The 174,730-nt window shown below is 40.0% G+C and carries 160 protein-coding genes, 13 tRNA genes, 2 pseudogenes and 2 riboswitches (1 of these 177 running past the window's edge); of the genes and pseudogenes, 140 read left to right on the top strand and 35 right to left on the bottom strand.

Annotated elements, in window-relative coordinates; translation table 11 throughout:
* The first annotated feature begins 1 nt into the window (after window position 1).
* The 13 genes from ACY3XC_RS18045 to ACY3XC_RS17985 all read left to right on the top strand — a co-directional run bounded on the left by ACY3XC_RS18045 (window position 2) and on the right by ACY3XC_RS17985 (window position 1,383).
* A tRNA-Thr gene (locus tag ACY3XC_RS18045) sits at window positions 2–77 on the top strand.
* Window positions 78–115: 38 nt separating this feature from the next.
* A tRNA-Lys gene (locus ACY3XC_RS18040) sits at window positions 116–191 on the top strand.
* An 85-nt stretch (window positions 192–276) separates the two neighbouring features.
* A tRNA-Leu gene (locus tag ACY3XC_RS18035) sits at window positions 277–358 on the top strand.
* 35 nt (window positions 359–393) lie between these two features.
* Window positions 394–468: transfer RNA gene (locus tag ACY3XC_RS18030), tRNA-Gly, on the top strand.
* 7 nt (window positions 469–475) lie between these two features.
* Window positions 476–552 (top strand) — tRNA-Arg (locus ACY3XC_RS18025).
* 7 nt (window positions 553–559) lie between these two features.
* A tRNA-Pro gene (locus tag ACY3XC_RS18020) sits at window positions 560–636 on the top strand.
* Between the two features lie 19 nt (window positions 637–655).
* Window positions 656–728: transfer RNA gene (locus ACY3XC_RS18015), tRNA-Ala, on the top strand.
* Window positions 729–735: 7 nt separating this feature from the next.
* Window positions 736–828, top strand: a tRNA-Ser gene (locus ACY3XC_RS18010).
* Window positions 829–874: 46 nt separating this feature from the next.
* Window positions 875–951 (top strand) — tRNA-Asp (locus ACY3XC_RS18005).
* Between the two features lie 51 nt (window positions 952–1,002).
* Window positions 1,003–1,075 (top strand) — tRNA-Phe (locus ACY3XC_RS18000).
* A 34-nt stretch (window positions 1,076–1,109) separates the two neighbouring features.
* Window positions 1,110–1,194 (top strand) — tRNA-Tyr (locus ACY3XC_RS17995).
* Window positions 1,195–1,224: 30 nt separating this feature from the next.
* Window positions 1,225–1,298, top strand: a tRNA-Cys gene (locus ACY3XC_RS17990).
* Window positions 1,299–1,309: 11 nt separating this feature from the next.
* Window positions 1,310–1,383: transfer RNA gene (locus ACY3XC_RS17985), tRNA-Gly, on the top strand.
* Between the two features lie 607 nt (window positions 1,384–1,990).
* On the opposite strand, the gene ACY3XC_RS17980 is transcribed toward ACY3XC_RS17985, so the two are convergent.
* Window positions 1,991–2,953, bottom strand: a complete 963-nt coding sequence (locus ACY3XC_RS17980) for a S8 family peptidase (protein ID WP_464869771.1) — start codon at window positions 2,951–2,953, stop codon at window positions 1,991–1,993.
* A 356-nt stretch (window positions 2,954–3,309) separates the two neighbouring features.
* Between ACY3XC_RS17980 and ACY3XC_RS17975 the strand changes: the two genes are divergently transcribed.
* Both ACY3XC_RS17975 and ACY3XC_RS17970 read left to right on the top strand, forming a co-directional pair.
* On the top strand, window positions 3,310–3,951 hold the full coding sequence (locus ACY3XC_RS17975; protein WP_179156828.1) for a DUF421 domain-containing protein: 642 nt from the start codon (window positions 3,310–3,312) through the stop codon (window positions 3,949–3,951).
* Between the two features lie 210 nt (window positions 3,952–4,161).
* Window positions 4,162–5,655, top strand: a complete 1,494-nt coding sequence (locus ACY3XC_RS17970) for an RNA-guided endonuclease InsQ/TnpB family protein (RefSeq protein WP_464869770.1) — start codon at window positions 4,162–4,164, stop codon at window positions 5,653–5,655.
* 135 nt (window positions 5,656–5,790) lie between these two features.
* Here ACY3XC_RS17970 and ACY3XC_RS17965 read toward each other — a convergent pair whose 3' ends face one another.
* Window positions 5,791–6,441 carry a DUF2238 domain-containing protein gene (locus ACY3XC_RS17965; RefSeq protein ID WP_464869785.1) on the bottom strand — a complete coding sequence of 217 codons (651 nt, stop codon included), beginning with the start codon at window positions 6,439–6,441 and terminating at the stop codon, window positions 5,791–5,793.
* Between the two features lie 200 nt (window positions 6,442–6,641).
* Between ACY3XC_RS17965 and ACY3XC_RS17960 the strand changes: the two genes are divergently transcribed.
* On the top strand, window positions 6,642–6,935 hold the full coding sequence (locus tag ACY3XC_RS17960) for a hypothetical protein (RefSeq protein ID WP_464869769.1): 294 nt from the start codon (window positions 6,642–6,644) through the stop codon (window positions 6,933–6,935).
* Window positions 6,936–6,996: 61 nt separating this feature from the next.
* Here the strand turns inward: ACY3XC_RS17960 and ACY3XC_RS17955 are convergent, their stop codons facing one another.
* Window positions 6,997–7,575, bottom strand: coding sequence for a class I SAM-dependent methyltransferase (locus ACY3XC_RS17955; protein WP_464869768.1), 579 nt, complete (start codon window positions 7,573–7,575; stop codon window positions 6,997–6,999).
* A gap of 216 nt (window positions 7,576–7,791) precedes the next feature.
* Between ACY3XC_RS17955 and ACY3XC_RS17950 the strand changes: the two genes are divergently transcribed.
* Together ACY3XC_RS17950 and ACY3XC_RS17945 are read left to right on the top strand one after the other, a co-directional pair.
* Complete coding sequence (locus ACY3XC_RS17950) at window positions 7,792–8,655, top strand: metallophosphoesterase (protein WP_464869767.1); 864 nt, start codon at window positions 7,792–7,794, stop codon at window positions 8,653–8,655.
* 367 nt (window positions 8,656–9,022) lie between these two features.
* Window positions 9,023–9,880, top strand: a complete 858-nt coding sequence (locus ACY3XC_RS17945) for a DUF1002 domain-containing protein (protein ID WP_464869766.1) — start codon at window positions 9,023–9,025, stop codon at window positions 9,878–9,880.
* 92 nt (window positions 9,881–9,972) lie between these two features.
* On the opposite strand, the gene ahpF is transcribed toward ACY3XC_RS17945, so the two are convergent.
* On the bottom strand, window positions 9,973–11,502 hold the full coding sequence (gene ahpF, locus ACY3XC_RS17940; protein ID WP_464869765.1) for an alkyl hydroperoxide reductase subunit F: 1,530 nt from the start codon (window positions 11,500–11,502) through the stop codon (window positions 9,973–9,975).
* Between the two features lie 18 nt (window positions 11,503–11,520).
* Window positions 11,521–12,084 (bottom strand): alkyl hydroperoxide reductase subunit C, encoded by a 564-nt coding sequence (ahpC, locus tag ACY3XC_RS17935; protein ID WP_179156822.1) that lies wholly within the window; start codon window positions 12,082–12,084, stop codon window positions 11,521–11,523.
* 269 nt (window positions 12,085–12,353) lie between these two features.
* Here ahpC and ACY3XC_RS17930 point away from each other — a divergent pair, with 269 nt between their 5' ends.
* The 5 genes from ACY3XC_RS17930 (at window position 12,354) to ACY3XC_RS17910 (ending at window position 16,887) form a co-directional block, all read left to right on the top strand.
* On the top strand, window positions 12,354–13,013 hold the full coding sequence (locus ACY3XC_RS17930; RefSeq protein WP_464869764.1) for a GNAT family N-acetyltransferase: 660 nt from the start codon (window positions 12,354–12,356) through the stop codon (window positions 13,011–13,013).
* Between the two features lie 169 nt (window positions 13,014–13,182).
* Window positions 13,183–14,370, top strand: a complete 1,188-nt coding sequence (locus ACY3XC_RS17925; protein ID WP_464869784.1) for an amidohydrolase — start codon at window positions 13,183–13,185, stop codon at window positions 14,368–14,370.
* Window positions 14,371–14,685: 315 nt separating this feature from the next.
* A complete protein-coding gene (locus ACY3XC_RS17920; RefSeq protein WP_464869763.1) occupies window positions 14,686–15,456 on the top strand; it encodes a transporter substrate-binding domain-containing protein in 771 nt (256 codons plus the stop codon).
* Window positions 15,457–15,517: 61 nt separating this feature from the next.
* The gene (locus ACY3XC_RS17915) at window positions 15,518–16,162 is read left to right on the top strand and encodes an amino acid ABC transporter permease (RefSeq protein WP_179156818.1); all 645 of its coding nucleotides are present in this window, start codon (window positions 15,518–15,520) and stop codon (window positions 16,160–16,162) included.
* Entirely contained in the window at window positions 16,159–16,887 is a 729-nt protein-coding gene (locus ACY3XC_RS17910) for an amino acid ABC transporter ATP-binding protein (RefSeq protein ID WP_306430713.1), read from the top strand. Before ACY3XC_RS17915 ends, ACY3XC_RS17910 begins: the two co-directional genes overlap by 4 nt.
* A gap of 82 nt (window positions 16,888–16,969) precedes the next feature.
* On the opposite strand, the gene ACY3XC_RS17905 is transcribed toward ACY3XC_RS17910, so the two are convergent.
* A complete protein-coding gene (locus ACY3XC_RS17905; RefSeq protein ID WP_464869762.1) occupies window positions 16,970–17,392 on the bottom strand; it encodes an HIT family protein in 423 nt (140 codons plus the stop codon).
* Between the two features lie 227 nt (window positions 17,393–17,619).
* Here ACY3XC_RS17905 and ACY3XC_RS17900 point away from each other — a divergent pair, with 227 nt between their 5' ends.
* The 7 genes from ACY3XC_RS17900 (at window position 17,620) to ACY3XC_RS17870 (ending at window position 24,883) form a co-directional block, all read left to right on the top strand.
* Window positions 17,620–18,288: a GntR family transcriptional regulator gene (locus tag ACY3XC_RS17900; RefSeq protein WP_464869761.1), complete on the top strand. Its 669-nt coding sequence runs from the start codon at window positions 17,620–17,622 to the stop codon at window positions 18,286–18,288.
* Window positions 18,285–19,307 carry a TRAP transporter substrate-binding protein gene (locus ACY3XC_RS17895; RefSeq protein ID WP_464869760.1) on the top strand — a complete coding sequence of 341 codons (1,023 nt, stop codon included), beginning with the start codon at window positions 18,285–18,287 and terminating at the stop codon, window positions 19,305–19,307. The genes ACY3XC_RS17900 and ACY3XC_RS17895 overlap by 4 nt, the downstream gene beginning before the upstream one ends.
* 61 nt (window positions 19,308–19,368) lie before the next feature.
* Entirely contained in the window at window positions 19,369–19,863 is a 495-nt protein-coding gene (locus tag ACY3XC_RS17890) for a TRAP transporter small permease (RefSeq protein WP_179161562.1), read from the top strand.
* Window positions 19,860–21,143, top strand: coding sequence for a TRAP transporter large permease (locus ACY3XC_RS17885; RefSeq protein ID WP_464869759.1), 1,284 nt, complete (start codon window positions 19,860–19,862; stop codon window positions 21,141–21,143). Before ACY3XC_RS17890 ends, ACY3XC_RS17885 begins: the two co-directional genes overlap by 4 nt.
* A 108-nt stretch (window positions 21,144–21,251) precedes the next feature.
* Entirely contained in the window at window positions 21,252–22,451 is a 1,200-nt protein-coding gene (locus ACY3XC_RS17880; RefSeq protein ID WP_464869758.1) for an aminotransferase class I/II-fold pyridoxal phosphate-dependent enzyme, read from the top strand.
* Between the two features lie 51 nt (window positions 22,452–22,502).
* Complete coding sequence (locus tag ACY3XC_RS17875) at window positions 22,503–24,149, top strand: M20/M25/M40 family metallo-hydrolase (RefSeq protein WP_464869757.1); 1,647 nt, start codon at window positions 22,503–22,505, stop codon at window positions 24,147–24,149.
* A gap of 110 nt (window positions 24,150–24,259) precedes the next feature.
* Window positions 24,260–24,883 carry a pyridoxamine 5'-phosphate oxidase family protein gene (locus ACY3XC_RS17870; RefSeq protein WP_464869756.1) on the top strand — a complete coding sequence of 208 codons (624 nt, stop codon included), beginning with the start codon at window positions 24,260–24,262 and terminating at the stop codon, window positions 24,881–24,883.
* A 74-nt stretch (window positions 24,884–24,957) separates the two neighbouring features.
* Here the strand turns inward: ACY3XC_RS17870 and ACY3XC_RS17865 are convergent, their stop codons facing one another.
* The 3 genes from ACY3XC_RS17865 to ACY3XC_RS17855 all read right to left on the bottom strand — a co-directional run bounded on the left by ACY3XC_RS17865 (window position 24,958) and on the right by ACY3XC_RS17855 (window position 29,326).
* Window positions 24,958–26,115 carry a pyridoxal-phosphate-dependent aminotransferase family protein gene (locus ACY3XC_RS17865; RefSeq protein ID WP_464869755.1) on the bottom strand — a complete coding sequence of 386 codons (1,158 nt, stop codon included), beginning with the start codon at window positions 26,113–26,115 and terminating at the stop codon, window positions 24,958–24,960.
* 264 nt (window positions 26,116–26,379) lie between these two features.
* On the bottom strand, window positions 26,380–28,656 hold the full coding sequence (locus ACY3XC_RS17860; protein WP_464869754.1) for a sensor histidine kinase: 2,277 nt from the start codon (window positions 28,654–28,656) through the stop codon (window positions 26,380–26,382).
* Window positions 28,634–29,326 carry a response regulator transcription factor gene (locus tag ACY3XC_RS17855; RefSeq protein WP_464869753.1) on the bottom strand — a complete coding sequence of 231 codons (693 nt, stop codon included), beginning with the start codon at window positions 29,324–29,326 and terminating at the stop codon, window positions 28,634–28,636. The genes ACY3XC_RS17860 and ACY3XC_RS17855 overlap by 23 nt, the downstream gene beginning before the upstream one ends.
* Before the next feature lie 224 nt (window positions 29,327–29,550).
* Here ACY3XC_RS17855 and ACY3XC_RS17850 point away from each other — a divergent pair, with 224 nt between their 5' ends.
* The 5 genes from ACY3XC_RS17850 to ACY3XC_RS17830 all read left to right on the top strand — a co-directional run bounded on the left by ACY3XC_RS17850 (window position 29,551) and on the right by ACY3XC_RS17830 (window position 32,307).
* A complete protein-coding gene (locus tag ACY3XC_RS17850; protein WP_464869752.1) occupies window positions 29,551–30,036 on the top strand; it encodes a hypothetical protein in 486 nt (161 codons plus the stop codon).
* A 93-nt stretch (window positions 30,037–30,129) separates the two neighbouring features.
* Window positions 30,130–30,696 carry an LOG family protein gene (locus tag ACY3XC_RS17845; protein ID WP_464869751.1) on the top strand — a complete coding sequence of 189 codons (567 nt, stop codon included), beginning with the start codon at window positions 30,130–30,132 and terminating at the stop codon, window positions 30,694–30,696.
* Between the two features lie 172 nt (window positions 30,697–30,868).
* The gene (locus ACY3XC_RS17840; RefSeq protein WP_464869750.1) at window positions 30,869–31,105 is read left to right on the top strand and encodes a hypothetical protein; all 237 of its coding nucleotides are present in this window, start codon (window positions 30,869–30,871) and stop codon (window positions 31,103–31,105) included.
* Between the two features lie 490 nt (window positions 31,106–31,595).
* Window positions 31,596–31,982 carry a hypothetical protein gene (locus ACY3XC_RS17835; RefSeq protein WP_464869749.1) on the top strand — a complete coding sequence of 129 codons (387 nt, stop codon included), beginning with the start codon at window positions 31,596–31,598 and terminating at the stop codon, window positions 31,980–31,982.
* Window positions 31,972–32,307 carry a hypothetical protein gene (locus ACY3XC_RS17830; protein ID WP_464869748.1) on the top strand — a complete coding sequence of 112 codons (336 nt, stop codon included), beginning with the start codon at window positions 31,972–31,974 and terminating at the stop codon, window positions 32,305–32,307. Before ACY3XC_RS17835 ends, ACY3XC_RS17830 begins: the two co-directional genes overlap by 11 nt.
* A gap of 429 nt (window positions 32,308–32,736) precedes the next feature.
* Here ACY3XC_RS17830 and hxlB read toward each other — a convergent pair whose 3' ends face one another.
* The 7 genes from hxlB to ACY3XC_RS17795 all read right to left on the bottom strand — a co-directional run bounded on the left by hxlB (window position 32,737) and on the right by ACY3XC_RS17795 (window position 38,807).
* Window positions 32,737–33,285 (bottom strand): 6-phospho-3-hexuloisomerase, encoded by a 549-nt coding sequence (gene hxlB / locus ACY3XC_RS17825; RefSeq protein ID WP_464869747.1) that lies wholly within the window; start codon window positions 33,283–33,285, stop codon window positions 32,737–32,739.
* A 3-nt stretch (window positions 33,286–33,288) separates the two neighbouring features.
* Complete coding sequence (gene hxlA, locus ACY3XC_RS17820) at window positions 33,289–33,915, bottom strand: 3-hexulose-6-phosphate synthase (RefSeq protein ID WP_464869746.1); 627 nt, start codon at window positions 33,913–33,915, stop codon at window positions 33,289–33,291.
* A 187-nt stretch (window positions 33,916–34,102) separates the two neighbouring features.
* Window positions 34,103–35,080 carry a LacI family DNA-binding transcriptional regulator gene (locus tag ACY3XC_RS17815; RefSeq protein WP_464869745.1) on the bottom strand — a complete coding sequence of 326 codons (978 nt, stop codon included), beginning with the start codon at window positions 35,078–35,080 and terminating at the stop codon, window positions 34,103–34,105.
* 155 nt (window positions 35,081–35,235) lie between these two features.
* On the bottom strand, window positions 35,236–36,519 hold the full coding sequence (locus tag ACY3XC_RS17810; RefSeq protein ID WP_464869744.1) for an MFS transporter: 1,284 nt from the start codon (window positions 36,517–36,519) through the stop codon (window positions 35,236–35,238).
* Window positions 36,500–37,480, bottom strand: a complete 981-nt coding sequence (locus tag ACY3XC_RS17805; protein ID WP_464869743.1) for a sugar kinase — start codon at window positions 37,478–37,480, stop codon at window positions 36,500–36,502. The genes ACY3XC_RS17810 and ACY3XC_RS17805 overlap by 20 nt, the downstream gene beginning before the upstream one ends.
* Complete coding sequence (locus ACY3XC_RS17800; protein WP_464869742.1) at window positions 37,477–38,235, bottom strand: sugar phosphate isomerase/epimerase family protein; 759 nt, start codon at window positions 38,233–38,235, stop codon at window positions 37,477–37,479. Before ACY3XC_RS17800 ends, ACY3XC_RS17805 begins: the two co-directional genes overlap by 4 nt.
* A gap of 383 nt (window positions 38,236–38,618) precedes the next feature.
* Window positions 38,619–38,807 (bottom strand): hypothetical protein, encoded by a 189-nt coding sequence (locus tag ACY3XC_RS17795; RefSeq protein WP_464869741.1) that lies wholly within the window; start codon window positions 38,805–38,807, stop codon window positions 38,619–38,621.
* Window positions 38,808–39,386: 579 nt separating this feature from the next.
* Here ACY3XC_RS17795 and ACY3XC_RS17790 point away from each other — a divergent pair.
* The 5 genes from ACY3XC_RS17790 to ACY3XC_RS17770 all read left to right on the top strand — a co-directional run bounded on the left by ACY3XC_RS17790 (window position 39,387) and on the right by ACY3XC_RS17770 (window position 44,442).
* A complete protein-coding gene (locus ACY3XC_RS17790; protein ID WP_464869740.1) occupies window positions 39,387–39,902 on the top strand; it encodes a DoxX family membrane protein in 516 nt (171 codons plus the stop codon).
* 489 nt (window positions 39,903–40,391) lie between these two features.
* Window positions 40,392–41,048 (top strand): GGDEF domain-containing protein, encoded by a 657-nt coding sequence (locus ACY3XC_RS17785; RefSeq protein WP_464869739.1) that lies wholly within the window; start codon window positions 40,392–40,394, stop codon window positions 41,046–41,048.
* Window positions 41,049–41,313: 265 nt separating this feature from the next.
* Window positions 41,314–41,823 (top strand): DoxX family membrane protein, encoded by a 510-nt coding sequence (locus tag ACY3XC_RS17780; protein WP_464869738.1) that lies wholly within the window; start codon window positions 41,314–41,316, stop codon window positions 41,821–41,823.
* 182 nt (window positions 41,824–42,005) lie between these two features.
* A complete protein-coding gene (locus tag ACY3XC_RS17775) occupies window positions 42,006–42,863 on the top strand; it encodes a hypothetical protein (protein WP_464869737.1) in 858 nt (285 codons plus the stop codon).
* Between the two features lie 37 nt (window positions 42,864–42,900).
* Window positions 42,901–44,442, top strand: a complete 1,542-nt coding sequence (locus ACY3XC_RS17770) for a hypothetical protein (RefSeq protein ID WP_464869736.1) — start codon at window positions 42,901–42,903, stop codon at window positions 44,440–44,442.
* A gap of 56 nt (window positions 44,443–44,498) precedes the next feature.
* Here ACY3XC_RS17770 and ACY3XC_RS17765 read toward each other — a convergent pair whose 3' ends face one another.
* The 4 genes from ACY3XC_RS17765 to ACY3XC_RS17750 form a co-directional block, all read right to left on the bottom strand.
* Window positions 44,499–45,701: a CynX/NimT family MFS transporter gene (locus tag ACY3XC_RS17765; RefSeq protein ID WP_464869735.1), complete on the bottom strand. Its 1,203-nt coding sequence runs from the start codon at window positions 45,699–45,701 to the stop codon at window positions 44,499–44,501.
* 143 nt (window positions 45,702–45,844) lie between these two features.
* Window positions 45,845–47,167 (bottom strand): (Fe-S)-binding protein, encoded by a 1,323-nt coding sequence (locus ACY3XC_RS17760; protein WP_464869734.1) that lies wholly within the window; start codon window positions 47,165–47,167, stop codon window positions 45,845–45,847.
* On the bottom strand, window positions 47,164–48,576 hold the full coding sequence (gene glcD, locus ACY3XC_RS17755) for a glycolate oxidase subunit GlcD (protein ID WP_464869733.1): 1,413 nt from the start codon (window positions 48,574–48,576) through the stop codon (window positions 47,164–47,166). The genes ACY3XC_RS17760 and glcD overlap by 4 nt, the downstream gene beginning before the upstream one ends.
* A gap of 114 nt (window positions 48,577–48,690) precedes the next feature.
* A complete protein-coding gene (locus ACY3XC_RS17750) occupies window positions 48,691–49,785 on the bottom strand; it encodes a CdaR family transcriptional regulator (protein ID WP_464869732.1) in 1,095 nt (364 codons plus the stop codon).
* Window positions 49,786–49,905: 120 nt separating this feature from the next.
* Between ACY3XC_RS17750 and ACY3XC_RS17745 the strand changes: the two genes are divergently transcribed.
* The 7 genes and pseudogenes from ACY3XC_RS17745 to ACY3XC_RS17715 all read left to right on the top strand — a co-directional run.
* Complete coding sequence (locus ACY3XC_RS17745) at window positions 49,906–50,769, top strand: HAD family hydrolase (RefSeq protein WP_464869731.1); 864 nt, start codon at window positions 49,906–49,908, stop codon at window positions 50,767–50,769.
* Between the two features lie 117 nt (window positions 50,770–50,886).
* Entirely contained in the window at window positions 50,887–51,789 is a 903-nt protein-coding gene (gene murQ, locus ACY3XC_RS17740; protein WP_464869730.1) for an N-acetylmuramic acid 6-phosphate etherase, read from the top strand.
* 25 nt (window positions 51,790–51,814) lie between these two features.
* A complete protein-coding gene (locus ACY3XC_RS17735) occupies window positions 51,815–52,669 on the top strand; it encodes a MurR/RpiR family transcriptional regulator (protein ID WP_179156799.1) in 855 nt (284 codons plus the stop codon).
* Window positions 52,670–52,770: 101 nt separating this feature from the next.
* On the top strand, window positions 52,771–54,132 hold the full coding sequence (locus ACY3XC_RS17730; protein WP_464869729.1) for a PTS transporter subunit EIIC: 1,362 nt from the start codon (window positions 52,771–52,773) through the stop codon (window positions 54,130–54,132).
* The gene (locus ACY3XC_RS17725) at window positions 54,129–55,136 is read left to right on the top strand and encodes a MupG family TIM beta-alpha barrel fold protein (protein ID WP_464869728.1); all 1,008 of its coding nucleotides are present in this window, start codon (window positions 54,129–54,131) and stop codon (window positions 55,134–55,136) included. The genes ACY3XC_RS17730 and ACY3XC_RS17725 overlap by 4 nt, the downstream gene beginning before the upstream one ends.
* 247 nt (window positions 55,137–55,383) lie before the next feature.
* Window positions 55,384–56,013 carry an AmiS/UreI family transporter gene (locus ACY3XC_RS17720; RefSeq protein WP_464869727.1) on the top strand — a complete coding sequence of 210 codons (630 nt, stop codon included), beginning with the start codon at window positions 55,384–55,386 and terminating at the stop codon, window positions 56,011–56,013.
* Window positions 56,014–56,154: 141 nt separating this feature from the next.
* Window positions 56,155–56,226 (top strand): annotated as a pseudogene (locus tag ACY3XC_RS17715) (SEC-C metal-binding domain-containing protein); the annotation flags it as partial.
* A gap of 118 nt (window positions 56,227–56,344) precedes the next feature.
* Here the strand turns inward: ACY3XC_RS17715 and ACY3XC_RS17710 are convergent.
* From ACY3XC_RS17710 to ACY3XC_RS17700, 3 genes are read right to left on the bottom strand one after another with little or no spacing between them, the layout of a single operon-like run.
* On the bottom strand, window positions 56,345–56,794 hold the full coding sequence (locus ACY3XC_RS17710; RefSeq protein WP_464869726.1) for a PaaI family thioesterase: 450 nt from the start codon (window positions 56,792–56,794) through the stop codon (window positions 56,345–56,347).
* Between the two features lie 15 nt (window positions 56,795–56,809).
* Window positions 56,810–58,360, bottom strand: a complete 1,551-nt coding sequence (locus ACY3XC_RS17705; protein ID WP_464869725.1) for a solute symporter family protein — start codon at window positions 58,358–58,360, stop codon at window positions 56,810–56,812.
* Window positions 58,357–58,710, bottom strand: a complete 354-nt coding sequence (locus ACY3XC_RS17700; protein ID WP_464869724.1) for a DUF485 domain-containing protein — start codon at window positions 58,708–58,710, stop codon at window positions 58,357–58,359. The genes ACY3XC_RS17705 and ACY3XC_RS17700 overlap by 4 nt, the downstream gene beginning before the upstream one ends.
* Window positions 58,711–58,982: 272 nt before the next feature.
* On the opposite strand from ACY3XC_RS17700, the gene ACY3XC_RS17695 reads away from it, so the two are divergent.
* The 13 genes from ACY3XC_RS17695 (at window position 58,983) to paaX (ending at window position 70,724) form a co-directional block, all read left to right on the top strand.
* Entirely contained in the window at window positions 58,983–60,311 is a 1,329-nt protein-coding gene (locus ACY3XC_RS17695; protein ID WP_464869723.1) for a phenylacetate--CoA ligase family protein, read from the top strand.
* Between the two features lie 279 nt (window positions 60,312–60,590).
* Entirely contained in the window at window positions 60,591–61,547 is a 957-nt protein-coding gene (paaA, locus tag ACY3XC_RS17690; RefSeq protein WP_464869722.1) for a 1,2-phenylacetyl-CoA epoxidase subunit PaaA, read from the top strand.
* Between the two features lie 15 nt (window positions 61,548–61,562).
* Window positions 61,563–61,922 carry a 1,2-phenylacetyl-CoA epoxidase subunit PaaB gene (gene paaB / locus ACY3XC_RS17685; RefSeq protein WP_464869721.1) on the top strand — a complete coding sequence of 120 codons (360 nt, stop codon included), beginning with the start codon at window positions 61,563–61,565 and terminating at the stop codon, window positions 61,920–61,922.
* Window positions 61,912–62,715 carry a 1,2-phenylacetyl-CoA epoxidase subunit PaaC gene (paaC, locus tag ACY3XC_RS17680; RefSeq protein ID WP_464869720.1) on the top strand — a complete coding sequence of 268 codons (804 nt, stop codon included), beginning with the start codon at window positions 61,912–61,914 and terminating at the stop codon, window positions 62,713–62,715. Before paaB ends, paaC begins: the two co-directional genes overlap by 11 nt.
* Before the next feature lie 26 nt (window positions 62,716–62,741).
* Complete coding sequence (gene paaD, locus ACY3XC_RS17675; RefSeq protein WP_464869719.1) at window positions 62,742–63,239, top strand: 1,2-phenylacetyl-CoA epoxidase subunit PaaD; 498 nt, start codon at window positions 62,742–62,744, stop codon at window positions 63,237–63,239.
* A 17-nt stretch (window positions 63,240–63,256) separates the two neighbouring features.
* Window positions 63,257–63,559, top strand: coding sequence for an EthD family reductase (locus ACY3XC_RS17670; protein WP_464869718.1), 303 nt, complete (start codon window positions 63,257–63,259; stop codon window positions 63,557–63,559).
* A gap of 2 nt (window positions 63,560–63,561) precedes the next feature.
* Complete coding sequence (locus ACY3XC_RS17665) at window positions 63,562–64,338, top strand: enoyl-CoA hydratase-related protein (RefSeq protein ID WP_464869716.1); 777 nt, start codon at window positions 63,562–63,564, stop codon at window positions 64,336–64,338.
* A gap of 11 nt (window positions 64,339–64,349) precedes the next feature.
* Window positions 64,350–65,123 carry an enoyl-CoA hydratase-related protein gene (locus tag ACY3XC_RS17660; protein WP_464869715.1) on the top strand — a complete coding sequence of 258 codons (774 nt, stop codon included), beginning with the start codon at window positions 64,350–64,352 and terminating at the stop codon, window positions 65,121–65,123.
* A gap of 22 nt (window positions 65,124–65,145) precedes the next feature.
* On the top strand, window positions 65,146–66,666 hold the full coding sequence (locus tag ACY3XC_RS17655) for an aldehyde dehydrogenase family protein (RefSeq protein ID WP_464869714.1): 1,521 nt from the start codon (window positions 65,146–65,148) through the stop codon (window positions 66,664–66,666).
* A 169-nt stretch (window positions 66,667–66,835) separates the two neighbouring features.
* Window positions 66,836–67,708 carry a 3-hydroxyacyl-CoA dehydrogenase gene (locus ACY3XC_RS17650; RefSeq protein ID WP_464869713.1) on the top strand — a complete coding sequence of 291 codons (873 nt, stop codon included), beginning with the start codon at window positions 66,836–66,838 and terminating at the stop codon, window positions 67,706–67,708.
* Window positions 67,705–68,907 (top strand): thiolase family protein, encoded by a 1,203-nt coding sequence (locus tag ACY3XC_RS17645; protein ID WP_464869712.1) that lies wholly within the window; start codon window positions 67,705–67,707, stop codon window positions 68,905–68,907. The genes ACY3XC_RS17650 and ACY3XC_RS17645 overlap by 4 nt, the downstream gene beginning before the upstream one ends.
* A 67-nt stretch (window positions 68,908–68,974) precedes the next feature.
* On the top strand, window positions 68,975–69,751 hold the full coding sequence (locus tag ACY3XC_RS17640; RefSeq protein WP_464869711.1) for an enoyl-CoA hydratase-related protein: 777 nt from the start codon (window positions 68,975–68,977) through the stop codon (window positions 69,749–69,751).
* 82 nt (window positions 69,752–69,833) lie between these two features.
* Complete coding sequence (gene paaX / locus ACY3XC_RS17635) at window positions 69,834–70,724, top strand: phenylacetic acid degradation operon negative regulatory protein PaaX (protein ID WP_464869710.1); 891 nt, start codon at window positions 69,834–69,836, stop codon at window positions 70,722–70,724.
* A 118-nt stretch (window positions 70,725–70,842) separates the two neighbouring features.
* Here paaX and ACY3XC_RS17630 read toward each other — a convergent pair whose 3' ends face one another.
* Window positions 70,843–71,355 (bottom strand): gamma carbonic anhydrase family protein, encoded by a 513-nt coding sequence (locus ACY3XC_RS17630; protein ID WP_402617553.1) that lies wholly within the window; start codon window positions 71,353–71,355, stop codon window positions 70,843–70,845.
* Between the two features lie 80 nt (window positions 71,356–71,435).
* Here ACY3XC_RS17630 and ACY3XC_RS17625 point away from each other — a divergent pair, with 80 nt between their 5' ends.
* The 6 genes from ACY3XC_RS17625 to ACY3XC_RS17600 all read left to right on the top strand — a co-directional run bounded on the left by ACY3XC_RS17625 (window position 71,436) and on the right by ACY3XC_RS17600 (window position 74,966).
* Window positions 71,436–72,395 (top strand): NAD(P)H-dependent flavin oxidoreductase, encoded by a 960-nt coding sequence (locus ACY3XC_RS17625; RefSeq protein WP_464869709.1) that lies wholly within the window; start codon window positions 71,436–71,438, stop codon window positions 72,393–72,395.
* A gap of 350 nt (window positions 72,396–72,745) precedes the next feature.
* A complete protein-coding gene (locus ACY3XC_RS17620) occupies window positions 72,746–72,940 on the top strand; it encodes a hypothetical protein (RefSeq protein WP_464869708.1) in 195 nt (64 codons plus the stop codon).
* Between the two features lie 43 nt (window positions 72,941–72,983).
* Window positions 72,984–73,334: a family 4 glycosyl hydrolase gene (locus ACY3XC_RS17615; RefSeq protein ID WP_464869783.1), complete on the top strand. Its 351-nt coding sequence runs from the start codon at window positions 72,984–72,986 to the stop codon at window positions 73,332–73,334.
* Window positions 73,325–74,167: a family 4 glycosyl hydrolase gene (locus ACY3XC_RS17610; RefSeq protein ID WP_464869707.1), complete on the top strand. Its 843-nt coding sequence runs from the start codon at window positions 73,325–73,327 to the stop codon at window positions 74,165–74,167. Before ACY3XC_RS17615 ends, ACY3XC_RS17610 begins: the two co-directional genes overlap by 10 nt.
* Before the next feature lie 77 nt (window positions 74,168–74,244).
* Window positions 74,245–74,703, top strand: a complete 459-nt coding sequence (locus tag ACY3XC_RS17605) for a hypothetical protein (RefSeq protein ID WP_464869706.1) — start codon at window positions 74,245–74,247, stop codon at window positions 74,701–74,703.
* A gap of 107 nt (window positions 74,704–74,810) precedes the next feature.
* Window positions 74,811–74,966, top strand: a complete 156-nt coding sequence (locus ACY3XC_RS17600; RefSeq protein ID WP_464869705.1) for a hypothetical protein — start codon at window positions 74,811–74,813, stop codon at window positions 74,964–74,966.
* Between the two features lie 71 nt (window positions 74,967–75,037).
* Here the strand turns inward: ACY3XC_RS17600 and ACY3XC_RS17595 are convergent, their stop codons facing one another.
* Window positions 75,038–75,955, bottom strand: a complete 918-nt coding sequence (locus tag ACY3XC_RS17595; RefSeq protein WP_464869703.1) for an aldo/keto reductase — start codon at window positions 75,953–75,955, stop codon at window positions 75,038–75,040.
* Between the two features lie 203 nt (window positions 75,956–76,158).
* On the opposite strand from ACY3XC_RS17595, the gene ACY3XC_RS17590 reads away from it, so the two are divergent.
* Genes ACY3XC_RS17590 through ACY3XC_RS17580 form a run of 3 tightly spaced genes read left to right on the top strand, consistent with a single transcriptional unit; the run spans window position 76,159 to window position 80,843 of the window.
* Entirely contained in the window at window positions 76,159–77,955 is a 1,797-nt protein-coding gene (locus ACY3XC_RS17590) for a cache domain-containing sensor histidine kinase (RefSeq protein ID WP_464869702.1), read from the top strand.
* Window positions 77,933–79,513: a response regulator transcription factor gene (locus ACY3XC_RS17585; RefSeq protein WP_464869701.1), complete on the top strand. Its 1,581-nt coding sequence runs from the start codon at window positions 77,933–77,935 to the stop codon at window positions 79,511–79,513. Before ACY3XC_RS17590 ends, ACY3XC_RS17585 begins: the two co-directional genes overlap by 23 nt.
* Window positions 79,514–79,541: 28 nt before the next feature.
* A complete protein-coding gene (locus tag ACY3XC_RS17580) occupies window positions 79,542–80,843 on the top strand; it encodes an ABC transporter substrate-binding protein (protein WP_464869700.1) in 1,302 nt (433 codons plus the stop codon).
* Window positions 80,844–81,286: 443 nt separating this feature from the next.
* Here the strand turns inward: ACY3XC_RS17580 and ACY3XC_RS17575 are convergent, their stop codons facing one another.
* Both ACY3XC_RS17575 and ACY3XC_RS17570 read right to left on the bottom strand, forming a co-directional pair.
* On the bottom strand, window positions 81,287–81,841 hold the full coding sequence (locus ACY3XC_RS17575; protein ID WP_464869699.1) for a hypothetical protein: 555 nt from the start codon (window positions 81,839–81,841) through the stop codon (window positions 81,287–81,289).
* Between the two features lie 3 nt (window positions 81,842–81,844).
* On the bottom strand, window positions 81,845–82,216 hold the full coding sequence (locus ACY3XC_RS17570) for a nuclease-related domain-containing protein (RefSeq protein WP_464869698.1): 372 nt from the start codon (window positions 82,214–82,216) through the stop codon (window positions 81,845–81,847).
* A gap of 207 nt (window positions 82,217–82,423) precedes the next feature.
* Here ACY3XC_RS17570 and ACY3XC_RS17565 point away from each other — a divergent pair, with 207 nt between their 5' ends.
* The 5 genes from ACY3XC_RS17565 (at window position 82,424) to ACY3XC_RS17545 (ending at window position 88,486) form a co-directional block, all read left to right on the top strand.
* The gene (locus tag ACY3XC_RS17565; protein WP_464869782.1) at window positions 82,424–83,362 is read left to right on the top strand and encodes an ABC transporter permease; all 939 of its coding nucleotides are present in this window, start codon (window positions 82,424–82,426) and stop codon (window positions 83,360–83,362) included.
* 15 nt (window positions 83,363–83,377) lie between these two features.
* The gene (locus ACY3XC_RS17560) at window positions 83,378–84,265 is read left to right on the top strand and encodes a carbohydrate ABC transporter permease (RefSeq protein WP_464869697.1); all 888 of its coding nucleotides are present in this window, start codon (window positions 83,378–83,380) and stop codon (window positions 84,263–84,265) included.
* An 18-nt stretch (window positions 84,266–84,283) separates the two neighbouring features.
* A complete protein-coding gene (locus ACY3XC_RS17555; protein ID WP_464869781.1) occupies window positions 84,284–85,897 on the top strand; it encodes an ABC transporter substrate-binding protein in 1,614 nt (537 codons plus the stop codon).
* 98 nt (window positions 85,898–85,995) lie between these two features.
* Window positions 85,996–87,465, top strand: a complete 1,470-nt coding sequence (locus ACY3XC_RS17550) for a glycoside hydrolase family 32 protein (protein ID WP_464869696.1) — start codon at window positions 85,996–85,998, stop codon at window positions 87,463–87,465.
* Between the two features lie 88 nt (window positions 87,466–87,553).
* A complete protein-coding gene (locus ACY3XC_RS17545) occupies window positions 87,554–88,486 on the top strand; it encodes a carbohydrate kinase family protein (protein ID WP_464869780.1) in 933 nt (310 codons plus the stop codon).
* Between the two features lie 73 nt (window positions 88,487–88,559).
* On the opposite strand, the gene ACY3XC_RS17540 is transcribed toward ACY3XC_RS17545, so the two are convergent.
* The 4 genes from ACY3XC_RS17540 to motA all read right to left on the bottom strand — a co-directional run bounded on the left by ACY3XC_RS17540 (window position 88,560) and on the right by motA (window position 91,183).
* Window positions 88,560–88,691, bottom strand: a complete 132-nt coding sequence (locus ACY3XC_RS17540) for a DUF3789 domain-containing protein (RefSeq protein ID WP_179156784.1) — start codon at window positions 88,689–88,691, stop codon at window positions 88,560–88,562.
* Between the two features lie 45 nt (window positions 88,692–88,736).
* A riboswitch (cyclic di-GMP riboswitch) is annotated at window positions 88,737–88,820 on the bottom strand.
* 98 nt (window positions 88,821–88,918) lie between these two features.
* Entirely contained in the window at window positions 88,919–89,632 is a 714-nt protein-coding gene (locus tag ACY3XC_RS17535) for a C39 family peptidase (protein WP_464869695.1), read from the bottom strand.
* Window positions 89,633–89,657: 25 nt separating this feature from the next.
* Window positions 89,658–90,383: a flagellar motor protein MotB gene (locus ACY3XC_RS17530; RefSeq protein WP_464869694.1), complete on the bottom strand. Its 726-nt coding sequence runs from the start codon at window positions 90,381–90,383 to the stop codon at window positions 89,658–89,660.
* On the bottom strand, window positions 90,380–91,183 hold the full coding sequence (gene motA, locus ACY3XC_RS17525) for a flagellar motor stator protein MotA (protein ID WP_464869693.1): 804 nt from the start codon (window positions 91,181–91,183) through the stop codon (window positions 90,380–90,382). The genes ACY3XC_RS17530 and motA overlap by 4 nt, the downstream gene beginning before the upstream one ends.
* An 89-nt stretch (window positions 91,184–91,272) precedes the next feature.
* Here motA and ACY3XC_RS17520 point away from each other — a divergent pair, with 89 nt between their 5' ends.
* The 40 genes and pseudogenes from ACY3XC_RS17520 (at window position 91,273) to ACY3XC_RS17325 (ending at window position 128,184) form a co-directional block, all read left to right on the top strand.
* Window positions 91,273–91,710, top strand: coding sequence for a YaaR family protein (locus ACY3XC_RS17520; RefSeq protein ID WP_464869692.1), 438 nt, complete (start codon window positions 91,273–91,275; stop codon window positions 91,708–91,710).
* 14 nt (window positions 91,711–91,724) lie between these two features.
* A complete protein-coding gene (locus ACY3XC_RS17515; RefSeq protein ID WP_464869691.1) occupies window positions 91,725–92,567 on the top strand; it encodes a flagellar hook-basal body protein in 843 nt (280 codons plus the stop codon).
* A 4-nt stretch (window positions 92,568–92,571) separates the two neighbouring features.
* Window positions 92,572–93,348 carry a flagellar hook-basal body protein gene (locus tag ACY3XC_RS17510; protein WP_464869690.1) on the top strand — a complete coding sequence of 259 codons (777 nt, stop codon included), beginning with the start codon at window positions 92,572–92,574 and terminating at the stop codon, window positions 93,346–93,348.
* A 135-nt stretch (window positions 93,349–93,483) separates the two neighbouring features.
* Entirely contained in the window at window positions 93,484–93,753 is a 270-nt protein-coding gene (gene flgM / locus ACY3XC_RS17505; RefSeq protein ID WP_464869689.1) for a flagellar biosynthesis anti-sigma factor FlgM, read from the top strand.
* Window positions 93,746–94,216 carry a flagellar protein FlgN gene (locus ACY3XC_RS17500; protein ID WP_179156777.1) on the top strand — a complete coding sequence of 157 codons (471 nt, stop codon included), beginning with the start codon at window positions 93,746–93,748 and terminating at the stop codon, window positions 94,214–94,216. The genes flgM and ACY3XC_RS17500 overlap by 8 nt, the downstream gene beginning before the upstream one ends.
* 12 nt (window positions 94,217–94,228) lie before the next feature.
* A complete protein-coding gene (gene flgK, locus ACY3XC_RS17495) occupies window positions 94,229–95,692 on the top strand; it encodes a flagellar hook-associated protein FlgK (protein ID WP_464869688.1) in 1,464 nt (487 codons plus the stop codon).
* Window positions 95,693–95,713: 21 nt separating this feature from the next.
* Window positions 95,714–96,592, top strand: a complete 879-nt coding sequence (gene flgL / locus ACY3XC_RS17490; RefSeq protein WP_464869687.1) for a flagellar hook-associated protein FlgL — start codon at window positions 95,714–95,716, stop codon at window positions 96,590–96,592.
* Window positions 96,593–96,654: 62 nt separating this feature from the next.
* Window positions 96,655–97,152: a PilZ domain-containing protein gene (locus tag ACY3XC_RS17485; protein ID WP_464869686.1), complete on the top strand. Its 498-nt coding sequence runs from the start codon at window positions 96,655–96,657 to the stop codon at window positions 97,150–97,152.
* A 175-nt stretch (window positions 97,153–97,327) separates the two neighbouring features.
* Window positions 97,328–98,596, top strand: a complete 1,269-nt coding sequence (locus tag ACY3XC_RS17480) for a flagellin N-terminal helical domain-containing protein (RefSeq protein WP_464869685.1) — start codon at window positions 97,328–97,330, stop codon at window positions 98,594–98,596.
* Between the two features lie 90 nt (window positions 98,597–98,686).
* Window positions 98,687–102,394, top strand: a complete 3,708-nt coding sequence (locus ACY3XC_RS17475; RefSeq protein ID WP_464869779.1) for an OmpL47-type beta-barrel domain-containing protein — start codon at window positions 98,687–98,689, stop codon at window positions 102,392–102,394.
* A 243-nt stretch (window positions 102,395–102,637) separates the two neighbouring features.
* Complete coding sequence (fliD, locus tag ACY3XC_RS17470) at window positions 102,638–104,161, top strand: flagellar filament capping protein FliD (RefSeq protein WP_464869684.1); 1,524 nt, start codon at window positions 102,638–102,640, stop codon at window positions 104,159–104,161.
* 3 nt (window positions 104,162–104,164) lie between these two features.
* On the top strand, window positions 104,165–104,836 hold the full coding sequence (locus ACY3XC_RS17465; RefSeq protein ID WP_464869683.1) for a glucosaminidase domain-containing protein: 672 nt from the start codon (window positions 104,165–104,167) through the stop codon (window positions 104,834–104,836).
* Between the two features lie 40 nt (window positions 104,837–104,876).
* On the top strand, window positions 104,877–105,896 hold the full coding sequence (locus ACY3XC_RS17460) for a flagellar hook-length control protein FliK (protein WP_464869682.1): 1,020 nt from the start codon (window positions 104,877–104,879) through the stop codon (window positions 105,894–105,896).
* Window positions 105,897–105,909: 13 nt separating this feature from the next.
* Window positions 105,910–106,323 carry a flagellar hook capping FlgD N-terminal domain-containing protein gene (locus ACY3XC_RS17455; protein ID WP_464869681.1) on the top strand — a complete coding sequence of 138 codons (414 nt, stop codon included), beginning with the start codon at window positions 105,910–105,912 and terminating at the stop codon, window positions 106,321–106,323.
* A 16-nt stretch (window positions 106,324–106,339) separates the two neighbouring features.
* Window positions 106,340–107,164 carry a flagellar hook-basal body complex protein gene (locus ACY3XC_RS17450; RefSeq protein WP_464869680.1) on the top strand — a complete coding sequence of 275 codons (825 nt, stop codon included), beginning with the start codon at window positions 106,340–106,342 and terminating at the stop codon, window positions 107,162–107,164.
* 186 nt (window positions 107,165–107,350) lie between these two features.
* Window positions 107,351–107,437, top strand: a riboswitch (cyclic di-GMP riboswitch).
* Window positions 107,438–107,555: 118 nt separating this feature from the next.
* The gene (gene fliM, locus ACY3XC_RS17445) at window positions 107,556–108,491 is read left to right on the top strand and encodes a flagellar motor switch protein FliM (RefSeq protein ID WP_464869679.1); all 936 of its coding nucleotides are present in this window, start codon (window positions 107,556–107,558) and stop codon (window positions 108,489–108,491) included.
* Between the two features lie 118 nt (window positions 108,492–108,609).
* Window positions 108,610–108,858: pseudogene (gene fliN / locus ACY3XC_RS17440) on the top strand (flagellar motor switch protein FliN); the annotation flags it as partial.
* Window positions 108,859–108,879: 21 nt separating this feature from the next.
* Window positions 108,880–109,239 (top strand): hypothetical protein, encoded by a 360-nt coding sequence (locus ACY3XC_RS17435; protein WP_464869678.1) that lies wholly within the window; start codon window positions 108,880–108,882, stop codon window positions 109,237–109,239.
* 12 nt (window positions 109,240–109,251) lie between these two features.
* Window positions 109,252–109,614 carry a flagellar export chaperone FliS gene (fliS, locus tag ACY3XC_RS17430; protein WP_464869677.1) on the top strand — a complete coding sequence of 121 codons (363 nt, stop codon included), beginning with the start codon at window positions 109,252–109,254 and terminating at the stop codon, window positions 109,612–109,614.
* Window positions 109,615–109,644: 30 nt separating this feature from the next.
* Window positions 109,645–110,028, top strand: coding sequence for a flagellar basal body rod protein FlgB (gene flgB, locus ACY3XC_RS17425; RefSeq protein WP_179156761.1), 384 nt, complete (start codon window positions 109,645–109,647; stop codon window positions 110,026–110,028).
* Between the two features lie 8 nt (window positions 110,029–110,036).
* Window positions 110,037–110,471 (top strand): flagellar basal body rod protein FlgC, encoded by a 435-nt coding sequence (gene flgC, locus ACY3XC_RS17420; RefSeq protein ID WP_464869676.1) that lies wholly within the window; start codon window positions 110,037–110,039, stop codon window positions 110,469–110,471.
* Between the two features lie 15 nt (window positions 110,472–110,486).
* Window positions 110,487–110,777, top strand: coding sequence for a flagellar hook-basal body complex protein FliE (gene fliE, locus ACY3XC_RS17415; protein ID WP_464869675.1), 291 nt, complete (start codon window positions 110,487–110,489; stop codon window positions 110,775–110,777).
* A gap of 31 nt (window positions 110,778–110,808) precedes the next feature.
* The gene (gene fliF, locus ACY3XC_RS17410; RefSeq protein WP_464869674.1) at window positions 110,809–112,395 is read left to right on the top strand and encodes a flagellar basal-body MS-ring/collar protein FliF; all 1,587 of its coding nucleotides are present in this window, start codon (window positions 110,809–110,811) and stop codon (window positions 112,393–112,395) included.
* An 18-nt stretch (window positions 112,396–112,413) separates the two neighbouring features.
* Complete coding sequence (fliG, locus tag ACY3XC_RS17405; RefSeq protein WP_464869673.1) at window positions 112,414–113,415, top strand: flagellar motor switch protein FliG; 1,002 nt, start codon at window positions 112,414–112,416, stop codon at window positions 113,413–113,415.
* A complete protein-coding gene (locus ACY3XC_RS17400) occupies window positions 113,405–114,151 on the top strand; it encodes a FliH/SctL family protein (RefSeq protein ID WP_464869672.1) in 747 nt (248 codons plus the stop codon). The genes fliG and ACY3XC_RS17400 overlap by 11 nt, the downstream gene beginning before the upstream one ends.
* Window positions 114,144–115,472: a flagellar protein export ATPase FliI gene (gene fliI / locus ACY3XC_RS17395; RefSeq protein WP_464869671.1), complete on the top strand. Its 1,329-nt coding sequence runs from the start codon at window positions 114,144–114,146 to the stop codon at window positions 115,470–115,472. Before ACY3XC_RS17400 ends, fliI begins: the two co-directional genes overlap by 8 nt.
* Window positions 115,469–115,915, top strand: a complete 447-nt coding sequence (fliJ, locus tag ACY3XC_RS17390; protein WP_464869670.1) for a flagellar export protein FliJ — start codon at window positions 115,469–115,471, stop codon at window positions 115,913–115,915. Before fliI ends, fliJ begins: the two co-directional genes overlap by 4 nt.
* Before the next feature lie 27 nt (window positions 115,916–115,942).
* On the top strand, window positions 115,943–116,290 hold the full coding sequence (fliN, locus tag ACY3XC_RS17385) for a flagellar motor switch protein FliN (RefSeq protein WP_464869669.1): 348 nt from the start codon (window positions 115,943–115,945) through the stop codon (window positions 116,288–116,290).
* Window positions 116,291–116,303: 13 nt separating this feature from the next.
* Window positions 116,304–116,888, top strand: a complete 585-nt coding sequence (locus ACY3XC_RS17380) for a flagellar biosynthetic protein FliO (RefSeq protein ID WP_464869668.1) — start codon at window positions 116,304–116,306, stop codon at window positions 116,886–116,888.
* Window positions 116,889–116,986: 98 nt separating this feature from the next.
* Window positions 116,987–117,637 carry a flagellar type III secretion system pore protein FliP gene (fliP, locus tag ACY3XC_RS17375; protein WP_464869778.1) on the top strand — a complete coding sequence of 217 codons (651 nt, stop codon included), beginning with the start codon at window positions 116,987–116,989 and terminating at the stop codon, window positions 117,635–117,637.
* A gap of 11 nt (window positions 117,638–117,648) precedes the next feature.
* A complete protein-coding gene (fliQ, locus tag ACY3XC_RS17370) occupies window positions 117,649–117,918 on the top strand; it encodes a flagellar biosynthesis protein FliQ (protein ID WP_045518430.1) in 270 nt (89 codons plus the stop codon).
* 4 nt (window positions 117,919–117,922) lie between these two features.
* Window positions 117,923–118,696, top strand: a complete 774-nt coding sequence (gene fliR / locus ACY3XC_RS17365; protein WP_464869666.1) for a flagellar biosynthetic protein FliR — start codon at window positions 117,923–117,925, stop codon at window positions 118,694–118,696.
* Between the two features lie 3 nt (window positions 118,697–118,699).
* Window positions 118,700–119,782, top strand: a complete 1,083-nt coding sequence (flhB, locus tag ACY3XC_RS17360; protein WP_464869665.1) for a flagellar biosynthesis protein FlhB — start codon at window positions 118,700–118,702, stop codon at window positions 119,780–119,782.
* Between the two features lie 12 nt (window positions 119,783–119,794).
* A complete protein-coding gene (gene flhA / locus ACY3XC_RS17355; protein WP_464869664.1) occupies window positions 119,795–121,825 on the top strand; it encodes a flagellar biosynthesis protein FlhA in 2,031 nt (676 codons plus the stop codon).
* Window positions 121,822–122,955 carry a flagellar biosynthesis protein FlhF gene (gene flhF / locus ACY3XC_RS17350; protein ID WP_464869663.1) on the top strand — a complete coding sequence of 378 codons (1,134 nt, stop codon included), beginning with the start codon at window positions 121,822–121,824 and terminating at the stop codon, window positions 122,953–122,955. Before flhA ends, flhF begins: the two co-directional genes overlap by 4 nt.
* Complete coding sequence (locus ACY3XC_RS17345; protein ID WP_464869662.1) at window positions 122,915–123,784, top strand: MinD/ParA family protein; 870 nt, start codon at window positions 122,915–122,917, stop codon at window positions 123,782–123,784. Before flhF ends, ACY3XC_RS17345 begins: the two co-directional genes overlap by 41 nt.
* Before the next feature lie 65 nt (window positions 123,785–123,849).
* Complete coding sequence (locus ACY3XC_RS17340) at window positions 123,850–124,557, top strand: sigma-70 family RNA polymerase sigma factor (RefSeq protein ID WP_464869661.1); 708 nt, start codon at window positions 123,850–123,852, stop codon at window positions 124,555–124,557.
* Window positions 124,558–124,680: 123 nt separating this feature from the next.
* A complete protein-coding gene (locus tag ACY3XC_RS17335) occupies window positions 124,681–125,574 on the top strand; it encodes an aminoglycoside phosphotransferase family protein (RefSeq protein WP_464869660.1) in 894 nt (297 codons plus the stop codon).
* 75 nt (window positions 125,575–125,649) lie between these two features.
* Entirely contained in the window at window positions 125,650–127,443 is a 1,794-nt protein-coding gene (locus ACY3XC_RS17330) for a S9 family peptidase (protein WP_464869659.1), read from the top strand.
* Between the two features lie 114 nt (window positions 127,444–127,557).
* Window positions 127,558–128,184 carry a metal-dependent hydrolase gene (locus tag ACY3XC_RS17325; RefSeq protein ID WP_464869658.1) on the top strand — a complete coding sequence of 209 codons (627 nt, stop codon included), beginning with the start codon at window positions 127,558–127,560 and terminating at the stop codon, window positions 128,182–128,184.
* 46 nt (window positions 128,185–128,230) lie between these two features.
* On the opposite strand, the gene alr is transcribed toward ACY3XC_RS17325, so the two are convergent.
* From alr to ACY3XC_RS17310, 3 genes are all read right to left on the bottom strand, one after another.
* Entirely contained in the window at window positions 128,231–129,415 is a 1,185-nt protein-coding gene (gene alr, locus ACY3XC_RS17320; RefSeq protein ID WP_464869657.1) for an alanine racemase, read from the bottom strand.
* Window positions 129,416–129,476: 61 nt separating this feature from the next.
* The gene (gene ald / locus ACY3XC_RS17315) at window positions 129,477–130,610 is read right to left on the bottom strand and encodes an alanine dehydrogenase (RefSeq protein WP_464869656.1); all 1,134 of its coding nucleotides are present in this window, start codon (window positions 130,608–130,610) and stop codon (window positions 129,477–129,479) included.
* Window positions 130,611–130,866: 256 nt separating this feature from the next.
* Complete coding sequence (locus ACY3XC_RS17310) at window positions 130,867–132,090, bottom strand: PucR family transcriptional regulator (RefSeq protein ID WP_464869655.1); 1,224 nt, start codon at window positions 132,088–132,090, stop codon at window positions 130,867–130,869.
* 295 nt (window positions 132,091–132,385) lie between these two features.
* On the opposite strand from ACY3XC_RS17310, the gene ACY3XC_RS17305 reads away from it, so the two are divergent.
* The 8 genes from ACY3XC_RS17305 (at window position 132,386) to ACY3XC_RS17270 (ending at window position 142,485) form a co-directional block, all read left to right on the top strand.
* Window positions 132,386–133,780, top strand: a complete 1,395-nt coding sequence (locus ACY3XC_RS17305; protein WP_464869654.1) for an amino acid permease — start codon at window positions 132,386–132,388, stop codon at window positions 133,778–133,780.
* Between the two features lie 191 nt (window positions 133,781–133,971).
* On the top strand, window positions 133,972–135,252 hold the full coding sequence (locus ACY3XC_RS17300; protein WP_464869653.1) for an extracellular solute-binding protein: 1,281 nt from the start codon (window positions 133,972–133,974) through the stop codon (window positions 135,250–135,252).
* A gap of 60 nt (window positions 135,253–135,312) precedes the next feature.
* Window positions 135,313–136,188, top strand: a complete 876-nt coding sequence (locus ACY3XC_RS17295; RefSeq protein WP_464869652.1) for a carbohydrate ABC transporter permease — start codon at window positions 135,313–135,315, stop codon at window positions 136,186–136,188.
* Window positions 136,189–136,267: 79 nt separating this feature from the next.
* Window positions 136,268–137,086: a carbohydrate ABC transporter permease gene (locus ACY3XC_RS17290; protein WP_464869777.1), complete on the top strand. Its 819-nt coding sequence runs from the start codon at window positions 136,268–136,270 to the stop codon at window positions 137,084–137,086.
* A 35-nt stretch (window positions 137,087–137,121) separates the two neighbouring features.
* Window positions 137,122–138,885: a cache domain-containing sensor histidine kinase gene (locus ACY3XC_RS17285; protein ID WP_464869651.1), complete on the top strand. Its 1,764-nt coding sequence runs from the start codon at window positions 137,122–137,124 to the stop codon at window positions 138,883–138,885.
* Between the two features lies 1 nt (window position 138,886).
* Window positions 138,887–140,101, top strand: coding sequence for a response regulator transcription factor (locus ACY3XC_RS17280; RefSeq protein WP_464869650.1), 1,215 nt, complete (start codon window positions 138,887–138,889; stop codon window positions 140,099–140,101).
* 30 nt (window positions 140,102–140,131) lie between these two features.
* A complete protein-coding gene (locus ACY3XC_RS17275) occupies window positions 140,132–141,568 on the top strand; it encodes a glycoside hydrolase family 1 protein (RefSeq protein WP_464869649.1) in 1,437 nt (478 codons plus the stop codon).
* A 29-nt stretch (window positions 141,569–141,597) separates the two neighbouring features.
* A complete protein-coding gene (locus tag ACY3XC_RS17270) occupies window positions 141,598–142,485 on the top strand; it encodes an ROK family protein (protein ID WP_464869648.1) in 888 nt (295 codons plus the stop codon).
* A 57-nt stretch (window positions 142,486–142,542) separates the two neighbouring features.
* Here ACY3XC_RS17270 and ACY3XC_RS17265 read toward each other — a convergent pair whose 3' ends face one another.
* On the bottom strand, window positions 142,543–145,665 hold the full coding sequence (locus tag ACY3XC_RS17265; RefSeq protein WP_464869647.1) for a beta-N-acetylglucosaminidase domain-containing protein: 3,123 nt from the start codon (window positions 145,663–145,665) through the stop codon (window positions 142,543–142,545).
* 428 nt (window positions 145,666–146,093) lie between these two features.
* On the opposite strand from ACY3XC_RS17265, the gene ACY3XC_RS17260 reads away from it, so the two are divergent.
* The 18 genes from ACY3XC_RS17260 to ACY3XC_RS17175 all read left to right on the top strand — a co-directional run.
* Complete coding sequence (locus ACY3XC_RS17260; RefSeq protein WP_464869646.1) at window positions 146,094–149,102, top strand: endo-beta-N-acetylglucosaminidase; 3,009 nt, start codon at window positions 146,094–146,096, stop codon at window positions 149,100–149,102.
* Between the two features lie 332 nt (window positions 149,103–149,434).
* The gene (locus tag ACY3XC_RS17255) at window positions 149,435–149,938 is read left to right on the top strand and encodes a DoxX family membrane protein (protein WP_464869645.1); all 504 of its coding nucleotides are present in this window, start codon (window positions 149,435–149,437) and stop codon (window positions 149,936–149,938) included.
* Window positions 149,939–150,076: 138 nt separating this feature from the next.
* Window positions 150,077–151,996, top strand: a complete 1,920-nt coding sequence (locus ACY3XC_RS17250) for a BglG family transcription antiterminator (RefSeq protein WP_464869644.1) — start codon at window positions 150,077–150,079, stop codon at window positions 151,994–151,996.
* Between the two features lie 175 nt (window positions 151,997–152,171).
* Window positions 152,172–154,115, top strand: coding sequence for a fructose-specific PTS transporter subunit EIIC (locus ACY3XC_RS17245; RefSeq protein WP_464869643.1), 1,944 nt, complete (start codon window positions 152,172–152,174; stop codon window positions 154,113–154,115).
* A 282-nt stretch (window positions 154,116–154,397) separates the two neighbouring features.
* A complete protein-coding gene (locus ACY3XC_RS17240) occupies window positions 154,398–157,094 on the top strand; it encodes an alpha-mannosidase (protein WP_464869642.1) in 2,697 nt (898 codons plus the stop codon).
* 11 nt (window positions 157,095–157,105) lie between these two features.
* Complete coding sequence (locus ACY3XC_RS17235; RefSeq protein ID WP_464869641.1) at window positions 157,106–158,437, top strand: glycoside hydrolase family 125 protein; 1,332 nt, start codon at window positions 157,106–157,108, stop codon at window positions 158,435–158,437.
* Window positions 158,438–158,475: 38 nt separating this feature from the next.
* A complete protein-coding gene (locus ACY3XC_RS17230; RefSeq protein ID WP_464869640.1) occupies window positions 158,476–159,096 on the top strand; it encodes a YesL family protein in 621 nt (206 codons plus the stop codon).
* A gap of 47 nt (window positions 159,097–159,143) precedes the next feature.
* Entirely contained in the window at window positions 159,144–161,024 is a 1,881-nt protein-coding gene (locus ACY3XC_RS17225) for a family 20 glycosylhydrolase (protein WP_464869639.1), read from the top strand.
* A 38-nt stretch (window positions 161,025–161,062) separates the two neighbouring features.
* Window positions 161,063–164,173 (top strand): alpha-mannosidase, encoded by a 3,111-nt coding sequence (locus tag ACY3XC_RS17220; RefSeq protein WP_464869638.1) that lies wholly within the window; start codon window positions 161,063–161,065, stop codon window positions 164,171–164,173.
* A gap of 179 nt (window positions 164,174–164,352) precedes the next feature.
* The gene (locus ACY3XC_RS17215) at window positions 164,353–165,282 is read left to right on the top strand and encodes an ABC transporter permease (RefSeq protein WP_133368908.1); all 930 of its coding nucleotides are present in this window, start codon (window positions 164,353–164,355) and stop codon (window positions 165,280–165,282) included.
* A gap of 166 nt (window positions 165,283–165,448) precedes the next feature.
* Window positions 165,449–166,381, top strand: coding sequence for a carbohydrate ABC transporter permease (locus ACY3XC_RS17210; RefSeq protein ID WP_464869776.1), 933 nt, complete (start codon window positions 165,449–165,451; stop codon window positions 166,379–166,381).
* A gap of 25 nt (window positions 166,382–166,406) precedes the next feature.
* On the top strand, window positions 166,407–167,861 hold the full coding sequence (locus ACY3XC_RS17205; RefSeq protein ID WP_464869637.1) for an ABC transporter substrate-binding protein: 1,455 nt from the start codon (window positions 166,407–166,409) through the stop codon (window positions 167,859–167,861).
* A gap of 157 nt (window positions 167,862–168,018) precedes the next feature.
* Window positions 168,019–169,821 (top strand): sensor histidine kinase, encoded by a 1,803-nt coding sequence (locus ACY3XC_RS17200; RefSeq protein WP_464869636.1) that lies wholly within the window; start codon window positions 168,019–168,021, stop codon window positions 169,819–169,821.
* Window positions 169,814–171,319 (top strand): response regulator transcription factor, encoded by a 1,506-nt coding sequence (locus tag ACY3XC_RS17195; protein ID WP_464869635.1) that lies wholly within the window; start codon window positions 169,814–169,816, stop codon window positions 171,317–171,319. Before ACY3XC_RS17200 ends, ACY3XC_RS17195 begins: the two co-directional genes overlap by 8 nt.
* Before the next feature lie 47 nt (window positions 171,320–171,366).
* The gene (locus ACY3XC_RS17190) at window positions 171,367–172,779 is read left to right on the top strand and encodes a glycoside hydrolase family 1 protein (RefSeq protein ID WP_464869634.1); all 1,413 of its coding nucleotides are present in this window, start codon (window positions 171,367–171,369) and stop codon (window positions 172,777–172,779) included.
* A gap of 57 nt (window positions 172,780–172,836) precedes the next feature.
* The gene (locus ACY3XC_RS17185) at window positions 172,837–173,742 is read left to right on the top strand and encodes an ROK family protein (RefSeq protein WP_464869633.1); all 906 of its coding nucleotides are present in this window, start codon (window positions 172,837–172,839) and stop codon (window positions 173,740–173,742) included.
* A 16-nt stretch (window positions 173,743–173,758) separates the two neighbouring features.
* A complete protein-coding gene (locus tag ACY3XC_RS17180) occupies window positions 173,759–174,670 on the top strand; it encodes an ROK family protein (protein WP_464869632.1) in 912 nt (303 codons plus the stop codon).
* A gap of 4 nt (window positions 174,671–174,674) precedes the next feature.
* A protein-coding gene (locus ACY3XC_RS17175; protein WP_464869631.1) for a glycoside hydrolase family 31 protein crosses the window boundary here: on the top strand, window positions 174,675–174,730 show its 5' portion. 1,474 nt of this gene lie beyond the right edge of the window; 56 of the gene's 1,530 nt are visible here — the first part of the coding sequence; it begins with the start codon at window positions 174,675–174,677; its stop codon lies beyond the right edge, outside the window.

Here is a 174,730-nt window from a genome sequence, read left to right as displayed (position 1 = left end):
TGCCGGGGTAGCTCAATTGGTAGAGCAACTGACTTGTAATCAGTAGGTTGGGGGTTCAAGTCCTCTCGCCGGCACCAGAGTTTTTTCGCGATAGCGAAAATAACTTTCCTTGCATGAGCCATTAGCTCAGTTGGTAGAGCATCTGACTTTTAATCAGAGGGTCGAAGGTTCGAGTCCTTCATGGCTCACCAAGTTATTTTCATAAGAAAATAACCAAGACTTTTTGCGCTAGCAAAATAATCTTCCATTTTCTATAGTAAAATGATTATTAAATATGCGGGTGTGGCGGAATTGGCAGACGCACCAGACTTAGGATCTGGCGCCGCAAGGCGTGGGGGTTCGACTCCCTTCACCCGCACTTAAGTTTTTTAACTCTAAATAACTAACATAAATGCGGAAGTAGTTCAGTGGTAGAACACCACCTTGCCAAGGTGGGGGTCGCGGGTTCGAATCCCGTCTTCCGCTCCATTATAATGCGCCCGTAGCTCAATTGGATAGAGTGTCTGACTACGGATCAGAAGGTTATGGGTTCGACTCCTTTCGGGCGCGCCATATTTTACGGGAAGTAGCTCAGCTTGGTAGAGCACTTGGTTTGGGACCAAGGGGTCGCAGGTTCGAATCCTGTCTTCCCGACCATTCTAGATAATAATGATATGGGGCCTTAGCTCAGCTGGGAGAGCGCCTGCTTTGCACGCAGGAGGTCAGCGGTTCGATCCCGCTAGGCTCCACTTATTCGGAGGAATACCCAAGTTTGGCTGAAGGGATCGGTCTTGAAAACCGACAGGCGGGTCATACCGCGCGGGGGTTCGAATCCCTCTTCCTCCTCCATAAATTCTAATTTCTTATTTTCAAGAAAAACACTTGAAATAACATTGGTCCGGTAGTTCAGTTGGTTAGAATGCCTGCCTGTCACGCAGGAGGTCGCGGGTTCGAGTCCCGTCCGGACCGCCATTTTTTATATCAGTAGGTTAACTCTACTGTTGATATAGATATAGATTGTATGGCTCAGTAGCTCAGTCGGTAGAGCAAAGGACTGAAAATCCTTGTGTCGGCGGTTCGATTCCGTCCTGAGCCATCATTTTTTTTAGAAAATTATTAGTCATATACATGGAGGGGTAGCGAAGTGGCTAAACGCGGCGGACTGTAAATCCGCTCCCTCAGGGTTCGGCGGTTCGAATCCGTCCCCCTCCACCATATCTTATAAATTGGGATGCTCTTTAACAGGGCAGCATAGCCAAGTGGTAAGGCAGAGGTCTGCAAAACCTTTACCCCCGGTTCAAATCCGGGTGCTGCCTCCAAATTTTAATATGCGGGTGTAGTTTAGTGGTAAAACCTCAGCCTTCCAAGCTGATGTTGTGAGTTCGATTCTCATCACCCGCTCCAATTTAGACCCGCCATAATATTACATTCAACTAATACAACCACCTTGTTAAGGTGTTTTTCTATGTCTAAAAATTGCTGTATAAAAAAGGACGCTCCCATCGAACTGGAAGCGTCCTTTTTATATGCAGCAATTTCCTCATTTATTTAGTACGGTTGTCGAGATGCTTTTTTCTTTATATTTTGGCTGTTTTCGCAAAGATTGTTGTTTTTATTTTTGGTTAATAACGTTTTTTGCTTAAGTCGCCTATGGTTCGGGCACCATGACTCTTAGATTCATCAAGCTTGTCTGAAGTTGCCACAGGTTCGGACACCATGACTCTTAAATTCATCAAACCTGTCTGAAGTTGCCACAGGTTCGGACACCATGACTCTTAGATTCATCAAACCTGTCTGAAGTTGCCACAGGTTCGGACACCATTGCTCTTAGATTCATCAAGCTTGTCTGAAGTTGCCGCAGGTTCGGACACCATGACTTTTAGATTCATCAAGCTTGTCTAAAGTCACCTCTGGTTCAAACACCATATCTCTATAATTCATCAAACTTGTTCGAAGTAGCGATTAATTTATAATAATTTGTTCAGAAAGCAACAAAGTTTACGAAAAGAGCCTATATTTTCAACACCTGAGCAGATACTTTTTGATTAAACACATCCGATAAGTAGTCCTCTGCAGTTAAGTACAGGAATCCATTGCCTTCAAGTTTTGGAGAGTTTCCTAGTGGAACTGTTCTCTTTATTAATTGCGCATAAAGCTCAGGCTCTGTCAGATTTCGCGCGAATTTTTTTGTGACAATATCTTTTATGAGTGCAAGTGCACCGGATACATGCGGTGTTGCCATCGAAGTTCCGGATAGTTTTGCATAAGTGCCGTTTAAATAGGTTGAAAGGATTTCTTCACCAGGCGCTACTAAGTCGACTTCATTATTCGAATTTGAAAACTCAGAAGAACGGCGCTGCAGATCAATGGCTCCAACGCTGATGACTTCATTATAGGAGGCAGGATAAGAGAATTCATCAGAAGAATCCTGTCCATCTCCCTCATTTCCAGCGGCACAAACGACAAGAATTTGGTTGGCGATTGCGTTTTGAAGCGCTTGATGCAATTCAGGTACATCCGCGGAACCGCCGAGGCTCATAGAGATAATATCCGCCTTCTGTTCAACGGCATAGTTAATGCCATTGATAATCCAGTCGTATTGTCCTGAACCATTTTTATCGAGCACTTTTAAAATCAGTAAATTTGCTTCAGGTGCCACACCAATTACTCCATTATTGTTTTGGATAGCAGCAATGGTGCCCGCCACATGTGTTCCATGACCATTATAGTCAGTGTAGACATTAGGATTTCCATTATCATCATTCGTGAAATTCCGTCCGCCGATAATCCGTTCACTTAAATCAGCATGGGTGACATCGCAGCCTGTGTCTAATATTGCAACTGTGATTCCCTTACCTTTCGATTTCTCCCAGATTTTTGGAGCCTCAATCATCTCAATGCCTTTTGGCACCTCAGACACCACTTCGACCACTTCATTCACTTGATACGGAATTAGATGTAATCTTTGTTCCATTCGTATCCCTCCTGACAGAATTGGTTTTCTGTGTATTCTAGGGAGTTATTAATAGTTTAACAATTCAGAATCTATTAAAACAGTTACTATAGTAGTGTTTTTACCGAACTAACGTTCTTTTTATGTTTGTCTCAGGAAAAAGGACAATAGGGTAGTCCAAGCCCCTGCTAAGACAGGTATAGAGAGTGGTAGAATAACATCAAAAAGCGTGGCAAAGATTTCAGCTAACATAAAAAACTTCCTCTCAAATGTACCTAAGTTCGAATTAATAATAGATACGTTTTTATGGATAATAGAGGGTAAATTGGTAAGGATATAATTAATTCTTTTTAAATGAAATGGTGGTTATTTATTATATGGAATGGGATTATTTATGGAAAGCAATAGTGATTGTTATTGCAGGAACAGTACTTTTAAGAATTGCAGGCAGGAAAACAATTTCACAAATGACATTGGCTGAAACCGTTATTATGATTGCTATTGGGACTTTACTTATTCAACCTGTGGCAGGAAAGGATATTTGGACAACCTTTTTGGTTGGTGGAGTTCTTGTCGGAACACTATTAATAATGGAATTTATACAAATGAAATCTGACAGATTTGAAAAAATGATTACAGGGAAAGCAAAGGTGGTAATCGATAACGGAACATTGAATGAAAAAAACTTAATGAAACTTAGGTTAACGGTGGACCAACTTGAAATGAAATTAAGACAAAATAGTGTATCTAAGATAAGTGATGTAAAATGGGCAACGTTAGAACCAAATGGTCAATTAGGTTTGGAGTTGAAACAGGATGCTCAACCTGTAACGAAAAAGGATTTTGAAGATTTCAAACAGGCAATAGTTAATTTAATACCAAGTAATTCTCAACTTACTCATATAAACGAGATATTAAACTTGATAAACAAAAAGTATGAAGTCGAAAGCCAAGAGGACATATTCGCAGAAGTTCAGAATAATGCACATAAAAACGCCCCGCCAAAGCATTTACAATAAAGACAATATAGTTTTAGGGGCTTAAGGCTCCTTTTTGTTGGGCTGTGAATCTTATCAAAAAGCAGCGTAAAACCCCTAGCTTTAGATATGGGGATATAAGCTGTATTTATTTAGGGATAAAGTCAGAGCTCTTGCTATACTTCCTATAAAACTATTGGTATAATAAAAGCAAGGATAGAACATACGTTCCTTGAGAGGGAGGTGAACGTAATGTATAGTGCCTATAAAATACAAATACATCCAGACCATGAATTGTTCGATTACTGTGATTCTCTATGTTTTAAAGCGAAAAACTTGTACAGCATAACCAATTACTATATTAGACAGGTTTACACGGCGCTAAAAAAAGAAACGAGAAATGAAAATCAACTTCAAGTTCTAAGGGATATTAAAACAAATTTACCTAAAATGAATGAGATTCGTCAGAAAAGCTATGAAATAGAAAAGATTAAACCTAAGAAAGTAGATAAAAGCGGTAAATTAATTGATGTAAAGTTGAAGCCATTTGTGATGCCCCATCATGAAAAATCATTTATTGGATATGGCTTTGTAGAAGCCTTATTTAAAGTGATGAAACAAGTAGATTACATTTCTATGCCCTCCCAATCCAATCAACAAACAATGAGAAAAGTATATGATGATTGGAAAAGTTTCTTTGAAGCCTCTAAGAAATATAAAATCAATCCTGCCATCTTTTCCGGTAAGCCAAAGATTCCAAAATACAAACAAAAAAATGGAAGAACCACGTGTTATTTAACCAATCAAATAACGACGATCAAAGAAGGAAATGTTCTTAAATTACCTGGAACCCATCTAAAGTTAAACTTGGGAAAAGTGGCTCAATCCAAAGGAAAACTGCAACAGGTTCGAATTGTCCCGTCCTATGGTCGTTATGTAATGGAAGTCATTTTTAAAGGTAAACAAGACAAGGAAATCCAACGAACTGAAAAGCAATTTAATGAATTGGTATTTGAGCCAAAACGAGTAATGGGTATTGATTTAGGAGTTGATAACCTGGCAACTATCGTCGATAATACGGGGCAAAAGCCTCTGCTTATCAAGGGCACAAGGTTAAAATCAATTAATCAATACTATAACAAATTAAAGGGAAAGTACATGAGTATTATTCGAAATGGCAAAGGTCCCAAAGAAGGGATATTTACCACTAACCGAATGATATCGTTGGATCGAAAAAGAAATAATCGTGTCATGGATTTTTTGCATAAGGCTAGCGCTAAAGTGGTGGAAATTGCCCTAGAAAGAAGCATCGATACAATTATTATTGGAAGGAATGTTGGCTGGAAATTAGAGGTTGATATGAAAAAGGCAAATAAGCAAACCTTCATTCAAATTCCATATGCTACTTTCATTGAAATGATTCGATACAAAGCTGAGCTAAAAGGGGTTCAAGTCATTGATAGGGAAGAAAGCTACACCTCCAAGTCTAGTTTCTTGAATCATGACCCCATTCCTACATTTGGTGAAAAACATCAAACTACTTTTAGTGGGTATCGAAGCACTAGAGCTTTTTACAAAATAAAGGGCTCAAAAATTCTAATCCATGCAGATGTAAATGGCGCCTTTAATATTGTTCGAAAACATGTAAAGAATGCTTTTGAAGGACTTGCAAAAAATCAATTCCTTCAAGCTCCACAGAAAATCATCATAAAAAATAGACATGCAAAGCTGAAGGCTTCGGCCTGATGTACTAGCGGGACTTGTGGTAGCCCACGTAAAGACAATGGTGCTTTTTAAGACTATTCTTTCGAAACCCCTAGATTTATCTATGGGGATACTCATAAGCCAGAAGTACAAGGATTATTTTTTAAAGAGGTCTTTTTATTCTTTTTTTCCTAACAGCTTGTTATGCAGGTTTGAAAAGATAAGTAGTGCAAGGATAGAGCCAATTAATGTTAACGACATATCCCACTGTGCATCCCAAATATCACCTTGCATTCCTAAAAACTCTTCAGTAGCTTTTCCACCTTTGTCGATTTTTGTTGACAGCCATTCAATGATTTCATATAAAGCTCCAATGGCCAATGAAAAACTTAAGGTAACGAAATAGAGCCACCATCCAATTGTTAACGGGCTTTTTCGCATTAATATTTCTCTTATCACAATCGCAAACAAACCCTTTAGTAAATGTCCAAATCTATCATAGTGATTCCTATTTAGATCAAAATAATCTTTTATCCAATTAAAAAGGGGAACCTTTGAATAGGTATAATGGCCGCCTATGAACATAATAATCGAAAGAATTGCGATAATGAAATAGGAAAGTGTAGTGAGTCGAAACTTATGATATGTAGTCAATGCTATGATTATGATCACAACGGCAGGAAGTACTTCCAACGTCCATGTTACATATCGTTCTGGCTTAATAACGGACCAAATAAAAACTGCTATAACAATCAATAGCAATAGTATATGAATGGTTGTACAGCTTCTATATCTTTTCACTTCTTTGTTCACTCCTTTATATCCCATTAATTTTTTATAGGTTGTCCAGTATTTCATTTATTACCCTAAAAAGCGATAGTGGCGCAATCTCATTTTTCGAAGCCATTTTTGAAAGTTAAGTCCATAGCAAAACATTGCCAGCATGCTCAAACCAGTGAATGGAATAATAGAATATGGAAGGTGATAAATTTTTCTTTCCAAGTTCTCTATCGAGGGAGTGTTTGAAATTGAATAACTGGATAACGGCTCTTTACAAAATAGGGAGAAAACAGAATATTTTAAAGATGTTTGGCAGAAGAAGAAATAATCGAGGAATGCTATGGGCGTCTATTTTGGGTTTGGGATTGAGCGCAGCAGCATATGGATTTAGAAGAAATAGAAACAGAAATATGCCGAATTCTGTTCAAAACGTAATGAATAATTCTCGATTCGGAAATATTATCCCGATGCCCAAAATGGCAAATTTAATGGAGTTTTCAAAGGAATTAATACCGAACAAAAATTCTTTTACAAACAAATAGAAGAATAAAAAGGCAGGACTTCCGCCGTTAGGCTGGAGTTTCTGCTTTTTTTTCCATGTCATTATAATGAAGCTGAAAAATATAGCTCATTGTAAAAAAAACACTTTTTATATTTTTTTAGAACCTGGCAATGGAATTTTTCCTTTGTAAAGTAATTTAGATACTCTTCTTCCCGTAAAATGTAATCGCCTTTATCATTCGTTCTCATAAACCAATTACTGATAGGAGACTTTTCAAACAAGCAAGGTTCTATCACAACGATTCTACCATCTGGTTTTAAGACTCGCTTGAATTCTTTTACATACCCATAAACCATTTCTGGAGGGATATGGTGCAGGACAGCAATAATTAAAATATAATCAAAGCTGTAGTTGTCTGCAGGAAGTTCATTTCCCTTAAACGTTTCAAATCGGTACTGGTTATACAATTTTTTGGCAAATTCAACCCTGTAGGAATCTGGATCAATCCCAAAATAATGATCAGGTATACATAGGGTGCAGTTTGCCCCGGTTCCAGCTCCAAAATCCAACACTTTTTTATCTGAAAAATTAAAATGCTTCTGAATATGATTTTGAATATATAATTTTGTAAACCATTTAGGTCGAATCAATGAGTGATAAATTCTTGGTGATAATTGCAATCCAAAGCTCCTCACTAAATATCTAATAGTTTCTTCTTCTGAAAGAACAATATTAGATTAAGAAGGAAGCGGCCTTTTTATACTTTTTAAATAAAATTCAAGAAAGGTAAAAATCGGTAATAAACAGTAAAGGTGTTGTTATTCCTTTTCCTCCATTAATTCCCGCTAACTATTTCTTTTAATTTCTTTATAATAGGATGGAAGGAGGAGATATAATTGATATTATTCTTTTTTATTCTTGTATTTTTAAGTATTTTACTCCTTTTCTATAGGGCATACCAAAATACTCATAAAGTTACTTTAAATAAAGTTCATTTATCTCATATAGATTCTGATCAGTTGCAAGGACCTCATTTAAATATTTTACACATCTCAGATATACATTTAGAAAAGATTTCTGTTTCTCCTGAACAACTCTATAACAAGCTAGCGGGAGAGAAAATTGATTTAATCGCTTTAACGGGGGACTATCTTGATAAAAAACGCAGTATTCCAAAGCTCATTCCTTATTTAAACGTTTTTAACAAGTTAAACCCATGTTATGGAGTTTACGTCGTGTTTGGAAATCATGATTACAAATTAAAACAAGTGGACTTTGAACGATTAAGAAATACATTGGAACTACATGGCTGTAAAACGCTTCAAAATGAAAATGAAACTATTATGGTTGAAGGAAGCCCAGTTCATATTATTGGTATTGACGACCTGCACACAAAAAGAAGTAATCTGCAATCATCTTACAAAGGTTTAAGGGACGGATACCATTTAGTTTTAACGCATGACCCTAATATCGTTCTAAGCATGAAGGATTGGCATTTCGATTATCTATTATCAGGCCATTTCCATGGCGGCCAAATATACTGGCCTAAACCGTACCATCTCGCAAAATTGGGAAGGAAAATGATGCAGATGAATATGATTAAAGGGCTGCATTATCATGAGGATAAACCTTTTTATATCAGTGAAGGCTTAGGGCAAACATCAATAAATATCAGACTTGGCAGCCGTCCGGAAATAACCCTTCACCAGCTTTCACTAAACAAAAAAATGCGAGAGAAAGAGGTTCAGACGGCTGTTTAAGACATAAGTCTATATCCAATAAAAAAGGCTGGTGAACCCACGTTCAACAGCCTTTTAATTTATGATGCAAATGTAAAATTCTCTAAGAATTTGTCTCTAGTTTTGTGAATGTATCTATTTTAGCCTGTAATAAAACGCGTATAAAGGCTACATTTCGTAAGCTTTTTTGTGTTTTTATCTAAAGGAAGTAACATTACTATCTACTATGTAATAGTCTTAATAGAATTAGCATAAATGTTACCCATTCTTTTCATGAAATACTAAAAAGCTATGTTAAGATTATGCAAAGCCAATTTTTCAACTATAAATTGGCGGAACATGAGCGATTCTTATCTGAACGGCTGCATGTATTAAAGGAGGTCTAACAATGAAACAAAAATTACAGGCACTGTTGCTTATGATAATGATGCTAGTAGCAGTTCCTTCTATTAGTTTTGCAGATGCAGTAGAAGGGGATACGATCGTTTCATTAGGAGAAAACCTAACGGAACAGCAAAAAAATGATATGTTAGCAGAGTTAGAGGTACCGGAAAATGCAAAGACGATTACGGTATCCAATCAAGAAGAGCATGATTATTTAGGGGAGTTTATTCCTAAGGCACAAATTGGATCACGTGCGATTTCATCTGCGAGCATAACCATGGGTGCAAAGTATTCTGGGTTAGATGTGCAAACGAACAACATTACATGGGTTACGGATGAAATGTATATCAATGCCCTTACTACAGCTGGTGTAAAGGATGCAGCTATAAGGATTTCCGCTCCGTTTGATGTTTCCGGTACAGCTGCTTTGACAGGAATTATGAAAGCATATGAAGCAACAACGAATAAAGAAATTCCGGAAGAAATCAAAAAAGCGGCGAATGAGGAAATGGTGAAAACCGCACAGCTCGGTGACTCGATTGGGGCCGACAATGCTGCTGCTCTCATGGGAAAAGTCAAAGAAGAAATCGCCAAGAATGAGCCGAAAACGGAAGCTGACTTGCGCGCCTTAATTGAACAAGTTGCAGCGGAGCTTGGGATAACGTTAACAGATGCAGAATTAGATAGGTTAGTAGAATTCTTCAGCAGTCTGAAGGCGATGGATATTGACTGGAATCAGGTAAAAGAGCAATTAAGTGAAATCTCTACATTTTTGCAATCAGAAGAAGGGCAGTCATTTTTACAGAGGCTGCAGGATTTCATAAATAGCTCGCTTGATGAGGTTCGCGCCATCTTTGCTTAAATCAAACTTTAGAGCCCCTCTCATTTGAGAAGGGCTCTTTTACTGAAAAAGAACTCGTCTGTTTAGACGAGTTCTTTCATTTTATATTGATATTAATTTCGAATGAGATAATCGAACGCACCTAAGGCTGCTGTTGCACCTGATCCCATAGAGATAATGATTTGCTTATAAGCACTATCTGTACAGTCGCCTGCGGCAAATACGCCAGGGATGCTTGTTGCGCCATGTTTGTCGACAACAATTTCACCCATACGAGTACGTTCCATACTTTCGCCTAACCAGTCTGTGTTAGGAACAAGACCGATTTGAACGAAAATACCTTCTAATTCAATATGCTTAACTTCTTCTGTTTCACGATCCATATAAGAAATACCATTTACTTTGTCAGTACCAGTGATTTCTTTTGTTTGAGCATTCTTGATGACTGTTACATTTGGCAGGCTGTAAAGACGATCCTGCAGTACGGCATCAGCTTTCAGTTCAGCTGCAAACTCAAGAACCGTTACATGTTTCACAATTCCTGCAAGGTCGATGGCAGCCTCAATACCAGAATTCCCGCCGCCAATAACAGCAACGCGTTTTCCAGCAAACAACGGACCATCACAGTGTGGGCAATAAGCTACACCTTTGTTCTTGAACTCTGCTTCGCCTGGGACGCCAACATTGCGCCAGCGGGCACCAGTTGAAAGGATAACGGTTTTACTTTTTAAAACCGCACCGTTTTCAAGTTCAACTTCTACAAATTCATTTTTTTCCAAAGATTTCGCTCGCTGAAGATTCATTACATCAATGTCATATTCTTTGACATGCTCTTCAAGACTTGCCGCCACTTTAGGACCTTCCGTGTATTTCGTACCGATAAAGTTCTCAATACCCATCGTATCCATAACCTGACCGCCAAAGCGTTCAGCGACGATACCTGTACGAATGCCTTTACGAGCCGCATAGATTGCTGCACTTGCACCAGCAGGTCCACCGCCGACAACGAGCACATCAAATGGTTCCTTATCAGAAAGCTCAGAAGCATCTGTACCAGAACCCATTTTAGCAAGGATTTCTTCAATACTCATACGGCCGCCGCCAAAGTTTTCTCCATTTAAGAAAACTGTTGGAACCGCCATGATGTCCTTCGCATCAACCTCAGCTTTATACGCTGCACCGTCAATCATGGTATGTGCAATACCAGGGTTGAGAATGCTCATGATGTTCAAGGCTTGGACAACATCAGGGCAGTTATGGCATGTTAAGCTGATATAAGATTCAAAGCGGTATTCACCTTTGATTGCTTTAATTTGGTCGATTACTTTCTGATCAACCTTTGGAGCTCTTCCGCTAACCTGCAAGAGAGCCAATACTAAGGAAGTGAATTCATGTCCTAGAGGAATACCAGCAAATGTTACACCAGTGTCTTCACCAATGCGATTTACACTAAAGCTTGGTGTTCTCTCTAGTTCTGTTTTTTCAACCTTAATGTTAGAGGACATGGCTGCCAATTCATCAATCAATAGCAGCATGTCGCGAGATACGTCATCGGTTCCTGCTGAGACTTTAAGAAGGATATCGCCTTCCATCAGTTGAAGATACTGGGATAACTGTGCTTTTATATCTGCATCTAGTAACATTTTATCTACTCCTTAAACTTAAATTTTTCCTACTAGGTCAAGACTTGGCTTAAGTGTTGCAGAACCTTCCTGCCATTTAGCCGGGCAAACTTCACCTGGATTGTTACGTACATATTGTGCTGCTTTGATTTTATTAACAAGTGTGCTAGCGTCACGGCCGATACCGTCTGCATTGATTTCCATAGCTTGTACAACGCCTTCTGGATCAATGATGAACGTTCCACGTTGTGCAAGACCTTCTTCTTCATCTAATACATCAAAGATGCGAGTAAGCTTTTGAGATGGGTCACCAATCATAATATATTCAATTTTACCGATTGTTTCTGAGTTATCGTGCCATGCTTTGTGTGTGAAGTGAGTATCTGTTGAAACAGAATATACTTCAACACCAAGATCTTTTAGCGTTGCGTATTGGTTTTGTAAGTCTTCTAATTCAGTAGGGCATACGAATGTGAAATCTGCAGGGTAGAAGCAAACAACACTCCATTTACCTTTAAAGTTTGCTTCACTAACACTGATAAAATCTCCGTTAAAATAAGCTTTTGCGTTGAATGCTGATACTTCTTTTCCAATTAATGACATAATCTATTTCCTCCTAAAATTTGTTAGGGAAAATGGAACTGCATTTTTCCCTGGTTGTGAGAATTGTTCACAACAAATAGTAATACCTAAATTAGAATAATTCTAATACAATGTTTATTATCATATAAAAACAATGGTCTTGTCAACAAGAAAGATCTTTTTTTTTGAGATATTCCGACTAAATTTTTCGAAAACATATGAAAAGGTGCTAGTATGTTAAAATAACATAAATAAATCGATAGACCTGAATAAGAGAGAGGTGGGTCTAAATGGGTGCCACTGATATAAAATTAATAGAAGGAACGCTCCGTGATTTAAAGAATGTTTATCAGCGCTTTATAGCTGATTTTCCGAGCGACGAATTAAAAAGCTATGAGCACCTTAAACTGCTCATGTCAAAAAGGAGATACAAGTTACTATTAGCAAAAGATCCTGTCCTTGATGAGATCGTTGGGTATGCCTTTATCTACGAGTTCATTCATTTGCAGGCGATTTGGCTTGATTATATAGCAATCGATAATCAACTTCGCGGTTCAGGATATGGATCTCTTTTATTTAAAAAACTTAGAGACTGGAAACAAAATGGGTTTATCGGATTATTTATTGAAGTTGAGATTCCAGAGGATATTGAAGGATTTACTAGAGAAAATCAACTAAGAAGAATTTGCTTTTACGAAAGATTAGGAGCCAAAAGGTTACCGATCCCTTATCAATTACCGACATTCAATGGCGGGCTTCCCATGTACCTTTACTTTTGTCCAAGTTCACATGTTGAAAAACTCCCTAAGGAACAAATCCAAGAAGCCATCTCAGAAGTATTTGATTACATTCACTCAGATGTAAAAAATAGAGACGATATCTTAATGGAATTTTACACATGGATCGAAGATGAGATTTATCTATCAGATAGACAAGTAAAAAATATCTAAAGTGCCGTTCACCTATCTAACAAGTAATGCGATTCACTTTTTTGATATTCGGAAAACCTATAGATAATACGAAAGGGTCAGACCCCATAACTCAACTGAAAGTCACTAATTGATAGGATAGAATGGAGATACCTTTCATTCTTTGCCATCAAAAGGGGAGATGAAAATGATGAAAAGCGATTTAATGGGCATGTTAGAATCGCGTAAAGAAGAAATAATTCAAATCCGCCGCCATTTACATGAAAATCCTGAGATCTCTTTTAAAGAGGAGAAAACCGCTCAGTACATCGCGGATTTCTATAAAGGGAAAGATGTGGACATTCAAACGAATGTTGGTAACGGTTATGGCATAATCGTTACGATTAAAGGTGGAAAGCCTGGAAAAACGATTGGTCTTCGGGCTGATTTTGATGCCCTTCCTATTGTAGAAGAGGCGGATGTTCCGTTTAAGTCAAAGAATGAAGGTGTCATGCATGCATGCGGACATGACGGACATACGGCATACTTGTTAGTTTTGGCTGATTGCTTAATCCAATTAAAAGATTCCATCCCAGGCACCATCAAAATCATTCATCAACATGCAGAAGAAGTCCCGCCAGGCGGAGCAAAAAGTATTGTCGAGTCTGGCTTGATTGACGATTTAGATGCGATTTATGGCATTCATTTGTTACCGATGGGACCTGCGGGGACAGTTGGTTATCATGCCGGGTATTCCTTCAATGGCCGAGCATACATGAAATTGAAGGTGCAAGGAAGAGGCGGGCATGGTTCCTCTCCTCATCTAGCGAACGATGCTATTGTTGCTGCAGCACATTTTGTTACGGCTGCTCAAACGATTATTAGTCGGAGATTAAGTCCCTTCGATGTGGGTGTTATTACGATTGGATCTTTTGATGGAAAAGGGACATTCAACGTGATCAAGGACAGCGTAGAACTTGAAGGCGATATTCGCTATATGACTGTCGAAACAAAAGAAACGATTGAAAAAGAAGTGAAACGGATTGTAAGAGGAATTGAAGAAGAATTTGGCGTAACCTGTGAGCTTACCTATACTCCGGATTATCCGCCTTTATACAACGACCCTGAGCTTACGGCAATGGTTGCGGAAAGCTTGCGAACCATGAAGGATCACGATATTAAAGAAGTGAAGGAATTTCCGGCGTTGTCGCCATCTGAAGACTTTGCTTATTATGCTGAAAAATTCCCAGCCTGCTTCTTTTACATTGCTTGTACACCAAAAGGGGTAGAAAAGCCTTACTTCAATCATCATCCGAAATTTGATATCGATGAAGATGCGCTGCTCGTTGCTGCGAAAGCAGTTGGTCAGGTTGTCTGCAGTTATTATGAATTGAACTAAAAGAAAAAAGGGTGGTGCAATTTTGCACCATCCTTTTTAAGTAACAGTACTTCTTTTGTTTTTTCGGTCATTTCTACAAGTTTATTATTCTTAGCAATTGTAATAAAGAATATATAGAATAATAATTTTTTGGTATATATTTAAATTTAAAGGGCTTAATTCCTATGTTTACAGAAGAAAGTCAGCCTATTCCTTCTCGAATTTATTATATTTAAAGAATTTCCACTATTAAATTTATTCCGATTTATGTTATAGTATAAAAGGGTTAAAATTACTATGAATATAGTAATAACTTAAAAAAGAGGAGTGAATGAAATGAAAAAGTTTGGTCTTTTTACTTTGTTTTTGGTTCTTACTCTATTTATTGCGGCATGTGGAACCGATAAAACAGCAAGTAAAAGTGGGGATAATGAAAAAGTATATAAAGTTGGTGTAGATACAACTTATCCACCGTTTGAATTTAAAGAAGGAGACGAGTATAAGGGTATCGACATCGAGTTAATTAATGCAATTGCGAAAAATCAAGGGTTTGAAATCGAACTTTCTCCAATGGATTTTGGCGGAATTATCCCAGCAATGCAAGCTAACCAGCTTGACGTGGCGATTGCAGGAATGAGTATTACAGATGATCGAAAAAAGATTGTAGATTTCTCAACACCGTATTTTGACGCAGGATTAATCGCAGTTGTTAAAGAGGATAATTCAACGATTAAATCGGTTGATGACCTTAAAGGGAAAAAGGTTGCTGTTAAAAAAGGTACGTCAGGTGCGAAATATGCTGTAGACAATGCTTCAAAACTAGGAATTGAGGTTGTTCAATTTAACGATAGCCCTGCGATGTTCCAGGAAGTATCGAATGGAAATGCAGATGCTCTAATTGAAGATTACCCTGTTATCACATATGCCATTGCCCAGAAGGATCTTGGATTAAAAACTGTCGGGGATCGCTTAAATGGAGATCAATACGGAATTGCTGTATTAAAAGGTAAAAACCAGGATTTATTGGAAAAGATTAACAATGGACTTGCTGAACTCAAAAAAGATGGAACCTATGACAAAATTTTAAAAACGTATCTTGGTGAATAAAATAATAGGATAAGGCGTGCTTAAAGCGAGCGCGCCTTCTTTTTGAAAGGGGATGAAAAAGGTGGATATTATTGTTTCTGCTTTACCTATGTTGGTAAAAGGGCTTCAGGTAACACTTTATATCTTTTTGATTGCTATTATACTAGGTTTTTTAATAGGTTTAGTGATTGCCTTGCTGCGGCTTGCACCGCTTAAGATCTTAAATTGGATCGCAAAGGCTTATGTAGACGCCATTCGAGGAACACCATTTATTGTGCAATTGTTCTTTATCTATTTTGGGTTAAATTCGCTGCAAGTGATTTCCTTAGACAATACCACAGCAGGAATCATTACAGTTGCCATCAATGCAGGTGCGTATTTTGCTGAAATTATCAGGGCTGGTATTCAATCGATTGATAAAGGACAAACGGAAGCGGCTAGATCGATTGGCTTTACGAGTGCACAAACAATGCGCTTTATCGTGCTTCCACAGGCTTTTAGAAGAATGCTCCCAACGATTACGAATCAATCAATCATTAGCTTGAAAGATACTTCGCTTTTATCGGTCATTGGGATAGCCGATTTAACTCAGCAAGGTCAGATTCAAGCATCAGCAACATTTGAAGCGTTTAAGGTTTGGCTGGCTGTAGGTATCATTTACTTCATCATCATTTATTTGTTAACACTTCTTGCTAATTTCGTAGAGAGGAGGTTTGAACTTCGATGAGCATGATCACCGTAAAAAACTTAAGAAAATCATTTGGTAATCTAGAGGTATTAAAAGATATTAATGCCGAAGTGAAGGAAAAAGAGGTAATATGTGTTATCGGTCCTTCGGGTTCAGGTAAGAGTACGTTCCTTCGCTGCTTAAATCGATTGGAAGAGATATCCGGCGGTCAGGTAGTCATTAATGGACATGATATTACAGACAAAAAAATCGATCTTAACAAAGTAAGACAAGAGGTTGGAATGGTATTTCAACAATTTAATCTATTCCCTCATAAAACGGTTTTAGAAAACATCACATTAGGGCCTATTAAGATTCATTCAACAGAGAAAACAGCAGCGGAGAAACTAGCGCTTGATTTACTAGATAAAGTAGGACTAAGAGAAAAAGCAAATAGTTATCCGGGAGAACTGTCCGGTGGACAAAAGCAACGTGTTGCGATTGCAAGGGCTCTTGCCATGAATCCGAAGATTATGCTCTTTGACGAGCCGACTTCTGCACTGGATCCTGAAATGGTCGGTGATGTTTTAGAAGTCATGAAACAGCTTGCGATAGAGGGGATGACCATGGTCGTTGTTACCCATGAAATGGGCTTTGCACGAGAAGTTGGCGACCGTGTTATTTTCATGGACGGCGGATATATTGTGGAAGAAAATGAACCGAATGCGTTATTCGGCAACCCTCAGCATGAACGGACCAAGGCATTTTTAAGTAAGGTGCTTTAAGTACCAGTTACCATCGTAGTTATAAAAAGGATTGGGTTTCTCGCGCCTCACGGTGCAAGTGACCCAATCCTTTTAAATATTTCTACAGTGATCCTTTTATTGTTGCAATCATTTCCTTATATTGTTCTTCTGTTAAGTATGTTTTTCCTGGGTTCATTTCAAAAGTAGAACCCCAATCTGCTTTATCCTCGTATTTTGGCACGATGTGCATATGTAGGTGGTGCATTTTATCTCCATACGCTCCGTAATTAATTTTACCAGGTTGGAAAGCCTTGTCCACTGCGGCTGCAACCTTTTTCACATCGTTCATATAAGCCGCTAACTCCTGGCTGTCCAGTTCAAATAGTTCTTTTACATGGTCCTTGTATACCACATTACATCTGCCGGTATATGTCTGTTCTTTAAAAAGAAAAACTGTTGAAACCTCTAGATCGCAAATTTCAATCATAATGTCGTCCCGTCTTTCATCCTTCATACAATACATACATTCTTTATTTAATTCCATCCTGTTCATCCTCATCTGTACATTAATTTTCAAACTAGCTTTATTTTACCCCTAGCTAGATTAAAAGTATTTGTCTCAAAGTGTCGAATTTTATTTCATAACTCACTATAAATAGATAAAAAATCATCCTAATCTTTAAAATAATCTAAAAATTTTATTTACAAATAGATTCTGATAACTTAATATATCTGTATACAGTATACAGGTAGAAGGTGAGGTTGAAATCTTTGAAAAAAATTAGTCAGAATGTTTCATTGGCTGATCAAGCCTATAACTTATTAAAGAAAGCGATTATCTCAGCTGAACTTGCACCAGAGGAGGAACTGCCTGAAGAAAGATTAGCCAGTGACCTTGGCATTAGCCGTACTCCACTTCGGGAAGCGCTTAGAAGGTTAGCCATGGAGGGCCTTATTGTGCTGCATAAAGGACGCCCGGCGACCGTTGCAACTTTCACAATAGAAGATTCACTCGAGTATATGGAACTTCGACGCGTGTTAGAGATTTACAATATTGAAAAGGTTACCGCGACGTTAGATGAAGACATTATTAACGAGTTGCGGGAAAATTTAGTTCTTCAGTTGGAAGCGGTTACCAATAATCAGTTCCATGATTTCATTGAATTGGACCGAGAATTCCATTTGATCCTTGCATCGAGAAACCGAAACTCAAAATTCACCGAATTGATTCATCAAATGAATACGGGAATCAATCGTGCATTCCTCGTTTTATCAAACACACTTCAGATGAGCGCATACGAAGCCTACGAGGAACATGTACAGATAACCGAAGCCCTAGAGGCTAACAATGTTTCACTGGCAAAGGTTAACATGCTTGAACATATGCAAAACGTAGAAAATCGATTTTTAAGTTATTTCCATAAGGAGGAAAACAAATGAAAAAGTTAATCGTATTTTTACTCATCAGTATTCTAGTTATAACAGGCTGTGGCCGACCGAAGGATAGTGCTAAAACATCAGGTGAGGGTGGGGATAAGGAAGTACATACCATCCGTATCGCTTACTTAGTATCAGAAGAACAATCGTCACATCTGGCAGCATTAACCTATAAAGAAAAACTGGAAAAAGAATCAGATGGCCGTTTGAAAGTGGAATTGTATCCTAATGGACAGCTTTATCCCTCAGACCGTGAAGCCATTGAAGCGGTACAGCTTGGGAATATTGAAATGACGATTCCAGCTTTAGCTCCGCTTGCTTCATTTAACAAGAAATTTTTAGTGTTCGACTTACCATTCCTTTTCAATAACCACGAAGCTGCGTACAAAGCGCTGGATGGTGAACTTGGACAAGAATTACTAAAAGAGTTAGAGAAGAATGACTTAAAAGGTCTTGTATTTGCTGAAAATGGTTTCCGTAACATGTCCAATAATACAGGAGCGATTGAAAAGCCAGAAGATTTACAAGGTCTGAAATTCCGTACATTAGAAAATCCAGTTCATACAGATACCTTTAAATCCTTTGGAGCGAATGCATCACCATTTGCCTTTGGTGAATTATATACGGCATTGCAGCAAAAAACATATGATGCAATGGAAGCACCAATCTCCCTTTACTACACGAATAAGTTTTATGAAGTGCAAGACTACCTAACCATGACTGGTCACGTTTATGCAGCAACGATTCTTCTTATGAATAATAATTTTTATAATGGCCTTCCTAAAGATCTGCAGGAATTAGTCGTTAAGGCCTCAGAGGAATACCGTACTGAACAGCGTGAACTTGCTCAAAAGCAGGATGTGGAATTCTTAGAAAAGCTAAAAGAAACCGGTATGAAGGTAAATGAACTGACAGATGAGCAGCGCGAACAATTCCGTGAAGCGGCAAAGTCAGTTTATGATCAATATGTTCCTGAAATTGGTGAAGAATTAGTAAATAAAGCATTGGATGCAAATAAGTAGATAAAGGAGGAATCAAGATTCACTGTCTTGATTCCTTATTAATTAAGGGATGTGAGAGAAAATGGTGAAAAAATTCGCCCGCTTCGAAGAAATCATATTAGTTTTAACCCTGGCACTTATGGTTTTGCTTATTTTTGGGCAGGTAATCGGACGTTATGTGTTTCAAACAGCACCTAGCTGGACAGAAGAACTAGCCCGTTATATCCATATTTTCCAAGTGTGGATTGGAGCAAGTTATGCAGTTAAACTCCGTCAGCATATACGCGTTGAGGCGTTTATCACTCGTTTTCATGGTACTCCCCGCAAGATACTTGAAGGTTTAGGTGTTCTTATTTGGTTTTTTATTTCTTTATTTTTGGCTGTATTTGGGACAAATTTAGTTATTGCAAGCTTCGAACATGGACAACTTACTCCTGCCCTGCAGATTCCAATTTGGATCGCTTACTTGGCCGTTCCAATTGGAGGTGCCGGAATGGCAGTCCGGTTGATCCAGCAATTAGTGGATATTTGGAGAGGGGACTATGAGAAGCCAGAAAGTGAGGAGATTATCGGATGACGGTTGCATTATTATTCGGAACATTATTCATTTGTCTGTTAATTGGGGTACCGATAGCCATATCGTTAGGTGTGTCCGCCCTCGTCGCCATTTACTTTGGCTCAACGCTGCCACTAGATATCATTACCCAAAAAGCGTTCACTTCACTCGACTCCTTTCCGCTATTAGCTATTCCCTTTTTCATGCTCGCAGGAATCCTAATGGGAAAAGGCGGAGTGTCAAAGCGCCTGCTTGATTTAGCAACTGCGATGGTGGGCTGGATGACTGGCGGATTATCGATGGTCACAATCGTTGCTTGTATGTTCTTTGCTGCGATTTCCGGGTCGGGGCCTGCAACTGTTGCAGCAATTGGCGGATTTATGATCCCGGCGATGGTTGCCAAAAAGTATGATGGCGGATTTGCTGCTGCTGTTTCAGCGTCTGCCGGATCCATTGGTGTCATTATTCCACCAAGTATCCCGTTTGTTTTATATGGAGTTATCGGAAGCGTATCAGTTGGAAGTTTATTTCTAGCTGGAATTATTCCAGGACTACTCATAGGAATTGGATTAATGATTACATCCTATATCATTTCGAAAAAAAATGGATACAAACCCGAACATGTAAAGAGAATGGATTTTAAAAGTGTTTGGAAAGCAACAAGTGACGCAAAATGGGCGCTGTTAATCCCAGTCATTATCTTAGGAGGTATATACGGCGGTATTTTCTCGCCAACAGAAGCCGCCGTTGTCGCTGTTGTATATGCTTTAATTATTGGGAAGTTTGTCTATAAAGAATTAACTTGGCATAGCATCTTTGAGAGCTTCCGTGAAGCGGTCATTATCAATGCGACGACAATGATTATTATCGGATTATCCGTATCATTCGCTTACTTTATGACGCTCGAACAGATTCCAAATGATATTTCAGGTTTCCTTACTGAACTTTCTTCGAGCCCAGTTATTATTTTAATCGCCATTAATATTTTACTATTAATAGTTGGGATGTTTATTGACACAATCTCGGCCTTAGTCGTATTAACGCCAATTTTACTGCCAATTGTGACTGCGGTTGGTGTTGATCCTATTCATTTCGGAGTCATACTCGTTGCAAACCTTGCTATTGGCTTTATTACGCCGCCGCTTGGTGTCAATCTTTTCGTTGCTTCAAGCGTCGGAAAGGTAAAGTTCGAACGTATTGTCCGTGCTATTATACCGTTCATGGTGTCCATGATTATCTGTTTGTTGGTTATTACGTATATACCTGAACTATCACTTTGGCTGCCAGGCTTATTTGAATAAGCTAACTGTTAAGCCGCTTTAACCAAATAGGGATGCCAAAACATGTTAGATACTAACGGATCCCTTAACAATATCTACTAGATGATTTCATTAGGAAAGGTGAAAAATATGCCATTATCTATCAATCAAAAAGCAAAGAGATTGGAAGTCCCTGGAATCAGACAATTTTCCAATCAACTGATTCATTTTCCGGATGCAATCAATTTAACCATCGGCCAGCCAGATTTTCCAACACCTGATGCTGTAAAAAAGGCAGGGATTCGTGCCATTGAAAACAACCAAACGGGTTATTCTCATAATGCCGGCCTGCTGGAGTTAAGACAGGCTGCAGCTTCGTTCTTCAAGGATACCTACGGGTTTTCGTATGATCCTGAAACTGAAGTTATCATTACAAATGGAGCAAGTGAAGGAATTGATTCTGTTTTTCGAACCATACTCGAAGAAGACGACGAAGTTATTATTCCTGCCCCAATTTATTCGGGTTATGAACCTATTATCGAACTGTGCGGGGCAAAAGTAGTTTACTTTAATACAGCGGATACAGGCTTCCTTCCATCTCCAGAACGGCTGTTAGCGATGGTGACACCAAAAACAAAAGCAATTCTATTGAATTATCCATCCAATCCAACTGGCGTTACAATTGATCCTGAATTGATGGATCAACTTGTTTCTGTACTAGAAAATCTGGATATATATATCGTTTCTGATGAAATTTACAGTGAAAACACTTTCACAGGTGAACACCGCTCCTTTGCATCCTACCCACAGCTGCGGGATCGACTTTTTCTCATCCATGGATTATCAAAATCGCATTCCATGACCGGATGGAGAATTGGATTCACATTTGGATCGGAAAGACTTATGCAGCATGTTGTGAAGGTACACTTATATAACTCAATTTGTGCGACATTGCCGAGTCAGTATGCTGGTATTGAGGCACTGACTTCCTGCCGGAATGTTCCTTCAGAAATGAATGTTGAATATATCAAACGACGAGATTTTGTCTACGAACGTCTCACAAGTATGGGACTTGATGTGGTAAAACCAAATGGTGCGTTCTATATCTTTCCGGCTATTAAACAGTTTGGGATGCCGTCATTTGAATTCGCGACAAGGCTATTGCACGAAGGTGGAGTTGCCGTTGTTCCAGGCAGTACGTTCACAGAACATGGGGAAGGCTACATACGCATCTCCTATGCTTATGCTATGCCAATGCTGGAAGAGGGAATGAAACGGATCCAGCGATTTATTGAGACATTAGACAAGCAGTCAGTAGTATCGGGTTCCAGCTCTGAGGGTTGTTTGTAGTTAGAAATGCTTGCACATCCAAAAATTTTTTAATCTAAAGGAGTTTTTGAAATGAGTAATGTAAAATGGGGCACACCAGAATCATTGTGCGCATTACTTTGCGAGCTTGTAAGCTGGCAGAGCAGAACTCTTACTGAAGGCGAGTGTGAATTCGCTCATAAGGTAAAAGCAAAGTTTATGGAGTTAGACTACTTCAGGGAGAATCCATCTTACTTAGAGCTTAATGATGCTGGATTAGGGCGTAATGTCGTCACTGCTTTATATAAAAATCCAGAAGTGACGGAAACAATTGTCCTTATCAGTCATTTCGATACTGTTCATACGGAAGAATACGGTGATCTCGAACCATTCGCATTCCAGCCAAAGGAATTGACTCAAAAATTGAGGCAGCGTTTAGATGAGCTTCCAGAGGATGCACGTATCGATCTTGAATCTGGCAGCTATTTATTTGGCCGCGGGACGATGGACATGAAAATGGGCCTTGCCCTTCATATGGCTTTAATTGAAAAAGCCAGTATCGAAAAGTGGCCAATCAATTTATTGCTCGTCACAGTACCAGATGAAGAAGTAAATTCAGCTGGCATGCGTGCTGCGGTCCCAGAATTAGTTCGGTTACGAGACCAGCACCAATTAACATACAAATTATTCCTTAATAGTGAACCGTCTTTTTCACAGGAGCCAGGAGATCCGAATTATTATATTTATTCTGGAACTATTGGGAAAATCATGCCGGCAGTATTATTCTACGGTAAGGAAACACATGTTGGGGAACCAATGAGCGGCATGACAGCTAACTTTATGGCGTCCTTTTTGACACAACATATGGAATGGAATCCGTTATTCCGAGAGTCTGACCTCGGTGAAAAGACGCCATTACCTGTTTCGCTTCATCAAAAGGACTTAAAAATGGAATATTCGACCCAAACTCCCTATCGCGCCGCAGCTCTTTACAACGTCTTTCTTATGAAGCGCGGTGCAGAAGAGGTAATGCACATTTTTACTAAAGTGGCAGAAGATGCGGCACAAGCCTGTAATACGGCTTATTCGGAAATTTGTAAGCGTGAAGGCGTTAATCCAGTAGGTAAGGTTACCGTTCTAAGCTATGAAGAGCTGCTTGTGCATGCTGAAAAAAAATTAGGTGCCGAAACCATTAAAAGGATAAAGAACAGCGCTTTAAACAACCCAAAATGGGATGATCGTGAAAAATCTATCCGTATTGTTGACTCACTTATGATCCAGTGTCAAGAACTTGGGCCCGTAATGGTTCTATTGTTTGCACCGCCTTACTACCCAGCTGTCAATACATCAAAGGATCAACTTGTCATCGATTCGATTCATTTAATCAAAAAAGTTGGCAGGGAACAGTTTAATTTGGAGGTAAATCAAATTCATTACTTTAATGGAATCTGTGACCTTAGCTATGTTTCTTATGATGACAAAGGTGAAGGGTGGACTATGTTTGAACGTAATACGCCGGTATGGGGAGATACCTACAGCATTCCTTTTGCAGAAATGCAGGAGCTGCAAGGACCTGTATTAAACGTTGGCCCCTTCGGAAAAGATGCACACAAACGTACAGAGCGGCTCCATATAGAAAGCGCGTTTGTGCAGCTTCCTGTTATGTTAGAGACATTAGTCAGAAGCATGTTCCCTATTAAACCAGCAGCCTGTAAGTGCTCGGATTTAGTCGAAAGTTAAGAAATAAATGGTAAGTGTACTACAGATGTGAGATCGGTTTTTTGTCGATTTCTCGGGAAATAAATATCAATCTGGAGATTATTGTCAGTGTGTTTGTGGAGGTGTGTACGTTGTTTAAGGATGTTATTGAGACAGAAGAAGAACTGCGTTCTCTTATTGGAATTCCTAGCGAATTAGTAAAGAGGAAGGTAATTAACTATTTAGATCATCATTGTTCACATTTTATTTCAAAGTCACCATTTTTAGTTATGTCAACTTCTGACCATGAGGGATTTTGTGATGTTTCTCCACGAGGGGATATGCCAGGCTACGTACACGTCCTAAATGAGAAGCATCTAATTATTCCAGAAAGGCCCGGAAATAAAAGAATAGATTCCATGCGTAATATTTTGTCAAATCCAAAAGTGGGACTTTTATTCTTTATACCAGGTTTAGGAGAAACATTAAGAGTTAATGGCAGGGCTACTCTGGTTAAAGATATAGACCAGCTTGAACCTATGGCGGTAAAAGGCCGGAAACCACTTGTTGGTATTGGAGTGGAAGTAGAGGAATGTTTCATTCACTGTGCAAAGGCTTTTATTCGATCTGGGGTTTGGGATCCAAACTCTTGGGCTGCTCAAAAAACATTACCGTCTGCGGCACAGATGTTATTTGAGCATGCAAAACTTCCAAGCAGCAGTTCAGAATCGATTACAGAAAGGCTCCACGAAAGTTATACTAAAGGGCTATACTAGCAGTTGGGTGTATAGAATCAGAAAAGACGATTCAGTTTCGTTCGAATCGTCTTTTTATGGTTAATATTTATGGATTACTTCCGCTGAACAGACAAGAAGACCTTTTGTGCTGCAGTTACCCCTGCCCCTGGCTCGAAGGAGTAGGAGAAATCTTGTAAACCAGCCTCTATTAGTGAAAGGGCTTGAAGGATATCACTCGGGAAGCAATAGCCCATATGCCCAAATCTGAAAATTTTCCCTTGCAGATGGCCAAGGCCACCAGCAAAATCGAGATGGTATTTCTCCTTTACATGACTGATGAACGGAGATAATTCTACTCCTTCTGGAGCATATATTGCGGTAATAGTAGGAGATGCATACTCATCAGATGTCAACAGTCCAATAGAAAGTGCCTTCATCGATTCACGAACCATCTTTTTCATTAATTCATGTCTAGCCACGGTTTGTGCAAATCCGCCTTCCTCATCAATCAAATCACAAACAGCTGAAAGTCCAAAAATTAATGAAATCGCTGGAGTGTTGGGTGTCATTCCTTTTGAAGCCCACTCACGATAGCTTAATAAATCCAAGTAATAGGAAGGTGTATTATTTCCCTCTATCACTTTCCAGGCTCTTTCACTGACGCTTAAAAGTGCCAGTCCAGGAGGGAGCATCATCGCTTTTTGTGACCCAGTTACTAAAATATCAATTCCCCATTGATCCATCTCAGCAGGAGCTCCACCGAGGCAGCTAACGCCATCGACGATAAATAGAGCATCCGTATGGGTACGAACCACTTTTGCTAATTTTTCAATGGGGTTAAGGATACCTGTTGAGGTCTCGTTGTAGGTGGCAAAAACAGCTTTTATATTCGATAAAGATTTTAGAAACTGAATCAAATCCTCTTCTGTACAGGCCTCGCCCCAGCTTTTTTCAAGCTTATGTACCTTAAAGCCATTTTTCTCACAAATCGAAACGAAATAATCACCAAAGGCGCCGACGGTGATGACCACCACCTCATCTCCAGGGGAAACTGTATTTACAGCAGCTGCTTCTAATGCGGCCGTACCGCCTGATGGAAGTAGTAAGATATCTTGCTCCGTTCCGAAAATAGGTTTCACACGATTGGTCGTTTCTTGGTATAACCGTACAAATTCCCCGGTGCGATGACTGATCATATCCTGGTTCATGGCAAGCTGAACCTTTTTAGGTATTGGCGTTGGTCCTGGGTGTCTTAAAATATTTGGATACATATGATTCCCTCCATTTTATTGGTAGTATGTAACTATTTTTTAAAACTTGAGGACTGTATTTTATGTGTTCCATTTCATGGATATCTCTGACTCTATAATATAGTAATTTCCAGTACAACCACAACCTTGGAAAAATTAAAAAAAGATTCGGCATGTGCCGAATCCAAATAGGGGTATGAAAGCTGGGCAAAGTACGTAACACCTTCATATTTACATTATGCCAGCTAAACATAAAAAAAAGGTTAATATTAGGTTAAGATATTATTAAGCTTTGTTTGATCCATCTTTTTCGAAACAGTCTAATAGAATGGTGACTTTAAATAAATCCCCATCTGTCTCGATATCTAGCGTTCCTTCATGTAGGTCGATGATAGATTTTGCAATCGCCAGCCCTAGGCCAGAGCCTTCCGTTTGCCGTGATGTATCTCCCCGTTTGAATCTTTCAAACAGTTCCTCGCCGTTATCACTCATTTCATATTTAGAAACGTTTTTAAATGTAATCACCGCTTGATCATTCATTTCCACGATTGCAATATAGACACGTGAGTTTTCCAGTGAATATTTGAGGATATTGCCAATTAAGTTATCGAAGACACGCCACAGCTTCTGGCCATCTACCCATGCAAGTAAAGGTTTTTCTGTGTTGGGTACCCGGAACTGCAAGGTCGAATCTTTGATCATTTCATCATATTCCCCGAGTGCTTGTTGTAAAAGCTGAACGAGATCCACCTTTTCCTTCGTTAACTGGATATTGCCGCTCGCCATTTTTGAGACTTCAAATAAATCATCAATCAATACCTTTAACCGCTTTGATTTTCGATCGATGATTTCCAGATAAGCAGCTCTTTCCTCATTCGATATCTCTGCAGCCTTTAAAAGCTCCGTATACGTAATAATGGAGGTGAGCGGTGTCCGCAAATCGTGGCTGACATTTGTAATCAATTCGGTCTTCAGGCGTTCACTTTTTGCTTGTGCATTTTCTGATGCCTTTACCCCTTGTTTTAACATATTTACATTGCCAGCAAGAGTCGCCAATACTGTTTTTCCAGTCAGCTGAAGGTCTTCCCCTAATTTACCTGCAGCCAGCTCGTCTGTTTTTTCTACAATTCTGTTAAAATATCCAATTCGATTCACGATCGTAACTCCAAGTGGTATCCCAATCACAGCGAGCAATAGCAGATATACCAGTATGAAAATAGGATGAATCACGACCATTATGGAAGCTAATCCTAATCCAAAAACCGCACCTAAAACAATAAATAACTGAGTTCCAGTGCTGCGATTTAAAAAGGCTTCGTGCAGGCTGTCAGCTGATTCATCAATATAATGTAAGGATTTATGGTAGAGGATCTTTGCCAGCACTCCTGCTTTCAGTAAAATTGACTTTTTCCAAGCGGCATTTAACTTTTCTGAAGAAAGAAGCTTCCACTGCAAAAGGGCTGTATATGATAGAACCGCTGCCAAAATACCCCACAGCCCAAGTTCGACACCATATAATAAATAAGGATAACTACTAAAAAAAAGCAATTCATCATTGATTAGAAACAACGTGAAGATGTCAGCGAAGCAGGTTCCTAGTAACAAGACCACTCTAACGTCAATTGGAAGTTTACTATAAAGAGGGCGCCACCGTTCCACTGCAGCGGGAATGGCCTTTGATTTTTTTATAAAAAAGAGTGATAAGATTAACGCCGCTAAACCAACCAGGCTATATACGATTAAAAGGAACTGTGTCTGTTCGTACCTTTCCTTCTCAGCCATGATGAAGTTGGAGGAATTTCGGACAGCAATTTGTGCTTCTACTCCATCACTGGTTTTCGGAGCAACAGAGTCCGTTAGTTCTTCATAGCCGGAAAGCGTAAAATGAAGTACATGATCTCTCGGTATCGAATAGCTTGTTCGATAAACCGTGGTGTTTTGATTGTTTAGATATTTCGTTGGCGATTCATTTGCTGTAAGATTTAAATTCGTATATACCTGGGACCCATCTTTCATATAGTAGAAAAAAGCGTTTTTGTAGCGGGAATAGTCCTCACGGTAATTTTCTCTATCCCGATAGTATGCCTCCAGGCTTTTTTCCTTTTCATCGAGTACCTTTGATTTCACATATTCATCATTGTTAAAGATTTTCGTGAGTTCCTCTATTTTTGCATCTCTCTCCGCAAAAATTGTCGTGGAATCCCCGTTGTTCGATCCCTGAAGACTTTCATCAAATTCAACTTCGATTTGTGCATCATACTCTGCTTCAATGCTAGCAATTTGACTTGATAGACTTCCATTTCGGAATCGGTACTGATTCATTTCGGCTTCAGTTACGCTTAATGATTTCTTCGCGTCCTCCATTTTTATGTCATTTAGCTCGAAAACACTTAGATAGCCGACGAATTGATCGATCTCGCTCCAAAATTGAGGTGTCTCGAAATAGTCTTTGCTAGAATATGAGTTTCCTAAAGTAAATAGGGTGAAAAGGCTGCTTAGCCCAAAGGTGAGCAATAGGATTAGGACAGTAAGACCTAGATTATTTTTCAATTTTGTAGCCAATTCCCCACACCACCTTTAGATATCTTGGGTTTTTCGCATCGATCTCGACCTTTTCACGAATTTTACGAATATGGACCGCTACGGTGTTTTCTGCGTTATATCCAGGTTCCTTCCAAACCCGCTCATAGATTTCGTTAATCGAGAACACCCTTCCTGCATTGGTCATTAGCAGCTCAACGATTTTATATTCAATCGGTGTCAACTTCACAGGTTCGCCGTGGACAGTCACTTCTTTTGCTTCAGAATCTAAGGTAAGCCCGTTCAAATTAATAACTTTTTTGATTCCTTCATAGGTACCAAATGTTACATACCTTCTCAATTGTGATTTAACGCGCGCCACCAGCTCCATGGGATTGAACGGCTTTGTGACGTAGTCATCTGCTCCCACTTGAAGACCAAGGATTTTGTCCGTATCCTCACTTTTGGCACTGAGGATGATGATTGGTATGTTTTTCATTTCCCGTATTTTATATGTAGCTGAAATTCCATCAAGCTTCGGCATCATCACATCCAAGATAATCAGATGGACCTGGTGCTCATTTAAAATCTCAAGTGCCTCAATCCCGTCCTTTGCCTTTAAGACTGTAATTCCTTCATTTTTTAGATAGATTTCAATCGCATCACGTATTTCCATCTCATCATCGACAACCAATACAAAATAATGCTCCATTTTCCCGCCTGCTTTCTAGTAGCATCTATCCCTATCATAATAGTAAATGGAAAATCTTAATATTAATTTATCAGAAATCTTAAGAATTTCTTAAGATTGGAAGACTTTTATAATAGTAAAAAAGCTTGAGAGCTCATTGTTAATTGTGTGATTTTTATGTTTATTTTTAGGACATAACATATAAGGTAACGAAGTTCATAAATTTAAAAAAAGGGGGTGTTGTGATGGGTAAGGAGTTTTCGAATCATGATTCTGTAAGAATGGCGATGATTGCCGGTGCTATCATTGGAATAGTCGGTATAGGAGTTATTACTAGTAATGTTTTACTCGGTTCAGTGGTTCTTTTGTTAGCGGTAGCAGCCTTTGGTTTGTTTATGTACTATGGGACGGATAAAATGGTTATTTGTCACGATAAAGGCTTTACCGTGAAGATTGTGAACAAAGCTAAAGGAACGTCACTCCATGAGTACGGCTGGGGAGAGATTACGGAAACCAGATACTATGATAATGAAAGTGAAGAAGACCATTTGACTACCAGGCGTATACTTGTTAAGACGGCAAACGGTCCTGCGTTTAATCTCTATGCGATGAAAGGCTTCGATGAACTTATCTCCATTTTTAATCAAAAAACCAGCCATTTGCCGTATGTTTGGGTGAAACCCAGAGAGATGTCTACTATTTTTTTGAAGCGAGAGCGCAGCTTTCTTTAGGAGCAGGAAGATTACTTCCTGTTTCTTAAGTTTGTTTTACTTACAATCTTTCCATATAATCATAGTAAAACGGTAAACTTAGGAGGCGGCAGCATGAAACGAGTGGCGGTATATTGCGGTTCAAGTTTAGGTGCTTCAGAGGCTTATAAAACAGGAGCGATTCAATTAGGGAAAGAGCTTGCGAAGCGGAATATTACCTTGGTTTATGGAGGTTCAAGTATCGGATTGATGGGCGCCGTCGCAGATACGGTGTTAAATGAAGGCGGGCATGCGATTGGTGTGATACCTAAGATTTTGGAGAAACGTGAAATCTCCCATAAGGGGTTAACGGAATTAATCACTGTGGACACCATGCATGAACGAAAAGCAAAAATGGCCGAGTTGGTGGATGGATTTGTGGTGATGCCCGGCGGGACTGGAACGCTAGAAGAGTTTTTCGAGGTATTTACCTGGGGACAAATTGGGCTCCATAAAAAGCCGTGCGGACTTCTCAACATCAATCGTTATTACGACCCACTGATTCGATTGTTCGAGCATATGATCGAACAAAAGTTTCTGCAGGAAAAATTCGGTTCGATGGCAATTATTGAGGAAGAGCCGGCGGCCTTGCTCGATAAATTTCTAAACTATGAGGCTCCTTCGGTGAAGGCATTTAAATAAGAAGACATGGGAAAAAGCAGTGGATATCACTGCTTTTATGATTGTATGGTGAGTTTTTTAAAAGTATCACTTCACTATTATGTGTATCACCGTTTATGCCGTAATTAGATTTTTCAATATGAGCTGAAGAATGGTACAATAATGTTAAATTATAGCAAGGAGAGATGCCTACGTGAAACCAATTAAATTGGAAGATGAAGAAATAAAAAAAGCCGTTAATTCAGGTGAGTCGTATTTTCAAATAGGTAATCGAAAATTTCTTTTATTTGAAGTCGAGCAAATAAAAGAACCCAATGTTTATGAGGTAAGTGACCAGGAAGAGGAAAGAAAACTTTTAGAGGCTTTAGAAGATGAAAACCCTATATTATCGGAAGAAGAGATTAGCAGATTGATGGACGACCATTTATGAAAGTACAGTGGAGAAAGTCAGCGATTCAAATCATTACTTGAGCTTGATAGTTGGAGGTCAACTGTTGAACTTCCCCCCATTGGGCACCTGCTTAGGATATCAATTGAGCATTACTTTCATCACAAAGACTTAATACTTCATGTTCCAGGTAGAGCTGTAATCATTAGAAAATATCCTGTTGATTTACGAATGGTATTAATATCAGTTGGAAAATCCGATCCTTACAAAGTGTTTTTTCGACTTGCCTCGAGAAATATTGAGGTATTTTTAATAAGACATCCCCATCAAAAACCTCTGTAATTGTTCCCCAAATCAGTGTTCCGTCATTAAGCATTTTTCCTATACCATTGACAGTAATCATAGATTGTAATGACTATTTAGAAAAAGTGATCATAGTTCTGAATTCATGAGACTTTTCTTTTTTATAAAGTATAGATAGTAAATAGGCTTGCTATTGGATCATTTGTACGAAAGAAGGAGGGAAGGATAAGTGAGAGAAAAGATAATAGAAAAAGTTCGATACATAATTAATCAGGTTAATACAGATGGATTAAAGTGGAAAAAGGGAAAGGATATAAACCATCTTAGGGTTAGGAAAGAATACGGACACATTCCTAACGACTTTACGTTAAAGGATTACGAAGCTATTATATTGAATATAATGAATGGTAGAGGAAATGATATTTATTTATACTTTGTTAAAGGATTTAAGAAGAATTATATCGTTTTTGGAGATGGATTATGGATTGTAATTATAGGAGAGGATTGTTTAATGGAGACTTCCTTCCCGATTGATGGGGATTATTTTGATTATCTCTCAAAGAAAAAGGGATATGAATATTTTGGGAAAGTTGAGGAGGTGTTCAATGATGTCTAGACACAATAAAAGTATTGAAATCTACGGAAAATGTGTAGTTGATATTGAGGTAAGCCCATTTGAATCGGTTGATATGCTGCATAGACGAAGTAACTTAGAATCAGTTATTCAAGAGCTGACAAATGAAGAAAAAATTAAATTATTGAGTTATGATACGGAATTAATTAAAAATGCCAAATCGATGTCAGAACATATCGGAGAAATTTATGACTTCTCATCATCAGATGAACCGTTAAGTGAGTGGTGGTGGCATTTAGATAAAGTTGCAAGTGGTAAAATTGCCTTTCATTTAAGTCCAAAGATCGAATCCGACTTGGCAATATAATATTATTATCCAATATCTTACTACTAGCAAAATGGGTCACTAGCTTAAAATCTAAATCCCTGACTACTAAGGTGGCAGGGATTTTTCTACTGTAAAAATGCACATTCCCTTCGACAGGTCTTGCACTCATTTTCCATAGAAACCCCACGCATTCATTGGGTTCAGCCTCAAACTAATCAAATGTTTGATTAGTTCTTGCGCTGTCAAAAACAGCCTGCTAGTGCAGCAAATTAGCCCTGTGTGACAGAATTTGTAACTTGCCAAGAAGAACTTACCTAATCCTCGACAAAAAATTTCCCGGAAAACTATTCAATGTTCGTTTATCAAAAGGGTCTCCAGCTGTTTTAATTAAACGTTTATTTAAGTTGAAAAACTAGCAAACGTTGTCGAAAAGGAAAGACCCATTGTAAATGGGTCTTTGAAATTACCCTATTCTAAATTACTATGACGACTAAATGCAGCTGTGTGGTCCACTTGAGTAATTTCGCTGTACTGAAGACATAGGGTATCAAATACAATATGAGCACACTGGTCAAATAGTGAACCAAGCGGCTGAATGGTTCTTAGTTCATTCTCACGGCGATATTTGGTGGCAGCTGGAACGTGAAGAATAGTGGTTGCAGCGACTGCTAATGGTGATTCAGGATTTGTGGTAACACCCACCACGGAACAGCCAAGCGAATTTGTTTTTTCAGCGGTCCAAACGACATTCTTGGTTGTACCTGAGCCGGATATAGCTACTAATAGGTCACCATCGGCAATTGAAGGGGAGATGGTTTCACCTACAACATAAACGGTTGCTCCTAAGTGCATTAAGCGCATCGCAAACGATTTTGCCATCAAGCCGGAACGTCCTTCACCAATGACAAAAATACGCTTCGCTTTTTGCAATTGGACTGCAGTATCTTGAAGTTGGTTTTCTTCTACTTGGCTTAACACTGTTTCTATTTCTTTTATAATAGTAGGAATGAGTAACATGTTTTATCTGGCCTCCACACATTTAAATTTTGCCGCAGCTTCTGCTGGATTCTCCGCCTTTGTAATGGCTGAACCAATAATTACGACAGATGGATTGAGCGTCTTTTGTAAGGATGCCAATGACTCCAAGGTAATCCCGCCCGCTGCCGCAATGGTCATGCTGGATTCATAGATGTTATTACTTCCTGAACCATGATTGGAGGCACCGAGTTCCTCCTGCTGATCCTTACTCACATGCTCACAAAATACTGCATTTTTGTATTTCATTAAATCTCTTTTTTGCTGTTCAGATGTATTTAATAAATCAATCATCACTGTTTTGTTGTATCGCCCGGCAACGTCCATACATGCGTCAATTGTTACCAGGGGAGACACACCCATCACTGTAGCGACATCGGCTCCAGCCTCAAAACACATTTCAAACTCATAACGGGCATTATCTATCGTTTTGATATCGGCAACAATCGTTTTAGCAGGGAAAGCTTTTTTCATCTCTTTAACACTAGCCATCCCAAATTCCTTGATTAATGAGGTCCCGACCTCAATCCAATCAATCGAATCCGCCACTTTTCTTGTTAATTCGATCGCTTCGTTTATTTCCATTCGATCCAAAGCAAGCTGTATTTTCATCGTCTAAACTCCTTTTTCAGCAGTTAGATAAATCGGTTTACTAAATCGATTTATTAAATGATTATACTTCAATTGTAAGCGTTCTTCAATAGGGAAAAGGTGGCCTCGGTGCCAGGAGGATACGTACCTACTGTCCGCCTGAGATGGACAGTGTCCACGAGCGGTGACAGGCACCGAGACCAAAGCACTACATCATTTTACTCGGAAATACGAATACTTGTGGTTCATGGTTTTCTTTTTGAATTTGTTGATAGAGCAGCTCGGCTGCTTTTCTGCCCATTTCGGTTGCGGGCTGGATGATAAAGGAGAGGGTGGTCTCGAGCATTTGCGAGAATGGGATATTGTCAAATACGACTACATCAAGGTCCTTTCCAAACTTGATCCCTTTTTCTTTTATAAATTCTCCAAGTGTGATAAAAACACGGTCATTTGCTGCAAATAGGGCCGTTGGTTTTACATCTAAGGAAAAGAGCTGTTCCAGTTTTCCTTTCATTTCAGCTATACTTCCTTCAATAATGAAGTCTGGATTCAATTCTAACCCTGCATCTGTTAGTGCGTTTTTGTATCCTTCTAATCTATCTATCCGTGTACTGACTGTCAGTGGCTGCACGGCGAAGGCAATATTCTGATGTCCCTTCGAAATAAAGTGTTGAATCGCCTTGTATGTGGATTCAGTATTATCAGTAATCACGGTAAATACATCTGGATTTTCTACTTTTCTATCTACAAATACAACAGGATAGTTTTGCTTAACCATGCTTTCATATAAAGCATGGTTTTTCCCTGTGGGAAAAATGATCAAACCATCCACTTGTTTGGCTCGGAGCATTTCAATGTATTTCTTTTCTTTTTCAGGGTCATCATCAGCGTTGCAGACGATTGCCTGTAAATCGTATTGATGGAAGAAATCCTCAACGGCGCGGCTAACCTCTGTTGAAAAATAGTGAGTAATATTCGCGACAATGATTCCAATAAGAGAAGTGCGTTTTTGCTTAAGACTTCGCGCCAAGAAATTTGGCTGGTAGCCAAGGGTGGTGATGGCTTCTTCAATTTTCTGCTTTGTTTTTTCACCCATATATTCATATCGTTTATTTAAATATTGAGAAACAGTGCTCTTTGATACACCAGCTTCACGGGCCACGTCGGCCATTGTAACTTTTTCCATGCCTATCTTCCTCTTTCCATTGGTCACTGCTTTCATTTTAACGACAAATTTACTATTTATCCAGTGGCTGGCAGTAATAGGAGATCACATAACAGAAAAGAGGATGACAGTTACATGTGTCATCCTCTTTCTACTATTTTTAAAATAACCTGGTTCTACGCGCTCATTTCCATATCTGCGGGCTTGCTGCTATCCTTTTTTGCGACATTTACCGCCCAAATCGTTAAGATTGCAGAAAGGAATAATGATCCTGCCATAAAGATATAAGAAGCACCAAATCCGCCTGTAGCACCGTTCAAATATCCCACGATATAGGCACCAACGAATGATCCTAATGCCCCCATAGAGTTAATAAGAGCCATCGCCCCACCTGCAACGTTACGTGGCAGGATTTCAGGAATGATTGCAAAAAATGGACCATACGGAGCATACATCGCCCCACCTGCAATGATTAATAGGACAAAGGAAATCCAGAAATGCTGCGTTCCAATTGCATAAGAAGCATAGAATGCGATTGCGCCAATTAATAGGAAAGGCCAAACAAAAGCACTGCGATTCATCATTTTATCAGAGAAATAAGAAGCTGTTAACATCAGAACAATCGCTAAAATATAAGGGACGGAAGACAGCCAGCCTGTTGTGACAATATCCATATTTGGCGCTGCTTTAATAATAGAAGGGAGCCACATCACAAATCCATAGACACCAATGCTCCATAGGAAGTATTGAATACTAAGTAAAATAACGGGTTTTGATTTAAAGGCCTCAGCGTAATTTTTAACCGGCTTAATTCCTTCTTGTTCTTTTGCTAATTGTAGTTCAAGGTCAGACTTTTCTTTATCGGTTAACCATTTTGCATCTTTCGGCTTATCATTGACTAACTTCCACCAAATGAATGCCCAAATCACAGCAGGCAGACCTTCAATAATAAACATCCATCTCCAGCCGACAGATTCAACGAGGTAACCAGAAACAATCGACATCCATAATACGGTTGCAGGGTTACCAAGAATTAAGAAGGTATTGGCACGAGAACGTTCTTTTTTCGTAAACCAGTTGCTTAAGAGTACTAGCATGGACGGCATGACAGCACTTTCTACGACACCAAGGGAGAAACGAATCACGAACAGTAATTTCACATTCGTTACCATACCTGTAGCCGTAGCAAGTAAGCCCCAAGCAATCAAGGACCAAAAAATTAGTACCTTGGCACTCTTTTTCTCTGCGTAAGCAGCACCCGGAACTTGGAAAAAGAAATAGCCTAAGAAGAAAAGTGCACCGAGCAGGGAGGAGGTAGCTGCCGTGATATCAAGGTCTTTCGCTAATCCAGAAGCGGCTCCAAACCCGTAATTGGCACGGTCAAGATAGGCAAGGCTGTAAGTAATAAAAGCAATTGGAATCAGATAGAACCATCTTTTTTTAGCTATGGTTTGTTTCATGTTCGTTCACTCCCTGTATATTATTTTCGATATATTTTTCTAACTGTTCCTTGGTTGGATAGCCATCATTGTCACCAGGTGACTGAACAGCCAGCGAACCAATTGCATTTCCTCGTATCACCGCGTCATAAAAGGAGAGACCTTCAAGGAGTCCACTAATTACTCCTACAGCAAAACCATCACCTGCACCAACGGTATCAACGACTTTTTCTACAGGAAATCCGAGTACGGTTCCTTCTTCGGCTGCACTTTTATAATAAGCTCCCGCCGGTCCAAGCTTAATGACCACAAGCTCGACACCCTTGTCTAAGTAAAAGGAAGCGATGTCGCTTGGATTTATGTAACCTGTTAAGATTTCACCCTCAGCCAGCCCTGGTAATACGTAATCAGTTTGGAAGGCCACTTCATTGATTTCTCTTACCATTTCTTCATGTGATGCCCAAAGAGCCGGCCGTAAATTCGGGTCAAAGGACACCTTTCGATTATTTTTTTTCATAAAGGCTAAAGCATGTTTGGCAAAACCACGTGCATCTTCCGAGATTGCTAATGGAATACCCGTCATATGAAGGTGTTTAGCTTCTAGAAAATACTCTTCATTGAAATCGTCTTTATTTAGATGGCTGGCAGCCGATCCTTTACGGAAGTATTGAACCTCCGGATCTCCTTCTAGCACCATCGATTTTAATTGGAATCCAGTTGGGTACTTACTGTCCAACAAAACATGATTGATGTTGACGTTTTCATTTTTAAGACGGTTGATAATGAATTTTCCAAATGCGTCGCTGCCTACTTTACTTGCCCAGCCAGAGCCGAGTCCAAGGCGTGCCAACCCAATTGCCACGTTCGTTTCAGCCCCTGCAAGCTCGCGGGTAAATTGGCTGACTTCGCTTAATGGACCAGGATGATTGGCCATGAACATGGTCATTGCTTCGCCAAATGTTACGATATCTAATTGTTTCATGCTAACGCCTCACTTTCTGTCATCATTTGAATATACTCTTTTGTGCGTAATGTTGGTTCAATCGGGAACTCAAGCGCTTTCACTAGATCGTTAGGAAGGCTGGTCATCACCTTTTCCCAGCTGTGACCAATACCTTTTTGAAGTGGTACAGTTACGAGCTCGCCGTTTTCCTGATTAACCTGTTTTAGATGAAGATAATGAACATATTGCGAAAGTTGAGTTAAAGCTTCGTCTACATCCTGTTTGGAATAGTACCAGTTGCCAGCATCAAACGTCATTTTCACAGGAACGTTCTGCGCGGTGGCGCTTTCAAAAAAGGACTTTAAATTGTTAACATTTCCGCCATATAGAGTCTGGTCGTTCTCAACAAACAAATGAATTTCTGGATGCTGCTTTAAAAAAGAATGGAGGGTGCTAACACTAGATTGTCTTTTATCAAAGTGACCCAGCGAAACTTTAATCCACTTTGCTCCTAGCTTTATTCCTTCTTGAAAAATGGTTGTTAATTCTTGTTCATTTAGCTGATAATTTTCTTTCCACAATTCAATTGGAGCTGAATAGACGGTAAAGAGTTGATGTTGTTCCATTTCTTGCTGCATGCTATCTAATGATGGATCTTGATTTGAAAATAACTCTCTGCGAATTTCAATCCCATATGCGCCAGATTCGGCAATGAGTTTAATAAAGGAAGTTTGCCCTTTCTCTAACACTTCAACTCTATCAAAAGCATTTAAAGGGACAATCACATTTTGCATGGTATGACACCTTCTTTGAAGTAGTAAAATGATAAATTGTTTTAATAAACCGGTTTAGTAAATCGGTTTATGGATATTATATACCAAATGAAAGCGCTCTTGCAACAAAAACTTTTTTGTAAAAAAAAGGACCCGGCCAGTTGCCGAGTCCAAAAAGAAATCTTATAAAAGGGGGTTATGAAAGAGAGAGAAAAAAGTTTGTCCTCTTCACGTATTTATCTTACCCCGTAAGTATGAACAAATTATGAACAAAGGTTTAAGGTTCTATTAATTTACATCATCCCATCAAGCGTTCTGGAGGATACTGCAAGAGTTTGTGGAATGACGTCGTTTTGGATCAGATAAAGGAAGAGACCAGCAAATTTTAAGCTGGTCTCTACCTTTTACATTAGATGTTCAATTTTTTCTTCAAAATATTCATTCATAAGGAAATCGAGGTTGATTTTCAGGCTTACATATTCGGAAGTATTCGGGCCTGTTCGGTTAAATAATTCACTAAGTTTTATTTTTAACTCAACGATGTCCATTAATAGTTTTGTATTTTCAATTTGAATCGATTTGTTTGTTTTCATCATACACCTCGTATGTATTTTTAGTTATGTGGTTTGGAAGGTGAGATGACTTGATTTCCAAGTTCTACGATTTATGATGATAGCATTTTTCCAAAGCCTTTCCGATAGTAACATAGAACATCTTTGCTGTGAACCAGGATTTAAAAAGTAGAAAAATTGAAAAAAGGGTAAATGATTCTGATATATCATGTTGCTGTCAAAGTACTTTTATTTAGACAAGATTTCGGCCATATTAAACTATTCTGTAATAACATCTAAATTTCGACAAATTATTTAATAGATTTAAGGGGAATTTTGCTTACGAACTTTTTGAAGTCATATTGATACGCAGAACAGGAAAGTTTTATAAATAACAAAGGCTGTGTTAAATTAGGCTGTTGATTCCTATGCTAAAAGCTGAAAATGGCTAATCTACAAAGTAAGACATGCGCAAAGTTCCTGCTAATCCAGTGTGTTCAATTTTCCGTCATAACATTTTGGCTATATTGTGAAATTGTTCACATAATCATGTTTTAAATGTTGGAAACGAGTATAGTGTAAGTATAAAGAACAAACAAATATTGAAAGAAGGAATGACAAATGTTTAACAACTTTTTAAGAGAAAATAAAATCTCAGCAGCTATTTTAACCATTATCCGTTTATATCTTGGCTACGCATGGTTCACAGCTGGCTTTCATAAAATTACAGGCGGCTTCGACGCTTCTGGATTCCTAAAAGGAGCGATTGCTAAACCGGTAATGGGTCCTGACGGCAATATGGTTTACGGCTGGTACGTTAACTTTTTAGAAAGCTTTGCATTGCCGAACATTGATGTCTTTAACTTCATCGTTCCTTGGGGCGAAACATTAATCGGTTTAGGACTTATGCTTGGATGTTTAACAACTGCAGCCATGTTCTTTGGTCTAGTAATGAACTTCAGCTTTTTCTTAGCAGGAACAGTTTCTCATAACCCAACTGATATCTTCTTAGGCTTCATCATCTTAACTGCTGGTTACAACGCAGGCAGATACGGTTTAGACCGCTGGGTGGTTCCGTTCATCCGCAAAACAGCTAAGACATACGTTGGCAAAGACAAAGCAAAAGCAGCTGCATAAATAGAGTTACAAAAAGACGATTCGGTAATCTTACCGGGTCGTCTTTTGTATGCTTGGCAGCGCTTCGCTCTAATGGATGAAAGTCCCTAACATGCCGTTGTAGCGGAATTGTATAGCTGACAGGTAGTCTCCTAGAGCTTTTTTACTATTATTATATGATTTTTAGCATAAAAAGGGAAATTTTGGGTGAATAATGCTAAACTATTTATCGACAGAAATTTTTCTAAAAAACGATAAAAGACCTTTGTTACAAAGGGGTTGAGGTCGTTTTAATCAAACGATTAGTTAGGAAGAAACCAGTCGGAGTTTGCCGAATTTTCAACTATTGAAAATATCAATACTAATTTTTCCCAATATTTATAGTAAAATTGTATTGTGATTATTATTGGAAAATGAAAAAGCTTCTATGAGTTTTCCAATCAAGCCTCAGCTTAATACCTTTCTACTGGATTGGTTAAATAGTCTTTTATGTTAAAGGATGTTGATAAAGTGAGATATAAAGGCAGGATCGTAACATTTTTAATAGTTTTCCTAATAAATTTACTATATACAGCTTTTTATTTTATTAGAGATGGTTATGTAGACTGGATTGAGTATGCTGGATATCTAATATTGCTGCCACTTGCTTGGTGGTTTGGCAAGCAATACGATAAAGCAAAGTATTATTCTGACAAGGACCCTTTAACGGGAATTTATAATAGAAGATACGTTGAGTCCGCATTTACTACTATTAAATCTAGGATAGAACAAAATGGCCAGAGTGGTGCTGTTCTACTTCTCGACGTAAATGACTTTAAATTGGTCAATGATCATTTGGGACATAAATTGGGAGATGAATATTTAATTCTTATTACCAATCAATTAAAGAGAAGTGTAAGGAAAACGGATATCGTAGCCCGTTGGGGGGGAGATGAATTCCTCATTCTAGCACCTGAGGTTCGAAGAAAAGAAGAGTTGGAAAAAATGCTGGAGCGAATCCATCAAAATTTGAGACAGCTGTCATTCCATGATGTAAAAATAAGTGTTTCAATTGGCCCAGCCCTCTACCCTAAGCATGGAAAGGATCTTGATGACCTATTAAAAGTGGCTGATAAAAATATGTATCAAATAAAATCACAGAAAAAGCTAAGAGACACACTGGGCTAGCTAGTGTCTTTTAGCTTTTTTTGATAATTGGTTCGAATACTGGCGGATGGCGGAGAATACTGGCGGATGGCGAGAAACACTGGCGGATGGCAAGGAAATACTGGCGGATAGCGAGGAATAGTACTCGCTTTTTAGCGCTGTTCAAAATTCTGTCATATCATTTTGAACACATTGTGAAATTGTTCACATAACCATGTTTTAAACGTTGGAAACGAGTATAGTGTAAGTATAAAGAACAAACAAATATTGAAAGGCGGAATGACAAATGTTTAACCACTTTTTAAGAGAAAATAAAATCTCAGCAGCTATTTTAACCATTATCCGTTTATACCTTGGCTATGCTTGGTTCACAGCTGGCTTTCATAAAATTACAGGCGGCTTCGACGCTTCTGGATTCCTAAAAGGAGCGATTGCTAAACCGGTAATGGGTCCTGACGGCAATATGGTTTACGGCTGGTACGTGAACTTTTTAGAAAGCTTTGCATTGCCGAACATTGATGTCTTTAACTTCATCGTTCCTTGGGGCGAAACATTAATCGGTTTAGGACTTATGCTTGGATGTTTAACAACTGCAGCCATGTTCTTTGGTCTAGTAATGAACTTCAGCTTTTTCTTAGCAGGAACAGTTTCTCATAACCCAACTGATATCTTCTTAGGCTTCATCATCTTAACTGCTGGTTACAACGCAGGCAGATACGGACTAGACCGCTGGGTAGTACCATTCATTCGTAAAACAACAAAGACTTATACTGAAAAAAATAAAGCAGCAGCCTAACTAGTAGGTACAAAGAGATGATTCGTTCCCCCCGAATCGTCTTTTTTTTATATTAAAAATTACCCATACTGTTAAAAGGATTTGGGTGAAAAGAATCGATTTTAAGAATAGACGACAAAAAACGAAGATTTTGCTCGAATTTTGTCCGTGAACATTACGATTCTTTGAAGGGGGGTGAAATCGTGCACTTCCGCCAATTTCTTATATCAGCTTTAATGGTTGGTGCGGTAATGCTTTTTCCAGACAATGCTTTTGCTGAGAAGAATGAACTTCGTCCTCAAAAGGGACAAGCTCAGGCTTCAATACCTGAACAGGCTTCAATATCACTATCAGAACCAGCATCAGTACCAGAGCCTGCAACAATATCTGTACCAGCAAATGCCGAAGAGGACCAATCGCTGAACAAGACGATTCCTGAACATGCTCGTGAAAACCAAGCACAAGCAAAACAGCTCCCAGCCCAAAATACTCAAATTCAGGATGCGTTGGAAAAAGGTTTGCCAGAGCAGGCAAAGGGAAACGCGAAGTCGGTGGTAAAGAAGGCTGAGAAGGTTGTTCCGGGCAATGTCCCCGAACATAGCGAGGCTGTCCAGGCAAATCATACAGTAGAAAAGTTGAATCCTAAAAAATCTATCCAAGATACTGATAGTGAAGGTAAAGTCGAAAAAGTAAAACCAGAAAAGGTAGATACTATTGTCGACTTGCAAGATGAAGACTTAGACATAACAAAATCAGGATCCGTTGTGCAGGAGCCACAGAATGATCCTGCCAGCAAGGAAGAGATACCTAAGGTAAACCAAGCACTGAATCAAACACAGAGAAGCAACGGTTCAGGGGGTCAATCAAATGATCGGGTCAATCACGGGATAAATAATTTAAGCTTTTTGGATAAATGGTTTGAATGGAATCACTACTTTGAAATCAAACTTGCCCAGCCATACCTTACCCGGCAAGCCTTGATAAATACTCAATGGGTGAATGCTCCGCCATCGCCGCCGCCGCAGGCAGCTCCTTTATTAACCAATGTCACCCGCAGCTAAAAGCCACGGATCATGATAATAAAAGGAGCGAATTAAAATGAAACATTACTTAAACTCTAATAAAGTTGCTAAATCTTTTGTACTTGCAGGAGCATTATCGTTTGGAATTTTTGCTGGAGGTCAGTTTACGGAAGCAGCAGGCCCAGATCACACTAAAGCTGAAAAAACTGTTCAAGTGAAACAATCCAATAACGGAAAGGTTAATGTGAAGGTAAAACCAGTTGTTCCGGCTGCACCAGCAGTACAGGCGAAAGAGGAAGTAAGCGTACAAGTACAGCCTAAAGAAGAAAAGGCTAGTAAGTCACAGGCGAGCGTCCATGCAAGCGAAAATGCAAAATTGCATGCAGCCCCAAATTCAGCTGTTCTTGGAAAGGGAGAAAAGGCTGACAAAGTGGTTGTGGAAGAGGAAGTAAAGGAAGTAGAACCAGTTGAGGAAGCAACACCTGAAATGGAAATCGAAACCGAAGTTACAACGGATGAAACTGAAGCGGATACGAATACAGCTTCTGAATCTGAAGAAGGTGTTGACGGTAATAACGATGTAGATGTTAAAACGGAAGATGAGGATGACGCGGCAAAAGAAGAGGAAGAAGATACAGATGCTGACTCTGACTCAGTTGTAAGAATTGAAGATGAAGAAGATGAGGACGAAGATTCCAAAAACATCGACTTTGAAACAGACGCCATTGTAAAAACGGAAGAAGACGAAGAAGCTGAAGCTGTTGAAGAAGAGGAAAAGGTAAACCCGTCTGCAGCTAACAAAGCAAAGGCACAAGCTAGTGTAAAAGCAAGCAAAACTGCTAAAGCACATGCGGCGGCCAATTCAGCTGTCCAAGCGTCAGCAGAAGAAGTTACTGAAGACGTACAAGTTGAGGAAGCTGTTGAAGCTGAAACTTCTGAAGAAGCTGTTGAAGCTGAAACTGAAGTTGAATCTGAAGAGGTTACAGAAGATGCAGTGAATGTTGAAACTGCGACAGAAGAAGTACAAGAAGTTGAAGAAGACGTAGAAGTAACAGAGGTTGAAAAAGTAAACCCATCTGCAGCTAACAAAGCAAAGTCACAAGCTAGTGTAAAAGCAAGCGAAACTGCTAAAGCACATGCGGCGGCCAATTCAGCTGTCCATGCGGTTGCAGAAGAAGTTACTGAAGACGTACAAGTTGAGGAAGCTGTTGAAGCTGAAACTTCTGAAGAAGCTGTTGAAGCTGAAACTGAAGTTGAATCTGAAGTTGAATCTGAAGAGGTTACAGAAGATGCAGTGAATGTTGAAACTGCGACAGAAGAAGTACTAGAAGTTGAAGAAGACGTAGAAGTAACAGAGGTTGAAAAAGTAAACCCATCTGCAACTAATAAAGCAAAGGCTCAAGCTAGTGTAAAAGCAAGCGAAACTGCTAATGCACATGCAGCGACCAATTCAGCTGTCCGTGCGGTTGCAGAAGAAGTTATTGAAGACGTAACAGTTGAAGAAGCTGTTGAAGTTGAAACTTCCGAAGAAACTGTTGAAGTAGCAACTGAGGCTGTATCTGAAGAGCTTGCAGTAACTGAAGAAGAGGCTGTTGCTGTAATTGATTTAAAAAATTAATCTGTATTCAATAAGAAACCGAAGGATATTTTTCCTTCGGTTTCTTTGTGATTGATTTATACATACCGATTCCGACCGGACAGCATTCCAAATATGATGACGACTACTGAAACTACAATGAGGGTAATAATGGGAATGGTCCATGTATGAGCTAAGTCATATAAATAGCCAATAAACAACGGACCTACTGCTGCTAGGAGATAACCTGTAGATTGTGTCATTCCAGATAAAGCTGCCGCTTGATTTGCATTTCGTGCACGCAGTCCGATATAGGTTAGAGCTAAGGGAAAACTTCCTCCCAATGCAATCCCAATCAAGACAATACTAAGGATTAAAATCGGATAGGAATCGCCTAACAGTAACCCGCTATAGCCAACAACTGCGCACATCCCTAACATGAATGAAATCCATACCTGAGACCCCGCACGACCTGCAAGGACAGGAATGAAGAAACTTGCAGGTAATCCCATTAGCTGAGTAAAGGAAAGCATCCATCCTGCTGTCCCCATACTTATTCCATGACTATGCAGGATTTCAGGTAACCAAGAAATCGTTACATAGAATAAAAAGGATTGGAATCCCATGAAAATGGCGATTTGCCAGGCGAGAGGAGTACGCCATAGTGCAGCAGAGTCCGCGCCCCCCCTCTTTTGAATGACGCTGGATTCTTTTCCGTTACTTTTTCGTAGAAAGACCCACACTACGATTGCAACTACTACCGGTATTGCCCATACAATTTGAGCACCCTGCCACCCAAGGTTTAAATCCATTGCTAAAGGAACGCTGATTCCTGAAGCTAAGGATGCGATTAATCCCATTGATGTGGAATAAACACTTGTCATTAACCCGAATTTCTCTGGGAACTTATCCTTAACAACCGCTGGTAAAAGAACATTTCCAATCGCAATGCCCAATCCAGCCATAAGAGTTCCAGCGAAAAGGAAAAAAGTCATCGGAACCGAGCGGATCATAATACCAATGAAAAGAGATGTTAAACCAATGATTAATGTCACTTCATTTGTCAGCTGATTCGCTATTTTTGGAACAAGGGGAGACATGATGGCGAAAACCACTAAAGGTAAACTCATCAATAAACCTGCACTCCAATGCGCAAGTCCAACATCTTCCTGAATCATACCAACTAATGGCCCCAGAGATGTAATAGCTGGGCGCAAATTAAAGGCTACAAGGACAATCCCTATAATAAAAAAATATATATATGCTGATTTCGCATTCGCTTTTGACTCTAATAATTCCAAGAAAAGCAACCTCTCTCTCATAAAACAAACTTTCTAAAGTATAGCATATTCATTGGGAAAGAGGGGACCGTGGGGACGGTTCTCATGGTCATTAATTTGGCTAATGACCACAAGAACCGTCCCCACGGTCCTTTTTAGACATATTATTTCACTGCTTCTGCTAACAAATCGACGATATGAACGCCGCGCATTTTACCGGACAGGCCTTCGCGCTCGATTCCGAGCTGCATTTGAAGCAAGCATCCAGGGTTTGCGGTTACGATGGTGGTCGCATGAGTCGCTTTTGCCTGAACCATTTTATAGTCGAGCATGACCATCGACATTTCGGACTCAACGATATTATAAATACCAGCAGAACCACAGCAGCGGTCGGCTTCATTCATTTCTTTGTACTGTACCCCTTTTATAGCCCCCAGCAGTGTCCTTGGCGCTGAGGCTGTTTTCATCACATTTCGCAAATGGCAGGAATCCTGATAGGTAATCACCTGAGAAGGGAGCTCTAATTTCACTTTTTTATGAAAAGAAACAGCTACAAGTATTTCAGAAATATCCTTTATCTTCTCTTTGAACGCCACTGCACGTTGCTTCCAAACAGGGTCATCCTTCAGCAGGTGATCATAATCAACAAGGAAAGCTCCGCAGCCGCCAGCATTGGTAATAATAAAGTCGGCATCTAAGTCTTCAAATGCTGCAATATTTCTCTTGGCAAGTTCCTTCGCTGAATTCTTTTCACCGCTGTGTCCGTGAAGAGCCCCACAGCAGGTTTGCTGCTTCGGAATCACAATCTCACAGCCAGCTAATTGTAACAATTTCATAGTCGAATCATTTGTCTTCATGAACATCGTATCCATCAAGCAGCCGCTGAAAAAAGCAACCTTGTGTACTTTCTCCGCCAATGCTGGCAGGTGCTCTGGACGGTTCTTCATTTCTCTCATAGTCGGTACTTTTGGAAGCACTTTTTCCATCGTGGCTAAATTGTCAGGTAACAAACCTAAATAGCCAGTTTTCTGCGCAAGGGTTTGAATCCCAGAGCGCTGATAGAAGCCAAGCAATCCAACCATCGTGCGCATCCGATTTTGGTGAGGGAAAAGCCCTTCAAATACTGTTTTTCTAATAGCCCTAACCGGTAGTGAGTGTTTTTTATTTTGATTAATAATATCCCTTGCTTCTTCTAGTAAGTGACCGTAATTAACGCCGGAAGGGCAGACTGGTTCACAGGCACGGCATCCGAGACAAAGCTCGAGGGAGCGTTCGAAATCCTCATCAGGTTCAACTATTCCATCGACGACGGCTTTCATCATCGCAATCCGACCGCGAGGAGAATGAGACTCCTTGTAACCTGATTCAATATACGTTGGACAGGTTGGCAGACAGAAGCCGCAGCGCATACAATTTAACAACTCGTCCTCGTTCATACGCTCTTTGAATTGCTCTTGAATTTTCTGTTGTTCCAGTAAAGTTGTCATCTTGTCATCACCACGCGTTTCTTGCTGTCCTTCGCAAAGACTTTCCCGGGGTTCATGATGTTGTTCGGATCAAAAGCCTGCTTAATCCCCATCATCGCAGCGATTCCTTCCTTTTTCAGCTTCCACTCTAGGTACGGCGCCTTCATCGCTCCGACTCCGTGCTCTCCGGTAATTGTTCCACCGAGTTCAATCGCTTTTTCAAAAATTTCAGCGAACGCTTTTTCAACGCGTTCCATTTCTTCATGGTTTCTCACATCGGTTGCGCAGGTAGGATGGAGATTGCCGTCACCGGCATGACCAAAGGTGCAAATGGTCAAATTATATTTTTCGGTGATTTCATTAATTGCTTTTACCATATTGGCAATTTCAGAACGCGGAACGGTTGCATCCTCCAAAATGGTCGTTGGTGCTAAACGGGCAATTGCTGAAAGTGCAGCGCGTCTTGCCGTTCTAAGCGCCATCGCTTCCTCTTCTGATGCAGCGATTTGAATCGATACCGCATTTTCCTGCTTACATACCTCTGCGATTTTAGCTATATCGCGTTCGACAACCTCGGGCGGACCATCCTGTTCAATTAATAGCACCGCTTGAACGTCAGTTGGCAGACCAATTTGAGCATAGTCTTCAACGACCTTTAATGTTGCTTGATCGAGGAACTCCAAAGTAGTTGGAATGATTTTATTGGCAATAATCTTCGAAACAGACCTTGCAGCTGCAGAAAGATCCTGGTAAAGAGCCACCATCGTTTTCCGTGTTTCCGGCATTGGAATCAGCTTCAAGGTGGCTTCGGTAATCGCACAAAGTGTTCCTTCTGAGCCAACGAAAAGTCGAGTTAAGTCATACCCAGCAACATCCTTTGCCAGCTTTCCGCCTGTTCGAATGATATCGCCATTCGGTAATACCGCTTCAAGTCCAATCACATAATCCCGCGTAACACCGTATTTGAGTCCGCGTAAGCCGCCTGAATTCTCGTTAATATTCCCGCCAATCGTTGAGATTTTCATCGAACTGGGATCTGGCGGATAGAAAAGACCCTTTTCTTCAATGGCATTAATCAAATCAAGGGTAATCACACCTGGCTGAACGGTAATCGTCAGGTTTTCTTCATCAATTTCAAGGATTCTGTTCATATGTTTAAAAAGGAGGACCACTCCGCCCTCCGTTGGGCACGTTCCTGCACAAAGGTTGGTGCCTGAACCGCGCGGAACAATCGGAACTCCGTATTGATTACAAATCTTCAATATCTCTGAGACTTCCTCAGTATTTCGCGGACTGACTATTGCATCCGGCATTGATTGGAAGTTTGGTGTTGCATCATAGGAATAGACTAAACGTTCTATTTTAGAATCATCGAAGTTTTCTTTGGTTACAATTGAAATCAATTTTTCTTTTACATCATTCGAGAGCATGCTTTTTCCCCCATTTTCGTACTATTTTCATACTACTTAAAGTATAAAAAAACAGGCATACGCCTGCTATAGATGAACATACAAAAAAATAGCCGCATATAGATTTGTTTTTGGTTATTCATCCAAAAGATGGACAGCAAGGTACAAACAAAACAAATCATGGATGGCGTTTGGGTTTAACTGGGTCAGCTCCTCGATTTTCTTCAAACGATAATGAAGCGTGTTGATATGAATGTGCAAGGAGTGAGCTGTATTTTTTAACGAATGATTTTGATTAAATAATTCACGTAAGGTTTCCAACAGGTCTTTTTCTTTTAAAAGGGTTCCAATGGTCCGCTGAATGTATTCAGATTTTATCTCTCCCGAAAGTACACCGGTAATCATTTCAAGGGTTAATTCTTCATCAGAAATAATACTTTTATTTCGTCTAGCGATTTTCAACGCTCGTTCGGCCTGCACATAGGATTGGTGCAGCTTAGAAGCGGGTGCACACTGGCCGACTCCAGCATAAGCAGTAATCCCGAAGCTATTTTTAATGAATTGCAGAAAGTGCCCTAAACGATTTTTGATTTGAACGTTAATAGAGCAATCGATTAATACAATGATTCGTTCATTACCTGACCTTGTTAGGACGTCATTTTTATTATGGGAAAAAGCACTCAAGATAGAGGACCATACATCTCTTGATAAAGGAAACCTTCTTTCTCCAAACTCGATGATAACAGCTGTACGGTTAACATCAAGATTAATGGTCAGAGCACGGGCACGTTCAAGCAAACTCGGACTTGGTTCTTTTGCCTGAAGCCATTCGAGGACAAAGGTTTCCATCGCTCGGGAGTGATATTCAAACTGTTCACCAAAGTAGTTTTCACTGATTAACAGCTCGGTCATTTTACGAATGATTTCCCCAAACGGGGTAACACTTTCAGGGTCACCTGTAATCCCAATAACACCAATGACCTCATGTTGAAAGAAAATAGGTAGATTAATCCCAGACTTTACCCCTTTTAGCTGTAAGGCTTCATTCTCGGTAATAATCAGCTTTTTCTTCTGCTGTGATGTGATGAAGGCTCCTTCATGGAAGGTACCGAGTCGTTCCCGGTTAGTGCTTGCCATGATGATGCCATCTGTGTTCACTACGATAATTTCTTCTGCCATTAATTTCTGAACTTCCCTCACTATTTTTTCAGCGAGTTCTGGTTGAAGCATTTGGCATCACCATCCCTTGTATATTGGTATTTCCATAAATATGGTAGAAATTATTTTTGAAGTAATATTTTAATTAGTACTATAATTATAATGAAATAAAAGTGCAAAGGGGAGAATATCTTGAAATATAAAATGTTAGCGACAGATTTGGACGGAACACTATTAAATGAGCAAAGAGAGATTGATAAGGAAAATATCGAGGCGATTCATGAGTACCGCGAAAGAGGCGGAAGGGTCGTGATTTGCAGCGGCCGTTCCCCGCTTTCTACCAGATGGATTGCCAATACAATCGGACTAAAAGGTGAGCCGATTATTGCCTATAATGGCGCTGTGATCCTTGATGAAAATGGAGAAATTAGTGAGCAATCTGTTTTCGAGCATGACCATCTCATGAGCTTCTGGGAGTTATGTGAAGGAGACGGCATTTATGCACATTTTTACGAGGGAGATACCTTACTCGTTCCATCAGAAACGAAATGGAATAAGAATTGGATTGAGAATAATATCCTCGCTCTTGAAAAAACAGGGGCAAACTTGGAAGAACGTGAGAGTTTTCGCGGGCAATGCCAGGTGAAAATGGTCGCTGATTTTTATCGCTATGTTAAGACTAATCAACCCGTGATCACAAAAATTGCTGTTTTTAACGATGAGGGTAAACTCGCTGATTTTACAAAAGCGATTGATAACCAAGTAGGTGGAATGGAAATCAGCAGCAGTTTCAACTTTCTCAATTTGGAAATTTCACCTGCTGGTGTGAGCAAGGCATCATCCTTATTAAAACTCGGTGAGAAGCATGATATTCACATTTCGCAAATTGCGGCGATTGGGGATAATTACAATGATTCCCTGATGCTAAGTGCTGCAGGACTAGGGATTGCAATGGGAAATGCACCGGACGATGTGAAAAATCTGGCTGATCAGGTGACGGGAAGTAATCATGAAAAAGGCGTTGCACAGGCGATTCGTCGTTTTCTACTAGAATAATTTTGAAATGGTATTTTACTATTTTAATAAAAATGTTGAATTATTATTTTACTCGCGATATAATGAGTGCATGGAAATCGCTTACAACTAGAAAAAGCTAACGAGGAGGATTAGGAAATGATCGAAGAAAATCTCGAATTATTAACGACCGAGTCCCGAAATGATGAGACGATGCAGATTGATGCAGCTAGTCCAATTGATATATTACGAATCATGAACGAACAAGACAAAATGGTAGCCCTGGCTGTCAAAGAAGTTTTACCAGATATTGAGGCAGCCGTTCAGTTTGTGTTTGAATCCTTTAAAAAAGGCGGACGCCTGATTTATTTAGGAGCAGGAACGAGTGGCAGATTAGGTGTTTTGGACGCTGTTGAATGCCCGCCTACCTTCAGCACAGAGCCAGAAATGGTTGTAGGGCTAATGGCAGGAGGAGAGGGTGCCTTTCTGAAAGCCGTTGAAGGTGCTGAGGATGATATGGAACTTGGCGTAAGTGACCTGAAGGATTTGGATCTGACAGAGAACGACACTGTTATTGGGATTGCAGCCAGCGGCCGGACACCTTATGTAATTGGGGCGCTTCGCTATGCACGAAGCATCGGAGCAAAAACCGTTGCGTTATCGTGTAATAAAAATGCCGCGATTAGTAAGGAAGCCGATCAAGCCATTGAGGTCATTGTCGGCCCAGAGGTTCTAACAGGTTCAACCCGTTTGAAATCAGGTACAGCTCATAAAATGATTTTGAATATGATTTCGACTTCATCGATGATTCTTTTGGGTAAGGCCTATGAGAATTTAATGGTCGATGTAAAGGTGAGTAACCTGAAATTAAAGGAACGCGCGATTGGGATTATCCGCAAAATTACTGGCGTTTCGTATGAAGTGGCTTTGGAGACATTAGAAAAATCAGGGCTGCAGGTGAAAACAGCCATTGTGATGATCAAACGTGAGACTACGAAAGAGGAAGCAGAAAAGCTATTAACAGTAGCGAATGGCTATGTGAAAATCGCGATTCAACAATAGATTTTGTGAAAAGGTGGTAATAGGTGTGGCCGCAGGCGGGTTAAAAATGCTCCAGAATATGCTTGAACAGCTTCCGGCTTCTGAGCGGAAGATTGCTCATTTCATTCTTGAGAATCCACAAAGTATTTTAAACAGTACGGTCAATGATATCGGAGCTCAAGCCAAAACGAGTGGAGCAGCGGTTATTCGCTTGTGTAAGTCACTCGGTTTGAATGGATTTCAGGATTTAAAGGTAAGAATTGCGGGCGATTTAGTGAAGCCCGCAGAACAAGGATATCGTGACATCGAGCCTGGGGAATCTTATTTTTCGATTGTCCAGAAGACCACCAGCAATAGTATTCAGAGCATCCGCGATTCTGCAGAGATGATCAATTACGAGGAATTGGAACGGGCCGTTCAGACATTACTGTCTGCTCAGAATGTCCATTTCTTCGGAATTGGCGCCTCTAATATTATTGCAAAGGACGCACAGCAGAAGTTCCTAAGGATTCAAAAAAATGCAACCGCTTTTACTGATACACATCTTGTAGCAACATTGATTGCGAATGCGAAAAAGGATGATGTGGTGTTTGCCATCTCTCACTCGGGGGAGACCGCAGAAGTAATCAAAGTAACATCACTTGCAAAAGAGCGCGGCGTGAAGACGATTAGTTTGACGAAATACGGACAATCCGCTGTCGCTTCGCTGGCCGATATTAAACTGTTTACCTCGTATTCTGGGGAACCGGCTTTCCGGAGTGCCGCAACATCATCACGTCTTGCTCAGTTATATATGATGGATATTTTGTTTTTGTCGATGGCGACGGTCCAATACGAGCAAACGATTCAGGCAATTGATCAAACAAGAGATGCCATTCGGTTTATTAAAGAAGGAAATTAACCTTTCAGGGGGTGAGTGTGTTCACTATTACACCATGTTCATTGGGGAAATAGATCACATGATTCAAACAGTAAAATACAACAGAGAGTAGGGGAAACGAAATGGCTGGAGAAAATAAAATATTAGCTGAAAAAATTCTCGAACAACTAGGCGGCGCTAGTAACATTGGCAATTACACACATTGTATGACAAGGCTTCGTGTTACACCGAAGGATGAGTCTGTGATTAATAAGGCTGCCCTTAAGAAAATCGAAGGAGTCCTTGGAGTGGTTGAGGAAGAAACCCTTCAAATCATTCTCGGACCTGGAAAAGTAAATAAGGTAACCGATGAGTTCGGAAAGTTGATTGACGCTGAAGGCGGAATCAATTTAAAAGAGAAAGCAGCGAGCACAAAAGCAGAAATCAATAAAAAGAATGCAACACCATTTAAAATGTTTTTACGTAAAATCGCTGGAATTTTCATTCCATTAATCCCAGCACTTGTTGCATCAGGATTGATTACAGGGATCACCAAAGCGGTTATTCAAGCAGGATGGTTAGCAGGTGATTCACAGCTTGCAACGATTCTATCTGTTATCGGCAGTGGATTATTTGGTTACCTAGGAATTTTAGTTGGTACGAATGCAGCAAAAGAATTTGGCGGTTCGCCAGCACTTGGTGCAATTGCCGGTATCTTGATTATTAACCCGGCGGTTGCAGGCATTCACTTGTTTGGCACAGATTTACTTCCTGGACGCGGCGGTTTAATAGGGGTTCTATTTGCTGCTATCTTTATCGCTTTAGTTGAAAAACGTGTACGTAAGTTTGTTCCAACGTCTCTTGATCTTTTCATCACACCAACGGTTGCTTTATTGGTTACTGGTATTGTTACTTATCTTGTCTTTATGCCGATTGGTGGATTTGTTTCAGATGTTATCACAAAAGGTTTAACTTCTTTACTTGATATGGGTGGTGTAGTAGCAGGATTTGTTCTTGGTGCAACCTTCCTGCCATTGGTTGTAACGGGTTTACACCAAGGTTTAACACCGATTCACTTAGAGTTAATTAATACAATCGGTGACGACCCACTTCTTCCAATCTTGGCAATGGGTGGAGCAGGTCAAGTCGGTGCAGCGTTTGCTATCTATCTTAAAACAAAGAAAACTCGCTTAAAAAGAGCGATTGGCGGTGGTCTGCCAGCAGGTATTCTTGGAATTGGTGAGCCGTTAATCTTCGGTGTTACGCTTCCATTAGGGCGTCCGTTCCTAACAGCCTGTTTAGGTGCCGGTGTCGGCGGTGCATTCCAAGCAGCATTTGGAATTGCAACAATCGCTATTGGGGTATCTGGGCTGCCACTTGCTTTCCTTGTTGTTGCAGGTCAAGTTGTTCTTTATTTAGTTGGGGTATTAATTGCTTATGCAGCAGGATTCTTGTTCACGTATTTATTCGGTTTCAATGATGACATGGCTGGTGAGTTTGATTGATCGGTATTTCCTTCTATCTAAATGATCCTTTAGCAGAAGAACGGATTAAACTGGCTGGAAAAATGGGTGTGAAGCGGGCGTTTACCTCGCTTCACATTCCAGAAGAATCTGGAGATCTAGCGGGTCGAGCAATGGCGCTGCTTCAGTGTGCGAAGGATGCTGGGATAGAAGTTTATGCGGATGTGTCTTTAAAAACACCTGGTCACTTGGGATTAGAAAGTTTGTTTGATTTAAAATCACTTGGAGTCAGCGGCCTCAGACTCGATGACTTTTTTGAAAATGAATTGATTTTGAAGCTGGCAGAAGAGTTCAAGCTTGCGCTGAATGCCAGCATTATCTTTGAGGATGATATTCGTGCTCTATGGGATGGCGGATTAAAAGCTGGTCAGCTGTTAGCCTGGCATAATTTCTATCCAAGAATTGAGACCGGATTGTCTGACTGGTTTTTTCAGCAGCAAAATGAACTTTTTATGAAATATGGAATCCCGGTGAGTGCCTATATTCCAGGTGACGGGGAAAAGCGAGGCCCATTGTTTGAAGGTCTGCCAACACTGGAAGAGCACCGTGAAATGGACCCGTTTTTATCGGCATTGGAATTGTTCCATTATGGTGTTAGTGATGTCTATATTGGTGATCCAGAGGTAAGCGAGGATCTACTTAGGAAATTAATTGATTTTGATCGTAATCATAGGATTGAGATTCGAATCGAAGGATTTCAAGAAGGCGAGTTCAAGCTTCGCCCTGATTTTTCCCGAGATGTTCTACGATTTATGGATACTAGAAGTGTTGAGTCAATACTTCCTGAGAATACGAGTGAACGTGGGCTTGGCAGTATCACTAGAGACAATGACGCATATGGACGGTATCGTGGCGAGGTCCAGATTTCCTTGTGTGACTTGCCTGCTGATGAAAGAGTCAATGTGGTGGGAAGAGTTGTCGAGGAAGATATCGTGTTTCTTTCCTATCTCAAACCTGGTCAAAAGGTAAAATTCATACATGTATAAAGAGAACTGCCTCCATTTGGGGGCAGTTTTTACATTGGGGGCTTATGGTGAAATTGGTAAAAAATTAATTTACTATTTGTTCAAACCTTCCTTAACTTTTGTTCACTATGTATGCTATATTTGTACAGGTATTAAATTATGCTATTTTTTAAGAAGGCAATTTCTTTTCTTATTCGAGAAGGGGGAGTGCTTTTTCTATTTTAAAGGAGGGGAAAGTTGTGAAAAGTCAGTTTTCGCAGCGATTACTATGAGTTTTGTAGGTTTATTTTTATCAGGTGCCGTATTATTTCTAAACGGACTTATGCTTTTAGGGAAGGCAGATTCCAAAGCGGTTGGGTATTTTAATCTTTTCGTCGGAGTTATACAAATCATAATTCCTTTTTACTTACTCATGACTTCTAGTCAAGGTAATTGGGATTTATATAATAATGCTGCTATCTTTCTATTTGGTTTAACGTATTTATACGCAGGGGTTACCTTAGTGAAGGGGCTTGAAGGCAACGGTCTCGGCTGGTTTAGCCTATGGGCATCTATTATTGCCGTCGTGTATACGGTTATCTCTTTTATTCAATTCCATGATGTTGTCAATGCATTAACATGGGGACTGTGGGCATTTTTATGGATGCTATTCTTTTTAACAGGTTCTCTTGGTAAGAAAATTGATGGCTATGTAGGGGGCGTGGCCATTGTACTATCTTGGGTAACACTTACGATGCCAGCCATGCTGTACTTTTTAGGCGTCTGGAATACACCAGCTGTCCAACAAATCTGGACTTGGGTGCAGATTCTGACCATTGTCTTTTTCGTAGTCAGCCTTTTAAGTCCAAAGCTTTCATTCAAAAAAGAGAAAAGCGGGCAGGAAGTTCAAGCGATATAATTATGAACATCGATTCTACCTATTATTCTTGTTATATCATTTTCCGATTGGGATTCTTTTTTGTGCACTATTGGATGGCGGATTAAAAGCGGATCAGGTTCTGGCTTGGCATAATTTCTATCCAAGGATTGAGACCGAAAAAATGACTATTGTCTTTGTGGCAGTGGAAAAAAGTACAAGAAGTGCTGTGAGGAGCTTGTTCAAAAAGTATGATAGAGTCTTAAGTACAAAACAGAGATTTGTGAAAAGAGACCGACTTCAATTTGAAGCCGGTCTCTTAATCTATTAAATAATCTCTGTTCGATTACTTGCACCGTCCGGTATAAAAGCTTTATTTATCCTGTTTTACAAAATAATGACTCTTTCTGTAAACCATGGCTTCCATTGTCGCGATTAGTTCATTTTCACTTTGGACATCGATTTTGTACCAAGCGAGTTTGTGATTTTTCTTTATTTCTTTGGCATTTGCAGTTAGAGTCCTGCCAGGTTTGCCAGCGGATATGAAATTAACATTTGTTGTGACGCCCACTGCTGTTTTGCCATATGAGTTGCTCGCAGCGGCAAATACGTAATCTGCAAGTGAAAAGATAATGGCCCCGTGAACTGTTCCATGTGCATTAAGCATGCGGTCGTCCGGAATTAATTCAGCTTCCGCCGTGCCAGGTCCGAGGTTTGTCAGCTTCATGCCAAGAAAAGCTGCAAAGGGTTCGTCTTTTAGAACTTGTTTAATTTCATCGTAATGTAAATCGTGAATAGTCTGATCATCTAATTGAATTGTCATGGAATTCTCCTTTGCTTAATGATCTTTTGCAGAGCTTATGCCATATCCAGTGTTTGACTTAAACAATACCTCTGCGAATTTATTTTCGTTTTCTTTTGACTTAGACAATACTGTACCTAAATATGCACCTATAAACCCAAGAGGTACGGTGAAAATGGTCGGGTTACTCATTGTGAAAATAGGGTCTCCTGTGAAAATACCCATTCCAGGCTGCGGATTCCATACATTCGGACTAAGCAAAACCAAAACAAGAGAGCTGATTAACCCAAACAGCATGCCGGTGATTGCTCCGGATGCATTAAAGCGCTTCCAGTAAATTGTGCAAAGAATAACCGGCAAGTTAGCGCTTGCTGCGATACCTAATGCAAGTACAGAAAGGAAAGCAACGTTTAGGGATTGTGCGAACAAGGCTAGCGCGATTGAAATAGCCGCTACACTAACCGACGAAATACGTGCTACAAGAACTTGCTGCTTTTCGGTCATTTTTCCGTCTTTAATAATTTCACCATAAATGTCATGGGCAAAGGCGGATGCTGATGTTAAAACAAGACCGGACACTACCGCTAAAATAGTAGCAAATGCGACAGCTGAAACGAATGCGAACAAAAATTCACCGCCTACAGCTAATGCAAGAAGCGGTGCGGCCATGTTTCCAGCAGGGTTAGCCTCAACAATACGGTCAAAACCAACGAATGAAGCAGCACCGAACCCTAGGAAAATCGTCATAATAAAAAATGCGCCAATAAACCATGTTGAATATACAACAGATTTTCGTGCCGTCGCCGCATCTTTTACCGTAAAGAAGCGCACAAGTAAATGGGGAAGTCCTGCTGCGCCAAGGACAAGTGACATATTAAATGAAATCATATCGAGCCCATTCGTGTATTTATTTCCTGGATTTAAAAAGTCATTACCGAGAGGTGTTGCTGTCTGAACGTGGTGGAACATTTCTGCGATGTTAAAGTTAAATCGGGAAAATACAATAAACGTCAATACGGTAGAACCGCCAAGCAAGAGAGCGGCCTTGGTTATTTGTACCCAGCTTGTCGCCCGCATCCCACCGAAAATAACATAAATTGTCATTAATACACCAACGAGAAGAACGGAAAGACCGTAATCAATCCCTAGTAGAAGTTTAATCAATCCACCAGCACCGACAAGTTGAGCAATCATATAAAAAATAGAAATGACAAGAGTGTTCGCTGCGGCGATCCCACGTACCTTTTTGGACTTAAAACGAGCAGAAATCATATCGGCTAACGTGTATTTCCCAAGATTACGAAGCGGCTCCGAAACAAAGTATAATAAGACGAGGAACGCGACAAGATTGCCAATGCTCATATAAAATCCATCGAACCCAATCAGCGCGATAGCCCCTGTAATTCCGAGAAAAGAAGCGGCAGACATAAAGTCACCAGCCACAGCCAATCCATTTTGCCATGCGGTCAAACCGCCGCCAGCTGTATAAAAATCGCTCGCATTTTTTGTTTTCTTAGAAGAATAATATGTTATTGTAAGCGTTAATAATATAATGCCTAAAAATAGAATCAGAGATAATGTACTCATCCGCCAAGCTCCTTTTGGTATTTAGTTAAAATATTTTGGGCCATTTTGTCATACTTCTCTGATTTCTTAAGGTAGACAATTCCACCAATCCAAACAACAGCGAATTGAAGAAGTGCATAAAACCATGCCCATGTTATACCGAGAAAAGCTTCTCCTTTTAATACATCTGTATAAGCAGCTAAAACAGGTAGAACAAAATAAAACGTAAGGAAGAAAGTAGTGACCGGGATAATAAATGCCTTTTTCTTTTGAAGTAAACCCATAAAATCTTCGGTTTCAACCAATTGATCATAGGGCTTCCTTTCGACATGTTCTTCAGCTAAGTAGCTTTTTTTTACTTTTGATTCCATATTAACCTCCCCTTAAATAATACGATTTTAAAACGATGCTGGTAAAAAGTGATATATATCACTCCTGTATTAAATTATCATGAACAGAAAATTAAGTAAATTAAATTTTTTTAAAATATTTGCCATTTTCCACTAAATTTATTAGTAAACACTATTGACAACGTGGAAATGTCGTATTAATCTGAAAACATATTACTAGATTTTTTATTTTCGTTTTAATTCCGTTATGTAATATTTTACGAAATGAAAAACAAATGAGGGGGACTGACACAATGTACAATCCTGAAGTTGAAACCGCTACCCGTACAGAAATGGAAAGTTTGCAGCTGACACGTCTTAAGAAAACGGTTAGTAATGTATTTGAGAATGTACCTTTTTACAAAGAGAAATTTGATGAACTGGGCATTACGCCAGAAGATATTCAACAGTTAAGTGATGTGACAAAGCTTCCATTTACCAAAAAACAGAATTTTCGTGAGCAATACCCATTCGGTCTATTTGCAGTTCCCATTGATCAGGTTGTCCGCATTCATGGATCATCTGGAACGAGCGGTAAGCCGACAATTGTAGGATATACAAAAAATGATATTGAAAACTGGTCAGTGATTGTTGCCCGTGCAATTGTCGCTGCTGGCGGAAGGAAATCAGATATTTTTCATAATGCCTACGGCTATGGATTGTTTACAGGCGGGATTGGTCTTCATAACGGAGCAGAAAAGTTAGGCGCAGCAACATTACCAATTTCGGGGGGAAACACAGATAGGCAAATTACACTTATTAATGATTTGAAACCGAGGGGTATTTGTGGAACGCCATCTTATATTCTAAATATTGCTGAAAAGATGGAAGAAATGGGGATGGACCCTGCTGGATATGGAATCGAATATGGTATTTTTGGTGCTGAGCCTTGGTCGGAAGAAATGAGAGCAACACTTGAAAAGAAACTAAAATTGAAAGCGGTTGATATTTACGGCCTAAGTGAAGTTATGGGACCGGGTGTTGCGATAGAATGTCATGAAGCACAGGATGGACTTCATATAGCAGATGATCACTTCCTGGTCGAAGTTATTCATCCAGATACGCTCGAACCGGTAGCAGATGGCGAAGTTGGAGAACTTGTTTTTACTAGCTTAACAAAGGAAGCGCTGCCAATTATTCGTTATCGAACAGGGGATCTTGCCGCAATTACTCGAGAAAAATGTAAATGTGGACGTACGACAACAAGAATGTCCAGGGTAAAAGGCCGAACAGATGACATGATCATTGTCAGAGGTGTAAACGTTTTCCCTTCGGAAATTGAACGGGCATTGTTGCAAGTTAAGGGACTCGTTCCTCATTATCAGATTCACCTTGTTAAGAAAGGTGCAATGGACAATGTTGTATTGCATGTTGAAGTTGAAGCCGATTTCTATTTAGGAATTGATGGAGACTTAACACATGCCAATGTTCTGAAATTGAAGAAGACGGTCCAGCACCATATGAAAAACACATGTCTAGTGACGATGGATATCGTTGTTAACATTCCAAAAAGCATCCCGCGTTCAGAAGGAAAAGCTATTCGCATTGTTGACAAGCGAAACAGTGCTATGATCAGCGTATAATGAAACTGTCATTATCACAGAAGGGAATGGTTATTATCAAGAAGAACAAATGCCATTCCCTGTCATTATAATCAAAAATTCTGGTGCGGCTGCACCGTATGTAATGCACGTTTCTTAATCAAAAATTGATTGATTAAAGTGGAGTCGTCACGGTATAGAGAGTATGCGTCATTTTTTTGTTTTGAAAAAATGACGCAATATTCTTGCTTTTAATATAACGATAAAATATAATTACGTTAAATAAACGTTATATAGTTTTTAGGAAAAGGGGGATTTGAAATGAGCGTTCTTTTAAATGAAACAACAGAACAGGAAAAGATGGAGCAATTTATAGCTAGGATTGAAGCTGGAGATAAAATTGAAGCCGATGATTGGATGCCAGATGAATATAGAAATACATTAATCAAATTGATATCTATGCATGGTATGAGCGAAATTATGGGAGCACTTCCTGAAAAGGAATGGGTGCCTAAAGCTCCCACTTTGAATAGAAAGCTCGGGATTATGGCGAAGGTACAAGACGAAATGGGACACGGACAATTATTACTTCGCGTTGCGGAAGATTTATTAAAACCGTATGGCAAAAAACGGGACGATTTGATGCAGGATCTTTTTAATGGAGACTTGAAGTTTCATAACGTTTTCCATATGGAAACTAAATCATGGGGAGATACAGGACTGATTGGCTGGTTAGTCGATGGAGCGGCTATTATCACCCAAACGGATATGCTTGGTGCATCTTACGGACCATATGCCCGTGCCTTACACAGAATTTGTGCAGAAGAGGTTTTCCACGCTCAACACGGAGAAGCCATTATTATGGCATTGGCTGAAGGTACAGAAGAACAGAGACAAATGGTGCAAGACGCAATTAATTATTGGTGGGAATCATTGCTGCTTTTCTTCGGACCGCCAAGTAAGAATGAAATGGGTGCTTCCAAACAAGATGTTACCTTAAAGTATAGAATCAGAACGGGCACGAATGAAGGACTTCGTCAATCGTTCTTTAGCAAATATATTAAGCGGATTCATTCACTTGGTTTTACCATTCCGGATGAAACGCTGCGATTTGATGATGAAACGGAAAAATGGATTTATAAACAGCCTGACTGGAATAAATTGAAGAAGATTGCTAGAAATGAAGGACCTCGTTCACAAGAGCGCTTGAATCTTAGAAGAATTTCTTACAAAAATAACAAATGGGTACGTGAAGCATTGGCTCCAAAAACTGTCTAAGGGAGGGGAAGGAACATGGAAACTAGGCAAGAATCTTATTTTGAAGAGTTTGAAGTATTTAGCCGCAAGACCCAAACTGCACCAGTACAATATCATTTTAGCTTGCTCGCGCCTAATGAGGATATCGCGATCCTGATGGCGCAGGAAAATTTTATGCGACGTGAAGCAGTGGATGATATCTGGGTTGTGAAACGTCAGAATATACGTAAGATGACTTCGGAAGAAAAGAAAACGCTTCAACGTTTAGATAATAAAGATTACCGAAAAACAAAAGGATATGGCTATTTAAAGAAAAAATGGCGGAAATACGAGCAAGAAATGCTTGACGAAAAGGAAATTTTGTCTTGGGCTGGAGGTGTGAAAAATGGCAAATGATTCATCAGTAAAGAATACGGCCATTAAAGAGTTGTTATTTCAATTAGCAGACGATGATTTTATTCATTCTTATCGTGGATCTGAATGGCTTGGCCTTGCTCCCCACATCGAGGAAGACATAGCTACTTCCTCTATTACACAAGATACAATGGGTCACGCGGCCATCTTCTATCAATTGCTAGAGGAACTCGGTGAAGGGAATGCCGATCAACTGTCCCATGACCGTCCAGCAAATGAAAGGCGTAATGCGATTATCTTGGAACTCGTCAATGGACCTGGATCATATATGGAGCAACCGGATTATGATTGGGCTTTTGCGGTTGTGCGAAATTACTTCTATACCCAAGCTAAAGCGATTAAGATTCAATCCTTACATTCAAGTTCATATGAGCCGCTGGCTGAAGTTGCCGTAAAGGTGCAAATGGAACTTTACTATCATCTAATGCACTGGAAAACATGGTTCGTTCAACTATTAGGATCTGGCCATGAAGAAGCAGTTTCCCGAATGAAAGCAGCTATTGAAAAAACGCTGCAAGATTTCCAAGGTGTTTTCTCTCTTGGAGAACATGGCAATAAAATTGTTCAACAAGGTTTAATTGAAAGTGAAGCGGTTTTACTGACTAAGTGGAATCAGGCTGTTTCACCTATATTGGAAAGTGTTGGGCTAGAAGGGCCCATTGTAGTAGGAATGGATCAAGGCGATGGACGCAATGGGAAGCACACAGAGGATTTAGAGAAGGCACTCGAAACTTTATGTGAAGTATACGCTAGTAACAAAGCAGCTTCCTGGTAATACGAGAGGAAAAGGGGGAGGGTACTATGTCTACCGTGTTAATAACATCAGAAGAAATCTATAAACTACTTGAAAACGTAAAAGATCCTGAAATTAGTACAGTCAGCATTCTTGATTTAGGAATGGTGGAGAATGTGGAGATATTAGGATCAGATGTTTCAGTAAAAATACTGCCTACCTTTCTAGGTTGTCCAGCTCTGCCTATCATTCAAAAAAATGTTGAAACAGCCGTTAAACAGCTGCCAAGCGTTGAAGGAGTGAGCGTAGAATTCCTGCGTTCCCCCTCCTGGACATCTGACCGGATTACAGAAAAGGGGAAAGCGGGGCTAAAGGTATTCGGTATCTCCCCTCCCCCTCGACAAATAAAAGAAGATGGATCGTGGCATATAGATTGTCCGTATTGTGACTCCACGTATGTCACGATGGAAAACATATTCGGACCAACGGCGTGCCGTAGCATTTTATATTGCAAATCATGTAAAAACCCATTTGAAGCAATGAAACCAATGATTAAATTTATGTAAATTACGGAGGGAATAAAATGGTAAAGTTAATTGCTCTATATAAGCAGCCGGAAAATAAGGAAGAATTTGATGAACATTATTTCAATGTTCACGGTCCGATTACAGAAAAAATCCCAGGTCTTCAAAAAATGGTTGTTACGAAAATAGTTGGAACACCAATGGGGAAAGACTCTGAATATCACATTCTATGCGAAATGTATTATGAAAATCACGAAGCGCTTCAACAAGGTATCCGTTCCCCTGAAGGAAAAGCTTCAGGAAAAGACTTGATGGGCTTTGCTGGGAAACTCGTAACCATGATGATTGGTGAGGAAGTATAAGGATGGGACTGTTTCAATATATTGAAACTTCTGTCGAGAATGAAATTGGTTTTATCACTTTAAATCGGCCGAAGCAATTGAATGCGTTGAACCGGACGATGGTCGGTGAAATTGTTTCTGCAGCAGAAGAATTCGACCGTGATCCCCAAGTGAAAGTCATCTTATTGTCCGGTCATGGAAAAGCATTTTCTGCTGGGGCGGATATTGATGAGATGGCCAATGACAATCCTGTTGGGTTGGAATTGTTAAATCAATTTGCTGATTGGGACCGGTTAGGTCTCGTTAAAAAGCCTATCATTGGTGCAGTCAAAAGCTTTGTATTCGGCGGTGGCTTTGAACTAGCCCTATCATGTGACTTACTTATAGCTGCTGGAGATACACTGTTTTCCTTTCCCGAAGTAACACTTGGAGTTATGCCTGGGGCAGGAGGGACACAAAGACTGACAAAGCTGGTAGGTAAAACAAAGGCACTTGAATGGATCTTGACTGCCAAAAGAATCAATGCAGAAACGGCCTTAAAATATGGCATTATTAATAAAATTGTCGCACCTGAATTATTAATGGAGGAAGCAATTAGCTTCGCAAGAACGATTACGGTAAAGCCGCCTCTAGCAGTCAGAATGATCAAAGACTCTGTCAATAAGGCAGTGGATTACTCCTTATATGAAGGAATGCAATATGAAAGAAAGAATTTCTACCTGCTCTTTGCTTCAGAAGATCAAAAGGAAGGCATGGAAGCGTTTGTAGAAAAAAGAAAGCCTAATTTTACAGGCAGATAAGGAGTTATGCTATGTACGAAACAATTACTTATCGGATTGAAAACGGGGTAGCTTGGCTCAGTCTAAACCGACCTGATAAACTGAATGCTTTTACATCACAAATGAATAAAGAAATTCAAAAGGCAATGAAACAATCGTCAAACTCTCATGAAGTGCGTGCGATTGTCATTACCGGAGAAGGCAGGGCCTTTTGTTCCGGCCAAGACTTAGCAGATGTGGATGACAGCATGAACTTAGGGCAAATGCTCCGTGACGATTACGGTCCGATGATAAAGGAAATCGCCAAATGTGAAAAACCAATTATTGCAGCAGTAAACGGTGTGGCTGCAGGGGCAGGCTTCAGTCTGGCATTAGCCTGCGATTTCCGTCTTGTCTCTGAGAAAGCGAGCTTTTTAAATGCCTTTGTCAATATTGGGTTAATTCCTGATTCGGGTAATCTGTATTACCTTTCACGAATTGTCGGTCATGCAAAAGCATTAGAGTTATCTATATTGGGAGAAAAAGTACCTGCTGCTGAGGCAGAAAAAATGGGTCTTGCTACAAAAGTAATTGGTGTAGAGGACTGGAACGAGCAAGTGACAGCCTTTGCAGAAAATATTGCAAGCAGACCAACGAAAGCAATCGGCTTAATCAAAAGATATTTAGAAGCCTCCTACCATCTTTCTTTTGAGGAATATTTGAAGGAAGAAGCCGAAGGACAACGAATTGCCGGCTTAACGAAGGATTATGTTGAAGGGGTAACGGCATTTATAGAGAAACGCAAAGCTCAATTTATAGGTGAATAACATAAAAAGGGAGTGGGGTTAAATGGTAAAAGTACAAGAAGCACCAATATTTGAAAAAGTAGAAATGAAGCGTGATTATTACCATCTAGTTATTAATGGCGAAAAAGTTGAAAGCTCTAATGGAGCGACGATCGATGCTTACAATCCTGCCACTGGTGAAATCTTTGCCAAGGTTGCAAAAGCTACACAAGAAGATGCAGAAAGAGCGGTACAAGCAGCTCTTGCGGCATTCGAAAATGGAAAATGGAAAAGATTCCCCATTAATAAACGCTCTCGTATTTTAAATAAAATTGCAGCAATTATGCGTTCCCGTTTTAATGAATTAGTTGAATTGGAAGTATTAAATAGCGGTAAATCTATTTCAGCTGCACAAGGTCAGGTTATGCAAGCAGTAGAAGTTTTTGAATTTTATGCAGGTGCCATTGTAGGACATAGCGGCTCCGTAAATAATATGCCTGGTCAATTCCAAAACTATACAGAGAAAGAACCTGTAGGTGTATGTGCACAAATTATTCCTTGGAACTATCCATTGAGTATGGCGGCCTGGAAGATTGCACCCGCAATCGCGGTTGGATGTTCTGTCATTGTAAAACCAGCTTCGTTAACACCGTTAACGGCCATTGTTTTAGGGGAAATTTGTATTGAAGCAGGAGTTCCGGCGGGAGTTGTTAATATTATTCCTGGTTCTGGTTCTGACGTTGGAAATTATCTTGTTGAACATCCGAATGTAAATAAAGTAGCTTTCACAGGTTCTACGCCAATTGGCAGAGATATCATGGGCAAGGCTTCTAAAACATTAAAGCGTGTAACATTGGAGCTTGGCGGGAAATCTCCGAATATCGTATTCGAAGATGCTGATATTGAAGCTGCGATAGACGGGTCACTATTTGGTATTTTCTATAATACAGGACAATCTTGTGAGGCGAGATCCCGCTTATACGTACACGAGGATATCTATGATGAATTTGTTACTAGATTCGTAGAAAAAACGAAAAAGCTTAAATTAGGAAATCCATTAGATAAAGAAACACATGTTGGATCCGTTATTGATCAAGGTCAATTAGATGTTGTCGATAGCTATGTTCAATCAGCTATTGCAGATGGAGCTAAAATCTTAGCAGGTGGAAAGCCGGCAGTAGTTGAAGGATTCGAAGGCGGTTATTGGTATGAGCCGACGGTTATTGGTAATGTGAATCACAATATGAAAGTAGTAAAAGAAGAAATCTTTGGACCAGTTGTCGTGATTATGAAGTTTAAAGATGAAAAGGAAGCTATTAAACTAGCAAATGATACAGAGTTCGGTCTTGGTTTAGCCCTTTGGACGAAAGATGGTGCCCGTGCAACTCGTGTGGGTAACCAAATTCAAGCAGGGATTGTCATGGTAAACTGCCCATTCTCAGCTTTCCCAGGAACACCTTTCGGCGGTTACAAACAATCAGGGTTCGGACGGGAGCTTTGTATTGAGACGTTAGATCTTTATACTGAAACGAAAAGTTTTATTTCCTATTATGGCAGCCGCCCATTAAATCCTTTTGGCATTTAATAATGTAAAACTTCTATCAGGGGGCCTGCTGCTGATAGACAGTAAATAGCGCTAAAAAATATTGAATAAAGGCTGGCTGAAAATATTTCAGAAAAATCATTCGGGTATAGCTGGATGGTAATCTGATTTTATCGCAGCCAGCCTCTATTATTTGGAAGGAGAAAGTTAAATGATTACAAACATAGTAGTCGTAGGCTCCGGAGTAATGGGAAGAGGGATCGCCTATGTAGGAGCAACCGGAGGATTTGACGTCACATTAGTAGATGTGAATCCATCTGCATTAGACAGCGCGCAAAAAGAGATTGATATTATTTTTGAAAAAGGTGTACGTTACGGAAAAATCACTTCTGAAGAAGCGGATGCCGCTAAAAATCGATTATTATATTCTTCCAATTTAAAAGAAGCTGCTTTTAAAGCTGATTTAATCATAGAGGCCGTACCAGAGCGTGCAGAAATTAAAAAGGCTGTTTTTGAAACAATTGAAGAACATGCACAAGAACACTGCTACTTTGCGACGAATACTTCCACTATGAGCCCGACAGAAATTGGTTCTTATGGGAAGCGTCCTGAAAAAACGATTGCGATGCATTTTTTCAATCCTGTACAGAAAATGCCGCTGGTCGAAATTGTACGCGGCCTCGAAACGAGTGATGAAACAGCAACAGTCATAAAACAGGTCGCTGAGAAAATGGGGAAAGAGACAGTGGTTATTAACGAATTTCCTGGTTTTGTAACAAGCCGAATCAGCTGCCTGGTTGGGAATGAAGCGTTCTATATGCTTCAAGAAGGGTTAGGAACACCTGAAGAAATTGATAAAGCAATCAAGCTAGGATTGAATTATCCGATGGGTCCATTTGAGCTGGGGGATTTAGTAGGACTAGATGCCCGATTAAATAATTTAAAATATTTACATGAAAAACTTGGTGAAAAATACCGTCCGGCGCCACTTCTTGAACAGTATGTAAAAGCAGGAAGGCTGGGCCGCAAGTCTGGTAAAGGTGTGTACGACTATACAAAAATTGAAGAGCTGGTGGGAAAATGAGGGACGTTGTAATTGTTGATGCTGTGAGAACACCTATCGGGAAGTATAAAGGAGCGTTAAAAAGTGTACGTCCAGATGATCTCGGAGCAATTGTAATTAAAGCGCTGACAGAGCGGAATCCAGGGCTGCCGCCGGAACAAATTGAAGATGTCATCTTCGGAAATGCGAATCAGGCAGGAGAGGATAACCGAGATGTAGCGAGAATGTCCGCACTTTTAGCTGGCCTTCCAGTGAACGTAGGTGGAACAACTATTAATCGTTTGTGCGGATCAGGACTTGATGCGGTTATGTATGCTGCACGATCTATAGCTGTAGGGGAAGGCGATATTTACATCGCAGGGGGAACGGAAAGTATGACAAGAGCACCATACGTCATGGCCAAACCTGAGAGTGACTTCCCTCGGGGATCGATGGAGCTTCAGGATACAACGATTGGATGGCGATTTACGAATAAAAAGCTAGAAGAGATGTATGGAGCAGATTCCATGCCCCAGACAGCTGAAAATGTTGCACAACGCTACTCGATTTCACGGGAAGATCAGGATCAGTTTGCACTTCAAAGTCAGCTGCGGGCAAAAAGAGCAATGGAATCCAATCGTTTTGCGGAAGAAATTGTACCAGTTCGTTTTCATGATCGGAAAGGAAACGAAGTTGTCTTCGATCAAGATGAGCATCCACGTCCAGATACAACGATTGAAAAACTTGCTAAACTGCGTCCGATTTTTAAAGGCGGGACTGTAACAGCTGGTAATGCATCAGGAGTAAATGACGGTGCATCCGCTTTATTATTAATGAGTGCAGATAAGGCAAAAGAACTTGGTTTGAAGCCCCTTGCAAAATATGTGGTTGGAGCGGTTGCCGGTCTTGAGCCTGCTGTTATGGGCCTCGGTCCAATTTATGCAACGAGAAAAGCGCTTAATCGGGCAAACTTAGCGGTAAACGATATCGGTCTTGTAGAACTAAATGAAGCTTTTGCATCACAGTCGTTAGAATGTATACGCCAGCTTGAGTTTGATCAGGAAAAGGTCAATGTAAACGGCGGTGCTATTGCGTTCGGACATCCACTTGGTGCAAGTGGAGCCCGTATTTTGACGACGCTTCTATATGAAATGAAAAAACAAAATGTTCAATATGGACTGGCTACAATGTGTGTAGGTGTCGGTCAGGGGATAGCGGCGATTATTGAAAATATAGAGTAGGAATTACAAAGGCTGTCTCGAATAAGAGAGATGGCCTTTATTTTTAAAAAAAGAGAGGGAAAATGTCATGGAAAATGTATTATATGAAGTGATAGATCATATTGGATATGTAACAGTAAACCGACCGGACGTATTAAATTGTTTTAACTATGATACACTTCGTGAACTGCATGAGGCTGTTGATTCTATTCATGTTAATCCTGAGGTACGAGTTGTTATTTTTACAGGAGCCGGTAAGAAAGCATTTAGTGCCGGTGCTGATTTGAAAGAAAGAAAAACATTGAATGAGGCACAGGTAAGAAGAAATGTGAAAGCGATTCGGGATGTGTTTAATAGTATTGCCAGCTTGCCACAGCCGACAATCGCAGCGGTTAATGGTTACGCGCTGGGCGGAGGATTTGAGTGGCTGCTGTCGTGTGACTTTACGATTGCGGCACAAGGTGTATCCATGGGGTTAACCGAAACGAGCTGGGCAATCATTCCAGGTGCAGGTGGAACACAGCGTCTTCCACGACTGATTGGTGAAATGAAGGCCAAAGAATTAATTTTAACGGCGAAAAAAATCTCATCAGAGGAGGCGCTCGACCTTGGTATTGTATTAAAAGTGGTGCCACATGATGTGCTTTCTGAAGTGTGCAAACAATTTGCTGAAAACATGATGAAAAATGGTCCTGTTGCGTTAAAACAGGCGAAATATGCGATCATTCAGGGAATGAACACAGATTTACAAACGGGGCTTGCCATTGAAGCGAAAGCGTATGAACTGACGATTCCAACGGAAGACCGGATCGAGGCGCTCAATGCGTTTAGTGAGCGGAGAAAACCTCAATTTTTAGGGAGATAAAATTGACGTTTATGATATAATAGAAAAAAACGTCTCGTTCAAAATATGTAAGGGACAGGGAAATAGAAAGAGTGAAGAGGTTATGGGTGCAAACACACAATCGATGATTTTCACCATTTATGGAGATTATTTACGTCATTATGGAAACAAAATATGGATTGGCAGCTTAGTTCGTTTATTGAAAGAGTTTGGGCATAATGAGCAGGGCGTTCGTGTCGCGGTTTCCCGAATGGTGAAGCAAGGGTGGATTCAGTCGGAAAAGCAGGGAAACAAAAGTTTTTACTTTTTGACAGAACGAGGTGTTTCCCGGATGGATGAGGCCGCCAACCGGATTTTTAAACTGAACCCGCATGATTGGGACAGAAAATGGCGTATTTTAATGTATTCGATTCCAGAAGAAATACGACAGATTCGTGATGAGCTTCGACAGGAACTTTTGTGGAGTGGATTTGGCAGTTTCGCTAATGCCTGCTGGATTTCACCGAATAACCTTGAAAAAGAAGTGAATCTTTTAATCGAAAAATACGATATTAGTGATTACGTTGATTTCTTCGTCTCGGACTATAAAGGGCCAAAAGATAGTCAATCGCTTGTGGAAAAAAGCTGGCCGCTTGAGGAAATCGAGAATAAGTATGAGGAGTTCATCTCAAAGTACAGTAAGCAATTCATTGTACATCAAAGTGTGCTAAGCAAAGGAGAAATGTCCGACTCAGAGTGCTTTGTGGAGAGAACAAATCTAGTTCATGAATACAGAAAATTTCTGTTCATTGATCCAGGTCTGCCGAAGGAACTTTTGCCGCCAAAGTGGAGTGGTAATCATGCGGCACTGCTTTTTAGTCAGTATTATAAACTTTTAGCGGAACCAGCCAGCAGGTTTTTTGAAAATGTCTTTGAAGCGGATAATGATTTACGCAGAAAGGATCATTCCTATGACGCGAAAAATCATCCGTTAATTATTCATTCAAAAAAATAAAAGCTGCCGCAAAAGTCATTAATGGAAGACTTTTGCGGCAGCTTTTTGTGATGTAGATTCGAAATCCGGCGCAGTTTTTCACTTTCTAAAAACCAACAGTATACGGCCCTTAAATTATTTATTTAAGGATCTCTTTAAATTCCCGTCCTTTTTGTACATATGAATCAGTAGATAGGCGAATAAGTTCTAGGTCTTTATCGGTTAACTCCCGGACGACTTTTCCCGGCGAACCAACGACAAGTGAGCGAGGCGGTATCTTTTTGCCCGCGGCGATCAGTGTGTTCGCGCCAATAATGCATTCTTCTCCGATTTCTACATTGTCTAATATGGTAGAGCCCATACCGATAATGGAACGTTTCCCTACTTTGCAGCCGTGCAAAATAACGTTGTGTCCCACTGTAACTTCATCTTCAATGATAACAGGACATCCTTCGAATAAATGAATGGTGGAGTTATCTTGAATACTGCACTTTGCGCCAATGATAATAGAATCCTCATCCCCTCGTAACACAGCATTAAACCAGATGGAAGATTCTTCTTTAATCGTAATATCGCCAATTAAGTAAGCGCCAGGTGCCACGAAAACTGTTTTATGAATGGAAGGGGTTATGCCATTGAAAGGGATAATCATTTTTTTCGCTCCTTTTAAAAAATCAGAATTGTTTTTCTATTGATTATAGTATAACATGAAATTAATAGGGGGTTGAAAAAATGAAATATATTTGCGAACTTTTTTCTATTCATTATCCAATCATTCAGGGGGGAATGGGGAATATAAGTAATGCACAGCTTACGGCTGCTGTATCTAAAGCTGGAGGTCTTGGCACGATAGGTTGTGGAACGATGACTCCTGGGCAGGTCGAAGCCATTATTCTTGAAACTAAAGACAAAACGCATAACAGTTTTGCGTTGAATATACCAATTAATGTTAGTCCTTATACAAAAGAAATGATTCAACTGGTGTTAAAGCATAAAATACCGATTGTATCATTATCGGCTGGTAATCCTGCTCCTTTTATTCCACTCTTACATGAAAGAGGCATAAAAGTAATTGTGGTTGTTGCATCGGTGAAACATGCTCAAAAGGCAGAAGCTGCAGGGGCAGATGTACTGGTGGCAGAAGGGTTTGAGGCTGCCGGTATTAATTCAAGTCTGGAATTAACCACATTTACGCTCATACCACAAATAAGCCGCCATGTCACAATACCGGTTGTGGCTGCGGGTGGCATTGGAGATGGTCAAGGTCTGGCTGCAGCTTTAATGCTCGGTGCCGCCGGCGTACAGTTAGGCACCCGCTTGATTGCAACGAAAGAAGCACCCTTTCATTCATTATATAAGCAAAGGCTACTTGATGCAGGAGATACCGAAACCGTTATTTTAGGACGTTCAGTAGGACAAGTAAGACGGGTTTTAAAAGCACCATATGCTGCTCGCATTATTGATTTGGAACAAAGCGGATTGGCCTCGGAACAATACCGTGACATGACATCAGAGGACCACCACATTGCTGGTGCAATCCAGGGGGATGTTGAGAATGGTTTCATGAATAGCGGGCAGGTGGCCGGACTCATTGAACATATTCCAACCGTGAAAGAACTGCTTGATGGAATGATGAACGATGCTAGAAAACAAATGGAAGATCGATTAAGCAGCTTTCCTGTGATGTTATAATAAAGTTGAATTCTCATTGTTTTTACGAACCTGGATAAAGGAGTCTATAGGCGACCCAAATTAGATAGGAATAGTAAACGGGTAGCCAATCAATGCGAAAAGTATGTGGATGACACCAGAAGAATCAATGCGCAAGAAAAAAATGAAGAAAAACTTACTTTACATTAATATAATGATTGGTACGATTTTACTAAGTAGATTAGTGACAATCGTAGCAAATAAAGTATCATAAATAAGAATCCTATCTATAATCCGATTAGGATTCTTTTTTTCGCGTGACGACGTCCATGTAATGGGAAAAGAACTAGGAGTTATACTAATAAGAAATCGTAAAGGCATGAGGTTGCAAAATGGAAAAGTCAGAGAAGATTTTTTTAGATTATATACATGATAAGGATTTGAATCAATCGGAAAAGGATATCTTGTTCTATCTGATTCAAAAAAAGTTTGAAAACCAACAGTTAAGTATTCGTAAAGCGGGCGATGATCTTTTTGTTTCGACGACTTCGATAATTCGGGTTTACAAAAAGCTCGGTTTTAGTTGATGGGGAACGTCAATCGAAGGTAGTTGTAGCAGCGAAGACCGTAATTGCGGAATACACTGATTCCATTAAAGTGATTGATACAACGGATCCAGAAACAGCATTTGATGATGTAGACTTTGTGTTTGCCCAAATGCGTGTGGGTAAATATGCCATGAGAGAGCTTGATGAAAAAATTCCTCTTTTATATAGTGTAGTAGGTCAAGAAACATGCGGTCCTGGTGGTCTAGCGTATGGACTAAGAACGATTTTTCCAATGGTTGAATTAATTGATTTTGTTGAAAAATATGCAAAAGAATCTTGCTGGATTGTGAACTACTCAAACCCTGCATCCATCGTAGCAGAAGGTGTCCGCAAGCTTCGTCCAAATGCGAAAGTCATCAAGATATGCCTGTAGCAACGATGCGTAACATGGCTGGTATCCTTGGCGTCAATCGTGAAGACCTAGTGGTCGACTACTTCGGCTTAAATCACTTTGGCTGGTTCACAAAAGTAGAGGTGGCTGGTGTTGATCGCCTGCCAGAACTTCGCGATCACATTAGTAAGTGGGGGTTATTAACAGAAGATATCTCGAAAATTGACTACCGTCATGCAGATCCTTCTTGGATTAAAACGTTTAAAAATATTAAGCCAATTATGGATTTCTTCCCAGATTATATCCCAAATCTGTATTTGCAATATTATTTACTGCCAGACTACATTGTCGAGAATTCTAATAAAGAATATACTCGTGCGAATGAAGTGATGGATGGCCGTGAGAAGTCATTATTTGAAACAGTGAGGAAATTTGAAGAAACAGGTGTCTTAGATGATGCGTTTCACGTGGGTGTTCATGGAGTATTTATCGTCGATGTAACAGTTTCTATCGCACAGAATCTAGCAAAACGCTATCTAGTTATGGTTGAGAATAATGGAACGATTCCTAACCTGCCAGCAGATGCGATGATCGAAGTTCCGGCGTTAATCACGAGCAAAGGTCCAGTACCTGAATATGTTGGAGAAATTCCATACTTCCACAAAGCGATGATTGATACTCAGCTTGCTTCAGAGAAGATTTTAGTAGAAGCAATCACAGAAGGTTCTTATGAAAAAGCATTACAAGCATTCACGCTAAATAGAACGATTCCATCTGCGATTGTAGCTAAGAAAATTCTCGATGATTTAATCGTAGCCAATAAAGAATACTGGCCAACCCTTACGAAAAAGTATCAAGAAGGCGTATTGGTATAATCATTTTTCGAAAAAAAGTGCACGCAGCCTGCGTGTGCTTTTTTTGTTTGGGCAAATATAATAAAGGGAGGGATTTTATGGAAGAATTAAAGTATTTAAATCCGACCGAGCTGCTGGAGAAGATCTATGATACGCTTTGTTCTGAGTATGAGGATGAAGCCCACTACGACAATGAAAAGGACAAACAAGATATAGAAGTCACCAAAAGGCGTTTAACGAAAAAAGTGTTTAACGAATTCGTCGTCGATGATGAGTATTTTTTAACGATGGATTCAAAAACCTTTAAAGAACGCTATCATCTATATGAAAAAGACTTGCTCAAAATGATTACCGGATGCAGCGAAAACGGTGTGCCCTATGAAAAATTCATTGTAATCATTGATGACTTACTGGCAAGCGCCAACCATAGACTGAATGCATTTGACCAACTAAACGAAGAAATTACCAGAATAAAAACAGAAAAAGAACAAGAAGAAGGAACAGAAGAAGTGGTAGAGGAAGAAGAAACAGGTGAAGAAGCGGCAGAAGAAGAATAGAAAACAATTATACAGTGATGTATAAATGGTGACAGGCACCGAATTTTTGTTTTATTCATAATGCTGTTTGAACTGGAAAGGCTATGAATAAAGGAGGTTTGATTGGAATGAAGATGAAAAGGTTATTGATGATGTTACTTTTAGGCTTTTCTCTTTTCACTATAACGGGTTGTGGCAATGATGAGGAACCTGAAGAAGGGGAAAAGATTGAGGATGTAGAGGAAGAGGATGAAATTGGCGATGGCGAGGTTGATGATGAATAAGGGTTAAACCCTTTTGTTATATCAACACAAAATAGAAGGGAGTGCCTATAACGGCACTCCTTTGCTTAATACTATGGCAGGATGTTTCCAGCAGCACGAAAGATATCGTACCACTCTTCGCGGGTCAGATGAATTTCACTTGCTTTGCAGCAATCCTTCAACCTGTCCACATTCATCGTTCCAATAACGGGCTGCATTTTGGCTGGATGACGCAGCAGCCACGCGATGGCGATGGTGGTATTGCTGACCTCATACTTAGCAGCGATTTCATCAATCTTTTGATTCAATTCTGGAAACTTCTCGTTTCCTAGAAAAACACCTTCAAAGAATCCATATTGGAAAGGTGACCATGGCTGAATGGTAATGTCGTTCAGTCTGCAAAAATCAAGCACACTTCCATCGCGATTAATTGCTGATTCGTTCTCCATGTTCACGTTCAATCCATTGGAAATCATATTGGTGTTTGTGATACTCAATTGCAGCTGGTTGGCTACAATTGGCTGCTTCACATATTTCTGCAGCAATTGAATTTGCATCGGGTTTTGGTTGGAAACACCAAAATGGCGTACTTTTCCTGTACTCTCCAGGATATCGAATGCCTCTGCTACTTCCTCAGGCTCCATTAGAGCATCCGGACGGTGAAGGAGCAGCGTATCCAGATATTCGGTGTTCAACCTTTTCAAAATCCCATCGACGGAATTTAATATATGTTCCTTTGAAAAATCGAACATTCCTTTGCGAATGCCGCATTTTGATTGGAGGATGATTTTTTCACGGATGTCAGCATTCATATGAATGGCATCGGCGAAAATTTCCTCTGATGTTCCATCCCCGTAAATATCAGCATGGTCGAAAAAATTTGCTCCTTGCTCTAAAGCATTTTGGATAAAAATCTCCGCTTCCTTCTTTTCTAATGATTTCATGCGCATGCAGCCAACTGCTACAACCGGCACATCTAATGTGCTGCTTCCTAGTTTCATTGTTCTCATCATCATGACCTCCATTTTGGGAAATTTTCCACTCTCATGAACACTATGTATATCATTTCTTATTTTGACACATTAGCAGGTTAGTATCAAAATTTACGAATCGCTGCATTTTCCCAAGTGCTAGAGTCGAGTAATAGGAAAGTGCTATAATAGATTATTCCAATATACGAAAAATTGTAAGGGTTTTCCCTGAAGGGGGTAACATGCTTTTTTCATTACGCAATCGCTTATTACTTATTTTTACCTGTTTGTTAACCATTCCCTTTATTATACTATCATTGATTATTCCTAGCTTTTTTACATCTGTTATTCGAGAACAGACTCAAGAGTTGACCATAGAAATGATGGATCAGTTTTCGCTTTATGTTGATTCCATCTCTACACAGGCAGAGGATTTGGGCAAGCAAGTGCTTGTTAATCAGACCACACAGGAGTGGATTCGATTAAATAGGCAAGGTGCGGAGAAGGAAGAAATCGATGTATGGATGAATCAACTTAAACAGGGACTATCCTCAATCATGATTAACAATTCTAATGCGATGTCGATTTCGGTGCTGCTTAATGATGGGACCGGTACTTGGGGCCTTCATTCCTCACTTCATGAAACGGATTGGTATCAGGACTTTACCCAACATCATCAGGACTATGTTAAGTCGCATTTAGATCCATTTCAGCAAAGTCATGAAATGCAGCAAAAGAAGATCAATAGCTATATTTTGCCCCTCATTGATACCAATACGATGATATCTGCAGGGGTCATTAAGGTGAATTTTCCTTCTGCTTTACTGGAAACGGCCCTAAATAAAATAACAATTGGGCAAAATGGGCATACCTATTTGCTAAATCAGCAGGGTGAGAACATTTTGGCAGGGAAAATAAAGACCCCGAATTCGATCCTGAAACAAAGTTTAAAGCAAATCACCACTAGCGATGACCAAGAAGGGCTAATTGAAGCTTCTTACCAGAAGGAGAAGTATTTAGTTTTCTTTCAAAAGCTGCCAGTAGGGGATTGGATCCTAGTCAGTGAAGTGACAGAGTCCGATTTATTCGCAAGGGCCAATCATTTACAGCGAAACCTTCTTATAACGAGTGCAGTCCTTTTTTTCATCACGATTGTGGCTTCGGTGATTATGTCTAACAATATTACAAGTCCTCTAGGAAAACTTGCAAAAGCAATGGGATTTATCGAACGGGGAGATTTTACAGGGGCAAAACGCTTTATGCCGCACATTAAATCTCAGAATAATGAAGTTGATTACCTTATTAATGTTACGGAACATACGATTGATCAATTGCAGAATTTAATTGAAACAGAATATGAAGCCAATTTGCGCCGGAAAGATGCGGAATATAAAGCCTTATTATTACAAATCAACCCTCACTTTCTAAATAACACGCTTGAAATTATTGGAAGTTTAGCACTTCAAGAGAAAAATAAAGAGGTCATGAATGTAAGCATTTATTTAGGGAAAATGCTGAGATATTCTTTAAATACAAAAAGCAATATTGTACCGTTAGGCGAAGAAGTAAATTATATCAAGAGTTACACGAACATATTAAAGTTAAGATATGAGGACAGCATCACAATTCAAATGGATGTAGACCCTGACACCATAACGATCCCCGTAATAAAATTCATTTTACAGCCACTTGTGGAAAACGCTGTGAAATACAGTTTCACTGAAAAGCCGTTTGCAGATATTTTAATAAAAACGGAAGTGATTGGAAGTCAGCTTACCCTGTCAGTGGCAGATAAAGGGATGGGGATGTCTGAAGAAATCATTTCTGATTTAGAATCCCAAGCGGATGAAACCATACACGTATTGGAAAGCAAAGGAAACAGCATTGGGCTAAGAAATGTCCTTGGACGATTAAAGCTTACCTATGGAGCTGACTTTTTCTATCGAATTGAATCCACGAAAAATGAAGGCACGAAAATCACATTGCTGATTGATTTGAAAAGGGGGGATAGACAGGATGAAGGTGTTAATCACGGATGATGAGATTCAAATTCGAAGGGGATTACGCTTAAAGGTAGACTGGGAAGAAGAGGGATTTCAACTTGTAGAAGAGGCTTCAAATGGAAAAGAAGCTCTTGAAATCATCCAAACTAAGGATATCGATATAGTCATTACCGATATGAGAATGCCTATTATGGATGGAGTAGAATTGGCAAAACGTTGTCACCAAGATTTTCCCCATGTAAAGGTCATCGTTTTATCAGGTTATTCCGATTTTGATTATGTGCGAAATTCACTGCAGCAAGGCGTTAAAGACTATTTACTGAAACCTGTTGCCCCCGATGAATTAGTAGAAGCATTGAGGAAGATTCGGAAAGAAGTAGAAGAAGAAAGAAGAAAACAAGTAGAAATTGCGCAAATGAGTAGACTCGTTCATTCTCATCTACAAGAAATGCAGGAACAATTTATCCTTCATTTAGCAAAAGAAGAAGTATTACAGCTTCCAATCGTTACTGAAAGACTTCAGCAGCTTCAACTCGAAGAACTGGCAAATGAAAATGCAAAAGTACAGTTTTTCACGGTGGAAATTAGAGATGGCCTCGATCCTGCTCGTTTAGGGGAACTAAGGATTCCATTTCAGATATTGTGTAAGGAAATCGCTCAACAGCAGAATGCAACCTATGTGTTTACGGATCCTAGCTATCCCAATATGGTTCAATTTTTACAGCTAGTTGATTCCCATTCTTCAACGACCAATCCTTTCGTTTTGCAAATTCAACAAAACGTTAACAAGCTATTAAAATTAGAAACGGTCATTGGTATAGGGACGATTGTGAATGGGCTTTCAGAATATAGGAGCGGGTATATATCCAGTTTACTTGCGTGGAGCCAAAGTCAACTTGGATCAAAGTCACAGATTATGGATCAAACGACTGCAAGCGAAGAAGTGTTTGACTTTTCTCCGGATTTTGAGAGACGGATAACGAATTCCATTGAAAATGTTGATTTTACTGCCTTTAAAGAGAATCTACAGATTGTTCTTGAAGGGTCTGAAGGACGATCGGTTATGTCGTTTTCTTTTGCTGCCAACCAGGTGTTATTTATGTTGGGTTCATTAGCCAAAAAGTACGATGTCGAGACGAAAGATATTCAAAATACGATTTGGAATTGCCAACAAAATATATGGAAGCTCTATTCTCAACATAAAGTGAAAGAGGACCTGATTCAATTAGCCTCATTAATCATTGAAAAAGTTCGCCTTGCTCGATTTTCCAATAAGAAATTAATCGATAGTATCCGCCATTATTTGGACCAGCATTATGCAAGTGAAATTTCCCTTACCACCTTGTCTACATTATTTCACATTAATAGTGCCCATTTATCGGAAACATTCAAACATCATGTCGGCCAGAACTTTAGTGATTATCTGGTAAATTTGAGGTTGAATAAGGCAAAACAATTACTTAAAGATAACCAGCTGAAAATCATTGATGTCAGTAACTTAGTTGGTTTTTCAAACTCAGGGTATTTTAGTACGGTATTTAAAAAACACGTTGGACAAACACCTTTAGAATTTCGTAACTCGATAGGGGAATAGTCTGGTTTGGTAGGGAGGAGGAGATTTGGTGAAGAAATGGTTAACACTCATCATTCTTATTGGTATAGCGGGATTAGCCTTTTTTTCTTTATCAGGTAAAAGTCCAGATAAGGAGAAACCGATAATGCAAGTCGAGCTGACCTTTTTACGAAATTTAACGAATCCAGCGTTTAATCATGCCTATGAAGAGATGGTTGCTGCCTTTGAAGCAACGCACCCCAATATTAAGATTAATATGCAATCGATGCACTGGGGAAGTGAATACGAATTAAGGCTTCGTACTGAACTGGCTGCAGGAAACCATCCGGATATTATGGCGATTGATAGTCCGAACCTGGCTCTTTATGCAAATTCTGGTTCGCTATTATCGATTGATTCTTATATGAAAAAGGAAGGCAATATTGACGATATACCTGAAGGCGTATTAAAGGGTTTAATCTATAAGGATGAAATTTACCTTGCCCCCATTGTGGAATCGAGCATTGCTTTATTTTACAATATGAATATTTTCAGGGAGGCCGGAATCCCCTTTCCTTCTGGAAATCCAAACAATCCCATGACGTGGGAGGAAGTACTGGAAATTGCTAAAAAAATCAACAATCCTTCAAAAGGTGTGATAGGGATTGACCCTGCCCAAGGCTTTAATGTTGGGGAAGGGCCAGCTTATTTTAAAATGCCGATCCTTTGGCAGTTCGGAGCAGATGTGATTAGTCCAGATGGGTCAACCTCCGAGGGGTATCTCAATTCTCCAGAAGCATTAGAAGCCCTGCAATTTTATCAAGATTTATATCGTAAGCATGGGGTAGCGGCAGTTGAAATGCCTCCCGCTCCTTTTGAAACAGAAAAGCTTGGGATGACGGTATTGGGTTCTTGGGCGTTATCGGAATTGCAACAAACACCTGGTTTTGTGCTTGGAGAGGATTATGGGGTCGCCCCCCTGCCGAAGGGGAAACATCAAGTTGTCCCGAATGGAGGCTGGGCACTGGGGATTTCATCGAAAACCAAGCATCCAGAGGAGGCCTGGGAATTTGTGAAATTCGCTACAGGGTATGAGGGTTCGAAATTGTTCGTCGAAATTTCCGGTGATTTACCTGCACGATATTCAGTTGCAAAAGACTTCCCTGAGCTTAATGAATATCCCAAAAATATCTTTGTCCAACAAGACCAAAATTACTCAAAAAATCGACCAGTAACTCCAGCCTATCCAGTCATCAGCGAAGCGGTTAAGGATCTATTTGAAGAAGTCGGGCTGCAAGGAAAAAATGTCGAAGAAGCCGCAAACCTAGCGGTAGAGAAGATTAATAATGGTTTAAGAGATATCAAAAAGTAATCCTCTAGTTTAGTGACTGGGGGATTTTCTTATGAGAGACAAATCTCATCAGGAGACCATAAGATTTGTCTCTTATCAAGGGAATGAAGGACAAATCTCATCAGGAGACCAGAAGATTAGTCTCTCATCGAGGGTATGAAGGACAAATCTCATCAGGAGACCAGAAGATTAGTCTCTCATCGATGGTATGAAGGACAAATCTCATCAGGAGACCATAAGATTTGTCTCTCATCAAGGGAATGAAGGACAAATCTCATCAGGAGACCAGAAGATTAGTCTCTCATCGAGGGGATGAAGGACAAATCTCATCAGGAGACCAGAAGATTAGTCTCTCATCGAGGGGATGAAGGACAAATCTCATCAAGAAAGCAGGAGATTCGTCTTTCATCAGAGAGAGAAGGACAAATCTCAACAAGAGAATGAAAGATTCGTCTATTATTCTGTCATTTATCCCCTTTCCATTCATAATAGGTCCATTGATGAACACCTTTGATATTTAAATGTTTTCCCAATGTCCGGCTAATGGTTTTTTTAGAAGCAACCACGCTGCACCAGTCATAAATTACATTTGTGGTGATTTTTCTATCTGGAAAAAGCAACTTAAATTCCACAACCATACGCAAAACAGCAGATGTAACCATTTCTTCGCAACCGCAAGTATGACACACTAGTTTCTTTCCCTGAACCGACACTGAAAATGAATAGCATTTTTTGCATGTCAGCCCTTTTCTAACTTGATCATACTCATAGGAGGGTAATTGGGTATAGGGAGATTCTGTTTGGTGCAATGAAATGAGTTTGTCTGCTAGATTTTTATGCGACTGATTAAGCAGTGAAGGTTTTTGATCCAATTTGCTCATAAAGCGGTCAAGCTGGGTAGGCAAAATAAATGGCAGGTCAGGTGGAGTTTGGTATAACGTAAACTGAGGGTTGATGAAAATGGCATATGCTTCAACAGTTAGTTTACTCCCTAGCGATTGAAGAACATTACTCAGCAATAACTAACTACGTTTTAGCTGGTCTAGCGGGTTCTGGATATCTCGTCCGCTGGGGGTTTTAAAATATTCCTCGTCATAAACATATTCGCCTTCGAAATTTTTTACTTCAAAAAGGGAATAGGTCCCTTGGAAAATGAGGGATGAATCAAGTTGGAAACTAGATTTACTATTTTCAAGTTGCAAATCATTTAAAATATGACACTCACGCTGAAGTTTCTCTGTCAACCTATCAAACTGAACTTCCCCTTTATATCCTTTTTCTTGGTTTTGATAATACCTTTGATCATCCCCGGTTAATTTCATTCGTTTGTTCAAAATTCGTAAAATCTTCAATACAAATGATTCACTCCGAACCTTGTATGGCATATCCCACATCCTTTCTCCTCCCTATCATATCGAAAAAATAAAGTGAAAGCGATATCAACTCCCGAAAATATTAAAATACATCAACCAAAAATATTAAACTCTTCATTCTCTCCATTTTGTTATATTTAACCCATGTTGAAAGTGCTTTCAACGGAACTAAGTTGATAGGAGGGTAAGAGAGTGGAAGAAATAGTAAAAGCAGAGCAAACCCAAACCATACAGGTTAATAAACCAGCAACAACTACAAAACTAAGCAAGAACCTTACTTACATTAAAAAGAACTACATCCTTTATTTGCTTATTGCTCCTGCCGTTATTCTTACAATTATCTTTAAGTACATCCCCATATACGGAGCGACGATTGCCTTTAAAGATTTTAGTCCGATTAGAGGGATTACGGGTAGTGAATGGGTAGGATTTAAACATTTTACAAGTTTCCTAACGTCGCCTAATTTCATCGAAATATTAATGAACACCATTAAGTTAAGTTCCTTTGAACTATTGATAGGATTTCCTATTCCCATTATATTGGCTCTTATGTTAAACCAACTGCGAAAATCGAGTGTGAAAAAGAATGTTCAGTTAGCCCTATATGCACCGCATTTCATATCTGTGGTTGTCGTTTCGGGAATGGTCTTTCTTTTTCTATCACCGGTTGGACCTATTAATGCGTTGTTATCAACCTTTTTAGATAAGCCGATTTCGTTCATGTCAGACCCTGATTATTTTAGATCCATCTACATTTGGTCGGGGGTTTGGCAAGGGGCAGGCTGGGCATCGATTGTTTATGTTGCCGCACTTGCGAACGTTGACCCGCAGCTTCATGAAGCAGCAACACTTGACGGGGCGTCACTCCTGCAGCGAATATGGCATATCGATCTTCCGACGCTTAAGCCAGTGATGGCTGTCTTGTTTATCTTAGCGGCTGGAGGGATTATGGGAATTGGTTTTGAAAAAGCCTATTTACTGCAAACGTCGATGAATTCACCATCATCAGAAATTATCGCGACTTATGTTTATAAACGAGGGCTGCTGGCAGGTGATTATTCGTTTGCGACCGCTGTTGGATTATTTAATGCTGTAGTGAATGTGATTTTACTAGGTGTAGTTAACCAAGTGGTTAAGAAACTAAACGAAGGCGAAGGACTCGTTTAAGGAAGGAGGAAAAGTATGAACAACCAAATCAAACATGCAAAAGGCGACCGAATGCTGCTTTTGACCAATAATATTCTACTAACGATTATCGTCCTTGCCATAGTAGGACCACTATTATATGTCTTTCTATCGTCCTTCCTAGAACCGAATGCAATCATCCGAAAGGGACTATCGTTACATTCCTCTGATTGGTCATTAGAAGGTTATAAGCGGCTCTTTACCGATGACACCATTGTGAGAGGATTTTTCAACTCACTTCTTTATTCAACTGGATTTACGATTGTGACCGTACTCGTTTGTCTTTTTGCAGGTTACACATTATCAATAGAAGGTTTAGTTGGTAAAAAGGCATTTATGATTTTCTTCTTATTTACCATGTTTTTTGGGGGAGGCTTGATTCCAACGTATTTTGTTATTCGTGATTTAGGGATGCTGAATACAATTTGGGCGATTATCCTGCCCGGGGCTGTTAATGTCTGGTTTATTATTCTCGCTAGAACTTACTTTAAAGCGGTTCCAAATGAGCTGAAGGAAGCAGCGAGAATCGATGGGGCATCCGATTTAAAAATTTTCTTCAGTATTATTTTACCTTTATCCAAACCGATTATCTTTGTTCTAGCATTATATGCCTTCATTGGACAATGGAATGCTTACTTCGACGCCATGATCTACCTTGATGATCGAGAATTACATCCACTGCAATTAGTATTGCGTTCGATTCTGATTCAAAACGAAGTTCAGCCTGGAATGGTTGCGGATGTCGAGGCTAGAAACGAGTTAATGAGAATTTCGGAGATGATCCGTTATTCATCGATTGTGATTGCAAGTTTACCGTTATTGATTATGTACCCATTCTTCCAAAAGTATTTTGAAAAGGGAGTTATGGTTGGTTCACTAAAATAAAAAAAGTGAGGGTTTATGATGAAAAAAAGAATGTTAACAACAGCTTCAACTCTACTACTTTCAGGGGCTTTAATCCTTACCGGCTGCAGCAGTAAAAGCGGCGGAAGCGAAAGTTTCTCTTCTAAGGATTATAAGCTTACAGATGTACAGTTCCCCTTGAAAGAGGAAAAAACATTAAAGATTATGACATCCAGTTCACCATTAGCTCCTGAGGATCCTAACGAAAAGTTGATTTTCCAACGCTTAGAAGATCAAACAGGTGTAAAAATTGATTGGAGAAATTATACAGGTGATGTTTTTGCTGAAAAGCGAAATTTAGCGATTGCCAGCGGAGAGCTTCCTGATGCAATCTTTAATTCGGCCTTCAGCGACTATGAACTATTAAAGCATGCGAAGGATGGAGTTATTGTTCCAGTTGAGGATTTAATTCAGTATATGCCAAACTTACAAGCTGTCCTTGAAAAAGCACCACAATACAAAGCAATGATGACGGCACCTGATGGTCATATCTATGCATTCCCATGGATTGAGGAGTTAGGTGAAGGAAAAGAAAGTATTCACTCTCTTGATGCATTCCCATGGATTAATATGGAATGGTTAAACAAATTAGGATTAGAGGTTCCAAAAACAACAGAAGAGTTAAAGCAAGTCTTACTCGCTTTTAAAACCCAGGATCCAAATGGTAATGGTGAAGCGGACGAGATCCCCATGTCATTCATCATTAATGATGGCGGGCAGGATCCCCATTCATTATTCGGTGCATTTGGTCTAGGCGATAACTGGGATTTCACGGTTGTAACCAACGATGGAGAAGTAAAACTTACTGCGGCTGATGAAAGCTATAAAAAGGCCATTAGCTGGTTTAATGATTTATACAATGAAGGGTTAATCGATATTGAGGCATTTGAGCATGATTGGAACACGTATCTTGCCAAAGGCCGAGACAAAAAATATGGTTTGTACTTTACATGGGATAAAGGAAATATCACTGGAATGGGCGATGATTACGACCTGTTAGCTCCATTAAAAGGTCCAGAAGGTCATCAAAATGTTGCAAGAACAAATGGAATGGGCTTTGACCGCTCACGTTTAGTCGTTACATCAGCAAATAAAAACCTAGAATTAACAGCAAAGTGGATTGACCAGCTTTATGATCCGTCTCAATCCGTACAGAATAACTGGGGTACGTATGGTGACGAAAAGCAACAAAACATTTTTGGAATGGATGAGGCTTCAAAAATGTTAAAACACCTTCCTTTAGAAGGTACAGCACCCGTTGAATTAAGAGAAAAAACATCTGTCGGCGGGCCATTAGCGATCTTAGACAGCTACTACGGTACTGTGACTACCAAACCAGATGATGCTGCTTGGAGATTGAACTTAATGAAAGAAGTAATGGTTCCTTACATGGAAGCCGATAATATTTACCCGCGTGTATTTTTCTCAATTGAAGACCTAGATCGACTTTCTGTGATCGAAACAGATTTGTTTGCTTATATTAAGCGAAAACGTGCCGAATGGATTGCAAATGGCGGCGTTGAAAAAGAATGGAATGAGTATCTAGCAGAATTGGATCGACTTGGATTACAAGAATGGCTTGAGATTAAGCAAAAAGGTTACGATCGAAATTAGGAATAATACCCGGTAAATAGTCTCGAGGCTGTGTCAAGTGCTTTGGCAATTGTACAGCCCTTTTTACTAATGTAATAGATAGAAGGAGCGATAAAAAAATGATACAAACCTATAATGAGCAGTACCGTCCACAATTTCATTTTTCACCAGAAGAAAAGTGGATGAATGACCCGAATGGAATGGTCTTTTTTAATGATGAATATCATTTGTTCTATCAGTACCATCCATTTGGTACGACCTGGGGACCGATGCACTGGGGACATGCGGTAAGCAAGGACCTGATTCATTGGGAGAACCTGCCGATTGCCTTATATCCGGATGAACTAGGTGCCATTTTTTCAGGAAGCGCGGTCGTAGATTGGAAAAATACCACAGGCTTTTTTGAAAAAGATAACCCAGGAATGGTTGCCCTTTATACGAGTGCCGGCACTTACCCTGATTCTGATCGACCGCTTCAGCAGCAAAGCTTAGCATACAGTAAGGATAATGGAAGAACGTGGGTGAAGTTTGAAGGGAATCCTGTCCTTTCAGACGTGAGCCTTACCGATTACCGTGATCCTAAAGTTTTTTGGCATGAAGAGACCAATAAATGGGTGATGGTACTGGCTACGGGTCAAACCATTACGATTTATACTTCCCTTAACTTAAAGGAATGGGAGTTTGCCAGTGAATTTGGACATACTGCTGGTTCACATGATGGCGTATGGGAATGCCCAGACTTATTCAAACTACCAGTAGATGGCGGACAAGAAAAGTGGGTAATGATTGTAAGTATCGGTGATAACGGTCAAACAGCAGAAGGTTCCCGAACACAATATTTCATCGGCCAGTTTGATGGAACCACTTTTGTGAATGACCATGACGATTCGACGATTCTCTGGTTAGATTTCGGCCGGGATAATTATGCGGGTGTAAGCTGGTCTGATATCCAAGATGGAAGACGTATTTATCTTGGCTGGATGAGTAACTGGCGCTATGCCAATCAAGTTCCAACAGAGTCTTGGAGAAGTGCGATGACGTTACCACGAGAATTATCCTTGGCTACAACCGAGGCTGGCGTCCGTTTATTCCAGCAACCCGTTGCAGAGGTGAGTAAGATTAGAAAAGAAACGGAATCTTATTCAAAAATGTCAGTTGAATCAGGGATCCGTGTTTCAATCCCTTTAACTCAGTCTTTAATGGAAATAACTATCGAATTTGAAAAAGTAAGTTCAAGCCAATTTGGATTAATCATACAGCATTCTGAACAAGAAAAAACGGTCATTGGTTATAATGCAGTAGAAGAGAAGTTATTTGTCGACCGAACACTTTCTGGGGAACATAGCTTTTCGACATCTTTCCAAGCTGTACAGGAAGCCCTATTAAAGTTGGATCAGCAAAGGTTGAAACTTCAATTGTTTTTAGATGCTTCTTCTATTGAGGTGTTTGCAAACAATGGTGAGGCTGCTATTACAAGCTTATTGTTCCCGCGTGAATCAAGCAAAGAGCTAATTTTATTTTCAAATGAAGGAACTACAAATGTTTCGCATTTAAAAATAACGGAACTTGATTCTATTTGGAGCAAGTAAGTGAAGTGTGGAAGCTCTAATCGCTTAAATGGTTAGAGCTTTATTTTTTAAAAGGATGGTGTTTGGTTTGAGTTCATCAATTATATGCATGGGTGAATTATTAATCGATTTTTTCTGTACTGATGTGGACATTAACTTAATAGAGGGGCAAAGTTTTCAAAAACAAGCTGGAGGAGCACCGGCTAATGTCTGTGCGACGATTGCCAAATTAGGAGGTACAGCTCTTTTTAGCGGAAAAGTTGGGAATGACCCATTTGGGCAATTTCTAAAGAAGACACTTGATGACGCCAAAGTAGATACATCAATGGTCGTGTTCGATGATTTCCATCCAACCACATTGGCCTTTGTTTCCTTACAGGCAAATGGCGAAAGAGATTTTGTATTTAATCGCGGGGCTGATGCCTTTTTAGTAGAGGAAGAAATTGATAGAGATAAGCTAAATGGGGCAGCTATTCATCATTTTGGTTCTGCCACTGCGTTATTAAGCGATCCCTTTCAATCCACTTATATTCATGTCATGCGTAAGGTGAAGGAACAAGGGAAATTTATTTCATTTGATCCAAATTATCGAAAAGATCTATGGAAAAACAGAATTCCTGCATTTATCGACATGGCAAAGGAGGGAATCGGCTTAGCTGATTTTGTAAAAGTAAGTGATGAGGAGCTAAAACTGATTACGGGGATTAATAACCTGGCTGAGGGAACGGATCTTCTTCATGAGTTAGGTGCAAGAATAGTTGCTGTGACATTAGGGAGTGAGGGAACCTATTTGTCAAATGGGAAAAAGAGCGAAATCGTTCCAAGTGTAAAAATAAAATCCATTGACTCCACGGGTGCTGGTGATGCATTTGTTGGTGCAACCTTATACCAATTCGCAAAAGGTAAACCTGAGATCGAAGACTTCGAAACACTTAAAGAAATCGTTTGTTTTAGTAATAAAGTAGGTGCCTTGGTATGTACGAAGGTAGGAGCCATTACTGCAATACCGACGATAGAAGACATTCTATCTGTAAGATCCTGATAATGCTTGGATGCTAAACAACAGGGTGACAGGCACCGCCCGTGGACACTGTCCACCTGAGGCGGACAGTCCCCTATTCTATTCGATATTCTTTTGGTATTGGCATTTCTATTTGTTGATCGGCGTTTTTTGCTACTGACATTAGACTCATTATGATTATCGCTGTACAAGATCCTGTGATTACACCTGCAATAAAAGTTAACATTATTTTTTCCTCCATTTTTCACATAATCGTAGGACGGGTTACATATTCGGTAACTGGCTAGCCTGGTTTTTAACTTTAGCCCCTGCAGTTTTGCGTCATCACCTTTCGGTCATTTTGCCTTTTCGTACGATTAATGTATTTATTTATTTTTGGTGAATATTCCTTAGTATTCTACTGTATCGGCAACCTTGTTATGAAAGTTTAATAAATTTATCATTTAGCACCTTTTATTTGGGTTCGATGACGATTGCTTGTGAGCCCATCTGCTCCCATGAGGCGATGAAATTTTCTCTGTCTACTTTTTTGTTTTTTGTTCCATAGGGATCGTTAAGATAGATGTATTCTTGGTCATAGCCGGTAATGACGACGCTGTGCATTTTGAAGGTAATCCCAACAGTTCCTTGTGGAGTAGTCCAAGTCTCGAAATCTACTATTGGTGAAAAGTTGCTGGTGGTAATCACCCAAACGGGCAGTCCCTGATTTATTTTTTTCAGAATGGCCGAAAAAGGATAGTTTGATAGATTTTGAACCACCAACTGATCCGTAATATTGGTATTTGCCAAATAAAAAATAGGTCCATGGTAGACACCTAACCCGGGACCGTCCTCCATATTTCCGACAAATCCCATATTGGGATTTCCATTTTGCCCATCCCCATATTGGAGTGGGACACGTGGGATTTGTGCCGCTAGTTGATTTTTATTCACATCGATTCCCCAATATTGAAGTAACATGGCCAAACTTGTTACTTCGCAGCCGTTAAATAACCGGGGTTCTTCCATTTGATTAAGTAATGGTACATCCAATTGGATTTCATTGGCCAGAACCACTTTGGTGAAAGGAGTAGCAACTTCATCCATGTTACCTCCTGTACCTACATCTGCCAATATTGAAAAACAGAAAACTAATAGACTAAAACCATATATAACAACCTTTTTCACAGCTGCATCCTCCAGTCGCAGAAAATTAACTGCCTCGTAAAATCACAACGGTTACCCGCCGATTTGACTGGCGGTTTTCATCCGTATCATTTGGATAAAGCGGCTGATATTCTCCAAATCCTGAAAATTGCATGCGATTTGCTTGAACCTTTTGAGATTCAAAGTAGTGGAGAACACTGGCGGCTCGAGCGGCAGACAATTCCCAATTGGAAGTATAGATTGTATTATGTGCCGGAACATTGTCAGTATGACCCTCGATGCTAATTGGATTAGGAACGGTATTAATCAAGCCGACAAGCCCGTTTAGGGTTTGGAACGAGTGTTCCTTCAAATCCGCTCTGCCAGAATCAAATAAAATGACATCCTTTAATGACACTTCAATCCCTTTTTCCGTATCCTCTAGAGAGACCATATCCTGCAGATTGTTGGTATGGATGTAGCTTTCAAGCTGCTGCTTCAACACATCTAGTTCTTTATCATTCGTTTCTTCCTCGGGTAATCCGACCTCCGGTTGAGGAGAAGAAGGATTGGGGGAAAGACCAGCGTGTACACTTTCTATTTTTGTCCCTGTTAATTCAGATTGAAAGGATTCCATGATGGATTGATATTTTACTTTGTCAACGGTACTGGCTGCATATAAGACAATGAACAATGCTAATAACAGTGTTAATAGGTCAGCATATGGAATCAGCCAGGATTCATCAAAATGTTCATCATGGTCAGTGTTAAAGGCCCTTTTCCGTTTCCTCATGCCGATTTCTCCTCAAAATAATCATCTTCTTCCGGTTGACTTTCTGCTTTAACCCGTTCAGACGGTGGAATATGGACCGTCAGCTTTTTCTCCAAGGCACTAGGCAAAACTCCCTGATAGATAGAGAGCAGCCCTTCAATGATAATCAGCTTTAATTCCTGCTCTTGTTTGGAAAGTCTCTTTAATTTGTTCGCTAGTGGATGCCAAAGGACATAACCGGAAAAAATCCCAAGTAAGGTAGCAATGAAAGCTGCTGAAATCGAATGACCGATTTTTTCTATTTCGGATAATGAGCCGAGAGCAGCAATTAAACCGACTACGGCCCCAAGTACACCAAGCGTCGGAGCATACGTACCCGCTTGGGTAAAAATAAGGGCGCCTGTTTTATGACGCTGTTCAATCGCCTCGACTTCATCGAATAGCACTTCCTCAATGAAATCCGCATCATAGCCATCGATGATCATTTCGAGCCCTTTTTTAAAAAAAGGATCGTCCGTTGATTCTGCGATTTCCTCTAAAGCTAAAAACCCCTCTTTTTTGGCCATCTCCGCACATTCTATTAATCTAGCAATCTGTTCTGCCTTCGAAGGAAGTTTCGGTTCCACCAGAGCAATTTTTAACAGAATCGGAAATTTTTTAATTTCTCGGAACGGAAATGCAATAAGTATCGCAGCGGCTGTCCCGCCAAAAATAATCAGATATGCCGCAGGATTGTTCAGGGATGCAAGTGGTGCTCCCTTTAAAATCATCCCTATACCAATTGCTGCGAGTGCCAATAAAATTCCAAAAATACTAGACATAAATTTCTCCTTTAGTTTATCTTTAATTTAGTTTTAATAAATTTCATTCTACGTGAAACGGAAAATTTAACCATGAAAGGGGAATCCGCTTGAAGATCCAACAAAGTCAAGCTATCAATCAGGATCGATTTATTCCAGTGCGGGAGAAAGGGAAAGAATCCCCTTCTTTTCAACAAATTTTTCAAGAATCACAAGCTGATTTAACAAAGGATCGTTTACAAACGCTACTCAAGGATTTGGAGCAAAACGGTATTCGGTTAAGTACCTCGCAATCAGTAAAGGATTTACTGGCGTTTAAACAAAGCATTCAAGACTTTTTAAAAGAAGTCGTTCAAAATGGTTACTCCATAGAAGAGTATCGGTCATTTCACTCCAATGGTAGAGATAAAAGACTAAAAATAATTAAACAAATTGACCAACAGTTGATTAAGCTTTCGGAGCAAGTGATGGAAAAACAAACTACTTCCGTCGGCCTTTTGAAGACGATCGGAGAAATTAAAGGGCTTTTAGTAAACTTATACATGTAGAGAGGAGTTCGACTATGCTTCGAGGAATTGATACCGCTGCCTCTGGGATGATTGCGCTACAGAGGAGCCAAAATGCACTTACGAATAATTTGGCTAATGTCGAAACCCCAGGGTTTAAACAGGACTCAAGTCCGCTGCGTTCCTTCCCAGAAATGTTACTAGAACGCATTCGACAAACAGAAACTTCAGGAGAAACACCAAAAATCGGTACATTGTCCATGGGAGTCTATAATCAAGAAACCTTACCACTTTTTTCACAGGGAAGTCTGGTGAATAGCAATATGCCTTTTGATGTTGCGATTAACGACCAAAACCTGCCTCCTATTTTGGAAAACGGTGAATCCATCAAACCAGCTGCCTTTTTTGCTGTACAAACTGCTGATGGCAGTTTCCAATTTACGCGAAACGGAAGGTTTTCCGTCAATGAAAATGGACAGCTGACCACTTCATCCGGAGATTTGGTTTTAGGGAAAAATGGCAGACCTATCTCCGACCAAGATTTGACCACTGGAAATGTGACCATCCAAAATAATGGGGATATCATCGTAAACCCGGATGACCCAGCACGGGTAAGAATCGTTGCCTCACTTGGAATCATGGTGGTCAATAACCCGGATCAATTAGTTAAAAAAGATAATGGTCTTTATGCGTTAGAGGGGGCAGGTCCAGGTATGCTTGCACAGACTCTCCCAGCCGGTTTACAGCTGCATCATAAAATGATTGAGCAATCGAACGTTGATACCTCCCAAACGATTACCGAAATGATGACAAATATTCGGTTGTATGAGGCAAATCAAAAGGTACTTCAAGCCTACGATAAAACACTAGAACAATTAAACACGATTGGAAGGGTCTAAAGCTATGAATACATCTTTATTTATTGCTTCGTCTGGTATTCGCGCCTACCAAGGGAAGTTAGATACCATTGCTACTAATATTTCGAATCTGGAATCGACAGGCTTTAAGCGCAGAGAAGCCACTTTTTCTGACAATCTAACCGTTTCGATTCAAAACCAAGCAGAGGCTCAACAGGAGGTGGGACGTTTGTCTCCGCCGGGCATTCGAACTACCTTTGGATCGCGTCTGGCGGCAACGCCATTGGATTTAACTCAAGGTATTCCTAAGCAAACGGATCAGCCCTTTGATTTCATGATTGAAGGGAACGGCTATTTCCAAGTCCAACGAACCACAGGAACAACAACGGAAATTTTGTATACAAGAGGTGGAGCTTTTCAACAATCACCAGTTGGAGGCGGTCGATTTCAGCTGGTAAACGCCCATGGTGATGCGCTTCTTGATCAAAATCGAAATCCAATTGAATGGAGCACGGAAAATGAATTTGTAGTGGCAAGCGATGGAACCATTACGGGGACAAACCAACAAATCGGTTTGGTTGACTTCAGTAATCCGCAGCTGTTAAAGGATGATGGCGGGGTGTACCGATTAACGGGGGGAGCCGTTACCGCTGTTCCTTCTAATTCTCAAATCAGACAAGGGTTTTTAGAATCGTCCAATGTGGATTTGAATCAGGAAATGACTGATATGATCAAGGCACAAAGAGGCTATCAAGCCAATGCCCGCGCACTCAGCTATGCGGATCAGATGATGGGAATCGCGAATGGGATCATGAGGTCATAACGGAATTTATATCAATCAAGCAACGGTAGTCAGTGCTGCCGTTTCTTTTTTTGAAAAAAGTAAGAAATACTCTAAACAGTAAACGATAAACTGCCGATACAAAAAGTATGGATAGAGTTAAAAGGAGCGGACTTTATGAAAATCAATCCAATTAATCGAATTGATGCGGCATATCAGGCATACCAAAAGAATAACCAGCCAAAAAGGGAAGAAGCAATAAACAAACCACAAGCTGACAAAGTAGAATTATCAAGTGAAGCAAAGCTTCAGATTCAAAAAGAAAAAGAGGCAAAAATAGAGCAGTTGAAAAATCAAATTGCCAATGGCACCTACAAAGTAGACAGTGAAAAGTTAGCGGATAAATTACTCTCAGCTTGGAAGACAGGTGCGAAAATCGATGAATAGCCTCACAGAAGTTTTGCAGATGTTAACCGACCTGCATATCACATTATTAGAAACTGCAAAAAAAAAGCAGGACATCCTAATTTCTGCAGAAATCAATCCGCTGCTTGCTATCATGGCGGACGAATCCAAGCTTATCAAAAAAATCAAAGAAGCAGACGAGATGAGAATGGAAGTATTAGAGCACGACAAATCCTATCTTCCACTTTCGAAATTAATTGAACAACAGCCAGACGGAGTGACAAAGGCTGAGTGGTCATCGAAACTGAAATTACTTCAGCGTTTATTTGAAGAAATTGATAAAGTAAACAATCTTAATCAGCAATTGATACAGCAGTCCTTAACCTATACACAGTTCATGATCGAGCAAATGCTGCCACAATCAAAGGATTCGGGTCTTTATAGTTCAGAAGCAGCAGCCCAAGATTCAAGGGAATATGCTCGTTTGTTTGATTTAAAAGCATAGGGGAGAAAAAAGATGTACTCAACCTTTCATGGGTTAGAAATCGGAAAAAGAGCGATTTTATCCCAACAAACCGCACTCAGCACAACGGGGCATAACATTGCCAATGCCAATACAATTGGTTATACGAGACAGGAAGCCGTTTTACAGGCAACACACCCGTTAGCATCTCCGAATCCTAATAACGGGACCATTCCGATGCAGATGGGCACTGGAGTGGAAGTATCGGAATTTCGGCGGATTCGCGAATCGTATTTAGACCGTCAATTTCAGAATGAGCAGAAAGAGGCTGGATATTGGGAAGCAAAGGCAAGTGCACTTTCCAACATCGAAAATGTCTTCAACGAACTAGGTGATTCAGGTCTCACTAGTTCGCTTAACCGTTTCTGGCAGGGCTTGCAGGAGATTTCTAAGCAGCCGGAAAATTTATCGGCCCGCGTAGTTGTGGTCGCGAACGGCAAAGAACTGGCAGGCCAATTCAATGAGATTTATACCGGACTTGAGCAAAACGAAACCATCCTGGCCGATCAAATTCAAGGAAAAACCAATGAGATCAACACCATTGCCAACGAGGTGGCTGGGCTAAATTTGAAAATTGCCCAAAACATTGGCGCAGGCACTCAGCCGAATGATTTGATGGACCGACGAGATGTGCTGCTCGATCAACTTTCAAAACTAGTCGATATCCAAGTAACACCAGCACAAAATGGCAGGGTGAATATTTCTATTGGCAGTGAAAAGCTGGTAGCAGAGAACGAGACAAGTGTATTTACTCTGGACCTTCAAACCGGCAGCGCAAAAATCGCAGGGACGGATATTGAATTAGCAGGAGGGGAAATCAAGGGCTTGCTAGAAACCCATGGGTATACGATCAATGGGACCACTGTTGGCAGCATTCCTGATTTACGAGCAAAAATCGACCTATTAGCGATGACCCTTGCTGAAAGTATGAATGCCATTCATGCTGGAGATGAGGCGAGGAATTTAGATGATATCAAGAAGAGAAGCTCCGATCCGAATGCACCTTTAGAAAAACTTCTGTTTTTTGTTGATAAGGATGATCCAACCAAGTCTCCAAGAAATGCAGGAAGTTTGATAATAAACCCGATCCTGGTGGATTTCCCTTCAAAGGTAGCGGCAGCTTCCTCGGATACCATTGGGGATGGCTCGAATGCGCAAGCGATGAGTGAGGCTCTTTTTCAAAAAATGAACATTGGCGGAACGGATGCTACCATCGGTGATTTTTACAAAGGGATCATCGGTCAATTAGGTACCGACGTTCAAACTGCTCAGCAGTCCGCTGAAAATGCTGTCAAGATGGTACAGCAGGTGGACCATCGCCGACAATCAGTATCTGGAGTATCGATTGATGAAGAATTGACGAACATGGTTCGCTATCAGCAGGCTTATAATGCTGCAGCCCGCTATGTATCAGCAGTGAATGAATTGTTAAATACATTGATTAATGGAATGAAATAAGATATTGAAAGGAGGAGAAGGATGCGCATTACTCAGCAGATGATCAGTCAGAAATTTATCCAAAACCTTCATCATAGCAACAAGTCAATGGAGACACTACATGGGCAAATTTCATCAGGTAAGAAGTATGAAAGGATTTCAGATCAGCCTGGTGAAGTCTTAAAGGGATTATCGTATCGTTCCTCATTATCGCAAATTGAGCAATATCAAAAAAATGTTGAAGATGGTATTAGTTGGAATTCAGCGATGGATGGTGAGCTGGGGAATGTCACGAATGTACTGCATAGGGTTCGTGAGCTCACTCTTCAAGCCAGCAATGACACGAATAATCCAAGCGATAGGAAAAATATTGCTGTGGAAGTAAGATCGCTGATCGATCAAGTGGGGAATATTGCGAATACAGCATATGGAAGCGGCTATCTTTTTTCAGGGACAGACTTGAATACACAGCCCTATCAAAATGGTGCTTTGCAGCCAAGCAACCCAATCGTGAAGGAGTGGAATGTTGGTCAAGGACTTAGTGTAAAAGGTAATGTCCATGCATCCTCTGTTTTTGGACTTTCAGTAGACGGTAAAAACTTGTTTGAAACCATTGACGTGGTGGCGCAAACATTGGAGAACGGCGAAAATCCAGGGGCACTCTTAAATTCAATTGATCAACAATTGGATCATGTGATTACCCAGCGAACGATAGTTGGAATCAATCAAAATATGCTTGAGCTGGCGTCGAATAAATTGGAGCAATCACAGCTATTAAATAAGAAAATGCTATCAACCGTCGAGGATACGGATATCTCAAAAGCTTTCACGGAGCTGTCCAGTCAAGAAACACTACTGCAAGCATCACTCTCTGCAGGCGGAAAGATCCTTCAGCAGAGCCTGGCCGACTTTTTAAGATAAAAATTACATCATGTTTCCCCATCTTAGAATTAAGGTGGGGATGTTTTGAATAAGGGGAGCATATGGAGGAAATACAGTTTATTAAAATAGCTGCAATCGGGTTCATTTTTCTAGTTTCTTCTATTATACTATTGACAAATATTAATAGGAAAAAGAGACAAAGGACTGCACAAAAAGTGGTGAAGCCGCCGAACAGAAGAGATAACTTTCGATTCCGAATCAACATCAAAAATACACTCATGGAAGTTTTAAAGATTGGAAGTTTGAGTGTAAATGAATATGTCTACTGTGAAATTGTCGATGTTAGTGCAGGTGGTGTGGGGATTCTCAGTGACTACGACTTTCCGTTAAGGGAAAAGGTCTACGTCAAGGTTCATTTTTACTTAGATCATGAAGAATTCATGTTAAACGGTAGAATTGTACGCAAAATTGAAAATATCAAAAAACGTGCAGTTTTGTACGGTATCCAATTTGTTGATCTTTCAGCGAGTGATGAAGAACGCTTACTGAAAACAATCGTCGCAATGGAAAACGAAAGAAGGAAAATCGCTATTAAATAGATTTTGAGAAATAGCCAGGTATTCGCCTGGCTATTTTACTTTTTAAAAATGAACCTCTCGATAAAAGAAGATTTCTTTAAAAAGTTTTCCAGTTACCCCTCTACAGCTTCCAAAATCCTGTCGATATATAAAGTACAGAGGGAAAATATTCCTCAACAATAGGAGGGTACATAAAATGAGAATTAACACGAACGTAGCAGCACTTAACACACATCGTCAATTAACCGCTGGGTCCAATGCAGCAGCGAAAAACATGGAAAGATTATCATCAGGCCTTCGTATTAACCGTGCAAGTGATGACGCAGCTGGTCTAGCTATCTCTGAAAAAATGCGTGGACAAATCCGCGGATTAGAAGTAGCTCAAAAGAACGCACAAAACGGTGTTTCTTTACTTCAAACAGCTGAAGGTGCACTGAACGAAACACATTCTATTTTACAACGTATGCGTGAACTAGCAGTACAATCTGCCAACGATACAAACACATCATCTGACCGTGTAAAACTTCAAGCTGAGATCGATACATTAGCTGAAGAAGTAGGACGTATCGGTTCCTCTGCAGAATTTAATGGTAAGAAACTATTAAATGGTTCATTTGACGGTACTTTCCAAATTGGTGCGAACCAGGACCAGAATATGAGCATTCAGATTGGTGATGCTCAGTCATTTAGCTTGGGTGTTGCAGGTAAAGTTGGAATCGAACAATCTAGCACTGTTACTGTTGGCGGTACAACAACAGGTGATACATTAAAGGCTGGAACTTACAGTGTTTCAGGAAGTGCTGGAAATTATGAAGTGAAGGATGAAAACGGTAAGGTTGTCGCAGCTAGTACGGATGGATTGACCTTTACTACTAAGGCATTTGATGGAACAGCTGGTGATGATACCTTTACATTTAGCCAAGCGGTTAAATCTGGTACGTTAAGCTATGATGGAACAAATGTGAAAGCTACCGCTTCATTCGATAATGCTGGACTTGAAGCAGGTTCTTATACTTACAATGCGACTGATAACGTCCTATTAGATACACACGGAGAAGTCGTAGCACGTTCTACAGACGGAATTGCATTTAAAGGTGACGAGGGTACGACAGTATTCACAGCTACCGTAGCATTAACAGATGGAGATGACCTTAAAGTTGGCGGTGCAGACATTTCAACCCAGGCTGCAGCTAACACTTCAATCACAGCGATTAACACAGCGATTGAAACGGTGGCAGCAGAGCGTTCTAAAATGGGTGCGGTTCAAAACCGACTTGAATTCACCAATAACAGCTTAAGCACAACGGCTGAAAACTTAACATCTGCTGAGTCACGTATTCGTGATGTTGATATGGCAAAAGAGATGATGACATTCACTAAGAATAATATTCTTTCTCAAGCAGCTCAAGCAATGCTTTCTCAAGCTAACCAACAGCCACAGGCAGTTCTTCAATTACTTCGTTAACAAATAAAAAAGGAGATTTAAGGCGTCTTAAATCTCTTTTTTTTGATAAAAATTATTACTTTTTTTAAAGGAGGGTTTATAGTGAAAAAAATGAGAAAGCTTCCAGCCATTATTAGTCTATTGCTATTCATTCAACTGTTACTGCCTGTAATGGGAGTTTATGCTGCAAGTTTGCAGGCACCAACGAATGTAAAAGTATATGAACGTTATCCTGGCAGCGCTGTGGTCGAATGGGATGCGGTCCCTTACAGCTCAGGATATAAAGTGTACCGATTGAGTGGTGAAACGAAAACGCTGGCTGCACAACCTACAACGAATAAGGCGTTTATATCCTTAAAAGAGGGTACATACACGTTCGCAGTATCAGCCATTGTCAGTGGTCAAGAGTCACCACTTTCTGCGCCTGTTTCAATCGAAATTATTTATCCAGAAATGCAAGCACCTGGCAATATCCAATCAAAGGTTGAAAGATTCTATGATTTAACATTAACTTGGGATAGTGCAAGTTATGTCCATTATTATAAAATCTATAAGGTTGTGAATGGGGTAAGAACTTTAGTCACGACTACAGAGAAGACAACCCATGCGTTTACTACCATGCCAGAAGGGTATTACATCTATGAAATAACATCCTATAATAGTATTTTTGGAGAATCCGAACAGGCAGCCCGTGTTGAAGCAGATATTGTGTATCCAGATATGGAGGCACCTGCTAATCTGAAATATACTGTAGCGAACGGCAATGACGTGACCTTAAGCTGGGATCGTTCTAACCACGCGAATAAGTATAATATTTATAAAGTTGAAGATAACAAGAGTACGCTGGTTACATCAACGACTAATTTAAATGTGACACTTACAAATGTACCAGAAGGAATCCATTTTTACGAAGTGACTTCTTACAGCTATACCTTTAAGGAATCAGAAAATGCTGCGGGTATCGAGGTTCCTCTTGTCCACCCAGATGTACTGGTCCCAGGGAATTTAAATTTATCGATAACAAATGGAAATGATGGAACCTTAAGTTGGAATAAAGTAAATTATGCAACGTACTACAAGGTTTACCAAATCATTGACGGATCAAGGGTCTTACTTACACAGACACCTTATCCGCAGCTGAGTTTACCTAATATGGAAGAAGGAAACTATATTTATGAAGTAACTGGTTATAGTGATCGTTTTGGTGAATCAGCATCTGCGCGTTTGGAGCAGCAAGTGATTCATCCAGATATGCAAAAACCAGAAGGATTTTCAGGCTCGGTCTTAAATGTAGATACTCTCTATTTAAAATGGAACAAAGTAGAATATGCAACAAGCTATAAGTTATATCAGGTAATAAATGGTGAGCGAAAATTTGTTTCTGATATTAACAATACGTATACAGCGATTAATAATTTACCAGAAGGCGGTTATGTATATGAAATCACCTCTTACAGTGATCGTTTTGGTGAATCAGCACAGGCTTCTCTAGTGGAAGCGTCGATTGTTTATCCTGAAATAGTGGCACCATATGTGCAAGTATTCGTGAATCAGGATGCTAAGTCTATTGCTCTTTGGTGGGATGTAGTGGATTATGCAACTTCGTACGATGTATATCGGGTCGTGGATGGTGTACGTACGTTGATCCAGCCTACACCGAATACCCGTATCGTATTTAACAATATGCCTTATGGTTCCTATACCTATGAGGTAATTGCACATAGTAAGTATGGAGATTCACCTTTTTCAAACCAGGTTACTGGCAATGTTGAACCAGTGTTAGAGGCGCCAGATGCTCCAAAAGCAACAGCAAATGGTGACGATGTTGTTCTAAGCTGGGATCCTGTTAAGGATGCGGATTCATATAATGTGTATGAAGAAGTAAATGGTGAACAAGTTCTTGTTGGTAATACAAGTGATGATTCGTTAACTTTAAAAGATGTGGAATTAGGTGAACATACGTTTATTATCGTTCCGGTATCTCCAACTGGTAAAGAGGCTGACACAGGAAGCACAGTTGTTGTCGAAGTTGGAGAAAAGGATACGACTGCCCCAGTAACGGAATCAAATGTAGTTGATACGTGGAAACGTGAGGCTGTTACTGTAGAATTAACCGCAACAGATGATTTAAGTGGAGTTGCAAATACCTACTATTCTTTAAATGGTATTGATTTTGTTGAGGGTACTAGCTTAGTAGTTAGTGAAGCGGGCGTTACGACTGTTTCATTCTACAGTGTGGATAAAGCAGGCAATGTAGAAGCAGTGAAAACAGTGGAAGTGAAGATTGATGAGGCACCTCCGGTAACTACTTCGAACGTAACGGACGAGTGGTTGAACGAGTCATACCTATTAAAACTAACAGCAACCGATGATTATAGCGGAGTTAAAGCAACATACTACTCCCTTAATGGTGCTGAATATGTTAAAGGTGCTACAGTCTTTGTAAGTGATCCAGGTGTGAATACAGTTTCCTTCTTAAGTGTGGATAACGCAGGGAATGTAGAAGAAGTGAAAACAGAAGAAGTAAAGATTGATACAGTTGCTCCAGAGACGGTATCAAATGTTACTGACCAGTGGAATCAAGGAGAAGTAGCGGTTGAATTAACAGCAACTGATGACCTGAGTGGTGTGGCGCAAACCTTCTATTCTATCAACGGTGTAGAATACGTAGAAGGAATAGCGTTTACAGTTACTGAAGAAGGCATAAATGAAGTATCATTTTACAGTGTGGACAACGCAGGAAATGTAGAAGAAGTGAAAACAGTCGAAGTAAAGATTGATAAAACTGTTCCAGAGACGGTATCAAATGTTACTGACCAGTGGAATCAGGGAGAAGTGGCTGTTGAATTATCGGCAACCGACGATTTAAGTGGAGTCGCACAAACCTTCTATTCTATCAACGGTGCAGAATTCGTAGAAGGAACAGCATTTACCGTTACTGAAGCAGGCGTAAATGAAGTGAAGTTCTACAGTGTCGACAACGCAGGTAATGTAGAAGAAGTAGAAGCGGTCGAAGTGAAGATTGATACGGAAGCTCCAGAGACTGTATCGAATGTAATCGATCAGTGGAATCAAGGAGAAGTAGCGGTAGAACTAGCTACAACAGACGATCTTAGCGGAGTAGCAAAGACTTTTTATTCTATTAACGGATCAGAATTCGCAGAAGGAAAAGCGTTTACTGTTAGCGAAGAAGGTGTAAATGAAGTCAAGTTCTACAGCGTAGACAACGCAGGCAACATAGAAGAAGCAAAAACAATAGAAGTGAAGATTGATAAAACTGCTCCAACGGTTTCTATTGATATCCAAAGTGAGCAGGAGCTTGGCTCAACGTTCACAGTGGATTACCTTGCAACAGATAACCTGTCTGGAATAGCTGTAGAAGAGGTTACGCTTAACGGAATAACCCATCAAAAAGGTGATCAAATCACGCTTGATGAACCAGGTGCATACAAGCTTCTTGTTACCGTAACAGATGGAGCAGGATGGACAACCAAAGTGGAGAAGGAATTTGTTGTGTACATTCCAGCTACTCTTGAGGTATTACCGAAAGTTATTAAAGGAAACATAGGGGTATTTACCGTGAAAGCTATCTTACCGGAAGGCTTTGAATCTCTCTCCTTTGATGTTTCTAGCGTCACATTAAATGGTGTAGCAGCTGATCCTAAGAATAATGGATTACAAAAGCAAGCCGAAAAGGGCCATTTCAAATTCGAACGCGAAGACTTTGATTGGAAAAAAGGCGAAGTTACCCTTGTTTTACGTGGTTATTTAGATAATGGATATTTAGTTATTGCCAAGAAAACCGTGGAAGTAAAATAAGCTTGGTGGCCCTAGGATTCCTAGGGCCATTTTTGCATGGCTAGAAATCTGTTAGAAAATACAACCTGCCTTTATTGGAACCAGAATGGGAGAGATTCATTGTAGAAAGTAAGTAGTTGGCGATATAGGGGGAAAAAACACCAATAATTAAGAAAACCTTATTTTTTTAAAGACCCCCCTCTATTTTCTCCACAAACCTGCCGATACTATGAAAGAGATTAAATTTAAATGGGGTGATTAGCTGTGAATTATTCCTCTATCACTAGGTTAACGGGGTTTGCTTCAGGAATGGATACAGACTCTATTGTTAAGAAGCTGATGAATGCGGAAAGTATTTCGCTTAATAAACTGAAACAAAACCAACAAAAGCAAACATGGTTAAGTGATACATATCGGCAATGGAATGCGGATTTGTTAGCGTTTAGGTCGAATACCGTTTTAAATATGAGCCTATCAAAAACGTATAATACGTTTGATGTTACTTCAAGCCAAGAGAATTCCATTTCAGCCACTGCTTCAGGAACTTCCTTAGCAGGTTCTTATTCTGTGGAAGTAAAACAATTAGCAAATTCAGCCGCTTTTACTGGGGATAAAGTAAGTCTGGACCCCACGAAGACGCTTGGAAATACTGTTCAAGGTTCTGCCCAACTAACAGCGGATACTGCGATTGTAATCAATGTAAACAATGAAGCAGTAACACTTAATATTAAAACAACAGATACGATAAACGATGTCGTCGCAAAAATAAATGGTGCCAAGGATAGCACGGGGAAAAGCTTAGGACTTCAAGCATTTTATGATCCAACCTTACAACAATTTATTTTAAAAACAAAGGAAACTGGAGCCGGCACCAATATTGACCTAAGTGTGAATACAAGTGCTGAGAGTCAGGCGTTCTTAAAAAATACACTGGGTCTAAACACAACAAACTTAGTCGCTTCTGGACAAAATGCCAATGTCATTTTTAATGGAAATGAAATTACGACCTTAACATCAAATCATGCAACCATCATGGGAATTAATTTTTCCTTTAAAAGTCCAACCATCGGGGTAAGCACGGTTACTGTTTCACAAAACACGGACGGAGTCGTTAAAAATATTAAAGATTTTGTAGATCAATATAATGGTCTGCTAGAAAAAATAAACAAGGCGGTAAGTGACCCTGTTTATCGGGATTACCTGCCCCTTTTGGAAGAGCAGAAAAGTGAGATGTCTGAGAAACAGATTGAAATGTGGGAAGAAAAAGCAAAAAGCGGTCTTCTTCGCAGTGATAGTATTCTAACTGGAGTGGCTGCAAAAATGCGCAGTGTCATGACTTCTATTGTTGATAATGGAAGCTCCTACCACTCGCTAGCTTCCATCGGTATTTCATCTAAAAGCTATCAGGACAAAGGAAAGCTTTATGTGGATGAAACAAAATTAAGAGCGGCGATTCAAGCAGATCCTGATGCAGTCGAAAAGCTATTTTCACAACTGGGAGATCCGAGTAAAGGGACAAGTGGGGTCATCAATCAAATTTCTGATGTTTTACAGGACGGGATTAAAGAGTTGACCAATAAAGCGGGTTATACAGGAAATAACCAGTATGATCAAAGTGTTATTGGAAAGCTATTATCAAACACGCAAACGGATATTACTCGCCAAACTGAGAAGTTGTATCGGAAAGAAGCACAATACTATCGCCAATTTGCAGCAATGGAGCAGGCAATGGCACGGTTTAATTCACAAAGCTCATGGCTATCTCAGCAAATGGGCGGAGGTATGTAGACTATGAATATTGGCTCATTGTCTAGTAATTGGCTCCTACAAAAAACGATTCTGGATACTTCGCGCCTTGGAGAAAGTAAGCTTTCAGGTCTATCCAGCAGTTCCTTCGAGCATTTACTTGAACAAGTTTTGCTGCAAACTGAATTGAATCAGAAATCGACTAGTAATCTAGATATTTCATCGCTGCTCCTTAGTAGTTTGAACTCGTTTGTTTCTCAGCCAGAAGTGGAGATTTTACAAACTACTTCCCTTACTTCTACAAAAATGGGTGGAGACAATCTTAATTCCCATCTCAAGGGAGTTCTGCAGAACACAGGCCACCTTTTTGCGGAAGCAGGGAAAAAGTATAATATCGATCCTGCTCTTCTGGCGGCCATCTCCATCCATGAAACGGGTAATGGAACGTCTAACGCTGCTCGCTTTAAATTTAATGTGGCAGGGATGATGGGGAAAAACGGTTTAAAATCTTATTCTTCCATTGAAGAAAGCATTTTTGATATGGCCCGTAATCTCCGTCAAAACTATTTAGATAAAGGGAAAATAACGATCGTACAAATTGGGGCCAAGTATGCACCAATTGGCGCAGCCAATGATCCAACTCAACTTAATCATCACTGGGTAACAGGTGTTCAGCGCTACTTTGATACCTTAACAACAGGGAATAAATTCGCTTAATGGGTACCTTTTATATAAAGGAAAGAGTAGGTGGCAGGACGTGATCCAGCTTTCAGGAATACAAATTATCAGTATGAATCAACCAGGTAAATTGGCAAGGAAAGAGGGAGAACTGGACACTGGTTTTGACGCAGTGTTGCAGCTAATTGGGCAAATGGAAGAAAAAGAGGCGGAGTCAATGGAGCTGGTGAACCAGTTGTTTCTTCCACAACTGCATCCATTAATGGACCCTCTTTCTAAACCCATGGTAGTAGAAAGCTTTCCTTCACAAGGGGAACCAATAGTTGCGAAACAGGTAGTAGATCATTCCGTGCTCCAATCGTTCAAAAATGAACCTCCGCCATCAGCTGAAAACATTGGCGAACTACGGACTGATGCAGTAACATTTTTCAAGGTAACAGAAGAAATGGATACAGCAACAGATGAAAATGTTAAAGGATTAGCTGGGTTAATTCAAATTAGTGAGGATTCTGGGCAAAGTGAATCGCAGCATGCTGTTCCACACAACAAAAACTCTCCGATAGAGTTTATTCCCCTGACCCATTCAACACCGATGAATCAGTCGAATATCTCAAGTGAGAACGTAATACCTGCTACTCAAACCGTACATGCTGACCAATTTGATCAAGAAATAACAAAGTTTTTACAATCATCGATAAATGTAACAGGAACGGGAGATGGGATTGAGGCTGCATTCACTCTTACTCCTGAGCATTTGGGGAAGGTAGATGTAAAAGTAACGATTCAGGATGGGAAGCTGACAGCAGAATTTCTTACCAGTACTCCGTTAGGAAAAGAATTGCTTGAAACTCATATCCAAGCGTTACGCTCAGCACTAGAAACACAGGGATTGCAGGTAGGGAAAATTGATATTACGCAGCAAACCTCCACCCAGTTAAGCTTTATGGGAGCTTTCTCTCAAAAGGGAGATTCGAATGGAAGACCGGGTCAGCAGGATTCGCGAAAGCGAAGTGAATCCGTTCAGCTGACAGCACAAGAAGATTACCGCGATTACATAACAGACCCCGGATGGGTTTCGCAAATCAATACAACCGTGTAAGGGAGGAAAAAACATGACATCCATCAATACGATTAATTCCTACACAGCGTCAGCAACTAGCACCCAGCCAAAGCAAGAACTGGGAAAAGAAGCATTTTTGAAAATACTGGTTACACAGCTTCAAAACCAAGATCCAACACAACCGCAAAAAGACGGTGAATTCGTGGCACAAATGGCACAGTTAAGCGTATTAGAACAGCTTTCCAACCTGAATAACTCACTGACAGCCTACTTGGATTCAAGTAATAATTTAAGTCAATATTCTTATGTTCTTGGGAATAACGTCTCCTGGACAAACCCAGAAACCAATGTACAAGAGAGCGGAACGGTTACAGGGATTAATTACAAGAATAATCAAGTGTATTTTAAAATAGGTGACCATGAAATTCTATCAAGTTCCATTCATTCAATGGAAATGAATCAATAAGAGGAGGAACAAATACATGCTTCGTTCATTAAATTCAGGGGTATCCGGATTAAAAGGGTTTCAAACGAAATTGGATGTGATTGGTAACAATATTGCGAACGTGAATACAGTGGGATTTAAAAAAGGACGTGTGGTATTTGAAGATATTTTCAGTCAGACGATTAAAGGGGCAACGGGTCCAACACAAACACCAGGTCCCAATCCCATTCCACTATCAGGTGGGACAAATCCGATTCAGGTGGGTTTAGGTACAAGAGTTGGAAGCATTGATACTCTTCACACGCCGGGAAGTCCGACAACAACGAATATCGGCACTGACCTCTATCTTGACGGGGACGCATTTTTTGTGGTTGAAAATGCTGCCCAGGAGCAATTTTTAACAAGAGCTGGGAATTTTACATTAGACAGCAGTAATAATTTAGTCAATCAGAATGGTATGTTTGTGGTTGGTCAAGATGGCAATTCTATTAACATCCCAGATCAATATATTACCTTTTCCATTGATGCAAATGGCAGCATTATTGGAGTCAACCCCGATGGAACAAGTGAAGATTCCGGATTGAAAATTGGAACCATTGCGGTTGACAATCCAAAGGGGTTATTGAAAGCCGGTGGGTCGTTGTATTCTTTAACACCTAATGCAGATGCTGCCTCCATTGCCACACTACTTACAGAGGGAAGCAATGCACAAATGATCTCAGGGGCACTGGAAATGTCCAACGTTGATTTATCCGAAGAATTAACGGAAATGATTACCGCTCAGCGTGGATTCCAAGCGAATTCCAAAATCATCACAGTATCAGATCAAATATTGGAAGAATTGGTGAATTTAAAAAGATAATAGATAAAGAGAGATTATCAATCGACGATATTCTCTCTTTTTTTACATATTTTGCAAGAAATATATATATTATGTTAATTTTTCGTAAACATTCGATGTTATTCGTCATTTTATGGGGGTATTTTACAAAATATATTTGAAAATTAATAATTGTAATGTTATGCTTTTTTTGTACAATATTTCAAAAATCGAAAAAGGCAAATCTGAGGAAACTCAGAGACGCAAAGCTATAGGGGCTAAATTGTGGAAACAGTATGCCAGCCAGTTACCGAAACATAGATTGTCCTAATCTATTAGTTTATTTAGCTATGGACGAGACTATTCTTCGGAGTAGTCTCGTCTTTTTTTGTTGCCTTTTTTTAGTCAATTCGAAAGGAAGGAGGGTGATTAAATGGACTTTCGTGTTTTAGATTCCCATGGTGGTACCCCTGCTAATTTAAAAGTATATGATTTTAAAAAAGCATTGCGGTTATCGATGGAGCAGGTGCGGGTGTTGACCAGAATACATGAGAATTTTGCTTATCAGCTTGCATCCTTCATTTCATCTGAGTTACGTTCATTTGTCCAAGTAGAGGTCAATGCGGTTGAACAAATGCTGTACGAGGAATTTATTAACCAGCTGCCGGACACTACGATTTTAAGTGTGTTTGAATCAGGTGAACAAGGTTTTCGAATGGCGATGGATTTAAAGCCTGAAATGGCTTTTGTGATGATTGATCGGCTTTTAGGAGGCAAAGGTATAGCAGCGGAATGGGGGCGGTCGTCCTTAACTCCTATTGAAGCTAATGTATTAAAGCGTTTACTGGAGGGAGTCGTTCAAATCCTGCAGAAAGCCTGGAGTGATATTATGGTGCTCCCGCTCAAGTTTTTGAACATGGAAACAAATCCCCAGTTTTTGCAATTGGGAATCCCGACGGAGACGGTCATTGTCATCACTTTCCAACTAACAGTTGGAAAAGTGGAAGAAACTATGCATCTTTGTATTCCATATATATTATTAGAACCGTTTATTCCAAAATTATCCTCCCATAATTGGTATGGGCATGGAAAATGGGTGAAAAACAAGGAAGAGAGTGAATTTTTACAAGGACGGATTGAGCATTTAATTGTTCCTGTTATTACGGAGTTAGGGCGGGCGGCGATTACGATGGAAGAAATACTTGGCTTAAACGTAAATGATGTCATTCAATTAAACCAATTGGTGGATGAACCTCTGCAAGTAAGGGTGAATGAGGAAATGAAGTTCTTAGCACATCCAGGAACGAAGAAGTCCAGAGTTGCCGTTAAGATTGAGCATTTGATAGAAGGAGAAGGCAAAAATGATTGAAAAGGGGAAACTCACACAAGATGAAATGGATGCACTCCTTGGAAACAGCCAACAGAGTATAATCAATGAACCGTTTCAGTTTACTGAACTGGAGCCGGATGATTTTGGGCAAATCCTGAATGAAAAAATGAATTTGGACCTGCTATTAGATATTCCATTAGAGATTGTTGTGGAGTTAGGGAGAACTAAAAAGAAAATTAGCGAAGTTCTTGAATTAACCAGTGGGTCGATTGTCGAATTAGACAAGATGGCTGGTGAACCCGTTGATGTTTATGTGAACAGCAAGCTGATAGCAAAAGGTGAAGTTGTTGTGATTGAAGAACACTTCGGGGTAAGAATAAAGGAAATTTGTCAATCTCCTTTATGACAATCATAAGGGTGATGAAAAATGATAGAAGAAAAAGAAACACTGTTGAAGCAATACTTAGAGTTATCGAAGTCGATATTGAATGCTTTGCATCAAGGGGAAATGGAAAAGGTACCTGTATTGATCGAACAGAGAGAAGGTTGTATTTCTACGATTAATAAGTTGGATGCACAAGCTGGAAGGGTCCTCGTGAACGAAATCATTCAGGTGCAGCTCACCGAACTTTCAGTTTATGAAAATAAAATTCAAATTCAGCTGCAGCAAGCGATGAAAAAACTAACAAATCATGTTCGATACACACAAAATGAACAATACCTTAGAAGTCAATATGAAGATCGGGTCTCGGTTTCAAAGGGAGTTTTTTATGACAGTAAGAAATAAAGGGGGATCTGAATGATAAGTCCAAATGAAATCTACCAAAGAAATCAAATCATGATGGCAAAACCAGAAGAGCTGACACTCATGCTCTATAATGGCGGCGCGAAGTTTCTGAATCAGGCAAAGCTGGCGATCGAGAAAAAGGATCCGGCAAAGGCTCATTCTTTGATTATGAAAACACAAGAAATTATTACGGAACTCATGGTGACGTTAAATATGGGGATTGAAGCATCAAACTCTCTTTTTTCTCTCTATGATTATATGAAACAAAGATTGATTGAAGCGAATATGACGAAAGACATCGAGATTCTTAAGGAAATAGAGGGAATGTTTCAGGAGTTAAAAACAACTTGGCTACAAGCGATGAAATCATTATAGGTTAGAAGATTTTTAAAGGTGGGTGAAAAAATGAATCAAATGATTGGGATAATGTCGAGAGCCTTAGATGCCTCCTCTTTACGTCAAAAGTCCATTTCAAATAATATCGCCAATGTAAATACCCCTTATTTTAAACCTTCCAAGGTATCCTTCGAAGAATTGCTGCAGCAAGAAGTAAAGGGCCAGTTTATTGGGAACCGCACCCACTCAAAGCATGTCCAGATTGGAGAAACATCTCGTCTTCCTTCTCCAAAGCTTGAACAGGAAAATATTGTTTTTCAAAACAGCGGTAATGGTGTGGATTTAGATTATGAAATGTCGAAGCTAAGTGAAAATACCATTTGGTATCAATCGTTAACATATGGTTTGAATGAAGAGTTTAATTTATTAAAAACAGCGATTAGGGCGAGGTGAGGAGAATAATGTCGATATTTCAATCTCTTTCGATTAGCGGATCAGCCTTAACAGCGAATCGATTAAAGTTAGATGTTGTTTCCTCTAATATTGCCAATGCGAACACAACAAGAGGACAATTTGTTAACGGAGAATGGGTCCCATATCGTCGAAAAATGGTAGAAGTGACCGCTAACCAGACTTCGTCGTTTGCTAATTATTTACAGAGAGAACTCTCTGGAGTCCAAGTAAATAAAATCGTCGAAGATACAAGCCCATTTCAGGCAGTCTATGATCCATCGAACCCTGACAGCAATGAGCAAGGCTATGTCATGATGCCGAATGTAGATGTGACAAAGGAAATGGTTGATTTAATGGCTGCAACAAGAGCCTATGAAGCCAATATAACAGCGTTTAATGCAGGTAAATCGATGCTGGTAAAAGCTCTTGAGATTGGAAGATAAGGTGGGAAATAGCTGATGAACATATCGAATATTCAATCGTTTACGAATAGTTTACCAACAGTCAATAAGCAGCAAAGTACAGCAGATTCCTCTTTTGGATCCCTGCTGAATCAGTATATCCAGGATGCAAATGGTGCGGTAAAAGACTTTGAATCGAAGTCTCTATTGCTGGCAAAAGGGGAAGCCATAAATTTACACGATGTCACCATCGCAGCCCAAAAAGCAAGTATTGCCGTTTCCCTAACAACACAAGTACGGGATAAAGCGGTTGAAGCCTATCAAGAAATGATGAGAATGCAAATCTAGTAAAATCTACAGATGAAATAGTGGAGTGAGCATGAATCAGCAAATACATGACTTTAAAGAAAAATACATATATTTTTGGAATTCGGTCAGTAAAAAAAGAAGAGTTCTATATATTGGTACTTTTATCGCGATCATAGTGGCTTTGTCTCTCTCTATCTTTTTTCTATCAAAATCTACTTATGTCCCATTATTTACAAATGAGATGAGTCAAAAGGAAATTGGTGATATCAAAGCAGAATTGGATCAAGAGGGATATACCGATTATAAACTAGATCGTAACGGGACAACCATTCTAGTGCCACAGGAAGATGTTGATCAGTTATTAGTCTCATTGGCTTCAAAGGGGCTCCCGAAAACGGGTACCATTAGTTTTTTTGATATGACAAAGGATTTGCAGTTTGGGGCAACAGATCGTCAGTTGGATGCTATGGAAAAAGAGGCGCTTCAAGGAGAAGTCGCTGATCTGCTGCGGCATGTCGAAGGGGTGAAAAATGCGGCTGTTGTACTAACTACGCCTCAGGAAAACTTGTTTGTCCAAGCGGATGAGAAGGAACAAGCCTCAGCCTCCGCGGTCATTGAATTGGAACCGGGTTATGAATTAGAACCAAAGGAAATTCAGGTTTTATATCATTTGGTTTCAAAAAGTGTGCCAAACCTGCCGAAGGAAAATATTGTCATGACAGACCAGGGCGGGCAAGGATTGGACCTGCCGGAACACTCAACAGGTGCATTAGATAACTTTGATCAGCAGCGGAAGATTCAGAAAGATATTGAAGCGGATATTCAAAAAGACCTGCAGCAGATGCTCGGAACGATTATGGGTCATAACAAAGTTCTCGTTCAAGCATTTGTACGTCTAAATTTTGATCAAGTGAAAACACGTGAGGATTTGGTTGAACCTTCAGCTGAAAATGAAGGTATTGCTGTCAGCGTCGAAGAGGTTTCGAAAAAATACAGTGGGAAGGATACGGCTGCCGGTGTGGATGGAACGGGTGAAACGGATATTGCCGGTTATGCAGGTACCAACCCCTCCCAGGAAAATACTTCTGAAGAATTGGAAAAACGTGTGAACTATGAAGTGAATCGAATTACAAATGAGATTGTACAAAGTCCCTATAAAATTGAGGATTTGACCATCAATGTTGGGGTGGAACCGCCAGATCCAGACAAACCTGCCTCCTTAACAAATGCAACAAAGGAAAATATACAACAAATTATATCCAATGTGGTTCGAACGGCATTAAGTTCAAATCCTGCATTAACCAATCAAGATATACAATCACGAATTACCGTATTCTCTCAGGAATTTAACGGGAAAGCAGAAATGCCAAAATTAGAAGAGAAGTCCAGCATCATCCCAGCATGGGCTTGGTGGAAGTATGCCCTTATCGGTGCTGGCGGATTGGTTTTATTAATGGTTCTATTCGCTTTCGTGCGCCGGAGAAAATCAAAAGAGGAAGAGGACGATCCATTTCCAATTTTTCAAGAAGTGCCGGTTAAGCCTGTTGAGTTGAAGGAAGATGAAAAAGTGGCCATTAAAAAGCAAGTAGAACAAATGGCCATGCAACAGCCGGAGGAATTTGTAGGACTGCTGCGAAATTGGCTTTCAAGGGACTAGTGGTAAGGGAGCGATCAGATGGAACAGTATACAAACACACAAAAGGCAGCAATATTATTGCTTTCCGTCGGACCGGATGTTTCAGCGGGGATCATGAAACATTTAGAAGAAAAAGAAATAGAAAGTATCACAAAGGAAATTACCGAATTGCGCAGGGTTACCTCCGATGTAAAGGAGAAGATTGTAAGGGAATTTCATCAACTGGCCGTCGACTCAAATATCGTTTCGTATGGAGGAATTGATACGGCAACAGAATTATTAAAACGTACCTTTGGCCCAGATAAGGCCGCTGGTTTTCTAAAACGGATGGGCAATCGGACCAATAACAGGCCATTTCAGTTTATCCAGCAGGTCGAGCAATCACAAATTTTTCATTTACTTCAATATGAAAATGCCCAAACCGTTGCTTTGGTTTTATCCTACTTAGATGCAGAAAAGGCAGCAGCGACGCTTTCCGTCTTTCCACCGGAAAGACAAATTGATATTGCCAAGCGAATTGCGATGATGGATACGGCGTCGCCAGAAATAATCCATCAAGTAGAACAGGTTCTACAGGATAAGCTTACGATGACAAGCTCGCAAAAACATGAATCACAAAAAGGAATTGACTCTATTGTCAGCATATTAAGCAGTGTAGATCGTGGTACAGAAAAAAATATTCTGGAAACATTGGAAAACGAGGATCCTGAATTAGCCAATGAAATTAAACAGCGAATGTTTGTGTTTGATGATATTGCTTATCTTGATAATCGATCGATTCAGCGAGTTTTAATGGATGTTCAAAATCAGGACCTATATCTGGCGCTAAGAATGACAACCCAAGGAGTAAAAGATGCCATTTACCGAAATATTTCAAAACGACGCGAAGAGGGTCTTGAGGAACTATTGAACTCGAATGAGCAAGTTCGTGTGAAAGATGTGGAAGATGCGCAGGGCAGAATTGTAACGGTCATTCGTAAATTAGAAGAAGACGGTGTTATCATCATTTCTCGAAATGGGGAAGAGAATCGTGTCATCTAGACTCGTAAAAGCATTTAACGTCGTAGCAAAAAATGGTCAAAAGGTTGTCGGTGTTCCAATACGAGAGCATATGTTGGTGGAAGTTATTCAGCCGCAGCCATTTGTTCAGCTTCAGAATGAACAACTACTGTTGGAGATAGAGCAGCAAAAGCAACGGGCAGAACAAGAATTAAACGAGTGGCGAACGAGGGAAGAGGAAAGCTTTCGTTCACAATTGGAAGAAGAAAAACGGCGGGGGTATGAAGAAGGCTACCAGCTTGGGATTGAGGATGGCAATCTGCATGCAAAGGAACAGTATCAAATTCATTTGCAAAAAGCAGCGGATATATTAGAGCAAGCCTATCAAGAAAAAGCTGCCATTATTCAGGAAGCTGATCCGTTTGTGATTGAATTGACGATGGCGATTGCTAAAAAGGTGATTCAACAGGAATTGAAAACGAATCCAGATGTTTTACTCCATATTATTAAACAGACGCTGTCGTCTGTTTACGAGACCGACTCTATTTCAATTGGTGTAGCACCTGAAGATTTCTCATTTGTTCAGAAGCAAAGAGAGCAATTACTCGCCATGGACAACGGACAGATAGAGATCAAGGTTTTCCCTGATTATTCAATCCAGCAGGGTGGATGTATTATTCGAACCTCATCTGGCAGTGTGGATGCGAGAATTGATGTACAGCTAAGTGAAATTAAACAAGTTCTGCTTGCTTATCAACAGGAGGATTCCCATGAGTAAATGGAAGATTAAATCCTACCTAGACATGCTAGAAACCATTAATCCAATCAAAATGAACGGAAAAGTTACACAGGTGATTGGGCTAACTATTGAGTCTCAAGGTCCTGATGTGAAAATGGGAGATATCTGTCATATCTTTTCCCCGCAGCAGCAGAAACCAATCAAAGCAGAAGTAGTAGGATTTCGTAATCATAAAGTTTTATTGATGCCGCTAGGAGAGCTTCAATCGATTGCACCTGGCTGTGATGTAGTATCAACAGGAAAACCGTTAACCGTTAAGGTAGGAATGGATCTTTTAGGTAAAGTGCTGGATGGGCTTGGCAATCCGATGGATGGAAGCTTACTGCCAGCGGGACTCCTGGAGGCTGGAACGGATAATCTCCCCCCGAACCCCTTAACCAGACCAAGAATCACAGAACCATTGAGTGTAGGTGTTCGAACGATTGATGGGCTGTTAACCGTTGGAAAAGGACAAAGGGTAGGGGTATTTGCCGGCAGCGGTGTTGGAAAAAGTACCCTTCTAGGCATGATTGCTAGGAACACAGAAGCAGATGTCAATGTCATCGGATTAATTGGTGAACGCGGCCGGGAAGTATTGGACTTCATTGAACGGGATTTAGGTGAGGAAGGGTTGAAAAAGTCAGTTGTTGTCGCAGCCACATCGGATCAGCCAGCACTGATTCGAATCAAGGGAGCGATGATTGCTACTGCGATTGCCGAGTTTTTTCGTGACCAAGGGATGAATGTCAATTTAATGCTGGACTCTGTCACGCGATATGCGATGGCGCAAAGGGAAATTGGTTTAGCGATTGGTGAACCTCCAGCGACGAAAGGATACACTCCCTCCGTGTTTGCTTTACTGCCACGTTTATTGGAGAGGGCAGGAACGAATGCAAATGGCAGTATTACTGCTTTTTATACGGTATTGGTAGATGGGGACGATATGAATGAACCGATTGCCGATAGTGTTCGCGGGATTTTGGATGGTCATATTGTCTTAGACCGGAGTCTTGCAAGAAAAGGAGTTTATCCGGCGATTGATGTTTTATCGAGTGTAAGCCGAGTGATGAGTGAGATTGTGACTCGTGAACATTTACAAGCAGCGGAGATGCTAAAGCAGCATAAAAGTGTGTATCAAAATGCCGAGGATTTAATTCAAATTGGGGCTTACAAGAGAGGAACGGACCGGGATATTGACCGGGCTGTAGATGTGAAGGAATGGATTGATCAATTTGTGAAGCAAGGGACAAATGAATCCCCATCGATAGAATCTACCATTGAACAGCTGCTAACTAAATTTGGGGAGGATGTACGACTGTGACTTTTCAATTTCCATATATTCATATTTTAAACCTTAAAGAAAAGGAAAAAGAGCAAGCTTTAATAGAGTTGGGGCAGATTGGAAGGCAAAAGGAAGCTATCATGAATGAACATCTGGCCTTGGAACAGAAAAAAAATCTATTTTTACAACAGGCAGACACTGGAAAAGTGACTGCTTCCATTGCTGATATCCAACAACGTAATGAGTATCATACGTACTTAAACCAACAAATGTCTCAGTTAGAAATGCAAATCAACTTGATTGATAAAGAGATTGCAGCTAAGAAACTAGATTTATTGGATAAGCAAAAAGATGAAAAAACATGGAATCATTTGCGTGATAAAGCGCTTGAGAAATATGTCCAGAAACAGAAAAAAATCGAGCAGGATCTGATGGATGAAATGGCTGCGATTCGCCATTTTCATCAACGTCTATCTATGTAAAACCTCTTTTGAAAGGAGCGGATACACGTGAAGGAACAGAAGACCGGGTCATATGGAGCGGTTCAGTCGGTGCAGTTTTCACCGCTTCCAGATAACGCACCCGCAGCTGCAGGGAAAAAACAAATACAGCTATTAACGGATGTGTCCCTTCAAGTCTCTTTTGAATTAGGCAGAACCAAAAAATCGGTTCGCGAAATTCTTCAGCTGCAAACGGGATCGGTGATTGGCTTAAATAAACTAGCGGGAGAATATGTCGATGTGTTGGTTAATAAACATTCGATTGCTGTCGGCGAGGTAGTGGTCATGGATGACAAATTTGCTATCCGGATTACAGACGTGATCTCCGAACAGGAAAAAGAGAGAAAAATCAAGTGAGAGGGACAGTCTTGTGAATACGTGGAAAAAATGGATTAGAATACTAACGATTAGTCTGCTGGTTTCCCTTTTACCACTATCGGTTGCTAAAGCAAAAGAGGGAACCGTGTATGAACAATTCGAAAAAGATTCACCGGCAGATCAATCGGAAACAAAAGTAAATCCCGAACCCGCTAAGGCTTCAGTAGTCCCTTATGCGTTAAAATTTATTGGCTCCTTCCTATTAATCTTATTACTTCTATTTATTGTACTAAAATACCTATCTAAGAAAACGAGGATGTACGCTGGAGGGGGTCCTTTCCATGCACTGGGCGGGCATTCACTCGGTAACAATCGATCCTTACAAATGGTGATGATGGGGGATACCTTATACCTATTAGGTGTGGGGGAAGATGTGAATCTGATTCGAACCATCCCTCCGGGTGAAGAACAAAGAAGGCTGCTCGAATCGGTTGCAGAAAAACCAATTGATACGGTTACAAAATGGGGAGCTCAACTTAAAAAGACCTCACAGGAAAAGTGGGATGAACTTCTCTTAAAGCAATTAAAAGAAGTGAAATCCGACGCTAATCAACAAAATAAGGGGGAGAATGGATGAAAAAACTACTCCTTCTTACACCTTTGTTCTTATTTTTAGGACAAGATCCTGTTTTTGCTCAAATGGATACAACTCCCATTCCAGGTATTCACTTTGAAATGGGGGGCTCGGAAGATTTAGATGGTACAGCTTTATCGATAAAATTACTCCTCCTTCTTACGATTCTATCGGTTGCACCTAGTATTCTATTATTAATGACTTCGTTTACGAGGATTGCAATTGTGCTATCGTTTGTCCGAACCGCACTCGGCACGCAGCAAATGCCGCCGACTCAAGTCATCATGGGACTTAGTATCATTTTAACCTTCTTTGTCATGGGACCCACTTTTCAAGAAGTGAACAATCAGGCCTTTCAGCCTTTTCTAGAGGGAAAGTTAAGTCAAGAAGATGCTCTAGATCAAGCAGCTTCTCCTATGAAGGAGTTTATGGCAAAACAAACGCGTGAAAGTGACTTACAGCTTTTTTTAGAATACAGAAAAACGAAGAACATCCAGTCCATTGAAGATATTCCCCTAACAGCATTGGTTCCGGCCTTTGCGATTAGTGAACTCAAAACTGCGTTCCAAATGGGCTTTTTAATCTTCATCCCGTTTATTATTATTGACATGATTGTCGCAAGTGTTCTGATGGCAATGGGAATGATGATGGTTCCGCCCTCGCTTATTTCACTGCCCTTTAAAATTCTCTTATTTATTTTAGTAGATGGATGGAACTTGGTCGTGCAATCTTTGTTCGTAAGCTTTAAATAAGGAGTAACTTTATGACACCAGACAGCATTATGGGGCTTGCGCAAAGCTCAATCTATTTAACCATTCTCGTTTTGGCCCCTGTTTTAGGCGTTGCCTTGGCGGTCGGATTAATTATTAGTATTTTCCAAGCGATTACCCAGATCCAGGAACAGACACTGGCGTTTGCCCCAAAAATCATCGCTGTTTTTGTCAGTTTGCTGTTTTTTGGTCCATGGATGCTCACTCATCTCGTTGATTACACAAGGAATATCCTATCAAATCTTACACGTTTCATAGGGTAATAAAATGAGTATCCTAGACCTTTTGCCAATATTCTTGTTAGTGTTCGTTCGGTTAACTTGTTTCTTTGTAACGGCACCGTTATGGATGGAACGGCAAATTCCCGCACCATTTAAATGGGGAACTGCTTTTTTCATCAGCCTGCTCGTGGTTGGCTTGGTGGAGCCAGAACAAGTAATTCAAATCGGCCCAACCTATATTCTTCTTGTTCTAAAGGAAGTCCTAGTCGGGCTGTGTTTGGGGTTTTTTGTAACGATTTTGTTGTATGCTGTTCAGCTGGCTGGAAGCTTTATTGACTTGCAGAGTGGTTTTGCGATGGCCACGATGTTTAATCCGCAAACCGGTATCCAGGAAAATCTTACAGGAAGATTCTTCTACATCATAGCCATGTTATTTTTTTTGACCATAGACGGTCATCACGTCCTCATCAAAGGGATCTTGGCAAGTTACGATTGGATTCCTATCGATTCCTGGCTGCCTCCCGATGTTTCGAAAAATCTCGTTGACTTATCGCTGATGATTGTGAAGGACATGTTTTGGATCGCGATATTAATCGCTTCACCCATTGTTGCAACGATCTTCTTAGTGGATATTGCGTTAGGGATATTAGCAAAAACAGTACCACAAATGAATCTATTTGTAGTCGGAATTCCGATTAAAATGGCTGTTCATTTTATCGTACTATTTGTATTCATTCCGGTCTTTTTTATCGTTATGGAAAAGCTGGTTCAGATCATGATTCACTCCTTTGAACAAATGCTGAAGATACTAGGGGCTTAAACGATGTACGTAACATTAGATTTGCAGCTATTTGCTGAAAAAACTGAAAAAGCCACTCCGCAAAAAAAGCAAGAGGCAAGGAAAAAAGGACAGGTAGCCAAAAGTGCCGATTTATCGAATGCAATTGTCCTGTTATGTTCATTTTCTTTCTTGTCGTTTTATGGAAAGCAGATGGCTGAACGTTTCATACAAATGTATCGGCTGGGATTCTCGGATTGGTTAGTGCTGGATGTAACACAGCAGTCGATTGCCTTACTATTCCTTACATTATTAAAGGAAAGTGTGATCATTGCTGGTCCGATTATCTTAGCTGCCTGGCTTGGTAGCTTTGTTTCTACGTTAGCACAGGTTGGATTTCTTTTTTCCTCCGAAGCTATCAAAATGGACCTTAAAAAAATCAATCCGGTTGAAGGGGCAAAACGTCTCTTTTCAGCACGAACCATCGTAGAGTTTATAAAGTCGATTTTAAAACTTGTGATCATTGTAACGGTAACAGGGATCTTTCTTTGGCAGCAAAAAACGGTATTGCTAAAAATGCCGCAAATGGAACCGCTAAGGATGGTCTCATTTCTCGGCTCCCTTACGGTAAAGCTGGGTATGGTTATTTCTGCTGTATACCTTGTCGTTGCGGTAGCAGATCTCGTTTATCAACGATTTGATCATGCCAAGAATTTGCGTATGTCCAAACAAGATATTAAAGATGAACATAAAAAGTCCGAGGGTGACCCGTTAATTAAACATAAAATCAAGGAAAAACAACGTCAAATCTCAAGTGCACGGATGATGCAGGAAATTCCAAAAGCCCAGGTAGTGGTCACCAATCCAACGCATTTTGCTGTTGCGATTGCTTATGAGGCGGGGAAAACAAAGGTGCCAATTGTGGTGGCAAAAGGTGCGGATTATTTAGCTCTTAAAATGAGAGAAGTGGCGAAGGAGCATCGGGTGGTCATTATGGAGAACAAACCATTAGCCAGAACATTATATGCGAGTGTTGAAATTGGCGAAGAAATTCCAGAAGAGCTATTTAAAGCAGTAGCGGAAGTGCTGGCGTACGTTTATAAAGTGAAAGGGACTTTCAACAAGTAGAGGAGGTTTGTTGTGAGTATAAAAAATCTCGGAGTATTACTCGCGGTCATCATGATCGTTGCGATGATGGTCATCCCTTTACCGACATTCATGTTAGATATCTTACTAATCATTAATCTATCCATCTCGATTATGATTCTATTAATTACTATGAACACAAAAGAACCGCTAGATTTCTCCATTTTTCCAGCCCTTCTTTTGCTGACAACTCTCTTTCGTCTTGCTTTGAATGTATCAAGCACCAGGACGATTCTTTCAACAGCTAAAGCAGGAGCTGTTATTGAAACCTTTGGCGACTTTGTCATTGGCGGAAATATGGTGGTTGGCTTTATTGTTTTTTTAATCTTGGTCATTATTCAATTCATCGTAATTACGAAAGGATCGGAACGGGTAGCGGAGGTTGCAGCCCGCTTTACGTTAGATGCAATGCCCGGAAAACAAATGAGTATTGATGCTGATTTAAATACGGGGATGATCAATGATCAGGAAGCGCGTCTAAGAAGAAGCAAGGTAGAACGAGAAGCGGATTTTTACGGTTCGATGGATGGTGCAAGTAAATTTGTAAAAGGCGATGCAATCGCAGGTATTATTATTTTGATTATTAATATCATAGGTGGATTTATCATTGGAATGACCATGCATGGGATGGATTTTTCGCAAGCTATCAATACATTTACACTATTATCGGTTGGGGATGGTCTTGTGAGTCAGATCCCCGCTCTGTTAATTTCTACGGCAACAGGGATTATGGTAACGAGAGCAGCTTCTGAAGGGAATCTTGGTGATGATTTAACGAAGCAAATGTCTTCTTACCCGAGCCTGTTGTATATTGTATCCGGATGTATTGCCTTGCTTGGAATCGTAACACCGATTGGGATATTCCTTACATGGGGGATTGCTGGTTTGCTCGCATTTGCTGCTTATAACATTCAAAATAAACGCACGAAACAAGAGGAAGCGATAGAGAGTACACAATCGGAACAAGAGTTAGACGAAGTACGCAAGCCGGAAAATGTATTTTCCTTACTTAGAGAGGATCCGATTGAATTTGAATTTGGGATTGGTTTGATTATGCTCGCTGACGTCAACCAAGGCGGTGATTTATTGGACCGGGTTGTTGCGATTCGCCGGCAAATTGCGTTGGATTTGGGATTAGTCGTTCCGGTCATTCGCATTCGTGATAATATCCAGCTCCACCATAATGAATACGTGATAAAAATAAAAGGAAATGAAGTAGCCAAGGGTGAGATTTTATTGGATCATTTCTTAATGCTCAATCCTAATAATGAGGAACATGGGATTGATGGCATTGAAACGGTGGAGCCAACATTTGGTCTTCCTGCTTTATGGATAACGGAAGACAAGAAAGATGAGGCAGAGCTATTTGGCTATACCGTCATCGATCCTTCTTCGATTGTCAGCACTCATCTTTCAGAAACGATTCGCAAATTTGCACATGAGATTTTAGGAAGAGAAGAAACAACGCAATTAATTAATCATGTGAAGGAAAGCCAGCCATCATTAGTAGAGGAGCTAATTCCGAATATTCTTACTGTGGGTGATGTTCAGAAGGTGCTGCAAAAGCTGTTGAAGGAGAATGTTTCGATCAGAAGTCTTACCTCGATATTTGAAGCACTTGCCGATTATTCGGTCTATACGAAAAATCCCGATATCCTAACGGAATATGTGAGGCAGGCCTTGGCCCGTCAATTAACGTTTCAATATGTACGGAACGGTGTGGTTCACGCGATTCAGGTCGGAGCAGGAATCGAAAAGAAACTAGCAGAGTCGATTTCTAGGACAGAGCAGGGTGATATCCTGACGATTGACCCAGAATCGAGCAATCAGATGATTCATTCCTTTTCGCAAAAAATTGAGCAAATGTCACAACTAGGAATCAGGCCGATTATCTTAACATCCGCAGGGATTCGGATGTATGTCCGACAAATAATGGAACGTACATTAGCTGATATTCCAATCCTTTCCTATAATGAGCTGGAACCGAACGTCGAAGTGCAGAGTGTTGGAGTGGTAAATCTATGATCATCAAAACGTATGTCGTGACAAACGAATCCGATGCTTATCCGATGATCCTTCAAGATTTAGGGACAGAGGCATTTATCTTAAATACGAAGCCAGTTAAAACAGGAGGATTTTTCGGGTTATTCCGTAAAAAACTTATAGAAGTTGTGGCAGCAGCTGATCATTATGCTGAAAAGCCGACTTACGTGGAACCTGCCGTAGAAGTCAAAATACCAGCGAATGACACTCAGAAGGAAGTACTGGAAGAGCTGTCCAAGGTAAAGGGATTAATTAGTGCCATTGTAAAGGATGAGAAGAAAACGATACCAACAGCCGTAGAAAAGTGGGTACAGCGCCTTCGGGAGCAAGAAGTGGACGAAGAGGTGACCGAGTATATCATTAAAAAAATGAAAATGAGACATAAGAACATTCAAAACCTGTCCACTCATGAAATAGAGCAACTCTTCCTGTCGATTATAGCGCAGCTCTTTGAAGAAGGAAAAGTGAAGGATACCGATACCGCCCCGTTTCTTATTACCCTAGTTGGGCCAACTGGTGTGGGAAAAACAACTACGATTGCCAAGTTAGCAGCAGCCCGCGTTTTTCAGCAAAGGCAGAAGGTAGGATTACTGACGACGGATACGTACCGGATTGCGGCTGTGGAGCAGTTAAAAACGTACGCGGGGATATTGAATATCCCGGTAGAAGTGGTTTCCAATCCAGACGAGCTGCGAAAGTCTATGGAGATATTAAAAGGCTGCCAGATGGTTTTCATGGACAGTGCCGGCAGAAATTATTTAGAGGATGATTATATTGAAGAAATCAATCAATATTTACGTTTTGATACCCCACAGGAAAATTATTTAGTTCTTAGTATGACCACCCGTTGGAGGGATTTGCGGAAAATCGTTGATCAAATGAAATCAGTCCCGATCGACAAGCTTATTTTAACAAAATGGGATGAAACGAGCTGCTACGGTGTAGCTCTTAATATGGTCTATCACTATCCGTATCCTTTATCCTATGTGAGCTTAGGACAAGGAGTTCCTCAGGATATCATGCAGGCAGACCCTCTTTTTATGGCAAAAAAGATTCTAGGAGCAGATGACAATGAAGCAGGATCAAGCACACCAATTAAGACAATTATCTAACTCACTAGTTAGTCATGATAGGACTTCCCGTGTTGTTACAATTACCTCAGGCAAGGGCGGGGTTGGGAAATCAAACTTCACCTTAAGCTTTGCACTCAGTTTAATGGAGCTGGGAAAGAAAGTAGTCGTAATCGATCTTGATATTGGCATGGCAAACATAGACATTCTTATGGGGACGACCCCAAAGCATCACCTGTGGGATATGATTCGTGAGCGGAAGAGCATTTGGAGTGTACTCGAGAAAGGACCGAGCGGGTTGGAATATCTTGCGGGAGGCTCTGGATTTCAGCAGCTTCTTCAAATACAGGATGAGGAGAGACAGCATTTTTTTCAGGAATTAGAAAAACTTCATGGCTATGCTGATATTATTCTGATTGATACGGGTGTAGGTCTGACCGTTGAATCCCAACAATGTCACCTTTCGGCTGATGAAATCATCCTTCTTACCACACCTGAACCGACCTCAATAGCAGATGCGTATTCTGTTGTAAAAATATTGCATAGTCAAAATCCCAGCCTATCGTTCCAATTGGTCGTAAACCGGGTATCACGCCAAAAAGAAGGAATAGAGGTCGGAAGTAAATTTAAGTTAGCTGTTCAATCCTTTTTAAACAAAGAAATAAAAATCTTTGGAGCGATTCCAGACGATGCTGCCGTTATGCAAGCCGTGTTGAAGCAAGTCCCTTTTTATCTCGCGTTTCCTCGATCAACGGCGTCAGTAACGTTAAGAAATTTAGCTGAAAGATTTGTGACGGGTACGGTGGTGTTACAAGAAAACAAAGGGATTAAAGGGTTCATTCGGAATTTTTCAAGATTGCTAAGGTCATAATGTTTATTCATTGTACTCAAAAAAACTGCTAGAACAAGTGGAGGCCATGGGAAGGGGAATATATAGTGAATTGGAATGCGGAAGAGGCAATGGATCAATATATTCCATTGGTTCATAAGGTTGTTAGACATATGAAAAGGAGTCTATCTGATGCGGCGGATGAAAATGATCTACTATCTTTTGGAATGACAGGTTTGTGGGATGCCGGAAAAAAGTTTGACCCTTCTCAAGGAATCAAATTTGAAACCTATGCTGCTCAGCGGATTCGTGGCGAAATTCTCGATGGAATACGACAAAATGACCATGTATCTCGAACATTACGAAAAAAAGAGAAAACATATCGGTATGCTTTGGAGACATTAGAGCAGTCCTATATGCGTCGACCTACTCCGGTAGAAGTAAGTGAACATATGGGGATAAGCATGAAAGAATATGAACAAGCACAGTTGCAGCTTTCCTTTATTCATCAAGACTCATTAGATGAACCGAAAAACCTAGAAGAAAATGCAGCGGTTCAACAAATTGAGGACAACAAATCGATTAAGCAGGAAGAATGGCTTGAAGCGAAAGAACGAAAAAAAATCCTAGCTGAGCTGATTGATACCCTGCCCGAAAGAGAAAAACTCATTTTGGCCATGGTATACTTCGAAAATTTAACCTTTACGGACGTAAGTAAAGTGTTTGGATTGCATAAATCCCGTATCTCCCAGCTTCATAATCAGGCCATCAAACGGTTACGTAAAGCACTCGAGACACAGGGTGTAGAATGGTAAATTCCAATGTTCAAGACGAATCGTTCCCCTCGGTTCGTCTCTTTTTTATAAAAAGGGATTATGAATGGAACTGTTGAAATTATATATCATTGAAAATTCTACAGGTTAGGAGAATACTATTTTATGCAAATTTCTAGTGAATTTCAGGATAAAATTATCAATGCCTTTGGCCCGGATGGAAAGACATGGTTACAGTCTTTAGAGTCCACAGTCCAAACCTATTTACAACAGTGGAGTCTTACGAGTGAAGGACCTGTTTCAAACCTTTCTTATAATTATGTAATAAAGGTGAGGGATTCAAAGGGAACACCTTATATCTTGAAGCTGGGTGTACCAAACTTTGATACTCGTAATGAAATGGTGACGCTTCAAGCCTACAATGGGGAGGGCTGTGCCAAGCTTATGAAGTCTGACCCAAAAAATGGCGTTATGCTGCTCGAGCGGCTGGTACCAGGAACTATGCTTTCAGAAGAAAATGATGAAATGATTGTACTGGAGAATTACCTAAAGGTTTGGAAGGCTATTCGCAGACCTATTCCAAATGGAAGGTCAACACCAACGCTTACACACTGGTTCGAGGGACTTAAACGGTATCGGGAAACAGGGGATATGCAGATCTCAATAGAACATGTTCAGTTAGCAGAAGAGTTTTTTCAACAGGTGATGGAATCATCGGAGGGACCCGAACTCCTTCATGGTGACTTGCACCACGAGAATATTCTGTATTCCGAGCAGAAGGGCTGGATGGCGATTGATCCAAAAGGCGTTGTAGGGGACCCTTATTTTGATGTTGTTTCCTTTTTAATCAATCAACTAGACTCAAAGGCTCAGCCAAAAAACATCCTGAAGCTCCGAGTGGATACCATCAGTGAACAGCTGAAACTGGATCGTCAAAGACTACTAAAAGCTTTGATTGCCTTAGGGACACTTTATGCATGCTGGGGGATAGAAGATCAGGATCCAAACTGGGAAAAAACATACCAATGTGTAAAGTGGTTTATAGAATTTCAAGTGTAATGAACACAAACCTATTTAAATAGAATGAAAGGAGGTAAACTTTTTAAAAAAGATATCGTGATTGGTGGTAATGGAATGAAGGAAGTAACCATTGACCCTTATATACACGTGCGTATGGTGAAAAGTTTTGAATACGATCCAAAGGGTAAGAAAATCAGTTTTATTTCTGATTTTACAGGGATCCCGCAGGTTTGGGAGCTTGACCGGGAAGACAGGTGGCCAGCGCAAACCTCTTTTTCTATGAAAGGAATCACCTTTATTAAATATATTGCCGGTACCTCGGATTTGGTTTATGGGATGGATGCGGATGGAGATGAAAAGGAGCAATTGTACTTATTAAAAGAAAATGACGAAAAAGTCGCGCTGACAAACTCCCCTGAACATCTTCATCTGTTCGGTGATAGCTCTCCAGACGGAAAATGGATTGCTTGGTCGAGTAACCGTCGGCATCAAGCTTTTTTAGATATTTATATACAAAACTTGGAGACCTTGGAAATTCGTCGTGTATTTACCGGAGATGGAACGTATTCGGTGGAAAAATGGTTTCCTGATGGAAAGTCTTTATTAGTTAAAAAAACAAACACGCCCCTTGATCATGATTTAGGGGTATTTTCACTTTTAACGGGAAAAATGGATTGGATCACCGTGCATAAGGGTGAAGCAGGATATAAAGATTTCCATTTTAATAAGGAAGCAGATCATCTCTATCTATTAACCAATCAAAACAGAGAGTTCTTCGGGCTGGCAATGATTCAGATAGCAAGTAAACAATTTACCTGGCTCGAGCGGGGCGAGTGGGACTTTGAAGACTTAGTCATGAACAAGGATAAGAACAAATTAGCCTTTTCGATGAATGAAGGGGGAATATCCAGGGGCTTTCTAGTAGACCTGGAGAGAACAAATTTGTATAACTGGGAAACTCCCATGGGCGTAATGTACAATCTTAGATTTTCACCAGATAATCAAAAGCTCGGATTCGTGTTAAATGGACCTGCGCATCCCCCTGATATATGGGAGGTTGACCTAAAGACCATCCAAGCGAAGCGGCTAACGTACATCTCGCGTTCACCGGTTCTTGAGGAAAAATTAATTGAGCCTGAGCCGATAACATTTCCATCCTTTGACAACCTGCCCATACCTGCTTTTTACTATAAGCCTGCTAACAAAGAGGGGAAAGCACCTGTGGTTGTCTATATTCATGGAGGGCCGGAAAGTCAAAGCCGCGCCGTATACAGCCCCTTTTTGCAATATTTTTTAAACCAGGGATATGCGGTAGTTGCCCCTAACATCCGTGGCAGTACAGGTTATGGAAAAACCTACACACATCTTGATGATGGTCGAAAACGGATGGATGCAGTCAAGGATGTTACCTTTTTAATGGAACGGCTTAGAAATACAGGAGAAATTGATACGGAAAAGGCTGCGATTGTCGGCGGGAGCTATGGGGGATTTGTAGTCCTGGCCTCGATTAGTCACTTCCCGCATTTATGGGCCGCTGCCATTGATATCGTCGGAATCTCTAGTATTCGAACATTTTTAAAAACAACAAGTCCTTGGCGGAAAAAGCTAAGAGAGAAAGAATACGGGACCATTGAAAGTGATGGCGATTTTTTTGACCAAATCGACCCGTTGAATCATGCGGATAATATTAAAGCACCGCTAATGGTTATTCATGGTGTCAATGACCCACGAGTTCCCATTCAGGAATCCGATCAGATTGTGAAGAAACTAAAGGGGCGAAATCATCCTGTCCATTATAGCAGGATCGAAGAGGAAGGACATACGATGATGAAGCTGAAGAATAAAATAACTTCGTATACGGAGATGGCGGAATTTCTAGAAAAATATTTAGGAAAGCAGCCAGGGTGATGCCTGGCTATTTTTTCATAGGATAATAGTAGGGTTTTTGATGAAATTACTAAACAGAACAAATGTTTTGGTGTAGGATAGGGAGTAACAACATAAATAGAGGTGGAATTAACATTGAATGGTACCGCACATACAGCCATTGGAGCCGCAACAGGATTTATCGCTGCCAACACCTTTCATTCCTCTCCCACTGAGACTATCATTCTCGTTGGACTTGGAGCGGTTTCGGGTTTAATGCCTGATTTAGATATTGATGGAAAGCTTCGCGGCAAAATTACTTTATCCCATAAGGTAATTCGGTTGACCGCATTATTAATTGGAGTCTTAATGGTTTTTTATAGTTTTTATGAGGGAAAAGCAGTGGATAAATGGTTTGGTATTGGGAGCGGTTTGGTGATTATGATTGTCTCGTCACTCATCAAACAAAAGCATATGTTAACCATTACAGGAATAGGTGTCCTAATCGGGGGAATATCGTTGTCGGAAGTATGGTTAATTCTGCTGGGGGTGTATGTCATCATTGCGTCTATTACCTCGCATCGCAGCTATACACATTCCATCTTGGGTGTCATTTTCTTTGGGATCATCGCTTCAAAACTAGAGGTATCACTTGGAATCGACGGCGTTTTCTATGCCTGTCTTGGGGGATACATCAGTCACTTACTGGCCGACCTAAAAATATTGCCGTTTAATAAGCGTGGGATTAAGCTATTCTTACCTGTTTCAAAGATAGAATTATAGATTAAAACAGGTCACATCAAAGTTGGTGTGACCTGTTTTTCATGAATTATCTATAGCCAGTGGATTGCAGGACTTGATCGTGAATTTCATTACCTAAGACAGTATAAATCCGCGGAACCCGCTTCCCAATCAAACAGACAACCTCATAGTTAATCGTCCCCATAAGAAGTGCAATTTCATCAATCGATTGAAACGCGTTGTCATTTCCTCCAAAAATAATCACTTCATCTCCTTGCTGACAGAAGGGTACGTTGGTAACATCGATCATCGTTTGGTCCATACATACACGTCCCGCCACTATTACCTTTTGTCCCTGTAAGAGAAATTGCCCGCAGTTGGAAAGGTGTCTTGAGAGTCCATCTGCATATCCGATCGGAAGGGTGGCAATGACCCTTTCACTTGAAGGGGTAAAGGTGCATCCATAGCTAACTGGCTGCGACTTGGCTGTTTTTTTAAGTCGAGCAATTTTCGTTTTAAGCGTCATGGCTTGCAGAAGTGAAATGGGATGTTTCTTTAAAGATATGTCAGGATACAGACCGTATAATCCAATTCCGACACGGACCATATCCAGGTGCATTTCAGGAAAATTCATTGTCCCAGCGGTATTACAACAATGCTTTAACGGGATAGAAATTCCGTTGTCATTTATAAAAGAGATAAAAGAACGAAATCGTTCAAATTGCTGTAATGTATAGGATGGATCCTCACTATCAGCGTTAGCGAAGTGAGTGAAAATGCCTTTTAGCGTGACAAATGGTGACATTAACGCTTTTATTGCTAAATCCAGTGCTTCTTCTCGGGTCTGTACACCTATTCTTGTCATTCCCGTATCGATTTTTAAATGGATGGATACCGTTTTTTGAAAAACCTCGGACTGAAAAATAATTTCGTTTAGTACGTCCTCACTAAAAACGGTTAAATCAACCCCGGCAATTATCGCCTGCCGAATGGAGCGGATGGGAGTATATCCTAGAACAAGAATGGGCTCGGTTATTCCAGCCTCGCGTAGTTCAATTGCTTCATCCAAGATGGCCACTGCCAGATAATCTGCACCAGCTTCTACTGCTGCTCTTGCAGCCGGAACTGCTCCATGACCGTAACCATCTGCTTTTACCACCGCCATCAAGTTCACGGAAGCTCCAATATATTTTTTAAATTGATTGATATTATGCTTGATGGCGCCTAAGGATACCTCAGCCCATGTATCTCGATAACTCTGTAGATTCACCATTCTCCCTCCCTATATTCCTATGAAAAAACCCCCAAGATAAACTTGAGGGTACCAAGATGGGTTAGTTCAATACGATTTCTTTTTCCAATGCTTTTTCCACTGGTACATATTCATAGTTAAGGTCTTTTGCTACCGCCTCGTAGGTAATGTCGCCGTTTGCTACGTTCACTCCAAGCTTTAATGCTGGATTTTCAGAGATCGCCTTCACAACACCCTTGTTCGCAATTTGTAATGCATATGGAACAGTCGCATTTGTAAGAGCCATAGTAGATGTTCTTGGAACCGCTCCAGGCATGTTGGCAACGGAATAGTGAACGACACCATGTTTTTCAAATGTTGGGTTGTCGTGAGTGGTTACGTGGTCAATGGTTTCAACGCTTCCGCCTTGGTCAATTGCAACGTCAACGATAACAGAGCCAGGCTTCATCGTTTTAACCATTTCTTCTGTTACCAGCTTAGGAGCTTTTGCCCCTGGGATTAATACTGCACCAATTACTAAGTCAGCTTCTTTCACTGCTTCAGCAATGTTGAATGGATTTGAAATTAATGTTTTAATTTGGTTTCCGAAAACGTCATCTAAGTAACGAAGACGATCTGCGCTTAAGTCAATAATGGTTACATCTGCTCCTAAACCAATTGCCATTTTTGCAGCGTTTGTTCCGACAATACCACCGCCAATAATGGCAACCTTACCACGGCTTACCCCTGGAACACCTGCTAGCAGGATCCCTTTACCGCCATTGAATTTCTGTAAAAATTGTGCACCAATTTGTGCAGACATACGGCCAGCCACTTCACTCATTGGTGTAAGAAGCGGAAGCGTACGGTTAACAGATACAGTTTCGTAAGCAATCGCAATCACACCGCTATCTTTTAATGCTTGTGCTAATGCAGGTTCTGCTGCTAAATGGAGGTACGTAAATAATACTAAACCTGGACGGAAATATTTGTATTCACTTTCAAGTGGTTCCTTCACTTTCATAATCATTTCAAACTTATTCCAAACATCAGCTGCTAATTCAATCAATTCAGCACCAGCTTGAGCGTAATCTGCATCCGCGAAACCGCTTCCAATTCCAGCCCCCTTTTCAACTAATACTTTATGTCCAGCTTGTACAAATGAAACCACCCCTGCTGGAGTAAGTGCCACACGGTTTTCATTGTTTTTAATTTCTTTCACTACGCCAATAATCATTATCGTAATCCCCCTTAGAAGTCTTTAGTGATTTTTTCTGACTTTAGAATAATCCTTTCAAAACTTTTTTTCTTTGTTTAGAAAGCAGAAATAATATGATTCTATTTGTGGATTTACACAAAGCGTTCACAAATTCCTTGATATAAAAGCAAAAGATGATAAGTCTTACATAGCAAAAAACAAAAATTAGTTTTGTTGAAATTTTCAAAAAGCAGGTGCCTGTCACCTCTGCTGAGGGGACAGGCACCTGCTTTTCCTATTTGAACTTTTCGATTTTTAGGTCTAAGTAGAGGGTTATTTTTTGGTTTGGATCTTTTAAGTTAATTTCACCAATTTCTGATATACGTTTGAGCCGGTAATTTAGTGTGTTTGTGTGTACATTTAATTGATTTGAGGCTTCGTGGACATTGCTGTCTTTGTTTAAAAAAACTTCCAATGTTTCAACGAGATCGGTGTTGTTTTTTTTATCATATTCTTGAAGCCTTCTCAGAGAATAGTTTTCGTTCTGGTCTGTACCGGCCTTTTCTATCAATACATCAATATACTTATAGATTCCTAAGCTTTGGTAGCCATGGATATTTGTTGCTTCACTAGGAAATTTTCTCTTTACTGATAGTACAGTTCGAGCTTCTTTGTGCGCTTTTTCCACTTTTCCTAAATCGCAATAGACACTGCTATAGCCCTGGACGATTGACTCAATTCCAAATCGTTCCTTCATTTTGGCAACAAACAGCTCACAAAATGAATTTAGTTTATTCACTGGCTGATCAATTTCATCTAGAGAAATAAACAAGATTAATTGTTGATGGTCAATCGTGTGCAATAAAATTTTTGGCAGTTGAATGGTTTTTAATAAGTAGGCTATATGCTTTTCATCTTCTCTTTCTAATTCCTTTGAAAATTGAAAGACGGCAACCGAGAATAATGAGGGCGGTGAAATTTGCAAAGCATGAAACTTACTAGTAATTTCTTCATTGGAAGAAAGATGACTCGTTAACAGCTGCCAAAAAAATTCTTGAAATTGCTCTTCTTTTTTATTTTTTCGGTTCTGCAGTTGAATAAGTTTATTCTTAGTTGCGTCCGCCGCTCGCTTTAAACAGACCATTTCTTCTTCGCCTAAAGTTTTTTCAATCTCTAATGCCCAAATGAAGCCGAGGACTTCATCGTTCTTCCAAATGGATACGGCAACTCTATTTCCTAGTCCAATTTCATCCACAGTCTTAACCCTTACAGGCTCACGGCTGTTTAACAAGGAAGGAATGACCCCTTCCTTCCATAAGGAATTAATCACTCTTTCCGGTACACGGCGGCCGATAATCGTGGCAATCCGTGCCGGGTCGGTTCGATCATCATGGGTACTGTAGGCAAGGAGACGATGGTTTGCATCTTCTATCGTTATCGGACAATGTAAAACATCACTTACCATATCTGCAAATTCTTCTAAACTATCAAAGCTTGCTCGAAACGGATCATTTGTCATCTATAACACCTCTATCAATGAGATTGTGCACTTTGTAACGTATTTGTTATTTAAAACAATATTCTTTTAATAGATTTGTCTTTATTCCACAATATAAAATGTTCACAGATATGTTATATTAATTTCACGAAGTTTTCGCTTTTATTATTCTGCAAGTCATTGGAAACGCTATCATTTTAAAAAAGAATAGGGGGATATTATTTAAATATAAACAGTAGGTTTTATTCGAATAATATTGTATCTTTTTTACTGTAAAAGGGAAATAGGAGATTTAAACTAAAATAGGGGGCAGACTATGCAAAAAAATCCAAATCAATTACAAAGAGGTTTAGAAGAAAGACATATTACGCTAATGTCCTTAGGAGCTGCCATTGGGGTAGGTCTGTTTCTAGGGTCAGCAACTGCTATTAAGCTTGCGGGACCTGGTATTATTCTCGGTTATGCATTTGCCGGTATGATTATGTTCTTTATTATGAGGGCACTTGGTGAGATGGCGATTCAGAAGCCAGTTGCAGGATCCTTTAGTCAATATGCCCGCGATTATTTAGGCGCCTTGCCTGGTTTCCTAACAGGATGGAATTATTGGTTCTTATGGGTTGTAACTTGTATGGCTGAGATTACCGCAGCAGGAATCTACATGGAGTATTGGTTCCCAGAAGTACCTCGCTGGATTTGGGCACTGGCAGCATTAGTGATCATGGCTTCTGTCAATTTCCTGAATGTAAAAGCATATGGAGAACTTGAATTTTGGTTTGCGTTAATTAAGATTATTACAATCATCTTCATGATTGTGAGTGGTCTTGGAATGATTGCTTTGGGAATTGGTAATGGCGGTATCGCTACTGGTATCAGCAATCTTTGGGAGAACGGTGGAATTCTTCCAAATGGGATCACTGGGGTGTTAATGTCCTTACAAATGGTTATGTTTGCTTTCTTAGGAATTGAGATGATTGGGATTACGGCCGGGGAAGTAAAGAATCCGGAAAAAACATTATCTAGAGCGATTGATACTGTTTTCTGGCGAATTCTTATTTTCTATGTAGGTGCCTTGTTTGTGATTATGTCAATTTATCCTTGGACGGAAATCGGAGCGCAAGGCAGTCCGTTCGTTTTGACCTTTGATAAGCTTGGAATTCCTGCTGCAGCCGGAATTATTAACTTTGTTGTCTTGACCGCTGCGCTTTCATCGTGTAACGGAGGAATCTTTAGTACAGCACGGATGCTATTTAACTTAGCTGAAAATGATGAGGCACCAAAGGGATTAGGTAAATTAAACAAGAATGGTGTTCCTAGTAAAGCCGTGTTAGTAACAGCGGGTGCACTGTTAGTGGGTGTTGTTCTTAACTATTTAGTACCGGCAAAAGTATTTACATGGGTAACAGCGATCTCAACGTTTGGTGCAATTTGGACATGGTCGATGATTTTATTATCTCAAATCAAGTATCGGAAGGGATTAACAGCTAATCAATTGAGAGGCTTAAAATATAAGATGCCATTATTCCCATTCACATCTTACTTTTCATTAGCATTCTTACTTCTAGTAGTTGGATTAATGGCAGTCTTCCCAGATACAAGAATTGCTTTAATCGTTGGACCGCTTTGGCTAGGGATCTTAACTGCCTTTTATTATGGTAAGGGGTACCATAAACGAGGAAAACAAGAACAGGATCAAATTCAAAAAGTAATATAATAAAAAAAGACGATTCGACATCGAATCGTCTTTTTTTTATGGAAGAATACTATTTATGTATCTAAAAAATGTTTATTTAAAAAGAGCGTAAATTATCGGATGTTTTTTAAATTTTTTCGGATAGTGAAAAAAATGAAAACCTTTACAATTAGTAATTGTAAGCGTTTGATTTTATTAAAGGGGGAACCACAATGAAGAAGCTAGGCCTATTAGTCTTAAGCTTGTTATTACTAACTTTAACTGCATGCAGCGGTGGAGAAGAGAAGGCATCTGGAGACGGTAAAGTCACAGAACTTACAGTTTGGAATGATTGGACTGAAAATCGTCCGGAATATAAGGTTTATAAAGATATCATTGCTAAATTCAATGAAGAAAACAAAGATAGTATCCACGTTAAAATTGAAAGTATTCCACATGATCAATATGAAACAAAGCTAAGAACACAAGCAGCAGGAAAGCAATTACCGGATATGTTCCGCGTATGGCCTGGTGCACGTATTGCGCCTCTAGTTGAAGGAAAAGCGTTACTTCCTTTAAATGATATCCTTGATACTTGGGAAGGGAAAATTCCAGAGGGTATCTTGAAAGATTATGCAGTCGACGGAAAGCAGTACGCGATTCCAGCAAACATTAGTGAAACTAGCTTGATTTACTATCATAAAGATGCTGTGAAAAAAGCAGGATTTGAAGAATTTCCAAAAACATATGATGAGTTAAAAGAATTAATAAAGGCTTTAAATGACCAAAAAGTAACGCCAATTGCATTAGGTAATAAATCGATTTGGCCTTTACAGTCTGTTTATGTCTCAACGATTGCAGATCGTTTTACAGGCAGTGAGTTCTTACCAAACACGTTAAGCGGAAAAGGCTCTTTTACGGATGAGAACTTTGTGAAGGCGTTATCAGTAGTTGAGGAATTAGCAAACCTTAAGGCATTTAACGAAGATTTTAATACAATTGACGAAGCACAATCTAGAACATTATTTAATAGTGGAGAAGCTGCTATGCACTTCGCAGGTTCTTGGGCTATCGGACCAATCTTAGAAGGTGTAGAAAATATCGATAATATCGGCGTTGCTCCATTCCCAAGCTTTAGCGGCGAAGGAGATACAGAAAAAATTTCTGGTGCAGCTGGCGGCGGTATCGCTCTTAATGCTGAATTATCTGGTAAGAAGAAAGAAGCAGCATTTAAATTTTTAGAGTACTTTTATGGTGATGAGTTGTACCAAGGATTAGCTAAGTCTAATATCGTTGTTCCAGTACAAGTAGAATTGGACGATAGCATTCCTGAAATTTACAAAACAGCTAACGGATTTGCACAAGGTGGTTTAGCACCAGTTTATGATGCAACGTTAACACCTGAGTTAACAGACATGATTAACAATGGCTTACAATCTATCACTATCGGTGAAAAGACACCTAAGGAATTAGCTGAAGACATGCAGAAGGAAAACGAACAAGGAAAGAAATAATCTTTTAAAATACAGGTTGCCTGAATAAAGGCAACCTGTCATTTCATAGGGGAGATAAATATGCAACTAACTGGGAAAAGTAAAGCCGCTCTTATTATCGGTTTACTGCCGGCATTTTTGATTTATACCGTTTTTGCTATCTATCCGATTATCCAATCGTTTTATTATTCCTTTATGGAATGGGATGGTTTTTCGGAAATGGAATTTATCGGTCTGCAAAACTTTGAGAATCTTTTTCAAGATGCATTATTTTGGAATTCAGTAGGCAATAACATTTTTGTTGTAATCGCCTCAGTATTTGGACAGATTCCGATTGCTTTATTTATAGCTCTTTTATTAAATCGAAAAATCAAGGGCTTAAAGATTTTTAGAACTATTGGGTTCCTTCCAGTTGTCTTATCAACGGTCGTGATCTCGCTTACATGGAGCCTCATATATAATACGAAGGATGGCATGATTAACGAAATTTTAAGGGCTGTCGGCTTAGACTTTTTGGCACAAAACTGGTTAGGAGATACAAAGTGGTCTATGGTGGCAGTGTGTATTACTGTAATCTGGCAATTCGTCGGGCTCTATTTAATTATTTTTCTTGCAGCCTTGCAAAACATACCGGAAGAAGTAATGGAAGCGGCAAAGATGGATGGTGCTTCAGAATGGGTAACAACCTGGAAAATAACCATCCCTATGATTTGGGATACCATTATTGTTGCGATTATATTGTGTATTTCCGGTAGTTTAAGAACGTTTGATTTAATTTATGTTATGACACATGGCGGACCATCTCATTCTACAGACGTTATGGCGTTGTATATGTTCAATGAGACATTTTCGAATCTGCAATATGGTTACGGCAGTGCGATATCCGTATTTATTTTCTTCTTCAGTCTCATAATGATTGGAATTGTAAAAAAAGTTCTTGGCCAAAAATTTATTTGATGGGGAGGGGCACAGAATGGAAACGACGATTAAGAAAACAACACAATCTGAATTGCCGCTGCATCAAAGCACAAGGAAAATGAGTGTAAAAAATACCCTCATATATGCAGTCTTGATCATTTTTTCGGTGATCAATGTTTATCCTATTATTTGGATGATAATCAACTCTTTTAAGTCAGAAAAAGAATTTGCGGTTAATCAATTTGGTTTACCAAAGACTTTGGTTATTGATAATTATATAGAAGCATGGGGTACCGCTAATTTAGGGGTTCTCTTTAAAAATAGTATTTTTATATGTTTACTTGCAACTATTCTTACTGTGTTAATCGGTGCATTAGCTTCCTATTTTCTTGCAAGAATAGAGTTTAAGTTTAAGAATGCCTTGTATACCTTCTTTATTTTCGGGATGTTAATTCCGATACACGCTACTCTTGTTCCCATGTTTATTTTATTGAAAAATTTAGGATTACTGAATATTCCTATTACCTTGTTATTTCCGTACATTGCCTTCCATTTACCGATTACGATTTTTATCCTAACAAGTTTTATGAAGGCTTTTCCAAAGGATATCGAAGAATCAGCTATTATCGATGGCTGTGGAATTTTCCGGATTTTCTGGTCAATTATTTTGCCGATGTCCCGTCCTGCGCTTGCTACCGTTATTATTTTGAACTTTATTTATAACTGGAACGAGTTCTCATTTGCTCTCGTATTACTGAATGATCCAGCCCTTCAAACATTGCCGTTAGGTCTTGCAAGTTTTGCGGGTCAGTTTACCGTTAATTATGGAGCACAGATGGCAGGATTAACAATGTCTATGATCCCTATTATCCTTTTCTATTTATTCCTAGAAAAAGAAATTGTCAATGGTATGACAGCCGGAGCAGTAAAAGGATAAACTAAATGGTAATAAAATTAAAAGGCTGATGTGCAATGTTCCGAAATTGGGGATTAAAAAACAAATTTGTTACCGTGTTTTTACTTTTGATTACCTTACCAACCTTGATTATTGGCTGTATTATCTACTATCAAACCACGTCCGTTTTTAAGCAGCAGGCTGAAAACAATACAGTTAGAAACCTAGAAAAAAATGAAGATAACGTAACAGCCATCATCCGTGGGATAGAGAATATGTCTTCTTATATGATTTATGAAGAAAACTTCCGAACGTTTTTTACGGCTGCGGAGGAAGATATCAATCAAAGAGAGTATAAAGATGCCGTTGAAGGGATTCGGGGTTATTTTACCTTCCAGCTTATGAGTCACAGCTATATTGATTCTATTTCTTTAATCGCGAACGATGGACATGTTTTAGAGATAGGCAGCCATGTAATAGGTGATGAAGTTAGGTTGAATCAAGGTGCCAAAGATTTAGAGGGCGGTCCTTATTGGAGCAATACCTATCAGGTAATTGAAAATGGGGAAAATACAAAGAAAGTCGTTAGTTTAACAAGGGTGATTAATGATATTAACCATATTAACCAACCTATCGGGATGGTAAGAATTCGATTAGACGAAACTAAACTATATAAGACAATTGAAAATAATACGATAAACCAAACTGGTGATTATTTTGTATTGAACAAAAAAGGAGAAGTAGTCCTGCACCAGGATCCTTCATTAGCTGGGACGCCCTTTCCTGATCTTAAAATAACGGATTGGATTGTCAACAGCAAGAGTAGAACATTGAAAGCCAAGGCAAAACAAGGTGACTATTTAATTGTTAAAAAGGCAATCGCAGGAACTAATTGGGTTTCGATTGCGATAGTGAATGAAGGAGAAGTGGTTAAGAGTTTATATAATGTCCGCAGCTTGTTTGTTTTTATGTTTTTTCTTTTATTAGTGCTTGGAGCAATTGCTTTTATGGGATTTTATCAATCTTTTATCCGAAGGATTGTGGAACTGACGAAGCAAACCAAGCAACTTGGAGAAGGGGATTTTACAGCGCATGTTCCAATCTCATCACAAGACGAGATTGGAAAATTAGGACTCCGATTTAACCAGATGGTCACTACGATACAGAATTATATTAATCAAGAATATAAGTTAAAGATCAAGCAGCGCGAATCGGAATTGAAGGCTCTTCAAAGCCAGATTGACCCACACTTTTTATACAATACCCTGGATATGATTCGTTGGACTTCACGTCTAGAAAAGGCAATGGAAACTGGGCAGTTAATTGAACGTTTATCCAAAATTTTTCGGATGAATTTAAACATGGGAAAGATGTGGGTAAAGGCAGAGGAAGAAATTCAATATATTCAAAATTACTTGGAGTTACAAAAGAGCAGGATTGGCAATCGTTTGAATTATAGTATTTTTTATGATGATCAAATAAAAGATGTCTATATCATTAAGCAAATTTTACAGCCTTTAGTAGAAAATAGTATTCTTCATGGTTTTGATGATTTGCCTCGACAAGGCGTTATTCGGATTCGAATGTTTAAGGTGGAGAAGGAAATTTGGATGGATGTCATCGACAATGGCTGGGGATTTCCGGATGAGAAACAGGAAGAGGACCCTAATCGGAAAGGTGGTTATGCCATTCATAACCTTATCGACCGCTTAGAACTTGCCTTTGGGGAAGAGGCAAAATTCGAACTGTTAGAGGCTGATGTGGGTACATGGATTCGCTTAAAGCTTCCACTATCTGAAAGTGGTAATCGTAATCTAATTTCAAATGAGACAGGTGAGTAATATGTCCTTTAAAATGCTAATTGTTGATGATGAACCGATTATTTGTCGCGGCTTGCAGCAGACGATTCCATGGGATGAATATATGGTGGAAGTCGTGGGTCTTGCGTACAACGGGGCAGAGGCTATTCAAAAGCTTAAGGATCATCATGATATAGATTTAGTGTTAACCGATGTCAGAATGCCGAATGTAGATGGCTTGAAATTGGCTGCCTTCATTCATGAGAACTACCCTGATATTCGGACGATTATCATAAGTGGGTACGACGATTTTAAATATGCTCAACAGGCAATTCAATTAGGTGTAAAGGATTACTTATTGAAGCCGGTAGATGTTGACGAGCTTTTACGGGTCATCACGAAAATCACGAGTACCTTACAAGAGGAACGAAAAGCCGCGCACCATACTTATCAAACGAATTTAAAAAATACGATTCTTCATCAAGTACTCGATGTACCAGAAACCATTCCGAACTTCACGGGTTTATTTACGAATGTTCGTATATACCCCTTTGTTACGATGTTAAAAGAGTATAACAACAAAACAAAAGATTTATCTGAAGAAATATTGCATGGCTTGAAAACGGATTGGGAAAATCTTGTGGAAAACTCCTTAATGAGTCAGGGATATGAAAGTGTATCCGTGTTTACAAGTAAAAACGTATTACTTACTTGTGTAACAAATTATCAGCCTGCTCCTACTCCTGAAAACTTAAGTTTTCCAGAGTTATATTGTGTTTTTAATGATACCGAAATAACAATCGGTCAGCTGTATGAGGTTTATCAGAGATTATATGAAGATACTCGATATCTTCCTTATAGTAAACAAGGGTTTATTGTCAGTCCAGTAAGTGAATCATCGGATTATAATCCAAAGGGCAGCGACTGGCTGATCGAGAGGGCTGAACAATATATTAGGTCCTATTATGCGTCACCTATCAAGGCACATGAGGTGGCGGATGTCATTAATATTTCCCCTAATTATTTCAGCTCACTATTTAAACAAAAAACGGGCAAGAGCTTTAATGACTATATAAATACTATGCGTGTTGAGGAAGCAAAACAGCTTCTTGAAGAAACACCTTTTAATGTAAATGAAATTGCTGAAAAGGTCGGCTATCGAGAATATAAGTATTTTGTGGATGTTTTTAAAAAATTCACTGGCTATACGCCAACAAAGTATAGAAATATAACAGCAAATAATATCAATCAATCATAAGAGATTCTTATGGAACCGGAGGTAAGTAGGATGCAAAAGACAATGAATGTACCGAAGGACTTTTTCCTTGGAGCAGCGGTGTCTGCTTGGCAAACGGAGGGATGGTCTGGAAAAAAAGAGACACAGGACTCCTTTCTCGACCTGTGGTATAAAGAGAATAAGAATGTTTGGCATAATGGATATGGTCCTGCTGTAGCGACTGATTTTAAAAATAGATATAAAGAAGATATTGGCTATATGAAACAAATCGGTTTACAAAACTTTAGGACGTCTATTAACTGGTCACGTTTTTTACTAGATTATGAAAATGCTGTGGTAGATGAGGAATATGCTAGTTATATAGATGATATGATCAATGAGTTAATCAAGAATAACGTGGAGCCAATGATTTGTCTAGAACACTACGAACTTCCTTCTGTTTTATTTAAGAAGTATGGCGGCTGGGGATCCAAGCATGTCGTTGATCTATTCGTTAAATATGCGGAAAAAGTGTTTGAACGTTATGGTGATCGCGTGAAGCATTGGTTTACTTTTAATGAGCCGATTGTGATTCAAACGCGTGTCTACTTAGATGCGATTCGTTATCCATTCGAACAAAATACACAAAAGTGGATGCAATGGAATTTTAATAAAAGCTTAGCAACCGCTAAAGTTATTCGTTTATTTAAACAAATGGGCTTAAAAGATAAATATGGAGCAAAGATTGGTAACATTATCAATCCAGAGGTAGCCTATGCACGCTCATCGGCTGAACATGATCAAAAAGCTGCCCGCATCTTTGATTTATTTTACAACAGAATTTTCTTAGATCCTTCGATCAAAGGGGAATTCCCTGCAGAATTGATGGAACTAATGAATAAACATGATATTGCTTTTGAAGCAACGGATGAAGAATTGCAAATTATAAAAGAGAACACTGTCGATTATGTAGGATTGAATATCTACTTCCCATACCGAGTAAAAGCTCGTTCAACGGCATGGAATGAAGAGACACCTTTCCATCCTGCTTATTATTATGAAAGCTTTGATTTACCAGGCAGAAAGATGAATCCACACCGCGGCTGGGAAATCTATCCTCAGGTGATGTATGATATTGCGATGCGAATGAAAGAAGAGTACGGAAATATCGAATGGTTTATTGCCGAAAATGGGATGGGTGTTGAAAATGAATACCGATTTAAAAATGAAGAAGGCATAATCCAGGATGATTACCGGATTGAATTTATTAGTGAACATTTAAAGTGGTTACTAAAGGGTGTGGAAGAGGGCTCCAATTGTACAGGTTATATGCTTTGGGCCTTCAGTGACAATGTGTCTCCGATGAATGCCTTTAAGAATCGATATGGATTGGTAGAAATTTACCTAGAAGAAAACCGAAACCGTGCTCTCAAAAAATCTGCTTATTGGTTAAAACAAGTCATCGAAACCAAACAATTCGATGCACAGGATGACAATATATATAAATAAAACGTATGCGACCTAGGGGCGTTTTTAAGATGAGAAAATATTTAGCTTTGGATATTGGCGGAACATTTATTAAGTACGGATTAGTTACTGAAAGTGCTGAAATTCTAGAGAATAATAAAGTAAAAACACCTAAAACATTAGACGAACTGCTATCGATTATTAAGAATCTTACAGAAACGTATTACGATGTTAACGGGATTGCAATCAGTGCACCAGGAGCCGTTTCGGAAGAAGGTGTGATTTATGGTTCAAGTGCCATCCGTTATTTACATGGCCCAAATATCAAAAATTTAGTTAAAGAGCTTACTTCACTGCCGGTTTACCTAGAAAATGACGCTAATTGTGCGGGATATGCTGAGATTTGGAATGGCGCAGCTAAGGGCAAAAAAGATGTGCTTGTTATGGTGATTGGAACGGGAATTGGCGGCTCAGTGTTTAAAAACGGCCAGTTGCATAAAGGGACCCATCTCCATGGCGGCGAATTTGGTTATATGCTGTTAACTAGTGATATCCAAGATAGCAATGATGTATGGAGCAGGGTGGCTTCAACCGCTGCACTAGTGAAAGAGGTTGCGAAAAGAAAACAAATCGATGTGGAGTCTATTTCAGGTGAACAGATCTTTCAGCTGGCTGATTCAGGAGATATAGATTGTATCCAAGCGATCGATCGATTCTATCGTTTATTGGCCGTAGGGATTTATAATTTGCAGTATATTTATGATCCTGAAGTAATCGTCATCGGTGGTGGAATCAGTGCAAGGGACGATCTGATTGATGGAATCAACGAGAAACTGGATCATATTTTAGCAAAGGTGGATCTTGCTAAAATTAAACCAGAAATCATTGCATGTGATTATCGCCAAAATGCTAACCTTTTGGGGGCAGTATACGGTGCAATGCTCACAGAATCAAAATAGTAACATAGATAAAACCGCTTGGGATTAAGTTATCCAAGCGGTTTTTTACTGAAAGGCTTAGTTTTTATCCACTTTTATGTCATAAATGGCTGGGGTTTTTCCTTCCACCCATTCAATCTTTAGGTCTAACACGGGCGGGATATGATCCGTTGGGAAAAATTGATAGCCAGTATCAATGGTACCAAGCTTTCTCCAACCTGTTTCAGTTCGTACAGAAACTTCACTGCCTGATACGTTGTTTGGATCTTCTAAAATCGTAATTCCTGTTACTGTCTTTTCTGCTTCCCCAATATGGTAGAGAATTTCACCAGCTTCTGTTCCGGCTGGTTTGAATTTCGTATTAAGGCTGCCATCAATCAGATAATCCTTGGTATTACCGGTTGTATTTGCTGCAGTGGTTGATATCGTGGGATTATTGACTTCAGGGTAATACTCGCCATCGTTGATGACCAATTCCTGCATCCGCACCCACTTATCAGAACCGACCTTTGTTCTTGTCATCTTAAATCTTAAGTACTTAATCTTTTGATCTAAATCTCTGACTTCTTTTGCTCGGTAAGGGGCTTCGTGCTGGTCAAATATCGCTTCGGCCAGGTCTGCATTTGCAGCTTCACCCTCGTTTGGACCATCCTGACTGCCAAAGGTCATGACGGTCGTCCATTCGTTACCATCTAATGAAGCCTCAATAATAGCATGTCTTGGAAAATCATGCTCGCCTTCATTAATTACTGCTTTTAGACTATTAAGTGTAATTTCTTGTCCCATATCATAGGTAATATACTTACCAGCTGTTTGACTATTCTTAAACCATCCAGGTGTATTAAAATCACCATCAAAGAGGGCAAGAGGGTTTTCAACACTGGTATAATTTGTTTCTTTAACAGATTTAGGTTCAACCTCAAAGGATGTTACAGCTAGATGGTCTAATGTAAACTCTACGGGTTTTGCTTGTTTATTTAACAGTCTTATATATCTGGCATCAGCTGGAGCATCCTCACTACTTACCTTTTCCCACTTAATCCCGTTTAAAGATGTTTCTGCTGTTAATCCTTTAACTGTCGGGGCTTCAATGTCCACTACATCCTTGACTCTGCCTAATTTTACGCCTAGGTATTCACCTTTGTTTAACGTAATGGAACCTGCAGCAGTGATTGAGGTTGTTGTTTTGTTTTCTGTTAGCGGTACATTTTTATATTCTTCGACATTCGTAAAGATACTAGCTGTTGTTTCTTCCATTTGAAGATCTAGCAGTTGTGCAACCTTTGGTGAGATTTTAGCCTCTAAGTTATCGGTAAATGGCTGCAGTCTCTTTTTAGCTGGTTTTGCTTTCATCGTGCCGCTTAATAATGGACGATCATAGTTTAAGCTTTGCTGGCGCAGCGCCGTTGCTTTTGCAAAGTGATTCCAGGTATCTGATTTATTTCCATTCTCAATGGCTAGGTCTGTTTTAATAAACTCGATGTCAGCTAATACCATGTCTCTTAACGCTTTGACAAATGGCACTAACTCTTCCTTTAACTTTTCATTCTTTGTTTTTGCTAAAAATCCATTTGCGGCATCGGCGATAATTTGCAACTGGGCAATTGCTTCTGGTGCCTCATCTTTTAATGATTCCGCATTATTCACTTTAGATGTAATGGAATCTAACAAACTCTTAATATCCTCACTCTCTGATAGACGTAAACCGTTTGGATCCGCATCAGACATATGTTTGGCTAAGGTATGAAGTTCTTCTGCTGCGTCTGGTTCGATATAGTCAAAACTATCCTCCCAGCTTTTATCTGCATCAAACTTTTCTGTATTCCACGCATAATCGGCAACTGCAAAAATGGCGATTTTTGAAGCTTCAGCCTCCTGCATCGGGTTTGTCACAGCACCAGAGAGATTTTCAATGCCAGTTTGGAGCATTTCTCCTTTTCCTAAAAACACACGTGACATATCGACATCATTGACTGGCCAGTTGAGCCAGAATAATGGATCGCGTCTTGTGACTCCATTGTTACTTCTATTCTTAAATGTATCAATGGTCGACTGGACAATCGGGGCACAGGTTGTCGAACCAGTCCAGAAAATTTGTATATTTTCATCGAAGCCCTTTTCATAGGCATTCAACTCCGCAGCATTCCACGCCCAGCTGGAATTATAGCTTGCCGGACAGTAAAGAATATCATAGACATCGCCTTTTTCATCAGCCCATTGGGATACAGCATTCATCAATTGGACCACATAATCAAGAGGCAGATTTCCAACGTCATCCCCTAAAACACCGAATTGGCGTACCCCCACATCATATAATTGATCAAATTTTGCCAGCATTTTTTCGGTATTTTCCGGAAGCAACTCCATGGCAGCTTGTTGGCCTTGTGTTCTGGCGATATGAGCGACTTCTCCTAATGGGGAGATTGTCCAAACAAAACGAGTTTTCGTCTCATTTCCTACTTGTGCCATTTTGCCAATTTCGGCTAACATGTCTGCTGGATAAGGCTCTCCCCATTTTTCTCTATGATACGGGTCGTCCTTTGGTGCAAAGACATAGGAAGTCGCTTTAAATTGACCGGCAAACTCCATAAGTGACATCCGATCCTCATTGCTCCATGGAATTCCATAGTATCCTTCAATAAAACCTCTAATTTCTGTATTGGCATAGTCGTTAATGGTTAAATACCGGACAGCCTTATTAGGGGCTTGTGCCAGGATCGCGTTTAACGTTACCACGCCATAAAAGCTGGCGTCTGTGTCTTTACCTAGTATCGTAATGGTATTCTCTTGAATGTCTAATTGGTAGGCATCAATTTTTGAAAAATCGCTGCCTTCGCTATTTACATTTGCAGCTGCAAAGGAATCTACCGGGCCATTTGAGCCTTTTGTTCCTACTAAAATATTTATTTTATCATCAGCTGGCTCAGTCCCTATGACTGGAACAGAATAGCCATTTTCTGTAAAAATTGTTTCTGCTTTTTTTCTTGTGACGGAATCGATGGTGTGGTCATAGATGACTTGGATGGCTTTGTCTAATGTAAGCGATCCTTCATGGTAGGTTATGTCTTGAGGTAAAGGGTATATTTCATATTCCATAGGTGAACCCTCCTGTGCTGCTGCAGTAAATGTGCTCATGGTCATTACGGTTGAAAACAACATTGTAAAAATGATGGATAAATTGAGCCAAAACTTGGTTTTCAAAAATCTTCCCTTCTTTCTATTGAAATTTTTAGCCTATGTTTTATGTAATCCTCCTTTTCTCTTTTCTATATTTTGGTTGTTTGCTAGAAAACAAAAAGGCATGGAAAACAACCGAGAATAATCTCGTTCTGTTTTCCATGCCTAGTATGATCCAGTCACATGAAACCAAATATATACCACAATTCTAAAACGCTTACACGACGGAGGTCAATACATTTCCAAATTTCGGTAAGAAAGTACCACAAAGAATAATCTATCTAGGTGAAAAGGAGGAACTTAGATTCTAGTGAATTTTTCACTATAGATTGCTTCTTTAATTTAGACAGCAAATCTATTAATACTCCACTATTTTAAAAAGTGGCAGAATTTTATACTAATTGAAAGTGCTTCCATTTTTGGAAGTAAATAAGTGTAAGAGGAGGAGCAAAATGAGAAGAAAAGGAAGTAAGTTGTACAGCCGCATTTTATCTGCATCGGCGGCAATCATGTTACTGGGTTCAATGAATGCACCGGGGGCTGAAGCCGGAGTTAACGGGGACGGAACAGCAGTCGTCAATGAGAACTATGCGGACAAGCTCAGTCTAAAGCCGCTGGCACCCGCTTTCAATGTTGATTCACTCATGGAATGGTCTCCTGAAAAGGATCCTGATGCTGAATTGAACCGCGCCAGCGTCCCTTTAAACAAAGACCGATTCAAAGGAACTCAGATTAATCCACTAGCTAATCCAAAGGCTGGTATCACCTCTGCAGCCATTACGACTTGGAATCATGATGAGGCAAGTTCGGTTGGAAGCAATGACTTTAATGTATACGCTTTCGACAACTGGCAGCTGCTTGATTCTTATATTTACTGGGCAGGAACCAATGAGGGGATTTTTGCCATCCCTACACCAGATATAGTGGATGCCGCCCACCGAAATGGAGTGCCTGTTTATGCAACACTTGGTTTCCCATGGGGCAGATCAGCAGAAGGACTTGCTGAGATAGAAAAGTTTACAAAGCAAAATGAAGACGGAAGTTTCCCTGTGGCAGACAAAATGATTGAAGTTGCTGAGTATTTTGGATTTGACGGTTATTTCTTTAACCAAGAAACGTATGGTGTTAATCAGCAAACAGCCGTACGTATGAATGAAATGATGCGCTATATCAAACGGAATTCAAATCTTAATGTCAGCTGGTACGATGCTCAGTCCAATACAGGAAATGTCAGCTATCAGGATTCTATTAACAGCAATAATGACATGTATGTGAAGCCGGCAGAGGACGGGGAATATGCCGTTGATGAGTTCTTTTTAAACTATAACTGGAACACCGATAAGATTAACACCACGGTTGAAACGATGAATGGTCATAACCGGAACCCATTTGACGCCTATGCAGGTTTCGAAATACAACAGAATTCTTATAATACAAAAATTAATACGGAAGCACTGCTGGATGAAAACAAACAGTCAAAGGTTTCGATTGCACTTTATACACCAAACTCAACCATGGGGCTGGCAGAAAATCCTGCTGACTTTCACGAAGAAGAAGTAAATCTCTGGACGGGACCGCAGGGTGACCCAACCCTTGCAGATGATTCTTCCGATTGGAAGGGAATGGCTCGGTTTGTGACCGATTCGTCCGTTATTCAGGAAATGCCTTTTACCACAAACTTTAATAGCGGCCATGGAAAACAATATTTTGTTAATGGGACCATTGCTAGTGAACTCGAGTGGAACAATCGCTCCATCCAGGATGTTATGCCAACCTGGCGTTGGTGGATTCGCAGTGAAGGCAGCAGAATCAATGTATCCTATGATTTCGATAAAGCCTATAACGGGGGGAATTCGCTTAAATTCAGCGGTACGCTCGAGGCCAACTCCGAAAATGATACAATGCTTTACAGCACCAAACTTCCGATTACTGACAGTACTAAGGTCCGCGTGGTTTATGAGAATCAATCAGGCGCAGAAGCTAAGCTTGGTGTAGCATACAGCGAAGATTATTCGCAGGATAACATGAAATACTATTCACTTCCAGCGACTGAAAAGGGCTGGCAGACAGCCGTTGTTGATTTGGGAGAAGATGCAGGAAAGATGGCGTATGCAGTAAGTCTTAAAATCAGTAACTCTGACAAACTTGAAAACTATGCTTTTCAATTAGGCCAGCTGTCCATTTATGATTCAGCTGAAGCTGTTTTATCGAAACCAGCTGATGTGGAAATTTTAGAAGAAATGCCGAAAACAGCATTTGAGGCGGAAGCTCGTCTAGGCTGGAGCGAGCAGGAGAACGTATTGCATTATGAGATTTACCAAGAGAATGCCGATGGGGCGGAAACACTTTTAGGTGTTACGCCAAATAACTATTTCTACACACCAAGTATTACCCGGACAAATGAAAACGCTTCGAGTGATAATCGTACTTCATTGAAAGTCGTACCGGTCAATCATAATTATGTACGAGGTGAAGCAGCTGTCGTTGATTTTGACTGGGGCATGGGCACGGATGCAACGGAGATTGAACAAAATCCAACCTCTGATAATGTTGTCCTTGGTGCACAAGTAACAGCTGTGTCAGCAGAAAATGATGCTGAGCCTGCAGTGAAAGCATTAGATGGAACAGCAATCGGCAACAGTAAATGGTGTGCAACAAATGCAAAGACTGGTTATATGACCATTGATATTGGTGAGGAGAAAACAATCAAACGCTGGCGTGTCGAACATGCTGAATATGGCGGGGAAGCAAGTAATATGAACACCGTTGATTTCGAGCTGTTTTATAAAGATGAAAAAGGTGAATGGGTCAGTGCTAAAAGGATTACTGATAATACGAAGGCTGTGACCGATATTGTTTTAGACCAGCCTGTTACGGCTAGAGAATTTAAACTTCAGGTCTACAATAGCGGTACTTCTCCTTGGGGCGCGATTCGGATTTATGAATGGCAGATGTTTGAAAGTGATGCGCTGCCAAGAACGGAAAATATTATGATGCATTTTGCAGGTGCTGAGAATAATACGGGTGCCCAAGATAATGTGACAATTGATAGAGTTCAACAGGGTCAAACAGTTAGATTATATAGCTCCCTGGATGCAAAGGATGTTCTAGCAGAAAAGGCTGCTGAACAAGACGGAACGATTACCTTTGAACAGCTGGACTTTGGGCAAGAGGGCGGCAGAATCTATTATACGGTTCAAAACGAAGGTGAAAGAGAAAGTCTAAGGTTCAGTACAGCTTACTTACATGAAAAGGTAACGGAAGTGATTCATCAAATTAGTGATCTTCCTGCCGCTAGTGATTTGACGGTAGAGGATAAGGAGATCGTCAATGATTGTAAAGTTGCCTACAACAAGCTTCACCCAACATTAAGAGAACAGGTTACGAACTACGATACCTTGGTTCAAGCTATGGATCGAATACAGGAATTGAAAAAGAAGTTTAATTATGGAAGTAAATAGGAGGAATAGCGAGGAGTACTGATTCTCACATTCTTCTGACACGAGAGGGCCCTGTTTTTCACTGTAACGATGCAGTGGGAAACGGGCCCTTTTTAATCGTTCATTTTTTTTATGGATTAATTTTATATCGACTGACAATCGATTTTCTTTTATACAACAATGCCCCAACATTCGAACTTTGTATTGATTACTAGTATTTAGAACTGTTCAAACTTCCGTCATAACATTTTTAACATACTGTGAACTTGTCACTATGCCTATGTTATTAACACCCCAAAAGCAATATAGTGTAAGTATAAAGAACAAACAAATTTTGAAGGGTGGAATGACTTATGTTTAATACCTTTTTGAGAGAAAATAAGATCTCAGCAGTGATTTTAACAATTATTCGTTTATACCTTGGCTATGCATGGTTCACAGCTGGTTTTCATAAAATTACAGGCGGCTTCGATGCTTCAGGATACTTGAAAAATGCGGTAGCAAATCCAGTTAAAGGTCCAGATGGCAATATGGTTTACGGCTGGTACGTAAACTTCTTAGAAAGCTTTGCACTGCCGAACATCGATATCTTCAACTTCATCGTTCCTTGGGGCGAAACATTAATCGGTTTAGGACTTATGTTAGGTTGTTTAACAACTGCAGCCATGTTCTTTGGTCTAGTAATGAACTTCTCTTTCTTCTTAGCAGGAACCGTATCTCATAACCCAACAGACATTTTCTTAGGCTTCATCATCTTAACAGCAGGCTTCAACGCAGGTAAATACGGTTTAGACTACTGGGTAGTACCATTCATCAACAGAAAAGTTGGAAAAAGTAAGGAAAAAGCTTCAGCGTAAATAGTGGTAACAAAAAAGACGATTTGTCCCCTCGAATCGTCTTTTTACTTTTGGAGGTAACTTTCGCTTCTTTCCGATTTGAAAAGTAGCAGCAATAACTATACACTTTACTATATTGTGAGTATGAGCAGGTGCAGGATGAATAATAGACAAAAGGAATTACTAAAAATATTGCTCCTTCATGATGAAGGGGTATTGCAAAGTAAGGGTTTAGCGGAGCAGTTGGATTGTTCAGAGAAGACCGTACGCAATGATTTAGCTGTGCTGGAGGATTTTTTAGTTGATTATCCGAGTGCCACGATCACTCGCAAGCCTGGTTTTGGAATATCGATTGAAACGGATGAAGAGGAACGGTCGGAAATTTTACGAAGTCTCTTTGCAGACGAGCCGAAGACAAATGAAGAGCGCCTGATTGAAATCGCCTTTCAACTGTTAACTGGTGATAAGGCGATTACTTTACAGCATTGGGCTGATTGTTACTATATTACGAAAACGGTTATTAAAAAAGATATAGAGATTATTTCGGATTGGCTTGAGCGTTATGGACTTGAAATCGTTTCAAAGCAGCGGCTAGGAAATGTGATTCAAGGACAAGAGTTGAAAAAGCGCAATGCATTGGCTCATTTATCCGAGCTTATCCCTAAGGGTGCAAATGAAAAAAATGTGGTGTTGGATTTATTTTTACCCTATGAGATAACAACTGTGAGGAAAGCTCTTAAGGATATGCAGGACAAATTTAGTATTGCTTTTTCAGATGGTGCGCTTGAGAGTTTGATGGTTCACGCATTGATCATGATGAAGCGGACCAGGCAGAGGGCGCCTGTATTTGTACAGGAGTCTGATAAGAAAACAACTTTAAAACAGAAGGAATTCCAGTATGCTAGCTGGCTTTTTGATACCTTGGAGTCATCATTTCGGATTCACTTTCCAGAGGTGGAGCGGGTTTATTTTACCTGGCACATTATTAGTGGTAAACGGACGGAAGAGGGATCGGAACAAGTTTTGAAATATGATGAAGGGCTAGCAAGTATTTTGCATACTTTTATTAGTAAAATGGAGACTTTGACATTATTTCCTTTTAAAGCTGACTCCATATTAATGAAAGGTCTAGCCGTCCATATGCATTCTGTCTTCAATCGAATCAAATTTGGTTTTCCGATTACCAATCCACTGCTCTCCAATATTAAGAAAATGTATCCCTATATGTTTAATATGGTGATGCTAACTCTCGACGAAATAAAGAAAACCTATCTTTTAGAGATTCCTGAGGACGAGGCAGCTTATCTTGTTCTTCACTTTCAAGCCTCCATTGAACGGTTGGAAGGGAAGAGCGAGAGTAAAAAGAAAGCACTAATTGTTTGTCATATGGGAATTGGCATGTCACATTTATTAGAAGCGAAAATTGAACAGAGCTATCAGGATATTGATATTGTCGCCTGTATTGGCAAAGCAGGGGTGAGGGAATATGTACGAGATCATCCAGTTGATTTCATTATTTCCACCATTCCTCTTGAAAAAATAAATGCGGAGCAGATTGTGATTTCTCCTCTTTTTGGCCAGGACGATAAGAAAAAAATAAGTCAGTTTGTGGAAACGCTGAAACAGAAGAATATGGAGATTAAAGATGTTCTTTCACAATTTTTGAATGAAAATCTTATGTTTTTTGATGTGGAAAAAGAACACCGATATGAAGTAGTGGAAATGCTGGCGACTGCGCTTTTTAAACAAGGTTACGCAAGTAAAGAATTTATCCACAGTGCTGTTAATCGGGAGCGGAAATCTGCTACAGCCATCGGCGGGGGAATTGCCATTCCACACGGAGATCCTTCCATGCTTCAAAGGACTATCATTGCCACGGCTGTTTTGAAAAAGCCTATAGAGTGGGGGAACGAGCGTGTTTCCCTTGTTTTCATGCTCGCGATTTCAAAGGAAAATCAAGGAGATATTCGTGGAGTGATTGGAAAAATTGCTGCACTTAGTGAGTCACCATTGGTTGTTCATGCGTTAACAGGTTCAAAGGATTATTTGGATTTTTTACAAGTGTTAGAAAAGACTTGACCACCATTAAAGTGGTCCTTTTTTCTTTTTAGGGAAAAGATATATGATAATCCTAAACATCCAGGTCAAAAAATACATTTTTACCGCAGCTTCCGGTAAAAAGAAAAAATATAACTGTTTAATAGTGGATGTACCATATAGGTAAGCGATTACTTGAAAAGCAGGAGGGAACATCATGGGTAAAATATTAGCTGTTACAGCTTGTCCCGTTGGTATTGCTCATACGTATATGGCTGCTGAGAATTTACAAAAAGCAGGCGAAGCGTTGGGTGTCGAGATAAAAGTAGAAACACAAGGTTCGATTGGTGTGGAAAATGCATTAACCGATCAAGATATTGCCGAAGCAGAGGGCATTATCATTGCGGCGGATAAGGACGTTCCGAAAGAGCGCTTTGCCGGTAAAAGAGTAATCATAACTGGTGTTCAAGACGGAATCCGCAAGCCAGAAGAATTGATTAAACAGATTCAAAGCGGTGCAGCACCTGTGTATAAACCAGAAGCAGCGGCAACTGGCGGAGCGCAAACAAGTAAACAAAAAGAAAATCCTTTTTATAAGCATTTAATGAGCGGTGTTTCTTACATGGTTCCGTTCATTGTCGTAGGTGGATTATTGATTGCCCTAGCGCTAACACTTGGCGGCGAGCAGACACCGGGTGGAATTGTCATTCCAGAAGATTCTATTTGGAAACAGATTGAAAAACTTGGCGGTACAGCGTTCATGTTCATGGTGCCAATCTTGGCAGGTTTTATTGCAGTAAGTATTGCCGACCGACCAGGACTTGTACCAGGTATGATCGGCGGTTATATTGCAGCCAATGGCAGTTTTTATGGAAGCGAAGCGGGTGCCGGATTTATCGGTGGGATTATTGCCGGTTTCTTGGCAGGTTATGTAGCTTTAGCAATTAAGAAGATTAAAGTACCAAAAGCGGTTCAACCCGTTATGCCAATAATCTTCATTCCAATTTTATCATCCGTAATTGTTGGTTTATTATTTATTTTTGTAATCGGAGCTCCGGTAGCACAGGTTTTTGAAAGCTTAACAGCCTTGCTTGCTGGTATGCAGGGGGGCAGCTCGATTGTCTTAGCGATGATCCTTGGAGCAATGATTGCCGTTGATATGGGTGGTCCATTTAACAAAGTAGCATTTTTATTTGGCTCAGCGATGATTGCAGAAGGTAACTATGAAATTATGGGACCGATTGCGGTAGCGATCTGTATTCCGCCAATTGGACTTGGACTTGCAACATTCATTAACAAACGTAAATTCCGTCCAACGGAGAGAGAAGCAGGAAAAGCTTCCTTCACCATGGGATTATTCGGTATTACAGAAGGTGCGATTCCATTCGCTGCACAAGACCCGCTTCGTGTGATTCCAAGTATCGTAGTTGGTTCGATGGCTGGTTCTGTTATCGCCATGCTTTCAAGTGTTGGTGACAGAGTGGCACATGGAGGTCCGATTGTTGCTGTACTAGGTGCGGTTGATAATGTGGTCATGTTCTTTGTTGCTGTCATTGTGGGTGTGGTTGTAACGGCGATTATGGTTATCGCATTGAAGAAAGATGTGGAAGGTGCCCAAGTGGCTGCTGCAGGTGTGGGGAAAGAATCTGAAGCTAATGTACCAATTCTTGATGAGAATGTTAAGAAGTTAGAAGCTGCTGAAATAACGAAGTTGACAGATATTACGAATTTAGAATTAATTGAAACACAATTAACAGGAGATACTCGTGATGAGGTTATCGATGAATTAATTGCAAAATTTGATTCCGTCGGTGCTTTAAGCTCTAAGGAAGCATATAAACAAGCGATATTAAAACGTGAATCTGAGAGTTCTACAGGACTTGGGATGAATATTGCGATTCCTCATGGTAAATCAAGTGCTGTTAAAACACCAACGGTTGCCTTTGGAATAAAACGTGAAGGTGTAGACTGGAAAAGCTTAGATGGTACCGATGCAAAACTAATTTTCATGATTGCCGTACCTGAAAAAGCTGCAGGAGATGCTCATCTCAAGATTTTACAAATGCTTTCACGAAAGTTAATGGATGACAGCTTTAGGGAGCAATTGTTAAAGGTTACATCTAAAGAAGAGGCACTCGCGCTTCTTGCGGAAATTCAATAAGATATAAAAGAGAGCAATTATAGCGAGAGTACTGATTCTCACATACTTCTGACGCGAAAGGGCCCTGTTTTTCACTGTAACGATGCAGTGGGGAACGGGCCCTTTTTAATCGTTCATTTATTTTTATGGATTAATTTTATATCGACTGTAATAACTTTATGACTTGCCGCCATTCTATTGCTGTTTGCGTCTGGTTTTCTTATTGTAAGTACAAGAAGTATTTTATTTTACAATAATGACAGCGTTTTCGTGTTTTATAAAATGTTAAAGGAGTGTTGTCTCGTGAACAAGACGGCCCATATTATATCTCATTCTCATTGGGACAGGGAATGGTACTTACCTTTTGAGAAACACCGCTATTATTTCATACAGCTTATGAATAATCTTATTGAACAGTTCAAAAAGGAAGGAAGCGGCTTTCAATCCTTTCATCTAGATGGCCAAACGGTTTTGTTGGAGGATTATTTCGCCGTTCACCCGGAAAATCGGGAAATTGTTAAGCAATTAATAGACGAGAAAAAGCTTCATATCGGTCCTTGGTATGTTCTGCAGGATGCGTTTTTAACAAGCTCCGAAGCAAATGTTCGAAACCTGCTGATGGGTATGAATGATACGAAAGCTTATGGAAATGTTTCAAAAATAGGTTATTTTCCGGACACTTTCGGTATTTACGGGCAGGCACCTCAGCTTTTAAAGCAAGCGGGAATTGAAACGGCAGCCTTTGGCAGAGGAGTGAAGCCGACGGGCTTTAATAATACGGTATCAGACGTTCCTGATTATGAATCACCTTATTCTGAAATGATTTGGAAATCACCTGATGGTTCAAGGGTTTTAGGTATTCTTTTTGCTAATTGGTATTCCAATGGGAATGAGATCCCGGTGGATGAAACGGAAGCGAAAGCGTTCTGGGATAAGAAGCTCCTAGATGCAGAGAAATATGCCTCAACCAATCAGTTGTTGTTTATGAATGGCTGTGATCATCAGCCTCTGCAAAAGACGATTCCACAGGCGATTGAAACGGCATCTGCCCTATATCCAGATTACCAGTTTAAGCATTCTAGTTTTGATGAGTATACGGAAGCGTTAAAGCAGGCACTGCCTGAGCAGCTGCAAGTAATTGAAGGGGAGTTGCGCAATCAGCGGACAGATGGATGGTCCACGCTTGTAAATACTGCATCAAGCCGTATTTATTTGAAGCAAATGAATCATCATTGTCAAACTCTTTTGGAAAAAAACGCTGAGCCATTAGCAGCCATGATGGCTTTAGCAGGCGGCGCCTACCCGCGGGAATACATCCGCTTTATGTGGAAATCACTGATGAAGAACCACCCGCATGACAGTATTTGCGGCTGTAGTGTCGATGAAGTTCATCGTGAAATGGTTACTCGTTTTGAAAGTGTAGCGCAAATGGGAGAGGTATTTGTCGAGGAAAACGCAGCAGCACTTGCACAAAAAGTTGATACTTCACAGACACCTGAAGGAGGAATTCCACTTGTTGTCCTGAATACGACCGGATGGGAGAAAAATGAAGTTGTTACCAAAATAGTCGATTTAGAAAAAGTGTATTTTTCACAAATGCACTTTGAAGAAATTCCAGTTTATTTGCAGGATAAACCATTGGCAGGATACAAACTGGTTGATGGTAAGGGCAGAGAGCTAGAATATCAGCTTGAAGATCCAGCAGTCGAATTTGGTTACGACTTACCAAATGATAAGTTCCGTCAGCCGTTTTTTGCTAAACGTGCCAAGCTTTCTTTTTTCGCAGAGGAAATCCCTTCGTTTGGGTATAGAACATTCTACCTTGTACCGGGTGGACAAGTGGCAGAGAAGAAGGGGCAATCTTCAGAAACACGGATTGAAATGGAAAATGAAATTGTATATCTACAGTTTCATGAAGATGGCAGCTATGATTTAATGCATAAAGATACCGGTGAGTCATTCTATCGTCTTGGAATTTACGAAGACACTGGGGATATTGGCAACGAATATATGTACAAGGAAGCAAAGGGACATGCTGCTATTACGACAAAGGGTGTACCCGCGGAATTTAACTTCCTAGAAAGAAGCTCACTCAGAACAGTCTTAGAGTTTACGCACACGTTATCCATTCCCGTTTCTGCGGACGCTCGCTTAGCGAAAGAACGGAATCGACTTATTTGGCATAAGGAAAGGGAAGCTGGAAGATCGGACGAAATGACGACAATCACGATGCAAACAGTTGTTACCCTTGAAAAGGGAATGAAGGGTCCGGCATTTAAACTGACGATTAACAACCAAGCAACCGATCACCGGCTGCGGATTCTGTTCCCAACAGGGTTACAGACGGAAACACATCAAGCTGACAGTATTTTCGAGATTGTCACCCGCCCGAATACGCCGGAGAAGGAATGGGAAAATCCGAGTTTTTGTCATCACCAGCAGCGGTTTGCCAGCCTAGCGGATGCCGAGAGGGGATTAACCGTAGCGACGGATGGTTTGCAAGAATATGAAATTCTCCCGGAGAATGGCACCATTGCGGTAACCGTGCTTCGTTCGACAGCAGAGCTCGGGGACTGGGGTTATTTCCCTACACCTGAAGCACAATGCTTAGGACTGCAAACAGCGGAATGGCAAGTGCTGCCGCATGAAAAGGATGTCATCCAATCACAGGCGTTTGTCGACGCCTATCAATACAAAGTGCCGCTTTTAGCTGTTCAGACAAGTGTCCATGAAGGTGAATTACCGGAAACACATCAGTTTGTTAAAACAGAATCTAATGGACTTGTTTGGACTTCTTTGAGAGTAGCGGAAGATCACGATGATGTGATGATTCGCTGGTTTAATCCAGCACAAGAAGAGGTAAATCTTAAGGCTGCAATCCAACAAGACTTTAAATCCTATAAAAGTAACATCCTTGAAGAAAATACAGACGATACCCAAGAATCATATGAAGTAGGAAAATATGAAATTATCACATTGGGTTTTCACAAAGAGAAATAGGAGTGGGTAAAATGACGACAGTAATTCCTGAATCCATGCAAAAGCTAATCCATCACGTAAAAGAATTTTTCCCAGAGGATGAAAAGTTACAGCATATGTTTGAGCAATGCTTTGTCAATACGTATACTACGACAATGAAGAAACAAGAAGATGGAAAAACATTTGTCATTACTGGGGATATTCCGGCAATGTGGTTAAGAGATTCAGCCGCACAGGTAAGACCTTACTTAATGGCAGCGGAAGAAGATGAAGAAATGGCAGATTTCCTCGAAGGGGTAATTCGTCAGCATTTTGCTTTCATCCTGCACGACCCTTATGCCAATGCTTTCAACGAAAGTGCGAATGGCAAAGGGCACCAGAATGACCTGACAGAGATGACACCGCATATTTGGGAGCGGAAGTACGAAATTGATTCCTTGTGCTATCCAATCCAGTTTGCCTACCTGTTTTGGAAATCAACAGGACGTACCTCTCATATAAAGGAAACATTCAAACAGGTGATGGAAACGATTATTCATGTATGGAGGACGGAGCAGGATCATGAAAATCAATCTTCTTATCGATTTGAGCGAACGGATTGCCGCCAGTCAGATACGTTAACTCGTGAGGGCAGGGGCGGACGAGTTGTTCCGACAGGTATGACCTGGAGTGCCTTCCGTCCAAGTGACGATGCTTGCACCTATGGCTATCTGGTCCCGGCTAATATGTTTGCTGTGGTTGTCTTAGGGTATGCAGCACAAATGTGTGAGGAAATCCTTCACGATACAGAATTAAAGGAAGAATGCTTGAAGCTTCAAGAAGAAATACAAAAGGGTATTGAACAATACGCTAAGCTGGACCACCCGATTCATGGAGATATGTATGTATACGAAACGGATGGAGAAGGGCGCATGAATTTAATGGACGACGCCAATGTTCCGAGTTTGCTTGCTGCACCGTACCTAGGCTATCTTCCATATGATGATTCCGCTTATTTAAACACACGTTCCTTCCTTCTGAGCAGGGATAATCCATATTATTACGAAGGAAAATATGCAAATGGAATTGGAAGTCCGCACACTCCGGATCATTATATTTGGCATATCGCGCTGGCCATCCAAGGGATGACGACAACGAGTGAAGCAGAAAAACAAGAAATACTCGCTTATTTTAATCAAACAGACGGCGCTACCAATTTTATGCACGAAGGCTTTAATGCCGATTGCCCTGAAGAATTTACCAGAGACTGGTTTGCATGGGCAAATACGATGTTCAGTGAATTTGTCTTAAGTTTAACGGGTAAGGCAGTAAAAGGCAGTCCGCTTTATGAACAATTAATGAAGAACAAAAGTAATCAAGCTTGAAAATTCGTCAAGTTAATCGATTGAAAGGGTGATGGATCATGAAAAAGGTTCCATGGATGATTGTCGTTTGTGAATGGATCTGGAGGGCGATTTTGGTTAATCTATACTGGGTTGCCTTTACCATCCTTGGGTTAGGGATCTTTGGCTTTTTTCCAGCATCCATTGCCCTTTTTACCATTGTGCGGAAATGGATGAGAAAAGAAAGTGATCTACCTGTATGGGCGACGTTTAAGCAAGTTTATTTTAAAGAATGGAAAAGAAGCAATGGAATAGGCCTTGTATTTTACAGCATTGGCCTTTTTCTTTTTGTCGATATTCGAATTGTAGAACAAGTAATGACAGGCGTTTTTGCCAGTTTTCTATTAATCATCCTATATATCTTTGTATTTGTCCTGCTATTGGCTGTTGGTAATTTCTTTTCGCTTTATGTCCATTATGAACTCCCAACGAAAGAATATATAAAACAATCCTTTTTATTTACCATAACAGGATTGCTATCCACGATATGGATGGGGGCAGGACTATTGGTTATTGGCATGCTCTTAATTAGGATGCCTGGCTTAATTCCGTTTATTTCCGGAGTTGCTCCTGCTTATTGGATGATGAGAGTCAACTTGATTCGGTTTAACACGCTTGAGAAAAGAATGTCTCTTTCTTAGGGCTGCGCAGTACTTGTTATGAAAGTGAAACGAAATGAGGGAGAAAGATGAAACTACACGTAACCGGTGACGTATCCTCTATTACCGAAGGGCTTAATATTATAATAAAGAATTTAAAGGTTCAACTTTCAGAGGATGGCTATCCGGTATATTTAAAACAGCAAAAGGGTCCATTGCGTGTTATGAATCACAATGGCCAGGGGGAAATTCGCTTTGAGAGGCCTATTCACTTTTTTCGCGGCTTAGGATTATTCCTTGAACATTTTTATAAAGAGAACGAGTTTGACTTGTCAGAGGAACCGCAGTTTGAAATGAGCGGTGTTATGCTCGATGCGTCTAGAAATGCGGTCCCAACTGTTTCAGATGTAGAAAAGCTGCTGCAAAGAATGGCTGTAATGGGATTAGATACATTGATGCTCTATACAGAGGATACGTACGAGGTAAAGGAACATCCTTATTTCGGGTATATGCGGGGAAGATATTCTGCTGAGGAATTAAAGGCATGTGATGACTACGCGGTGAAGTTAGGGATTGAAATGATCCCTTGTATTCAATCACTGGGTCATTTACGGGAAGCGCTTAAATGGAATTATGCTTCCAATATTAAAGACACAGACGACATTTTATTGGTTGATCAGCCTGAGACATATGAATTCTTGGAAAACTGTATCAGGGCTGCCTCCGAGCCTTTCCGGACCAAGCGTATTCATATAGGTATGGATGAGACGTTCCAGCTTGGTTTAGGTAAATATTTAGAAAAACATGGCTATGAGAATCATATTGATATCATGAATAGGCATTTGGAAAAGGTCGTTTCGATTACGGATAAGTATGGTCTAAAACCGATGATTTGGAGCGATATGTACTTTCCGTTGTTTTCGGAAGACAGTAAATACCGAGATGAAAACGGGGAAATTCGCGAAGACATACTTGCCTCCATCCCTGATGTAGAGCTTGTCTATTGGAATTATTATCGGAAAGAGCAGGAAATCTATGAAAAAGATTTTCAACACCATAAGCTGCTCGGCCAGACCCCAATTTTTGCTGGCGGCGCGTGGACATGGAATGGAATTGTCCCTAACTACGGGAAAGCCATTGCAACGACGGAGGCTTCTATGGCGGCTTGTAAAAAAGAGGGGATTAAAGAAGTGTTTGTCACGTTGTGGGGCGACAATGGAGCCGAAACACCATTCTCTACTTCCTTACCCATCTTACAATTATTTGCGGAGCACACCTATCATAAGGAAGTCACACTTGAACAAACAGCTGAGCGCTATGCATTCTGCGATGAAGGAAACTTTGATGATTTCATGATCCTGAAAAAGCTGGATGAGACCCCTGGCGTTATGCAAGATAACATGAATACGTCGATGACCTCTAAAGTGCTGCTGTACCAGGATATACTAATCGGTTTATATGATGAAAATTGTAAAGGATTATCCTTAGGGGAGCATTATGAAAAACTTGTTTCCAAGATTGAAAAAGCAAAGCACAACAACCCAAAATGGGAAAGTCTATTTGACTTCTATGAGCAATTGGCAAGGGTTCTAAGCGTGAAGGCGGAAATCGGAATTAAGATAAAAGAAATTTACGAGAAAAAAGATTACGAGCAAATGAGATTAATCCTCTCAGAGCTGGATTGGATTCAAACGAATGTGGACCAATTACGTCAAAAGCACCGAAAAGTTTGGTTTGAATCATACAAGCCTTTTGGCTGGGAGGTACTCGATATTCGATACGGCGGAGTCATTATCCGAATTGACTCGGTAAAATATCGGATCCAAGAATGGCTGGAGGGCAGGATTTCTGCTCTTGAGGAATTAGAGGAAGAACGCTTACGCCATGATGGGCCTTGGGAAATTGTTGACGGCTTAGTTGGAGGCAATGTCTATCATCGGATCGTCACTGCAGGAAACTTTTCATTATAAAGGATAAAATCCTAAAATAACTAAATGGGGTGAACGGATTGTTTTTAACGGAAAGAAAGTTTGAAGCCCGTATTCGGGAATTAGAAGGTTATCGTTATCGCGATTGCATTACAATTGATCAATTTACCACACAGGAGGATGACGGCAAGGTAGGGGCCTACCCGCCAGAATCTTACGATGAAAAAAATATCATGAATCTAGGCGATTATTGGAAAGGCCGGGATCGATATATCTGGCTTCATGCAGACGTTGATTGTCACATACCAAACAACAGCAGGCAGGTTGTCGGGCTGTTCTCCTTCGGAAAGACGGGAGGGGGGCATAATTCAGGTTTTGAATCCTTACTATTTGTAAATGGCAAACCCTATCAAGGCGTCGATTCCAATCATGAAGAAGTTCTCTTCGATGAAGATTCCACTAAGGGGCCAATGCGTTTAGATTTTAGACTTTGGTCAGGGCTGGAAGGCGGGGGAGTTCCGGTTGAAAATGAATTTAAACTGGAGATGGCGAAAATAGGCTGGCTTGATAAGCGTGTGGATAACTTATACTACACCCTTTTGGCAGCTTATGAAGTATTGATGGAAACAAGTGAGGAAGAGTCAGCCTATACGATTTTGAAGCAGGTGCTTACCAATGCCTTGCAGTTTATCCGTTGGACGGAACCTGGAAGTCATGAGTTTTATGAATCCTGTTATGCAGCGGAGGAGAATCTAACAAAGGCACTCCAATCAATCAATAAATCATCAGATATAACGGTGCACAGTGTTGGCCATACACATATCGATGTTGCCTGGCTCTGGAGATTAAGAAATACTAGAGAGAAGTCAGCACGTTCCTTCTCGACTGTCTTGCATTTAATGAAGCAATTCCCAGAATATTTATTCTTACAAACACAGCCGCAGCTTTATGATTATATCAAAACGGATTACCCTGACATCTACGAACAGATGAAAGCGAGAATTGCGGAAGGTAAATGGGAAGCAGGGGGCGCGATGTGGCTGGAAGCGGACTGTAATATTCCTAGCGGCGAGTCTCTTGTCCGCCAAATCCTGCATGGAAAAGCCTTCTTTAAGGAAGAATTTGGGGTGGATTGTGAATATTTATGGCTTCCCGATGTTTTTGGTTACAGCTGGGCATTGCCGCAGATTTTAAAAAAATCAGGCATTAAAACAATGATGACAACGAAAATCAGCTGGAATCAATACAACCGCATGCCGCATGATACCTTTTACTGGAAGGGAATCGATGGGTCAGAGATTTTAACGCACTTTATTACAACGCCGGAACCATGGAACGGTCCGGACTCTTGGTTCTATACGTATAATGGCTTTATTACTGCCAAAACGGTTAAAGGAGCATGGACGGGCTATCGTGATAAGGACCTGTCAAAAGATCTTCTGCTTTCATACGGATATGGCGACGGCGGCGGCGGAGTCAATCGCCACATGCTTGAAATGCGAAGCAGACTGGACATGATGCCTGGTATGCCGAATGTAAAGACGTCAACAGCTGGAGAGTTTTTTGAAAAGCTTCACCAAAATGTAGCGGAATCTAACGGCTATATCCATAAATGGGATGGCGAATTGTATCTGGAATACCACCGGGGCACGTATACAAGCCAGGCGTTTATGAAACAAACGAATCGTAAATTGGAGCTTTTATATAGAAGAGTTGAATTCCTATCTTCCTGGATATCTGAAAATGGCGAGTGGATTGGGGATAAGGAGCTTAAAGACGGTTGGAAAATTATTTTACGAAATCAATTCCATGACATTATTCCAGGTTCGTCTATTCATGAGGTATATGAGGATGCAAAGGAAGAATACAGGGAAGCGATGGAACTAGGCGAAAATGTAAGTTCACGTGTAATCAATAGCGGGATTGACCAGGCTGACCGTTCTGTGGTGCTATTTAACGCTTCACATCATAAGGGAATGAGAAATGTTGTGATCCCTCAATTTGCTGATTATAAAGCGGGGGTATGGAGAGATGATAACGGAACACTGTTACCGCATCAAAAGCTTCCTGCTGGCTGGCTTGTTGAAGTGGATAGACTCCCATCCTTTGGTGCTAAAACGTTATCTTTTGAACCACAGGAAGCTGCCCGCGAAAAGAAATCAAGCTTTATCTATCATGACCGCAAATTAGAAACACCGTTTTATCTCGTTGAATGGAATGAATTCGGTCAGATAACAACGATCTATGATAAAGAGGCAAAACGTCATGTTCTAGCCGAAAATGAAAGAGGAAACGTTCTGCAAATCTTTGAAGATAAGCCACTCGCACATGATGCGTGGGATATTGATATCTTCTATCAAGAAAAAATGGAAGAAATTAACGATCTAGCCTCATTTGAAGTAGTTGAAGATGGCGAGCTTTCCTTTACTATTCATGTTAAGTGGAAGTATCATCATACTGATATTTCGCAGTCGATTGTTTTTTATCAAAATGATCGCAGAATTGATTTTGACACAAGTGTTGATTGGCACGAAAAGAGAAAATTGCTGAAGGCTGCTTTCCCTGTAGATGTTCGAACAACGGAGGCAACCTATGATATCCAATTCGGAAATGTAAAGCGTCCTACGCATTGGAATACGAGCTGGGACATGGCCAAATTTGAAACGGTGGGACATCAATGGGCTGATCTATCTGAACCGGATTATGGCGTAAGTTTATTGAATGATTCCAAATATGGCTATGATATCAAAGAAAATACAATGCGTTTAACCTTATTAAAATCAGCGATTCATCCTGACCCAGAAGCGGATCAAGGAACCCATTCTTTTGTTTATTCGCTGTATCCACATATCGGCGATTGGAGGAAAGGTAAGACAGTCGAAAAGGCATGGGATCTCAATGATTCGATTGTTGCTGTAGAAGGGAAATGGACAAAAGAAGCGTCATTCCTAGATACAAATTCTGACCACGTCTGGTTTGATGCCGTGAAGCCGGCCTATGATGGTAACGGAATCATTGTCCGCATGCATGAGTATGAGGGACGAAGAGGGAAGGTTACACTTGATGTTGGCAAAAATATCACTTCATGGATGGAAACCAATCTAATGGAAGAAGCAGTGGCTAAACGTTGCTATTTGCCAATTGAGTTTGATATTAAACCATATGAAATTAAGACCATAAGAATCTTGTAATATAAAAAATAAGACCAGTTGGCAGTCACCATCTGGTCTTATTTCTTCATTCGAGGATATAAATTTCAGTTAACTAAGATTTTTGCACTTAATCCCAAATTAGTCAACTATAAATAGCAGCGCTTTCACTATAAAATATAGATATGGAAGTGCTTACAACAACTGAGAGGAGGATGAATATGAAAAAAATACTGAGTGATATATATAAAAACCGAATCTGGCTGTTAATGGTTCTGCCTGGAACGATTTGGCTTCTATTATTTTCCTATTTACCAATGTTTGGGCAGGTTTTGGCTTTTAAGAAATTCAGGATTCACCCAGATGGATTTTTTGCCAGTGTTATGAACAGTGAGTGGGTTGGCTGGGAAAACTTTGAATATTTGTTTAGTACAAGTGATGCGTGGATTATAACCAGAAATACCCTGGTATACAATATTATCTTTATTGTAGTGGGGTTAATTGCGGCTGTGGGAACAGCAATCATGCTTAGCGAGCTGGTGAATAAGAAGTTATCAAAAGTCTATCAAACTTCTATTCTATTTCCGCACTTTATCTCATGGGTTATCGGGAGCTACTTTGTATTCACGTTCTTAAGTACGGATCACGGCCTATTAAATCATGTTCTTGGCTGGTTCAATATCGATCCAATTTCATGGTATAGCGAATCGAAATATTGGCCGTTTATCCTAGTGTTTATGGCTCTGTGGAAAGGTGTCGGTTACGGAAGTATCGTGTATTTAGCGTCCATTGTCGGGATTGATCGAGCGTATTATGAAGCAGCCATGATTGATGGTGCCTCGAAGTGGAAGCAGATTAAGCACGTTACCCTGCCAATGCTTAAACCATTAATGATTATCCTTACTATCATGAATATCGGAAGAATATTCAACTCGGATTTCGGACTCTTTTATCAAGTACCAAGAGATTCGGGAGCACTCTATTCAGTTACAAATGTTATCGATACATTTGTGTACAGAGGTCTTATGAATTTGGGTGACATTGGTATGAGTACGGCAGCAGGCCTATATCAGTCAGCCGTTGGATTTACCCTTGTCATCATTACGAACTATATTGTAAGAAAAGTGGATGAAGAAAGTGCATTATTTTAGATTATTTACTAGGTTAGTATAAAAACTTAGTTTTGAGAATTGACTAGCTTTGCACCTAGAAGCTTGTGCAATTCTAAGAAGGGAGGGAAGGTCGCTTAGCGGCTAAACTATGCCAAAGGAACTGCAAACTCAATCATCTATCGCTGTGTCACAATCAACGAATGAAATGAAAGGGGGGGGGGGTAAGGCTTTAAGGAAAAAGTATAGAGACCCTCAACACCTGCACCCAGTCGTAAATACGATTATTAGTGTGTTACTAGGAATTTTAGCAGTCATGTGCATTTTCCCCTTTTTCTATGTCATCATTATTTCGTTTACTAGTGAAGAGAGTATAGTAAGAAATGGTTTTCAATTGATCCCGCAAGATTGGAGCATTGATGCTTACCGTTATCTATGGGGAATGAAGGCGCAATTCTTCCGCTCTTATGGTGTTACAATTTTTATTACGATTGTTGGAACGATTATTAGTGTATTTATGATAACGTTTTATGCTTATGCCATTTCAAGACCACAATTTAAGTATCGCAGATTTTTCACGTTTCTAGCATTTTTTACTATGCTTTTCAGTGGCGGTCTAGTTCCAACTTACATTGTTGTCACACAGTTTTTAGGTTTAAAGAATACCATTTGGGCATTGATCCTGCCCCTTGCAATGAATGCGTTTTATATAATTATTATGAGAACCTTCTTCCTGAAATCAGTCTCTGAGTCGATTTTAGAATCAGCAAGGATTGATGGAGCAAGTGAATGGAGAATCTTCTTTCAAATTATCTTCCCGCTTTCCTTACCGGGAATTGCCACGATTGCCTTGTTTAGTACATTAGGTTATTGGAATGATTGGTTTACGGCGTTACTATATATCGATGAACCTAGTTTAGTACCTTTGCAATCACTACTCATGAAAATAGAAGCAAATCTTGAATTCATGAGGCAAAATATGGATGTAGCTATTATGCAGTCAAGCTTGTTTAATACCATTCCACAAGAGTCAGCAAAAATGGCCATGGTCGTTATCGCCACTTTACCAATTGCAGTTTCGTACCCGTTCTTCCAAAAGTACTTTATTACCGGACTGACTATTGGCGGCGTTAAAGAATAAATATATATAAAGAGGAGAGTTAGAAATGAAAAAAAGATTAATGCTTCTTCTTGCATTCGTTCTTACCACTGGAATGATTCTTGCTGCGTGCAGCGGTAAAGATAATGCTACCTCAGACAAAGAGGGAAAAGATGGTCAACCATATGAAATTAAATGGTACACAATTGGAACTCCACAAAAGGATACTGATAAGGTATTCGAAGAAGTAAACAAATATCTGAAGGAAGAAATTAATGCCACAGTAAAAATGACCCAAATTGATTGGGGAGATTGGGCACAAAAATCACAAGTAATGATTAATTCTGGGGAACCATTTGACATTATTTTCACAAATGGTACTGACTATGTTCAAAATTCCCAAAAAGGTGCATTCCTAGCGATTGATGAGCTATTAAACAAGGAAGGCAAAGATCTAAAAGAAGCGATCGACCCAGCGTTTTTAGAGGGTATTAAGATTGACGGAAAAGTATATGGTGTTCCTACTAATAAAGAGGTCGCTAGACAAACGGTTTATACATTTAATAAACGTCTTGTGGACAAATACAACTTTGATATTTCAAAGGTACAAAGCTTAGAAGACCTAGAACCAATGCTAAAAGTTATTAAAGAAAACGAACCATCCATTACACCAATGGCAACATTTAAAGCTTATCTTCCATTTGACTATGTCTTTAATAATGAAATGCCATTTGCGTTCCCAATTGATGGTGACAGAGAGAATGTTATTAACCAATTTGAATCTGATTTAGCGATGGAAACCTATAAAACAATGCATAATTATTATAAGGCAGGATATCTTAAAGAGGATGCTGCAACAAGTAAGGACAGCTGGCCAATGGATGTAGAAAACTGGTTTGTCCGCATGGGAGATTCCCAGCCATATGCGGATTCATTATGGACACGTGCAGCAAAATATGATGTAGTTTCTGTACCAGCTGAAGAACCAACTACTTTTAATGATTCTGTATCAGGTTCTATCCAGGCCATTTCAGCAACATCAGACAATCCAGAAAAAGCAATGGAATTCTTAAATCTCCTTAACACAGATCCATATCTTCGCAACCTTGTTGATAAAGGAATTGAAGGAGTTCATTACGAAAAGAATGAGGATGGAACGATTAAAGATCTTCCAGCACGTATTGATCGCTACAACTTGCCAACTTATTCTTTAGGAAACCATTTCATCCTTAATCTATATGAAAATGATCCGAAAGATAAATGGGAAAAATTCCAAGAGTTTAATGAATCTGCAAAACCAGCACCAACCCTTGGTTTCCACTTCAATAGTGACCCAGTAAGATCAGAACTTGCATCAATTACGAATATCTCAAAAGAATTCTATCCAGCTTTGGCAACAGGATCTGTCGACCCAGAAGAATACCTGCCAAAATACAATAAAAAGTTAAAAGAAGCTGGAATTGACAAGGTGTTAAAGGAAATTCAAACGCAATTTGATAAATGGAAGAGCGAACAAAAATAAGAACAAAAAAATCAAGCTGGGTGGTTACTCTCGGCTTGATTTTATTTCATTGTGTTTTGGTTGTGAAAAAATGCAAAAGTTTAATGGTCAGCAAGTGTTATAAGTATTCTATTGTTGTAGACTAGAATAAACAATAGATAAAAACGAGGACATCAAAATGGAAAATAGAAGAAAAAGACGTTTTACACAAAATATTTTTAATAAACTATTCTTAATCTCTTCGCTAACAATCATTGCGACCGTTATTATCTTAATTATTACTATTACTAACTATTACTCCGATATTATTATTCAAAAAGAAGTTAATATCAATACAAGGACGATGGAAAGGGTAGAGGATTACCTTTCCGCAAAGGATACAGATATTAATCGAGCCAAAGGGGATTTACATGTTAAAGGGGATATGGTTGATGATATTTCCTTTGCTCTTCATAATGGGTATGAGAAATATTTAGAATACCGTTTAGATAAATTCTCTGAAAGCCAATCATTTGTTCCAAAGAATATCGATACCTATTTCAATGCTTATTTTGGTCAAGATCCCGATATTAATGCCATAGGTATCCGCTCATTAGAAAATCCTGTGATTGAATATATGCTCATTTATGATAATTTGCGCTGGGCTAAAAGCATAATTGACCGTCCAGCAGATTCAGACAGTTCACTTTCTTTGGAAGGTATTCCAAACTTTAATAGAAATCGGATACCAAGAGGCCGGCAATTAAGAGATACCATTACCAAAAACCTTGTTATTAATAATCCAGTGTCGCTTGAAAAAATAGGTGAGATTACCATTTTCTACTCTACGGACCGCTTAGATAAAATTGTTAAAAGGCATGATGGGGCACCAGCATCCTTTTTTTTAGTTGATTCAAAGGGAAGTATCATTTATTCGGTCAATAAGGGTGATGTTCCCACAGATTTAATCCAACACTTAAAATCTGAAACCAATCAGAAAAAAGTAAAATGGAAGCGTGAGGATTTTTATATAAATACGATTGCTAACAAAGGAGATTTCACCTATGTAAGTGTTATACCTGATAGAGGGTGGCAAAAGCTAACGATTATCAGGGGTACCATGTGGATTGTGATTATCTTTTTCATCATTATCTCTATTTTAATCACCTATTCCTTTACCCGGAATTATTCACGGCGAATTCATAACATTGTTTCGATTATTCGCCAGGTTGAAAAGGGAAATTTAGACGCAAGGATTCCAACGTCGCAGAAAGAAGATGAATTATCAAAAATCGCAGTGAATATCAATTCGATGTTAGATGAATTGAATAATTATATTGAACAATTTTACCTGTTAACTCTAAAACAGCAGGAAGCGGAATTAAAGGCACTTCAGGCACAAATTGATCCGCATTTTCTATTCAATACGCTGGAGGCTATTCGGATGGTAGCTGTCGTAGAGGGTTCAAAAACTTCTAGTAAAATGATATTCCATTTATCCAAACTGTTCCGCTATTCTTTAGAATCGATAAATACAGTCCCTTTATATACAGAGATTGATTATGTGAATCAGTATTTAAAATTGATGCAATTTAAATACCCAAACAAATTACAGGTTTCCTTTGATATTCCCAGTGATGTTGAACGAACACCTGTGCAAAAATTAATTTTGCAGCCAATCATTGAAAATTATTTTGTGCATGGTTTTAAAAAGGAGCGGACAGATAATCAGTTATTTATACGTGCTAGGCATCTTGGTGATTTGGTAGAAATCTGTGTTGAAGATAATGGTAAGGGGATGACGGAGGAAGAGCATTCTAGAATTGTCCATCATATCAATTCTGAAGAGGGTGATGCAATGAAATCCATTGGATTAAGAAATATCCATCAACGAATAAAATTGAAAAACGGGAATCAGTTTGGGATTTCCTTAAATAGTATCCAAAATAAAGGGACGATTGTTACCCTGTCAATTCCAGTAAGGGGGACCAGCGATGTATAAGGTACTTCTTGTCGACGATGAACCTTTAATCACAATAGGGCTTAAGGCGTTGTTGGATTGGGCGGATTATGGCTTTGAGGTTGTTTCTACAGCGGAGAGTGGAGAAGAAGCTCTTGCTTATCTAAAAGAAAACCAAATAGACATTCTCGTTACTGATATTATGATGGGGGAAATGACTGGTTTAGAATTAATAAAAGAAGTAAAAATCCTTCAGCCGAAGGTAAAATGTATTGTTTTAACAGGATACCAAGAATTCGGGTTAATTAAGCAAGGTTTATTGTTAGGGATAGAAAACTATTTAGTGAAACCTGTTGATGAGGAAGAATTATTAAAGACAATCCGAAATGTAGGCGACAAATTGAATGCCGTGACAGGAGTCAATCAGGAACACGAACCGTCAACATTGATGGATAATACGTTATGGCGGTTTTTAAATGGTGAAATTGATAAGAATGATTGCTTAGAAAGGTTGTCCTTTTACAATATTCAATTCAATCAGCCCTATTATAGTGTTTCAATCTTAAGTTTTGAAAATTATCATCAAGCTGAGGTAACAAAGGAAACGAGGAAATGTATTGAAGAACAATACTCAGCAATATGTCTAAATAGTCCGAATCATGAACTATTGATTATTTTTGGAGGCACAACGGAGGAAGAATTATTTCAATACAACCATAATTTTGTAGATTATCTAAATGGTGAACAAAGCAAGGCCGGTTTTTTCTATTTATCGATGGGAAAACCGGTTAAAGCGGTAGAGGATTTGGAAGAGAGTTTTGCTATTGCAGCAGAGTATAGTCTATTACAGATATACTCAGACCCTAATGTCCTTATTTCTGAACGGTTGACGATTGATAAGCAGGAAGAATTGAAGAAGCAGCAGGAATTTAAAGAGAATATTGTAAAGGTGTTATTGAAGGCAGATGAGGAAGCCTTGGAAATGGTAGATTCATACTTTCATGATACAACGAGAAGGTCACCATATATATCACCACAAGCGGTGAAAAAGTATACCTTTGATTTAGTTTCTTATATCCATTATTCGCTCCAGCCCGACGATCTTTCCTATTATACAGCTGCTGTCGAAAAAATCATGTACTGCAAAGAGATTCATCAGATGGAAGCCATTTTGAAGGAATATTGCGCGCAGCTCATTCATTCGATTCATAATCAAGTAAATATGCGCAGTCCTATTGTACAAAATGTCCTTGATTTTATCCATGTGCACTATGATCAAGGAGTCTCGTTAAAAACATTGGGTCAGCAGTTTCATGTCAATGCGATTTACCTGGGTCAATTATTTCAAAAAGAAGTTGGAGTTGTCTTTTCTGAGTATTTAAACCGATATCGCTTGGAAAAAGCAAAGGAACTGCTCAAAACAACCCATTACCGTGCAGGTGAAATTGGTAAAAAGGTTGGGTATTCTGATACCGCATATTTTTATAAACAGTTCAGAAAAACGGTAGGAGCGACACCAAGTGAATGGAGAAAAATTTAATCTCCTTTTGGTAATGAAAAAACATAAGAAAGAGACGGTGATGAACAATGGACAAACCTATTCATGAAAAAAAACTTACGTATCGTTTTCCAGAACATTTTTGGTGGGGAAGTGCTGCTTCTGGTCCGCAAACAGAAGGTGCGGCCTTGATTGACGGCAGGAAAGCCAGCATGTGGGATTATTGGTATAGCATAGAACCCGAATCTTTTCATAATGAGGTAGGACCGGGAGATACATCCGATTTCTATCATCGCTACAAACAGGATATTCAACTTATGAAGGAAACGGGTCATAATTCCTTTCGTACCTCGATTCAATGGTCAAGGCTGATTCCAGAAGGTGTCGGAACAATTAATCAGCAGGCCGTGGATTTTTACAATAGGGTCATTGATGAGTTAATTGCCAATGATATTGAGCCGTTCATGAACTTATACCACTTTGATATGCCTATGTGCATGCAGGAAAAAGGCGGCTGGGAGTCCCGCGAAGTGGTCGATGCCTATGTAAACTTTGCTGAAACCTGCTTTTCTTTGTTTGGGGACCGGGTAAAGTATTGGTTTACCTTTAACGAACCCATTGTCCCTGTTGAGGCCAGCTATTTATATAATTTGCATTTTCCGAAGGTTGTAGACTTTAAGCGGGGGGCACAGGTCGCACACAATACGATTGTTGCTCATGCGAAAGCGGTTGCAGCGTTTAAAAAGATGCATCTTAATGGTCAAATTGGGATTATCTTAAACTTAACACCCTCATATCCAAGAAGTGAGGATGCAGAAGATGTGAAGGCTGCACATATCGCCGATTTGTTCTTTAATCGCAGCTTCCTTGATCCGGTAACTAAAGGCGAGTACCCGAAGGAGTTAATTGATATTTTAAGAGATAGAGAGCTTCTACCGGCGGTTGAACCGGGAGATTTGGAGATTATTCGGGACCATCCTATTGATATTCTAGGCGTAAACTATTACCAGCCGCGCCGTGTGAAAGCAAAGGAGAATCCAGCACCGATAGACGCTCCGTTTATGCCGGAACATCTCTTTGATCCATATCTGATGCCGGGGCGGAAAATCAATCACCATCGCGGCTGGGAGATTTGTGAGGAAGTGATCTATGACATAATGATTGATATTCGCGATCATTATGATAATATTCCTTTCTTTATCTCAGAAAATGGTATGGGTGTTGAAGGGGAAGAGAAATTTCGTCATGAACAGGGTTTCATTGATGATGTTTATCGCATCGAGTTTATCCAGGAACATTTAAAATGGGTCCATAAAGCGCTTGAAGAAGGAGCAAACTGCCTTGGTTATCATCTTTGGACATTTATGGATAACTGGTCATGGACGAACGCCTATAAAAATCGATACGGATTAGTAGAAGTCGATTTAAAGGACAATTTAAAGCGAACGATTAAGAAATCAGGCAGATGGTATAAACAGTTGTCTGAAAGCAATGGTTTCTAATTAGCACCTGCTAAACTCAATGAATCTATTCTTATAGCATAAAGGAAGTGGCGTAAAATGGAAAAGTACCTTCTAGGGATTGATTTAGGTGGAACAAATTTAAGGATTGCTGTTGTTACATCTGAAGGTCAGTTAATGGATGAAATCAATATAAAAACTGAAAGTGATAAAGGACCGTACTATGTCATCGATCAAATGATTCAGCATTGTGTGGATATCCTGAAGGAGCGAAATATTGACGCAATTGGAATCGGATCTCCTGGTCCTTTAGATGTGAAAAAAGGCTTAATTTTAAGTCCAAATAATTTGCCTGGATGGGACAATATCCCATTAGTGGACATGTTAGAAAAGGCCTTAAAGAAAAAGGTCGTTCTAGATAATGATGCAAATGCTGCTGCGCTTGCTGAGGCCATTATTGGCGCTGGTAAAGGGAAGGAGTCTGTTTTCTATATTACTGTTAGTACAGGAGTGGGCGGCGGCTTTGTCTTCCGGAAGCAATTACTGCAAGGCGCGAATTTTTGCGCCGGTGAAATAGGCAATCTCATAGTAGAATCAGACGGACCGCCGCACCACGCCTTGAATGTGGGGGCCTTAGAAACATTGGCTAGCGGAACAGCAGTGAAAAAGCGTGGAATAGAGCAGCTTGGAATTACAGGCCATGCAGGGGAAGTATTTGTACTGGCGATGAACGGTGACAAAGAAGCGCAGAAGATTGTCGATCTAATGATTACCTCCCTGGCAAAAGGGATTGCGAACATTGTTCATACGGTTGATCCGCACATTATTGTCCTTGGAGGCGGAGTGATGCAGTCAGGGGACTACATTATGCCATTGCTTGTTGAGAGAGTAAATGATTTCTTATATCCACAGCTGCGGAATAAGGTAGAAATGGTGAGTGCTTCCTTGGGTACAAAAGCGGGAGTGATTGGGGCAGCTTTATTGACACAACAAGCAGCGTTTTAGCAAGAGGGGGCTGACCATGAAAGCTTATATGGTATTTGATATTGGAGGAACGTATATTAAGTATGCGGTGATGAATGAGAACGGAACGAAGCTAGAGGGCGGGAAGGTTCCTACTCCTCAGGAGGGGTTAGAAGAATTTCTGCAGAAGATATCTGAAATTGTTACCCTGTATCGACAGTCTTATGCCTTTCAAGGGATTGCACTAAGTTCTCCGGGTGCAGTGGATGTGAAAAGCGGATATATCGGGGGAGCAAGTGCTATTCCTTATATCCACAATGTACCCATTACCGAATTGATAAGAGAACGAACTGATCTTGACGTTTCGATAGAAAATGACGCAAACTGTGCCGCATTGGCAGAAGGCTGGCTGGGAGCTGCCAAAGAAACAGACTACTATATTTGTGTGGTAATTGGCACGGGAATTGGCGGCAGTATCGTAATGAATCATACCATTTTACGAGGAGCGTCCCTTCATGGGGGAGAGTTTGGCTATATGATTATGGGGGACCCGCTGAACAATCCCTTGGAATCAACCTGGAGCCAAGTCGCTTCAACAAATGCTCTCATCCAAGAAGTTGAACGGAGGAAGTTCCTGGAAAAGGGAAGTTTGGATGGGGAGAGGGTTTTTCGGATGGCTGCAGAAGGTGATGCCGTTGCCGATGATTGCATAACGATATTCTACAAAAAGCTAGCATCTGGAATCTATAATATCAAATACGCTCTTGACCCGGAGAAAATTCTGATCGGCGGGGGAATTAGTAAACGGCCAGAAGTTATTGAGGGCATCAACCAAGAATTAAAGCAATTGAAGGATGAAATCTCCACCCTCGATATTACGGTTGAAGCCTGTCAATTTGATAACGATGCCAATTTAATTGGTGCACTGTTTCACAATTTAAATCGAAAATTTGTTGGTAAATGGAGGTAACTCGGTGGAAAAACAGTATCGAATAGAACTTTTAGATGGTGAATACTGGTGGGGGGGGGC

This window comes from Bacillus sp. CZDM1, from assembly GCF_055502545.1.
Note: the sequence above shows the minus strand (reverse complement) of the source record. Positions and strands in the feature narration are given on the sequence as shown.

What these genes read in the sequence shown, in the direction of transcription:
- ACY3XC_RS17980 (WP_464869771.1), bottom strand. Translation starts at nt 2,953, where the DNA reads ATGGAACAAAGATTACATCTAATTCCGTATCAAGTGAATGAAGTGGTC.
- ACY3XC_RS17975 (WP_179156828.1), top strand. Translation starts at nt 3,310, where the DNA reads ATGGAATGGGATTATTTATGGAAAGCAATAGTGATTGTTATTGCAGGA.
- ACY3XC_RS17970 (WP_464869770.1), top strand. Translation starts at nt 4,162, where the DNA reads ATGTATAGTGCCTATAAAATACAAATACATCCAGACCATGAATTGTTC.
- ACY3XC_RS17965 (WP_464869785.1), bottom strand. Translation starts at nt 6,441, where the DNA reads ATGGGATATAAAGGAGTGAACAAAGAAGTGAAAAGATATAGAAGCTGT.
- ACY3XC_RS17945 (WP_464869766.1), top strand. Translation starts at nt 9,023, where the DNA reads ATGAAACAAAAATTACAGGCACTGTTGCTTATGATAATGATGCTAGTA.
- ahpF (WP_464869765.1), bottom strand. Translation starts at nt 11,502, where the DNA reads ATGTTACTAGATGCAGATATAAAAGCACAGTTATCCCAGTATCTTCAA.
- ahpC (WP_179156822.1), bottom strand. Translation starts at nt 12,084, where the DNA reads ATGTCATTAATTGGAAAAGAAGTATCAGCATTCAACGCAAAAGCTTAT.
- ACY3XC_RS17930 (WP_464869764.1), top strand. Translation starts at nt 12,354, where the DNA reads ATGGGTGCCACTGATATAAAATTAATAGAAGGAACGCTCCGTGATTTA.
- ACY3XC_RS17925 (WP_464869784.1), top strand. Translation starts at nt 13,183, where the DNA reads ATGAAAAGCGATTTAATGGGCATGTTAGAATCGCGTAAAGAAGAAATA.
- ACY3XC_RS17920 (WP_464869763.1), top strand. Translation starts at nt 14,686, where the DNA reads ATGAAAAAGTTTGGTCTTTTTACTTTGTTTTTGGTTCTTACTCTATTT.
- ACY3XC_RS17910 (WP_306430713.1), top strand. Translation starts at nt 16,159, where the DNA reads ATGAGCATGATCACCGTAAAAAACTTAAGAAAATCATTTGGTAATCTA.
- ACY3XC_RS17905 (WP_464869762.1), bottom strand. Translation starts at nt 17,392, where the DNA reads ATGGAATTAAATAAAGAATGTATGTATTGTATGAAGGATGAAAGACGG.
- ACY3XC_RS17895 (WP_464869760.1), top strand. Translation starts at nt 18,285, where the DNA reads ATGAAAAAGTTAATCGTATTTTTACTCATCAGTATTCTAGTTATAACA.
- ACY3XC_RS17890 (WP_179161562.1), top strand. Translation starts at nt 19,369, where the DNA reads ATGGTGAAAAAATTCGCCCGCTTCGAAGAAATCATATTAGTTTTAACC.
- ACY3XC_RS17885 (WP_464869759.1), top strand. Translation starts at nt 19,860, where the DNA reads ATGACGGTTGCATTATTATTCGGAACATTATTCATTTGTCTGTTAATT.
- ACY3XC_RS17880 (WP_464869758.1), top strand. Translation starts at nt 21,252, where the DNA reads ATGCCATTATCTATCAATCAAAAAGCAAAGAGATTGGAAGTCCCTGGA.
- ACY3XC_RS17875 (WP_464869757.1), top strand. Translation starts at nt 22,503, where the DNA reads ATGAGTAATGTAAAATGGGGCACACCAGAATCATTGTGCGCATTACTT.
- ACY3XC_RS17865 (WP_464869755.1), bottom strand. Translation starts at nt 26,115, where the DNA reads ATGTATCCAAATATTTTAAGACACCCAGGACCAACGCCAATACCTAAA.
- ACY3XC_RS17855 (WP_464869753.1), bottom strand. Translation starts at nt 29,326, where the DNA reads ATGGAGCATTATTTTGTATTGGTTGTCGATGATGAGATGGAAATACGT.
- ACY3XC_RS17850 (WP_464869752.1), top strand. Translation starts at nt 29,551, where the DNA reads ATGGGTAAGGAGTTTTCGAATCATGATTCTGTAAGAATGGCGATGATT.
- ACY3XC_RS17845 (WP_464869751.1), top strand. Translation starts at nt 30,130, where the DNA reads ATGAAACGAGTGGCGGTATATTGCGGTTCAAGTTTAGGTGCTTCAGAG.
- ACY3XC_RS17830 (WP_464869748.1), top strand. Translation starts at nt 31,972, where the DNA reads ATGATGTCTAGACACAATAAAAGTATTGAAATCTACGGAAAATGTGTA.
- hxlB (WP_464869747.1), bottom strand. Translation starts at nt 33,285, where the DNA reads ATGTTACTCATTCCTACTATTATAAAAGAAATAGAAACAGTGTTAAGC.
- hxlA (WP_464869746.1), bottom strand. Translation starts at nt 33,915, where the DNA reads ATGAAAATACAGCTTGCTTTGGATCGAATGGAAATAAACGAAGCGATC.
- ACY3XC_RS17815 (WP_464869745.1), bottom strand. Translation starts at nt 35,080, where the DNA reads ATGGAAAAAGTTACAATGGCCGACGTGGCCCGTGAAGCTGGTGTATCA.
- ACY3XC_RS17810 (WP_464869744.1), bottom strand. Translation starts at nt 36,519, where the DNA reads ATGAAACAAACCATAGCTAAAAAAAGATGGTTCTATCTGATTCCAATT.
- ACY3XC_RS17805 (WP_464869743.1), bottom strand. Translation starts at nt 37,480, where the DNA reads ATGAAACAATTAGATATCGTAACATTTGGCGAAGCAATGACCATGTTC.
- ACY3XC_RS17800 (WP_464869742.1), bottom strand. Translation starts at nt 38,235, where the DNA reads ATGCAAAATGTGATTGTCCCTTTAAATGCTTTTGATAGAGTTGAAGTG.
- ACY3XC_RS17795 (WP_464869741.1), bottom strand. Translation starts at nt 38,807, where the DNA reads ATGAAAACAAACAAATCGATTCAAATTGAAAATACAAAACTATTAATG.
- ACY3XC_RS17790 (WP_464869740.1), top strand. Translation starts at nt 39,387, where the DNA reads ATGTTTAACAACTTTTTAAGAGAAAATAAAATCTCAGCAGCTATTTTA.
- ACY3XC_RS17780 (WP_464869738.1), top strand. Translation starts at nt 41,314, where the DNA reads ATGTTTAACCACTTTTTAAGAGAAAATAAAATCTCAGCAGCTATTTTA.
- ACY3XC_RS17770 (WP_464869736.1), top strand. Translation starts at nt 42,901, where the DNA reads ATGAAACATTACTTAAACTCTAATAAAGTTGCTAAATCTTTTGTACTT.
- ACY3XC_RS17760 (WP_464869734.1), bottom strand. Translation starts at nt 47,167, where the DNA reads ATGACAACTTTACTGGAACAACAGAAAATTCAAGAGCAATTCAAAGAG.
- glcD (WP_464869733.1), bottom strand. Translation starts at nt 48,576, where the DNA reads ATGCTCTCGAATGATGTAAAAGAAAAATTGATTTCAATTGTAACCAAA.
- ACY3XC_RS17750 (WP_464869732.1), bottom strand. Translation starts at nt 49,785, where the DNA reads ATGCTTCAACCAGAACTCGCTGAAAAAATAGTGAGGGAAGTTCAGAAA.
- murQ (WP_464869730.1), top strand. Translation starts at nt 50,887, where the DNA reads ATGATCGAAGAAAATCTCGAATTATTAACGACCGAGTCCCGAAATGAT.
- ACY3XC_RS17730 (WP_464869729.1), top strand. Translation starts at nt 52,771, where the DNA reads ATGGCTGGAGAAAATAAAATATTAGCTGAAAAAATTCTCGAACAACTA.
- ACY3XC_RS17720 (WP_464869727.1), top strand. Translation starts at nt 55,384, where the DNA reads ATGAGTTTTGTAGGTTTATTTTTATCAGGTGCCGTATTATTTCTAAAC.
- ACY3XC_RS17710 (WP_464869726.1), bottom strand. Translation starts at nt 56,794, where the DNA reads ATGACAATTCAATTAGATGATCAGACTATTCACGATTTACATTACGAT.
- ACY3XC_RS17705 (WP_464869725.1), bottom strand. Translation starts at nt 58,360, where the DNA reads ATGAGTACATTATCTCTGATTCTATTTTTAGGCATTATATTATTAACG.
- ACY3XC_RS17700 (WP_464869724.1), bottom strand. Translation starts at nt 58,710, where the DNA reads ATGGAATCAAAAGTAAAAAAAAGCTACTTAGCTGAAGAACATGTCGAA.
- ACY3XC_RS17695 (WP_464869723.1), top strand. Translation starts at nt 58,983, where the DNA reads ATGTACAATCCTGAAGTTGAAACCGCTACCCGTACAGAAATGGAAAGT.
- paaA (WP_464869722.1), top strand. Translation starts at nt 60,591, where the DNA reads ATGAGCGTTCTTTTAAATGAAACAACAGAACAGGAAAAGATGGAGCAA.
- paaB (WP_464869721.1), top strand. Translation starts at nt 61,563, where the DNA reads ATGGAAACTAGGCAAGAATCTTATTTTGAAGAGTTTGAAGTATTTAGC.
- paaC (WP_464869720.1), top strand. Translation starts at nt 61,912, where the DNA reads ATGGCAAATGATTCATCAGTAAAGAATACGGCCATTAAAGAGTTGTTA.
- paaD (WP_464869719.1), top strand. Translation starts at nt 62,742, where the DNA reads ATGTCTACCGTGTTAATAACATCAGAAGAAATCTATAAACTACTTGAA.
- ACY3XC_RS17670 (WP_464869718.1), top strand. Translation starts at nt 63,257, where the DNA reads ATGGTAAAGTTAATTGCTCTATATAAGCAGCCGGAAAATAAGGAAGAA.
- ACY3XC_RS17665 (WP_464869716.1), top strand. Translation starts at nt 63,562, where the DNA reads ATGGGACTGTTTCAATATATTGAAACTTCTGTCGAGAATGAAATTGGT.
- ACY3XC_RS17660 (WP_464869715.1), top strand. Translation starts at nt 64,350, where the DNA reads ATGTACGAAACAATTACTTATCGGATTGAAAACGGGGTAGCTTGGCTC.
- ACY3XC_RS17655 (WP_464869714.1), top strand. Translation starts at nt 65,146, where the DNA reads ATGGTAAAAGTACAAGAAGCACCAATATTTGAAAAAGTAGAAATGAAG.
- ACY3XC_RS17650 (WP_464869713.1), top strand. Translation starts at nt 66,836, where the DNA reads ATGATTACAAACATAGTAGTCGTAGGCTCCGGAGTAATGGGAAGAGGG.
- ACY3XC_RS17645 (WP_464869712.1), top strand. Translation starts at nt 67,705, where the DNA reads ATGAGGGACGTTGTAATTGTTGATGCTGTGAGAACACCTATCGGGAAG.
- ACY3XC_RS17640 (WP_464869711.1), top strand. Translation starts at nt 68,975, where the DNA reads ATGGAAAATGTATTATATGAAGTGATAGATCATATTGGATATGTAACA.
- paaX (WP_464869710.1), top strand. Translation starts at nt 69,834, where the DNA reads ATGGGTGCAAACACACAATCGATGATTTTCACCATTTATGGAGATTAT.
- ACY3XC_RS17630 (WP_402617553.1), bottom strand. Translation starts at nt 71,355, where the DNA reads ATGATTATCCCTTTCAATGGCATAACCCCTTCCATTCATAAAACAGTT.
- ACY3XC_RS17625 (WP_464869709.1), top strand. Translation starts at nt 71,436, where the DNA reads ATGAAATATATTTGCGAACTTTTTTCTATTCATTATCCAATCATTCAG.
- ACY3XC_RS17620 (WP_464869708.1), top strand. Translation starts at nt 72,746, where the DNA reads ATGGAAAAGTCAGAGAAGATTTTTTTAGATTATATACATGATAAGGAT.
- ACY3XC_RS17610 (WP_464869707.1), top strand. Translation starts at nt 73,325, where the DNA reads ATGCCTGTAGCAACGATGCGTAACATGGCTGGTATCCTTGGCGTCAAT.
- ACY3XC_RS17605 (WP_464869706.1), top strand. Translation starts at nt 74,245, where the DNA reads ATGGAAGAATTAAAGTATTTAAATCCGACCGAGCTGCTGGAGAAGATC.
- ACY3XC_RS17600 (WP_464869705.1), top strand. Translation starts at nt 74,811, where the DNA reads ATGAAGATGAAAAGGTTATTGATGATGTTACTTTTAGGCTTTTCTCTT.
- ACY3XC_RS17595 (WP_464869703.1), bottom strand. Translation starts at nt 75,955, where the DNA reads ATGAGAACAATGAAACTAGGAAGCAGCACATTAGATGTGCCGGTTGTA.
- ACY3XC_RS17590 (WP_464869702.1), top strand. Translation starts at nt 76,159, where the DNA reads ATGCTTTTTTCATTACGCAATCGCTTATTACTTATTTTTACCTGTTTG.
- ACY3XC_RS17585 (WP_464869701.1), top strand. Translation starts at nt 77,933, where the DNA reads ATGAAGGTGTTAATCACGGATGATGAGATTCAAATTCGAAGGGGATTA.
- ACY3XC_RS17570 (WP_464869698.1), bottom strand. Translation starts at nt 82,216, where the DNA reads ATGTGGGATATGCCATACAAGGTTCGGAGTGAATCATTTGTATTGAAG.
- ACY3XC_RS17560 (WP_464869697.1), top strand. Translation starts at nt 83,378, where the DNA reads ATGAACAACCAAATCAAACATGCAAAAGGCGACCGAATGCTGCTTTTG.
- ACY3XC_RS17555 (WP_464869781.1), top strand. Translation starts at nt 84,284, where the DNA reads ATGAAAAAAAGAATGTTAACAACAGCTTCAACTCTACTACTTTCAGGG.
- ACY3XC_RS17550 (WP_464869696.1), top strand. Translation starts at nt 85,996, where the DNA reads ATGATACAAACCTATAATGAGCAGTACCGTCCACAATTTCATTTTTCA.
- ACY3XC_RS17545 (WP_464869780.1), top strand. Translation starts at nt 87,554, where the DNA reads ATGGGTGAATTATTAATCGATTTTTTCTGTACTGATGTGGACATTAAC.
- ACY3XC_RS17540 (WP_179156784.1), bottom strand. Translation starts at nt 88,691, where the DNA reads ATGTTAACTTTTATTGCAGGTGTAATCACAGGATCTTGTACAGCGATA.
- ACY3XC_RS17530 (WP_464869694.1), bottom strand. Translation starts at nt 90,383, where the DNA reads ATGAGGAAACGGAAAAGGGCCTTTAACACTGACCATGATGAACATTTT.
- motA (WP_464869693.1), bottom strand. Translation starts at nt 91,183, where the DNA reads ATGTCTAGTATTTTTGGAATTTTATTGGCACTCGCAGCAATTGGTATA.
- ACY3XC_RS17515 (WP_464869691.1), top strand. Translation starts at nt 91,725, where the DNA reads ATGCTTCGAGGAATTGATACCGCTGCCTCTGGGATGATTGCGCTACAG.
- ACY3XC_RS17510 (WP_464869690.1), top strand. Translation starts at nt 92,572, where the DNA reads ATGAATACATCTTTATTTATTGCTTCGTCTGGTATTCGCGCCTACCAA.
- flgM (WP_464869689.1), top strand. Translation starts at nt 93,484, where the DNA reads ATGAAAATCAATCCAATTAATCGAATTGATGCGGCATATCAGGCATAC.
- ACY3XC_RS17500 (WP_179156777.1), top strand. Translation starts at nt 93,746, where the DNA reads ATGAATAGCCTCACAGAAGTTTTGCAGATGTTAACCGACCTGCATATC.
- flgK (WP_464869688.1), top strand. Translation starts at nt 94,229, where the DNA reads ATGTACTCAACCTTTCATGGGTTAGAAATCGGAAAAAGAGCGATTTTA.
- flgL (WP_464869687.1), top strand. Translation starts at nt 95,714, where the DNA reads ATGCGCATTACTCAGCAGATGATCAGTCAGAAATTTATCCAAAACCTT.
- ACY3XC_RS17485 (WP_464869686.1), top strand. Translation starts at nt 96,655, where the DNA reads ATGGAGGAAATACAGTTTATTAAAATAGCTGCAATCGGGTTCATTTTT.
- ACY3XC_RS17480 (WP_464869685.1), top strand. Translation starts at nt 97,328, where the DNA reads ATGAGAATTAACACGAACGTAGCAGCACTTAACACACATCGTCAATTA.
- ACY3XC_RS17475 (WP_464869779.1), top strand. Translation starts at nt 98,687, where the DNA reads ATGAGAAAGCTTCCAGCCATTATTAGTCTATTGCTATTCATTCAACTG.
- ACY3XC_RS17465 (WP_464869683.1), top strand. Translation starts at nt 104,165, where the DNA reads ATGAATATTGGCTCATTGTCTAGTAATTGGCTCCTACAAAAAACGATT.
- ACY3XC_RS17455 (WP_464869681.1), top strand. Translation starts at nt 105,910, where the DNA reads ATGACATCCATCAATACGATTAATTCCTACACAGCGTCAGCAACTAGC.
- ACY3XC_RS17450 (WP_464869680.1), top strand. Translation starts at nt 106,340, where the DNA reads ATGCTTCGTTCATTAAATTCAGGGGTATCCGGATTAAAAGGGTTTCAA.
- fliM (WP_464869679.1), top strand. Translation starts at nt 107,556, where the DNA reads ATGGACTTTCGTGTTTTAGATTCCCATGGTGGTACCCCTGCTAATTTA.
- ACY3XC_RS17435 (WP_464869678.1), top strand. Translation starts at nt 108,880, where the DNA reads ATGATAGAAGAAAAAGAAACACTGTTGAAGCAATACTTAGAGTTATCG.
- fliS (WP_464869677.1), top strand. Translation starts at nt 109,252, where the DNA reads ATGATAAGTCCAAATGAAATCTACCAAAGAAATCAAATCATGATGGCA.
- flgB (WP_179156761.1), top strand. Translation starts at nt 109,645, where the DNA reads ATGAATCAAATGATTGGGATAATGTCGAGAGCCTTAGATGCCTCCTCT.
- flgC (WP_464869676.1), top strand. Translation starts at nt 110,037, where the DNA reads ATGTCGATATTTCAATCTCTTTCGATTAGCGGATCAGCCTTAACAGCG.
- fliE (WP_464869675.1), top strand. Translation starts at nt 110,487, where the DNA reads ATGAACATATCGAATATTCAATCGTTTACGAATAGTTTACCAACAGTC.
- fliF (WP_464869674.1), top strand. Translation starts at nt 110,809, where the DNA reads ATGAATCAGCAAATACATGACTTTAAAGAAAAATACATATATTTTTGG.
- fliG (WP_464869673.1), top strand. Translation starts at nt 112,414, where the DNA reads ATGGAACAGTATACAAACACACAAAAGGCAGCAATATTATTGCTTTCC.
- fliI (WP_464869671.1), top strand. Translation starts at nt 114,144, where the DNA reads ATGAGTAAATGGAAGATTAAATCCTACCTAGACATGCTAGAAACCATT.
- fliP (WP_464869778.1), top strand. Translation starts at nt 116,987, where the DNA reads ATGGGGGGCTCGGAAGATTTAGATGGTACAGCTTTATCGATAAAATTA.
- fliQ (WP_045518430.1), top strand. Translation starts at nt 117,649, where the DNA reads ATGACACCAGACAGCATTATGGGGCTTGCGCAAAGCTCAATCTATTTA.
- fliR (WP_464869666.1), top strand. Translation starts at nt 117,923, where the DNA reads ATGAGTATCCTAGACCTTTTGCCAATATTCTTGTTAGTGTTCGTTCGG.
- flhB (WP_464869665.1), top strand. Translation starts at nt 118,700, where the DNA reads ATGTACGTAACATTAGATTTGCAGCTATTTGCTGAAAAAACTGAAAAA.
- flhF (WP_464869663.1), top strand. Translation starts at nt 121,822, where the DNA reads ATGATCATCAAAACGTATGTCGTGACAAACGAATCCGATGCTTATCCG.
- ACY3XC_RS17345 (WP_464869662.1), top strand. Translation starts at nt 122,915, where the DNA reads ATGAAGCAGGATCAAGCACACCAATTAAGACAATTATCTAACTCACTA.
- ACY3XC_RS17335 (WP_464869660.1), top strand. Translation starts at nt 124,681, where the DNA reads ATGCAAATTTCTAGTGAATTTCAGGATAAAATTATCAATGCCTTTGGC.
- ACY3XC_RS17330 (WP_464869659.1), top strand. Translation starts at nt 125,650, where the DNA reads ATGAAGGAAGTAACCATTGACCCTTATATACACGTGCGTATGGTGAAA.
- alr (WP_464869657.1), bottom strand. Translation starts at nt 129,415, where the DNA reads ATGGTGAATCTACAGAGTTATCGAGATACATGGGCTGAGGTATCCTTA.
- ald (WP_464869656.1), bottom strand. Translation starts at nt 130,610, where the DNA reads ATGATTATTGGCGTAGTGAAAGAAATTAAAAACAATGAAAACCGTGTG.
- ACY3XC_RS17310 (WP_464869655.1), bottom strand. Translation starts at nt 132,090, where the DNA reads ATGACAAATGATCCGTTTCGAGCAAGCTTTGATAGTTTAGAAGAATTT.
- ACY3XC_RS17305 (WP_464869654.1), top strand. Translation starts at nt 132,386, where the DNA reads ATGCAAAAAAATCCAAATCAATTACAAAGAGGTTTAGAAGAAAGACAT.
- ACY3XC_RS17300 (WP_464869653.1), top strand. Translation starts at nt 133,972, where the DNA reads ATGAAGAAGCTAGGCCTATTAGTCTTAAGCTTGTTATTACTAACTTTA.
- ACY3XC_RS17295 (WP_464869652.1), top strand. Translation starts at nt 135,313, where the DNA reads ATGCAACTAACTGGGAAAAGTAAAGCCGCTCTTATTATCGGTTTACTG.
- ACY3XC_RS17290 (WP_464869777.1), top strand. Translation starts at nt 136,268, where the DNA reads ATGAGTGTAAAAAATACCCTCATATATGCAGTCTTGATCATTTTTTCG.
- ACY3XC_RS17285 (WP_464869651.1), top strand. Translation starts at nt 137,122, where the DNA reads ATGTTCCGAAATTGGGGATTAAAAAACAAATTTGTTACCGTGTTTTTA.
- ACY3XC_RS17280 (WP_464869650.1), top strand. Translation starts at nt 138,887, where the DNA reads ATGTCCTTTAAAATGCTAATTGTTGATGATGAACCGATTATTTGTCGC.
- ACY3XC_RS17275 (WP_464869649.1), top strand. Translation starts at nt 140,132, where the DNA reads ATGCAAAAGACAATGAATGTACCGAAGGACTTTTTCCTTGGAGCAGCG.
- ACY3XC_RS17270 (WP_464869648.1), top strand. Translation starts at nt 141,598, where the DNA reads ATGAGAAAATATTTAGCTTTGGATATTGGCGGAACATTTATTAAGTAC.
- ACY3XC_RS17260 (WP_464869646.1), top strand. Translation starts at nt 146,094, where the DNA reads ATGAGAAGAAAAGGAAGTAAGTTGTACAGCCGCATTTTATCTGCATCG.
- ACY3XC_RS17255 (WP_464869645.1), top strand. Translation starts at nt 149,435, where the DNA reads ATGTTTAATACCTTTTTGAGAGAAAATAAGATCTCAGCAGTGATTTTA.
- ACY3XC_RS17250 (WP_464869644.1), top strand. Translation starts at nt 150,077, where the DNA reads ATGAATAATAGACAAAAGGAATTACTAAAAATATTGCTCCTTCATGAT.
- ACY3XC_RS17245 (WP_464869643.1), top strand. Translation starts at nt 152,172, where the DNA reads ATGGGTAAAATATTAGCTGTTACAGCTTGTCCCGTTGGTATTGCTCAT.
- ACY3XC_RS17235 (WP_464869641.1), top strand. Translation starts at nt 157,106, where the DNA reads ATGACGACAGTAATTCCTGAATCCATGCAAAAGCTAATCCATCACGTA.
- ACY3XC_RS17230 (WP_464869640.1), top strand. Translation starts at nt 158,476, where the DNA reads ATGAAAAAGGTTCCATGGATGATTGTCGTTTGTGAATGGATCTGGAGG.
- ACY3XC_RS17225 (WP_464869639.1), top strand. Translation starts at nt 159,144, where the DNA reads ATGAAACTACACGTAACCGGTGACGTATCCTCTATTACCGAAGGGCTT.
- ACY3XC_RS17215 (WP_133368908.1), top strand. Translation starts at nt 164,353, where the DNA reads ATGAAAAAAATACTGAGTGATATATATAAAAACCGAATCTGGCTGTTA.
- ACY3XC_RS17210 (WP_464869776.1), top strand. Translation starts at nt 165,449, where the DNA reads ATGAAAGGGGGGGGGGGTAAGGCTTTAAGGAAAAAGTATAGAGACCCT.
- ACY3XC_RS17205 (WP_464869637.1), top strand. Translation starts at nt 166,407, where the DNA reads ATGAAAAAAAGATTAATGCTTCTTCTTGCATTCGTTCTTACCACTGGA.
- ACY3XC_RS17200 (WP_464869636.1), top strand. Translation starts at nt 168,019, where the DNA reads ATGGAAAATAGAAGAAAAAGACGTTTTACACAAAATATTTTTAATAAA.
- ACY3XC_RS17195 (WP_464869635.1), top strand. Translation starts at nt 169,814, where the DNA reads ATGTATAAGGTACTTCTTGTCGACGATGAACCTTTAATCACAATAGGG.
- ACY3XC_RS17190 (WP_464869634.1), top strand. Translation starts at nt 171,367, where the DNA reads ATGGACAAACCTATTCATGAAAAAAAACTTACGTATCGTTTTCCAGAA.
- ACY3XC_RS17185 (WP_464869633.1), top strand. Translation starts at nt 172,837, where the DNA reads ATGGAAAAGTACCTTCTAGGGATTGATTTAGGTGGAACAAATTTAAGG.
- ACY3XC_RS17180 (WP_464869632.1), top strand. Translation starts at nt 173,759, where the DNA reads ATGAAAGCTTATATGGTATTTGATATTGGAGGAACGTATATTAAGTAT.